We start from the raw sequence: 230686 nt of genomic DNA, 5'->3' as shown, positions 1-230686 counted from the left end.
TATGCTTCTTGTACCGCTTGTTCCACATTATCGACACATTTAATAACTTTCATTCCAGCCTTTTCTGCAGCCTTCACAAGCTTAGGTGCAGTTTGTCCAAATGTAAGCAGTACCTTCACATGCCCAAAGTATGGGATTAAATCATCAAATTCATTACCACGATCTAGCCCACCCGCTAATAAAATTACTGGTTGCGTAAATGCAGACAATGCTTTTTCTGTCGCCAGCATATTTGTTGCTTTTGAATCATTATAAAACTTACGGTTTCCAATCGTCGTTACATATTCTAAACGATGCTTTACACCTGTAAAACGTTTTAAGACTGCTATAATCGCTTCATTAGCAACGCCCATAAGCTTTGCAATACTCATAGCAGCCAGTATATTTTCTAAATTATGTTTACCCGGTAATACAATATCGTAAATATCAATAACTTTTTCACCTTTAAAGTAAAGAGCACCATCTTTTACACAAGCGCCGTCTTCAATAATTTTCGTCGTAGAAAAGTACACTTTTTGTCCTTTACTTTGCTCAGACAACATCATTACATCTTCATCGTCAGCATTAATGACGCTATAGTCATTTTCAGTTTGATTTCTAAAGATATTCGCTTTTGCTAAACCGTACTCTTTCTTCGTACCGTGATAATCTAAGTGTGCTTCAAATAAGTTTAAAAGCACTGCAATCTTCGGTTGAAACGTTTCAATACCCATTAATTGAAAAGAAGAAAGTTCTGTTACAACCACTTCTTGTTCAGTTACATCTTGTGCAACTTCACATGCTACCGTACCGATATTTCCAGCAATAACAGGATGTTTTTCTCCTTCTTTTAACATTTCAAATGTTAATGTTGTTGTCGTTGTTTTCCCATTTGACCCTGTAATCCCAATAAACGGTGCTTCCGAAATGCGATATGCTAATTCTACTTCTGTTACCATCGGAATATTTTTTTCTTTTGTCGCGACAAGTAACGGATTAGAATACGGAATCCCTGGATTTTTCACAACAAGAGAAATATTTTTCTCTAATAATTCTAAGGGATGACCACCACATACAACTTCCACACCTTGACCTTGCAACTCTATCGCTAACGGATTTTCAGCTAGCGGCTTGCTATCATTTACAACTACATTTGCTCCAAGTTTCTTTAATAAAACAGCTGCAGCATAACCGCTTTTTGCCATACCTAATACAAGAATATTTTTATTTTGATAGTCAGTTATCGTTTTCAATTACATCCACACCCCGATATAAATTCCTAACACTGCAAATAAAAGCCCTACTGACCAGAACGTTACAACCACGCGCCATTCTGACCAACCGCATAATTCATAGTGGTGATGAAGCGGACTCATTTTGAATACACGCTTTCCTCTTGTTTTAAACGAAACGACTTGAATAATAACAGAAAGCGTTTCAATAACAAACATCCCACCAATGATGACTAATAATAACTCTGTTTTCGTTAAAATTGAAACAGCAGCTAAAGCACCACCAAGCGCTAAAGATCCTGTATCTCCCATAAATACTTTTGCAGGATGAGCATTAAATACTAAAAACCCTAATACAGCTCCAACAACTGCCATACAAAAAATAGCAATTGTGTACTGCTCCTGAGCAAAAGCAATAATACTATACGCACCAAATGCAATGGCAGCTGTTCCTGCTAATAATCCATCTAGCCCATCAGTTAAGTTAACTGCGTTTGAAGCTCCTATCAACATAAAGAGAACAAGAATAAAGTATGCCCAGTGTAAGTCAAACTTAATTTCTGTTCCTGGAATACTTAAATGTGTATCAAATCCTTGGCCCTTTGCAATGATAAAGAAAGCTACCGCAATAACAAACTGCCCGATTAATTTTTGTTTTGATGTCAAACCCAGATTTCTTTTTTTAACAACTTTAATGTAATCATCAAGAAATCCGATTAAACCATAACCAAATGTAACTAGAAGCAATAAATATGTCTCAGCGCTCTTTTGAAACTTAAACATCATAATAATAGACGTAATCATAATTGAAATAAAAATAACAATTCCGCCCATAGTCGGTGTTCCAGATTTCTTTTGATGTGACTTCGGACCTTCATCACGAATGCTCTGTCCAAACTTTAAACGGCGTAAAAATGGAATAAAAATTGGTGACAACGCAACAGAAATTAAAAATGCCACCCCAACTGTAATTAATAATCCTTGTTCAAGCATATTTAGTCCCCCTCTCTTGCTGTTATTCTTTCATGCTTAAACGTTGTGCAATTGCCTCCCCAGCAACTTCACGATCGTCAAAATGATGTACTTCTGTACCGATAATTTGATATGTTTCATGGCCTTTACCAGCAATTATAATAATATCTCCAGCTTTTGCCTCAGCAACAGCACGAGAAATCGCTTCTTTTCGATCAGCAACCACTTCATAATTATTCCCTTTTACACCTTCTATCATATCATCAAGAATTGCTTTGGGCTGTTCGCTGCGCGGGTTGTCTGATGTATAGATTGCGTACGTTGCATACTTAGATGCGACATTCGCCATAATTGGTCGTTTCGTACGATCTCGATCCCCACCACAACCAACGATACAATACACATTTCCTTTTGCAAATTGTTTCGTTGTCATCAATACGTTTTCTAAACTATCCGGTGTATGCGCATAGTCAACAATGACTGTAAAATCTTGACCTCTATCAACAACTTCAAAACGCCCAGGTACACCTTTTAATTCTTTCACAACATCAATAATCGTTTGCAAAGCTACACCAGAAACGAGACATGCTGCAGTTGCAGCTAGTACATTATAGACATTAAATTTCCCAATTAACTTCATCGTAATCTCGATGCTTTCATTCGGAGTTACCAGTGTAAAAGCCGTACCAGCATTAGTCATCTCAATATTTTTCGCCATTACATCACTTTTCGTATCAATACCATACGTAATTACCGTTGCTGCCGTACTTTTCATAAAATCTATTGCTGCGGCATCGTCATTATTTAATACAGCATATTTTACACGGTTATGAGAATAGCTATTACCAAGCTGTGCAAATAATAAGCCCTTTGCATGTTTGTACTCTTCCATTGTTTTATGATAATCTAAATGATCTTGCGTTAAATTCGTAAACACTGCTACATCGTAATCACATCCATGTACTCTTCCAAGATGCAATGCATGTGAAGATACTTCCATAACAGCACTATTTACATTTTGTTCAATCATTTTATGGAACGTCTTTTGTAATGTTAATGCATCTGGTGTTGTGTTTTTCACTTCAAACGTTTCGTCACCTATTTTCATATTAATTGTTCCAATTAATCCTGTTTTATGTCCATGCGCACGCATAATTTCGTTCATTATATGCGATGTTGTTGTCTTTCCATTTGTACCTGTAATTCCAATTAAATGTAACTTTTGCGTTGGCTGTCCATAAAAATAATCTGCTAACACCGCTAAAGAACGTACTGTATCTTTAACAAGTACAACTGGAACGTCAACATCAATAGGTCTTTCCGCAACAATAGCAGCCGCACCTTGCGCGGCTGCTTGTTTGGCAAATTCATGACTATCAACCGTGAAACCTTTTATACATACAAATAAACTTCCATTTGTCACTTTACGCGAATCCGCTTCAATAGATGTAATTTCCGGATTTTCTTTTGGAACAACCGGAAAATCATGCAAACTTGATACAAGTGTATGCAACTTCATTTCTTTAAACCCTCTCTACTCTTTATTTATCCCTTATAAATGGATAGTTTCAAAGAACTCCATACATAAGAGCATAATTTATTAATTAACAGGCAGTGAGAAACAAGTGTCTCACTGCTAGTTAGCTGAATGTTATTGTATCGTAAATAAGCACTTCATACTTAATTAAAGTATATTCGGACCTTTGATCCTGCTTTTACTTTCGTGCCGGGCTTTGGAGATTGTTCGACCACTTTGTCTCCTTCGCCGCTAGCATCCAATTGTAAATCAACAAGTTGATTTTGTAATTCCTTTCGATCCATGCCTACTACATTAGGAACTTCTATTAAAGGCGTTTCATCCCAAGTTAATTTCTTTTCAACTTGCTCTTTTCTAGGCTCTACTCCCATCACTGGCAATACATCACGAAGAATATTCCCAACAATTGGTGCAGCTACAACTCCGCCAAATTGTGTAATCCCCTTTGGATTATCTACAGCAACATACACAACAACTTGTGGATTATCTGCTGGTGCAAACCCAATAAACGATACAATATAGTTGTTATCCAAATACTTCCCATCTTTTACTTTTTGGGCTGTACCAGTCTTTCCTCCAACACGATAACCATCAATATAAGCTCCTTTACCCGAACCTTTTGCAACAACATTTTCAAGTGCATAACGTACTTTTTCAGATGTTTCCTTGGAAATAACTTGTCTCTTCGCTACAGGCGTTTTTTTACTGATCACTTTGTTCGTAGTCGGATCAATAAACTCTTTCGCAATATATGGCTGATATAACGTGCCGCCGTTTATAGCAGCGGCTACTGCCGCAACTTGTTGAATAGGGGTAACAGACACCCCTTGACCAAATGCTGTCGTCGCTTGTTCAACAGGCCCTACTTTTTTTAAATCAAATAAAATCCCTTTACCTTCTCCTTGTAAATCAATACCCGTTTTTTGGCCAAATCCAAAATCACGAATATATTGAAACAGCTTTTCTTTTCCTAAACGGTCTCCAAGCTCTATAAAACCTGGGTTACAAGAGTTTTGAACAACCTCTAAAAATGTTTGGCTACCGTGCCCCCCTGCTTTCCAGCAACGTAATCTTGCACCGCCAACTTCTGCTGCTCCATCATCATAAAACGTATCTTTCTCCAAGTCTACTAATTTTTCATTTAAAGCAGCTGCAAGTGTAATAATTTTAAATGTGGATCCTGGTTCATATGTACTCCATACAGGGAGATTTCGGTTAAATACTTCCGGTGAAACACTTCTGAAATCTGCTGGATCAAAACTTGGTCGGCTAGACATACCTAAAATCTCACCATTATTTGGGTTCATAGCAATTGCTATCATTCCATCTGGATGATACGTCGAATCCGCAATATTTAATTCTCTCTCCATGATCGTCTGAATACGTGAATCAATTGTTAACTTTAAATCCAAGCCATCTCCAGGTTCTTTATAATCATCACCAATGTTCGGCATACGCTGTCCTTTCGCATCAGCAAAAAAACGAACATATCCTTTGTCACCATTTAATTCTTTGTCATAATATGACTCCAGCCCCATAAGTCCTTGGTTATCACTCCCAGCAAATCCAAGAACATGTGATAGATATTTTCCAAACGGATAATATCGAATGGAATCTTCAGCGATATATACACCTTTTAAACTTAAAGCCCTAACTTCTTTTGCCTTGTCGTGAGAAATTTTTCGCCCGCCTTTGTCTAATCTCACTATGGACTCTTTTTTCGTAAGACGCTGATAGATTTCTTCTTTCGACACACCTAAAACTGCAGCTAATTTCTCTGCAGTCTCTGCTGGTTTTTCAATTTGCCTTGGTACCACAAAGACAGTTGGTGCACTTTTATTTGTTGCGAGCTCTACACCATTTCGATCTACAATTTTCCCTCGCTCAGGTTCAAATGTAATATTACGGCTCCATGAATCTTTCGCACGATCTGTTAACATATTCCCAAGAAAAAACTGCACATATCCAAGACGAATATCGATAATTGTAAAAATCAGTATACCAGATATAAGCACAAAAATAAGCCGTTTTCTTACTGTTACATTCGATACACGCATATTGGAACAAGCCTCCTTTACGCTTCACTTGTTCCAATATATGCTTGTACGTATTTAATTAGAACACGCCTACTTTTCCTATGTTAAGTGCCTTCCTTTTTGCTTGGCTCCTTCTCCGCTTCTTGCTGTGGTTCAAGAGGCGGAACAAGTTTTACTTCTAACGGAGTTCGTTCTTTTAACGGCGTACCTTCAGCAACACTCTGTTCTGTTACATATCCTGTACCTGAAAGTTTCAAATCTAGATTTAATACTTCCGCTAAATTCATGACATCACGAAGTGCCCAACCATTAATATTCGGCATTTTCGGTTGATCTCCTACTAAAAATACTCGATCACCCGGTAACGTTTTTTCATTCGCTTTTGGCACTTGTTGTTTAACTTTTCCCTCTCCTAACACAACAGGTCGAAACTTCGCCTTTTCTAATATTTCTTTTGCTTCTCCCATCGTTTTGCCTGTTACATCTGGAACAGCAGCTTGCTGCTCTTTTGTTTGTTTATTCACATCTTTTATTTCATTCGGTTTAATCTTTAAATACTCTAAACTATTTTCCGTTACAGATTTAAACATTTCAGCTAACGGTTGTGCACCGTATTCAGTATCTTTTAATTTAGGCTGCTTAACTGCTAAATAGATAACAAGCTGCGGATCATCTATTGGTGCCATACCAAGGAATGAGAAAATATAATTTTCTCGTCCTGTCATGTAACCGCCTTTTCCATCCGGAATTTGTGCTGTTCCGGTTTTACCACCAACAGAATAGTTATCAAGTTTATACGCCGTTCCCGTTCCTTTAGGTGATGTTACAACTTGTTCTAACAATTGCCTTACGTGTTCTGCGGTCTCTTTTGTAACTGGTTTTTCTACCACTTCCGGTTTGTGATCCACAACAACTTTATTATCCGCTGGATCTACAATCTGATCAATTACATACGGCTTCATCATTTTTCCATCGTTAGCAATTGCAGTAGCCGCTTGCACAAGTTGAATTGGAGTTACTGTAGAACCTTGTCCAAATGCCGTTGTTACCTGCTGAATTTGCTTATCAAATAAAATTGTATTTTCACCTTCTCCAGGCAAATCAATTCCTGTCTTTTGATCTAAGTGAAATTTTTGAATGTATTGATGGAAACGATCGGGTCCCAACTTTTCATTTCCTAAAATAGCGAAAGCAACGTTTGATGAGCGCTCAACACCTTCATCAAACGTAATAGAGCCCCATCCTGCACCATTATTATGATCTTTAATTACCGAATTCCCTACTTTGTACGTACCAGATTGATAATACTCTTGGCCATTGTATACACCTTCATTAATCGCGGCCGCTAACGTAAAGATTTTCATTGTCGAACCTGGTTCATAAGCATTAGCAATGGGATCATTTAAAAAATAATCAATGTCTCGTTTATTTGGGTCATAACTTGGTCTACTAGACATCGCTAAAATTTCCCCTGTTTTTGGATCCGCTACGACTCCGATTAACATTGATGGATCATAATGTTTTTCCGCTTCTTCCATCGCATCTTCTAGAAAGCTTTGAATACGTTGGTCAATTGTTAAATATACATTATCTCCATTTTTAGGAGGCTTTACATCATTTTTTTTCTCTTCTAGCGAGACACCTTTCGTATCACCCGTATACGTTACACTTCCGTTAGAAGCACGTAAATATTTATCTAAACTTTTTTCAAGTCCGAACTGTCCTTCTCCAATTCCTTCATCATTCGGCTTAGCATATCCAAGTACGTACGAAGCAAAATCACCGTTCGGATATACCCTTGCCTTTTCTGTAACAAAAGAAATTCCTTTTATATCTAAACTTTCAATTTCGTCCTTCTTTTCTTTCGTTAAATTTCTTCCAATTGATCCAAACTCTACTTGTGTAAGGTCTTTATTTAAGTACTTCAAAATTTCTTCTTTACTTACATCAAGTACTTTCGATAGTTTCTCTGCAGCATCTTCTTTGTCTTCTATATGATTTTGTCCTTTTAAAGTAGCAACCATCTTATATGAATTTGCATCTTGAGCAAGCACATAACCATTTTGATCATAAATGGTTCCTCGATTTGCTTCGAGTACTCCGCTTTTATTATGTTTTTGCTGCGCAATTGCCTCTAAATCTACTCCATGCACTGTTTTTGTTGCTTCAATATAAAGAAAGCGGGCTAACAACAGAAAAAAGAGCAGGAGAAAAACTTTGATGAAGAACCCTGCTCCTTTGTTGGTATGAAATTTACGTGTATTCATCTCTTCTTCACACCTATTGGATTAATTTAAGCCTTTTACATTATTCGCATTAATTTCAAGCCCATGTTTTTTGGCAATCTCTGCAATGCGATCATAACGTGTTAGCTTTTCAGTTTCAGCCTGTAATTCTTGATTTGTTTTTTGTTGTTTTGTAAGTGTGCTTTCAATTTCTGTTACTTTAGCATCAGCTTCATATAACGCCGCTTTATTACCAATAAATGCTACACATGCATACAATAAAAAGCCAATAAATGCAACATACAATAATTTTTCAATTCTTGTAATTTTTGTTTTCGCACCTGGCTGTATCACTTGTTGCGGAGCTTGAGATTGTACTTCTACTTGCTGTTTTTTATACTTAACGGCTAAATTTGTCATACCTCTCTCTCCTTTTTATAATTTTTCAGCAATTCGTAGTTTTGAAGAACGCGCTCGGTTATTTTCTTCTAATTCCACATCAGAAGGTAAAATTGGCTTTCTTGTAATTAGCTTCAACTTTGGTTTGTATTCATCAGGAATAATTGGTAATCCTGGTGGAAGCTGTGGTGTTGTACTATGTTTTTTTAATGTTATTTTACAAATGCGATCTTCTAACGAATGGAATGTAATAACGCTAATTCGTCCACCTGTTTTCGTTATGTCAATCGCCGCTTCCAACGCTTCCTCAAACACTTTCAATTCATCATTAACTGCAATACGAATTGCTTGGAATACTCGCTTCGCAGGATGTCCACCAGTTCGACGTGCCGGAGCTGGAATCCCTTCTTTAATTAATTCTACTAACTCTCCAGTTGTTTCAATTGGCTTTTTCTCACGGTACGCTTCAATTTTCCTTGCAATTTGCTTTGAAAATTTTTCTTCACCATATTGAAAAAAGATTCTTACAAGTTGTTCATATGACCAACTATTTACAACGTCATATGCTGTTAACGGGGCATCTTGATCCATGCGCATGTCAAGCGGAGCATCGTGATGATAACTAAATCCACGTTCTGGTGTATCTAATTGCGGGGAAGAAACACCTAAATCAAATAAAATACCGTCTACTTCTGTAATTCCTAATTCATATAATCTTTCCTTCAAATAGCGAAAGTTACTTTTTACAGTTATAAATTGGCCGTTGTAAGAAGAGAATTTTTCTTTTGCATTTTGAATTGCAATCTCATCTTGATCAAATGCAATTAGTCTTCCTTCTTCGGAAAGTTGAGATAGTAAATAAGCACTATGCCCCCCACCTCCTAGCGTACAATCTACATATGTACCATTCGGTTTAATTTCTAAACCATCTACTGTTTCTTTTAAAAGCACTGTTACATGTTTATACATTGTTGCACCTACTTTTTGCAAAATAATCCTCTTGACGCATCTTTTTATCCCGCTTTAACAGTCAATCCGCAAAATTATGAGGAATTGAGATAACTGCCCCTAAGAGTCTGATTGGTATGGCTGACAATTAGCGGGAACACAACTCCCTACTAATGGTTATGTCACCTTATTATATACTAAATTTTATCATCTTTTGCGGGAAAATACATAAAAACATGTCGAAAAAGACAATAATCTGCTTTCGTTTTGTTTCATTTTGTCAAAAAAAGTACTGTTCTTCAAAAAAAGAGTACTCTCAGCTTTTACACGATAAGATTTACATAGTAAATAAATAAAATTATTTTACAGTTAATTCCACAAAATAAAATAAAATCCTGCTCTTAAGAGCAAGATTTTATAATTTTATAATATGCTGTTTTCCAGTCCAACTAAAAGTTTGCTTCATAACCCTTTCCACAAAATCAAGTCCGTAAATATTTAAGTAATAGCAAATATTCCATACTCGTTCTTGCGGCGCATATAGAGGTTGTAAAGAATTTTCAATTCGTCGGAATTTATTAAGCTGCACTTCATGTTTTCTCTCAAAATCCGCTCGAAGTGTTCGTTCTAACAATTCAAGTTGTTGCATAATTTTCAACTCATTTTTCTTTGCAAAATCTCGCAGACCTGGATTTACTTTTTGTACAAATTGTTGTAAAGATGTATGAATCGCTCCGATTTGCTCCGCCGCATGAGTAAATTGATTGTCTATCGGCTCTTCAACTTGCATAGACAGCCACTTTTCTCGGAGTGCAGTAATACCTTTATTAAACACTTCGCTCTCTTGCAGCTGCAAATCTTGTAAATCAGTTTCAATATCGCGCGCTAAATAACTGATTGTCAAACGCGGCACAACCGGTGGCATTTGACAATCCATTGCATGAAACACTTGTTGTAATTCGCTCCAATATGCAATTTCTCCTGGCCCACCAATAAATGCGAGCGTAGGGAAAACAAATTCTTGCATAAGCGGTCTTGTTACAACATTGTTACTAAATTGTTCAGGGTGACTCTCCATCCTTTCTATGAGCTCCTCATACGAAAATGAATACATCCCCTCTTTACAAATAAAACGTCCTTCTTCTTCTTCTAACAGAAGACGCTCTCCATTGATTTTCATAAAAACATGAATGGCATTCTGTTTTGTTTCAATAATCGGTTTATATCCTTGCTCACGTAATACACGTTGCTGAGCGTTAAGCCCTTCTTGCACATTTTTATAGCGTGCTAATGTTTCTTTGAAAAAAGGCACTTCCATATTTCGAAGGATTGGATGATGAGAATCTACAAGAATTAAACCTGAGTGTGTAAATAACTTTGTAATAAGATGCGCAAAGAAATCAACATATGTCCGCGATTGCTGTAAACACTCATCTATAAAATCCAATACGTCCTTTGTATATTTTGTTTCTGGATATGTTTTAAAGATTTCTTCTATCCAACGTTTACAATCCTCAATAGAAATCTCCATTTCAGAAGCACTCGCTTTATATGGATGGCGTTCATGGAAAATTGTCTTTTTCACCTTTCCATTTTTCGTAACGAACGCATGGTTAATTTCATCAATGTCATGATCTTCTCCAGCAATCCAAAAAACAGGAACAACCCGTACCCCAAGCGCCGCTTCCTTTTCCTTTGCAAGTTGTAAAATAGATATGATTTTATGAATTGTGTAAAGAGGACCAGTTAACAACCCTGCTTGTTGTCCACCAATAACAACATATGTATCTTCCTCTAACAAAGCATGGATATTTTGAAGTGTTTTTTCTCCCGCATTCAATTCTTGATTATATTGCAATAAATGTGATACTAACTCTTGCCTTGGATACTGTCTATTTCGCAAATCATGTATACGTCTTACAAAGCCCTCTTCCGTTATCGGATAATCAAAGCATTCTTGAATCTCTTTTTTATGTTTCAAATAGTCCCCAACAATTCCTTGAAGCGGGACAGAGATTTCTTTTATCTCCATATACTTCTTCCTTTCATATCCTGATCTCTCACCAACCAAATTGTAGTCAATGTTCGTTATAAAAGCAAAGAATATCTCTTATCTTTCTAATCCTTTTATGGAATGATACAAAAAGGAGAGCGTCGGAACTGTTTTTTGTTGCTGTTCTGCCTCTCGAATTAAATAACCAACAATTGCATCAATTTCTGTTTTTCTATTATTTTGTACATCCATTAACATAGATGAAGTATTATGAGCCGTATTTTTACATACTGTACATACACGTTCCCAATACTCACCACATTTTGAATCACCTATAATTTCCATCACTTCCGAAAATACTTGCTTCATCACTTTGTAAAACGATGGATTTGTCAATAACTCACCATTTTGTACACCAAACAATGCAGTTAAGGGATTAATACACGCATTGACGACAAGTTTATGCAGCATTGTTTGCTTCCAATCTTTTTCAATTACTATCGGAAATAGACTGGAAGAGAATGCAGTAAATAGAGATTCAAATTGTTCCTCTTCTCCATGTATGAGTCCAAATTTCGTACTGCCTATTCCAGTATGATGGACGGTACTAACATTTTCTTTTTTCGCCCCGTGCTCTACAATTCCTACCGCAACGCTGATACTTTGCATCTGTTGCAATATATGAAGATGCCCCATCCCATTTTGCAAGAAAATAAGCCGATTTTCTTGCAAATACGGCCATATTGCTTCCAAATGATATTGCTTCACAGCCACAAATGTATAATCATGTGTTTTGTTTTTTATATCCTCTAAAGGACTTACAAGCGGATATACAGTTTCTCTCACACCGTTGTGTACGCATGTAATCCCGCACTCGTTCAATCGTTCCGCTTGTTCTACTGTTCGTGTATATAGTGTAACAGCCTGCTGATTTTTTTCTAAATAAAATGCAAAAAGGAGCCCGATTGCTCCCGGTCCAACAATTCCAATCTCCATTCTACAAAGGCCTCCATTTTTATCCCGCTATTCACAGACAGTATACCCCGCATCTTAAGATTCAGGAGAAGCGAAGGCGACATATTGAGGACGACTGTCCGTAAAAGCCTAATTGTCGAAAGCTTTCCATCAGTAGGAAAGAAACCCCGCTCATGAAAGTTTCACTTTATAGTTTATAGAATAAGTTTAGCAGACTTTTCAAAAAAAATACTGAAAGAATTATCTCTTTTCTTCATAAAAATAAAAAATTGCGTTATAATACTATTATAAATATTTATACTTTTCTTTATTTTTACACCAAGAAGAGGATGTGATTACATGCACTTTCCCAAAGTTGAGCGCTTGCTCATCAATTATAAAACGTTAGAAGAGTTTAAAAAGTTTAAAGGTTGCGGTGCTGAAGAATTATCTATGTTAGAAGATTTACAAGCAAATATCATCGAAAACGATAGTGAATCCCCTTTTTATGGAATTTATTACGGTGGTTCTCTTATAGCACGCATGAGTTTGTATACGAAACAACAGTCTGTTAACAATTTGTTTACCGGCCCTTATGTAGAGCTTTTTAAACTCGAAGTGTTACCAATATTCCAAAAACAAGGATTTGGTAAGATGCTGGTCAATTACGCAAAACAATTGCACCTTCCTATCAAAACAATTGCTCGCGTACAATCTGCTGATTTCTGGGAAAAATTACACTTCGAAAAAGCAACCATTGATGATGGAGATTTTTACATCTGGCACCCAAACGAAAAATTGAATGCGGTTACAAACAGTGAATCTGCTTAAAAATAAAAACAGCTGTAATTCAGCTGTTTTTATTTTGATGTTTTTTCAAGTATTCCTTTTTCCCATTTTCTCTCTTTTTCGGAAGGCTCTAATACCATCGCACTTCTTTTTTTGTCAATATAATCAAATAAAGTGCGATACTCTTCTTCATACAACGACAACTGCTGCAAAAGCCCCTCTTTTTCCTTTTGCAACACTTCAATTTTTTTATATAAATCCGTCTTTTCTTCTTCTTCTTTATATCTTTGTAAAAAGACAATTACATCTTCTAACGTTAATGAAAGAGAAGTTATTTTCTCTTTCTTTTGTTCTTGCACTTCATAATTTTCAGTTTTTCTTATCCGCTTTGCTTCTTCAATGAGTTCTTTATATTGTTTACGTACGTAAGAATTCCAGCGAAATCCACAAGCAGCAGGTGTACGTGATAAATGTCTTCCTACTTCTTTGAAGGCAGAAAGTTGCGTTCCCCCTTCACGAATATGCCGGAGCACTACTTCTGCCAGAAGTAAATCTTCATCATCAGTCCATGCATCTTGTCTTGTTGTTGCCATCTCTCTAGTCCTCCTTATGCATTTTTTATTAAACATATGCAGTTACTAGAAAAGATAGAAGAATAACATGTAAAGAAAAGGTTAAAAAAATAAACGCAGAAGGTTTCCCTCCTGCGTTTATTTCCGCAATTACTTGCTGATTACTTCTTTACCTTTGTAAGTACCGCATGCTTTACATACACGGTGAGCTAATTTCGCTTCCCCACAGCTTGGGCACTCTACCATACCAGGTACTGATAATTTGAAATGCGTACGACGCTTTCTTTTTACTGTTTTAGAAGTTCTTCTAAAAGGTACAGCCATTCTTCCCACCTCCTTAAAAGAGAGAGTTATTTTCATATGAAGGCCTGAACCGGTCTTCTGATTATTTGTCAAAAAACTTCGCAAGTCCTGCTAATCTTGGATCAACAGGCTTTTCTTCGCTTTTTTCCGAAATCACTTGCCAGTCTCGACCTTGCATCGGTGTTCCTTCAGAAACATCCTCACTGAAAATTTGCATTGGAATCTCCAATAGTATATTTTCCTTAATTACAGGGAGTAAGTCAAGTACTTCTCCTTCTAAGTAATGAAAATCTGCTTCGGTTTCGTAATCTTCTTTCGAAACTAAGAACACCTCAGTTGTTTCAACGTCAAATGGTAATGTTACATCTACTAACGTTCTAGAACATGGTAATACCATGCTTCCTGTTATATGTAGATGGAACGTAAATTTGTTGGAGCCAAAATCAACTCTACCTGTCACATGAACAAGAGTAATGTCTCGAACATCTTTCTCAACATTTTTCAGCTCTCTTACATCTACCATCTCATCCAACGTTAGTCCTTTATGTCGATATTTGTTCAATTGATGGATGGACCATTTCATATCATATCACCTCAAGGCAACAAACAAAATTATAGCTAGCCATTGTATATTTGTCAATATTTTTTCTTTACACTATAATGGAGTCATTATAGGAAATAATATATAGATTATCATGTTTTAGGAAAAGATGCTACACTGAAAGGAGAGATTATTATAAAAGCTAGCGGCATTATTGTTGAATATAATCCGTTTCACAACGGTCATGCTTATCATGTGCAACAAACCAAAAAGTTAACAAATGCCGATATAATCATCGCTGTTATGAGCGGGCCCTTTTTACAGCGAGGAGAGCCGGCACTAGTTTCAAAATGGGCACGAACACAAATGGCATTAGCAAATGGAATAGATATTGTCGTCGAACTTCCCTATGCCTTTGCAACGCAAAAAGCTGAAACATTTGCCAACGGTGCTATTTCAATATTAGATGCTCTTCGCGTCTCTGAGATTTGCTTTGGAAGCGAAAATGGTAATATTGAACATTTCTACAATACAATTACTATACGCCAGACTGAGCAGAATTTATTTAATCATCTTGTACAACAATATACCAAAACCGGAATGAGTTATGCAAAAGCCACTTCTGAGGCATTTGCATCCTTACAAAAAAACATGGCTACTATTGATGTCTCAGAGCCAAATAATATTTTAGGACTGCATTACACAGAAGCAATTATTGAGCAGAAAAGTTCAATAAAAGCAAGTACAATTAAGCGTTTTGCTTCACATTATCATGATGAAACATTTCAAGATGAACGAATTGCCAGTGCAACGAGCATTCGCAAACAATTATTTCATGAACAGAAAACTTTTTCAGCAATTGCTCCATTTGTTCCAAATATAACAAAGCTACTTTTGGAGCAATACAAACATTCCTATCACCTATTACATAACTGGGAGAATTATTTTCACTTACTAAAATATAAACTTCTGACAATGTCACCATCTCAATTACAACATATATATGAAGTAGAGGAAGGATTGGAGAATCGGATTTTATCTTCTATTCGGGAAGCGACCTCATTCATGAGATTTATGGAAGTATTAAAAACAAAACGTTACACATGGACACGGCTACAGCGTATTTGCACGCATATTTTAACAAACACAACGAAAGAAGAAATGCAAAAAACTCACATAGAACAGCACGCACAATATATACGTTTACTCGGCATGTCCCAGAAAGGACAAACATATATATCAAGTATTAAAAAGCAAATAACTCTCCCTTTGCTTTCTCATACAAAAACGTTACGGCATCCCCTTCTAGATATAGATCGAAAAGCAAGCGCTGTTTATTTCTCTATTTTACAAGAGCCCCTTTGCGGTGAAATGATAAAGCGAGATATAACGCAGCATCCGATTCGATATGACGAAACGCAACATGTATTTTTATAAAGTTCAACTAACCGGGTTCATGCCAGCTAAGACCCCCACCTATCTTTTTTGTTTTAGGTGGGGGTCTTACCTCCCGCGAATAGCGGGATAAAGCGAAACTTCCATCAGGTAGGTCTTACTGCCTGCAAGTAGCTTGATAAAGTGAAACTTTAATCAGTCGGGGTTTTCTTCATCCCCCACTGATTATTAGTTGAACCAATCGGGCTTTTACGGGCAGTTTATCTCCCACCTAACTTCTTTACTTTCACCGAATTTTGAGGGGGGAGTATTACTGCCCGTTAATGCGGGATAAAAAAATCCTCTCTTAAATGAGAGGATCTACTTTTTTTCTGACATTTTGTCCAAATATGCTAAGGCATCATCTAACGTATCCACAGGTATAATCTTCATTTTTGTATTTATATCTTTAGCTGTTTTCACCGCTTCTTTATAATTTGAATTCTTTGCTCCTTTCTCATTTGGAGCAAAGAATATTTCTGCACCCGCATTATGAGCTGCAACTACTTTTTGAGAAATACCTCCAATTGGACCGATTTCTCCTTTTTCGTTTATTGTTCCAGTCCCAGCTATTTCGTGGCCTTTTGTTATATCTTCTTTCACAAGCTGATTATAAATCTCTAACGTAAACATAAGCCCAGCAGAAGGCCCTCCAATTTTATGCGCATCAATTTTCACGTTAGGACTTACTGTAAGTTTCTTATCCGTAATAATAGAAACTCCGATGCCAGCACGACTTTTATCTTGCGGAATTGGTTTTAGTACAAATTTGTCTTCTTTCTCATTCTTTTCGTGTACATACTTAATAGTTACTTCATCATTTTGTTTTTTTGTTTTCATGTACGCAATAAACTCCTCTGCTGTTTGAAATGGTTGTCCATCAACAGCAACAATACGATCGCCAAGTTTTAATTTTTCAGCAGCCGGCATACCATCTGCAATTCCTGCTACGAGTACACCTTGATTTTCAAACGTAACAGGATAGTTTGCTTGTTTATAGGCATTATAAATAGCCGCATCTTGAGATTCTTTCATTGCATACACTTGGCGTAATTGATACTCTTCATCACTTTCACCTTTTTGTAAAATTTCTTCCTTCTTAAGAATTTCTTCATACTTATTAAATTTAGCAGAAAGAAAGTTAACAACATTCGCTCGCCCCATTGAAACTGTAACGAGCATAAAATCGCCCTTCTCTTTATTCCCTCCCTCAACTTGTACGTACGGCTCTAATTTCTCTGCCATACCTGGCTTTGTAATATAATATGGCAGAGGAACAAACACAATTAACATTGCAACTATAACTCCAATGAGTAATGCGTATAAATACCGAAATTTTTTAAACATCCTTTTTCTCCTTCCACTGTTCAATCAAGGTGTAAATCGTTTGAATATGCCGCTGCGCCTCTTCTTCTCCAACACGAATGATATCTTCTATATTCGTAAAGGCCCGTGAACTAAATTGCTCTACAGCTGGATGCATCATAAGATCTGATGCAATTTGTCTATTTACTACAAGTTCATGCTGCATAATCTCAATACTTTGCATAATGACATCATAAATAGATGTAACTTCTCCATTAACCTTAATAGGGGATACATCAACGGCAATCACAATATCAGCTCCTAATTTTTTCACTACCGATACTGGAATACGATCAATTACTCCCCCATCAACTAATAGCCTTCCATTTATTTTCTCTGGAACAAATATGCCGGGTACAGAAATACTTGCCCTGACAGCATCTGCAATAGAGCCTTGTGTAAAGACAACCTTTTCGCCATTTAGAATATCAGTTGCTACAACCGCTGTCGGGATATCCAGTTCTTCTAATTTTTTATTATATGTAAACATTTTAATCATATCTTTCACACGTTTTCCAGAAATAAATCCCATTTTAGGTACAGTAAAGTCCAAATAGTATTTTCGCTTAAATACTGTTGCTAAACGATATAAACGATCCACGTTACATCCTGCTGCATAAAACGTACCTATTAGTGCCCCCATACTGCTCCCGGCAATCATATGAATAGGTATACCCGCCTCTCTTAACACTTTAATAACGCCTACATGTGCAAACCCTTTCGCTCCGCCTGACCCAAGTGCTAACCCAATTTTCGGTTCTCTCATCTTCTTCACCCTCAAAATTTTTTCACTCTCTTTTTATACTTATGGTCTAATTTCACCATGTATCCTCGTATACTGAAATGAACGTTTGGGACAAAGGGGGATACAAAATGTACGAAAAATGGAAAACGGGCTTTCTCACCATATCGGTTACTTTTTTTACAGTTTCTCTCGTACTCCACCCCCAAGCAGCACTGCAATCATCTATTCGAGGCTTAAATATATGGTGGGAAGTTGTATTTCCTTCATTGCTACCTTTTTTTATTATTGCAGAACTTCTAATCGGGCTCGGGATTGTAAAGTTCATTGGTGTGTTATTAGAACCCCTTATGCGTCCACTCTTTCGTGTACCTGGTATTGGAGGGTTTGTATGGGCAATGGGTATGGCCTCTGGTTTTCCTGCAGGTGCAAAATTAAGTGCTCGGTTGCGCCAAGAAAATCAACTTACACAAATTGAAGCGGAGCGCCTTGTGTCTTTCACAAACTCTTCTAATCCATTGTTTATTTTTGGTGCTGTAGCGATTGGTTTCTTTGACAACCCAAAACTAGGACTTATTTTAGCAGCTGCCCATTATGTCAGTAACTTCACAGTTGGACTACTCATGCGCTTTTACCAAGATAGACATACACAAACAGAAACAAAGAAACATTCAACGCCCATTCCATTGCGTCACGCCTTTTCCGTTCTTCATAAAACTCGATTACAAGAAAAACGACCCATCGGCAAATTAATCGGTGACGCTATTACTTCTTCAATTCAAACATTACTTATGATTGGCGGGTTTATTATTTTATTCTCTGTTTTCAATAAAATGCTAACTGTTTTTCATATTACAACCTTCCTTGCTCTTATTATGAAACAAATATTAGTTGTATTTCAACTTTCGCCTTACTTTAGTTTTCCTATTTTATCCGGTCTTTTTGAAATGACACTGGGAAGCCAAATGATTAGTCAAACAGAGCACACCTCTCTTTTACAACAAACCATGATGACAAGTTTCGTCTTAGCATTTAGCGGTCTTTCCATTCAGGCTCAAGTTGCCAGTATTTTAGCAGAAACAGACATTCGTTTTAAACCGTATTTTATCGCACGAATTATTCAAAGTATCCTTGCTCCAATCTATACATATATATTTTGGGGACCACTTTATGAAAAATTACATTCTTTTTCGCCTACCCAATATGATATTCCAGTCTTTTTATCTAAGCAATCTACCCTGTTAGCAAAAGGATGGGCCGCACTAGTTACATATGGTCCGACCTTTACACTGCTTTGTTTATATTTATATGTTATGTTACTATTCTTGCGTCTTATCAATAGCAAAAAACCCCGTTCATCATAACGGGGTTTGAAACTTCTCTTTTAAAGCACGTTCTACAATTGGCGGGACAAGCCCAGCAACATTACCACCATAACGCGCTACTTCTTTTACAATACTTGAGCTTAAAAAGGAATATTGATTATTTGTCATAATAAAAAATGTTTCTACATTCTCTTCTAATTTACGATTCATGGATGTAATTTGCATTTCATATTCAAAATCAGATACGGCGCGCAAACCGCGTAAAATCGCATTTGCATTACGCATCCTCGCATACTCTACTAATAAGCCACTGTGTGAATCAACCTTTACATTCGGAATATCTTTTGTCGCCTCGCGAATTAATTCTAAACGCTCTTCTACTGTAAAAAGCGGTTTCTTTGATGAATTGTTTAAAACAACAACATATACTTCGTCAAAGACTTTTGCGCCCCTCTTAATAATGTCTAAATGTCCAAGCGTAATCGGATCAAAACTTCCCGAAGAAATTGCTATGCTTGCCATTCGGTCCCCTCACCTTCATACTTATAAATCGAAATCGCTGTAATACCATAGTTTTCAGCTCTTACCTTCACAAGTCTTCCAATTGTTTCAGGTAATTCTACATCTACCCCATGTTCTGACATAACGATTCCGTTTTCTTTCAATAGACCGTGTTGATCCATTATACTAATTAAAGAAATAATCTTTTGATCTTTATACGGCGGATCTAATAGTACAAGGTCGAATGATATCTCACGTTTCATAAGCGCCTTTACAGCACGTTCTGCATCATTTCTATATACTTCAGCTTGCGCTTCTAACCTGCAACTTTCTAAATTTTGATGGATAACCTTTATAGCTTTTCCATCACGATCAACAAAAATAGCTTTATCTATCCCTCTACTAAGAGCCTCAATACCAAGACCACCGCTTCCTCCAAACAAATCAAGAGCTAAACCACCGTCAAAATAAGGACCGATAATATTAAAAATGGCTTCTTTCACCTTGTCTGTTGTTGGACGCGTTGTGTTACCTGGTACAGCTTTTAAAGGATGACCTTTACACTTCCCTGAAACTACTCTCATAATTTGTCACTACCTTTATCTCTTTCTAACAGATGTTCATGTAAATCATTCTTGTGTAAGCTCAATCTTACTTACTACTTACGGACAGTAAGACTTCCACTGATGGAAGTTTCACTTTATGTATATTCATCTTTTTTATCCTATCATAAAACATCCGAAAGAAAAATAAAAAGCAAAAGAGAAATTTTAATTTTACAATGTATATCTTCATATAGTTTGGACATAAATAAGGATAACAACATCACCTTCGATGTTGTTGCCAACCGCGGAGAAGACTTACGTTTCCCCATAAGTTCTTCCTCCGGTTTCTCCTCTCCCTTTGCCTTCTTGCTAGTCATACTAGTGTAAGAAGGGCCCTGCTTCGGCAGGGTTTTTTCTTTACCTTCTTTTCATTTTAAAAATGAAATGATACAGTAAAAGAAGAAGGAGGAGAAAATCATGATTCAACGTTTTATTCAGCTAGGTGAAGGTTACTCCGATTTATATGAGTTACTAGAAATCGCAAAGGCAAACCAACACCGTGTATCTCATATGTTACAATTTCACACATTAAAAGATAATAAATCTGTTTGTTCCCTTGCTGTTGTTCTACATCCAACAGCAGTAGGCAATTTTCAGCCATTATACATATGTCTAGAAGGAATTCCTGTGGAAGAAGATAAACAAAGCAAACGCATTGCCTTGTTTGAAAATACCGCTTCAGAAATTGGTAAACAAGTCGTTTCTTTCACAGTCAAACCATCAACAATGTTTCCAGAGAAAGAATTATATTTCAACCATCTCATTGGTATTTTACGAATGAACCATTTCATTCCGCCAATGCAATAAAGTGAAACTTCCATCAGGGAACGCTTTTCTCACTGATGGTTAGTTGAACCAATCGGGCTTTAACAGTCGATTTGATGTAACATCCTAGAAAAAATTAGCTAACCGACTGTTAAAGCAAGGTAAGGTGAAACTTCCATTAAGGAAATCTTACTGGTTCTACATGCAAATAATACAAGAAAAACCCACCAAAGTTTTTGGGGGTTTTTTAATCAATCTTATTATAATCATATTCTTTTGCACGATCTGGTCTAGAATTTTCGAACTCCGTTTTTAAAAATGGGCGATAAGATGGCTCTACCTTTTTTATAAACGGAAGCTTATTTAATTTTTGCATCATATATTCCAGTTGCTCCATATCACAATACACAACGGCATATTTAAACCGCTTCGATATGTAATGAATGTTTCCGTATTTCCTTAAAATTTTAGCGTGTTTTAAGGAATTTAGATAGACGATCATACTTTGTCGTTGCCCAAACATAATTTTCTCCTTTTATATAATTTCATTCTTTCTATTTTACAAAAAGCACACAGAAATTTATAACTTTACATACAATTATTCATCAGTTTTTCAAACATCAAAAGATACTAGCGGGTGTTTTTTGTATCCATTTTCTTCTATATTCTAAAAAACGGGGCAAATCACCCCGTTTTTTTGCACCCACAGCTACCACCAGAACCACAACCGCCTCCACATCCACCTGCGTCAAAGAACGGGTTCCCTGTTGGAACTTTAATAGAAGTCGAGATTTCCATTCCAATCATTGTACTGACTTCATCTAATAGCTTTTGCAATTCATTTTCTGCTTTTTTAAAAGCAACTATCGCTTCATGCAAATCTACTGCTCGTTTCAATTCTCGCATTTGCGCAGAAACTGAAGTGAAATCCGGATGATATTTCCCAAAGCGCTGTACTTCTTCGTATCGTTCCTTCAGAGCTATAAACTGTTTAATTAATGTTTGTGCTTCTTGATTTTTCTGCAATGCATGATGGCATTCGCGATAACGCTCAGCTATATCTGAACAAACAACTGCTTTCGCTAATTGTTCGGCTTCATCTAGAATCATTACGCTCTCAAGCGTCGCTAGTATCATAAGAGACACCTCCGAATACTAATCATATCACATTTATAACGGAACTACTAACCTTGCTTCCCATCTTGAAAACAAATTATAAAGAGATGTGTTCTGCAATATTGTATCTTAATACGGTCCATTTCCCTTTTGATTGTTTTACATAACTCATACACGCATTTTTTAAAGATGTTTTAAACGTAATTTCCTTTGGAACAATCGCATGAAGAATCGCTTTAATTGCATGAGAGTGCGCAACAATAATAATTCGTTTCCCATCATACTGACAAGCAACATCTTTTAATGCAGAAAAACAACGCTCTACAATTTCTTCCTCTGTTTCCAGACCTTCGACATTCCCATCAGCAATGAACTGCCTTACTTCATCAACTGGTTTCCCTGATGCTGCACCAAAATTACGTTCCATAAAACGTTCATCAAAATGAATTATATTTATCCCGATCGCATCAGCAATTGCTTGTGCCGTCTCGTGTGCTCTCACTAAAGGACTACTAATGATTATATCCCATGTTTCAGCTCGTAATGCTTCTGCACTCTGCGCTGCTTGTTGTTTTCCAATTTCATTCAAAGGAATGTCTTCTCTTCCTTGAATAATCTCTTGAAAATTCCAATCAGTTTGTCCATGTCGTACTAAACAAATTTCCGTCATGCTGTAACTCCTTTTTCCAGAATTCTTTTTCATTGTAACAAAAGTTTCGCATGACGGACACAATTTTTACTTCCAACTAATTAACGTTTTGCTGTTTCATATATTGAAACATATCTATCATTATAGAAGCAACCGATAACTGATTTTGAAACTTAGCTACCTTGTCTGGAATTGTCTTTTTAAAATATTGCATGGCCGCCAATTCAAATGCATCTTTTTCGCTTGGATCTCTAGAAAGTTTCCGATACCAAGACGGTTGCTCCCGAATATACTTCTGTAAATCTTCATTCGATCTTACAAATTCGATGAGTTCTTTTCTCATCACTTTTCCTCCTAATCTTTTTGAAAGAAAAACGGATTATTTTCAGAATTACGCTGCTGTTTTGTTCCCTGGTTCCCTTGAAACTGTTGAATAACTTGCTGTACGCTTCCAAGTGCAGTCGTCATATTTGCTAAATGTTGCTGCACCTGTTCCACATCTAACTTTTTAAAAAACGATACCATTTGTCCCATAAAGTCTCCAGACTTTTCTCCGCGATCTTCTTGTACGGAAGAAGAAATTGTCTCTCCATTCACCTTGTAATGATTCCATACATCATCTTGCTCTCCAAGCAAATACCACTCTTCATAAAATTGTTGCCACGATTTCTTTCCATTTCGAACGTCATGAACCATCTTTGGATGCTGGCGCACAAACTCTTTGAATTTTTGAATAGAAGGATGTAAATCTCCTTTCACCGCTGTCATTACAATCACCTCACCAGATATATCTTCTACTATATTGTAAGAAAAAAAAGGCGCATGGTTCGCCTATTTTTAGGCAATTCATACACCTTACTTTTGAATAAAATTTTGCGTATAAAAATTGTCATACACTCCAATTCCTAAACCAGTGAATTGTTCGTTTAGTAAATTCTTTCGATGGTCTTCGCTATTTAACCACCCTTGCACTGCTGCAATTCCATCACTATACTGCGTCGCGATGTTTTCTCCTGCTAGTTGGAATGATACATTTCCTTTTTGCAAACGATCACCTAATGTTCCAAACAAAGGTGAATCATGCGAAAAATAATTGTTATCTTTCATATCTTTACTATGTTCATATGCTACTACCGCCGTTTGTTGATCCCATACTAATAATGGAAGGTGATAACGACTACGAATTATATTTGTCAAATCTAAAATTTGCTGTGCATTTCCTTGTTCGACTTGCTTCATTTGCTCTGATGATAATGGTTGTGGATTCGTTAATTCTCCAGAATAAACAAGTTGATATGGCCTTTGTTTTATTAATGTTTCATCATCCATATAACGAACACCGACAAGCTTATGTGTAAAATGGTCAAAATATAATTGCGCCCACCCTCCTCCTTCTATAGAAACAAGTGGTTGTTCTGTTACTTCAACATCAGACAATTCAAATTGATAACTATTTTTTCCCATTTTAAGTGAAATTTCATATGAAAACGGATTCCTTTTATAAGCGTCTTCATACTTTTCACCAATATGAAATGGTGAAATATTCACTTTCTCTCCGCCAACATAAATCGTAACAATTTTATGATCTATAATTCCAAACTGCACATAGTGCGATAAGTCTTGATTATATACCCACCATTCATAACCATATGCAGATGGTTCAATTCGCGCCGGTTCGCCCCAATTCGCTAATAAAATTTCAGAGTCACTACCTAGGAGCTGTGGAATTGTTTCTGGCACACCTTTATTTTCTTTTTTCATTTTCACGATTTTATGCTCTGATTTTAAATGAGGGGATTGTAATATATATTGAGAAACGAGTAATTTCCCGTATAAATCAATTGCTAAAATAAGAATAGTAATTACTATAATACGGAACAACATTTTCAAATTATATACCTCCTGAATACCCATGAAATTGAGGTATACACAAACAAAACTGTTTTTTCTCCATTTTGTGTGTACCACACTATGTTCACTATATCATATTTTTTGCATAAAAGTAGACATTCTACCTTTTCACTCCATACGAATTGTATTTTTCAACTATTCGTACTATTATAAATTCAAGGGGATTTTACGTTTATTATAAGGAGGATATTTCATGCAATTTACAAATACGAAACTTGAAGGTACAGTTGTCGACTTTACACTTCTAACTGAGGTAATGGACAAGCATCATTTTGTACTAGCTGGACAATGGGATTACGAGAGAGTTACATACGACTATAAATTTGAAATGCTGAAAGATGTGTATTATTTACGTATACAAGGTTTTGCCATAGAAGGAGATGTTGGAGGACGACATGCCCAAATTAAATTATTGACACCTCTTCTCGGTAAACATTATTATCCACATGGAGTAGAGTACGGGGAAGAAGAAAAGTTCCCAAAAAATGTTCTTCAAAAAAGTGAACAATTACTTCAAAACATCGAAAAAGAGTTGCAGGATTTAGCGATTATAGAATAATAAAGTGAAAATTCCGTGAATGTCGATCTGCATTCTCCACTCATGATTTTCCTAATTCATGATACTCTCATAAGCAGCGAGGTTCCCTCTTGAAAGAAGGCTTACTACCAGTTAAAACAAAAAGAAGGTGTACACAATGATACACCTTCTTTTTGTTTTATAAATTTACTTCACTATTCGTAGACAGTAAGCTCACACCTCAAGATTCAAGGAAAACAAAGAAGATAGGTCAGAAATAACTACTGGCATGCATTCGATTAGTGAGAGCTTTCCATAAGTGGAGGGATAAAAAATCCCCGTTTATGAAAGTTTACTTTATCCCGCATTAACGGGCAGTAAGACCCCCACCTCAAAATCCAGAGAGAAGCAAAGAAGATAGGCGGGGGATAACTGCCCGTAAAAACCCGATTGGTTCAACTAACCGTCAGTGGGGGATGAAGCCCCCCACTGACGGAAATTTCACTTTATTTTGACTGCAAATACGGGGGTAGTGCATGAATCTGTTCTGCATCCTTTATTCGTTCTTTACGCGCCCACGCGAAGAAAACATACCCAATCACTGTTCCGTACACAATTTCTTGTACAATCTTCATTATAATGCCTCCTGTTTTCTGATCCTCTAAAACTGGAAGCCAATGTAAGAAATCAGGACCTGTAATATTTAAGTTAGATAACGTTCCAGCTGGTACACAAAGTTCCATTACCTTCATCCATGCACTTGGATCTGTATAGGTCGCAAACAATGGCACATTTGCAAAAATAATAAGTGCACAAGCTGGCGTTAATAACATACCATTGGCAAACATATAACCAATTTTTTTAATATCACTTAGTGTTTGATATTCTGGTAATGGATTAAATATAGGCCACCATAGCATCATGGCCGTAAAAAATAATACAGCAAGAACAATTGGATGTCCAATTTGGCTTTGCTTTACTGCATCAAACACAACCGGCAAGTGATACATAGAAAATAACCCGTTAAAAACAAATAAAGCTACAATAGGATTTGCGCATATATGTAACATCATACGAATAAATCGAAATGATGTTATGTATTGAAACAACCAATTCGGTAATCCAAGTAATAACAGTGGAGGTACAGCCATATACATAATTGCCATTTCAAACATATGTGCACTAAACACAATATGTCCAAGCAAATCAATTGGCCCTCCTTTAACAAAATACAAAAGTAACATACCACTTATAAAATAAAAGATTTTCCGTTTACTTACTTCTTCCCCATTTGGGAAGCGATGTCGATACTTTCCAATAATTAAAAGATAACCAATCACAACAGCTAACATAAAAAGAAAAAAGATTGGGCTCCACAGTGCTTCAAAACCAAATATCCATAAGTTGCTCACTTTTTTACACCCTCCCTTTTATAAAGTGAAACTTCCATCAGTGGAGAGTTTTTTCACCTCCCACTGATGGTTAGTTGAACCAATCGGGCTTTTACGGGCAGTTATCCCCCACCTATCTTCCTCACTTCTCTCTGAATCTTGAGGTGGGGGTCTTACTGCCCGCGAATAGCGGGATAAATAAAAGGGGATTGATGAAACATTCAATCCCCTTTCTTTTTAAAGCCAAATAAGTGTCGTAAAAGTTAAAATCGTTATTAACCCAACTATTAAACCTGAATACAAAAACATCGATGGGGTTTCATGCCCTTTATGACTCATATGCATAAAATAATACAATTGAAAAATAACTTGTACAGCAGCTAACAATAAAATAAATGGTACGGAAAAAAGCGGACTAAATGTTTTTGGATATGCGACTGCTACAAATGCAATGACTGTCAAAAAAATCATTAATCCGAAAGTAATGACTTGATGCTTCATTTCTTCCACACTTTTTTTTCTGCGATAAGCAAGATCAACTTTAGGATTATTTATATTTGTTTGTTTTATTGCCATTGTTTATCCCACCATTCCCATTAAATATACTACAGTGAAAATAAACACCCAAACTACGTCGATAAAGTGCCAATAAATTGACGCAACGTAAAACTTTGGAGCATTGTATAAATTTAAGCCACGCTTCGCATTACGGATTACTAAAGTTAAAATCCAAAGTAATCCAAATAGTACGTGTAACCCGTGCGTACCAACTAACGCATAAAATGCAGAACCGAATGCACTACTTCTCATCGTATGTTTAAACTCATGAACGTAATGATTAAATTCATAAATCTCAAAACTTAAAAATCCAACCCCAAGCAATACAGTGATAATAAGCCAAAGCTGCATTTGCTTAAAGTTAAAATTCTTCATATGATATATTGCATATACACTTGTTAAACTACTCGTTAAAAGAAGCATTGTCATAATGAACACAAGCGGCATTTGAAACATTTCTTGTGATGATGGTCCACCATTTGTTGAATTTTTCAGTGCTAAATATGTTCCGAACAAGGACGCAAATAGCACTGTCTCGCCTCCTAGAAACAACCAAAATCCAATAAATTTATTCTTTCCTTCAAGGGTTGCTTTTTCAGGCTCTGCTGGAAAGGTTTCATTTGTTAATTTTTCCTCTGCATGCATTACGCCTTGCCCCCTTTATCTTCTAAATCTTCTTTATGAATATGATATCCGTGATCATCAATTACAGATCGTAAGAGCATTGCTCCAAAGGTAATAATAAGACCAATAATCGCTACTACTAGCCACATTTTCTCTTTCCCCGCGTGCATATACATCGCTCCAAATGCTGCAATAAATAAACCTAAGGAAATGACAAATGGTAGGAAAGATGCGTTTGGCATATGAATATCACCAACCGGTTCTGCTGGCGTCATTTCGTTTTTTCCTTCACGTTTTTCAATCCAGAATGGATCTAATCCACGTACAAACGGTAATTGCTTAAAATTATACTCAGGTGTCGGCGCTGGAATTGACCATTCTAATGTACGACCATCCCAAGGATCGCGACCAGCTTGTTTTTTAGAAAAGGATGTTTTTACAACATTAGCTAACAGTACGATTGTTCCGAGAGCCATAAATACTGCCCCTACCGAACTAATTAAGTTACCAACTTCTAATCCTTGTCCTGGCAAATACGTAAAATAGCGACGCGGCATACCCATTAAACCAAGGAAGTGCTGAATAAAGAACGTTAAATGGAAGCCAATAAAGAACAACCAAAATGTAATTTTACCAAGCGTCTCATCTAGGAGTTTATTAAACATAAGCGGCCAAAAATAATGAGCACCTGCAAATAATCCGAACACAACCCCACCAACAATTACGTAATGGAAGTGAGCTACAACGAAGTAATTATCGTGAAATTGATAATCAGCAGGAGCTGATGCAAGCATAACCCCTGTCACCCCACCCATAACGAATGATGGAATAAAACCAAGAGCCCACATCATTGGTGTTGTAAAGCGAATGCTTCCACCCCACATCGTAAAGAGCCAGTTAAAAATTTTAATACCTGTTGGAACAGCAATTGCCATTGTAGCTACAGAAAAGATCGCATTTGCTACTGGACCAAGACCTACTGTAAACATATGATGTGCCCATACCATGAATCCTAAAAATCCAATTAATACCGTTGCAAATACCATAGATGAATATCCGAATAAACGTTTTTTAGAGAATGTCGCGAAGATTTCTGAGAATATTCCGAAAACAGGGAGTATAAGAATGTATACTTCTGGGTGACCGAAGATCCAGAATAAATGCTCCCATATAATCGTATTTCCTCCTAAAGCTGGGTTAAAGAAACTTGTGCCAAATAAACGATCTAACATTAACAGGGCTAGGCCTACTGTAAGCGGTGGGAATGCAAATAATATAAGTGCAGATGTTACAAAAGTTGTCCATGTAAACATCGGCATCCGCATATATGTCATTCCAGGTGCCCGCATATTAATAATGGTAACAAGGAAGTTAATTCCTCCTATTAATGTTCCAATACCCGCAATTTGCAAACCAAGGACATAGAAGTCGATACCGTGTCCCTTTGATGCGAGTGATAACGATGCATACGATGTCCAACCTGCATCAGGCGCCCCACCTAAAAACCAACTTAAGTTTAAAAATACGCCCCCAAAGAAAAACAGCCAAAATCCAAGAGCATTAATAAATGGAAACGCAACGTCTCGTGCACCAATTTGAAGTGGTACCGCCGCATTCATCATTGCAAATACAAGTGGCATTGCCGCTAAGAAAATCATTGTTGTTCCGTGCATTGTTAACACTTGGTTGTACATATCCCCAACGAGAAAAGCATTGTTTGGAATCGCTAACTGAAGCCGAATAAATAATGCTTCTATTCCCCCGATGATAAAAAATAACCCACCTGCAATTAAATAGAGAATGGCAATTTTTTTATGGTCTACTGTCGTTAAATAATCCCAAATTACAGAGCCCACTCCCTGTTTCTTTGCTACAGAACTCACGTTTTCAACCTCCCCTTCGCAAATAGTTTCTCTTTACTTTTCAACTTTTAATGTTTTTAAGTATGCATTTAATGCATCTACTTGATCGTCAGTAAGATTACCGTATTTTCCAGTCATTTTGTTTCCTGGTTTCATGCTTTCAGGGTCTTTTAACCACTTCTTCACATTTTCTTCATTATTTTCAGCAATACCTGCAACCATATCACGATCTGCGAAGTTGGCTAAATTCGGTGCAATACGTGCAGTAGGCGGTCTGCTATCATTTGATCCAACAGCATGACAACCGATGCAACTCTTTTCAAAGATTTGTTTACCTTCCTGCTCTTGCGTAGAAGCAACAGCTTTCTTGCCATTTAAGTCTTTCATACTAGCAACCCATTTTTTGTACTCGCTTTCATCAACAGCTTTAACTTTAAACTGCATTAAAGCGTGAGATGGTCCACAAAATTCTGCACAAAAACCGTTATATGTGCCCGATTTGTCTGCTTTAATCCACATTTTGTTCGTATTATCCGGATTTGTATCCATTTTCCCTGCTAAAGATGGGACCCAAAATGAATGTTTAATATCAGAACCCTTTAAATTTAAATACACTTTTTTACCTGTAGGGATGACTAAATCTTGCGAAGTTACTAATTTTTCATTATTGTAAGAAAATTCCCACCAATAAAGATTCGCTGTTACATCAACAACGATTGTATCTTTATCAATATTCTTTTTCTCCATTGCACTAACGTCAGCAAGTTTAAACGTATATGTAACAGTAGGGACAGCCAATACCAATAAAAGTAAAATTGGAATGACTGTCCATATAATTTCTAGCTTGTGATTTCCTTCTACTTGCTTCGGAATATAGTTTTCCTGTCCCTTTCTTTGACGGAAACGCACAATTACATATAAGAAAATAATCGTAACAACAAGAACAACACCAACCATGATTGCACTGGCTAATAACAATAAATCATATTGCATTTTTGCTACTTCACCTTGTGGAATCAAAGTAGATTGAAAGGCTTTACCGCATCCCCCTAACAGTAAAGCCACTAGTGAAACGAGCGAAAGCAATCGCCACTGTTTCTTCATGCAAACAACCCCCACTTTCTTTGTTATTTAGATTGTACTTTATAGTAAGTAAAGTAAATCTCAACGTAAAGAAATCCCCTCATGTCGTTGTCTTAGAAGAATGTTACAACAATCATTGAAATAAATAAGATTGTTAAGTAATTCAAGGAGTATACAAACATTTGCACGGACCATTTGATGTCGTCTTTCTTACGGTAGCCATAAAACCCTAACACGATCCAACCGATGTTAAGCAATGTTGCAATTATCATAAATGTTACTCCAAGTGCACTCATATAAAATGGCAGTGGCAATAAGCATACTGTCCAAATCATAATTTGACGTTTTGTAATATCAAATCCATACACAACAGGAAGCATTGGAATACCTGCATTGCGATATTCTTCAACACGTTTCATCGCAAGAGCGAGGAAATGTGGGATTTGCCAAATAAACATAATTAAAAATAGCATCCAAGCAATAGGATGATTCAAACTTGGATCAATAGCTGCCCAACCAATTAAAGGTGGAACTGCTCCTGATACACTACCTACTACTGTATTAAGCGTATATGCTCTCTTTGTCCATAATGAATAAAGCACAACATATGTGAAAGCTCCAATAAAACCAATAAATGCAGCCATCGGTGTTGTAAGAAGCAAGAATACGAAACCTAATAATAATAGTACAATACCGAATGTTAGTACAAAACTCGGTTTCATTTTCCCAGTTACTGTCGGACGATTTTTTGTTCGTTCCATTAAATGATCAATATCACGATCAATGTAGTTATTCAAACTACATGATCCTGCCATAATAAGTGCAGAACCAGCAATTGTGAAAAACATTTTATCCAGCTGATCCACAAAGTTTAATCCATTAAAATGTAGAGCCAACCAAAAACCAGTAAATACCGTTAATGTATTTGAATTTACAATTCCCATTTTTACAAGCGCTAACAAATCTTGTACACGACTTGTTTCCGGCACATCCGTTACGGTTGATTCCTCATGCAATTGACTTGTTGCATGGCTCATCGTTTCAACCCCCTCTAAAACTTTCATCATAATTACTCTGTAATGAGCATTTTATCCGAAATAAAACACTCTTTAGCTTCTATATAACAATATTATTACAGTAGAAATGTTGTTTTATGGTTCTCCTATTAATATACACTTCTCACTCGAATATATTAAAACATATTTCATGAAAAAATTGTGAAGAAAACATGAACTTTTTGTGTCTATGATTAAAAAAGTTTTTCCCTACTCACTTCATAATAGCACGTAATTACCTTTTATAATAAACCATTTTGTCAAATTCCGCATGTATTTCCGTTTATTTATTTATAAAATCCCCTAATTTTGTTAAAATCAGCAATTTATTTTCTAGATTTTAGTATTATTTCATCTTATCTTCTCCTTCCCTGTCCCCCTTTGCTATTTTATAAGATTTTATATATCATAGGACTGTAGTGCATTTCTGTTTCTATAATATTTATTTCATTAAAATATTGCACAATAACTTTAGAATAGAAAGCTGGTGAAAAGGATTGCAACGTTTTATAAAATGGTTAGCAGTCATTACGAGTTTTGATTTATTATGTGTTCTCCTTGGCGGAGCATTAGTTACTAAGACTGGTTCAGGACAAGGGTGTGGTAAATCTTGGCCGCTATGTAACGGGGAATTGCTTTCCTCGCACCTATCAATGCACACAATTATTGAGCTGAGTCACCGCCTTACTTCAGGCTCTGCAGGGATTCTTGTTACACTACTATGTGTCTTAGCTTGGAAATACTACGGACATGTTCGGGAAACAAAAACCCTTGCCATTCTTTCTTTCGCATTTTTAGTAGCTCAAGCACTCATGGGAGCAGCTGCAGTTGTATGGGGACAAGTTCCAGCTGTATTAGCAATTCATTTCGGTATCTCTCTTATTTCGTTTGCTGCTGTTATTTTATTGACACTCCTCATCTTTGAAATTGATAAAAAGTTTGATGTCCACTCACTTAATATTGATAAGAAGATGAAATTTCATATTTACGGTGTAACAATTTACAGTTACATTGTTGTCTATACAGGGGCATTGGTACGTCATGAACATGCAAGCTTAGCATGTCCAACTTTTCCATTATGTAGCAAAAACAGTCCATTTCCAACTCAATTTCATGAATGGGTACAAATGGGACATCGATTTGCCGCTACATTAATTTTTGTTTGGATTTTATACGCAATGATTATAGCTATCCGGCAATATAAACAACAAGCTGTTATATATTATGGGTGGATCACAGCATTTAGCCTTGTGATGTGTCAAGCAATCTCTGGTATTTTAGTTGTATTCACAGGGGCAAGCTTAACGATGTCACTTCTGCATTCACTCTTTATATCATGCTTATTTGCTGTATTATGCTATTTAGTTATGCTAGCAACACGTAGTAACACAAACATACAAAAAACAGAAATGAATCATACTACACAGCAAAAGAAACTATTATAATAACTTTTCTATTACAACAAGTTATTATTTTCAAAAAGCAAAAAGAGCTGCATCAAAGCAGCTCTTTTTTTATTTAACAACTGTCAAATGAGTAAGATGTGTAAAAAATCGTACGCATAGCAGTTTTATCCCGCATTAACGGGTAGTAAGACCCCGATTGGTTCAACTAACCATCAGTGGAAGATAAAGCCCCCCCACTGACGGAAGTTTCACTTTATTTTATTGTTCCAATTCAATCAGCAAATCACCTGTTTGAATTGCCTCTCCATCTTTCACATACACTTTTTTCACCGTACCAGTAAATGGAGCTTGTACAGTTGTTTCCATTTTCATCGCTTCTGTAATTGCCATGGAATCACCTTTTTTCACTATATCTCCTTCATTTACTACTACTTTAATTACAGTTCCCGGCATTGTTGCATTAATATGATTTGGATTTTCGCGATTCCCTTTCATTCGTTGTGAAACTGTCGCTTTGACACTTTCATCTTTTACAATAATTTCACGAGGTTGTCCGTTAAATTCAAAATAGACAACACGTGTACCATCTAATTGTGGTTCTCCAATCGAAACTAATTTCACAATTAATGTTTTACCACGTTCAATTTCCACACCAAGCTCCTCACCAAGTCTCATACCATAGAAGAATGTTGGTGTATCAAGAACAGAGATATCTCCATATTGCTCTACAACTTTTTGATAGTCCATAAATACTTTCGGATATAACGCATACGCTACAATATCAAACATCGTTACTTCACGACCAAGCTTATGGAATAACTCTTCTTTTACCCCTTCAAAATCAATTGGTTCTAACAGTTCACCTGGTCTTACTGTTAAAGGCTCTTTTCCTTTTAAAATAATTTCTTGTAACTCTTTCGGGAAACCACCGTACGGTTGTCCAAGATCACCAGAGAACATTTCTACAACTGATCCTGGGAAGTCTAATGCATGACCACGCTCATAAATATCTTTCTCTGTTAAATGATTTTGTACCATAAATAGAGCCATATCACCCACTACTTTTGACGATGGAGTTACTTTAACAATATCACCAAACATATCGTTGACACGGCGATACATCACTTTCACTTCATCAAAACGATCTCCTAAACCGACAGCTTTTGCTTGTTGCTGTAGATTACTATATTGACCACCTGGCATTTCATGCATGTACACTTCTGTATGCGGTGCATTCATTCCACTTTCAAATGAAGAATAATATTTACGAACATCTTCCCAATAATGAGAGAGCTTCTCTAAAGATTTCACATCTACATTCGGTTGTCTTTCATTTCCTTCTAATGCATAGAACAACGTATTAGCGCTCGGCTGAGATGTTAATCCTGCCATAGAGCTTACCGCAACGTCTACAATGTCAACTCCAGCTTCAATTGCTTTCGCATATGTTAATACACCGTTTCCGCTCGTATCATGCGTATGAAGATGAACCGGAATCGATACCGTCTCTTTTAATGCGGATACTAAATCGTATGCTGCATTTGGTTTTAATAATCCTGCCATATCTTTAATACCTAAAATATGAGCACCTGATGCCTCTAACTCTTTTGCTAAGTTTTTATAGTAATTCAAATCATATTTACTGCGCATTGGGTCATGGATATCACCTGTGTAACACATTGTTGCCTCTGCAATTTTACCGCTTTGACGTACAGCATCAATTGCAACGCGCATACCTTCTACCCAGTTTAAACTATCAAAAATACGGAATACATCAATGCCAGCCTGCGCAGAACACTCTACAAATTTTTGAATTAAGTTATCTGGATAGTTTTTATATCCTACTGCATTTGAAGCACGAAGAAGCATTTGGAATAATACATTTGGCATGCTCTCGCGTAATTGTAATAAACGTTCCCATGGATCTTCTTTTAAGAAACGATACGCGACATCAAATGTTGCTCCGCCCCACATTTCTGCCGAAAATAAATTCGGTAGCATTCTTGCTGTTGGTTCAGCAATTTGTTTCAACTCTTGTGTACGGATACGTGTTGCTAATAATGACTGATGAGCATCACGGAATGTAGTATCCGTTAATAAAACTTGTTTTTGTTCTTGAACCCATTTTACTAATCCATCAGCTCCGCGCTCATCTAAAATTTGCTTCGTACCAGTTGGAATCGGTTCAATATATTTCACATTTGGAACGCGCGCTTCTGCGAAAATCGGTTTTTCTTGTTTTCCCACTCCAGGAAATCCATTGACTGTTACTGTACCAATGTACGATAACATTTTTGTACCGCGGTCTTTTCGTTTCGGAAATACAAATAATTCCGGCGAAGAATCGATAAACGATGTATCATATTCTCCTGTTAAAAAGTTCTTATGTTTTACAACGTTTTCTAGAAACGGAATGTTTGTTTTAATACCACGAATACGGAATTCTTTTAAATTACGTTCCATTTTAGCTGCAGCTTGTTCAAATGTTAACGCCCAAGTTGTTACTTTTACAAGTAATGAGTCATAATATGGTGTAATAACTGCACCTTGGAAGCTGTTTCCTGTATCTAAACGGACACCAAAACCACCACCAGAACGATATGCCATAATTTTCCCTGTATCTGGCATGAAGTTATTAAGCGGATCTTCTGTTGTCACACGAGATTGAATCGCAAATCCGTGTGTAATTATATCTTCTTGTTTTGGAATACTTACTTTTTCGCTATGTAAAGCATGGCCATCAGCAATCAAAATTTGTGATTGAACGATATCAATGCCTGTAATCATTTCTGTAATCGTATGTTCAACTTGGACACGTGGATTTACTTCAATAAAATAAAAATTGTTTTCTTTTACAAGAAACTCAACTGTCCCTGCGTTAACATAATCGACATTTTTCGTTAATTGAACTGCAGCTTCACAAATACGATTGCGAAGTTCTTCTGAAAGAGACACACTTGGTGCTACTTCTACAACTTTTTGATGACGACGCTGCACCGAACAATCTCTCTCATATAAATGAACGACATTACCTTGTTCATCTGCCAATATTTGCACTTCAATATGCTTTGGATTTTCAACAAACTTTTCAACATATACTTCATCATTCCCAAACGCCGCTTTCGCCTCGGATTTCGCACGGTTATATGCTTCTTTTAATTCATCTTCGCTGCGTACGATACGCATTCCACGACCGCCACCACCAAGAGTTGCTTTAATAATAATCGGGTAATCATACGTTTTAGCAAAACTCTCTATTTCTTCAATTGTACTTATCGGACCATCACTACCAGGAATGACAGGAATATTTGCTAATTGCGCTTGTGTTCTTGCCTTCACTTTATCCCCAAACATATCTAAATGTTTACTCTTTGGACCAATAAAGATAATGCCTTCTTCTTCGCAACGTTTTGCAAATTTAATATTTTCTGACAAAAAACCATATCCTGGGTGAATTGCATCAACATGATTGCGTTTTGCGATTTCAATAATACCTTCAATATCAAGATATGCATCGATTGGCTTTTTACCTTCTCCTACCAAATACGCTTCATCTGCTTTATATCGATGATATGAACCGCTATCTTCTTTCGAGTAAATCGCAACTGTGCGTAGTCCTAATTCTGTACAAGCACGAAACACTCGAATCGCAATTTCACCGCGGTTAGCTACTAATACTTTTTGAATACGTTGCAGCCTTTTCATGATTTTCCCCCTCTATTTTTCTACCATTCATAACAACATAGCTTTGCCCTGCTTTAGCAGGAATAAGTACCTCACTTCTAGCAGTGGTATTCACCACCCGAAAGCTGCACTTTATTTTTATTCATCATACCTTATTTTTAGACAAATGATAAGCTTTCTGTCCAATTTGTCTCACAAAATTAGTATAGCATAAAATTCCATACACAACCAAGCTTTTTGTAAAACACATTTAATTAAATGTGATATACTTTTTTATTAAAAACCACCAAAACAGGTTCTTTTTTCTGGAATTATGCACAAAAAGAAGCTTTGTACACTTATACAAAGCTTCTTTATTTTACAACAACGAGATGTCTCTCTTGTTTAGGCTGTTGCTGTTGCTCCCGCCCTTGCTGTTCTCTTTTTTCTCTTTGTTTTACAAAGCTAGCTACATTCAATAAAATTCCCATAGCTAATAGGTTTGCTACTAAAGAAGTACCACCGTAGCTAACAAATGGTAAAGGTACACCAGTAAGCGGTAAAAATCCAGTAACTCCGCCTAAGTTTACAATTGCTTGCACACCAATCATACTACCTATTCCGATTGCAAGTAGACTCCCAAAAGGATCTTGACATTTTTGTGCAACTCGAAAAGCACGGACGACTATGACTAGTAAACATATTAAAATAATCGCTACTCCAACGAAACCTAATTCCTCAGATACAATTGCCATAATAAAGTCTGTATGTGGCTCTGGTAAATACCCATACTTTTGGATACTATTTCCTAACCCTCTACCACTTATACCACCAGAAGCGATTGCAACAAACGAATTAATTAATTGAAATCCACTTCCCTGTGGATCCGCAAACGGATTCCAAAATGTGGTAAAACGTGCAATTTGAACATCTGATAAAACATTTTTCCCTATGAAATACCCCAAGGGAATCCATATAATAGATGTAAGGGCAATTCGTTTCATCCAAAGTTGAAACGGTATGCCCGAACAGAACGTCATGATTCCAATCGTTGAAAGAATTAATAATGTTGTTCCTAAGTCAGGCTGTTTCAAAATTAAATAAATTGTAATTACTAAAAAAGCAACTACTCGACCAGCACCGTGCCAAATCGGTACATCTGTCGTTTGCTTTTTTGCATAGAAACGTGCTAATACAATGATAATTCCTACTTTAATAAACTCTGAAGGCTGCATCCCAAATACCCATGATTTTGCATGGTTCACAACCGTTCCCCATTTTAATACTATTAGCAGCATACCGATGCTACCGAGAACGATTAAAACGGTAACCATGCGCTTCCTCCATACTTGAAAAGGAATAAACATGATAACAAGCAATCCGATTGTCCCAACTAACATTGCTTTTAACTGCGATCGAAAAAAGTGATCGCTCGTCCATCCATATTTCGGATAATACTTTGTAATCGCAACGATAGAACTGGAACTATATACCATGATGACTCCGAGCACGCATACGATAACAAGAGGAAGCACTAAAGAATAATCTATGGACTTCCAAACTCTTTTCATTCAAAATCCTCTTTCTCTTTTCTTTTTTAACAGTTGTATTCCATATGTATTTGTGTTCTTCCTGCTTTTCAGGAAAACCATTTTTTTACACAAAAAAGCTCAAACTGATTCAGTTTGAGCTCCTTATTTGAACCAGCTATTATTGTTTGTTTGTAAAAGCTTCATGCAGTGCCGATAGCTCTCGTTCTAATTCTCCTAATATTTCCCTACCTTGTTCTTCCGCAATGAGACCAAGACGAACCGCAAAATCAACTTCACGGGATAAGCCAAACATTTGTGTGTCGAGCACCTCTTCGTATAATGGACATTGCGGCATCGTAAGGTTATCCATTTGCACCTTAATAAGTCTTAGAATTTTCTCAGCATCAGCTTGTAGAAGGGCAAGTGCCTTTTCCTGATGATTTGTTACTGTCTCAGACGCCAAATTGGTTCCCTCCGTTTCCGTCCTACTCTCCTATCCTATCTATTAATATTAGCGATAGTTTTCATAAATTGCAATAGAAACATTTCCTGTGACAATTGTCCATAGTGCTATTATACTGAAAAGTGGGAGTATAAGACAAATGGGGGAACAATAATGAGTGAAATTTTATTTATTAACGGAAATGTACGCTTTCCAATTACAATTGATCCAAGTGTCTGGATTTTTGATGATCGAAAAGTTGACTTAACAACATACTTTACAAGTCCAAAAGAAACAACAAATGAGTTAGACCACTATACGAAACAAGCATCTAAACATTGGGATCGTGAAATTAGAGAAGGAGCTATTTTCCCGCCTGTCAATAAAAGCATTGCAAGATTTGAAAAAGAGAAAATTATTACAGGGACATTTGGTATACCGCTCGCTCCTTTTTTACAAAATGCTGAAATTCCCAGCGATGCAACTCATGTAGAAATTCATACAGAAACTGGCATTACAACTATTCCATTACAAAAAGCAAAGGATGCTATTCTCGGTTTTTCTAAAAACGGAAAGCCGCTAAAAGAAGATGGTCCTGTTCATCTTTATTTTGGAGATAGCTCTAATGTCAATGATCCAATTCGATACATTCGAAAGTTTACCATCGTGTAAAGTGAAACTTCCATCAGTAGGGGCCCCTACTGATGGAAAACTCTCACCAATTGGACTTTTACAGGCCATTATCCCCTATCTCTTTTCTTAGTTTTCTTAGTTTTCTTAGAAGAGGTTCCGCGAATAGCGGGATAAACAAATAAGAGTGGCTTTTCACCACTCTCTCCTACAATAAATCCGCTGCTAGTTGCGCTAAATTAGAGCGCTCACCTTTCACAAATTTCACATGCCCACTAATTTTTTGTTCTTTAAACTTTTCTACAACATATGTTAAGCCATTATTATATTCATCTAAATATGGATGGTCAATTTGTTGCGGATCTCCCATTAAAACAATTTTACTTCTCTCTCCAACACGCGTTAAAATTGTCTTCACTTCATGTTTTGTTAAATTTTGCGCTTCATCTATAATAATAAACTGCTCTGGGATACTCCGTCCACGAATATACGTTAAAGCCTCCACTTCAATAGAACCCATTCCCGCTAAAATTGCATCTAATTCTCCAGGTTTTTTTGTATTGAATAAATATTCTAAATTATCATGAATAGGTTGCATCCAAGGCCTTAACTTCTCTGCTTTCTCTCCTGGTAAATACCCAATATCTTTTCCAACTGGAACAATCGGTCTTGCTACAAGTAGCTTTTTATACATTCCCAAATCTTCTGTTTGCATAAGCCCTGCAGCTAATGCTAATAATGTCTTCCCAGTTCCTGCTTTTCCAGTTAATGTAACAAGGGGAATATCTTCACGTAGTAATAATTCCATCCCCATAATTTGCTGTACATTTCGAGGTCGAATCCCCCAAATTTGCTCATTCGGAAAAATAAGCTTTTTTATTTTTTTTCCTGAATGATCAACAATACCGAGAGCTGAGCTCGACCCCCCTAAAGCATCCTTCATCACAATAAATTGATTTGGATAAAACGGATGATTTGCAATTTCAGAAAGAGACAGCTCTCCTTTTTCATAAAAACGATTTAAAATCTCTTTTTGTATGTAATACTCTAAAAAGCCCGTATATATGTTTTCTACTTCCGTAACACGATCACTCAAATAATCTTCAGCTTGTAAACCTAGAGCATCAGCTTTTACTCTTACAAGTACATCTTTACTTACAAGGATGACAGATTTTCCATCTTCTTTTTCTTGCTCTTCTACTGATAAATTTTTGGCAACAGCTAAAATACGATTATCATTTGTTTTTTCTACGAAAATATCTTGTAATTGAACAAATGAACGATGATTTAGCTCAATCCGAAACGTCCCTCCATTCTCGAGAGGAATACTTTCATGCAGTTTTCCAAGTTCGCGAAATTTATCTATTAGTTTTGATACGTAGCGTGCATTCCTTCCAACTTCATCCATATAACGTTTCTTTGAATCTACTTCTTCTAGCACAACAGCTGGAATAACTACATCATTATTTTCAAAAGAAAAAATAGATAACGGATCCTGCAAAAGCACATTCGTATCTAGCACATAAATTTTATTCAACCTGTTACCCCCTGACTCCACCATGAAATTTGTAGAACAAGGGTTTCATCCATATTATGGACGAACCATTGTTATAATTATATGTACGGTACAAACGAGATAGAATAGAAATCACTTGAAATATAAAGTGAAACTTCCATAAGCTGATTTTTTTCATCCTCCACTTATAGTTAGTTGAGCAAATCGGATGTATGCCAGCAGTTACCTCACCTACCTTCTTGGTTTTCTCAGAATCTTAAAGCAAGAGGGTTATCACCCGCAAATAACGGGATACAGAAAAAGGATGAACAACTTTCTTTGCTGCCCACCCTTTTTTCACACATTCTTCATCGCCGATAAAACTTGGTTATCTAACTTTGCCGCAGCACGAAGATCGTATGTTTTTTCATATTTTGGTTCAATAGCAAGCTTAGCACCGTAAAACATTACATCACGCACCTCTTGCACAGAAACTTCAATTAAAGTTAATTTAAGCGGAACACCTTCCATCCGCTCTGATTTTATAATCGCTTCACCACTAATAGAATATACAGATTCATTCGCCATAACAGTAAGAACAAGTCCTGCACGATGGCGTAAATTCTCTACAATACGCGAGCGTTGGTCCACTGCAAAACGGATAGATTTTTCATCCATTGCATATACCCATGAAATTGCATTTACATTTGGAACACCTTTTTCAAAATCAGTCGTTGCAATTGTGACAATACGTTCTTCACGCAACGCTTGCACTAAGATAGCTGTTAATGTTGGTTCTACTATGTTTGCCATGTTTCCACCTCCATAATCATCCATACTGATTCCGCTCTAACAGGCAATAAGACTCTCACTTAAAGAATGCAAGAAACCAATAAGGTAGGACTCTGCCCGTATGGTTCAACTAGCCATCAACAAAAATTCAAGCTCCTCGCTGATAGTTGTTTCACTTTATATAATAACTTATTTTTCGAATTGAGAAAATATTTATTTTTTCTTCTATAGTTCAAAAATATCTAGCACCCATGATATACTAAAGTATGATAGAACTTGTGCTGAGGTGAAGAAATGAGAGTCAAATGTATTCTTTGTGATAAAAAAGAAGATTTAAATGACGAAAATCCAGTGGCGAAACGGCTTCGTAACCGTCCTATTCATACATATATGTGCAAACAATGTACAGATCGAATTACAGAACGTACTTTAGAACGAAAAGAAACAGGACATTTTAGATTGTATCGTGATAAAACAGTAGAAGATGAATGGTAATCTATTACAAGGAGTATATGCTGAATTTACAAGCGGAATAACCATGGAAATTTTGTTAAAAACAATTGTGCACATAATGTAATACCGGTATTTATTGTAGACTTTATTCCTATCGTTAGGGCCATTCGTTTTCCAAAATAGATTTTCCCCTTACCATCTTTCTCTGTTCCTCTTGAACAATGGTAGCAATAAAGTGAAACTTCCATCACCAATCAGGCCCTTGCTGTCCGGAAATAGCTAGATAAAACAAACATCACTCTATAGTAGACCGACGTCCATCTACTATATGATGCAATACTACGTGTACCATACAAATAAGCCCTTATCAAATACGATAAGAGCTTATTTGTATTTTTCTGGCTCACGGTTCATTTGATCTAAAAAACAATCAATTAGTTCCAGTGGAAATCTTGTAGATTTCTTTTCACCTTCTTGTTCGTATGTAACAAAATACATATCCTCTTTCTTTTCCACTGCCACATCTTTTACATAATGATCTTCATGTAACATGTTCCGAAACAGCAAATATGTTTCTTGTGCAGCTTCATCATGTGGACGAGCTTCCGCAACAGTTTTAATCGTTAGCCAATTATATAATGCATCTTGTACAGATCGCATCAAATACTCCCCCTTTAGCTTACTTTTTGTTGCTTTGCTTGACGTAAACGTAATTTATAAATACCGAGCACAATAGCTGCAACAACAAGTCCTTCTCCTACTGGTAAAAAAACTGCAAAAAAAGTTAAAACAGTGCAACCAGCTGCTAATACTGTATAAATTATGACATTTTTTAATATGGGTAGCTTTCTAGCAAACCCTAAATTATACACGATAGCACTTAATATGATCATTGTACCGTAAAGAAGCCACATACCTATTTCAGGATTCCCATCAACATTGCATAACTTTGCAAAAAATGACATTCTCTCTACCACTACACTTCCCCCCTTTATCTAGCGCGAACGGACAATACGTCCTCCATCTCAACACACAAAAGAATCAAAGAAGATAGATGGAAGATAATTGCTCATAAGAGCCCAATTCATTCCACTCACCATCAATGCCTACTTATGGGAGTTTCACTTAATATGTCGCCTACTATAAGAGTACCTTGCAAAAAAAGTGCTGTCTAGATAAAAGATTAAATTTTCGAAAAATATAACTTCAAAAAAAAAGCTGCCTTTTTATAAAAAGGCAGCTTACATTTTTTACGCTTCTACAGATTTCTTTTTCTTAGCAGATCTTTCGCGCTCACTCTTATCAAGAATCTTTTTGCGAAGACGGATTGATTCTGGTGTTACCTCACAGAATTCATCTTCGTTTAAGTACTCAAGTGATTCTTCTAATGTCATAAGACGTGGTTTTTTCATTGTTGCCGTTTGATCTTTTGTCGCAGAACGAATGTTCGTTTGTTGTTTCATTCTTACAACGTTAACTGTTAAATCGTTCTCACGTGTATGTTCTCCAACAATCATACCTGCATACACTTCTGTACCTGGTTCTACGAAAATAACACCACGGTCTTCTACTTGACTAATACCGTATTGTGTTGCTTTTCCTGTTTCTAATGATACAAGAACACCTTGACGACGTCCGCCAACTTGGCCAGCGTGTGCTGGTTGATAGCTATCAAATGTATGGTTTAAGATACCATATCCACGTGTTAATGTTAAGAATTCTGTTGTATAACCGATTAAGCCACGTGCTGGAACCATAAACGTAAGACGGACTTGACCGTTTCCGTTATTCACCATATCAAGCATCTCACCTTTACGTGCGCCCATTGATTCCATAATAGAACCTGTATACTCTTCCGGCACGTCAATTTGTACACGTTCTACCGGCTCACATCTTACGCCGTCGATATCTTTAATAATTACTTCTGGTTTAGATACTTGTAATTCATATCCTTCACGACGCATATTCTCGATTAAGATAGATAAATGTAATTCTCCACGTCCAGATACAATCCAAGCATCAGGAGATTCTGTATTATCTACACGTAAACTAACATCTGTTTGTAACTGGGAACGAAGACGTTCTTCAATTTTACGAGATGTAATATATTTTCCTTCACGACCTGCAAATGGGCTGTTATTTACTAGGAATGTCATTTGTAGTGTTGGCTCATCGATACGTAATAATGGAAGTGCATCTTGATGTTCAACTGGACATACAGTTTCACCAACGTTAATGTCTTCCATACCAGAAACTGCAATTAAGTCTCCAGCTTTTGCTTCTTCGATTTCTTGACGTTTTAATCCCATATACCCAAATAATTTTGTTACACGGAATTGTTTTACACTACCGTCCACTTTCATTAAAGCAACTTGTTGTCCTACTTTCATTGTACCGCGGAATACACGTCCAACTCCAATACGACCAACATAATCATTATAGTCAAGAAGCGCTACTTGGAATTGAAGTGGCTCTTCGCTATTATCAATTGGCGCTGGAATATGGTCAACGATTGTATCGAATAATGATTTCATATTTTCTTCTTGGTTTGCTGGGTTTGAGTCCAAGCTTGCAGTTCCGTTCATTGCTGATGCAAATACAACAGGGAACTCTAATTGATCTTCGCTTGCACCAAGTTCAATGAATAAGTCGATTACTTCGTCAACTACTTCATCTGGGCGAGCAAAGTCACGGTCAATTTTGTTTACAACTACGATTGGAGTTAAGTTTTGCTCTAACGCTTTCTTTAAAACGAATCGTGTTTGTGGCATACAGCCTTCATATGCATCAACAACAAGTAAAACACCGTCAACCATTTTCATGATACGCTCTACTTCACCACCGAAGTCAGCGTGTCCTGGTGTATCTAAAATGTTAATTCTTTTATCTTCATAATGAATCGCTGTATTTTTCGCTAAAATTGTAATACCGCGTTCTCTTTCTAAATCATTTGAATCCATTGCACGTTCTTCTACGTGCTCATTTGCACGGAACGTCCCCGCTTGACGTAATAATTGGTCAACAAGTGTTGTTTTACCATGGTCAACGTGGGCGATAATTGCTATATTTCGTAAATCTTCTCGTTTTTTCAACATGTCCAACTCCTAGTGTCTTTTTAATCCTTCTCTATTATAAGAGCGAAGGGATACAATGGCAATCAAAATAAGATCAAGAATGAAAATATAGTTGTATTCTCACTTTTGTGAAAGTACAATGAAACTGGAGGGTGAAATATATGGAACAGATTCAATATCGCTTTTTATTAACAGCTATCATTGGCGTTATTTTTATGATTGGTATCGGGATTATGATTGCTGAGAAAAGTCCAATCGGTGTGATGATTTGTATTCTCGGTACAATCTTTACAATCGGATACGGATTTATGACAAAAAGAAAAATGCGTAAACTACAATAACAGCAAAAAGTAAGAAGCGATTTTCTATGCCTCTTACTTTTTTGTTTTTTCTATAGATTTTATACTCTTATTGTACATATTGTAATATCTCTTCGTACACACCCGGCCTTGCAACCAAAACGCTACTCTTCTCAATAATTCGAAGCGACTCTCCAGTAAAGGTTGTTACTTTGCCTCCAACTTCTTCTACAATAATCATTCCTCCGCCAAAATCCCACGGAGACAAACGCGGCGTCACATATGCATCCAATCGTCCTGTCGCTACATATACCATTTCAAGTGCTGCACAACCATACGAACGTGTTCCTCTTGCCTTTTTTACAAGCTGTGCCATCTTTCTCATATCAAGACGAGGATTATCAGTAAGCCACGTTGCATTTACAGCAATAACTCCTAAGGACACTTGATTCGGCTGTAACAACGGAATTTCTATATCATTACAAAATGCTCCTGCACCCTTTTGCGCATGATATAACTCATCATGAACTGGATCATATACGAGACCAATTTTTCCGATACCGTTCTCATAGATGCCGATTGAAATTGCAAAATTTCGCTTTTGATGAACAAAATTCATCGTACCATCAATCGGATCAATTAACCACACAATCCCATCTGATGAAGCTAACTCATCTCCATATCCTTCTTCTCCAAGAATATAATGTTCCGGAAAGGTATCTTTAATTTTCCCAATAAAAAACTGTTCAATTTCCCGATCCATATTCGTTACTAAATCCGAGGCATTTGACTTCGTTTCGATAATAAGAGATTGCTTCAACGATGAAACCAGGTGCTGTCCAGCTTCTTTTATCCATTGTTTTGCATACGCATCAATTTCTTTCCATACCTCTTGCATATTTAAACACTCCGATCTGTACAGTTCACAGAAAAAACGAACCCTTTATAAGGTTCGCACCAACTAAATTTTTATACATACACTATTATTACGCCTCTAACCGAATCATTTCAAGTCTTAACACTTCTAATTTTTTCATACACTCTTCTTTTTTCATATCATCATTTTCCATCATCGCATCATATAAAGTTGCTAATTCATAATCTAACTCTAAACGTAACACCGGAATTCTCTTCTCCGCATCTGTTCTTTTTAACGCATTAATTACCTGTCTCATATTCGTTTGCCCCCTCCCAATATTCGTTTGCCCTCAACCTGAAATTTACTTAATTTTCTGATTTTTTGTTTTATACTATATTATGTGGGATAAATCATCTATGCAACTAATTTGTATTTTTATCTGAAATTTTTTTATAAGCATCTTTTTTATGAATTGTACAAGCTATGCTAGAATAGAAACAAACTAGGAGTTGGAGGAACAACCATGACATCAAAAACTTTCAAAGAAAAAGATTTTACAGTATTCTCTGTGGATGGCCTGGAAGAAAGAATGACTGCAATTAAAATGAATATTCATCCGAAGTTAGAAGCTCTCGGCGAACAATTTGCTCATTTCTTAACGAAAGAAACTGGTGAATCCTTTTTCTATCATGTAGCAAAACACGCACGTCGTAAAGTCAATCCACCAAACGATACTTGGGTTGCATTTTCAACAAATAAACGCGGATATAAAATGTTGCCACATTTTCAAATTGGATTATGGGGTACACATGCTTTTATATACTTTGGTTTAATTTATGAGTGCCCACAAAAAATGGAAACGGCTCATGCCTTTTTAAAACATTTAAATGATTTAAAAGCAAATATACCAAATGATTTCGTTTGGTCCATTGACCATACTAAGCCTGAGGTAAAATCACATGATACCCTTCAATTAGAAGAGTTACAGAAAATGATCGAGCGGTTATCTACCGTAAAAAAAGCAGAGTTATTAGTAGGAGTTCATATGTCCCCAGAAGAGTTTACAAATCTTACTGATGAACAATTTATCAAAAAAGTCGAAGCGACGTTATACTCACTCCTTCCTTTATATAAAATTTGTAATCGATAAAGCAAAACGGACAATACATGTATTGTCCGTTTTTTGTTGTTATCCCATTATAACACTTCATGTTCTATTTTTCAAAATTTTTTTACATTTTAACGATATCTTCTTCTTCTAAATTTTTCGCCTTTTGAATTGTTCGATAAATGGAATAACCACTCACTTCTTGAAATTCTTTGTCGATTTTCTTTTCTTCTGCTTTCCCTGGTACAATCTCTTTAAAATGGCGATACAAACTCATAAGATTTTCTCTCTTCAACCCTTTCTCATAAGCTTGCTCAATTGCTTCATAAAATTTAATTACTGCAACCATTTCTTCCGTTGACCAATCATAGTCAATTGGATATTGATATTCCATGATAACACCTCATTTATTCCATTTCGTTCTTACTTGCCCCACTCTTTGCATTATACACTATTTCTTATTTTTTACGCATTGACCTTCCTGCGTAAAAAAAATGATAATTACCATTATTATTTTTCTATACATCTTCCAATATAGGTGATATAATGCTTTTGTTTTGTAGAACATAAAGTGATCATTCAATTAGTAGCGTAGACCTTCTCTCTACTATTGTTTAGTGAAACAGGATAAACATAAAACAAAACTAATAAATATTAATAATAATGAAGAAGGGGTGTATAAGTTGTCCCAATACGAAACACCATTGTTTACTGCTTTAATAGAGCACAGCAAGCGCAATCCAATCCAATTCCATATCCCAGGCCATAAAAAAGGTCAAGGAATGGATCCTGAATTCCGCGAATTTATTGGGCATAATGCATTATCAATTGATTTAATTAATATTGCACCGCTCGATGATTTACATCACCCAAAAGGTATGATTAAACAAGCGCAAGATTTAGCAGCAAAAGCATTCGGCGCTGATCATACATTTTTTTCTGTACAAGGAACAAGTGGAGCAATTATGACAATGGTGATGAGTGTTTGTGGTCCTGGGGATAAAATTCTTGTACCACGTAACGTTCATAAATCTGTTATGTCAGCGATTATTTTTTCAGGTGCAAAGCCGATTTTTATTCATCCAGAAATTGATCCAACATTAGGAATTTCACATGGAATTACAATTCCTTCTGTAAAAAAAGCACTTGAAGAACATCCCGATGCAAAAGGATTACTTGTCATTAATCCAACATATTTTGGTTTTGCAGCAGACCTGCAACAAATTGTCGACTTAGTTCATTCCTATAATATACCAGTTTTAGTGGACGAAGCTCATGGTGTTCATATTCATTTTCATGATGAACTACCGATGTCAGCAATGCAAGCTGGTGCCGATATGGCAGCAACAAGTGTTCATAAATTAGGCGGCTCATTAACACAAAGCTCCATTTTGAATGTAAAAGAGGGGCTTGTAAATGTGAAGCATGTTCAATCTATTATTAGTATGCTTACAACAACTTCAACGTCTTACATTTTACTAGCTTCGCTGGATGTCGCAAGAAAGCGTCTTGCAACAGAAGGACGAGAGATTATTACGAAAACAATTCAATTAGCAGAAAAAGTTCGAAAACAAGTAAATGATATTGAACATCTATATTGCCCTGGTAAAGAATTACTAGGAACAGATGCAACCTTTAATTATGATCCAACAAAACTCATCATTTCTGTAAAAGAATTAGGAATTACAGGACACGATGCCGAGCTATGGTTAAGAGAGCAGTATAATATAGAGGTAGAGCTTTCTGATTTATATAATATCTTGTGCCTTGTTACACTTGGAGATACAGAAGAAGAAACAAATCTATTGGCACACGCTCTACACGATTTGTCAACTACATTTAAACATATGGCAGAAAAAGGCGTACAAGTACAAGTCGAAATTCCAGCAATTCCTGTACTTGCGCTATCTCCGCGTGATGCCTTTTATTCTGAAACAGAAGTTGTTCCTTTTGCAGAAGCGGCCGGCCGCATTATAGCAGATTTCGTTATGGTCTATCCACCAGGCATTCCAATTTTTACACCTGGTGAAATTATTACACAAGAAAACTTAAACTATATTCAAAAAAATTTAGCGGCAGGATTACCAGTGCAAGGACCTGAAGATATGACATTACAAACATTACGTGTCATTAAAGAATATAAACCAATTAGCGAATAACGCTCTTCCCACTTCATATCTTTGAAGTGGGATTTTTTCTTTCCAATCATATGCCTCTTTATTTCTACAGTATTTTTCTTATGCACCCTTTATCCGCCTATTCATACGATATAAGGTGAAGCTTCCATCAGTTTACTTTTTACTGATGGTTAGCCCTACCAATGGGACTCGTACAGGCAATGTCTCTCCCACCTAACCTCTTTATCGCATTAATATTTTGAGGCGGGAGTCTTACTGTATGTGAATACAAAAGAAAAAGAATGTAAACGTATAGGTGGGATCTTATGATTGTAATTGGGCGTTCCATTGTACATCCATATATAAAAAATGAAACCGAGCCATTCTTTTCGGAAAAACAAAAAATTTTAGAGATAATGACAGGAAATCAAGAAGTATATAACTTTCAAACATTAGACGAGTTAAATTTTGATATAAACATTCGTGTTTACATCATCACTTCTGCTCTAGAGTTATTTCAAAGTGGACTCCAATTCCGTACATTTAGGCAATCTTACTGTAATCCTGAATTTTGGGAACGCACTCATTTAGGAGGATTTCAACTTCGCCCTAATGTGTTACCCTCTTTCGCAATTCGTGATATTTTTGTAAATGGTAAAAAATACGGAACAGAATGTGCAACTGCGATGATTATTATCTTCTATAAGTCACTATTAGCACTATACGATGAAGAAACATTTAATCGCTTATTTGCAAACTTACTTTTATATACGTGGGACTATGATAAGGATTTGAAACTAATCACAAAAACCGGAGGAGAAATCGTTCCTGGTGACCTTGTTTATTTTAAAAACCCACAAGTAAACCCAGCAACAATTGAATGGCAAGGAGAAAATGCAATTTACTTAGGAAATTTCTTTTATTATGGGCATGGAGTCGGTGTAAAAACAGAAAATCAAATTATTGATTTGCTTAATCAACGACGTATTCCTTTCGCTTTTTTATCAGCATACTTAACAGACTTTCTAACACGTATAGATAGCCGTATGATGAGTCAATTTGCTTCTGCGAAGAAAATACAAACACAACTTGATCTCATTCCAATTCGAGATGATGCCATTATTGCAACAATTGGTCATACAACTTCAATTCACTAAAAAGCGCCTGCATATGCAGGCGCTTTCTTATTTATTGGGCTTTAGTATGCTCTTTATGCTCACAATCACATTTAGAGCTGCATTTTCCGTATAATACCGTTACTTTTTCATCCTCAAAATGTGCAATTGTGCTCTCACAAATTTGACATACGATAGTTCCCATTTTTAAATTCCCCCTATTATTGTAATCCCCAAAACCTTTTGTAACCGCTTAACTTTCTGTCTTTATTTTAATATGTTATACTTTTTTCGTCAATAGTTTTTAATTATGACATATTAATTATTTTTTATTTTTTATTAGTATGAAACATTTACAAGTAAAAAGCAGCCGTATAATTTATAATTACGACTGCTTTCGAACAATTATTCCTCATATTCAGCATGCACGGATGTAGGCGGTAGCAGAAACTTAAAAAACTGCGCAAGATCTGTTGCTTCTTCACTCGTTTTTAATTTAAAGACAGCTTGTAAATGTTGCACATCCTCAATATCATCCTGTCCAAGGAGAGTTGCTCGACCAGTCTGCATGCAAATGACAAGCGGTTTACCAAAAAACATAGTCGTATACACTACACCAAAATCATACCGAGTCTCATTTGTCATGAAACCAAGAAAGCGGACTTTTGTTTTTTCATGTTCATCATATAATTTTTCAAACATCGTCTCTTGCTCTCCTTTCTTCTTGGTTTTTCCATATTGTATATATTAAACAAAAAAGGCTATATCCCTTTTCAATTGTCAAAAAATTTATAACAATGTTAAAATAGTGATATATTATGTCATTAGGAGGCTTATTATGCAGGATGCATTCATTAAACTTGTCCCAAAGTCAAAGCAGCAATCTATCTCATTAGACGATGTAAAACAACTCTTTCATTATTATAAAACGATTACAGCTCAAACAGGCCAACAAATCGGCTTTACATACTCAAGTACTGCCTTTCCATACGAAATGGTTGATACATCTGACACAACTCTCTATCTAAAATCTAATCATGAACGCTATCATTCCATTTATGTAGGAATAGGTATAGAAAACGAACAATCTTTTGTGCAAATTACATTACCGCCTTCTGCAACATTTGGGGATAAAGGAAAAGCTAATGAATTTTGTAGATTTTTAGCAAAAAAATTAGAAGGGGAATTACAGCTTTTTAATGGAAGAACAATGTACTTTTATAAACGTTAACCAGTAAAAAATAATAGCTTACTCATAAAAAAGAGCACGCTATTTACAACAGTGAAAAAAAACGCCTCTTTTCTGGAGTGCAACATAATATTAGCAATAATATAAGCTAAATAAAAAAATACAAAAAAGAGCAACACTTTGTAATGCAGCTTATCACGGTCTGATAATAATAACACAATTGAAAATCCGCTCCATATGATGAAATGGAGGAATGAAACCAATGTTATTCTCATGGCATTGCCTCCTTTCGCACGTCCTATTTTATTACAATATATGGGCGTCATAAGAAATCATTACATAATCTAAAGAAACACACTTTAACTATCCTAAAAACGAGGATAAGTAAGGTGTGTTTACTTTTTTTAAACTAACTATCATATGTAACTAACAGTATATACAGAACTGAAATAAAACAAAACTTCCATCAGTACGTTTTCTGCTCATGGTTAGTTGAAGCAATCGGGCTTTTACGGGCAGTTTCTCCCACCTATCTTCCTCACTTCTCTCTGGATCTTGAGGTGGGTCTTACTGCCCGTTAATGCGGGATAAAACACATAAGAAATAAGAGGGACTCTAAGTCACCTCTTATTTTTATAATGAAATTTCTTTAATTCTACATTCTTATCCAATTTATTGAGTAAAAAAGAGGCATGATACAATTACAAAGTACTTATTAAAGCCCTTTTGAAAAACTAAAAGGGAAATTAAAAAGAGTGTTAGTGCCTAAATCTGAAATTAGATTTAGGTTCATTTTTTCTAAATGAAACAACCGCCTCCTAGTATCTAGGAGGCGGTTGTTTTATTTATCTTATATTATTTTACAATGTGAATTGGCATTCCAAGAGCAACTTCAGCTGCTTCCATTGTGATTTCACCTAATGTTGGGTGAGCGTGGATTGTTTGAGCGATATCTTCAGCTGTCATTCCAGCTTCGATAGCTAAACCAATCTCAGAGATAATATCAGAAGCGCCTGCACCTGCAACTTGTGCACCTACAAGAAGACCATCTTCTTTACGAGTTACAAGCTGTACGAAACCGTCTGTGCTGTTTAAAGATAATGCACGACCGTTAGCAGCGAATGGGAATTTAGACACTGCTACTGTCATTCCAGCTTCTTCTGCTTGCTTTTTCGTATAACCAACAGATGCTAATTCTGGATCAGTGAAGCATACTGCTGGAATTCCGATGTAATCAATTGCTGCTGCATGGCCGCTAATTGCTTCAACAGCTACTTTACCTTCGTAAGAAGCTTTGTGAGCTAATGGTGGTCCAGGAACGATATCACCAATTGCATAGATATTTGGTACGTTTGTACGGCATTGCTCATCGATTTCAATTAGACCGCGATCAGTCATTTTAACTCCAACTTGCTCAAGACCGATTTCTTGAGTATTTGGACGACGACCTACAGTTACTAATACATAATCAGCTTCAACAGTTTGTACTTCGCCTTTTACTTCGAAGCTAACTGTTACGCCATTTTCAGTTTCTTCAACGCCTTTAGCCATAGCTTTTGTATGGATTGTTACGTTGCCTTTTTTCTGAAGCGCACGTTTTACAACTGTGCTCATTGCTTTTTCGAAACCAGCTAAAATTTCGTCGCCAGCTTCTAATACAGTAACTTCTGTACCAAAGTTTGCATATGCAGTACCTAATTCCATACCGATATAACCGCCGCCGATTACAACAAGTTTTTTAGGAACCTCAGGTAAGCTTAAAGCACCAGTTGAGTTAAGAACACGTTTAGAATATTTGAATCCAGGAATTTCAATTGGCGTAGAACCTGTTGCAAGAACAGCATTTTTAAACGTATACGTTTGAGCTGCTTCTTCAGTCATTACACGTAATGTGTTTGCATCTACGAAGTAAGCTTCACCGCGAATGATTTCAACTTTGTTACCTTTTAGAAGGCCTTCAACACCGCCAGTTAATTTCTTAACTACGCCGTTTTTCCATTCTTGAACTTTTGTGAAGTCAACTGTTACGTTTTCTGCAATAATACCCATGTCATCAGAATGTTTTGCATTCTCATAACGATGTCCTGCATTGATTAACGCTTTAGAAGGAATACATCCAACGTTTAAGCATACACCACCAAGGTTAGCTTTTTCAATAATAGCTACTTTTTGTCCTAATTGTGCTGCACGAATTGCTGCAACATATCCACCAGGACCTGCACCAACAACGACTGTATCTAATTCAATTGGGAAATCTCCTACTACCATTGTTATTACGCCTCCATTACTAATAATTGTGGGTCGTTTAATAAACGTTTAATTTGGTTTAATGCTTTTTGAGCAGTTGCACCGTCGATTAAGCGATGGTCAAAGCTTAAAGATAATGCTAATACTGGAGCTGCAACGATTTCACCGTTTTTCACAACTGGTTTCTCAGCAATACGGCCAATACCAAGGATTGCTACTTCTGGGTGGTTGATAACTGGAGTAAACCATTGTCCACCTGCAGAACCAATGTTTGTAATTGTGCAAGAAGCACCCTTCATTTCTGCTGGAGCTAAACGACCGTCACGAGCTTTTCCAGCAAGTTCATTGATTTCGTTAGAGATAGTGAAGATAGATTTACGATCTGTATCTTTTACAACTGGTACTAAAAGACCTTTGTCTGTATCAGCAGCGATACCGATGTTGAAGTAATGTTTGTGAACGATTTCTTGAGATGCATCATCTAAAGAAGTGTTCATCATTGGGTATTCACGTAATGCAGATGTTAATGCTTTTACAACGTATGGAAGGTAAGTTAATTTAATACCTTTTTCAGCTGCAACAGCTTTGAACTTCTTACGGTGAGCAACAAGCTCTGTTACATCTACTTCGTCCATTAATGTTACGTGAGGAGCTGTATGTTTAGAGTTTACCATTGCTTTTGCAATTGCTTTACGGATACCGCTCATTTTCTCACGAGTTTCTGGATATTCACCAGCTGGAATTGGTTGTGCTTTTGGAGCTTCTTCTTTCGCAGCTGCTGCTGGAGCTTCTGCCGCTACTGGAGCTTCAGTTGCTGCTACTACTTGTCCGCCATTTGCAAATGCATCGATGTCAGCTTTTGCAACACGGCCGTTTTTACCAGTACCAGCTACTAGACGAATGTCTACACCTTTTTCGCGTGCATATTTACGAACAGATGGCATAGCAATTACGCGCTCGTTAACTACCTCTGCAGTTGCTGCTGGAGTAGCTGCCGCTGCTGGAGCTTCTTCTTTTACTTCTTCAGCTTTTGGAGCTTCGTCATGATCGTCACCTTTAAACTTAAGGTTTTCATAACCAGGAGCGTCAAATTTAACAAGAACATCTCCTACTACTGCTACTGTACCTTCTTCTACAAGAATGTCAAGTACTTTACCTTTAACTGGAGAAGGAATTTCTACAACTGCTTTATCATTTTGTACTTCAAGAAGTACATCATCTTCGTTTACTTCATCGCCTGGTTTAATAAACCATTTTACGATTTCACCTTCGTGGATACCTTCACCAATATCTGGTAATTTAAATTCAAATGCCACGGAATTCAGCCCCCTGATTCATATCATTATTGTTAAGTATCGCAAAAGAAATCAGCATGTGCTGACTTCTTTTGCACATAAAATTAAAATTAAAATTAGAAGTTCATTACTTTATTAACAGCTTCAACAATATCTTTATGGTTTGGTAACCATACGCTCTCTGCTTGAGAGAATGGGAATACTGTATCAGCAGCTGCAACACGTACAACTGGAGCTTCTAAGTTTAAGATTGCACGGTCATTGATTTCCGCTACAACGTTAGCTGCAATACCAGCTTGTTTTTGAGCTTCTTGAACTACAACAACGCGACCTGTTTTTTCAACAGAAGCAATAATTGTTTCGATATCTAATGGTTGAACTGTACGTAAGTCAACAACCTCTAAAGAGATACCTTCTTTTTCTAATTCTTCAGCAGCCTTTAATGCAGCATGTACCATTGCACCATATGTGATAACAGATACATCTGTACCTTCACGTTTTACATCAGCTTTACCAAGTTCAATTGTGTATTCACCTTCTGGTACTTCTTGACGGAAAGAACGGTATAATTTCATGTGCTCTAAGTAAATAACTGGATCGTTATCACGAATTGCAGAGATTAAAAGACCTTTCGCATCGTATGGAGTAGATGGAATTACAACTTTTAAACCTGGTTGTTGTGCCACTAATCCCTCTAAGCTATCAGCGTGTAATTCTGGCGTATGAACACCGCCACCGAATGGAGAACGAACTGTAATTGGAGCAGTCCAACGTCCACCAGAACGGTAACGCATACGAGCCATTTGACCAGAAATAGAATCCATTACTTCGAAAACGAAACCGAAGAATTGAATTTCAGGAACTGGACGGAAGCCTTCAAGTGCTAAACCAACTGCAAGTCCGCCGATACCAGACTCTGCAAGTGGGGTATCCATTACACGATCTTCACCGAATTCAGCTTGCAAGCCTTCAGTAGCACGGAATACACCGCCGTTTACACCAACGTCTTCACCAAACACAAGTACGTTAGGGTCATTTTTCATTTCAACGCGTAAAGCATCAGTGATTGCTTGAATCATTGTCATTTGAGCCATGGCTTACTTCGACTCCTTTTCTTTGTAAATTTCATATTGTTCAGCTAAGTTGTAAGGCATTGTTTCGTACATGATTTCCATTAAATCAGTAACTTTTTGTTTTGGAGCTTGGTCTGCTTTAGCAATCGCTTCTTTAATATCTTCTTTAGCCTGTTCGATTACTTTTTCTTCTTCTTCTTGAGACCAGATGCCTTTGTTTTCTAAGAACGCACGGAAACGTACGATTGGATCTTTTTGTTCCCATTCGTTTTCGATATCTTTTGTACGGTAACGAGTTGGGTCATCACCAGCCATTGTATGTGGACCGTAACGGAATGTTAAAGTCTCGATTAAAGTAGGGCCTTCGCCGTTTACTGCGCGCTCACGAGCAAAAGCAGTTGCTGCGTATACAGCTAATGGGTCCATACCGTCTACTTGAATTCCGTAAATACCTGCTGCAACTGCTTTTTGCGCTACAGTTTTTGCTGCAGATTGTTTTTCTACTGGAGTAGAGATTGCATAACGGTTGTTTTGAACAACGAAGATTGCTGGAGCTTTAAATGCACCCGCAAAGTTCATACCTTCGTAGAAGTCACCTTGAGACGCTCCGCCGTCACCAGTGTAAGTAATTGCAACAGATTTTTTACCACGTAATTTCATACCTAACGCAACACCAGCAGTTTGGATGATTTGCGCACCGATAATAATTTGTGGAGCAAGTGCATTTACATCTGCAGGCATTTGGTTACCCATGAAATGTCCGCGAGAGAATAAGAATGCTTGGTATAATGGTAAACCGTGCCATACTAATTGTGGAACATCACGATACCCTGGTAAGATGAAATCTTCTTTTTCAAGAGCAAAATGACTTGCTAATTGAGAAGCTTCTTGTCCAGCTGTTGGCGCATAGAAACCTAAGCGACCTTGACGGTTTAAAGAAATAGAACGTTGGTCTAATACGCGAGTATACACCATACGACGCATTAATTCTTTTAATTGATCATCAGTTAATTTTGGCATAGCTGCTTCATTCACAACTTCGCCTTTTTCATTTAAAATTTGTAATGTTTCAAATTGAGCTGCGATAGCTTTCATTTGCTCATCAACATTAAATAGGGCCTTTTTTGTTTTAGTACCCATTCCGCTCACCTCTTCCTCTCTTGAACCATATTCTTAAACGCTTTCACTAGCACTTCGCTAAAATGAAAGCATAAGCGCGAAAACTGACGCACCATTCATCAGTTATTGAATAATTTGTGCACCTAACAATCTGTACTAATGTTTTCATTTAAACAAATTAATACAATCTTGATCACGTTTTTTAGTTTACAACTATTCTAATCACCCTGTCAATCACTTTGATTTCGAAATTTTTTTCGAAAATTAACGAGATTTTCTTAACAAATACAAGTTTCCAAAATACTATCTGTATTAGTGAACAAAAACCTCCTGTTATATTATTCCCTTTTCACACATATTTTGATCATAGAATAATATGTAAACGATTTACTTCACTCTTATTTTTTGTCCCATGCTAATAAAAATATTCAGCATCTACCACCTTTTAGGCAAATAACTATAACATTTTTCTTCTTTCTTCCATACATTATACTAACCGCAGCATTCGCGGAAATGGTAAAGGAGGTCACACCATGTACGGATACACTCAATGTTACCCAGCATACCCAACAGCTTGCCCATATCCTACGTATGGATATGGTGGATATGGTGGTTGCGGTGGATTTGGAAGCGGCTTTGCTTTAATCGTTGTATTGTTCATTCTTTTAATTATCGTCGGTGCTGCTTGCATCCGTTAATGTAAAATGAAACAACCATAAAAGAACAAGGCGGTTTCGCCTTGTTCTTTGTCATGACTTTTTTCATAACCTTTGGTAGACTAAAGATGAAAGGAGCGATTGCATATGCTTACAATGAATGATGTGATTCGTGAAGGAGATCCTATTTTACAAGCAGTGGCTGAAGAGATAGCTCTACCAGCAAGCGAAGAAGATGTACATATATTACGAAAGATGATTGAATTTGTTATTAACAGTCAAAACCCCGAAATGGTTGAAAAATATAATTTACGTCCTGGAATTGGTTTAGCAGCCCCTCAAATCGGTGTTTCTAAAAGAATGATTGCTGTTCATGTAACGGATAGAGATGGGACATTATATAGCTACGCTTTGTTTAACCCGAAAATTATCAGTCATTCTGTAGAACGCACATTCTTATCAGGTGGCGAAGGTTGTCTGTCAGTGGATCGTGAAATTCCTGGCTATGTGCCTCGTTACACTCGCATTACTGTAAAAGGAACAACAATAGACGGTGAAGAAGTGAAACTACGTTTAAAAGGTTTACCATCAATTGTTTTCCAGCATGAAATTGATCACTTAAACGGTGTCATGTTTTATGACCATATTAATAAGGAAAATCCATTTATCATTCCAGAAAATGCAACACCTTTAGAAAGATAAAATGAAACTTCTATCAGTGAGAACCTTTACTGCCCGCTAATAGCGGGATAAAAAATTAGTCTGTTTTCACTGAAATTGATGAAAACAGACTAATTTTTAAATGGAATAGTTTTCATACTAATCCTTTATAATAATTCTGCCCACTGCAATCCATGCAGAATACCATCTTCTGCAACATCTTTCGTTACATAATTCGCAAGTTTCTTCAAATCTTCATGTCCATTTCCCATAGCAATTCCTGTCCCTACGGTTTCAATCATTTCTAAATCATTTAACCCGTCCCCAAATGCATAAACTTGTTCTCGAGTGAATCCAAGCTTTTCAATAAATTTTTCAATTCCGTTCGCTTTCGATCCTCCCATTGGAATAATATCCATGGAATATGCATGCCAGCGAATAAAATGAAATTGCGGATAGTCGCTGATAAACTTTTCTTCTTCTCCTGCTTTACAAAATAAAAGCGTCTGATAAATATCACGCTTTTCATAAAAATTAGGTTCAAACACAGGATGGCTCATGCGAAGACTAGCAAAGCTTTCTGTTACATAATTATGTGATGCCACCGTTGCTTTCATATCTTTATGATCCAAATAAACAAGAGGATAGCCTGCCTCTTCTGAAAATTTTGTGAAGGCATGTAATGCCTCTGGATGTAAAGGATTTTTATATATAACTTCATCTTCAAATACAACATACTGCCCATTGAAACTTACGTAATTATGAATATTTAGCTCTTGACGAATATCTTCAAACATAAATGGTGCACGTCCTGTCGCAATTGCTACATGTACCCCATTTTCTTGAAGGCGACGTACAGCTTCTTTTGTAGATTGTGGTATTTCTTTGTTATGATCTAACAATGTTCCGTCAATATCAAAAAAGACAATTTTATCGTTCATTTCCATAACCCTTTCTACTTCATCGATTCAAACGTATCGCTTTATGATCTGAATATCTTTTTAAATACTAAAAAAGTATAACATATTGATGAATAAAGCGCTTCTCATCTAATCTTCCTACCTAACCAGGCATATACTGAAATAAAAACAGTACTACGGTTCAACACATGAATTTTCTTTTCTATTCTATCTCATACTATAAGTTGAACGAAATATTTTCTTATAAGTAGTTCATTTTTTAAAACTTAATTCTTATTGCACATCCCAATAAGATTATTTGCATGTTTTGAGCTAGGAAAGGAAGGGACAATCGTGCTAAAGAAACTGAAGAAAAAGTTAAAAGTATATTGGAACGATTTGCTTCGTAAAAAAACAATTGCTTAAATCGTGCCCCTTTCGGGCTTTTTTCTTCATTCTTATTCGAAAAAACATGAAAATCATAACCGTTTGCTTTATAATAGGTAAAAGATAGCCTAAAACATAGACAAGGAGAGATTGTTTTAATGATTTTTAAAGTGTTTTATCAAGAAAAAATGCTAGAAGTACCTGTACGTGAAAATACTAAGGTGCTATATCTAGAAGCTGAGTCTGAAAGAGAAGTTCGCACAAAATTACACAAGTTCGCATATAATATTGAGTTTATCCAGTCTGTTACTGGTGCTCATCTTGAATATGAAAAGCAATATGCAGATTTTAAATTAGCGGAGAACGTTTAATTTATGAAATTCTTAAAAAATGATCAAACTGCTGTTTTCGCGCTTGGCGGACTCGGTGAAATCGGCAAAAATACATATGCTGTTCAATTTCAAGATGAAATTATTATTATTGACGCTGGGATTAAATTCCCAGAAGACGAACTTCTTGGGATTGATTATGTCATCCCTGACTACACGTATCTCGTACGTAACGAAGAAAAAATTAAAGGACTCTTTATTACACATGGTCACGAAGATCATATCGGTGGAATCCCTTATTTATTGCGCCAAGTAAATATTCCAATTTACGGTGGGAAACTAGCGCTCGGGCTGATTAAAAACAAATTAGAAGAGCACGGATTACTGCGAAAAGCACAATTGTATGAAATTAAAGAAGACGATGTGATTAAATTCAAAAAAACATCCGTTTCCTTCTTCCGCACAACGCACAGCATTCCTGATTCATACGGTATTGTTGTAAAAACGCCACAAGGACAGGTTGTTCATACAGGAGATTTCAAATTTGATTTCACACCGGTTGGTGAGCCAGCAAATTTAACAAAGATGGCTGAAATTGGAAAAGAAGGTGTCCTTTGCTTACTATCTGATAGCACGAATAGCGAAGTTCCTCACTTTACGATGTCTGAACGACGCGTAGGTGACAGCATCCAGGATATTTTCCGTAAAGTAGAAGGACGCATTATATTCGCAACATTTGCTTCTAATATTCATCGACTGCAACAAGTTGTAGAAGCTGCAGTAGCAAACAATCGAAAGATTGCTGTTTTTGGTCGAAGCATGGAAGCAGCAATGGAAATCGGACAAAATCTTGGCTATATTCGCTGTCCAAAAGATACAATTATTGAACCAGCACAACTAAATCGCATACCAGCAAATAAAGTTGTGATTTTATGTACTGGAAGTCAAGGTGAACCAATGGCTGCATTATCTCGTATCGCTAACGGTACACACCGTCAAATTCAAATTATTCCTGGTGATACTGTTGTATTCTCGTCTTCTCCAATACCTGGAAACACAGTAAGTGTAAGCCGTACAATTAACATGTTATATCGAGCAGGTGCTGATGTAATTCACGGACCATTGACTGACATTCATACAAGCGGACACGGTGGACAAGAAGAACAGAAGCTAATGCTGCGTCTCATTAAACCAAAATATTTCATGCCAATTCACGGTGAATACCGTATGCAACGTATGCATGCAAAATTAGCAAATGATTGTGGCATTCCAGAAGAAAATTGCTTCATAATTGATAACGGCGATATACTAGCGCTTCGTGAAGATGAAGCAACAATCGCAGGAAAGATTCCTTCTGGTTCTGTTTATATTGATGGAAACGGCATTGGTGATATCGGTAATATTGTACTTCGCGACCGCCGTATTCTTTCGGAAGAAGGACTTGTTATCGTTGTTGTTAGCATCGATATGAAGGAATTCAAAGTGGCAGCCGGACCAGATATTATTTCTCGTGGGTTCGTTTATATGCGTGAAAGCAGCGATTTAATCAACGATGCACAGACATTAATTACAAATCATTTAGAAAAAGTAATGGAACGCAAAACGACACAATGGTCTGAGATCAAGAATGAAATTACAGATACATTGGCTCCATTCTTATACGAAAAAACGAAACGCCGTCCAATGATTTTACCAATCATTATGGAAATTTAAATAAAAAGGACAATGCAGCTATATTGGCATTGTCCTTTTTATTATTTCGCTAAAAATATTTCGAATCGATCCACATCATTATCATGACCAATGACTATCAAAATATCTCCGATTTGAATATTTTCTGTCGCACGCGGTGAAACGAGAACTTCTTTTCCGCGTTTAATTGCCACAATGTTTAATCCAAACTTCGCACGAATATCTAATTCAATTAACGAATGGCCATCAATCTTTTCATTCGCAATAATCTCAACGATGCTATGTTCATCTGAGAGTTCTAAATAGTCTAAGACACTACTTGAAGCAATATTATTCGCAATTCGTTTCCCCATATCGCGCTCAGGATGAACAATATGGTCAGCGCCGATTTTAGTTAAAACTTTTTCATGGTAATCATTTTGTGCTTTCACAGTAATATTTTTCACGCCTAATTCTTTTAAAATAAGAGTCGTTAAAATACTTGCGTTAAGATTATCCCCAATCGCTACCACAACATGATCAAAATTACGGATTCCTAGACTTTTTAATACCATTTCATCTGTAGAATCGGCAATTACAGCATGGGATGCAATATTTGCAAATTCATTTACACGATCTTCATCCATATCAATTGCCATAACTTCCATTCCTAGCTGCGCTAATTCCCGGCAAATGCTGCCGCCAAATCGGCCGAGACCAATAACAGCAAACTCTTTTTCCTTCGTACTCACACAAATTCCTCCAATAATATTGAATCGTATAAAGTGAAACTTCCATCAGTGGTTTTTTCATCCCTCCAGTGATGGTTAGTTGAACGAATCAAGCTCTTATGAGCAGTTATTCTCTTATCAATTCTTTGCCTCTTCAAAAACTGGATGTAAAGGCTTTACTGCCGTTTGATTAGGATCAACTATCATTGTAGCATATTTTATAAAGTGAAACTTCCATCAGTGATTTTTTTTCATATCCCACTGATGATAAGTTGAACCAATCGGGCACATGCTAGCAGTTATCCTCACCTATCTTTCTCGCTTCTCTCTGAATCTTGAGGTGTGGGGCTTACTGCACGTTAATGCTGGATAAATGTTACAATAATTTCCTCTCTACTCTTATTTCTGTTTTTGAATATAGAAAAATTGTTGTAAATAGAATGCAAGCATACATATTAACATACCGAAGATGAATATATTTCCAAATGAACTGAACGTCTGAAATACAAACACTAAAGTTTCTTGTCCAAAAAAAGCAAATAGTAACTGTATAAAAGCAAATAACAATGCAAATTGATAGTGCTGCTGATGAAATAAATAATGAGTAGCTCCTAAAAAACCAACAAAAGAAACAATAAATACCCACCATATTTCAATCATCTTTTGCCACCCTACTAGTTCATATCCGTTCACAATAATAGCAATTGCTCCTATGACAAACATCGTTGGAACACTCCAAAATAAAGCCCACTTTCGAAAAAGTAATACCGCTTGCCTGTCTTCTCGTTTATATGCGCAATACGTTAAAAAAGTCGCACTTATATATAAAAGTGATACAATTGTCAGAACAATAATTAACCAAAAATGAAGCTGATAATACTCATTTTCTATATTTGTAACAATTGCAGCTATCAAACCTGGAATACATATGCCAGTATATCCTTCAACTAGACCTTTGTTCCAAAACACCATATTACCAATTCGAATTCCTAATAACATAAAAATAATGGCACCAAGGATAAATAAAGTCGTTTTATTTCCAACTAAGCTCGTGGAAAAAGCAATTAACCCCACAAATAAGAATAGTACAAACGCATTCATAATTTCTGCAACAGGTGATAAATACCCTCTCACCCACTCATATGTGTTCGCATAGCTTTCTTTTTTTGCTAAACAATATGTATAGAAACTAACACCAAAATATATTGCAGCTACGATTACATATGTATATAAAAAGAAACATAGTATAGTACTTCCGATTTGCACGCTATCCCCTACCTTTTTTCTCTATGTAACACATTGATTTTACACATTTCTTATGTGAAATGTAAACTAAAAACCTCCCTATCACGAGGGAGGTTTTCCATTATTCAGCTGCTTTTTCAGCTTCATCAAGAACACGATTTACTCGTTTTGTTAGCATTTGCATACCACTACCACCAGCTTGGAAATGACGCAGCACACCGTTTTTATCAAACACATAATATGCTGGCACATATTGATTTTCAAAGGAATCTGTAATCGTATGCTTATTGTCTACTAAAATCGGCTGTACAATACCGTGCTCCTCTGCCACTTCTTTCACTTTTTCAAGATCTAAATCTTCTTCTGAACGCGGCATATGCACAGCAATTACATTTAATTTATTTTTATAGTCATCGCGGAATTCGTTAATGCTTGGCATCGCTTCTTTGCATAAATGACAACTAATAGACCAGAAATGAATCAATGTTGGTTTATCGCCAATTAGCGCTTCCCTTACTACTTCTCCATTTAGTACAGCTGTTGCTCCTTCTAAGGAAGGCATTGGTTCACGTAACTTCATAACATTTCCTCCTTATATATGTAGAGAAAGGCCTAACAACAATTTGTTAGACCTTTTTTCACTCAGTCAAAAAATTAAACGTTTAAAGTTGCTTGACCTGGTTTCCAGTTCGCTGGGCAAAGTCCACCAGTTTGAAGAGCTTGAAGAACGCGAATTACTTCGTCAACTTCACGTCCAATGTTATTATGATGTACAACTTGATACATTAATTCGCCTTCTGGGCTAATGATGAATAGACCGCGAAGTGCGATACCTTCTTCTTCAAGTAATACGCCATAGTCACGAGATACTACATGATTTGTATCAGCAGCTAATGGGTATTTTAATTCACCTAAGCCGTTTTTCGCGCGGTCAGTGTTAATCCATGCTAAGTGAGTATGGATTGTGTCAGTTGATACACCAATTACTTCTGCATCTAAGTCTTCAAACTCATCATAACGCTCAGAAAGTGCGATGATTTCTGTTGGACATACGAAAGTGAAGTCCATTGGATAGAAGAAAAGTACTGTCCATTTATCTTGCTTCATAACCTCTTCAAGGCTTACTTTACCAAATTCTTTGTTTGACATAACAGCGTCCATTTCAAAGCGTGGAGCCTGTTTTGCTACCATACGTTCTGCCATATGTATCAACCTCCGTTAATTTTTTAATTATATGTTATCTACTCTTGTATTATATAAGAAGAAATAGTTTTTAGTCAATATTATTTAATAATTATTATAAAATAACTAACTATTAACTTTTCCCTCCACCTACCATTATAAAGTATTGTGCTAGAATTACAAAAAAAATGCACGATAGACCATAAAAATTTTCTTATACAAAAAAGGAACAAGCATCAAGCTCTGTTCCCTTTCCATTTTACGTATGTTGTTAAAAAAGTAATCGCTTTTTCAATTGCCGATTCATTCGGCTGTAATTTTGCATGATGTAGACCATATTCAGATTCTACACCGAGCCAAAACATAAAACCTGGAATATCGCGAAGCATGTACCCAAAATCTTCTCCTGTCATTGCTTCTGTGCAGGTGATAACATTCATATCTGTATGTTCGGCCGTAAATTTCATAAATTCCTGTGTTAACGTTTCATGATTATATACTTGGTGATACATCGCTCCATAATCAATATGGGCTGTACATTGAAAAGACGCTTCAATTCCTGCAACGATTGCTTCAATACGTTCCTTTACTCGTTTCATAGATTCAACAGATAATGTACGAATCGTCCCTTCTAAACGAGCTTTTTCTGCAATAATATTTTGTACTGTTCCACTAGTAATTTTTCCAATTGTAATAACTGCGCTATCTAACGGATTCACATTTCGACTAATAACAGATTGCAGCTGTGTGACAAGGTGGCTTGCCGCAACAATCATATCGTTAGCTGTATGTGGATATGCTGCATGCCCACCTTTCCCTTTCAAATCAATGTATAACTCCGATGTATTTGCAAAAAGCAATCCCTCTTTTGTTGCAATTGATCCGACTGGATATTCAGGTGCAATATGAAGCCCAAGAATCATATCCGGTTTCCATGCTTGAAATTCTTCACTTTGTAATAACGGAAGGGCACCTCCCGGTCCTTCCTCAGCTGGTTGGAAAATAAAAACAAGATGATCGTCAATTCGCTCTGTAACAAAAGCTGTTAATAATCCAAGGCCGATTGTTGTATGAATATCGTGTCCGCATGCGTGCATCATACCTTCATGTAATGAAGTAAAATCATAACCCGTCTCCTCCGTAATCGGAAGCCCATCAATATCAGCACGGTAGCCAATTGTTTTTTCCGGATTTCGACCATGCACTTTTACAATGACACCCGTTTTCCACGTTTTTACTTCCATATATTCACTTGGAAGGGTATTTATATAATTTAAAATATATTGCTGTGTTTTCCATTCTTGAAAGCCAAGCTCTGGAATTTGATGCAAATCTCTGCGCATTTGTATAAATTTATTTATCATCATCTTTTCACCACCATTGATAAAAAGCGTAAGAGCTTGCAAGCTCTTACGCTTTCTTTTTTTATTTTTCTGGATTCAGTTGACGAAGCTCTTGTTTAATTTCTGTTTTCGCTTTTGTTTTTTCGTCAATTTCTTTAATAACGCGTGCTGGTGTTCCAGCAACAACTGTGTATGGCGGTACATCTTCTGTTACAACTGCACCCGCCGCAACAACTGCACCTTTACCTACTGTAACGCCTTCTAAAACAACTACATTTGCACCAATTACAACATCGTCTTCAACGATAACCGGTTTTGCAGAAGGTGGCTCGATAACGCCTGCAAGTACAGCTCCAGCTCCAACGTGACAATTTTTACCTACTGTTGCACGTCCACCAAGCACTACATTCATATCAATCATTGAACCTTCACCAATTACGGCACCAATGTTGATTGTTGCATTCATCATAATAACTGCATTATCACCAATTTCGACATGATCGCGAATAATTGCACCTGGTTCAATACGCGCTTTAATACCTTTTAAGTCAAGCATTGGAATTGCAGAGTTACGACGATCATTTTCTACAACATAATCTACAACATGCTTTTTATTTTCATCAAGAATTGCCTTAATGTCAGACCATTCTCCAAATAATACACCTGATTTTTTATTTACAAATGCTTGTACTGTTTCTGGGAATGTAATTTCTTTTAAATCCCCTTTTATGTATACCTTTACAGGAGTTTTCTTCTCGCTTTTTTGAATAAACGAAATAATCTCGTTTGCATCCATCATTTTCATGCTTGTTGCCTCCTAAATCCATTTATAATGTTACTCTACCAAACGAAAAGGCTCCTCGCAAGATAATAATCTTATTTTCCCTCTTGAATTTCTTCAATAATTTCTAAAAATGCCTGCACTTGTTTTAACTGTCTAGCCGATTCACTTGTTAATAGCCACGTTTCTCTCGTCAGTTGTACTGGAGTTTTATATGTTTTTTGTTTTACTTCTTTTAAAACAGTAGAGGGCAAAAGTGCATAACCAATACCGTTTAAAACAAGCTGCTTACACGTTTCAATTTGATCGACAACAATTGTACGTTTAGGCGGATTAGAAAATAAACCATACCACCAATTCTGTATTTGTCCATAATATGTAGAATCACTTTTAAATTGAATGAATGGTCTATTAGTGTCTTTTAACATGGAAATATCTTCAATCTCCGTATCAACTAAATACAACTCATCTTCAAATAATTGCTGCTTATATCCTTTATATTCTTGCGTCCCCCGCAAAATTGCAACGTGAACATCACCTTCGTAAAAATGATTTTGCACCTCACTACTCCAGCCTGTAAAAAGAGAAATTTTCACAAATGGATACCTTTGTACAAACATCTTTAAAACTGGCGGTAACCAGTATTGGCCAATAACAGAGGCCACAGCAATCTTTAAAGTACCATATGTTTCCGTCTGAAATGTTGCTAATTCGCTCTTAATTGCTTCTTCTCTCTGTAACATATCTTTAGCATAATTTGCTACTTTCTCGCCTTCCGGTGTAATCGTTAATCCTTTTTGCGAGCGGATAAAAAATTTCATCCCCCATTGTTTTTCCATCGATTGAAGTCTTTGACTAAGCGCTGGTTGTGACACAAATAAGCGCTCAGAAGCTTTTCGCATATTTAACTCTTGTGCTAAGATAACCATCATTTGAAAATCATCAATTTGCAATGTTCTCTCCTTCCTTCGTTACAACTGAACGATAAAAGCGACTTCTTCTTTCACTTGAAGTCGCCTTTTTCAACATTATCGATTAAACCGTCTTACCGTTTTATTTAGTAATTTTAAGATTGCACGACGCGTTAAAATTCCTTCAAAATACCCTTCCTCGTTTTCAACACATACAAACGGATGATCAATCGTCATCTCTAATGCTTTTGCAAATGAATCTTGTAACTTCAGGCATGGAACATCACCTTTCATCACACTTTCTACTTTCATATCCTCTAATTTTTCAAACTCAATACGCTCTAGTCCTAAAATACCGTCCAAAATCATTGCCGTACTTACTAATCCATGCAGTTTGTACATCGGATCTAGTACTGGAATAGCAGAATAACCAGATTTCACCAAAACAAGTAAAGCATGCTCCAAACTATTTCCAATTTGAACATGTGCTACTTTTTCAGATGAAATCATTAAGTCTTTTACAAAAACTTGCTGAAATTCTTCTTTCGGAATACTAATCATATTGTTATCCCCCACTTTAACCCATTCTAACAAATAGCAATTGTAAAAACTAATTCGTTCAAGTAATTTTCTATTTTCTCACTTCTATTTTTAGTTTATGACAACGGTTACATATTATTATTAGTCCTTTTGTTTCTCATACAAAATAAATAACCACAGTTCATTTTACCATAGAAACAAAAGAAAAGACTACCGTTCTGGCAGCCTTAATATCCTTCGTTTTTCAGACGAGCGAATAAGTTTGTGATTTGTTTATAATGAGATATGTCTGTTTTCTTTCGCCCAGTTTCGATATCAGAAAGTTCAACGGCAAGTATTTCACTCGCATAATTTTGCCGAAACAAAACATCTAGCAATAAGTTTTGTTCCTCCTTTGTTAAATCAATTCCTCTACTCATTTTTCTCCTCTCCTTATTCAACTGTCCTTATTCTTTATTATATAAAAGATTTCCCCTATTTAATAGATTGAAAATTCAATACAATAATTATTTCGTATACCGATTTGCATAGCTAAACGCCGCATAGGCATCTGGCTTAATTTTAGGCGTTAACCCCATCGCTGTAATTTTATTTGTCATATCTAAAATAAACTCTCTCGTCAAACCGTATTTCCCGATATCCAAATGAATTTCCATAACGAATTCAGCACCTTCTTCGCAGTACGGATAAAGAAGCTCCCACAACTGTTGTATTCGCTCAGGCGTAAATAAACAGGCAATCTCTTGGCTAAACTGTGTTTCTAAGTAGATTTTTTCTCGCAAACTCGGTGGCTTTCCCCTTATTGTCTGATGATATAAGCAACCCCATGCTCCCTTTCCAACACGATGCAGATGAATTGCTGTAATAAAACGAGTATCATTTTGATGCACTTGTGAATCTGTTCCAATTGACAATCGATACATATTACGCGGTGCACTTTGAATAAAGTAACAAATTCGTGAGAATACAGTTTCAAAGCTCATATGTCGCTCTGATAAATTGTAAAATTGATATTTTCCGTCCATACAGTCACGTCCCTTCTCATAGACAGACTTTCGTATTCTCATTGTATGGGACAGAATAACAAAATATGTCTTACTTATCCTTTACTCGTTTCGATATTCCGGATTAAATATGCACAAAATGGACATTTGAAAATAACATTTTGATTAGATTGCGCTGTTAACACATGTGTAATTTCTGATTGTCTATGACATTTTGGACATACAACAACAGGCATTTTTTCCAATTTTCTCACCTCTTTATCCGCTATTTGTGGGCAGTAAAATTCCCATCTCAAGATTATATATTCGGAAAATAACTCCCCGTAAGATTCCAGTTGCTTCAACTAACCATAAGTAAAGAATTTGAAGAAGATAAGTGGGGGATAATTGATGGGAGTTTCACTTTATAGAATATGTTATCAGTGTAGGAACAAGGAACGAATGTTATTCACCTTACATAAAAAAAGAAGGTGCCTTTTTCTTCTTAGGCACCTTCTTTTTATGTATCAAGAAAGAATATCGTAAATCTCGATTGCAACCATATCAATATTATCGAATTGATATACTTGTGGTTTTTCTCCTTGTTGATACACTTCTAGCTCGTACATATCGCTTTTATCAAAATATTTTACGCTACATTTGCGTTCACCGTTCACTTCAAAATAGCGTTGTGCTACTTCGCCGCTTTCAGCTTGTTCTTTTAGACTAACAAGACGAGTTAAAATTCCTTGGAGCAGAGACATGAAATCTCCCCTTTCTCTAATCTTCCTACGAATAGGTTTTGCAGCAGTACTCATTCTATCCGTCATAACTGAAAAAATGTCACACACCTTAGGATAATGGTTATGAGCAAGAAACTCAACTAAAATTTGTCGAAAAAACATATAAAAAGCCGAAATAAATACCTCTACGCCCTTTCTTCCGCACTTAACAGTGTAAAAAACTTTATCTTCATGTTCTGCAAAAGCAGATAAGATAAACAAAGACGAATTGATCTAGCCTTCAATAGAAAGTACATCCGTGTTAATGAAAACTTCACTTCATTGAAGTTTTTTACATACAAGACTATAATTGAGATGAATTAAAGAGGAGGATTTACATGAAGAAAGTAGATGTATATACACAACCAGATTGTCCACCATGCCAAATTATAAAAGAATTTTTAAAACATAATCATATTACATTTACAGAATATGACGTCAAAAAAGATGCTTCCGCTCGTAATCGTCTTCTATATGATTATGATTCCTATTCTACCCCTACTGTTGTTGTTGATGGAGAAGTTGTGGCCGGCTTTCAAATTGAAAAATTACAACAACTTTTAGAACTAGAACAATAAAAAGGCGACTGCATGAGTCGCCTTTTCCCACGTTACCCGCGGACAGTAAGCTCGCATTAATGAAAGTTTTACTTTATCCCGCATTAACGGACAATAAGACCCCCACTGATGGAAATTTCATTTTATTCTTTTTCAAATTGTCTAATCTCAGATAAAAGCTGTTTATTTTCGTGATACCCTGCTAGTTTCCATTTATAACCATCTTTTTGCAATGTGATAATTTGATATTTGTCATTTGTAATATTATGTTCATACACATATAACAAATCATGCTCTTGATTGTATACAATTTTTGTTTTTGATGAAAAAGTAAATGGCGCTTCATTTGTAGGCAATAAATATTGAGCACTTCGTTTTACATCCTGACCATTTTCATCCGTAAAAACTTGAAGGAAATTATCTGTGAAATAAGGGGATAATGTATCAATCATTTTATCCATTGAAAGTCGCTTACCACGAATAGAAAATTGTGCTTCATATCCCTTTCGAATCGTTTCAAATATTTCATTTTGATCAATTTTTGTTTCTTCTTTTCCAAGAACAGTTGTTACACTTTGTCCAATTACAAATGCAGCAAAAAGAAATAGCACAATCCAAATCCCATACTTTCTCATTCTCGCACCCTCCTTGTAAAAAGAGCTTGTCCTTCTAATATTCATTGTAGCAATGATTATATAATGACAGAGTGCCTTTCGTTCGTAAAATCTTTACAACGATAGACAGCATTCTTATCATAGTTGTCACTATTACCAATTTATGATAAAAACAAACAAAAAATGCACGAAATATTTCGCGCATTATAATAAAACATCTTCTTCATATAAAAATTCATAAGACAAATCAATAAATAAATAATGCTCATCATCAATAGGAAACGAGAATGTCCGAACCAACTCACCCGTTTCAAGATCCCCGTATAAATCAGACAATCTTCCTTTTTGCTCAAAGCGCAGCTTCATAATGTTTTCTAAAAAGTATGGACGCCAACTCCAATTCTTCATATAATATTCTGGCATTAACACCCATTCTCCGTCTTTTTTCATGACGTTTCCTGACTGTTGAAAGCCATCTTCATTACAAATATAGATACGGAAGCTACAATGTGTTACTTGTTGACTAAAATTCACTAGCCATTTATTAAAATCTTCTATTTTTCTCTGTTTTGCTAATACATTTCCAACATATTCTCGAAGCGTTTCAGTCAGTTTATAAACTTTTTGCAATTTTCGTTTTTCATGCTGAATAAACTGATGACACTCATTACCAAGACGTTCTTTCAAGATGTCTTTATCGATGAAATTTTCTGAAAATTCCTTTAAATAATCCCCTTGATAGTATCTCCCACCATTTTTCCAAGCGTATTGCAACTGATAGAACGCATCAATATCTTCATACAATAATGTTGCACCAATACGCCTCGCTAGGAGTGATAATGAATATAAAATATCCTGATACGATTGTAACAGTGCCGTTTGACGTAAATTTGTTAAATCTACTTTTAAAATATCAGGAGCTAGCACACTAATTCTTTCAAGGTTACTTGTTCCTGTTCCTACTTTGTTAATTGCAACCTGAATGCCATATGTACGATAATACATAAGTAAATGATTAAATTGTTCAATATCTTCTTTAAAGTCATGTTCTGTTATTTCTAGTACAATACGATTTAAACGTAACCCTTTCTTTTCATACGTTAATAATAAGTGTAGTAAACTTTCATTTTCATCGCTCATCAGTATATTTGCATTACGATGCAAAAATAATAAAAATGATTGATCCGTTTCTAAATATCGATCTAATGCTTTTCCTGAAATAATATTATCTACTTCAAGTTGAAACTCATCTGGAATCGAATCATCATGAAAGAAGGAGGCAAGACTGTGAATTCCTTCTTCTGTTTGTATGCGTCCTACTACTTCATATCCAATTACAGTATGTTCATCTGCACTAAAAATAGCTTGATAATAAGGAAGGACTTGATCCAAATTACTCATCACATCTAATGCATCTACCATAGTACTCCCTCCTTTTACTTTTCAAAAATTATAACACGTTATGTAAAAAAAATAATAAAAAAATCCCTTCAGTTCTCCTGAAGGGATTAGAGGGGTAAAATGCTAAGGGGAATTAGCAATTCTACTATGAAGAAAAAAGAGGTCTTAAATATACCCCATAAACAAGTTCCTTGTAAAGGCCCTCTTTCTATCTGTCACAAATTTGTCACAAAAATCCCATCCCTTAAAACGGATATTGATGTAAATGTTGGCCACCATCCATTGTGATGCAAGCTCCATTTATGTACGCAGCTTCTTCAGAGCATAAATAAAAAGCTAGACCAGCAATTTCTTCTGGTGTTCCAAGTCTTCCAAGCGGCACACTTTGTAGTGTTCGCTTTGCTGCTTCTTCAGATATCCACAGCTTATCAGCCCCGCCTGTACGCTCAATTGGCCCTGGAGCAATTGCATTAACACGAATTCCATATTTGCGTCCCCACTCAACAGCAAGCGTTCTTGTCATTGCTAATACACCTGCTTTAGCTGATGCAGAATGAATAACACCAGGACCTGCATCCCATGCGTAAGTTGCAACCATATTAATAATTGTTCCTTTTATTCCTTTTTCAATCCAATACTTTCCAATTGCTTGACTACAATAAAATGTACCATTTAACACAATATTAATAACAGTATTCCAACCATTTGGCGATAAATCTTCAGCCGGACAAAGAAAGTTTCCCGCTGCATTATTTACAAGTACATCGATGCGTCCAAATTCTTCATCGATTTTTTCAATCATTCTTTTTATATCCTCAGTATTACGCACATCCATTTGTACAGGTAATACTTGACCTTCAAATTGCTCAATTTCTTTCTTTGCCTCTTCTAATCGTTCTATTGTACGTCCTGTAATAACCACACGCGCTCCTTCTTTCGCAAAACGAGTTGCCATTCCTTTTCCCATTCCACTTGAACCACCTGTAATTACAACTACTTTTTCTTTCACAATATCCCCTCCCAAAAATGAATACATATTCATTTTATCACTTTATTCATCAGAATTCTTTATAAGTTTTAATTTTTCTGATATCTTTTAATAAAATATACTATATTCTATCGCTAACAATGAAAGGAGAGAAGATAAGTAGCGACTCATCCCAACAAATCACACCCTTCTACTATAATTATTTCCTATCATCTCGCTCATATAAATATGAATCATATAACAAGAAGAAACTTTATCAAAAAAGGTATTCATACACTATTGTATACTTGTATAACGACCGGCACGGGTTACTATTATGCAAAATATATAGAACCACGCCTTCTCTCTTTTACGTATCATACGATTCATTCTCCACTCATCCCACGTGGATTTAACGGTGTTAAAATGGTTCAATTTAGTGATTTACATTTAGGATATTATTACTCGCTTCAACAACTTTCTAAAGTAGTAACAAAAATAAATGAAAAAAAACCTGACATCGTGATTTTTACTGGAGATTTAATTGATAATTATCAAACATACGCAGATACTCCACTTGTTGCATCAATTTTACAAAATATCATTGCTCCACTTGGTAAATTTGCAATTTTCGGCAATCATGATCATGGTGGATACGGGACAGAATACTATAGTCACATCATGACACAATCTGGCTTTGAGATATTACAAAATATCGAAAAACGCATTCGCCTATTAGATGGAAGTGAAATTTCCATTTTTGGTATTGACGATATCATGCTTGGAAAACCAGACATACACGGAACCTTGCAACAAGCACAAAATAATCTGTATACGATTGCTCTTGTGCATGAACCTGATATCGCACCGCATATTGCAAATTTCCCTGTCAATTTACTACTTTCTGGACATAGTCATGGCGGACAAGTACAACTCCCTTTCTTTGGCGCCATTATTACTCCTGCATTTGCGAAACATTATATTGAAGGTTTTTATCATATTAAGCAAAACTATGATTTGTTATTGTATGTTAATCGAGGTCTTGGAACAACCCGTGTACCATTTCGTTTTTTAGCAAAACCAGAAATTACAATCTTTACATTACAATCGACATAATATACAAATTTATTTCGCCTATTTTCTGCACCATTCTCTCTTGTACTCGCTCATCCACATCATCTTTTCCATATGATAACAATGAGTTTAATGAAGGAGGTTTAAACATGTATCCACTATACCAGCCGATTCCGTTCCGCTCAGCACCAGTTGGTCCAGTCGGAGACTCACGATTTCTACCATTTTTCGGATTCCCCTTTTTAGCTGGTCTTGCAGGAGGTTTAATTGGCGGAGCATTGGCATTTGGCCCTAGACCATGTTATCCACCATATCCTTACTTCGGCTATCCTTTTCCAACACCGTATTATTACTAATGTAAATAGAAACAACTATGGGAAAAGGCCTCATATCGAGGCCTTTTCTCTATATTATATAAATAACTGTAAAACATCAGAAAATGAGTATACCTATCTCTTATCCCGCTACTTTTGAACAGTAAAACTCCCATCTCGAGACTTTAAGAAATCCCAAAAGATAGGTAGGAGTTAATTGCTAATATGTGCCCAATTGATGAGAATTTTCCATACAATAAAGAATGAAACATCCACTGATGAGAGTTTCACTTTATTCTTCCTCTGTGCTTGTATATGCCATTTGAAAGAGTTTCATTTGACTTTCAATTTTTTGCGCATCATCACTTGCTACATAGTAATATTCTCCATACTCATTTTGTTCACGTGCTTTTACATTATCATCTAAAATAAGTTGCAATATATCTTTAATTCGTGTTTTCATATCAAACCCTAAAATTGGAAATGAAATTTCTACACGTTTTTCCATATTGCGCGTCATCCAATCGGCTGACGATAAAAATAATTTTTCTTCTCCATTATGGTGAAAATAATAAATGCGGCTATGTTCTAAATAACGGCCTACCACGCTAATGACACGAATATTTTCACTTACACCTAAAATTTTTGGACGTAAACAGCAAGTTCCCCTTACAATGAGATCAACTTTCACACCGGCTTGCGATGCTTCATATAACTTTTGAATAAGCGGCTTATCTGTTAACGAATTCATTTTCGCAATAATATAACCATTTCCATATTGTTTATGATAACGAATCTCTTCATCAATGAGTTCAATAAATTGCTGACGAATATCGAACGGGGCAACGGACAATTGATGAAAATGAGGTTTCATTGTATATCCACTTAAATAATTAAAAAAGTTTGTCGCATCAATACCAAAATCTTTACGTGATGTAATGTATCCAAAATCAGTATATAATTTCGCTGTTGCATCATTATAATTACCTGTACCTAAATGGACAAAGCGTTCAATCTTCCCGTATTTTCGTCTTACAACAAGCGTAATTTTACTATGTGTTTTCAAATGGCTAACACCATAAATAACATGACAACCTGCTTTTTCTAATTCTTTTGCCCAGTGAACGTTATTTTCTTCATCAAAACGAGCTTTTAATTCCACAAGTACTGTCACTTGCTTCCCATTTTCTGCTGCTGTTTTTAAAGCTTTAATAACAGGTGAATCTCCACTTACACGGTATAATGTTTGTTTAATTGCTAACACATCAGGATCTTCTGCTGCGTCTGCTACAAAATCAATGACAGGTTGAAATGATTCAAATGGATGATGCAATAGAATATCTTGTTCTAGAGTTTTTTCAAACACATCTTCTTCATCACCTAAATCTTGAGGTGGCTGTGGAATAAGTGCTGGATAGATTAAATTGTCATATACAGATGCTAACTTCTTATAAAGCGCAAATAAACATGTTAAATCAAGCGGGCCATCAATCATATATACATCTTCATCTTTTACTTCTAACGCTTCATATAATAGAGATAATACTCTTTCATCCAAGTTATCTGTTCCTACCTCTAAACGAACCGCTGCGCCCCATTTTCGTTTTTTTAATTCTTTCTCAATTACTTTTAATAAATCACGTGCACCTTCTTCATGAATAGTCAAATCCGCATTACGTGTAATGCGAAAACGCGTAACAGAAGATACCATATATCCTGTAAATAATTTATGAGTAAAGTTACTAATCACATCTTCTAAAGAAATGAATTTTTGCCTATTATCTTCATTTGGTAAAAAAATAAAACGTTCTAATAATGATGGAACTTGAACGATGCCAAGCTTAGTCCGATTTTCTTCTTCTGTTTGTCTTTCATCATATAAAATAGCAGCTAAATTTAAGCTTTTATTCAATAACATAGGAAACGGTCGATACGCATCAATTGCCACAGGTGTTAACACCGGAAAAATCTGCTCATCAAAATATTCTTCAATAAATTCTCGTTGTTCTTTCGTTAAATCGTGAAAAGACAACAATTCTATTCCTTCTTCCTTCAACGCAGGAAGTACAATGTTTTGATAAGTATCATACTGTACTTTCATTAATTCATGTGCCTTAGTTGAAATTTTCCCCAATTGTTGTTTCGGCGTTAGTCCAGCTTTATTTTCTGGTTGATTAAACCCAACTCTTACCTGATCTTTCAATCCTGCAACACGCACCATGAAAAACTCATCTAAATTTGAGCTGAAGATACTGATAAACTTTAATCTCTCTAATAATGGATTACAGTCATCTTGCGCTTCTTGTAACACTCGCTCATTAAAAGCAAGCCAACTTAATTCACGATTGTTATAATAAGCAGTATCATTCAAGTTTATAAGACTACTCTTCACCGTTTCCATACCCCCATCACACTTCCCTCTAAAACTTTTTCAATATAATTTTATTATATTCATTTTAACAAATATTCATTGAAAGAAGTGTAAATTTTTTGTAAAGAAGTTCGAACAAATTAACATTTTTCATGAAAATACAATTCAATGTTCGTCTTTAAAACCTTTTCTATCTGTTTTTTCTGTTTTTCCGCCTGTACTTTTTCAGATAATGCTGATTGCTTACAGCAAATATAAAAAGCAAGACCATCTTCGTTTTTTACTATATGAATGGATTCGACAAGATTACGATTTGTCACATTTAATGCTGCAGAAAATTGCAAAATAGACCCTAATAACCGTATTTTTCTTTGTTCGTCTTTTTCAAACCAATCTGTAAATGGTTCGATACATTGTTTAAACAACAATTTCGATTTATAAGAAGCAATTAATGCTAACTTAATTCGTTCTTTATGCATCATGCCATCTATCGTTTTATTTGCTAATAAATAAAATGTATGCTGGCTGCTTGACTCTTCATCAATATATTTTCCAATATTAAATACTTTTGCTGCTCTATGAAGCACAGTCCAATCTTCTTGCGTAAAGGAGATAACCTCTCTTTTTTCTAATTCTTTGCAAATAGTCATGGCATTTTTCATAAGTTGCATCACAACACTCATATCCATCTCATATTCATGAGAAAGTAAGTGTAAGCTTTCTTCCACAACATTGGGATAATAAGTAATCCCAAACGAATTTGTTAATTCTTCATAAAAAACACCTTCTCGTAGTCCTTTTCTACTCAACACAAAAGATGATGCTTCTATAATAGTTGTTAACGTTCTAAACACTTCTGCTGCCGAAATAATGGTATCAGCTCGATCTTTAGCAAGTCCCTCTAACTTTTGCAGTTCTGTAAATGAAAGTGTTAATAAATGTTCGTGCACATGTTCAATATCTGTTCGCTTCATCTTATATAAATGTAGTCCAGAAATCGGGTAAGAAATTAAATTTTGATGAATTTTCACCATATTTCGTGCACTACCTCCAATTGCAATTAACGGTAATTTCTTACCTTTAAGCCATGGAAGCGATTGAAACTGATACCATAAATAATTTCTTAATTCCTCAAGTTCTTCTGAAGTTGGTGTATCATGACGAATGAATTGTTGCTTTAATGACAGCGCTCCAAATGGAAAACTATAATATTCGATAATTTCTCGATTTTGGAAATAAGTAATTTCTGTACTTCCGCCTCCAATATCAACAGTAATTCCTTCTGTGAAAGAGGTGGAGTTCATAACTGCTATATATCCATAACGTGCTTCTTCATACTCAGACAATACCCGAATCTGAAAATCAGTGTGTTCTTCAACAAGACGTTTAATTTCCATTTGATTTTTAGCTTGCCGAACTGTTGCAGTTGCTACGCACAATACTTTATGTAACTGATGAAACCGCGTGCTTTCTTGAAACTGTAGCAAAGTATGTAACAATACATGGATTCCTTCTTCAGTTAGGACACCATCTACTAAATAGTTGCGTAAGCGAGCAACTACCTTCGTATTTTCAATTTCTTTGTAAAAGCCGCCATTTTGTTTTTCATAAATAACTAATCTCATCGTATTTGATCCAATATCAATAATCCCATATTGTTGTTTCAACACTCTCGTCATCCTTTTCTCCGTATCATTTATATCATTATTTAAAGTTATAAAAACCTGTCCAACATAGCGCAAGAGCACTTAAGTTCATGAATAAGAGGTTCTTCTAGATATTTTCCTCTACATGAAATAAAGTATTAACTTACTTCTAAAGAAAGATATAACTATTATACAAAATAGTTGTTTTTTTTCACAACATTGCTTTAATATTGAAAATACATATAATAGCTTTCTATATAGAAGAATTGCTAGCTTTTATTAAATTATGATACTGTAGACAGGAAAGGAGTGCTAAGATGAAATCTTCACAATCCCAGTCTCGTTCCTACAATCAATTTTCGGTCCATCAACTTGCTGAAGCAATTTTCAGTGTCAACCGCCATGCAAAATCAGCTACAAATCCGAAATATTTATATTGGTTAAAAAAGACAGCTTTAGAACGATTAATTTCAGAAAAGCAAGCTACGAAAGAAGGTTTACACTTTTCCAAAAACCCACGCTTTAGTCAGCAACAATCTGACGTTCTTGTACGAGCAGGTAATTATTACTTCCATATTCCTCCTACGAAAGATGATTTTCGTAACCTTCCACATCTCGGTAGCCTTGATTGTGCATATCGAAATCCAAAAACATATCTATCCTTAACATCTGCTAAAAAAATGCTCCAGCAGTATATTGGGGAAGAAGCATTTCAACAAGAAAAAAAATTAAACGAATCCATTCCTTGGTATCGTCGTACTTACACAAAAAAATAAAGAAGCTTTGGCCAAAACGGCCAAAGCTTCTTTATTTTTTGTCTTCTTTTATTTTAATGTTTGCTTGCTTATAAAATGACAATTTTTCTTGATTATATTGTTTTGTATATTCATTAAATTTATTTTTTGGAGACTCGATATCTTGATAAGATTGATTTACCGCTTTTACTTTCTCACTAATCGCTTTTAATTTTTCATCTTGTGCTTGCAGCATCGTATACAATTCTTTTTCTAATTTTAATGATTTTTTATAGCTATCATACATCTTGTTAAAAGCATCATAACGGCCTTTATACGCATCTTGTACTTTCTTTGCTTGTTCTTGCAGTTTTTTATCTTCAAGTTCTTTTATGTATTTATCAACATCTTTTGTTTCTTCTTGCGCTTTATCTAATACTTCTTTCTCTTTATCTAATACTTTTTCACGATCTGCATCATTTTTTATAGCTTGATCTAATTTCTCTTTTACCACTTGATTGTTATCTTTTCCATCCTTTACAATCTGGTTGTACAGTTCTTGTCCTTGCTTTTCTAATGTCTCCAATGTTTTCGCATCTTCAAACATTGTTTTTTCCTGTTTTGCAGCATTCTCAAATGCTACGTATAGCTCTTCTTCCGGTTTAGGTCCGAAGCAACCTGCAAGTAAACTCATTGATATAACTGCTACTAGTGCCACCTTTTTATATTTCAACTTCAATTCCTCCTATTTTATATGCGATTATCATGCCAGAAATTTAATGGAAAATGCTCTGCTTCATCGTATACTTCGAATTCATACCCCTTTTTACGAAGTTCATCAATGATTGTTTGTAAAGCTTGCACGGTTTGCTTTTTCTCATGCATTAAAACAACTTCTCGTTCTTTATTAACGTGTGAGACAACATTTTGGGTTACTCCATTTGGATTTCCTGGTAATTTCCAGTCTAAAGAATCTACAGTCCAATCCCATTCTTTCATGCCAGCAGATGTCATTTGATCACGCAACGCTTGAGTAAGTCCCGGCATACTTCCATATGGACAGCGAACAAGGTTTGGATGAATACCAGTTACTTCTTTCATAATATCTTGTGCTTGTTTCATTTCTTCGACAAATTTGCCTTCTTTATACAGCTTTGTATAATTATGCGTCATACTATGAACACCCGGATAATGTCCCTCTTTTACTAAGCGCTTCACACTCTCTTTATAGGCTGGAATATTTCCACCAATCATAAAGAATGTTCCTTTTATATCATTTTTCTTTAAAATATCTAAAATTTCCTTTTGAAATTCACTTGGTCCATCATCAAATGTTAAATATACTACTTTACGCACTTGACCATTATATTTTTCAGGCGCTACTTTTTTCATTTCTACTTTTGTCTGTTCACTTGCAAACTGAACGGAATTTTCTTGATTTGCAACTGCTTTTGCAGGAGAGGTAATTGATTGAAACAGAAAAAATCCTGCTGCCACAGCACAAATTGCTATAACAACAATAACCAACCGCTTAATTATTGTAGAGCGGTGGTTCGTAACGTCTACCATTCTATCATTCCCTTTCTATCTTTCTATCTCTCTATCTCTATTTGTTCCATTTTACACAGTACAAAGGAATCGATGCAATATTTTCCGATTATTCTCTAATTGTCTTCAAAAGGAAAAGTGTAGAGATCTTTCCAACTCTACACTTTTAATGAGAAATCATTGTGCAAAATGTACTGACACATCCATCGTTAATTATATGATGATTAACCATATTTTTAAAGGGATTTGTTACAAAACACACAAATATTGTAACAAAAATGAAAAAAATGTTTCGAAATAATAATGTTATAATTCCACTTGCTGCATATCTCTATTTTGAAATAATCGCATTTGTGCTAGTTCTAATAGCACTTCAAATGAGTCTCCTCTAATGGATATGTTGCTCCACCAAATATAAATGTGATGTGTACAATATCATATTGCAACACTTTTGTTAAATTTTTAGTTATTCGATTCATTAGTGTTGATTGTTCGTGCCCTTTATCTGCTGCAGTAATTACATATTTATTTTCTTCCCAGCATGTTATAACATCACTTTTTCGAACTGTCTACACCAATGTTTGTTCTACTTTTAGAACTATTTGTTCTAGTTTTGGTTCTAAAACACTAACCTTTAGTTCCTCCCAATTTCTAATAGAAAACAAATATATACTAACTTTACCTACTTCTCTTTGTGATAAAGCTACTAATTTTTCAAAAAACTCCCCGAAAATTCTCTACTTTTTAAACCTTGTATTCTATTTTTCACTTCTTGTTTTTTATCATAACGATGACCGACATAGTAACTTAGTATCATCTGCACAACATAAATTCCAGCTGTAACATATAATGCTTTCGTATCTAATTTTGTTAATATATTTTGCATGGCAATCCATTCTGTAATTGCCATAGTGTTACCAAACAATAAACCGCTAATTTTCCCTTTATATTCCATCTATTACCTCCTTTCTATTATTATATGTTTCTACATAGCTGATGTTTTTTTATTCAATAAAAAATATATGCACAATTTTCCAATAAGCTTGTATTCCTTTTCTTCCTATTTTCATATAAATATTATATAAAACATATAACAGAAGGAGAGATTTATCATGAAACCAGGGAATATATCAGATATTCTCCGTTTTCTTACTGGCTTTCTCTTATCATTAAAATTATTATTTGAATCATTTGGCTTAAGCTTCATTTCAAATGAACAAATCGATGCAATTATCAATGTTTCCTCTTTTTTATTTATCTTATACTTCGGATACAAAAATAACTATTTAGGAAAAAAAGGAATTGAACAAAAAGAACTTCTTAAAAAGCATAACCTTCACTAATAAAATGAAACTTCCATCAGTGGGGGTCTTTTTCATCCCCCACTAATGGTTAATTGAACCAATCGGGCGCATGCCAGCAGTTATCCCCCACCTATCTTCTTTGTTTCTCTCTAAATCTTGAGGTGGGATAAAATTAAAAAAGCTATTTCAACAAAAGAAGAAGGAAATTATCCATTATATATGGATGATTTCCTTCTTCTTTTGTCTTTACTTATATAAAGCGATATTCAATTACTTAAAATAAATTCTTTTTGGTAGTCTCCTATTCCATAATTTCTTTTTATCGTTTTATCAGCAGGGCCTGCTTTGTTTGCAACGGTCCATACACTTGTTGGTTATGTTGAAATGTATACGTAGCGCGAAGAGGTAAAGAAGGTGATATATTGTTACGCTCAGCCTTTACTTGCAATACTAAACATGCCTTTTCTTTGGGCGACAAATTATCAATGCGCCAACGAACAAGTTGAAAAAGAAATTCGTTTTCCCCATTATTAGACGTTAATGTATTTGGTATATATGATAATTGATCTCTAATCATATGACTTACGCATATACGAGAAACAGCTTCTTTCCCTTTATTATCCACTTCAATTTGAATCACAATTATATCTTGAAGTTCATAATAAATAGTGTCTGAAAACGAAGACTGTTGTTTCATATTACACACCGTAAGCGTTACTTCTATTTGAGGAGTGTATTGCTTATAAGCTAAATCCTTGTCATTGCCCCCTGACCATAAAGAAGGTTGTATACACAAAGAAAACTTATCTCGATTTTCTAATTCCCCCCAGTATTTCACCATACAAATTCACCCCACTCTAATATTAAATATATAATTTTCACACTCTCTACTTTTTCTTCGCGGCCTCCGACAAAAACTTAGCCTTTTTATATCCTTTACTTTATATAGTATTCGATAAACGAAAGAAAAAATCATTCTAAAAAAGCTGCACATCATGTACAGCTTTACTGATAAAGTTTCATGTATTCTTTTATCTTATACTAACAGTGGCATATGAAAAACTTTCCTATTGATAAAATTTTCACTTTATATATTGTTTCTCATTCTAGTATTTTTTAATTTGCTTTATATTGTATAACAACACATAAACAGTTCTCTGTCCTCTCTAATTCTTATAAGTAAGCTCCATGTCCTTTCGTCACTTCCTATATTATGAATCATTTTCAATAATATGTTTTAAAAAAATATTTTACATTTCTGCATTTCTACAGTTTTTATAATAAGTAACCAATAGCATATTTTTTCACATATATACCCACTAAATAATTTATATGTATATGTTTGTGATCTTTGACTAAAAAGTACATATGTACGACAAAATAATTTTGCCGAAAAAAATTTATTTATCATTTGGTCAAATTTGACTATAATATAATTTATTGTTGATATACAAAGGAGGGTTATGCTTGGAGGAACAAATAACTCAAAAGCAAGCAAGTAACACAAAATTGGTTGTAACAGGATTGCTACTGGGAATACTACTGGCAGCAATGGATAACACAATTGTTGCTACTGCAATGCCTACTATTGTAGGTGATTTAGGCGGCTTTGATAAATTTGTATGGGTCACTTCTGCCTATATGGTAGCTACAATGGCCGGAATGCCTATCTTCGGAAAACTATCAGATATGTACGGACGTAAACGTTTTTACATAGGAGGATTACTTCTCTTTCTAACTGGTTCAATACTTTGCGGCACTGCATCTAGCATTGAACAATTAAGTGTATACCGTGCAATTCAAGGAATTGGCGGCGGTGCTCTTATGCCAATCGCATTTACAATTATGTATGATATTTTCCCAGCAGAAAAACGCGGTAAAATGACAGGACTATTTGGAGCTGTTTTTGGAACGTCAAGTGTGTTTGGACCGCTGTTAGGTGCTTATATTACTGACTATATTAACTGGCACTGGGTATTTTATATTAATATTCCATTAGGGATTATCTCGCTCTTTTTAATTACAAAATACTATAAAGAATCTTTACAATATAGTAAACAAAAAATTGATTGGGCAGGTGCTGTTACTTTAATTATTGGTATTGTTTGCCTCATGTTTGCTTTAGAACTCGGAGGTAAACAGTATGCTTGGGATTCAAATGTAATTGTGAGCTTATTTGCTACGTTTGCTATTATGATGATTATCTTTTTCTTTATTGAACGAAAAGTGGAAGAACCTATTATTTCTTTCCATTTATTCAGAAAACGTTTATTTGCAGCAAGTCAAGGCGTTGCCTTCTTATACGGTGCAACATTTATTATTTGTACAGTGTACATTCCACTTTTCATCCAAGGCGTTCTTGGTGGATCCGCAGCAAATGCTGGATTAATTTTAACACCGATGATGGTAGGGTCTGTTATTGGAAGCCAAATAGGTGGACAGTTATCAACTCGTACAAGTTACCGTAACATTATGATGATCTCTGGTATTTTCTTTATTCTTGGTATGTATTTATTAAGTACTTTAACAGTCGATACGTCACGTACAATGATTACAGTCTTTATGATTTTAGCTGGATTTGGCGTCGGGTTTTCCTTCTCTGTCTTAAGTATGGCTTCTATTCATAATTTAAGTATAAGAGAACGAGGTTCTGCGACATCAACAAATTCTTTCTTCCGTTCACTTGGTATGACACTTGGTGTAACAATTTTTGGTACGATTCAAAATCATGTATTTACAGATCAACTAAAATCTGTTTTCCCGCCAGAACTAGCAAAGATGGCTCCAAAAGGCGGCGATACAAGTTTCTTATTATCTCCAAATGCGACTGAGAAAATACCGCCACAAATTTTAGATGGTATTAAACATGCACTAGCAACCTCTATCGCTGACACATTTTTATGGGCACTTATTCCTGCAGCCCTTAGCATTATATGCATCTTATTAATGGGAAAAGAGCGACTAATTGTACCAACAAACAAGAAACAAAAACAAGTTAGTTAACATTCTTCTCTCCCTCTCCTTGATGAAGAGGAGAATATACTTATTTTAGTAGTTTAATGCTATTGGAGTTGAAGCAAGATGAGCATGAAATTAGTCATTCTTGGTTTACTTCTTGAAGGAGAGAAACACCCTTACGAAGTGCAACACATTATGAAAGAAAGACAAATGGATTGTTATATTAAATATGCAAAGGGGTCTTTATATTACGCCTTCGAGCAGCTAGAAAAACAGGAAGCTATCGCTGTTACGCATATCATACGTGATACAAATCGTCCGGATAAAACAATTTATCATATTACAGAAAAAGGAAAAGGACTTTTTCATACTCTTTTACTCGAACAATTTCAAGCGAAAAATCATATATATAAACCAATCTATACCGGGCTTTCTTTCAGTCATTTCGGTGGCAATCAATGCATTGTGCCGATTCTTAAAAAGAAAATTGAAGAAACACAGACATTTATAACAACGATGCAAAGCATATATATAAATAATAAAACTAGCATTCCTCGTGCACAGCTTTATATTTTGGAAAATGTTATTGATCATGCTTCTGTTGAATTTCGTTGGCTGAAACAACTTTATAAAGACGCACTAGAAGGAAAACTTTCAGAAATCCATACAGGGTTAGATAATTAAACATCGAAACAGTCACCCAGGAGTGACTGTTTTTTGTATTCATGAAAATGGATTTTCTTAAGCGTTTTTTTCCTTTTTTCTTTTTTGTAACCTCTTCCCCTTTTCATTACAATACGAATATATAAAGTGAAACTTCCATCAGTGGGGGTCTTACTGCCCGCAAATAGCGGGATAAAGGAGGTGACACCTTATGAAGGATAATTTAATTAAACAATATGGATTTTCTGTATACTACCATTCTTATTTACAAAAACAAATCTTATACATACTAATTCTTCGCAGTGAAATTGCTTTTCAATCTCATACATTACATCCAAATGAACAACTAGAACTACTCTCCTATGACCGCTTACTCTTTCATCATGCTCACGATATATATAACCGTATACAGTCTCACTACTATAACCTCTCCCATACATACCCATCATCACATTGGTGGTGGCATTTAGAAAATTTTTCATGTTAGTGCAATTAAATGGTGGTTTTAAATTTTTGAAATATTCATTTTTTAAAATAGTAGACAAAATTTAAAATATTATGTTAGAATTTGTTTCAATATCATATACGCTAGTTACATTCCTTTCCAAAAGGAGATAGGTACACGAAAAGATTTATTTCGTGTTTAAAAGGGAAGTTTGGTGAAAATCCAGCGCGGTCCCGCCACTGTAAGTGCAGAGATTTCTTTCGATATACCACTGTGAAAACGGGAAGGTGATAGAAATCGCTGATGCATGAGCCAGGAGACCTGCCTATTTTAACGGCACTGATAGACTCACGGATGATGAGGAGGTGTTTTTAACGAAAGAGGAGCATTTTCTTCTTCTATGTCTACTTTTCGTTAAAGGCATTTCCGAGTAAACGGAAATGCTTACTTATATTTAGGGAGGAAATCACAATGACAATTCAAACAAGTAACTTAGGGTATCCGCGAATTGAATCACATCGCGAATGGAAAAAAGCTTTAGAAGCTTTTTGGGCAAACAAAGTGGATGAACAACAATTTTTGAAACAAATGAAAGAGATTCGCCTTCAACATGTAAAAGTACAACAAGAAAAGGGAATCGATCTCATCCCAATTGGTGATTTTACATATTATGATCATGTCCTTGATACAGCATGTATGCTCGGATTTATCCCATCACGTTTTTCAAAGTATACATCGGAGCTTGACGTATACTTTGGTATGGCACGCGGTTCAAAAGATCACGTTGCTTGTGAAATGACGAAATGGTTTAATACAAATTATCATTATATCGTTCCAGAATATGAGGAAGGTTTACATATTTCTCTTAAAGAGAATCGTCCACTTCGTTTATATGAAGAAGCAAAACAAGAACTAGGCGTTGATGGTAAACCTGTAATATTAGGGCCATATACGTTTTTAAGCTTAGCAAAGGGTTATAAAAAAGAACATTTTACAAACATTTTACAAAAATTAATACAGCCATACATTCAATTGCTACAAGAATTACAAGACGCTGGCGTACGCTGGGTTCAAATTGATGAACCAATCTTTACATCCCTATCAAAACAAGAAATTGGTATAGCAAAAGAATTATATGAAACGATTCGTAAAGCTGTTCCAAATATATCTATTATGCTGCAAACGTATTTTGATAGTATAGAAGAAAACTATGAAGAGATTATTTCATTCCCGGTCACTGGTATTGGACTTGATTTTGTACACGGTAAAGAAGGTAATTTGCGCGCCCTGCTACAACATGGATTCCCTTCCAATAAAGTATTAGGTGTTGGCTGTATAGATGGCCGTAACATTTGGAGAGCAAACCTGGATGAAATCCTTTCTCTTTTCCATACATTACAAGAAACTATACAACCAAAAGAATGGATTGTACAACCGTCTTGTAGTTTACTTCATACACCTGTTGACAAGACAACTGAAACGCACCTTGTAAGCGAATTATACGATGTGCTTGCTTTTGCAAATCAAAAATTAGAAGAACTTACTATTTTACAAAAAGCTCTCGTTCATGGAACAGAAAGTATTTCTGATGAATTACAAACATACCGAAGTGTTCACGAAACAATTCGCACTTCAGCAGCTCGTAATCGCAAAGATGTACACTCTACACTATCAGCATTACAAGAAGAAGACTTTTCTCGTCCTCTTTCATTTGAAGATCGCTACAATTTACAACAAAAAGCTCTGAATCTACCATTACTTCCAACAACAACAATCGGTAGCTTCCCGCAAACGCAAGAAGTTCGTCAAACTAGAAAACAATGGCGTAGCGGTGACATCTCAAATGAGCAGTACGAACGATTTATTGAAGAAGAAACAAAAAAATGGATTCAATATCAAGAAGAAATTGGTCTTGATGTTCTCGTTCATGGCGAATTTGAGCGAACAGATATGGTAGAATATTTCGGCGAAAAACTTGCTGGTTTCTCCTTTACGAAAAATGGCTGGGTACAATCATACGGTTCTCGCTGTGTGAAACCTCCTGTTATTTATGGTGACGTTGCGTTTATTGATGGTATGACAGTAAAAGAAACAGTATTTGCACAAAGTTGTACCAATAAAGTTGTCAAAGGTATGCTAACTGGTCCTGTGACAATTTTAAATTGGTCTTTCGTTCGTAACGATATTCCAAGAAAAGAAGTTGCTTATCAAATCGCACTGGCACTTCGTCATGAAATTAACTTACTTGAATCATCTGGTATTCGTGTTATTCAAGTTGATGAACCTGCACTGCGCGAAGGAATGCCGTTAAAAGAGAAAGATTGGGACACATATTTAACATGGGCCGTCCAAGCATTCCGCCTTTCTACTTCTTCAGTAGAAAACGAAACACAAATTCATACTCATATGTGTTATAGTAACTTTGAAGATATCGTTGAAGCAATCCGTCAGCTTGATGCAGATGTTATCTCTATTGAAACATCAAGAAGTCATGGGGAGTTTATCAATACATTAAGAGAAAATCCATATGAAAAGGGAATTGGCCTTGGTGTATATGATATTCATAGTCCACGTGTTCCAAGTATAGATGAAATGTATGTAATTGTAGAACAATCATTAAAGGTGTGCGATCCAAAATATTTCTGGATTAATCCAGATTGCGGCTTAAAAACAAGAAAAACAGAAGAAGTTATTCCTGCATTAGAACATATGGTAAAGGCGGCTGTAAAAGCTCGCCAACTTTTGCAAACAAATGCACGATAATAAAGTGAAACTTTCATCAGTGGGGTTTTCTTCATCCCCCACTGATGGTTAGTTGAACCAATCGGGTACATGCTAGCAGTAAGCCCCCTCGATTTTCTCTGAATTTCGGTGAGGGGGGGCTTACTGCCCGTTAATACGGGATAAAAATTAGAAAACTACTGCCCTTTGGACAGTAGTTTTCTAATTTTATTAAAAGAACACTAACCTACTTCATAGAACACTGGAAAACCTACTCTGCATTCATAATTAATCATATACTTGTGCACAAAAAAACCACTACACCAACGTAATAACTAGTTCTCTTCAAAAAACAATTCATATCTTATCTTATACAAGGCATCTACTGAAGGTTCTTCTAGGGGAATTGCTTGCACAGTCACTATATACTCTCCTGACGGAACAAGAAAATGAAGTTGATTTGCTAGCACGCTGCTTATAAACACACCTTCTTGTAACACTGTGAATGGAGCTGATACCGTTCGTATTGCTTCTTTTTTTTCTACAAATTTCTGAGTAAATACCATTACTTCACACGTATAATCAGATAAGGCCTCAAATATAATTGTTCCTTCAGCCTCAGCATAGCCTCTTTCAAAATCTTTATCCGTCCAATCTACATGCGGAGATGTCATACCTTGATTCATTACTATCAATTGTGCATAAGAAATTGTTAACTCCACTCTTTTCACTCCTTTTTCTATTAAGTGATGCGAAGCAATATATTATTTCACAACAAATTTCACACGTGTTCCATCTGGGTATTGATCTAACTTATTACCAACCCATGAACCAGCACCTCGATTATCTGCGGGATTAATATATTCAATGTGCGCTCCTTTTCCACCTTCTTTACACATCGCCATCGGCCATTCATCACGGTCATAGCCTTTTTTGGGCGGGTATGGAGCTAGCGATTGTTTCCTTCTATCCGCAGCTCCATTTCGATCAATTGTACAAATGTTAGAATGCCCTTCTTGTATTGCGTTTGCAATATGTTTTCCTGTTTCTGGATATCGTTCTTTCGGAAACTCAAGAATTTGGTCGTACGATACCTCTTTCTTGTTCTCTGATGCTGGTGTTATCAGAACTTTGTATACTCCAATTAATACAGACAGAATTGCAATGATTGTAATCAAAATGCCTTTTACTTGTTTCATCCAGCTTACATCCTCCATTTTCTTCCTCTCTTTCTTTCATTATAACAAACTTCATATTCTTATGTTTTCAGACATTATTCTATATTCCTAGCTTCTTTTCCATCAATAACATGCCATTTTGTGCAACTTTTCACTAAACATGTAGAAAACTTTCAACCTTCCGACATTTTTTTTCAAAGGAAGTATAAAACAAAAAATGGAATTGGTATACATGATACTTTTTAGGGAGGAAATGTCATGAGCGGAACATATAAAACAAAAGATGTCACAAATAAAACGGGAATCCCCAAAAATATGGTTCGTAAATATAGCCAACTTTTAGAACAACATGGCTATTTTATTGATAAAACTGCTGAATCTCGCACGTATAAAATGGATGATTTACGACTATTAAAAATGATTCACGAACGAGCTGCTACATTGGAAGAAGATATTATGGAAACGATTTCATTTATACTAAAAGAAGAAGAGTCTCCACCCGATTCTCCTACTATTGTAAAAGAAAATAAAGACCTGCAACTCAAAGAGCAAAGCCTGAAATTTGAAGAATTTATGCACAAGTTAGATATGCTTGCTCAATTAAACGAAGCAATTATTCATCAAAATTCTACCCTTATTACACAGAATCGTTTAAAAGACGAAAAGCTAAATGAATTAATGCACCAAGTATATGTAAAAGAATCAAAACAAGAGGAAATGCTACAAAATCTTGTAGATCACGCAGCAGAAACTGATGCGCTGCAAAAAGAAAAAATGGATTTACTTATGAATCATATGTATAAACGTGAATCCAAACAAGAAGAAAAAATGAACAAACTTATGAACCAAGTTTATAATAAAGAAAGCAATCGCGATGCTCAGCTTATGCAAGTTATTCGAGAAATTCAAGAAACAAAACGATTAGTTGCTGCTTCACAAGAACAAAGTTTATTTAAATCGTTTAAAAGTCTATTCATTCGATTTAAATCTGAAAAAACGGGAGAAATGAACAAATAAAAGTTACCGTACCTCGGTAACTTTTACTTTTTATGTACTATGTTTTGCACCGCAGCTGGTAAAGTAATAATTGCTTCCGTTCCTTTACCTATTTCACTTTTATATACAAGTGTACCATTATGAGCTTGTAAGATACTAAATGTAACCATTAATCCAAGTCCTGTCCCCTTTTCTTTCAATGAATAATAGGGTTGTCCAAGTCTCTCTAACTGCTCTTTTGTCATCCCAACACCGCTATCTTTGACACGAATAACAATAGATTCATCTTTTTGCAATGCAGTCACTTTTAAATACCCTTTATTTTCTTGAATTGCTTCAATGCCATTTTTTACAACATTCATAATCGCTTGTTTTAATTTTGTTTTGTCACCTATCGTATATAAATTCTCTGCAATTTCAACCTGTAGATATACACCTCGCATTGCAGCAAAGGAAGACATTAACGTCGTCATTTCAATAAGCTGTGCTGATAAACAAATATGTTCTTTCTTATCGATTTGCGGCCGAGCTAAATTTAAATAGTCTGAAATAATCTGTTCTGCCCGGTCTAATTCGGCCAAAACAAGACGCATGTATTCTTTATTCTTAAAATCTTCTGTACCTTCTAACAATTGAATAAATCCACGCACAACTGTAAGTGGATTACGAACTTCATGGGCCACGCTTGCTGCTAACTCGCTGACAATATTTAATTTCTCAGACTTTTGCATTTCTGTTCGTAACATTGCATTTTCATATAAATACTCTGTTAAATACACTTGGAATGTCATCGTCATAATCATAATAAAAGAGGCAAATATGTATTCGCTATACAAATAAGACATCATTGGCGTAAAGCCCTTTCCTAACAACAAACCAAATATTTCAAATCCTAAAGAAATGAGTGTATAAAAAGATGCCAACATAAAAGATAAAACAATTTTTTTATTTTTCGGAAACGCACTCCATTTTTTAGACAATAAAAAAGGGATAACAGAGATACAAATAATTTCTAATAACCGAAACCAGCTTAAACCATTCAGAAATCCATCGTATAAAATAGCCATTACAGCCGGAATCATACCAACTGAACCACCATACAAAAATGCACTAATTATTGGAATTTGATGGAAATCGTAATTACAGGTTTCCCCAACACAAATTGGATATGTCATTGAAAGGATAAGCGTAATTGTTGATAATAATACAATAAAGTAGCGATTGGGCTTTTGAAGCATGCTTTGATAGCGATTTAAACGAATTGCTTCATACAAAAATAACGGCAAAATGATGATAGCAACTTGAATTATTAAATCACGGATAAGTCCCATCCCCTCATCCCCTATATTCATTTTGATACGATTATACCATTTTATTGGCAAATTTGTTTTATTTTTTAGATTATTCTTAATATTTCTGTAAACATTTTGTGGAAATTAATTCACAAATGTTACAACTTTTCAAAATGATTGTAAACCATGTATCAAATTGTCTCTGTACAAGATACAATAAATACAGGTTAAGAAATCGATTGGGGGAAAATAAAATGACAGGAACTGCGCTCGTCTTAAACGAGGAAAATCTTGTTGTACTAGAAAATGTTGAGAAATCGGTGTATAAAACATTACAAGAGCAAACAGGTACAAACAATTGTGCATGCTCTATAAACAACTCAGTAATACATCTAGGAAAAGTTTCTTCCGTTCTTTGGAGTGAAGACGAAATCGATTGGGAATACGGTTATTAAACAAAAGGTCGCTTTTTAAGCGACCTTTTTTATTTGTAGCTTTTCAAAGCGATTGTATGATAAATATGATACAATAAAAAGAAATTTTGCAACGGAAGAAAGGGAGACAACATGGAACAATTTATTAATCCACGTGTAAAGGATATTCAAATTTCTGGAATCCGACAATTTTCTAACATGATTCAAAATTATGATGATCTTATTTCATTAACCATTGGACAACCTGATTTCCCAACTCCTTCTTTAGTGAAAGAAGCTGCTAAGCGTGCTATTGTAGAAAATTTTACAAGTTATACGCATAATGCGGGTTTGTTACAGCTTCGACAAGCTGCTTGTGATTTTTTAAAAGAACGCTATGATTTAGTATATTCTCCGGAAGATGAAACAATTGTAACCATCGGGGCAAGTGAAGCAATCGATATTGCCTTTCGTACGATTTTGGAAGAAGGAACTGAAGTAATCTTACCCGCCCCTGTCTACCCAGGTTATGAACCTATTATTCGTCTATGCGGTGCAAAACCTGTTTTTGTAGACGTCCGTGACACAGGATTCCGCTTAACAGCAAAAGCAATCGAAAACGCAATTACAAACAAAACCCGTTGCATCGTATTACCATATCCATCAAATCCAACTGGTGTAACATTATCAGAAGAAGAACTCAAAGAGATCGTTTCAGTATTAAAGGATAAAAATATTTTTGTTCTTTCCGACGAAATTTACAGCGAACTTGTATACGAGAATAAACATATATCTATTGCAAATTTTCCAGAAATGCGAAATAAAACGATTGTAATTAACGGTTTATCAAAATCTCACTCTATGACAGGATGGCGCATTGGTTTTTTATTTGCACCAAACTTTTTAGCTAGTCAAATTTTAAAAGTCCATCAATACAATGTTACATGTGCAACTTCAATTGCTCAGTATGCAGCAATTGAAGCATTAACAGCAGCAAAGGACGCCCCCCGTATGATGCGTCATCAATACAAAAAGCGTCTCGATTATGTATACAACCGTCTTGTACAAATGGGATTAACTGTTGAAAAGCCAACAGGAGCGTTTTATCTATTCCCTTATATCGGGAATTTAAACTCCTCTTCTTTTGATTTCGCAATTGAACTTGTGAAAGAAGCTAAACTTGCAGTTGTTCCAGGTTCAGCATTTTCCGAGTACGGTGAAGGGTACATTCGTATTTCTTATGCTTATAGTATGGAAATGCTGAAAGAAGGCTGTGACCGTTTAGAAACGTTTATACAACAAAAAAACTAAGAGGAATACCCTTTCCCCTTAGTTTTTTTGCATTTATACTATCTTTTTTTCTCTTTCCAACCATCTCTTATGATAAAAAAACCAAATAATCCAACTGTTATCCAGCCAACTAATGTCACCACATATTGAATGAAATTGATTAGTCCATCTAATGCATAAATAGAGAAATAATGAAAACCTGTTGTTAATGATTGGTCCATTACCCCAGCAAGTACTGTCCATAACCAACCAACAATAACCGCAAAGAAATACTTCATTGATTTATCCATCTTCTTCACCTCCTATATATTATTGTATGTTTACCATACAACTTAGCTCTGGGTGAGAAGACTACCTTTATAAATATTTCATTTTATAATTTGTTTAAATTAATCTTATCTATACAATACAATCTTAGATTCTACTTCAATATTTCATTGCATGTTTGACGTTTCATCAATTTATGAGGAATGATAATACACTTTGGTGAAGTTTCACAATGTTCAACTTTATCAACTAAATATCTCGCTGCTTCGTAGCCCAACTGAAAAATATTTACATCGACTGTTGTTAATGGTGGATTTGCTATTTCAGATAATAATACGTTATTAAAACTAACAATAGAGATATCTTTTGGCACGGAAATTCCCTTTTCTGATAAAGTACTTAATACACCTAATCCAATTAAATCATCCGTTGCAATAATAGCTGTTGGCTGTGCATCAAGTGTCATAAGTTCTTCTACCGCTTTTTGACCACTTTCTCGTAAAAAACTAAGATTTAAAACATACTCAGCTGGCAAAGAAATATCAGCTAATTTTAATGCGTCTGCCATTCCAGCGAGGCGATCTTTTGTAACGAGTAGATCCGAATCACCACCGATAAAAGCAATTCGTTTATGTCCAAGTGAAATTAAATATTCTGTTACTTCTCGTGCGGCTGCATAGTTATCATTATCGATATATGTAATCTCTTCTTTTCGTTCATATGGTTTCCCAATGAGAACAAATGGGAAATTTTGACTGTGTAAATATTCTAAAATACGGTCATTCATACGGGAATATAAAAGAATAATGCCACCGATTTGCCTTCCTTGCACCATTTTCACAACACCATTAAAAATCTCTTCTTCCGTTTCTCCAGTTGACATATACAATGAATATTCTTCTCCATGTGCAAATGAGCTAATTCCTCGAATAACTTCTGGGAAAAATGGATTTTGAAACGCTTTACTCGCAGAGCTTGGCATAACAAGTCCAATCGTTTTTGTTGTTTGATTTGCAAGACTTCTCGCATTTAAATTCGGGTGATATCCTAATTCAGCCATCACTTTACGAACGCGTCGTTTTGTTTTCTCACTAATGCTCGGGTTATCAGCAATTACACGTGAAACCGTAGAAGGAGCAACATTTGCTTTTTTTGCCACGTCTTTAATTGTAACTGTCATAAATTTGTTCCTCCTCTCTTTTTTATCTACATGATTTATACAAGTTACCTCTATTTTTATCCCGCTATTGGCGACAGTAAGCCCCCCACTAATGGAAGTTTCACTTTATTCCATTCATAAAAATTTCTATTAATGTAAATCTATATCTATATTCTCCCTCTTCATGTATTGTAAGGGATAGAACCTTATTTTCCTATACTATATACTATTTTTTTAAAAATTACCCTGTTCTTATGTTACATAAACCGATATTCCAATTAAAAAAGATAAATGGGACATAAAGTCCCATTTATCCCTTCGTTCCCCCAGCTGTTAAACCAGAAATAAAGTATTTTTGCAAAGATAAAAATAAAATTGAAATTGGTATCGCAATCAATACCGACCCTGCTGCAAAGGTTGTAAACTCATTACCGAATTTTTTCGCTACCATTTCGTATAATCCAACGGCTAATGTATAATTTTCTGGTGTACGCAAAATAATACTCGCTAAAATAAAATCAGTAAATGGACCGATAAAGGTAAACAGCGCTACAACCGCAATAATTGGCTTTGCCAAGGGCATAATAATTTGCCAAAAGATACGAAAATGCCCTGCTCCGTCCATACGGGCTGACTCGTCTAATTCTTTTGGAATTGTATCAAAGTATCCTTTCATAAGCCACGTATTCATTGGAATTGCACCGCCAACATAAATTAAAATTAATGCTAGATGTGTATCAATTAATCCTGTCAGCTGTGCTAATATATACAATGCAATTAATGCTGAAAAGTTTGGAACCATTTGAAGAATTAAAAACGTTAGTAACCCATTCTTTCTTCCGACAAAACGATATCTCGAAAAAGCATATGCTGTAAAACTAATTGACAATACAGAGAAAATCATTGTCAAAACACTAACTTTCAACGTATTTTTATACCAAAGTACATAGTTACTTTGTGAAAGATCCAATAGTTTTCTGTAATGATCCAGCGTTGCGTTTTTAGGAATTATACTTGATCCCGACAAACTATCTCCAGGGTTAAACGAGGAGCCTATAATCCATAATAATGGATAGAAAATAATAATACACATAATGAAAATTACGAAATAACTTAATGAAAGACGTAACATCTTCTGTCGTTTTATATTCATTTACATCATATCCTCTTCTTGGAATGATTTTGTTCTTTTAAATTGCCATAAAGCAACTGAAATAACTATTACCGATAAAATCATCGTTAGTGCTGCTGCTTTTCCATATTGAGCTGATGTCATCGTTAATTTATAAATCCAAGAAATTAAAATATCCGTTCCACCTGCATTTTGTCCCGCTACAGCTGGACCACCACCATTAAACAGATAAATAATACTGAAATTATTAAAGTTGAATGTATATTGCGTAATTAAAATAGGAGCAGTCGCATATAAAACGAGTGGCAATGTAATTTTACGAAATTGTTGCCAAGCTGTCGCACCGTCTACCGTAGCAGCTTCATACAATTCACCTGGAATCGATTGCAGTATACCTGTCGTCATCGCAAAAATAAAGGGAAATCCGAGCCATGTTTGAATAAAAATTAAAGCGATTTTCGACCAAAATGGATCTGTCATCCAAGCAATGTTTTCGATTCCAAATAGAGTTAACACTTGATTATTAATTGCTCCAAATGATTCATTAAACATGCCAGCAAATACGAGAATAGATACAAACGCTGGAACAGCCCATGGTAAAATAAAGATTGTACGAATTACCGCTTTTCCTTTAATACTCGGTTGATTTACTAAAATTGCTAAGAAAATACCAAGCGCAACTTGTAATGTCGTTGCGACGAAGGTCCAAATCACAGTCCAAGAAAATACACTTACAAATGTGTCTCGCCACATTGGCAATGTAAAAATATCAACAAAGTTTTTAAACCCAGCCCACTCTACAAGTTTTGCAGGAGGCGAATGATATAAGTCATAATTTGTAAATCCAATTAATAGGACGAAAATAATCGGAAGTACAACAACAAAAATTAATAGAAGAAAACCTGGTGAAACCATCAAATAGGGAAAACCTTGATCTAATAAATGATGGTATTGTTCTTTCACAGAATTTAGTGGTATTCCTACATCACGCTTTTTCCCGTTTTGATACGCATCATATAAATTAAAGGCATATACACCTAGTCCAAATGCAATAACGATAATTGCTAAAATACCTTTTACTAATAGAAAAATAGAGTGATCACGAGGAACTTCTGCACCGAGCGTTACAATTCCCCACAACCCGATATTTAACAAATCAGCAAATGCTACAAAAAACGAACAAGTTAATACTAGAAAAATGATACCTTTTACATATTGTTTATTGTACAGTTGACCAATACCTGGAATAATAGACAACGCTGCCGCTGTTTTTCGGTGTTTTGAACCGTTTACTGCATGTGTTGGTTCAAAGGATGTTTGCATAGTTCTTCCCCCTTTTTTCTTCCCCTTGGAAGGAGGAGAATTCGTGCCTCTTGTTTTACAAAAGACACGAATTCTATATTATTTTTTCTTACTATGATTTGCTTCAATGTTTCCTTTAATTTGTTTCACAGCCTCATCAAGTGCCGCTTTTGGTTCTTGTTTGCCTGTTACAACTAATTGCAGCGCATCACCAGCTGGCTTCCAAACTTCTTGCATTTCTGGAATATTCGGCATTGGAATACCATTTTCGGCTTGTGTCACTACTGCTTTTGCAGCTTCGTTATTTTTAATAATTGGATCTTCCATAACTGATTTCACTGGCGGAATTTCTTTTGTTTTTTCAAAACGAATTTTTGCATTTTCTTCATTTGTCACCCAATCAGTGAATTTTGTTGCCAAATCTTTGTTTTTTGAGAAGCTTGTTACATGCCATCCTTTTACACCAACAAATGTTTTCATCGGCTGGCCATTTGGTAATTTTGGCATTGGAGCTACACCATAATCAATTCCTGCTTTTTCCATTGCCTGGAATGCCCATGGACCATTCATAATAGAAGCAGCTTTTCCTTCATTAAATAATCCATCTGCAGCTGGTCCGCCAGACTCACCGATAATTCCTTCTGGAAATAGTTTTTCTTTATACCATTTTTGAATATATTCTGCACCTTGTACTGCACCGCTATTATTTAATCCAATATCAGCTACATTTGGTTGTCCGTCTTTCTCACCAAATACATAACCGCCCATACCAGCCATAAATGCATTCGCAAAATAGAAGTTATCTCCTAATGCTAAAAATCCATATTTTCCGTCCTTCGTAAATCCTTTTGAAAAATTAAATAGTTCATCCATCGTTTCTGGTGCTTTTGGCATTAATTTTTTATTGTAAATGAATACAGGTGTTTCAATCGCTTTCGGTAAACCATATAATTTCCCATCATATGTTTGCGCTTTCAGTGACAAATCAGTAAACTTATTTTTAACAGAATCATCCACTTTCATCTCAGAAAGTAACCCCTCTGTCGCTGCATCCCCAATTTGATCATGCGGTAATGTTACAACATCCGGCCCTGTACCAGCTGGACCATCAAGACGAAGTTTTTTTAATTGTTCTGTCATCTGAATCTCGACAACTTTTACTTTTACATTATATTTCTTTTCAAAACTTTTTACGGCTGGATCTAAACCAACACCTTTTTTCTGATCTTCCCAAACAAGAAGATCATAATCTTTCTTCTCCTTGCTCGCTTCCTTTTTCCCTGAATCTTTCGGTCCGCATGCCGATAACATACCAATTGCCAAAGCTGAAACCGTTAATAAAGATAACGCTTTTTTCTTCATCCCTTAATACCTCCCCAAATTATGTATATAGTACTCTAATCAATGAAAACGTTTGCAAATAATAGTTTAAAAGAAGCACAAACAACTTTTCAATCTATGAAAACGTTTGCGCTATTTATCTATTATTATACATACTTTTATATATTTTGCAAATATTATTTTTCAAAAAATTCATGCATTTATTCTTTATATTCATTGACTTTATATGGAATGCGTACTACTCTTATAAGCAATATTAAAAATATATAAAAAAGCAATCGTTTGCAATATATCTTTATTTAAAGAATTAGTAGAGGAGGTTTTTTATATGTTCAAAGAAGCAATATACCATAGGCCAAAAGATAATTACGCATACGCTCACAATGAAAAAACACTTCATATTCGGCTACGTACGAAAAAAAACGACGTAGATGTAGTATCCTTCATTTATGGCGACCCATATGAATGGCAAGAGGGCAAATGGTTAACAAAAAAAACGCCAATGAAAAAGAGTGGTTCGACAGATTTATTTGATTATTGGTTTGTATCAATTGAACCAAAATTTAAGCGTTTACGATACGGATTCGAACTGAAAAGCAGCACTGAAGCTGTCGTTTATACAGAAAGAGGCTTTTTCTCTGAAGCGCCTACTGACGACGTTGGCTATTACTTTTGCTTCCCATTTATACACGAAAAGGATATTTTTACGGCTCCACCATGGGTGAAAGATACAGTATGGTATCAAATTTTTCCAGAACGATTTGCCAATGGAGATTGTACATGTAATCCAGCAAACACTCTTCCTTGGGGCAGCGCAGATCCAACTGCAACAAATTTTTTTGGCGGGGATTTCATCGGCATTATGAATCACCTTGATTACCTTGTAGAACTTGGTATTTCCGGCATTTACTTTACTCCAATCTTTACGGCACAGTCTAATCATAAATATGACACGATTGACTATATGGAAATCGACCCTCAATTTGGGACAAAAGAAACATTTCAGAAGCTTGTGGCAGCATGCCATCAACGCGGTATAAAAATTATGCTAGATGCCGTTTTTAATCATAGCGGATACTTTTTCGATAAATTTCAAGATGTTCTCGAAAAAGGAGAACACTCTTCCTACAAAGACTGGTTTCATATTCATGAATTTCCAATTGTAACAGAACCTTTTCCTAATTATGATACATTCGCTTTTACACCGTATATGCCAAAACTAAATACAACTCATCCAGACGTAAAAGAATACTTACTAGAAGTAGGACGTTATTGGGTACGAGAGTTTCACATTGACGGCTGGCGACTTGATGTAGCGAATGAAGTGGATCATAGCTTTTGGCGTGAATTCCGCAGTGAAGTAAAGGCGATTAATCCTGATGTCTACATTTTAGGCGAAATTTGGCATGATGCTCTTCCATGGCTACAAGGCGATCAATTTGATGCCGTCATGAGTTATCCTGTTACAAATGCTCTTCTTTCTTATTTTGCAAATGAAACCATTCGGGCAAATGATTTTATGCATCAAATTACCGAATCTCTTCATTCATATTCCATGAATGTAAACGAAGCTGCTTTTCATCTACTAGACAGCCACGATACACCGCGAATTTTAACAACCTGTAAAGGCAATAAAGAAAAAGTAAAATTACTCTATGTATTCCAATTCTCTTTCATCGGTTCACCATGTATTTATTACGGTGATGAAATTGGAATGGACGGGGGAATGGACCCAGGTTGCCGAAAATGTATGATCTGGGATGAAGATAAACAAGATAAAGAATTATTTCAGCATATACAAACATTAATTTCATTGCGGAAACAATATAAAGCCTTTGGCGGGCACGGTTCATTTCAATGGATTGAAGCCAACAACAAACACAATTATATTTCTTATACAAAAACATACGGAAAAGAAACAATATTATTTGTTTTAAATCCAACAAATAATGAAATTACAGCTCCGATACCTTTTCGTATTGGTGGTAAAAAAATTGTAAATCTGTATACAAAAGAAGAGTTTTCCGCTGAAACAAACTCATTACTAGTTACACTTCCACCATATGGATTTTCCATTTTAACATGGTAAAGCTTAAAAGCCTTGTATAGAAAACAAGGCTTTTACTTTATACCAACATATCCCTCATCGTTACTTGTCATTCTAATTGAAAAACAAGAGAGACCTGTCTCCAAGCCTCTCTAATGTCTACTTACATATTTCTCATTTCAATTTATACGCCCGCGTTTCATAAGGCTGTAAAATAATATTTTCAATTGATTCATCCTGCACATCATAATTGTGTATCAATAAATCTACATTACTGTACGCTATCTCCTCCGATAATTCAAATACACATGAATCCTCAGTAAAGTTTGCAATGACAAGTAATTTCTCATCTTTCCATGTTCTTACGTAAGCAAAAATAGATGGATGGTCTTCTAAAATTAAATCATATGTACCATACACAATTATTTCGTGCTTTTTACGAAGTTCAATCAATTTCTTATAATAATGAAAAATAGAATTTGAATCATGTAATGCCTGCTTCGCATTAATTTCTTTATAATTAGGATTTACTTGGACCCACGGCTTCCCTGATGTAAATCCAGCATGTTCACTGTCTTCCCATTGCATCGGTGTCCGAGCATTATCGCGTCCTTTAGCATAAATAGATTGCATCACCATTTCGTGATTTTCACCACGCTCACTTACTTTTTCATGGTACATATTCAACGTTTCAATATCACGGTATTCATCAATTGAAGCAAATTGGACATTTGTCATTCCAATCTCTTCTCCTTGATAAATGTAAGGAGTTCCTTTCATCATATGAAGTACCGTCGCTAACATTTTCGCTGACGGAATACGATAAGTTTTATCGTTACCAAAGCGAGAGACAACACGCGGTTGATCATGATTGTTCCAATACAAACTATTCCATCCTGTATGTTCTAATGCTTTTTGCCACTTTGTTAAGTTCTCCTTTAATACAACAAGCGAACATGGCTTTACATCCCATTTACCATTCTCTCCAGAATCTAAATCCATATGTTCAAACTGAAATACCATCTGTAATTCCTGACGATCTTCAGCTGTATAAAGCTTCGCCTCTTCCGTTGTTACACCAGGCATTTCACCAACTGTCATAATATCATATTGAGATAACACTTCTTGATTCATTTCATGTAAATACGTATGAATATTAGGTCCATTCATAAAATATTGATGACCCGATACATATCCCTCTGCTTCTGTATTCACAGCTGGTAATCCCTCTACTTTTGAAATAAAGTTAATGACATCCATTCGAAAGCCGTCAATCCCTTTGTCCAGCCAAAATTTCATCATCTCATAAATCCCTTTGCGCACATGTTCATTATCCCAATTTAAATCTGGTTGCTTTTTTGAAAATAAATGTAAGTAATATTCATCTGTTGTGTCATCATACTCCCAAGCAGATCCACTAAAAGCAGCTCCCCAGTTATTTGGCTCTTTTCCACTTTTTCCTTTACGCCAAATATAGTAATCTCGATATGGATTATCCTTTGACTTCCGGGATTCAACAAACCAATTATGTTCATCTGAAGTATGATTGACAACTAAGTCCATCATTAATTTCATATTACGTTTATGCATTTCATCCAACAATTCATCCCAATCATTCATCGTCCCAAACTCATCCATAATCTTACGATAATTACTAATATCATAACCGTTATCATCGTTTGGAGATTCATAAACTGGTGATAACCAAATTACATCTATCCCTAGTTCTTGTAAATAATCAAGCTTTGAAATAATTCCGCGAAGATCACCAACTCCATCACCATTACTATCCATAAAGCTACGCGGATAAATTTGATATACAACACTTTCTTTCCACCATTGTTTCTCCATCATGCTACCCCATTTCATTATTTAATCGCAAAACAGGCGCAAACGTTTTCATTAGTGAATGATAACAGATTTTAAATAAAATGAAAACAATGCTTACATTTTTTGTATGATCTAAAAAATATAGTTAGAGCTCTTTTAATATTAAAAACACACTATTTTTGTGTATATTTTCTTAAATTTATGAAAACGTTTTAATTTTTTATTTCTTTTTATTATGCATTCATTTATAATAAAATCAAAGAAAACGTTTGCATACTTTTTTGCTGGGAGGAAAAGTCATGGCAGAACTAAAATTAGAAAACATTTATAAAATATATGATAACAATGTAACTGCAGTTACAGACTTCAATTTACACATACAAGATAAAGAATTTATTGTATTTGTCGGTCCATCTGGATGCGGAAAATCAACGACATTACGAATGGTTGCTGGTTTAGAGGATATTTCCAAAGGGGAATTCTCAATTGATGGCAAGGTAATGAATGATGTTCCTCCAAAAGATCGCGACATTGCAATGGTCTTTCAAAACTATGCTCTCTACCCACATATGAGTGTTTACGATAATATGGCATTCGGCTTAAAACTTCGCAAAATACCAAAAGACGAAATTGATCGCCGCGTAAAGGATGCAGCTCGTATTTTAGGCCTTGAAGAATATTTAAATCGAAAACCGAAAGCCTTATCTGGGGGACAACGGCAACGTGTCGCATTAGGACGTGCCATTGTTCGTGATGCAAAAGTCTTCTTAATGGACGAACCGTTATCAAACCTAGATGCAAAATTACGGGTAACAATGCGCTCAGAGATTTCTAAGCTACATCAAAAACTGGGAACAACAACTATTTATGTAACACACGATCAAACAGAAGCTATGACAATGGCATCGCGTCTTGTTGTTATGAAAGATGGAAAGATACAACAGATTGGAACACCAAAAGAAGTATATGAAACACCAGAAAATGTTTTCGTTGGCGGATTTATTGGCTCTCCTGCGATGAACTTTTTTCGTGGTCAGTTAACAAAAAATCACTTTGTAATAGACAATAAAGTAAAAATGAAAGTATCCGAAGGAAAAATGAAACTACTAGACAAGCATGGCTACATGAACCAAGAAATTATTTTAGGCATTCGCCCAGAAGATATTCATGATGAACTCTTATTTTTGGAAGCTTCACAAGACACAACATTTACAACACAAATCGATGTTGCTGAACTATTAGGTGCAGAATCTATTTTATATATGAAACTTGGAAATCAAGATTTTGCAGCTCGTGTTGACGCAAGACATACTTTTACACACGGTGACCAGATCAAGCTTGCTTTTGATATGAACAAAGCGCACTTCTTTGATATAAAAACTGAAAAACGTATTCGCTAAATAAAAAAAAACCGTCCACATACAAATTGAGGACGGTTTTCAACTTATTATACTAATGATTCTACTGTATGAAGTGACTGTTCCTTTGTACTGATAACACCAAAAATAGGTAGATCACTCAATCTCACTTCTTCTTGCTGTTCCATAAAAGATGACCTCAACTGTTTTATTTCTATCCAGACGTCATTTATGCAAAGCGCATTGGAATCGTTCTCTTTTTCATGAGAAAAAATTGGACCTATTTTATATAATCCGGCATTATTAAACAACATATCGATTCTGTTGTAGGCTTCAATTGCAACTTCTAAAACATGTCGCCAATCACTTTGCCTACTCATATCATGAGTAACAAAAAGTGCATCTCCACCTAAATCTACAATTTCCTCCACTGTTGCTTGTCCGTTTTCCTCATCAATATCTGTCACAATTACCTTTGCACCTTGTTGTGCCAACAAAAGAGCCGTGTTACGGCCAATGCCGATGCCTCCACCTGTTACAACGACAACCTTTCCTGCTAGCTTCATCGTCATTACTCCTTCTGGTTAGTCTTACCGTCATACAGTATACTCCTTTTTTCGAAGCATCCGCAAGCAGGAAAAGATAGATACATATAATATAATCGCTTACTTTCGAATTTTCCCTTTTTTCTTACTATTATACTGATCAAAAACTAGACCAATAAAAATAAGAATTCCCCAAAATAATAAACTTTCTCCTGTCATTTCGCTCCCTCCCAATGTGAAGAAACATGAACTCTTTATTATAAATAATAACATTTTCTTAATTTTCAGTCTATTAATTATAAAAAAGCGCGCCTTTCCAGGACGCGCCATCAATATGGAGGGTACTATATAGGAGATGCCTGTCCTATATAAATTCTATTATACCAATTAAATATATCGAATTTTGTAAAAATTTAGACTGAATAAAAATATTTTTATAATTCAAGTTGATTTTTATTCAATCATTTCCTATTTAACCAAATTCATAGTATCCTCCATTGTGCTGACAAAATCTTTAATGTTAGTATGACTAGTTCTTTCATATTTCCCCTGTACCAAATTATACAAACAAATATTTTCAAATTAAAAAAGGGAAGCAACTACTTCCCTTTCTCTACACAACACTTATAACTTTAGTTTTTACTATAAGATCATGAAAGCCACGATTATCACTTCTAATCAACATCATGTATATATTACATATCACCGGAATTCCGAGAAATAAGATATTTGGTACTAACAATACAATAAATCTCATTGTTAATATTCCTAACGTTAACTTTTCACTTGTAAGTGATACAAGTTTTGTACGTGTAACTTTTTTCCCTAGTGTATTTCCATTCCAAATAAATGGTAGAATTATAAAATAAAGCGCCATTAATAAAAATGAAAGCCCAAGGTCATAACGGATGTCTCCTGAACTCACATTAAAACGATTCAAAATTGCTTTATAGTTTCCTGTTGTAATTGCGACTATAACACCATACGAAACAGAAATGAAAAACATATCGATCATTGCAGCAGCTAGACGGTTTATAACAATCACTGGTTGATGTATTTTCAGCTTCATGTTGTGTCGACTCCTTTTTTCTATCCTTTATTAACCGTTTCATCGTATCATGTCTAAAAACAGTTGTAAACAACTCATGAATTGGTGTTTTATTTTCTTTTCCTGTAAAATATGTATCAATCACATTTCAGAAGGAGGAGCTCATATTGAAACGATTCATCATCGTTTGCTCTCTCATATTTTTAACTAGTTGTACAACAAATTTTAATCCATCTCATTACAGCATTGGGGATGAATATGAGCTCATTAATGTTTCCGGTAATGCACTAGAACTTTTCCCTAAAACAGATGCCTTGTACGCCTCTCAATATATTCCACCAGAAATTGTAGAAATTGCCTGGAACGACAATTATATTTTAGCAAAACAAATAGAGCAAACAGATGACCCTAATAACCCTGATGCTTCTATTACTAATCAAGCGACAGAAAATTATTGGATTATCGATTTGAAAAATAACCGCCGGTTTGGTCCCTATACAAAAAAACAATTTGAAGAACAAAAACAAGAATTTCGTCTCCCTGAACAACTCCAATTACAAAGTGTAAAAACTTACCTTACAAAAGAAAAACAACAATCTTAAAAAAGGTCAAATGAGATATTTCATCTGACCTTTTTCTCTATATTTTCTTTATAAAACAACATTCTATAAACAATGGTTCCAAACATAATACAAAATAATAACAGTAATGCATGTTGAATCGATACAATGTGCAGTTGTAAAATGCTTTGAACTCTGTCGTTATAACGATAATATCCCCATCCGTATAAAAAGACGAATACGATTATAAGTATATAAATCTTATGTTTATAGAAATAATGCGCAATACCCATTCCAAATCCAAATAATGCCCCTACATATACCAGTTCATATAGAAGATGAGGAAGTGATAGTTGCTCGATTCGTTGTAACATACATAATAATCCTATTTGAAAGCAAGCGGCTACAATAAACCCGACCAAAACCGTGAATATTCTCACGGATTGTCTCTCCTTTCACTCTATTCACTTCATTATATTCACGAAGTAATAAAACGAGCAGGCCGTTGCCGGGAATTGTATTATATGAAAAGAGTTTGTATATCTTTCCAACCGTATGCAAGTTCTTTTATGTATAATTCTTCAATATCCTTCTCATCTACAAAAGAAGCTTGTAACGCCTCATAAAAATATTTAGACGGATTGTTCGCTACTACCCAAACAAGCATAGAACGATATCCATTCTTATATAAATCTGCTGCCACCGCTTTTATCAATCTTTTTCCAAGTTTGTTACGCTGATATGCCCGTAAAATATATATCGCATATAACTCTCCGTCATACTCATATTTACCAGTTCGCTCTTTCCCGCCATCTGCAAAACCAATTATTTTCCCATCAATTGTTTTGGCAACATAAACATGCGACTGCTGCTTCTGTAATATTTGTTTCCACAATGCTTCTCGTTTCTCATACGATTTTTTATCTAACACTTCTTTTGGCATAATGCCTTCATATGTTTCTCTCCAACTATCAACATGAACGCGTGCAAGTTCTTTTGCATCATGTAGATTTGCTTTGACAATATACATTACGTTTACTTCTCTCTCCTTTGATTATACTCTATATGTTCTTGTTTCATCGTTATAACAGCTCCGCAATTCTTACATATTGCCACTTCTGCTGTCATTTCTGCGAACGGAACAATATAACTTCCAATATTGCTTTCTATATAAGGTGACATAGTACCTGTTTCTACTTCTTTATTACCACATACGTAGCATCCCTTCTGCATTTTCATTTCCCTCCTAAACGCTATATGTATATAAATTCTCTACAAAACGACATATTTCCTGTCCTACTAACAATTAAGAAAAAACCATTTCACTGTTATAGTGAAATGGTAAATGTTTGTGGTTCTGCTATTTTCTGATGTGTATCGCCTGTTGCAAGTACATCTGTTGTAAAAGAAATCCTTTTTATTTTTTCATTATTATCACTTAGTAAAAGACCAATTAACCCTTCCCTTATTTCACCAGAACTATAATCCTCTCTCGTTACACTTTTTGTACCAACAAACGTGTCTTCTGCATATAAGAAGTTTTGTTTTGGTACATGAAATTGTTGCGTTTCATTTACAGTTACATCATTCATAGAAAAGAACTGCATCTCTTTGTCTCCTGTATTTTCAACCTTATATGTAATTTCAACATATTTAGCAGTATCACCAATATCTTGTCCACTTAATGATGCATACCATTCTGCCTCTGCTTGGTCCAGTGTCTCACCTAAACGACGTTGTACTTCTTCTGGACTTAATTTTGTATACATTTCCAACATCTCTTTTGTTTCATCTTCCATATTCGATAGTGTAATAACTCTCACATTTTCTACATAGATTTTCATTGTTCCAACTGTAAATGTTTCATTTACATGTTTGATTTGTTCTAATTTTAGAGTACCCCAATTTTTTTCTTTAATCTCTTGTCCCACTTTTGTTAATTGTATGCCGCCGTATTCATTCGTTTCTGGAATGGCCTGTTTCTTCGGCTGCTTCACTTTTTCATGCTGAGCACAACCACTTAAAACAATAACAAAACTACATAAAATACAAAATACGTTCCATATTTTCATTGTCTTACTCCTATCATTACATGCTATGAAACAACCATTAAATATAATTATACTAATTATTTTCTCTCTAAATATAAAGTGAAACTTCCTTCATTAAGGGTTAGTCGAACCAATCGAACTTTTACGGACAGTTATCCCCCACCTATCTTCTTTGTTTTTTTCTGAATCTTGAGGTGAGGGTCTTACTGTCCGTTAACGCGGGATAAATAAATGATATAACTCTTCATTATTACACTTCAACCGAGAACAATGCAATATAGGACTAAAAAGATTCTGTATTTAATGTCCTTAATTTTTTATTAATAAGTTGTCTAATCCTTGTCTTTTCTGCTATTTTGAAAATATAATCTACTTTGAATATAACTACACATTCTCCAACTTTAATGGTGTACCTAGATGCAACTATGTATTGCTTATATTAGGAAAAATACAAGAAGTTACTTTAGAAGAAACAGAGTATTATCAAACGGTGAAACTCTGTTTGAAGATCGAGGGAGACTATTTCATACAGAAACAAAACCAGCTAATGAACACATTAGCTGGTTTTGTTTCTTATAGTGCTTCTATAAATAACGCTGCTCCCATACCGCCGCCGACACAAAGAGAAGCAATTCCCTTTTCAAGTCCTTGTCTTCTTAATTCATGAATCAAGCTTACTGTAATACGTGCACCTGTACATCCAATTGGATGTCCAAGACTGATTCCACTACCATTTACATTCACTTTTTCACGATTTAAGCCCAATTCTTTTTCTACTGCTAAATATTGCGCAGCAAATGCTTCATTAATTTCAAATAAATCCGCATCGTTTACTGACCAATTTACATTTTCCAGTCCTTTTCGAATTGCTGGTGCTGGACCGATTCCCATAATTTTAGGATCTACCCCTGCCATAGAGTATCCTACGATTCTCACTAACGGTTGCAGCCCTTTTTCTTTCGCTTTTTCTTCACTCATTAGTACTAACGCTGCGCTTCCGTCATTAATACCCGATGCGTTTCCTGCGGTTACTGTTCCACCCTTACGAAAAGCTGCTTTTAAACCCGAAAGTTTTTCTAACGTAATATCTGCACGAGGATGTTCATCTTTGGAAACAACAATCTCTTTTCTACGTTCCTTTATCGTAATCGGCACAATTTGCTCGTCAAAATAGCCCGCTTCGATTGCATGAATGGCACGTTGATGACTTAACACTGCTACTTCATCCTGTTCTTCACGAGAAATTTCATATTGCTCAGCAAGATTTTCCGCAGTTTCACCCATCATAATATGATTCGTTGGATCTTCTAGCACTTCCCACACCATATCACGAATTTCTCCGTGTTGTAGTCGTTGTCCCCAGCGGTTCTCTTTCAATACATATGGACTAGAGCTCATCGTTTCTACTCCACCTGCAACAACAACATCACTTACACCTAATTGAATTTGCATTGCTGCTGAAATTAATGCCTGCATACCCGAAGCACATTGACGCTGAATTGTGTAACCTGTAACTGTATCAGGAAATCCCGCCATAAGCGCTGCTGTTCTTGCTGTATTTGCCTCATCTGTTCGTTGAATACAGTGACCTAAAATCACTTCATCTACTTCGTGCGGCAAAACACCGCCTCTTTTCGCAGCTTCCTGCAATACAGGAACCATTAGTTCAGTCGGTTTTACATTTTTGAAAGCTCCTCCAAATGTTCCAATTGGTGAACGAACTGCAGCTGTAATGACTACATTGCGCATCTTGTACTTTCCCCTCTCCTATGTATCCTAGTAAATTTTTGGATGGAATAACATAAGATGTATATCTATATCTATTATATTATGAGGTAACTAAGAAATCAAAATATTTAATATAATAAAAAATAGAAAGAAGGTTCATTCTTCTTCCTACTCTGTTAATGCTAATAAAAATTTTTGAAGGATTTTTTCTGTTGTTGTATTTAATTTCGGTAACTTATCAATTGGAAAATACCGAATGTCTACCCCTTCTTCATCACATTCTATTTCACCATATACGTGATGTGCTTGAAATGCATTGATTACATTATAAATTTCGTCTCCATGCGGATAACGATAATATAAATCCTGCCCAGAGAGCACACCAAGAAATTGTAAGAAATCTGCTTTTAAACCTGTTTCTTCTCTTAATTCTCTCTCTGCTGTTTCTTCAATTGTTTCTCCTAGCTCCATTGCTCCCCCTGGCAATCCCCAATCATATGTATCAGAACGAAGTTGTAATAATACTTCATTCTTTTCATTTAAAACAATAATTGCTGAGCCTACTATAATAAGTGGTTTTGTTCCAACTAATTCCCTTAGTTCCTGTATATACCCCATTACATAACTCCCCTTTCTTTTCCTCTCCTATCATAGCAAAATTCCTTCTTTATTTGTTTGATACATATAAAAATATTTTCATAAAGTGAAACTTCCATCAGTGGGGGTTTTTTCCATCCCCCACTGATGGTTAGTTGAACCAATCGGGCTTTTACGGGCAGTTTTCCCCCCACCTATCTTCTTTGCTTCTCTTTGAATCTTGAGGTGGGGGGCTTACTGCCCGTTAATGCGGGATAAACAAAAAAAGAAGCTAATTCACATTAGCCTCTTCCTTCCTTATTATCTAGCCTACACGGCTCTCATATTTTACTTCTTCAAATGCTCTTTCAATTTCTTCATCTCGGTAATGTACGTATGTAAAACGTCCTAATTCTACTAAACGTGCGATTTCACGCAACGCTTTTGCTTGTTCATACTCTTGTTTTATGGAGACATGAACATAAAACTTCATAAGAGGACGCTCATACAAAGGTTCACCTACTTCCACATATACACTTTCTACCCCTTGTACAACTTGAGCATAACTCGCAAACTGATAAACAGCTTCACGATCTGAAACAATTTTAAATGTATACATGTTTTTTCCCCCTTTTCTTTTTACTATAACAAAAAATGGATATATAAACGTGTCGAAGTGTGACTATTTTCTGACTTCTTTCAATCAATTTTTTATTTTCCCGGCCAACACACAGCTGCTAATAAAATGAAATCCCATCAGTGAAGGGATAAAGTAAAACTTCCCTCAGTGGGGGTTTTCTTCATCCCCCACTGAGGGTTAGTTGAACCAATCGGGCTTTTACGGGCAGTTTTCCCCACCTATCTTCTTTGCTTCTCTCTCAATCTTGAGGTGGGGGGCTTACTGCCCGTTAATGCGGGATAAACAAGCGATTCCAAAAAAAGTACTCATAATCGCTACATTTCTAATCATCTTATTACATAACAATCACACCGCTAAAAAACCCAACAACAAGAACACTACATATACATACCTTGATGCTGTAATTTCCCATAATCATCCTAATGTAAATATAATAATTTCTTATCAACTTATGTTGTGACATGATAAAAAACTATCCTAAATGATAGTTAATTTGTCCATACATATTCTCTATTTTCACATAAAGTATTGATATAGACAATTTCTATAGTTCATAAAGGAGAGGGTATTGTTGTGTTTTTATTATTATGATCGTTATCGAAGAAGATCCCAATACACTGAAAACCGATCTGAATCTGAATCTGGATCTGGATCTGGATCTGACTCACAAGAAGAAACTACAAAAAAACATACACACAATCACAATGTTGCTCAGATTTCAGACAGTGGAAATTCCCGCGTAAATTTAAATGTAGACTCTGATTTAGATTCTGAAACAGCTTCTTCGAATCGGCAGTCTACTGATGTAGAACAGGGGCAGGGACAAGAGCAAGCACAGGGACAAGAACAAGGGCAAGAGCAAGAGCAAGGGCAAGGGCAAGCACAGGGACAAGAACAAGGGCAAGGGCAAGCACAGGGACAAGGGCAGTTGAATACAGATGTTACAAACCAATTATTAGCGGCTTTGCTCCCATTTTTAACAAATACATTAAATAATGCCGCTCAATCCTCACAAAATTACGCAAATCAAAATTACCCAAATCAGAATTATCCAAATCAAAATTACCCAAATCAGAATTACCCAAATCAAAATTATCCAAATCAAAATTATCCAAATCAAAATTACCCAAATCAAAATTACCCAAATCAAAATTACCCAAATCAAAATTACCCAAATCAAAATTACCCAAATCAAAATTACCCAAATCAAAACAACTATAATCGAGACAAATACGATTAGGCTACTAAAACGTAGCCTATTTTTGTAAGGAGGTTTTATCATGCTACCAAAAAACGGCTCAAATATTTCAAACAGCGGAAACTCCCATGTTAATGTAAACGTAACCGTCGATACAAGCTCCATTGCCTATGCGATGATGTGCTATTGGCACACGAGCGGTATGATTACGGATGAACAATTTACTCATATGATAACAAATTTTGGCAATTTACTTAACAAAGATGATGATATGTTGCCGCAACTTTTATCAAATAAAGAATATTCCCCATACATGATGCGGTCAAAAAATACTGTAGATACATTAAAAACATTTATTCCTTCTTTTTTCAATCGTTAAAGATATTTTCTTTTTATCTCGTCAGAAAAATTCACTATATTTGAGGTGTCTCATATGTGTCCTTACGTTAACATATGTGTTTGCATCGCTCCTGGAGCGAATATTGATAAAGACCGGATTGCTAGGGATATTACAATTACTGAATATATTTGGCATCCTATCGTATTTCAAATTGAAGATATCAGCACGTTAGACGAACCCTATCGTTTTAATGACGGTGAAATTAGTTACATGTCTTCACTAAAATCACAACCAAAGTTGACTTCTTTATTTGCTGAATGTACCGAACGTGCATCGCAAAGTGATATTTATATTTGTTATATCGGTAGTGATTATTTTCAAGAGCAATCCGTTATCGCTTGTGCCTATTCTTTATCAACTAATAAACAAATTAAAGGTTACATTGTATTAACAAACGCCGCTTCAGCTTGGAAGAACATGTACACACTCGCACATGAAATTGGTCACATTTTATTCACGCGCCGTGTACAGGACAAGCTTACAAATGCAGATCCCGAATGTCCAAACGGTTCCGAACACCATCCTTCTCCCACAAACCTTATGCATTACATCATTCCTACCCCTCATAAATCACAAATAGATTCCTTATTAACAAATACCCAAAAAGAATTATCTTTAAAAAGTCCCTTATTGCGCAAAGAAAAAAAGTAACCGCTGCAGTTACTTTTTCTTTGTAAATATTAAAATCCTAGTCCAACTACAAAACCAAAACAGAAAGAAGAAGAACAAAAGAATTTCATATTCACACGACCTTTACCAAATTAACAGTAGTCCTGCACATATAAATAAAAATGCACACCAAAAATACAAGTACCCAAATTTTTAAAATCGTTCTTCTTTTTCTGTTATACCCTTGATTCCTGAAAATAATAAAAATAAAATTACAAAAACAAACGTTACATAATTCAGTTCTGTATATATTCCACTTTGTAAGTTAAATACCGCAATCATTCCAACTGACAGTGTGTCAAGTAATAGAAAACACGCAGGATCCAATAATGATAACCAGTTTCGCTTTTCTGTTTCCATTTTCCCACTCTCAATTTAGAATACTGCGTAATCCTCTTTACACTTTATTCTTTTTATTTTCCATTTTGTTATACCATAAGAAAAGTAAAGCTAAACTTCCATACGCTAAAAACATTTGAGGAATACTCCAATATAGATTTTGTTTTGCTAACCCTTCAAATATAAACATAACAGAAATTGGTAAAATTATTGTAAGTACCCCTATCCAACGAAGAAGGTAAAAATTAATAATGATTAAAACTAAGAATATAATTCCTGCCAAAATAAAACTTTGCGATTCTGACAATTGGATAATCGGTATCCCCATCCATTCATCAACAAACTTAATTAATACAAGTAATAGAATTGGAATCATAACCATTACATATATAATACTAAACTCTATTAATTTGCTTTTAAAAGAAGACATTTTTAATGCAACAACCGTTACTATAATAGAAAGGAGTAAAATGATTGGATACCCAATTAAATCTACATTTGAAATCGTTAGATGATGATTGGGATTGCTAAATAAAATGCTATTCAATATCCAATACCCACCAATACTAACAATTGAAGTAACGAGAGATTTTACATTTTCCCTTTTATCAACTTCCATCTCTTCAGCCAATTCTTCTGCATATTCTTTCGGCGAGTCTCCAAAAATATCCGTTACCGTCTTTCCTTCTTTTTCTCCTTCTATTAAATGAAGCTCAGCGTCTTCTAAAAAGTTATTTATATCATCTTCTTTTATTCCCTTTGTTAATAAATATACTTTCATATCAATCAAAAACTTTTTACCTTCTTTAGAAACGTTCATATGTAACCTCCTCGTCTAGATTACTTATTTTTGATTTCCTTTCATTGTTTCAGCGTTAGAAATACAGACTTTACCGTCTGCTTTCCTTTCCCTCTAACAACCGCTGCACACTACTTTGCATCGCTTCCCACCTTTCCATGAAATCATCTAATGCATCTTCACCTTTTTCTGTTAATGTATAATATTTTCGCTTTGGACCAGATGGTGACTCCTTCATCGTACTCGTAATCAATCCTTCTTTTTGCATACGAATTAATAACGGATAAATACTTCCTTCACTTGCCATTGTAAAACCGTACTGTGCCAGTTTTTCACTCATTTCGTATCCGTATATTTCTCCTTCAGAAATAATAGCAAGCAAGCATCCTTCTAAAATACCTTTTAGCATTTGACTCGTCGACATTATTCAAATCCTCCTTCTACCTTGTTTTACAAGATAGATAAATATAAGTATCTTGCTTTACCAAGTAGTATAACAACCGGTATTTTGCTTTACAAGATAGCTTAAGCATTTTTTTCCAAAAAGATTGCAGGATTTCCATCCTTATTTCTCTAAATAGAGCAATAGAGTTAACTATATTCATGAAAGGGATGGAATAAAAAATGTTTATAAATCGCGTTGTATTTTTAACAGGTGCCGCAAGCGGAATTGGATATGAAATGGGAAAAGCCTTTGCAAAAGAAGGCGCAACTGTAATGATTACAGATCGTTTAGAAGACAAGGCACAAGAGGCAGCGAAACAATTACAGAACGAAGGATATAAAGTATTTGGAATGCAATGTGATGTAACAGTAGAACAAGAGATTATACAAGCTATTTCTGAAACAGTTGCACGTTTTGGTTCACTTGATATATTAATTAATAACGCAGGTATGCAATACGTTTCCCCGATTGAAGATTTTCCAACAGAAAAATTTGAAATGCTTATTAAGATTATGCAAATTGCACCGTTTGTTGCGATAAAACATGCTTTTCCTATTATGAAAAAACAAAAATACGGACGCATCATTAATATAGCTTCTATTAATGGTCTTGTTGGTTTTGCTGGAAAATCTGCATATAACAGCGCCAAACACGGGGTAATTGGGCTCACTAAGGTAGCGGCATTAGAAGCTGCCGAGCATGGTATTACAGTAAATGCACTTTGTCCTGGCTACGTTGATACACCTCTTGTTCGCAACCAACTTCAAGATTTAGCGATAACAAGAGATGTCCCGCTTGAACATGTATTAAAAGATGTAATTTACCCGCTTGTACCACAAAAAAGATTGCTTAGCGTGGAAGAAATTTCAGACTACGCCTTATTTTTAGCAAGTGAAAAAGCGAAAGGCATTACAGGACAAGCTGTTGTCATTGATGGTGGTTATACCGCACAGTAAAGTTCAGCAAATTTTTTCTTCTATTAAATATATTCAAAAACGGATTGTGCCTTTACCACACAATCCGTTTTTGAATATATTTTATTCCGCTACTTTTGGGCAGTAAGACCCCCACATCAAGATTTAGAGAAAGCGAAGAAGATAGGCGGGGAATAACTGCCCCTAAGAGCCCGATTGGTGAGAGCTTTCCATCAGTGGGGGACCTCATCCCCCACTGATGGAAGTTTCACTTTATTTTGGAGCTTCATATCTTTGCATCTGCTTTGGTAACTTCTCAATCGCGACAATAACGCTATCTAACTTACTTTCAATTCTATGCAGTAAGTATAGCGTAACAACAATTGGAAAGCCAACATTGCCTATAACCGATATCCATTCCTCCATAGTCTCTCCTCCCTTCTTATTATAAGTAAGTGAAACTCCAAAAAAGTGGTAAATAAAAACAAGCTAAATCATTTCAGCTTGTTTTTCCGAATATCTTTGCGATTTCCACTTGATACTCCCTTCGCACCACTAATAAAACAATACTTTTCCAAACATCTTCAATTGTAGTTAATGTCTTATATTCAACAATAGTCGGCAGCTTCTTTTAATTCAAAAGAGCGATGGAATCTCCCTTCCAACTAACAGAACAAAGTACTGCCACGTTTGTACTCATGCTTTCACTTCCTTCTCAAAAACAATAGAATTAAATAATATATGGAACAAACGAGCATCTGCATTTTCTATTTTATGTAGAAGTAATTTTCTTCCTAACCGTAATGCGTGTCTTTTTGCTTGTAACCGTGTTTCTTTATGAGAAATCTCATCTAAATCTGCGACATGCGCTAATCCAATTGTACGGCGAATAATCTCACATCCTGCAAATCCAACTGCATCAGTGAAAATATTGTTCAGTACAATTGGTAACCATTGCTTTTCTTTCGTATACGGCTCTATGCCTTCGAGTACCCATAACTTCGTAAATGTTTCTACGAAAACGCTCCATGTTTGCTCAATATGATAAAATAATACACTGCGTTTGTTTTCTTCACGTGACAGTGCATTTAATAATAAATTGGCAATCAATTGGCCTAAATCAAATCCAAACGGACCAAATGTCGCAAATTCTGGATCAATTACTTTCGTTTCTGAAGATGATGAAAATATGCTTCCAGTATGTAAATCACCGTGAATTAATGCTTCTTTTCTCGTCAAAAATTTATACTTACACTGCGCTACTTGTAGCTTCAAATTTTTATCCCACCAAAGTTCGTCAACAACATCTTGTAATTCTTCTTCATACTCATTTGTTTCATAGTTTGCAAATGGATCAGTGAATACAAGAGCCTCTGTAATTTTACATAAATCAGGGTTTGTAAACTGACTATCTAGCACTCTTTTTTCTTCTGTTTGTAGTCCAAAATCGGATGTGTAAAAAAGAACATGAGCTAAAAAACGCCCGATATGTTTGGATAATAGTGGATAGTCTTCCCCGTTTACCAATCCTTTTCTCGTTATCGTTAATGCTGATAAATCTTCTATAGCAATAATCGCTAATGTTTCATCGTGCCCGTATACTTTCGGTACATACTCTGGTACGTATTTTGCAAAAATTTGCAATGCATCACTTTCAATGGTTGCACGGCGTAAAGATAGCGGCCAACTTTCTCCTACTACCTTTGCATATGGAAGAGCCTGCTTAAGAATCAATCCCTTCTTCCCATCATGTAAACGAAACACATAATTTAAATTCCCATCACCAATTTCTTCACAAGTGACAACTGCCTTTTCTGAAAAATAACCATGTTCTTTCGCATATGTAACGGCTGTTTCTTCTGTTAATTGTTTGTACCCCACTCTGATTCCCCCTTAATGTATCGGGGTTTTTCATCATAAGAAAAACCCCTTTCGATGACGAAAGAGGTTTGAAGATTCACTTCTCCCCTCTTATCTATCAGAAAGTCTCTCTTTCTGTTGGAATTAGCACCGTGCCTTACTAGGCGCGAATTGTGCGCCCCATTTCACAATGGTATTACGGTCGGTTGCTGGGCTTCATCGGGCCAAATCCCTCCACCTGCTCTTGATAAGAGTATATAGTTGTCTGAATTTTCCGGTTTCTGTTGTTGACTATACCAAGAATAAAAATTGTTTGTCAATACTTTTTCACATGTACAATTCTGGACAGCGATCAAAAAAAACAGGAATCCCTTTACGCACTTCAGAAATCTTCTTTCCATCTAATGTTCCATACAAAATCATTTCTGTTTCATCTGCCTCATTCACGACTTCTCCCCAAGGATCAATAATAAGCGAATGGCCTGCAAATACATTATTCAGATCACGCCCAGCACGATTGCAAGCCACAACATAACATTGATTTTCAATCGCCCTTGCTTGAAGTAATAACCGCCAATGCGCTAAGCGAACAAGTGGCCACTCGGCTACAACGAATAATACTGTTGCCCCCTGTGCAGCATGAACGCGTATCCACTCTGGAAAACGAATATCATAGCAAATTGTTCCTGCACACGGCATATCATCTAATATAAAGTGACCCGTTTTATTTCCAGCAATTAAATATTTATGCTCATCCATCAGTTGAAACAAGTGCACTTTACTATATTCAGCCACAATTTTCCCGCTTCGATTACTAATATACATTGTATTTGTAACACCTTTCTCTGTTTGCTTAGCAATCGATCCTCCAACAATATTCACACAATTTTGCTTACTCCACTTTGATAATAATTGTTTCGTGTATTTCCCATCTTGGTCAGCAACTTCAGGAAGACGTTCCAAATCATAACCTGTTGTCCATAACTCTGGTAATACAATAACGTCTGGTTTTTCCTTCATCGCTTCGTTTATTTTTATTCCAGCATGTTCTATATTTTTTTCTACATTCCCAAAAGTAATATCCATTTGAATACAAGCAATTTTCATTGATTTCTCCCTACTCCCTTTTATTTTTTCTTTACAAAAAGTTGGAATGGTTATATTATTTGTCACTAGAATTGTAACAACTTTCAAAAGAGGTGGAAAGTATGAAATATTTTCAATCTTCTGGGTTATTAACGTCATTACCAACACAATTTTTTGCTTCGCTTGTCACAAAAGTCAACAAAGCCGTGCAAGCTGGTCATGATGTTATTAACTTAGGACAAGGAAATCCAGATCAGCCAACGCCAGCGCATATCGTAGCAGCACTGCAGCGTGCAGTAGAACAACCAATTCATCATAAATATCCGCCATTTCGCGGACACGAAAGCTTAAAAGAAGCTGTCGCTACGTTTTATGAGCGTGAATACGGTGTACAGTTAAATCCCAAAACCGAAGTAGCTGTTTTATTTGGCGGAAAAGCTGGATTAGTTGAATTACCGCTTTGTTTTACAAATCCAGGCGATACAATTCTCGTTCCTGATCCTGGTTATCCAGATTATTTATCAGGTGTTGCCTTAGCGAAAGCAAAACTTGCAACAATGCCATTATTGGCAGAAAATCATTTTTTACCTGATTATACAAAGATTGATTTCCAAACTGCTGAACAAGCAAAATTAATGTTTTTAAACTATCCGAACAATCCAACAGGAGCCATTGCAACAACAAAATTCTTCGAGGAAACTATATCGTTTGCAAACAAACATGACATTTTAGTTTGTCATGATTTCGCGTATGGTGCCATTGGCTTTGATGCTAAAAAGCCAATTAGTTTCTTACAAGTTGATGGAGCAAAAGATGTTGGCATTGAAATTTATACATTATCAAAAACATATAATATGGCAGGATGGCGCATTGCGTTTGCTGTTGGGAATGAAAGTGTCATTGAAGCAATCAACTTATTACAAGATCATATGTATGTCAGTATTTTCGGTGCCGTGCAAGAAGCTGCTCGCGAAGCGTTACTAAGTCCGCAAACTTGCGTAGATGAACTAGTTGAACGCTATGAATCTCGAAGAAATGCTTTGATTACTGCCTGTCGTTCTATCGGTTGGAATGTGGTTGCACCAAAAGGATCTTTTTTTGCATGGCTGCCTATTCCAGATGGGTATACTTCAGAACAATTTGCTGATGTATTATTAGAGAAAGCTCACGTTGCCGTTGCACCAGGTGTCGGCTTTGGTACACATGGGGAAGATTACATTCGCGTTGGCTTATTACATACAGAAGAACGCCTTCGCGAAGCGGTCCATAGGATTGATCAATTAAAAATTTTCAAAAAATCATTGACAACATAAAAATTCTCTGTCAGAATTCAGTTATTAAAAAAATTAAAATATTTCCGAATACTTCTTATCAAGAGCAGGTGGAGGGACGAGCCCAATGAAACCCGGCAACCGATCTATTTTATATAGGCACGGTGCTAATTCTCGCAGCATTAAGCTGACAGATAAGGAGCTGGTTGTAAAAACCTCTCCTTAGCTGAGAGGTTTTTTTATTCGACTAGGAGGTTATGAAAATGAGCGGAATAACAGCAACATACTTAATTCATGATGATTCTCAAAATTTAATTCAAAAAGCAGAGCAAATTGCTCTCGGTTTAACAGTTGGTTCGTGGACACACTTACCCCAATTACTACAAGAACAATTAAAACAACATAAAGGCTCAGTAATTAGCGTAGATGAATTAGAAGATAATGAAAAAATAAATATATACCTTGATAAAAAAGTAAAACGCGGTCTTATTAAAATTCATTACCCATCTGCTAACTTCAGTACCGACTTACCAGCGATTTTTACAACTGTTTTCGGAAAGCTATCACTGGATGGAGAAATTAAATTAATTGATTTGACATTTTCTGATGATATAAAAAAGTGTTTTCCAGGTCCTAAATTTGGTATCGATGGGATACGAAACACCTTGAATGCTCACGACCGCCCTCTTCTCATGAGTATTTTTAAAGGAATGATTGGCCGTAATATCGGTTATTTAAAAACACAGCTTCGCGACCAAGCAAGCGGTGGTGTAGACATTGTAAAAGATGATGAAATTTTATTTGATAATCCGTTAACACCGCTTTCTGAACGCATTCGAGCCGGAAAAGAAGTATTGCAGTCCGTATACGAAACATATGGTCATAAGACGTTATATGCCGTTAATTTGTCAGGACGGACTTATGATTTAAAAGAGAAAGCAAAACAAGCAGTTGCAGCCGGAGCTGATGTATTACTCTTTAATGCATTTGCTTATGGACTTGATGTTTTGCAAGCGTTAGCGGAAGATGATGATGTTTCTGTCCCAATCATGGCACACCCAGCAGTAAGTGGAACTTACATCGCATCTGAATTATATGGATTTTCGTCTTCCTTATTACTAGGTAAACTACTTCGCTGTGCAGGCGCAGATTTCTCATTATTTCCATCACCTTATGGAACTGTTGCTTTAAAAAAAGAAGAAGCACTTTATCTAGCAAAAGCACTTACAGATGAGAACGAACCATTTAAACGAAGCTTTCCAGTTCCATCCGCTGGTATTCACCCAGGATTTGTTCCACTTCTTATTCGTGATTTTGGTCAGCAATGCGTCATTAATGCTGGTGGCGGTATTCACGGACATCCATCTGGTGCACAAGGAGGCGGAAAAGCATTTCGCACTGCCATCGATGCTACGCTAACAAACACGCCGCTACATGCAGTTGATGATGGTGATTTACAGGCAGCCCTTCGTTTGTGGGGTGACCCTTCTAAAGAGGTGAAATCATGAGCATTCACATTTTTTGCGATTTCGATGGCACAATTACAAATAACGATAATATCGTTGCCATTATGGAAAAGTTTGCACCGCCAGAAGCGGAAACAATTAAACAACAAATTTTATCACAAAAACTTTCTATTCAAGAAGGTGTAGGAAAACTTTTTTCTCTATTACCTACAAGTTTACAAGATGAGATTACAACTTTCATAAAAAAATCTGCTGTCATTCGTTCTGGTTTTGAAGAATTCGTACAGTTTGTCCAAACAAATAACATCTCACTTCATATTATATCAGGAGGAATGGACTTTTTCGTTTATCCACTTCTTGAAGAACTTATAGATTCTAATCAAATTTACTGTAATGCAACTGATTTTTCGGGTAAAACAGTTCAAGTAAACTGGCCATATCCGTGTGATGAGCATTGCGAAAATGAATGTGGTCTTTGTAAATCAACACTTATTCGCAATTTAAGTTCACAAAATGATTTTAAAATCATAATTGGTGATTCTATTACAGATTTACAAGCAGCAAAGCTTGCTGACAAGGTATTTGCTCGTGACTTTCTTATTACAAAATGTAAAGAACATCACATTTCTTATACACCGTTTGAAACATTTCACGATATACAAAGCGAAGTGAAGCAATTGTTGGAGGTGATAAAGTGAAACAACTATTTCGTCAATGGCAAGAACTGAGTGAACTGAAAAAAGAATTAACCGACCGGAACTGGTTTCCAGCAACAAGCGGAAATATTTCAATAAAAGTGAGTGACAATCCACTTACCTTTCTCATTACAGCAAGCGGAAGAGATAAAACAAAAACAACACCAGATGACTTTCTGTTAGTTGATCAAAATGGTGATCCTGTTTTAGAAACAGATTTACGTCCTTCTGCAGAAACATTGTTGCACACTCACATTTATAATCATACAAACGCTGCATGCGTCTTGCACGTTCATACAACCGATAACAATGTCATTACAAATGTACACGAAAAAGAAGTTGTGTTCTGTAATCAAGAAATTATTAAAGCACTCAATATTTGGGAAGAAGGAGCTTCTATTCGTATTCCAATCATTGAAAATTACGCTCATATTCCAACGTTAGGTGAGCAATTCCGCAATCATATTCGCGAAGATGCAGGAGCTATTTTAATTCGCAATCACGGCATTACAGTATGGGGAAAAGATAGCTTTGATACAAAAAAGAGATTAGAAGCATACGAGTTTCTATTCCAATTTCATATTAAACTGTTATCAATTAAAGGAGGCGTTCAACATGGTGCAAATTCGTATTCATGAAGTTAACACTCGTATTGAAAAAGAAATAGAAGTACAACAGTTTTTACAAAATGAAGATGTTTTGTATGAGAAATGGGATATTACAAAGCTTCCTGTTCATTTACAAGAAAACTATGCATTAACTGATGAAAATAAGAAAGAAATTTTAGAAGTGTTCGCAGAAGAAATTGCTGATGTTTCTAAGCGCCGTGGCTATCAAGCGAGCGATGTCATCTCACTTTCTCATGCAACACCGAATTTAGATGAATTGTTAGTAAACTTTAAACATGAACACCATCATACCGATGATGAAGTTCGCTTTATCGTCAGCGGACATGGCATTTTTGCCATTCAAGGAAAAGATGGTCGTTTCTTTGATGTTGAACTTGAACCAGGGGATTTAATCTCGGTTCCTGAAAACACGAGACATTACTTTACGCTTCAAGATGATCGTCAGGTCGTGGCAATTCGTATTTTTGTGACAACTGAAGGTTGGGTTCCTATTTACTAAAGTAGTACGTTGAATAAAAAGAAGGGATTCCCCTTTTCCTTCCTTTTATTCACTCTACATATATACATTCTCCTATGGACAGGGTTATTTCATACATGGAGATAACCCTGCTTTTTTTGTTGAATAATTTTTTACAATTTTATGAACATTTTATGAACTTTTTCTGAATATTCTGTTTAAAATGTGTTATAATACAAATAATAGAAAAAACAAGTGGAATTGTAAAAAGGAGGAAGGGAATACATGGAGTTAATTTTAGCCATTCTTTTCGGTGTCGTTTGCGGGTCTATACCTGCTGTTGTGGGAGCCATTATGGAGGAATTAGAAGTTGGTATGATTGGTTTTGTCGCATCTTCTGTAAGCGCTTTATTTTTCGGTTTATATGGTGCAATTCCTGTTTGTTTACTGTTTGCACTATATATATTACGTCATTCTCGCACAAAACGATTTACTCGAACTAGAATGGCTGAAGTCATTCCCTTTCCAATTGAAAAAGCACGCCGAGCAACAGGCCTTTCCTAAATAAAAAAGTCCTCATATGAGGACTTTTTTATTTATTTTCTTCTAAAAATTGAAATAGCTCCTGTAAATGAAGTGCATCCTCTCCATAACTAACCGAAACATAAAATTTCCCGTCTACTTCTGCATTCATATATAAATCAATGAGATCACGTTCGTACTTTAACGCTAAATAAAATTCCATCTCTTCTAGCATTTCTTTCGTTGTTCGAATGACATAACGACCTGTTTCATCTCTACCATATTCAAATACCGGTTCAAAACTATACTTCTTTTTAAACGCAGCCAGTTGCTTATCATTAATATGAATTGTTGCTGCGCGCTGTACCGTATCAATGATATTATCAAATTTCTCTAAACCCATACACTCACTCCTTTATGTATCGTTTATATAATGCCTGTGTTCCGCTATTTTCTTCACCGTCTTGCATCAATTGTTCATATAATTCTCGCGCAAGAGCTAAGCCAGGCGCAGATAATCCAAATTGTTCTGCTTCTGCTAACGCAATTTTCATATCCTTAATAAAATGTTTCACGTAAAATCCTGGTTCAAAATCACCTTGTAACATGCGCGGTGCTAAATTACTTAATGACCAGCTACCTGCGGCACCAGTAGAAATACTTTGTAACACTTTTTCTGGATGTAAACCTGCCTTTTTTGCATAAGCAAGTGCTTCACATACACCAAGCATATTAGATGCAATCGCAATTTGGTTGCACATTTTTGTATGTTGGCCACTACCCGCATTTCCTTGCAACATAATGTTTTTACCTAACAATTCAAATAACGGCAAGCATGCTTCATATACTTCTTCATCCCCACCGATCATAATCGCAAGGCTTCCTTCTTTTGCTCCGATATCTCCGCCCGATACCGGGGCATCTAATACATGAATTCCTTTGCTCTTCCCTTCTTCATAAATACGTTTCGCAAGAGTTGGTGTTGATGTTGTAAAGTCAATCGTAATCGTCCCTCGTTCTGCATGAGTAAGAATTCCCCCTGCACCAAAGTATACTTCTTCCACATCATGTGGATAACCAACCATAGTCATTACAACATCCACTGTTCTTACAATTTCCTTAGGAGAATCACACCAGTACGCACCTTCTTCAATCAAAGCTGCTGTTTTTTCTTTTGTACGATTATATACATAAACAGTATAACCAGCTTTTAATAAATGACGCACCATACTTTTTCCCATAACACCTGTACCAACAAAACCAATAGAAGCCGGTGGCAATATCTGCTTCATCTTCTCATCCCCTTTTCTCTAATAAATCACTCACCAGTTTACGAAACTCAGTATTAAACTCATCATCAATTCCATTTTGCACATTTGAAAATGCAATTACAAATAATTGTTTATCCCAATTAAAATTGTTAAATGTATTCCATCCCGCAAGTACACCATGATTATGATAATAATCTGGATATATATATAAGCTAAATGCATATTTTTTTTCTGAGGATGGTGTTAGCATTAATTTTAAGCTTTCAGCAGAAATAAGCTTACCTGTCATAATTGCTTCATCCAGCTTTTTCATATCATGCACCGTTGTATACATCTCTCCGCATCCATATAACCAATTCATTGCTAATTTAGGCGCTAGCACCAGTTCATTCTCTTTCTTTTTATATCCTTTTGAAAAATTCACATCTCCTGCTGGTGTCTCCCCCATACCTGACTCTGTCATTCCCGCGGGAATAAAAATATGATCTGTAACGTATTGTGCTACAGATTGTCCCGAGCTTTTTTCTAGAATATAAGCTAGCAACATATAATTATAATCTGAATATAACCAGCCACTTCCAGGTTGAAAAGCAGTTGACTGTTGTCCAATCCATGTCACTAAATTAAGACGGGATGCCGCATTGACTTTCCCTTTTCCATGATCAGGGATTCCCGATGTATGCGTTAATAAATGATACAACGTAATATTTTTATTAGCAGGAAAAGAAGGAATATATTTATTCACGTTATCCTGTATATTTATTTTTCCTTGTTCTTGCAACTGTAGAATCGACCCGGCAATTGTCGTTTTTGTAATAGAACCAATTCGATATTTTGTTTGCGGTGTATTTTCAATTTGTTTTTGTACATCCGCATAGCCATACCCTTTATCTAATATTGTACGGCCTTGATATGAAACGAGAACTGAGCCATTAAATTGTTTATCTTTTAAATATTGTTCTAGTTTTTGTGCAACAGCCGTATAATCAATTTCTTTTTCTTTTTCTTTTATTGTATCAGTAGAGGGTATTGTTTTTATTGACTTTGCTTCTTTTTTAGCAGGTACTTTAAAAAAGAAATAGCTCCCAACTAATATAATAGAAAGAAAAAAAATAATTGCACTCCATAACGTCTTCATTTCTAAAAATCCTCCATCGCATCTTAAATAATTATTCCTCCCTCACCATTATCCGACAATAAAAAAAAATCGCAACAATTTGTTGCGAAAACATGTTACATTTTTTCTTTTCTATATAAGCACACTTGATTTTTCCCCTTGTTCTTCGCTTCATATAATGCAACATCTGCTCGATGCATCAATATTTCTTTCGTAATTCCATTTTCGTATGCAGCAACCCCAAAGCTTGCTGTGATATTTGAAATTCCAGAAAATTTTTTTGTTTCGATAAAAAATCGAAGCGATTCCGCAATTTGAAATGCTTCTTTTTCTGTTGTATGAGACAAAAAAATAATAAATTCTTCTCCGCCCCACCGTGCAAAAACATGATGCGGCTGTAATTTTGCTGTCACAAGTTCCGCTAGTTGTACCAATGCTAAATCTCCAAAATCATGACCATATGTGTCATTTACTTTTTTGAAATCATCAAGATCAAATAAAATAAGAGCAAATGATTGGCTCATTCGTATAGCAGTTTCCCAACCTTGTGAAAATAGTCTTTGAAACTTCAACCGATTATAAATATTTGTTAAGGAATCAATTGTTGCTAAGCGCTCTTGTTCTTTATACTCTTCTTCTAACTCTGTAATATCTGTACATGTAACGATGAATCTCGTTACATCATCCGGCAAAGGAGCAATACGTAACAAAAACACAGTTGCTTCTTCATCCTCATTATACATTTTGATTTTTCTTGATTTCGTTAAGCAATCATCAATCCACATTGTATCATTTTCTGCAATATAATACCCATTCTCCTCTGCAAAATGTTCAGCAAATGTGATGTGATGCTCATGATATGACATGAGATCTTCATATCCGAAGAAACGTAAAAAATTTGTATTGCAATCTATAATTTCGTCATCTTCTACAATAAACAACAAATCATTCTGAAAATCAAATATCATTTGAAGTAGTTCTTGTTGTAATATAACTTGTTTTAACAATGACAATTCATACACACTCTTTTGCACTTCAGAAAGTATAGATTGAGGCGTAATTGGAGGTAACACAATGTTTCGTACCCCAAGTTTAATAAGGTCAACAAATTGAGATGTAACTTGTTCACTCCATACAATGATAAAAGAAATATCTGAAGTAAATAATTCTTTTACAAATTCGACTTGAGAAGAGTCAGAAATATATATAATTACGATTTGTGGTTGAACTTTTTCAAACAATATTTTCCCGTCCTTAAAACTATGTGCCAAAAACAAGCACTTTGGCTTTAACGCTGCAACTGTATGTTGTTGATTATGACCTTCTTCAATATACAATACATTCACATCGAGATCTTGTAATACATTTTGAAAAACTGTATGTTCCAATAAAAAATGCAGAATGTTCACCACTAGGCTTTCACTCACTTCATTTATCCCATTCTTACAAGCTTAAGAATCCCTTACGATAGAGTTCATCACTTATAAGAACTTGATTTGTTCAACAAACCATCACATGGCAGTTTCACGTTATAGAAACCTTTTGAAGCCCCGTATCATCTTTTTATTGTATGACAACAATAAGTGAGACGTTTGTGCGAATATCTTCTTTTATTCATATCTTTTTTAAAACACTTGACAATAGAACTGCATATATTATATCCTTTTACAGTATCTGCTTACAAAATGTAAGTTAAGAACATTTTTATATTCAACTCATTTACAAATAGAAACAAAGCTTGGAGGAATTATGATGACACAGCAAGATTTCTTTACTGTTTTATACGAACGTACATCTAATCGTGCTTTCAACCCTGAAAAAGAGATTTCAAAAGAGGAACTATATGATATTTTAAAAGCTGCTGGCCAAGCACCATCGGCATGGAATTTACAACACTGGAAATTCCTTGTATTCCAAGGAGAAGATGTACAACGCCGCTTGCATCCAATCGCATATAATCAACAACAAATTCTTGATGCATCTGCAGTTGTCGCTATATTAGGTGACTTAGAAGCATATAAAAATGTTGATGCTGTATACGGTCCACTTGTAGAACAAGGACTTATGCAAGAAGAAGCAAAAAATCGTTTGGCACAAAATATTGAAAGTGCATATCAACGTGAACAATACCCACGCGATGCCGCATTCTCTAATGCCTCTTTAGCAGCAATGCAACTTATGCTTGCAGCAAAAGCAACTGGTTGGGATACATGTGCAATCGGAGGTTTTAACCCGCAAGCATTAATGGAAGAGTTTAACCTGTCTTCTCGCTACCTTCCAATTATGTTAATTACAATTGGTGAATCTACATTAGAGGGGCACCCAGCACCACGCATGAGCGTAGAACAAGTAACAGAATGGGCAAAATAAAGTGAAACCTCCATTAGTGGAGGTTTTTTTCATCTCTCACTAACGGAAAGCTCTCACCAACCAGGCACGTGACAGCAGCTATTCTCCATCTATTTTCTTCACTTCTCTCTAAATATTAAGAGGGGATAACTACCTAGGAATAGCAGACTGTAATCTAAAGATGATTTTTTGTTACAATTATGATACAATAGTAACAAATTGATAACAAGTGAGGGATTTTCGTTGAATTTATCTGGAAGCTTTATCGCAATATTGTGCTATCTAGTCACAGTACTACTTCTATACTTCGTTGGAGATATGACAAATATTGCGATGCTACAGTTTTCAAAAGAAACAGCGCTTCAGTCCGAAATTGGTCAGCATGCTGCTCGCTCCGTTGCACCACTACTATTAGCACTTCCTGTATATATCATTGTTTTATATAAAAGCAAAAAAATATAAAGACTGCCTTTAAAAAAGGGGCAGTCTTTTTTATATTCATATCAGATTTTTGTCCAAACTCTCATTTCCCTCTTTTCATATGTTATAAGGAGAATAACAACATTCTACCTAAAAAACTTATTCTTTTCCTATAAAATAGGAAAAAATCTAAAAAAATTCTTTACTGTGTCCAAGCAAAGCATGTACCTAAAGCATATCTTATTAATGTGAAGGGGGTGAGAATTATGTTCGGATGTTTTGGATTTCACGATGACTGTCATCGACGCGATGACTGTCATCGACGCGATCGCGATCGCGATCACCATCACCACATAAAACACGATGATGATCATAGATCTCGTTTATGCAATGTTCTTAGAAATATTACTGTCGGTACTTTAATTACTCTATTAACAATTAGAGATAATGGTACTTTCACCAACGTTAGATTTGAAGGCTTCTCAAATGGCGTAGCACTTTTCTCAGGAGGTAGTATACCTGGTGGAGGTTTATTACGTGTTTGCCCACATGATGTTGTAGCTATCGTTTTCTAATAGAAGTCATTACCACCAGGAAAGCTGTTGCTTTCCTGGTTTTATTTACCCCGCATTTATGGACAGTAAGAACCCGATTAGTTCGAAACCAATTCGTATCAACTAAAAAATGTTTACTGTATAAAAAAACCTGAGGCCGATTTCATTCAGCTCAGGTTTTTTTCATTAAATGCTTTTTACAAGTTCTACTACTTCTTCAGCAGTTGACATATTTAAAGCTTTTTGTGCTAACTCTTTCATTTGTGCTTTTGAAAGCTTACGAATTTGTGTTCTTGCTGGAAGAATAGATGTTGCACTCATGCTAAACTCATCTAATCCTAATCCAACTAATAACGGAATTGCTAGAGCATCCCCTGCCATCTCACCGCACATACCAGCCCATTTCCCTTCTTTATGAGCTGCATCAATAACCATTTTTACAAGACGTAAAATTGCTGGGTTATATGGTTGGTATAGGTAAGATACGCGTTCATTCATACGATCTGCTGCCATTGTGTATTGAATTAAATCATTTGTTCCAATAGAGAAGAAATCTACTTCTTTTGCAAATTGATCAGCTAACACCGCGGAAGCTGGGATTTCTACCATCATACCAACTTCAATGCTATCAGACACAACTGTACCAGCTTGCACAAGTTTTTCTTTTTCTTCTAATAAAATTGCTTTCGCTTGACGGAATTCATCAAGAGTTGCAATCATCGGGAACATAATTTTTAAATTACCGTATACACTCGCACGAAGTAATGCACGTAATTGTGTACGGAAGATATCTTGTTCTTCTAAGCATAAGCGAATTGCACGGTAGCCTAAGAACGGGTTCATTTCTTTTGGTAAATGTAAGTATGGAAGCTCTTTATCGCCACCAATGTCAAGTGTACGAACAACAACCGGCTGACCTTCTCCTACACCTTCAAGAACAGCTTTGTATGCTTCAAATTGCTCTTCTTCTGTTGGAAGGTTGTCACGGCCCATGTACAAGAATTCTGTACGATATAGACCGACGCCTTCACCGCCGTTGTCAATAATACCTTTTACATCTTTTGGTGTACCGATGTTTGCTACAAGCTCAACGTGATGACCATCTGCCGTAACTGTTGCTTCATTCTTTAATTTTGCCCATTCTGCTTTTTGCTCTTCAAATTGTGCTTTCTTTTCTTCATAAACACGAAGAGTCTCTTCAGATGGGTTTACAATTACTTCTCCATCTAAACCGTCGATGATTACGATGTCACCGTTTTGAATTTGCTCCATAACAACTTTTGTCCCAACAACAGCTGGGATTTCCATTGAACGAGCCATAATTGCAGAGTGAGATGTACGTCCACCAATATCAGTTGTGAAACCTTTTGCATATTTACGATTTAATTGTGCTGTATCAGACGGTGTTAAATCTTCTGCGATGATGATTACTTCTTCGGAGATTGTACTTGGGTTTGAGAAGTTAATTCCAAGTAAGTGTGCAATAACACGCTTTGTCACGTCGCGAATATCCGCTGCACGTTCTTTCATATACTCATTATCCATACTCTCAAACATAGTAATGAACATTGATGCAACTTCATCCATCGCAAATTCAGCGTTTACTTTTTCGTTTTTCACTTTATCTTTTACTGGGTTTACTAGTTCTGGATCATTTAATACTAGTAAATGTGCTTCAAAGATAGCCGCTTTATCAGCTCCAAGCTCAGCAAAAGCATGATTTTTAATTGCCTCTAATTCAGACTTTGATTTCTCAAGCGCAGCTTCTAAGCGTGCGATTTCCGCAGCTTCATCCGTAATCGATTTCTTTGCAATATTAAATTCAGGATTTTCTAGACGGAACGCCTTTGCAATTGCAATACCACTTGACGCGGCGATCCCTTTAATGTTAAGAATCATTATTCTCCTAATCCTTCGTTTTTCATAGTTTCTTCGATAGCTGCTACTGCTTGAGCTGCATCATCACCATTTGCAGTGATTTTGATTTCTGCGCCTTGTTGAATACCTAAAGACATAACACCCATGATTGATTTTAAGTTTACAGTTTTGCCGTTATATTCTAAGTTAATATCAGCACCAAATTTGCTTGCCGTGTTTACAAGTAAAGTTGCTGGACGAGCATGAATTCCTGAGTCGCTAGTTACTTTAAAGATTTTTTCCATAATGATCTATCTCCTTTAAACTACAGTATATTTTAAGTTGTATAGACGTGAGTACTACACTTTCTATTGTATATAATAGGCGATGCTCGGTCAACTACATCGCCTATTATAATTATAAACATTTTGCGTCTAAATTTTACTGAATATCAATAACGTTTGTTTCACCTTTTTGGACATTATCTTGCTTTTTGATTTCAACTTTCTGTCCTTCTTGTAAGTTTGTGAAAACAATTGGCGTAATAATAGAAGGCGCATTTTCTTTTACAAATGCTATATCTACTTTTAATAAAGGCTGGCCTTGCGTTACTTTATCACCTTGAGAAACTAGCGCTTCAAAGCCTTCTCCATTCAATTTCACCGTATCAATACCGAAGTGAATTAAAATTTCTTTTCCGCCTTCTGATTGAATACCGATTGCATGCTTTGTTGGGAATACGTTCACAATTTCGCCATTTACTGGAGAGACTACTGTACCTTCTGTTGGTTCGATTGCAAAGCCATCTCCCATCATTTTTCCAGAAAATACTTGGTCTGGTACTTCTGTAATCGGTAAAATTTTACCTTCGATCGGAATAGCAATCACTTCATTTGTATCCGCTTTTTGTACAGGCTCTTTCACTTTCGCAGGTGCTTCTTTTTCAACATGCACTGCACGACCTGCCATAATATCTTGAATTTGTGATTTTAACGTATCAGATTTTGGTCCGAAAATCGCTTGAATATTGTTACCAACTTCAAGAACACCTGCTGCTCCAAGCTCTTTTAAACGATCTTTATTTACATCTTTTTGATCTTTTACTTGAACGCGTAAACGTGTAATACAAGCATCTAAAGAAGCGATGTTTTCTTTTCCGCCAAACGCTACTAAAATTTCACCTGGAAGCTCGCCTGCTTCTACTTTTCCTGCTCCTTCAACCTCTTCTACTACTTCACGACCTGGTGTTTTTAAATCCCATTTGCGAATTGCAAAACGGAATCCGAAGTAGTAAATCACTGCTAATGCAAGACCAACAATAATTACCCACCACCATGCGGTACGGCCTGGTAAGACACCAAATAACATAAAGTCAATTAAACCACCGGAGAATGTCATCCCGATTTTAACGTTTAAAAGTTGCATAGTCATAAATGATAAACCAGCAAATACTGCATGTATTCCAAATAATACAGGTGCCACGAATAAGAATGAGAACTCAATCGGTTCTGTAATACCTGTTAAGAAAGATGTTAACGCAGCAGACCCTAAAATACCAGCTGCCATTTTTTTGTTTTCCGGACGTGCTTCATGATACATTGCTAATGCTGCTGCTGGAAGACCGAACATCATGAACGGATATTTACCTGTTGTAAATGTACCAGCTGTTAATGTAACACCATCTTTTAATTGTGCCATGAAAATCTTTTGGTCACCGTGAATAATTTCACCCGCCGAATTTGTATATGAACCAAACTCAAACCAGAACGGCGCATAGAAAATATGATGTAGCCCAAACGGAATTAAAGACCGCTCAATCAAACCAAACATAAATGCTGCTAACGTTTTATTTGCATCAATCATTTGATGTGAAAACGTATTTAAAGCACCTTGAATTGGTGGCCAAACAAAGCACATTACAATCCCTAAAAGTACAGAGAATGTTGCTGTTGCAATTGGTACGAAACGTTTACCGGCAAAGAATCCTAAATATGATGGCAATTCGATGTTGTAGTATTTGTTATAGCAATATGCCGCTAATATCCCGACAATAATACCACCAAACACTCCTGTTTGAAGCGTTGGAATGCCTAATACATTTGCATAAGCTGGATCTGTAAAACCAGTTTTAACTGGAACTTTATCACTTACAATTGTAACGAATTTGTCTACTCCTAAGAAGACGCTCATCGTTTTATTCATAATTAAATATCCAACGAAGGCTGCTAATCCAGCTACTCCGTCTCCGTTTGATAACCCGATGGCAACCCCTACTGCGAATAATAATGCAAGGTTTGCGAAAATAATATCACCAGATTGTTCCATAATTTTTGCAACTAGAACAAACCAGTCTGCTTTTAAAGCAGGGATTAAATTTGTTAACTGTGGATTTTGAAATGCATTACCAAATCCAAGTAAAATACCTGCCGCCGGAAGGATAGCAACTGGAAGCATCAATGCTTTTCCGACTTTTTGAAGAACACCAAAAATCTTTTTAAACATTTGGATTCTTCCTCCCTTTCTTTTTTATTTTTACTTTCGGCAAATGCAAAAAGGCATGAGTTAAAAAAAGGTAGAAAATAGCTATCAAGGAGTAGTATGTCCCTTTCAACAGCTACCATTCCAACCTCTTCTTCACTCATGCCTGATCGAATCAGTAACACGTGTCGAATCGTAATGAAATAAGTGCGATATTCAATTCACGCAAACGTTTCCGTTTATCGATGCGCAACATTTGTCGAAAATAATAACTTTCTGTAAGATTATTATACATAAGTCATGTAAGCGATTCAACAACTTTTTTTAACGTTTACATTTTCGACAAAATTAAACAATTTCTACGTTTTTTCTACCTTCACTAAACGCTGTAAGTGCATCGTTAAATAAATCGATTCTGCTTCATACACGGGCAGTTGCAATTCCTTTTGCATTACTTTGACAAGTTTCCACGCCAAATTATAGCACTCTGGAAATTCGGCTTTTAAAAGGTCTGCAAGATGTTGTGATTCTTCCACTTGTTCACCATTTTTCACACGTTCAATCGCGTATTGCAAATGCCGAACAAGACGTAAATAATGAATGCTCTCTTTGTCTAACACGATTTGTAAATTTTCTTCAATTAAAGAGACGAGATGAGCAATCAATCTAGAATTTTGATTAATAGAAGACACTTCAGAGTTTGTAATAGAGCTATAAATATGCAATGCAATAAATCCAATCTCCCCTTCTGGAAGATGAATATTTAAACGAGCGTTAATTAATTCTACAACTTCCTCTGCAATTTTATATTCATTTGGATACAGTACTTTTGTTTCTACTAAAAATGGATTGTCTACTGTAAATCCTTGCTTTAATCGCTTAATCGCAAAAGCAATATGATCTGTTAAAGCAATATGAATATGCTCATTTAACGGTGTATCTACTCGATCTTGAATATAAAACATAAGATCATTCATCAATTCAATTAACTTCTCGCTCACATGCGGAACAAGAAGTTTATATTGTTCACGCTCACGTTCATTTGTTAACACAAACATTTTTTCAATCTGTTCTACTTGTAACATTTCTTTTGCTTTTTTGCCAAACCCAATTCCTTTTCCAATGACAACTACTTCTTCATGTTCTGGATGGGCCGCAATAATAACATTATTATTTAAAACTTTTTTAATTTCGAGACAATTATTCATACAACACCACCCTTGCGCGTAAAAAGGTCTTCTTTCATGTTACAGAACAATCTTATTTTTCGTCAATGTAAAACATCTACCATTTTGAAAATGTCGTTTTTTAGACATGATTGTATGAGATGCGTATAATGTAAAGATAAACGTCTAGTAGAAAGGAGCAGCACCATGATTAAAATGTTCATAAGCGATATTGATGGCACAATGATGCAACACGGAGGTGTAATCGATGAACAAGATATAGATGCACTGCGTAGCCTTGCTGACCAAAATATAATCCTTTGTTTCGCTTCCGGAAGACTTGATAATGAAATTGCCGAGTTAATGGACAAAGTTGACATGAACTTTCATCGTATTAGTGTGAATGGTGTATTTGTATATACACACGAAAATAAACAATTGTTATCAGCAACATTTGATTCTACTATTTTACCAGAGCTGTTGTCTATAACAAATAAAGAACCATTCTTTCGTTATGTAAGTGATGAATATAATTATTATATTGAGGAAAAAACACCGTTTATTCATGAGCTCGAAAAGCAAGTAAAAATGACTTCCGTTGCAGAACCAAATTTGCTCGAAAAAATCGATAAAACAATTTTCCCAAATAAAATTTCAGTTGGGGGTACGAAAGACGATTTAGTTACTCTTCAAAAGCAAATTAATGAAAGTTTTAAAGGGAAAGTAAGCACCTTTATTTCTGCCGAGCAGTGTTTAGATGTTATGCCACCTAACATTAGTAAAGGGTCTGCTATTTCTGTCTTATTAGAGGAATTTAACATTCAGCCTAATGAAATAGCTTGTATTGGTGATTCCTACAATGATATCCCAATGTTTGCTTTAACACCTCATAGCTTTGCGATGGCAGATGCAGATGATGAAGTCAGACAACACGCAACTCATACTGTTCCTTCTGTTAAAGATGCGATTCAATATGTTCTTCAGTATAATAATGAAGTATATAAAAATACGACTCACTCCTTATAAGGATGAGTCGTATTTTTATCCCGCTATTCGCGGGCAATAAAAGCCCGATTGGTGAGAGCTTTCAATCAGTGCAGGATGCCCCCACTGGTGGAAGTTTCACTTTATTTCACTACATAAAACATTATGTTCTACTTATTGCGTGAAATATTTGTAATAAACTTATAACGATCTCCTCTGTAAATACACTTTACGTATTCCAGCGGCAACTCACCTTCTGCATACGACCATTGTCTCATTACAAGCACAGGTGCTTTCTTCGGAATATGAAGATGCGCAGCCTCTTCATCCGTTGCAATAGATGCTTCAATAGATTGCGTAGCACGAACTAGCTTAAAGCCTAGTTTTTTTTCTAGGTGCTCATACAATGATTGCTGCAAAATTTCTTCATTAATATCTTTTACAAGAGATGGTGACAAATACGTTGTCTCAAACGCAATTGGTTCCTCGTCAGCTAAGCGAATACGTCTCACTTCGTAAACTGATTCTCCCTCTTGAATTCTAAGCCTGTCTGCTACTTTAGCAGTAGCCGGAACAAGTTGAAAGCTTAATAGCGCACTACTAGGTTTCATTCCACGAGAGAGCATATCCTCCGTAAATCCAGTCATGCCTTGTAACTTTTGTTCAACTTTCGGAAGTTGTACAAAAGTTCCAATTCCACGCTTTCGATATAAATATCCTTGTTCAACTAAATTATTAATTGCCTGTCTGATTGTCATTCGACTTACTTCAAACTTATCACATAATTCATTTTCAGATGGAATTTTATCTCCCGGCTTCCATTCACCGGCTTCCATTAGTTGCTTCACCCACTCTTGAATCTGATAATAGATCGGAAATGGTGAATACTTGTCGATGTTCATCAGCAATCGCCTCACTGCATAAAGATAGAGCTTCTTGATCTGCGATTACGGTTACATTTGGATGACGTTGTAAAACCGTAGCCGGACAACCTTCGTTTATGTTCCCTTGTAGCATTTCCTTCATCGCTTCTGCTTTTTTCAAGCCAGAAACAACAAGTAAAATTTGTTTCGCTTTCATAATGCTACCAATTCCCATTGTAATTGCATGAGTTGGCACATCTTCTTCTTTTTCGAAGAAACGACGGTTTGCTTGACGGGTAGATTCTGTTAACTCAACAATGTTAGTTGCAGAATCAAATGATGTTCCCGGCTCATTAAATCCGATGTGACCGTTTTCACCGATTCCAAGAATTTGCAAATCAACTGGATTGGCATCAATAATGCTTTCATAACGTTTACATTCCTCTTGTAAATCGCCTGCCATTCCATTTGGTACATAAGTTTCTTTAAATGGAAGATGATCAAACAACTGTTCTTGCATAAAGTAATGATAGCTGTTTTTGTCTTCATGTGGTAAATTTACGTACTCATCTAAGTTTACAGTGGTTACACAGCTTGTATCAAGTTTATTTTTTCTCATTAATGCGTAAATTCCCAATGGAGAGCTTCCTGTAGCCATTCCTAGCACTGGATTTTCTTTTAATTTTACAACTTGTTCAATTAATTTATAACCAGCTTCCGCTAATGCTTCTGGAGTTTTTACAACAACGATATTCATTTATTTCCCCTCTTTCATATGAGCTCCTAATCGAACTGTATCTTGTACATATAAATCTTTAGACATAATAACAAAATCCGCATTTTTTCCTGTTTCTAAAGCACCCTTATTTACTAATCCAAACTCTTCAGCTTGATTAATTGATGTCATAAGAACTGCTTCTTCAACAGAACATCCAGTAAACGCAATCACGTTACGAAACGCTTGATCCATCGTTAAAATGCTGCCTGCTAATGTGCCATCTTCTAATCGCGCACTGCCATTTTTTACAATAACCGGTTGTCCACCAAGTTCATATAATCCATCTGCTAAACCTTTTGCACGCATCGCATCTGTAATGACACTCACTTTTTTAGGTCCTTTTAATTTATATGCCAATTTCACCATATCCGGATGAATATGAATACCATCTGTAATCACTTCAACCATTACATCTGGGTTTAATAACACATGACCAACTACACCCGGCTCACGATGATGCAAACCACGCATTTGATTATAAAGGTGAGTTGCATGTGTAATATTTCTACCTGTTAATTGCTCATCAGTTGCATCTGTATGTCCGATCGTACCGATAACCCCAGTTTCCGCAAGGTGTTGTTCAAATTCACGCGCACCTTCTTCTTCAGGAGCGTATGTTACCAGTTTAATTAAATTTCCGCTTGCTTCTTGCCATTGTTTAAATTGTTCAATATTTGCAGGAACAATGTACTCAAGCGGCTGTGCACCTGCACGTTTTTTTGAAACGTACGGGCCTTCTAAATGAATATATTCAAAATGCGCACCTTTTCCCTTCGCTTCTTTTGCAGCACTTAGAGCCGCTTCAATTGCTTCAGGAGACTGTGTCATTGTTGTTGGAAAAAAAGTTGTAACTCCTTCTTGTAACATCTGTTTGCCGAGAGTTACTAATCCGTCGCTATTTGCATCCATTGCATCAATATTGTATCCACCGTGAATATGAATATCAATCATTCCTGGAATTACAAGATTCCCTTTTATATCATGAATCTCTTCATTTTCTTTTGGTACATACTGAGCCATCAATCCCAGTTCGTGAATTTGATCTGTGTAACGAATAAAACCGTTTTCTAGCACTTCATGACCTGTATAAATTTTGGCATTGATGACAACTTGCGTTTTCATTTCCATCGATCCTTTCCCATATAATACTACTTGTATTATTACCTATTTGCCTATTTTCATCATAATATATACACGAGTAGTTGTCTATACATTATGGGTGAATTTTTAATATAAGAAAAAGGTAATTTCTTTTTCTTCTCTAATTATAATATATAGTATTTTTTATTCAAAAGGAGAGGTTAACAATTTTATGAAAAAGTCAACAATTATTTCATGTATTATCTTTGTAACAGTAGTTCTGATCGGCTCTGGGTCTTATTATATGATGGCGAAAATGAATATATCTAAACAAGTTACATCACCTCCAGAACCTCCAAAGGATGCACAAACTGCAGCTATTTACAAATCAATTCACGAACAGCATGAATTGCTAAACAAGTTGGTCTGTTATGATCAATATAAAAACTGGACCCCTTCCTCTTCTTTATGGACTGAGCATGATGCTGCTTTAAAACAAATTGAAGAACAATTCTTGCAGTACACACCGGCAGTTGAAGGGGCTTTACAAAAAGACTTCCAAAATATTGTTTCTTACACGAAACAAGCCCGTGAAGAAAGAAGAGCAACTACACTTGTAGAAATGCATCGTATTATGCATGATTTAGATATTTTATTGAACGGATATCAAGAAAAGCTTTGGAACGCTACTGTATATAAACGTAATTAACTATATTTGTAATTTCAGCAGCTTATATATCTCAATGCTGAAATGAGATATACATACACTATTTTAACAATGGTAAAGGTAACTGATGCTGAATAACAATACGCTCACCATCTGTCTCAATTTCAACATCATGTTTTACGGTAGTATATACGGCGATGCCATGCCGATATAACCGTTTCATCACACTTCGATGTGGATGACCATACGGATTCTTTTTATCATATGAGATAACAGCAAACTGCGGTGCAACAGCTGTTATAAACTTTTCACTCGTTGACGTATACGAGCCATGATGACCAACTTTTAATACATCTGCATGCATATCATATTGTTTTATCATTTCTTCTTCTGTATGTGTATCTGCATCTCCCATAAATAAAAAATCAGCCTTACCATAACGAATTTTCAATACAATAGACGATTCATTATTTTCTCGTTTCGCTTTCCCATCGTTTAACACTTGAATAGAAATATGAGGGTCCAGAGGGATATATTGCCCTTCTTTTACACTTAAAAACGGCACTCCTCTTTTTTTAATACTTCTTATGTACGTGTGATATGTAAATGAACTATATAGTTTTCCACTATCTAACACAAGTGAAACCGGCATTTGTTCAATAATTGGAATTAATCCCCCGATATGATCCATGTCAGGATGTGTGCTAATGACAACATCTAAACGTTTAATCCCTTTTTTAATTAATGTATCAATAATAGGCTCCCCAGCTTCATACGGTCCACCATCAATTAAAATTGTTTTCCCGTTCGGTAAAGAAATAATTGTTGCATCTCCTTGCCCAACTCTTAAAAAATTTACAGTCATCTTACCTAAATGCGTACGTTGACTTGAAAAGGAAGAAACCGTATGTATAGAAGTATGCTGACGTATAGGGGATGCACTATTTAAAGTTATACATAAAACAGTTGAAAATAGAAAAAGAGCGATACGCACATCTTTCATACACCTTCTCCTTTTTCTATTTAGTATGACGCAGCTTTCATTTCATATACAAAAAAGCTTGGCAAAATGCCAAGCTTTCACTTCGAAATTTCTTGTAAAGAACCAAAGAATAAATCCGCTTCATTCATTCCTTCGCCTTCTTCTGACAGAGCAGGTAATTCATCTAATGTTTGTAATGCAAATGTATCTAAAAATTCTTTTGTTGTGCCGTATAGAATGGGACGGCCTGGTCCTTCTACACGCCCTACTTCTTTAATTAACAAATGAGAAACAAGCGTTTGCAAAGCGCGATCTGTTTTTACACCGCGAATCTCCTCGATTTCCGTTCTCGTAATTGGCTGGCGATAAGCAACAATTGCTAATGTCTCTAATGCTGCTTGCGATAAAGATGTAGCTGTTGGTGCATCCATCAATTTTTGATAATACGAGGCATGTTCTTTTTTCGTTGTAAAACGATACACCTTTGCAAATTGAACAATTTGCAAACCTCGGTGCAATTGCTCATATTCCGTCTGTAGTTCCTCTACAAGCTTTATTACAGCTTTCACTTCTATCTCTAACACTTTTGAGATTTGCTCCGGATAAATCCCTTCATCTCCTGCTACAAACAGCAGCCCTTCTATAACTGCCTTTTGTTCTTGTCTATCCAACGATAAAAGCTCCTTTCTCACATTCTTTGTATCCGTATACGTCATAAAGACCGAACAACAATATATTGCGTTCGGTCAAACAGTACAACTATGGTTTCAATAAAAAGATTTCATCAAAATTATGCTCTTGTTCAATGAAAATTTGCTGATGTTTCATAAGCTCTAAAATTGCTAAAAATGTAACAACAACCATTTCCCGGTCATCATCTGCAAATAAATCATAAAAACTTTGACGACCTCCTGCCATTTCTAACTGTTTTAAAACATCACCCATTCGTTGTTCAATTGGAATTTCTTGCCGAGCAACTGTAGCTGTTACCGGACGCTGTATTTTCTTTCGACGCATTAGCTTTTGAAATGCTGCCAGCATATCATATAGCGTAACATCAATCGGCAGCTTTTCATCATCCTCTTTTTGAAACATCATAAAATCAAGAGGAGGACGTGTATATAGCTGTGCTCGTTCTTGCTCTTTTTCTTTTAATTGGGTAACAACTTGCTTATATTTCTTATACTCAATTAGACGTTCCATTAACTCTTGCCGAGGATCTTCTATAAATTCTTCACTGCTATCCTGTACATCTTCTTCATGCTTTGGAAGCAACATTTTACTTTTAATTTGTAATAGCGTCGCGGCCATAACTAAATATTCACTTGCAACATCAAGCTGTAATTCTTTCATCGCATGGATATATGATAAATATTGTTCTGTGATTTCCGCTACAGGAATGTTATATATATCAATTTCATAACGATTAATTAGATGTAATAACAAATCTAAAGGGCCTTCAAATGCCTCAACTTTAAAATTATATTGCACAAATCATCCCACCACATTTTTTCTGTCACTCCATAAGTATAGAACATACTCATACACTATCCAACCTTTTTCAAAAATTTAATCAAAAATAGACGTATACCTAGGCCACAATGCCTATCCCGTTCATATGATAGCAGTGTAATGAGTACACATTGTAGGAGGTTACAAACTATGGTACATGGAGGTTTCCACGGCGGATTCGCTCTGCTGGTTGTGTTGTTTATTTTATTAATTATTGTCGGCGCAGCTTGTTTTTGCTAACTGACATAAAGCGACTAGAACAACCTCTAGTCGCTTTATATTTATCTCGCACTAACAGGCAGTAAGACTCCCACCTCAAGGTTTAGAGAAAGCGAAGAAGATAGGTGGGGGATAACTGCTGGCATGCGCCCGATTGGTTCAACTAACCATCAATGGGGGGTGAAAAAAACCCCCACTGATGGAAGTTTCACTTTATGATACACTATATATGTACGCTGCTTAGAATAGGAGTGAAAAACATGTATCATGAAGCATACATACAGTTTTTAATTCATTTTCATAGTGATTACGACTACTTTGAATGTCACGAAATTTTAGAAGAACATTGGAAAACAAAACCACGCGGAGAGCGTGAACAACATTGGGTAGGTCTCATTCAAATTGCTGTTGCTTTATATCATCATAGACGTTGTAATTGGAACGGCGCCCAGCGAATGATAAAGAGTGCGCTATTCATTTTGCAAAATGAAAAACAGCACATAGAGGCATTAGATTTAGATTATCCAAAACTATTATTACTCCTTCAGGAACGACTGCACATCATTCAAAACCATGAGTCTTATACAGCACTATTTCTTCCTTTTTCTGATCCGAATCTAGAAGACATATGCATGCAATTATGTAAAAACAAAGGACTTCCTTGGAAAGAGACTTCTTCTACTCCAAGTGCGGATATTATTCATAAACATTCTCACCGCAATCGTGAAGATGTGATTAACGAGCGAAATATACAATTACAAAAAAGAAAGCAGAGATAATATTATCTCTGCTTTTATTAATGCACATTATGTTCAACTTCTTTGCATTTCTCACAAAATCTAGAAGTTTGTTCGTTTCCGCATACCGTAACATTCGGCAGCATTGTTTGTAATTCTTGTACCATTTTTGTTCCAATTCCCACATGACGATGCGAAGGGTTCACACTAATATGCTGAATTTCTAATACACCTTCATCTTGTTTTACCGTCCCAATAATCCCAACAATAGCATCGTCTTCTTTCCATAAATAAAGCTGCCAATTATCATTTTTTTCATAATCCTTCATCGTTGCTTGTAATCGTTTTATATCTTTTTCCATTGGCATAAAAGACAGAAGTCCCATCGCAATTTTTTCATAACTTTTTTTAAAACGAATTAACATGAAATTTATCCCTTCTTACAAAAGTTACAAATCATATATCCCTTCAACCAGCATTTTAAATCTTACATCATATCTATTTTACAATATTTCTAATTAGCTGAGAAGATTTGCCCCAAAAAACAACTTTATAATCATACAAAGAGGGGAAGAGGAAGTCAAATATAGATATTCTATTCATATTATGCCAATAGCATAATATTGTTCGTATCTAGCCTAAATGGCACATAAATTGAAACTTCCATCAATGTTTTTTCATCCCCCACTGATGGAAAACTCTCACCAATCGAGGTATGCTAGCAGTAATCCCCCATCTACCTTCTTTATTTTCTCAGAATCTTGAGGTGGATGTTTATTGCCTGCAAATAACTGAATAAAAGATACGTAAATTCTCCTATATATATCTTTTACTGCTCTTCACTTACAAATTCTTTTTTAAATAAAAAAAGAGAGCATTTTGCTCTCTTTTCACATTTTACTCTTCCCAAACCTTAACTTCTTTCATAACATCGCCTTGACGCATATTTAATACTGTCTCAATACCACTTGTTGCCTTACCGAATACAGTGTGAACACCGTCTAAATGCGGTTGTGGTTCATGTACAATAAAGAACTGGCTTCCTCCAGTATTTCTTCCTGCATGTGCCATAGAAAGTACGCCTACAACGTGTTTATGAGGGTTGCCATCTGTTTCACAAGGAATGGTGTAGCCAGGACCGCCTGCTCCTGTTCCTGTTGGATCGCCACCTTGGCTTACAAAACCAGGAATTACTCTGTGGAAAGTAACCCCATTATAAAAACCTTCATTTGCTAGTTTTTTAAAGTTATCTACTGTTTTTGGTGCTTCTTCTGGGAAAAATTCTAATTCGATCTTTTCACCGTTTTCCATTAATATGTATCCTAAAGTTTTCATGTATAATAAGCTCCTTTCAACAATCTCAGCCTTATATTACCACAATCACTGTAATAAACAAAAATATTATTGCAAAAACCTTGTTAAATTTAGTATGTTACTTCCTCAAGCCAATGCACAGGTTCTTTTTTATTCTGTTCAATAATTTTCATAACCCCTTCTGGATATATTGGCGTTGCTTTCAATTTACTAATTTCTTCCCACTTTAACATAATATCAGAATGCTCTTTATGCCATCTTACTGCCCGCTCACCTTCTTTAACAGTACACCAATACAATAACGTACAATGATGATATTTTTGATTATCTGCCTCAAAAATATGTTCATTTACAGCTGCAAAATGCTCTGCTGTTACTTGTAAATCATATTCTTCCACAAACTCTCTTTCAATTGCCGCTGCAGCACTTTCTCCAAACTCAATCGACCCACCAGGCAAACGATAAAGTGAAACTTCCATCAGTGGGGTTTTCTTCACCCCCACTGATGGTTAGTTGAACCAATCGGGCCCTTACGGGCAGTTATCTCCCACCTATCTTCTTTGCTTTCTCTGAATCTTGAGGTGGGAGTCTTACTGCCCGTTAGTGCGGGATAAAACTCTTCGTTTGTATCACATTGAATAAATATACTTATCCTATCACGATTAAAAATCAACGCTTCCGCCCTCAACAAAGGTCGCACTCTATCTCTTCCTTCCAAATAAATAATATGTTAAAAATATACTTCTCTATTTCAACACCAATACCTTCTTAATAAAGCGAAACCTCTATCAGCAAGGGCTTACTGCACACGAATAACGGAATAAAATCCGACAATCCTGCTGTTTCTTCCAGAAATCATTCTGAAGACGGATGACAAATACAAAAAATATACTATAATTACTTTGTTGCCCGAAAATTTCAGAAAGAGAAAGGGAGCGATTTTTCGTGAAAACGAAACTATTAGCGCTGCTATTAGCTATGATGGTCTTTTTAATTCCAACAGCTTCATACGCAGACGTGATTGAGGGAGAGTCTATTGTTACATTAGGAGAAAATTTAACAGAGCAGCAAAAACAACAGCTTCTTGAAGAAATGAAAGCGCCAAAAGATGCGCAAATTATTACAGTATCAAATGCGGAAGAACATAAATATTTAGATGGAGTTGTACCAAACGCACAAATCGGCACAAAAGCAATTTCTTCTTCTATGATTACGTATACAAAAAAAGGATCTGGTCTTGTTGTACAAGCGCAAAATATTAATTGGGTAACAGATGCAATGTATACAAACGCATTAATTACAGCAGGTGTAAAAGATGCTAATATATACATAACAGCACCATTTAAAGTGTCAGGAACTGCAGCTTTAACAGGTTTAATGAAAGCTTACGAAACAACATCGAAAAAAGAAATTCCAGAAGAAGTAAAAAAAGTTGCAAACGAAGAAATGGTTCAAACCGCAAAACTTGGTGACGAAATCGGGAATGATAAAGCTGTACAACTTGTTGCAAACGTTAAAGAAGAAATAGCAAAAGAGCAACCAAAAACAACTGAAGATTTACGTTCACTCATTAAAAAGGTTGCAGATCAACTTGGAATTACATTAACTGATGAACAACTCAATAATTTAGTAGCACTCTTCGACAAAATGAAAAACCTAAATATCGATTGGGATCAAGTTAGTAACCAATTAAATAAAGCGAAAGACCATGTTTCATCGTTTCTAAGTTCCGACGAAGGTCAGGGCTTTTTAGAAAGTCTAAAAGGTGTATTCTCTAGCTTTATTGACTTTATTAAATCACTATTTAATTAAAAAAAAGCTCGTCATTGACGAGCTTTTTTTATGCTAACAACGGAAGTTTCATAATTGCTTCTTCTACAGAACGAACAACATGATTCGCTTTTCCTTTCACATATGGATGAGCATGATGCAACGTAAAAGAATGCGGCGTCACAGAAAACATTGAGACATCATTAAAGGAATCCCCAATGCACGCTACTTCATGTGCTTCTACTTGTAAATGTTCCATTAAAAGTTGCAGTGCACTTCCTTTACTAATTCCAACTGGCATAATATCCACATATCTCTTTCCCGAAATCACTACTTCTGCTTTACCTTGAAACTTGTTTCGCAGCTCTTCATCTAACATTGTAATTTTTGCTTCTTCTCCATATACAAATAATTTTGCGGGATGAATAGTTTGTCCAAATTCTTCATCTAATGTCTCCACTTCTGCGATTTTCACTTGAATATATTCTTCAAACATACGATGATGCTCATTTTTCTTTTTCGTATATCGATGCTCCTTCGCACATACAATATCCGCCATCTCTTTTTCATGTATATATTTATATATTTCCCGGGCAATCTCACGATTAAAAGTCGATTCGTGGAGCATTTCCCCTTCTTTCGTTAATAAGACCGCACCATTTAATCCTGTTGTATAATAAGGGAAAGCGAATTGCTTCACAGCATCATGAATACGATGAGTAAAACGGCCAGAAGCAAAACAAATATCCGTTCCTTTCTCTGCTAGCCAACATAATGCTTTTTCATCATCTCGACGAATCCGATTCACATTATAAACGAGTGTATCATCTAAATCGCTCACAAATAACTTAATCATGTAATCTCCCCTTCCATACAACATATGTACTTCTAGTGTACAAAAGAAATGTTATGTTTTTGTTAAAAACATATAAATTTATAATAAAAATGAGCAGAAGTTTCCTTCTGCTCATTTTTGTCGTCTTATATTTTGTGGATGAACTATACTTGGACGCATTTTCAAACTAGAAATAGACGGCCGAATGAAAATTTTCATGAATGCTCCCAAATCAAATGGAAGAAATGGCCAAAGGTACGGTGTTTGCAAACTTTTAATCGATGCTAAAAATAAAATTAACAATGTCATTCCAATAACAAATCCTATATCTCGAGATACAGCTGTACATATAATAAGGAATAATTTACCAATTTTATTCCCTAATCCTAATTCATAGCTTGGCGTTGCATATGTTCCAATCATAGAAATAGCAGTATATAAGATCACTTCTGGTACAAATAGACCGACATCAATTGCTACTTGACCAATTAATACAGCTGAAATTAACCCGGCTGCTGATGACAGTGGTGTTGGTGTATGGATAGATGCCATTCGCAAAAATTCCAATCCTACTTCCGCTAAAATAATTTGCAAGGAAATTGGTAAATTTGTCGTTTTATTCGGTCCAATAAACGCAAGTTTTTCTGGCAATAAAGTAGGCTCCAATACAAACGCAAGCCAAAGTGGTAATAAGAACAGTGAAAATAATATTCCGAGAAATCGAGTCCAACGTAAAAACGTTCCGACAGCAGGATTTTGACGAAACTCCTCAGCATGCTGTACATGATGAAAATATGTTGTTGGTGTAATAATTGCACTAGGGGAAGTATCTGTCAATAGTAAAACATGTCCTTCTAGTAAATGATTCGCAGCGACGTCTGGTCTTTCTGTATATCGAATAAGCGGAAAAGGATTGTATCCTTGTTTGACAAGAAACTCCTCAATGGTTTTATCAGCCATCGTTATACCATCGATTTGAATATTTTCTAATTCTTGCTTTATTATTTTCACTAAGTCTGGATTCGCAATATCTTGTACATATGCGATACAAATATCCGTTTGTGACCGCTCGCCTACCCGTATCATCTCATGCCGCAAGCGAGGATCACGAATACGCCGCCGAATAAGAGCTGTATTCACAATAATATTTTCAACAAATCCATCGCGGGCACCTCTAACAACTTTTTCTGTATCCGGCTCTGTCGGAGTTCGTCCTGGATAGCTACGAACATCTATTACAAATGCTTCTGTTTCTCCCTCGACAAAAATAACGATTAAACCTGATAAAACTTGAAATATTACATCTTCCATCGTCTTTATTTTACTTACTTGCTGATGAATGAGACGATTTTCTAGCAGCTTTACGGTATCTTCATACCTTTGTATTTCATTTGTATCAACAGCCTCCTCCAAAATATGTATAATATAGTTCGTATCACACAAACCGTTCACAAACAGAACACCAATTTCTTTATCTAAAATACGAAATTTTCGAATCCCTACATCAAACGTGACACCAAGTCCAACTGTTTGTTTTAAATAATTTTCATTATCGCTTAAAAATGAAGAAATTGGTATACTAGTCTTTTGTTTGTTGGTCATAAAACCCACTCCTTTCTAAAATTACTTGAATTGCTTTTTTTGTAATAGGTGATCCACGCTTCCAGTCATCATTTCCGTACATTTTTCCAATATCTCCAATTCCAACAATAATGGGGACATTTAGTTCATCTAAACAGTAAACGGTATCACCGTTAATCCTTCCTATTTCAACATCCGCTAACCCAAACTTATCAACACCATATTCAGTTAACCGTCCTTCTCGATCGATGCTTACATCAACGCGGGCCCATTCCCAATGATGCGTATTAGAAGCGACAGCTAACACGCCAAGCACGTCAATTTGTTTATTCGTTGCTACATATTTTAGTGCTTTTTCTCCTGAACCTTCTCCAATATATCCACTATCATCAAACATAACAAAAACTGGGTCATGTGGTGTTTGCATGATAAGCTCAACAATCTTTCTCCCTGTTAATTTCGTTGGATTACTTTGTGATGCCGAAATACATCGTCCCCCAAACTCCTTTGTCAGTAACTCGATTGTTCGCTGTGCATATTCATCTCCGTCTGTCACCAAAATAACCCTTCTTCTCATCTTGTTTATCCTTTCGGTTTAAAAATAAGTGCTGCTAAAAATGCAAATAAAATTGCTGCTGTAATTCCAACAGATGTTAACTTAAACATACCCATTCCAATCCCAAGATAACCATGCTTTTCTGCAGCTTCCATCGCACCATGTAATAAAGAATGACCAAAACTTGTAATAGGAACAGTCGCTCCTGCTCCAGCAAACTGAATTAATTTATCATAAATTCCAAATCCATCTAAAATAGCGCCAGCTACTACGAAGATTGCCATAACATGTGCAGGTGTTAATTTTGTAAAATCTAACAGTAGTTGTCCAATAACACAGATCACACCTCCAACTACAAACGCATATATAAATTCCACATATTACACCCCTTTTATTCTTTCAAATACGATACCGTGTGCAATCGTTGGAATCGTTTCTTTTTGTTGAATCATAATCGGATTTAACAAGGCACCTGTTGCTACAACAAAAATCCGTTGTAAATTCCCCTTTCTCATTTCTTTCATTAAATGTCCATATGTCACAACTGCAGAGCAGGCACAGCCACTTCCCCCTGCAAATACTTGCTGGTCGTCTCTATAAATCATTAAACCGCAATCATTATAGACATTACCTATGTCATAGCCTTCATCTAACAAAAGTTGCCGCGTAATTGGTGTTCCGACTGCAGATAAATCACCCGTCACAATTAAGTCATAATCTGCAGCACTTCTTTTTAAATCTTCAAAATGCTGTTGAATTGTATGGGCTGCAGCAGGCGCCATAGCAGATCCCATATCAAACGGATCTGTTATGCCTAAATCTTGAACTTTTCCAATGGTTGCTGATGTTACTTTAATTGAACTTCTTTCACGACTAATTAAAGCTGTACCAGCTCCTGTAACAGTAAACGTCGCTGTAGTTGGTTTTTGCCCTCCGTACTCTGTTGGATAACGAAATTGCCTTTCAGCAGTGGCATTATGACTACTAACTGTTGCTAATACGCGATTTGCAAATCCACCATCAATAAATGCAGCGCCAACAGCTAGAGTCTCCATAGAAGTTGAACATGCTCCAAACATTCCTAGAAATGGAATCGAAAGTTCTCTAGCAACATAATTTGCTGTAACCGTTTGATTTAATAAATCTCCAGCTAAAAAAAAATCTATATCAGATGCTTGCAGTTTTTCTTTTCGCAATACTTGTTGAATTGAATCTCTCATTAATCGTCTTTCTGCTAGCTCCCAATTCTCTTCTCCACAATGCAAATCATCATATGTAATATCAAAACCATCTCCAAGCGGTCCCTCCGCTTCTTCCGGCCCAACAGCCGTTCCTGTCGCATTCACATATACATCGTTTTGAAATACCCACGTTTGTTTCCCAGTTAATCTCATCTGTCTTCTCCTTTACTTACAAAAAGTGAAACTTCCCTTAGTGATTTCCCACCTCACCTATCCTCTTCGTTTTCTCTGAATCTTAAGGTGAGAGATTACTGCCATTAGGGCGAGATAAACAGCTTCCATGTATACCGAATGAGACCTACAACATACGCTCCAACAACACCAAATACAATTACACTTCCAGCAATCTTGAACATATTAGTGGCAATCCCAAGAACAATCCCTTCACTGCGGTGTTCCATTGCTGCACTCACCATTGAATTTGCAAATCCAGTAACCGGGATTGCTGATCCTGCCCCTGCAAATTGTCCAAGTTTATCATATACACCAATCCCCGTTGAAATGGCCGACAATAATATTAATGTTGTGATTGCTGGATTTCCCGCATTTTTCTCCGTAAAATCAAAATAGTGTATATACATCTTCATCAAAGCTTCACCTAATATACAAATAAGCCCTCCCACAACAAAAGCCTTGACGCAATTCATAACATAGTTAGGTTTTGATTGATACTTTTTCACGTTATTTGTATAATCATCTTTCAATTTTCGCGGTGTCATTTACATACCTCCTATTTCACAAAATAAATCCAATGAAATAAAGAACCTACCACCTTACCAAGAACAAGTGCGATAAGAAGAATAACAATTTTCCCATCAACCCCAACACGTTTTGCCAATATCGGAAGTACATTCAGCACTTCTGTTAAGGCAGCGGCAAGCATTCCAATAAATGTGCCACATAACAATCCAAGGAGCAAAAGCCAATACGGTGAAGCCACCAATGTGATATCGCGTAAACTGCACCATGCGCCGCTTAATGCACCGCTCACAACAGCCCATTCATAATATTGAACACGATGACCACTTTTCGTTAACTGAGCAAGCCTTGGAATCACACCTAATACAGTTAAAAATGCAACGTATCCTCCTCCAACAGCAATTCCACCAGCAAATCCAATAAAGATTACCCCGATATATTCAATCATTTGGGATTTTCTTTATCATTTCTTTATTTTCATTCATCATCACATATTGATCGAGAGATTGCTGGTATTGGAACATTTCAACTTCTAATGGGCTCGGCTCCTCATTAATGCGTTTTTGAAAAACATGATTAAAAAAAAGAATCATTCCAAGTCCAAGTCCTAACGAATATGGGACTTGAAATAAAAGTGGCTTTTTATTGTTTTCTCCTGTAATCATGTAATACAAGCGTTGATGTACTTGCTGCATACTAACGTCTTCATGAAAATAAATAATTGCAAGGGCAGCTCCCACAAATAGTAATAGCCAAACCATTCCAAAAAAAAATGGATTTACTCGTTTTTTCTCATATACGATTTCAACAATAGTTTGTGCTGAACCAAGCAAATTAATTTGTAAGCTGCTAGAATACTGTTGAATGCGCTGAATGACTTTCATCACATCAATTACCACATGCGTTTTATCTTTCTTTGTAATTTTGTATACAGCCTGTCGTTTTATTTCGTCTACAATATCTGAATCTCCAACTACTTGTGCAACATCACCAACTTTAATCTCATAAGTAGGCGACACTTGCAGGCGACTTCTCATCTTTACATATATCGTTTGCTCCACTCCAATCACCTCTTAACTATTCCTCGTAATTGTAGTATGGATATTGGAAAATTTTCTAATACAACTTTTTTTGAAATAAAAAAACGAATAGACTATTCGCCTATTCGGTCCTTCATTTGCTTTAATATTTTCTTTTCTAGCCGTGACACTTGTACTTGCGAAATTCCTAAACGCTCCGCTACTTCCGATTGCGTTTGATCTTTATAATACCGTAAATACACAATCAGTCGTTCACGTTCATCTAATTCACGAATCGCTTCTTTTAAAGCAATCTTATCAAACCACTTCGTTTCAGAACGATCCGCAATTTGATCTAAAATGGTAATAGGATCACCATCATTTTCATACACCGTTTCATGTATGGATGATGGAGTACGGCTTGCTTCTTGCGCCATTACAACTTCTTCTGGTGTTAACTCTAGCGCCTCTGCTATTTCAGTAACTGTCGGTGCACGGCCATACTCTTTTGATAATTCATCTTTCATTTTGCGAATTTTATTTCCAGTTTCCTTTAAAGAACGACTTACTTTCACTGTCCCATCATCACGTAAGAAACGTTGAATTTCTCCAATAATCATTGGAACTGCATATGTTGAAAACTTTACATCAAAAGATAAATCAAATTTGTCGACAGATTTTAGCAAACCAATACAACCAATTTGAAACAAGTCTTCCGGCTCATAACCACGATTTAAAAAACGTTGTACAACCGACCAAACAAGTCTCATATTATTTTGTATAATTAAATCTCTCGCTCCTTGATCACCATCTTGACTTCTTTGAATTAATTCTTTTAACTCGCGATCCTTTAACTGCCCTTTTCCTTTTTCACTTCTGACCTCTATGTCCATAGGCAATTCTCCTTAATTGCATAGAGCGTTACTTTTTGATAGATGCTTCGTCAAATGGATCGTTGTCCCGAAAGATTCATTAGAAATAACCTCTACTTCGTCCATAAAATTTTCCATAATGGTAAATCCCATTCCGGAACGCTCTAATTCGGGTTTTGTTGTAAAAAGGGGTTGCCTTGCTTCATCTAAATCTAGAATTCCAATCCCTTCATCACGAATCGTTAACTTTACCATGTCATCTTCCAAAATAACCGTAATATACACAATACCATCTGCATGCCCTTCATACCCATGAATAATAGCATTCGTTACCGCCTCAGACACAACTGTTTTCACTTCAGTTAACTCTTCCATCGTCGGATCGAGCTGTGCAATAAAAGCCGCAACTGTAACCCGAGCAAACGATTCATTTTGACTTAATGCTGAAAATTGAAGGTTCATTTCATTTCTCATCTACGCCACCCCCAATGTCGCGAGCGCATGCGCTTCATTTTCTTCTAAACGAATAATTTTAAATAGCCCTGACATCTCAAACAAGCGCTTTACAGCAGGAGAAATTGCACATACAACCATTTCGCCGCCTAAGCTTTTGACATGTTTATATCTTCCTAACACAACACCAAGACCAGAACTATCCATAAATGCTAATTGCTCTAAGTTTAAAATAATATGATGAACATGATGCGTCTCAATCATATCAGTGACTTTCGCTCGCAACTCTTCGGCAGTATGATGATCCAGTTCGCCTGCTAAACGAACACATAAGACGTCACGCTTTACTTCTAAATGAATGGAAAGACTCACTCTATTTCCTCCTTACATTCAAAATTCGCGTATACACGCAAAACATATAAGAAGTTTTTCTCTAATATAGATGTAGAATCCTTCTACCTGACAAAAGAAGTACTATTTCGTCATAAAATGAACCTTCTAGCAACATCTCTTACCATTGAGATAACAACAAATTCAACAAAAGAGAAAGCGGCAACAAAATTGCCGCTATTTCGATGTCGAAAACATCCCAAAACTTCGTTTAAATAACTCCCACCAGCTTGCTGCTGCGACATCCTCTTTCGCAACAATTGTCTGTTTGAGTAATACTTGATTATCTTTTTTTATGACAAGTGTACCTAAAGCATCTCCTTTTTTAATTGGAGCTTTTACTTTTTCCTCAGCAACTACTTCTTTTTTAATATTTTTCATCGTTTCTCCCTTTTTCATTAGTAGAGAAACATTGTCAGACGCAACTAAGTCGACAGTTTCTTTTTTTCCTTTTCCAACTTTTACTGTCTGAATTTTTTCGCCTCTTGTATACATTTTTTGTGTCATATATTGACTAAATGCATAATCAAGAAGCTTCGTTACTTCCGCATTACGTTCTTTTGATGTTGGAGATCCCATGATAACAGAAATGACGCGCATGCCATTTCGCTCTGCAGATGCTGTTAAACAATATTTTGCCTCTGTTGTAAAGCCTGTTTTCACGCCATCAACACCTGGATAGAACCGAACAAGCTTGTTTGTATTCACAAGCCAAAATTTCTTATCCGTATCTTCTCGTAAATAATCTTCATATTTACCTGTATATTTACGAATTAACGGGTATTTCATTAATTCCTTTGCCATAACTGCCATATCATATGCTGTTGAATAATGGTTCTTGGCTGGAAGGCCTGTTGGATTTTGAAAATGAGTATTTTTAAGTCCTAAATCTTTCGCTTTTCTATTCATCATGTCTACAAATCCTTCTTCTGACCCAGCAATATGTTCAGCAACTGCAACTGATGCATCATTTCCGGATGCAATTGCAATGCCTTTTAACATTTCATTGACTGTCATTTCTTCACCAGGCTCAAGGAAAATTTGTGATCCGCCCATAGAAGCTGCATGTTCACTCGTTCTCACTTTATCTTTCAGTGTTAACTTTCCTTTTTCAATTTGCTCCATAATGAGTAGCATGGTCATAATTTTTGTCATACTAGCAGGTGGCAACTTTTCATTTGGACTTTTTTCAAATAAAACTTTTCCCGTATCCTGTTCAATAACAATCGCTGACAATGCTTGTTCCGCTAGCTTTGGTTTTGTTTCCGCTTCTTTTTTCTCAGACTGCGCAAAACCAATTGGAACAGCGGAAAGCAATAACATGAAACAAACAAGTATTCCAATCAATCGCTTCATGACTAACCCTCCATTCTATATCACACCTATCTTTTCCAAATGAAGGGTTTTTATACCATCTTTTTCTAAAAATAGCATTGACAAACAAAAGTATGCTATATATTGTATTAAGTGTATTACGTTTAATAGTACACTTAAAAATTCATCAGGAAGGAGGCATTGCTCTTGCACATTCAACTTGATCCAAGAAGCAACACTCCGATATGGGAACAAATTGTTCACAACGTAAAGGAACTAGTTTTAAAAGCAATGCTCGCACCAAATGATAAACTCCCTTCTGTTCGGGAACTTGCCTCTTCACTCGTGGTAAATCCAAATACAGTGAGTAAAGCGTATCAAGAGTTAGAACGACAAGGAATTATTGAAACACTGCGAGGCAAAGGAACATTTGTATGCCAATCGATTACTCCAACACAAGATGAAAGGAAAATTGCTATGGTGGAAAAACAATTTCATCAATTATTACTAGAAGCTTCTTATCTCGGTATTTCAAAAGAAAAAATTCATGATTGGATTGATTCATACTATAAAGAATTAGGGGGAAATACTCATGCTGAAGGTGACAAACGTAAAGAAAACAATTGATAACCAAATCATATTAGAAGATATTTCATTTACTTTAAAAAAAGGAAGCATCGTCGGATTACTCGGAAGAAACGGAGCTGGAAAAACAACATTATTACGCACACTCGTTGGAATCTTAAATCCAGATGAAGGAACGGTTACATATAACGAGATTGACGTGCACAAACATCCTGAAGTAAAACAAGTGGTCGTATATGTTCCAGACTCTACAAATGTACTCAGCGGATATACAGTAAAAGAAATCGTAAAATTTTATAAGGCAGTCTATCATAATTTCAATGAAGACTATTTTTATAAACTACTAGAGCGCTTTAACTTACCAGAGAAACGCATTCGCAGCTACTCTCGCGGAATGAAAGCTTTGCTAGCAATGATTTTAGCTTTTTCTACTGGAGTAGAATATATAATTTTAGATGAGCCGACAAATGGACTTGATCCTATCGTAAAAAGACAGATTCTTCAGTTTTTAATCGAAGAAGTAGCAGAGCGAGAAATTACCATTCTCATTTCTACACATCACCTAGATGAAGTCGAAAAAATCGCAGACACAGTCATCATTTTAAAAGATCGTACAATTGCATCTATCACAGCTTTAGAAGATACAAAATCACGCTATGCAAAAATTCAAGTAGCTTACGAACGCTCACTACCACAAAAGCTAGTGAATTTATGTAATGTGAAAGTATTAAACCAAACAGGAAAAGTATATACCATCTTAATCGAAGGCAACGTAACAGCTACGTTAGAGAAATTTCATAAAGAGCAGCCGCTCTTATTAGAAGAGTTGCCAATGTCACTTGAGGATGTATTTGTTACGGCTTTCGAGGAGGGATCACATGTTTCATAAAGCGTTATGGATGCGAACGTATAAACAAGGGAAATATATTGTTCTATTGTTTTGGTTAAGTAGTTTATATCTGCTTCCTTATCAATATTACAGTGATGCACAAGCGCAGCTTAGACAATCAAAAATGAAATTCGATGATTATATATATTACTATTCTTATTCATTTTCAGGACCTGATATTGTCATAGTACAAGGCATACTTCTCATTGCACTTGCTTGCATCTTAATTGGCTGGGAACGCAATAATCAATCAACCGATTTTCTTTGGTCTATGCCTTTTCAAAGAAAAAGTATTTTTCTAACAAAATGGTTGTTTGGTATTTTCAATATCATTATCGTGAATTTTATTTGCTGGATTAGTATGTATGGAATTAAAAAAGTATCTTTTCATAATGCTTATCAAGATTTCAGTCCGTTCCATACTTATTTTATATACGCTACAATTTCGCTAATTGCTATCTATACATTTGCTTTATTCATTGGAACAATTACAGGGAATCTTTTTTCACAAGGTGCCTTAACCGCAGTCATTTTATTTCTTCCGTATGGCTTAGCACTATTATTGTCTGGATTTCTTTCTGCTCATATAGGGGATTCAAAAGAAGAACTCTATAAAATGGAAAATAAATTGGGAACATATTTAGCACCGACAAGTATAGTTGCACCGCTAGATACTTTTTATATTCAATACGATTACCACCCTCAAATGGAATTCGATCGATACGGGAATAAAATCTCCGAATCACCTACAGTAAATCCAATGAAACATACATCGATTCCATCTGCTTGGAAATTATTTAGCCCATTTATTTATATTGTTCTATTTTTACCAATTGCTATTGTCCTGTATATGCGATCTCCTAATGAACAAAATGGAAAAATATTATTGTTTCCACAGTTACAGAAATGGTTTATTGGCTGTACAGTCCTTTGCTTTGCGCTACTCGGCGGTCAAACATTGGGAGCAAACGTCTTATGGAGTTATTATATAGCCTTTTTAGGGACAGGGATTGTTAGTTATATCATTTTAACTCGCTTGCTTAAGTGGAATTTTTCTTTCAGTGGAAGATAACGATACTATTTTAAACAAGAAGAATATACGTATAATTTGAGGTGAATTACATGTTTCAGAAAGCATTGTGGATACGAAACTGGAAGCAAGGGAAGTATGTCATTGTGCTATTTTGGCTAAGTACGTTGTATCTCTTACCATATGAATATTATACGAATGCACAGCACAAAGCTAAGTACTTGTACGACACTACGGATACTTATTATTCATATCATTTGAGCGCAGACAGTCCTACATTTTTTCCTGCTCTACTATTAATTGGATTGGCTACCATATTAATAGGATGGGAACGTCATAATCAATCGATCGATTTTCTTTGGTCTATGCCATTTAAACGCTTCCACCTGTTTCTATCAAAATGGTTATTCGGTACGGTTCATATCGTAAGTGCACTTAGCGTAAGTTGGTTTCTTATGTATATCGTCTACAAAACTACGATACATTCTCAGTATCAATCATTTACGTTGTTTCATCTATACTTCGTGTATACGATTGTTACATTGATTGCGGTGTACACATTAGCTCTCTTTATCGGAACCATTACAGGAAACATTATCTCACAAAGCGCGCTAAGTTATATTATAATGGTTTTTCCCATTTATATTTTTCAGCTTGCGTTTCCTTTCTTTGCATTGCATGTTGATTTATCACAACAAGAATATAATAATGCTTATAATAAAAGTTCACTGTATACAGAAAACACAAGTATTATAGCTCCCCTTGCTCATTTCACTATTAACTACGACTATGATCCACATAGAGAAGCTATAAAAGATGAATATGAAAAAATACATGTAGGACCTACTTATCACCATGTTCCTTCTGCTTGGACACTATTAAGTCCTGCAATTTATATGCTCATTTGTCTTCCGCTAGGAGCTTATTTATATGCACGTTCACCAAATGAACATAATGGAAAAATATTGCTATATCAAAGACTTCATGTCTATTTCTCAATATGTACTTCCATTTGTTTCGGACTTCTTGGCAGCGAAATTTTCACTGATGGCAGTAAATCTATCCCGCTTCACTATACGTATTTTATAGGGTTTAGCATTTTGACATATGCCATTTTGCAACGAATGTTAAAACATAAACTTTCTTTATATGCAAAATAGCCTCCTAGTCAGGAGGCTATTTTCATAGTGTCGAAAAATAAACTTGTCACTATACACTTGCCCCTCTCCCCTCCTCTTTACAATTGAAAGAGGAGTTTTCATATGTACTATGTAGAACAGAACCTGAAAAAGTGAGCCGCACTGCGTTTGCTGCGCAAGTCTGGCATAGATTTAACTTACAAAAAAATAGAAGAAGAAAAGATAATCTACAACGTGCCCCCTTTATAGTAAAATATAAAAGTATATGAGACTGAATTTTTAGATATTTTATATGAACTAAAATAATTCTGAGCGTGAAAAAAGCAGATAAGGGGGAGAGTTACATGAGATCCATTGAAAAGGATACATTGTGGAAGCTTATAGAAGTATCAAGGGGTAAGCACCCAGCAACAGCTTGGATTACAGGAGGAATTGTGTTTAATGTATACACAGGAGAGCTGGAAAGAAAAGATATCGTTTTGTATGAAGATCGTATTGCTTATGTAGGAATACGGGAACCGCAAATTGATGAAAAAACGCAAATTATAGATGCATCCAGTTTTACGTTAGTTCCAGGATACATCGAACCTCATGCACATCCATATCAGTACTATAATCTTACTTCATTTGGAGAATTCGCTTTAAGCTTAGGTACAACGACTTTAGTGAATGATAATCTAATATTTTATTTAAATACAGATCAGAAAAATTTTGAATATTTAATGGATTACAGCAGTCATTTGCCTGTCAAAAATTATTGGTGGGCAAGGATGGATCCACAAAGCAACCACCCGGATATGTTAGCGAAATTCACGACTGAGCGCTTGGTCAGTTTGCTTCGTCATAAGCGGGTTATACAAGCTGGCGAATTAACTGCTTGGCCTGCTGCCTTGACTGGCGATGAAACTATACTTGAAGGAATAGCAGAAGCACGGAGGCTGGGCAAAAGAATTGAGGGGCATAACCCAGGAGCCTCCAGTGAAACCTTAAATGCTTTGGCAGCACTCGGTGTTACGGCTTGTCATGAAGCTATCACTGGAGAGGAAGTAATCAGAAGGCTTCGTTTAGGTATGTATGCAACTTTGCGTCACTCCTCTATACGTCCTGATTTGCCGGGCCTAATCAAAGATTTACAAGAGCTCAACTTTGATTTCTCTTCCGCTTCAAGGCTTATGTTAACAACAGATGGCTCCATGCCTCCGTTTCTTCAACATGGATTGATGGACTATCTTATTAAGATTTCTCTCGATAATGGTGTTCCTTTCCATGCCGCTTATCGGATGGCCACTTTAAATCCCGCAACATATTATGGATTGGATCAAGAAATCGGTGGAATCGCTCCGGGACGAGTCGCAGATATTCTATTTCTCGAGGATATAAGCAAGCCTTCCCCGGTCAAGGTTATAGCAAACGGACAGCTGGTTGTGACAAACGGACAACTCTTGAAGCCGTTTCCTGTATGTGATTGGCAACAATTGCAGTTTGAACCTATGCACATAGAATGGCGTGTTCAGCCGGAATGGCTAGATATGACCGCTGAAAACCCGGAAGTCCCTGTAATAGAAATGCTTAATGCGGTTATTACAAAATCCAGTCCCGAATCACTGCTGCTAAAACAAGGCATTATTGAGTTAGAAGCTAAAGAAGGATATTGTTATGTCAGTCTTATTGATCAAAAGGGAAAATGGGTTACTAACGGTATATTAAAAGGATTTGCCGATCACCTAGATGCTGTAGCGACAACCTACACAGCATCTCAAGATATCGTTGTTATAGGGCAAAAGAAAGAGATCATGGTGAAAGCTGTAAATCAACTACTCGATCAAGGGGGCGGTACCATATTAATGGAAGGGGAGGAAACCTTATTCAATTTGGAATTGCCGCTTGGAGGAAAAATGAGCAAGTTGCCCATGCATGAACTGATTTTAAAAACGACAGGGCTTGTGCAACTTCTAAAGGAAAGAGGACATCAGCATATCGATCCATTATACACAATGTTCTTTTTAACATCGACCCATTTACCAGCTGTACGTTTAACAGCTGAAGGAGTATATTCTATTAAAGAGAATGCAGTTGTGTCTTCGGTTAAGAGAATGAAGAGTGACTATTTTGTAAGATAAAGTGAAACCTCCATCAAGTGGGGGTTTTTCATCCCCAAATGATGGTTAGTTGAACCAATCGGGCGCATGCCAGCAGTTATCCCCCACCTATCTTCTTCGCTTCTCTCTACATCTTGAGGCGGGGGTCTTACTGCCCGCGAATAGCGGGATAAACAACGTGAAAATAGCCTCCTAGTCAGGGGGCTATTTTGCATTTTTTCGTCTTTCGCTATATGTCTTCTCTTCGTCTGTCCCAAATCCATCATCGTTTGTCACGATTTGATCTGTCGGTGCGACAACACTTTCAGCAATTTTCCAGTCCCCATACTCTTGTACAAATACTTGTAAAAAGTAATTTATTCCATTTAGTTGGTATGGATTTTCTTTTTTCACATCATACTGCACAGCTAAATAGTACACTTGTACATTTTCTTTTCCGAATTTTGACACATACTGAGAAACTCGCGGAATATAAACAGAAGCTTTGGCCAGTGAAATTTGTTTTACCTTTACGAGGGAGGAATGTTTTATGTTATGTAAAGTATCTTGATGATGAATGTTATCACTATGATGAAACAAAACAGAAGTTTGCATCGAGCGCATCCATAATTGTGAGTATAAAACAGGCTTATGATTTGAGATATATTCTAGTTCTTTTTGTACAATTTGATTTGGAGACGCTGCACTTATCTCCATACTGTAACATAGTAAACATATACCGATAATTCCAAAAGAAACAATACGTTTCATAGTCTGCCTCCTATTCCATATAGGTAAAGTATAGGAATGTAGGTCTGTTTTTATGCAGCGCATCCGTTCTGTAGTATGATGAAGCCATAAAAAATAGAAAAGCAAAAATTGCTTTTCTATTTTTCATAGAACTCTGCCAAAGAGCTCTAATACCATTTCAATTTCTTGATCGCTCCAGTCCTGGAACTTCTCTCTATAATATTCTTTTCGAACATTTTCAAGCTTTTCGGCAACATCTTTCCCGGTATCCGTAATTTCTAAATAAACAATGCGCCTGTCTGAATCAGAGCGCTTTCTCGTTACAAGCCCCTTACGAACAAGACGATCTGTAACCGCTGTAATATGACTCGATGTAACATTCACTTCACTTGCAATTTGCGATGCCATTTGCGGGCTTTTCCAATATAATGCACGCAGTACAGAAAATTCATTCCATGGCATATGCTCAGAAAAGAGTTCATTAATATCATTTTGTAATAAACGAATCATTTTCCGAAAGGAGATAGATAAGTCTAAAATAAGTGCTTCTCGTTTTTCGTTCACTGTTCTCGACCCTTTTTTATAATATTTACACATATTATAATGCATAAATACCTTAATTGTATATATTTTCTTTCTACTTAGATTTTCCACTATATTTCTAAATTTAAGGACAAAGTGGACTCACTTCTTTCATATAAATAGAGAAAGGAAGGTGAACAGTTATGCAAATTGGAATGCCTCTATATTCACATGAATTACGTAATGGCAAAGAAGCAACTGTTACTGTACAAGGTGAAGGTGTCGTAAAAGCAAAACCTGATGTTGTCGTGTTAACAATTGGTGTTCGTACTGAAGGTACAAATGTAAAGCAAGCACAAGAAGAAAATGCTGCTCTTTCTACTAAATTACTTGATTCTTTGAAACAACTTGGAATTACAGAGCAAAATATCAAAACGCTTTCTTACACCATTACACCGCAATATGAATACGTGAACGAAAAGGCTATGTTACGCGGTTATCAAGTTGAGCATTTATATGAAATTATTGTGTTGAATGTACAAAAAGCAGGGGAAGTATATGAAGCAGCTGTAGCAAACGGGGCAAATGTCGCCAAAGGACTTGTATTTCGCGTTTCAGAGCCTAATGCTTATTACAAACAAGCATTAGTACTCGCTGTGCAAAATGCCCAAGAAAAAGCAAGGACGATTGCTAGTACATATAATCTAAATGTAAATCCCATTCCCATTTCTGTCGTTGAAGAGTCCTCTCATATGCCGCGGGAATTTGTTGCTTATTCCGCTGTCCATAGCGGTGCTCCTCCTATCCAATCAGGAGAATTGGAAATCATTTCGACTGTCCGTGCTATTTTCACCTATATTTAATTGTACATCTAGTAAAAAAGAAAACGTTCTCATTTTTTTATTGTAAAAACCTTTCGTTTTGTTATAATAATAGACGGTGAGCCCTGCATAGGGATATCACGGGCGGGAGAGGGATATGAAAAAGAAGGTTTAACATGAAAGGAATCCTTGAAAAAACATTTAAATTAGACCTACATCACACATCGCCAAAACAAGAAGTAGTTGCTGGTGTAACATCATTTTTCACGATTGTTTATATTATGATTGTGAATGCATCTATTTTATCAGATGCTGGTATTCCCCTTGAAGCAGGAATTTTGGCAACTGTATTTAGCTCATTTATCGGCTGTCTATTGATGGCATTTTGGGCAAATGCACCGGTGATTCTTGTACCAGGTATGGGAGTAAATGCGTTTTTCACGTACACAGCTGTGCATACGCTTGGTTTAACTTGGCAAGAAGCATTAGCAGCTGTCTTTATCGCTGGTATTATTTTTACAATTACCGCGTTTACACCTATTGCTCGTACACTTTCTACTGCAATTCCAAAGTCGTTAAAAGAAGCGATTACTGTCGGTATCGGGCTATTTTTAGCATTTATCGGCTTGCAAAAAGGTGGCATTGTCGTTGCGAATTCGAACACTGCTGTTGCATTAGGAAATTTAGGTAGTCCCGTTGTTCTAGCTACACTGCTTACGCTTATTGTTGCATTAGTTTTATTTATTCGTAATGTACGTGGAAACTTTTTATGGACCATTGCAATTGGAACCGGAATTTCCTGGTTATTTGGTATTGTTGATACAAGTCAAGTTGGCAATAGTTCATTTTCATTTGCTAACTATGGTGATGTTTTTGGTGCAATGTCGTTTGGGAAACTGACTTCTTTACCATTTTTAATTGCAACGTTCTCATTGAGTATGGTACTCATTTTTGAAAACATGGGGCTTTTGCACGGTTTATTAGAAGATCAGCGTAAATTCCCTCGTGCTTATCAAGCAAATGCAATTTCAGCGATGACATGCGGGCTATTTGGCACAAGTCCAACTGTTTCTACAATAGAAAGTGCTGCTGGTATTACAGCGGGCGGCAAGACAGGTCTGACGTCTATCGTCACTGGCGGATTATTCTTTGCCTCATTGTTTGCTTTACCGTTTGTAAAGTTAATTCCAGATAGTGCAATCGCTCCAATCTTAATTATTATTGGCGGTTTAATGATTACAAACATTCAACAAATTCCTCTGAACGATTTTTCAGAAGGATTTCCAGCGTTTTTAATTATCGTTATGATTCCGCTCACATATAGCATTGCTGATGGTATTGCTTTTGGATTCATTGCATATCCAATCTTAAAAGTAGCACTTGGTAAACATAAAGAAGTTGCAAAACCTCTTTATACTATCACGTGTCTCTTCTTACTCATGTTTGTGTTACATGCCATCGGCTAAATAAAAAACGCTGGGAATTCCCGGCGTTTTTTATTATCCCGCTATTCGCAGGCAATAAGACCACCACCTCAAGATGTAGAGAGAAACGAAGAGGATAAGTGGCGGACAACTGCTGGCATGTGTCCGGTTGGTTCAACTAACCATCAGTGGGGGAGAAAGCCCCTACTGATGAAAGTTTCACTTTATTTAAACCAGCCCTTCTTATAAAACCATACCATCATGCCACCACCAATAAGAGCCATTATGGCTAAACAAATATAATAACCATACTCCCACTTTAACTCTGGCATATTGTCAAAATTCATTCCATATACACCAACAATAAATGTTAATGGCATGAAAATGGTTGAAAAAACCGTTAACGTTTTCATAATGTTATTCATATGATGAGAGTTTAGCGAAAAGTAACTATCGCGAATATCAGCTGTCAGTTCTCGGCTTGTTTCAATCATCTCAGACAATTTTAACAGGTGATCATAAATATCTTTAAAATAAATTTCATGATCATTCACACCATGAAAACGCGTTGAATTTAAAATACGATACAATAAATCGCGCATTGGTACAATTGTTCTTCGTAATTTTGATAAATCAGAGCGAATATCAAATACCTCTTCTAATACAGTACTTGCTATATCCCCTGTTAAATTGTCATCAATTGCATTTAAATGATCTTCAATATAATATACCGGAGCAAAATAATCATCGACAATTTGGTCAATAATTGTATGCGTTACATGAAGAGTGCTTCTCTTTATACGTTGTCTTTCCCCAAGTTTATTCCATGCTCGTTCAATCGCCTTATTGTGCGAAAAGTGAAAGGATACAACAAAATGATCACTAACGAATAAATCAATTTCATGCGGCTCTAATCCATCTTCACTAAAAGCATGAAGAACTAAAAAGTGATACCCTTCATAAAAGTCAACCTTTGGCCTCTGTACATATTCTAAACAATCTTCAATCGCAAGGGGATGGAATTTGAAATAGTCTTGTAAAATATATGTATACTCTTCTTTCGTCGGTTTACATAAATCTAGCCAAAACCACACAATATCTTCTCGCTTTGTTTCTTCTAATGACAAATCATATAATACTTCATTTTCTTTTGTTACTGCACAAATTCTTATCATAGTTTCACCCATTATTATTATAAGCAAAAAAAGCTAAAGAGAAAACTCCATAGCTTTTTTTATACTGCTGATTAGCATTTCACTTTATCTTATTTCTCTACAATGCCATGTACTAACTTTGGTGCATCTACATGCTCTGCAGATACCTTCATGTTTTCGTAAATTTTTTGTTTTACGTCTTCTACATTTTCACGGTTCGCGTAAATTGTTACAAGCGATTCACCTTTCTTCACGCTATCGCCCACTTTTTTACGAAGCATAAGTCCAACTGCTAAATCGATTTCAGATTCTTTCGTTGCACGACCTGCTCCTAAAAGCATTGCTGCTGTTCCAATTTCATCTGCAACGATTTCAGATACATATCCATCTTCTTTTGCCTCTACTTCAATCTTATATTGTGCTTGTGGCAATTTAGAAGGATCATCTACAACTGAAGCGTCGCCGCCTTGTGCTGCTAAGAACGTTTTAAATGCTTCTAGTGCTTTTCCGTTGTTCATGACTTCGATTAGCTTTTCACGCGCATTTTCTAAAGAAGAAGCATGTCCAGCTAGGTACACCATTTGACTTCCAAGCGTTAAACATAAATCTTCTAAGTCTTTTGGCCCTTTTCCTTGCAATGTATCAATCGCTTCTTTCACTTCTAAAGCGTTACCGATTGCCTCACCAAGCGGCTGACTCATATCAGAAATAACTGCCATTGTTTTACGGCCAACATTGTTACCGATGCGAACCATTGCTTCAGCTAATTGCTTCGCGTCCTCGTCCGTTTTCATAAATGCACCCGCACCTGTTTTGACATCAAGAACGATTGCATCCGCACCAGCTGCAATTTTTTTACTCATAATAGAGCTTGCAATTAACGGAATAGAGTTTACCGTTGCCGTTACATCACGAAGTGCATATAACTTTTTGTCAGCAGGTGTTAAGTTTCCGCTTTGACCAATAACAGCAATTTTATTTTCATTTACAAGACGAATAAATTCCTCGTTTTCAATTTCTACATGAAACCCCGGAACTGCTTCTAATTTATCAATCGTACCACCTGTATGCCCAAGACCACGACCAGACATTTTCGCAACTGGTACACCTAAAGCAGCCACTAATGGACCTAACACAAGCGTAGTTGTATCACCAACACCACCTGTTGAATGTTTATCTACTTTTACTCCTTCGATCGCTGATAAATCAATTGTATCGCCGCTATTTACCATTGCCATCGTTAAATCAGCACGTTCCTGCTCATTCATATCTTGGAAGAAAATTGCCATTGCAAGTGAACTCATTTGGTAATCTGGAATATCACCATTTGTGTAGCCTTCAATGATAAAATTAATTTCTTCTGTCGTTAATGCTTTGTCATCACGTTTTTTTGCAATTAGGTCCACCATTCTCATTGTGAACTCACCCCTTCATTTGTTTTACAATTGCTTTTACAAGTGCTAAGAAGTTTGCTTTTACACGCTCTGTTGTTTCAATTACTTCATCATGATGAAGCGGCTGATCTAAAATTCCAGCTGCCATATTTGAAATACAAGAAATACCAAGTACTTTCATACCAGCATGACCAGCGACAATAACTTCTGGGACAGTTGACATTCCGACTGCATCACCGCCAATTGTACGAATCATACGAATTTCTGCAGGTGTTTCATATACAGGACCTGTCATCGCAACATATACGCCTTCTTGTACTTTAATATTTAAATCAGCAGCAACTTGTTTTGCCATTTTACGAAGGTCTTTACTGTATGCTTCAGACATATCAGGGAAACGTACACCCATCTCAGAATCATTTGGTCCGATTAATGGATTGTGTCCCATAAAGTTAATGTGATCTGAAATTAACATTAAATCGCCTGGCTCAAATGATGTATTTACACCACCGGCTGCGTTTGTAACGATAACTGCTTCTACTCCTAACTCTTTCATAACACGAACTGGGAATGTTACTTTTTGCATATCATATCCTTCATAGTAATGGAAACGACCTTGCATTGCTACAACTGTAACACCTTGAAGTGTACCAAATACAAGTTGACCAGCATGGCCTTCTACAGTAGATACAGGAAACTCAGGAATTTCACTGTACGGTACAGCTACTGCATTTTCGATTTCATCAGCTAATACACCTAGACCTGAACCAAGGATTAACCCTACTGTTGGTGTTTCTTGAAATTTCCCTTTTAAATATGTAGCAGATTTTGAAATTAACTCGCGATTCATTTGATATTCCTCCTTATTTATCTAACTCGTTCAAAAAGCTTTTTCCGTATTTCGGCATTGTTACACCGAAGTTTTCTGCAACTGTGGCACCGATATCAGCAAATGTTTGACGAAGCGGTAATTCTTTTCCGCCATCTTTCATGCTTGGACTATATGCTAATAATGGTACATATTCACGTGTATGGTCTGTACCGTGGTGAATTGGGTCATTACCATGGTCAGCTGTAATAATTAACAAGTCGTCTTCTTTTAACTTCTCAAGTACTTCAGGAAGACGTGCATCATATTCTTGCAGTGCATCTCCATAACCTTGAGGATCACGACGATGACCGAATAGTGCATCAAAGTCAACAAGATTTACAAAGCTTAAACCTGTAAAGTCCATATTCACTGTATCTGCAAGCTTATCCATGCCATCCATGTTAGATTTTGTACGAAGAGATTGCGTTACACCTTCTCCATCATAAATATCAGAGATTTTACCAATTGCAATAACATCATAGTCACTATCTTTTAATTCATTCATTACCGTACGACCAAATGGTTTTAGTGCGTAATCATGACGGTTTGGCGTACGTGTGAAGTTTCCTGGCTCCCCAACGAATGGACGAGCAATCACACGACCTACCATATATTTTTCATCAAGTGTTAACTCACGTGCAATTTTACAAATGTTATATAGTTCTTCAAGCGGTACAACTTCTTCATGAGCAGCAATTTGTAATACGCTATCAGCAGATGTGTACACAATTAATGCGCCAGTTTCCATATGTTCCTGTCCAAGTTCATCCAAAATTCCCGTTCCAGAAGCTGGTTTATTCCCAATAATTTTACGTCCTGTTTTCGCTTCTAACTCATCAAGTAATTCTTTCGGGAACCCTTCTGGGAATACTTGAAACGGTGTATCAATGTAAAGACCCATAATTTCCCAATGGCCTGTCATTGTATCTTTTCCCATAGATTTTTCTTGCATTTTTGTATAATATGCAAGTGGCTTCTCTGCTTTTGCAATCCCTTTCATTTCACGGATGTTACCAAGACCTAATTTCATCATGTTTGGCATTTGTAATCCGTTCATATGCTCTGCAATATGGCCAAGTGTGTCAGAACCTTTATCGCCATATTTCTCAGCATCTGGTGCTTCTCCAATTCCTACGGAGTCCATTACGATAAGAAAAATACGTTTATATTTATTCACAGCTGTAACCTCCTATATATGCTACTTATGTAGTATGTTCAAATCGATGTAAAAACTTCCCTTTTCTCCCAAGTCAGATGTCAGACATCTCCTGTTGCTATCATAACATGTTTACGCTTTCCTTTTAAGAAATTTTTATTACATTTCTTATTTTTTTCACATTTTCATTGTAATCTATTCTACCTAGAAGCGCTAATGAAACCGATATATATTTCTCGACATACAAATAAAAAAACAGCTCTTTAAAAGAGCCGTTTTTTTATTTCACTTCAACTGTTTCTTCTTTATGATCATGAAGATCACCTTTTCTCACATGAACCTTCACTGTATATGTTCCTACTTCTTTAAATGTATAAGTACTTGTATACTCGCCTTTGTTACCTTCTTTTGCTGGAATAAACTCATGCTTTTCTGCACCGTCTTTCCAAATTTCAAGTTGAACTTCCGCACCAGTTAATGCTTCTTCTTTTTGTTTTACATGTACTTTCATTGTAGACTCTGTATTTGCTTTTACGCCGTCTGCCATCAAGTGAATCATTGTACCGTCATGGCCTTCCTCATGATGACCATCTGTTTCTTTTTTTGTATCCTCAACTTTTGCATTTCCAACAGCCACTTTTACTTCTGGCATCACATGCATATCACGTGCATTTGTATGTGCGATAATATGATAAACACCATCAGATGGGAATGTTTTATCGATTGCATAAACACCGTTACCTTTATTCTTCGCGTCTAGCATTTCTTTTTTCTCTTCACCATCTTTCCAAATTTCAAACTTTACATCATCTGCATCTGTTACTTTTTCTTTCCCTTGTGTAACAGTTGCTTGTACTTCTACTTTTTCATTCGGCTTTAATGTTTCAGGGTTCGTTTTTATTTCTACCTTTACTTCTTCAAGCGACTTATTCTTTTTCGTTGTCTCGTCCGATTTCGTATTACAACCAGCTAACGCTAGCATTGTGATAAATAATGTAATTAAAAGTTTTTTCATCATAACTTCCTCCTTCTTCCTATCTTAGTATAGAGGAAATATACGTTCATATTCTAGCCTTCTGCTGAAAACAATGTACGAAATGTTTGTGAAGTTTTTGTGAAGTGCTTTCATTTTATCCCGCTATTTTGGGGCAGTAAGACCCCGACCTCAAGATTAAAAGAGAAGCGAGGAAGATAGTTGGGGAATAACTGCTGGCATGTGCCCTATTGGTTCAACTAACTATCAGTGGGGGATGCCTCCCCACTGATGGAAGTTTCACTTTATAATAAGTAAAAGGGCATGAACACTCATGCCCTTGGATGAAACTGTTTATATACATCTTTTAATCTAGCTTTTGAAACATGTGTATAAATTTGTGTTGTCGAAATATCAGCATGGCCAAGCATTTCTTGTACTGCCCTTAAATCTGCTCCATTCTCTAATAAGTGCGTTGCAAAGGAATGGCGCAATGTATGCGGTGTAAGTTCTTTTTGAATATTTGCTTCTTGTGCAAGCCTTTTTAAAATCTTCCAAAACCCTTGGCGAGATAAACGGTTTCCATGATGATTTAAAAAGAGTGCTTCGACCATTTTCTTTCCTAAGAGTTCCGGTCTTCCTTTTTCAATATAATACTGAATCGCTTCTGTCGCTAAACTACCGAGAGGGATAATTCTCTCTTTATTTCCCTTTCCGACGCAACGAACAAAGCCCATTGTTAAATGTACATCTGATAAGTTTAATTCAATTAATTCAGAAACACGTAATCCTGTTGCATATAATAACTCTAACATAGCCTTATCACGAATCCCAAATGCACTCGTTCTTTTCGGTATTTGCAATAGTGCTTCTACCTCATTAATCGATAATACTTTTGGTAATTTACGCTCACCTTGAGGCGTTTCAATATGTACAGACGGGTCATGTTCCACAACACGTTCACGCAATAAAAATTGATGAAACGACCGTACAGATGCAATGTGACGTGCCATCGTTTTCGAAGATTTCCCATTATCTTTTAGATGATGTAAAAAGTTCACAATATGCATGCGCGCTACATCATGAAAAGATGTGATTTGTTCTACTTTTTGTAAATACTTCGTATAACTTTTTAGATCACGCTCATATGATACAACTGTATTTTGAGCTAATCCTTTTTCAACAACCATATAATGAATAAAGTCTTGTAATTGATCTTCCAATCTTCTCTACTCCCCATTTTCATAGAAAAAAATCATTCTGTTGACGAAAGCATCTTTCACAGGCTCCTCTGTTTCAGATACTTTTTCTACCATTTCTTCTTTAGGCTTTTCATAACGATGATAACTTTCATACTCTTCATTTATCCATAGTATAGCGAAATAAAACAAAATGGTACAACTAATAAACAATAAAAATACTTTCGTACCATCAAAAATAACTTTAATTGCTCGGCTCATTGTAAATTCCTCCAAAATTTATGTTATTACAACATATGCCAAGCTTTTCATCATTTATACCTAATTATGAAAACTCCCGCCACTTCTCTCGCTAAAATCTTAAGTCGGGGAGTCTTACCTATTTGTAATAAAAAAACCTCTTCCTAACTAAATAGGAAAAGGTTAACTTTCTTCTGTTAATTTTTCTTGACACTTCTCACAAATACCATGGAACGTTAAACGATGGTCTTTGACTTTAAAGCGCCACTCATTTTCTACTCTTTTTTCTACTTCACAAAGTAAATCTTCTTGAATTTCTTCTACTGCACCACATTCTGTACAAATTAAATGATGATGAAAACGTGATGCACCTTCTTGTCTTAGATCATAGCGCGAAACACCGTCACCGAAATTAATCTTGTCGACAATCTTTAACTCGGATAATAATTCCAAAGTCCGATAGACGGTTGCAAGTCCGATCTCTGGCGACTTTTCTTTTACAAGGAGGTAAACATCTTCCGCGCTTAAATGGTCTTCTTCATTTTCTAGCAGCACGCGAACCGTAGCTTCACGTTGTGGTGTTAACTTATAACTCGCTGCATGCAATTGCTTTTTAATTCGATCAATTCTTTCTTCCATTCGGTACTACTCCCTCCCTCGCCACTCTTACCCCATTATATCAGAAGAAGGGAAACTGTCAAAAGAAAAATAATCAAAATTACTTGATAATAATTATCAAAATATAATTATTTTTTGTTAATAGTCTCCATGACTTGTTTCATAAAAATTGGCGATGCATAAGCTTCAATCCCTGAAGCAATCGCTAGCGCTGCACCGATAATAAGAAAAAAGCAAGTGTAGCGGATAAAAAGTGGTAATAGAGGCTCATTTACTTTTCGAATAAATTGATGACGAATCATGCGCAAGGAAAAGCTAGCGGCGATCGTCGTCATAATAAGAAATGTTGGGATAATAATTAAATTTTGTGGAAGTACAGCCACAAATGCTAATAATAAGCCGTTCCAACCAAGTTGACTTACTAAGAAACCTACTGTAAATCCAACAACCACTCCTTTTAAAAATAATAAAATAAAAATAAGAGGCAAACCAATAATGGAAATACCTAAAATCCAAATAAAACCAATATATTTCAGTTGTGATAAGTAGCTTTCACGAAACATCTCACCTGCATTTGCAAATTGCCCTTTGGAAACTTGTCCAAAAAAACGACTTAAATAAAAATACAAATCTTGTTTTTGACTTATTTGTAAACTATTCACAAGGATCGCTCCAAAAATAACTCCCATTAATAAAAGGACAGCTACAAATACATATAATGAAGCGTGTTCCTGTACATGATATGTTACACGATCTTGCCAAGACGATTTCCTCAGCATATTACGTCCCCCCGTTCTTCCTCTTACTAAAATGTATGATAGAAAGAAAAAAGTATGACGAATTAGCATTGAAATTCCACGCCACTTTGCTAAACTTAAAGGTAGAGAATAGGAGGGATTTCTTTTGAAACAACTATTATTAGATTTTCCAACATTATTTCAGACCGAGCGCCTGCAGGTGCGTAAACCGTTCCCCGGCGATGGAGCAGAAGTTTATGAAGCAATTCAAACTTCTTTAGAGGAACTACAGCCATGGATGTCTATTGCACATGAAACTGAAGAAACGGCAGAAGCAGCAGTTAGAGCCGCTCATGGAAAATTTTTACTTCGAGAAACATTACCGTTTCATCTATATGATAAAACAACAGGTACATTCATCGGGGCACTCACACTTCACCCAGAAAACTGGGATATTCCAAAGTTTTCTATCAGCTTCTGGCTTCATAGCTCTTACACAAAACAAGGGTATATGACAGAAGCATTAAAAGGGGCTATTCAATTCGCCTTCGATAAACTCAGAGCGAAACGACTTGAAATTCGCTGTGATGCCAATAATACAAATGCACGATTAGTAGCAGAGCGCCTGGAGTTTATTCTAGAAGGTACGCTAGAAAATGACTTCCTTGCTCCTGATGGTAGTTTACGTGATACATGTGTATATGCAAAAATACAATAAAGTGAAACTTCCTTTTGTGAGACGTTTTTCCTCACAAAAGGTTAGTTGAACCAATCGGGCGCATGCCAGCAGTTATCCCCTACCTATCTTCTTTGCTTCTCTCTGAATCTTAAGGTGGAGGGCTTATTGCCCGTTAATGCGGGATAAAAAAAGAGACGCTACAGCTAGTCATCTTCAAATTTCACAAAAATAAACACTCGCATAAAGCGAGTGTTTATTTTTTCAATTGTAAATATTGAATTGCAAACATTGTCTTTGCATCATGAATACGTTGCTCTTTTATTAGTTGCAGCGCTTCTTCTAATGATACTTCCATTAACTCAACAAACTCATCCTCATCAAGATCCGCTTTGTCTTCCTTCTTCTTCAAACCAGTCGCTTCATATACATATACAATTTCATCTGCAAACCCTGGTGATGTGTAGAATGACGTAATGAGCTTCATGTTATCACATATGTACCCTGTTTCTTCCTCTAATTCACGAATTGCTGTTACTTCAGGTTTTTCTCCCTGCTCTAACTTTCCAGCAGGAATTTCTACAAGCGCTTTTTCCATCGCTTTGCGATACTGTTCAACTAACACAATTTTCTCGTCATCTGTAATTGCAATAATCGCTACCGCACCAGGATGCTTCACAATTTCACGTTTACTCGTCTCACCATTTGGCAATACTACTTCATCAACACGAACTTTAATTACTCTTCCATCAAAAATAGGCTCAGTCGCAATCGTTCTTTCTTCAAGATTACTCATAAGACTTCATCTCCCTGTTCTATTTCCTAGTCTTTCTTCATACATTCTAGCACATTGAAAGGAGCGAGACGAAAATGAAAGTGTATATTTTACCAAATCGAGTAACGTTAGTCGGAAAAGCTTGGGAAATTCGTCATATGCTAAAACAATATGAACAACGTTATAAAACTGTTCATGACTGGATTACAAATACACAAAGGTAAAGTGTTTGTGAAACTCCTTACGCTTTCGTACAATAAAAGTAAGGAGGGAATTATGAAAACACGTAAATTAGGAAATTCAGATTTATATGTAAGTGAAATTGGACTTGGATGTATGTCACTTGGGACAAATGAAACAGAAGCCATTCAAATCATTCATGAAGCGTTAGATTTAGGTATTAATTTTTTAGATACAGCCGATTTATACAATTATGGATTAAATGAAGAGTTTGTTGGAAAAGCGTTACAAGGAAAACGAGAGCAAGTTGTACTTGCTACAAAAGTTGGGAACCGCTGGACAGAAGAAAAAAACGGTTGGTCTTGGGACCCTTCTAAGGCATATATAAAAGAGGAAGTAAAAGAAAGCCTGCGCCGATTAAAAACGGATTATATCGATTTATATCAGCTACATGGCGGAACAATTGAAGATAATATTGACGAAGTCATTGAAACATTTGAAGAACTAAAACAAGAAGGAATCATTCGTCATTACGGGATTTCTTCCATCCGTCCTAATGTCATTCGCCAATATGCAAAGCGTTCTAATATGGTAAGTGTTTTAATGGAATATAACATATTAAACCGCCGCCCAGAAGAATGGTTCCCATTCTTGCAAGAACACAATATTAGCGTCATTACCCGCGGTCCACTCGCAAAAGGCTTATTAACTAGTAACAATGAACAAAAATTAGCTAAAGTGAAAGAAAAAGACTATCTCTCTTACAATTACGATGAAGTAAAACACATCGTATCTCGTGTGAAAGAAATAACAAATGAGCGCTCTCTAACAGAAACCGCGCTTCAATATTGCCTACATACTCCGACAATTGCAGCTCTCATTCCAGGTGCAAGCTCAATTGACCAATTACGTGAGAACATAAAAGCAGGCACTACAAATTCATTGACAGACGAACAATACAAAAACATACAAGCACTTGTAAAATTTGATAAATATGAATCTCACCGATAAAAAAAGCTACCGAAAAATCGGTAGCTTTTTTACATCGTATCGTATTTCTCTGGATTTGTTCCTGAACGCTTATTACAATCTAGTTTATCAATTTGCTGTACTTCTTCTTCCGTTAATGAAAAATCGAAAACATGAAAATTCTCTGCAATGCGAGAAGGTGTAACAGATTTTGGAATTGTTACAATCCCACTTTGAATATCCCAGCGTAAAATAACTTGAGCAGGTGTTTTCCCATATTTTTTAGCAATCTCTTGAATAACCGGATGTTCAAATACCTCTCCGCCTCGCATAAGCGGACTCCATGCCTCCATTTGAATTTGTTCTTGCTGACAAAAATTGCGAAGTTCAAATTGTGCTAACATCGGATGAAGTTCGACTTGATTCACCATTGGTTTAATATGACAATTCGCCAATAAATGTTTTAAATGATGAATATGGAAGTTTGACACACCAATCGCACGTACTTTTCCTTCTTCATACAATTTTTCAAGAGCGCGATATGTATCCACATACTTTCCACGTATTGGCCAATGGATTAAATATAAATCTACATAATCCATCTGTAACTTTTTTAAACTTGTTTCGAATGCTTTAAGCGTCGTTTCATATCCTTGTTCATCGTTCCATACTTTCGTTGTAATAAAAAGCTCTTCACGAGCAATTCCAAATTCACGAATCGCCTCTCCGACACCGCTTTCATTTTCATAAATAGTAGCTGTATCAATTGCACGGTATCCGACCTCTAACGCAGTCTGTACCGCTCGTTTTACTTCCTCTCCTTCTTTTGCTTTATATACTCCTAAGCCTAACATTGGCATTTTCACACCGTTATGAAGTGTTGTTGTTGGAATTTGCATAAAAAACTCCTCCTTTACTCCATTTCAACAAGAAAAAAATAAAAAGTCAAAAAAAAAGCGATTTGTTTACATAATCTTGTTATGTTAAGAAACTAGAAGGAAGTATATAAATACAAATTGAAAAACCGACTTAAATAACTATTTCTTTTTAGATGGGCAAGAGCATTTGGCCATGCATAAAAGCGGTCAGGGCCTTTTCCTGCCACATGCAAGAGTGAAAACAAAAGGAGAAAGCAAGTGCAGGTCATGTTTTCTTCTACATAGCAGCGGCCTCTATGTTAAAAAATTAAAATGGATTTATATATTGTTGTTTCATTTTATATAAACAACCTTTTCTCGCTTTTTTCAAAGAGTAATTTCTTGCTTTCTTCATCCTTTTATCTTACAGTGTAAGCGTAAAACAAAATACACAAAGTAGAGGGAAAAAGATGAAAGCTCTTGTATTTAACACATTTGGAGAACCAGAAGTATTACAATATAAAGAAATCCCTAATCCTGTTATCGGACCTAATGACATTCTTGTAAAAATGACAGCAATTGGCTTAAATTTTGCCGATGTTTATAGAAGAAAAGGAAATTATCACCTTGCTGGTCAACCACCATACATTTTAGGTTACGAAGGCGCTGGAATTGTAGAAATGGTAGGAAATAATATTACGACCATAAAGCAAGGAGATTCTATTGCATTTGCAGATGTTCCATATGCAAATGCAGAGCTTGTAGCAGTTCCAATAGAGAAAGCAATTCCACTTCCTAATCATATTTCACATGAAACAGCTGCTTCTATTTTACTGCAAGGTTTAACAGCTCACTACTTAACTCGCGATAGCTATGCAGTAAAGGAAGGAGACATTGTACTCGTACACGCTGCTGCCGGTGGTGTAGGACAACTTCTTGTACAAATTATCAAATTACTAGGCGGTAAAGTGATTGCGCTTACCTCTTCTATGCAAAAAGCAAAAGCTGCCGAAGAAGTTGGCGCAGACTGGACCTTTTTGTATGAGGATGACTGGAAACAGAAAGTCATCCATGCGACTAACGGAAAAGGTGTAGATGTCGTATATGAATCTGTTGGTTCTACGTTGATGGATAGCTTTGAAGCAACACGTATTGGGGGAACCGTTGTTTTTTACGGAATGGCAGGAGGCGATCCAGCGCCTGTAGACCCGCGCATGCTTATGGATACATCTAAGGCGTTAACCGGCGGTGATCTATGGAATGTACTCACTTCTCATAAAGAGCGTGTTCTTCGTTCTGAAGAGCTGTTTACATGGATTCAACAAGGAAAAATCAAGTTATCCAAGCCAACTACATTTTCCTTAAACGAAGGCGCAAAAGCACATCATTATTTAGAAAGTAGAAAAAGCACAGGGAAAATTTTATTACTTCCATAAAATAATTATAAAAATAACGTGCCACACATATATGGCACGTTATTTTTTCTTCATCTATTCTCCTTTATATTCGTTTCTTATTTAAAATCTTTCCATGACAAACTACTTTCACCTAATAATTCTTCAAATGATTTATTTTTTTCGCGCTCACGCTGTTCTTTACGCTTTCTCTCTAACTCTATTTCTTTTTTCTGCTCTTCTTGCTCTTTTAGCTCTTTTTGTTTACTTTTCAGCTGCTTCATTAATGCTTCGTTCAATTGGTCTCCAATTGTTACTGTTTCCTTTTCCATCTTCATTCCTGTTTGTGCTTGCTTTTGTTTTTTTTTCGCCATAACCAGATCACCTTTTACTTTTTTTCTTTATTATAGTAGAAAGTGCAATTTACCAGCAACCACAAGAGCTGTATCTGTATCTCTATTAAGTTGCGCGAATCCCAGCTCCAATTCCACATGAAAATGCAAAACAGTTAATCATCCATAATTAATGATTTATTTTCTATATAAAAATAAAAAGAAGGAGTTTTATAAATTTTCTTAAAATATAGAATTTTATATAGATTGTTTTCTCATAATCTATTAAAATGATGTCGTATGATGTCAGATTTATATAAAGGGGAGAAACAAAAAACATGTGGAGAAAAATTATACCTGCAGTTGCTGTTTTGAGTACAGTCACATTTTCAAGTGTATTTGCAGCTCAACCAACTTCTATACCAACACAAGAAAATCGTTACATTGATGTTCAAATGCTGGGCATTAATGACTTCCACGGTCAATTAAACACAGTAAAAAAAATAAACAATAAGGAAGCAGGTGGCGTCGATTACTTAGCTGCATACTTGCGAGATCGCGAAAAACAAAATCCAAATACGCTACTTGTTCATGCCGGAGATGCAGTTGGAGCAAGTCCACCAATTTCTGCTTTATTACAAGATGAGCCAACAATTGATATTTTCAATGATCTTGGATTTGATGTTGCAACAATTGGAAACCATGAATTTGACGAAGGTATAGACGAAATGCGCCGCCTTATTTACGGTGGATATCATGAAAAAACTGGAAAATTTAAAGGTGCTCAGTTCCCTTACGTTGCAGCCAATGTCTATAATAAGACAACGGGACGCTTATTTTTACCGCCATTTACAGTAAAAATGGTACAAGGAGTTCCAGTCGGCTTTATTGGTGTCCTCACAACAGAAACACCAAGCATCGTTATGCCTAAAATGGTTGAAAACGTAAAGTTCACAGATGAAGTAGCAGCAATTAACAAGTCTGCACAACAATTAAAACGATTAGGTGTAAAAGCAATTGTTGTATTAGCACACAATCCTGGTACAACGGATGATAAAGGAATTACAGATGGGGATCTCGTTCGTTTAGCTCAAAATACCGATCCAGAAGTCGATGTCATTTTTGGCGGCCATAACCATGCATATGTAAATGGAACTGTAAATGGAAAACTTCTTGTACAAGCTTATTCGTACGGTACAGCTTTCGCAGACGTTGACTTAAAAATTGATAAGAAAACAAAAGATATTGTAGAGAAAAAGGCTGAGATTGTTACAACATTTCACGATGGCATTCAACCTGATCCACAAATTAAGAAAAAAGTCGAGCAGTATGCTGAAAAAGTCGCTCCACTTGTAAATGAAGTTGTCGGTAAAGCTGCAACTGCTTTAGACAGAAAAGAATCACCTGCTGGAGAGACAACACTTGGTAACTTAATTGCAGATGCACAGCGCAGTGCGATGAACGGACAAATTGCTCTTATGAATCCTGGCGGTATTCGCAACGATTTAGATGCAGGAGATATTACATGGGGAGAACTATATGGCATTCAGCCTTTTGGCAACCAATTAATAAAATCAACATTGACTGGAAAAGATATTCGGGACATTTTAAATCAGCAGTGGCAAAAAGATAAAACACGTATGCTCCAAATCTCTGGCATCACGTACAAATGGGACGCTAACAAAGCAGTTGGTGAAAAAGTAATTGATGTAAGCTTATCAAACGGCGAAGCCCTTGTTGATTCGCAAACATATACTGTCGTAGCGAATGCCTTTTTAGCTTCTGGCGGGGATGGTTTTGTTTCATTTAAAAATGGAACAAATACAGAAACAGGACCAAATGATTTAGATGCGTTAGTAGATTATGTGAAGCAGGCAAAATCACCGATCGAAGCAAAAATTGAAGGGCGTGTTCAAAAAATAAATTAGCCGTTATAGCATACAACTTTCATAAGTGGAAGAAATCAAGCTTCTACAGGAAGTTCTTCTTTTAAATCTTACTGCCTGCAAATAGCAGGATAAAAGCGGGAAATCCCGCTTTTATTATCCTTCACGATATCTTTCTAAATATTCTTTCAGTGCAATTTCTACAAGTTTAGACTTATGCACACCATTTCTAACAGAAAAACAATCTAATTGTTCTAATACTTGTTTAGAAAGAGAAAATGTACGTTTTTTTTTCTCTTCTTGTTCCACGGACGTGATACGTATTCCATATTCGCGTTTTTGCAACAACTCATAAATATGTTGCAATTGCTCATAAATGAGGCGCTGATAATCTATTTTTTCCTGCTGTAGACTTACAGCTTCTTTTAATTGTAAATGACGAGGCTCTTCCCCTTCTCCAACAAATACCCTTTTTTTCTGCTCACTATCATATCCATATCCGAGTAATCGTAATTTTTTTGATAGTGTATATGGACTCATTTCCAGTCGTTTCGCAACAATTGCTATCGGTTCATGATTATTTAAACGATCAATAATTTCACCAATTTCCACCTCCTCCCTCCTCTCTATTAAACATAGGATAACGTGAAACTTCTATCACTGAGAGCTTACTGCTTGTTAATGCGGGATAAAATTACTATGTTATGATACAATAATTTCTTATTAGCATATTTAGTATATGATGAAAAAACAGCACTGTTCAGTATATCGCAGTCAAAAGGAGGTCGTTCTCATGTTCAGTCGCAGTAGCACCCCCTCTTTTTACGATAAAAATAAAAAACACATCTCAAATAGTATTGCTACAATTGAAAATGTTCTTATAAATAATCGAAAACAATCGTTGCTCATTCGTGGACAAGATCTCAATCAACCTCTTTTATTATGCTTACACGGTGGACCAGGAATGGCTCAAATTGGCTTTGTACGCCATTTTCAAACAGAACTTGAGAAACATTTTATTGTTGTCAACTGGGATCAGCGCGGAGCAGGAAAATCCTTTTCGTGGCGAGATTCCAAAGAATCGCTAACAATTGAACAATTCATTTTAGATACACATAAAATAATCGATTATCTTCTAAAAAGGTTTCAAAAAAGGAAATTATTTCTTCTTGGACACTCTTGGGGCAGCATCATTGGATTATTTGCTGCACAGCAATCTCCCCAATACATTGAAGCATATATCGGAGTTGGCCAAATTGTGCATATGAAACAAAATGAGGAACTGCTTTTTGAACATTTAATTCGATCCGCAAAGCAGCGCGGACATACCCGTGCACTTGCTTCTTTAAAAAAGCTTGGAAAGCCTCCATTTCTTGATAAAAGGAGACTACTTATCCAAAGGAAATGGCTCGGTATCTTTGGTGGAGCTATTCAAAATGGGACATTCTTTTCTTTCATTCGAAAAGGGTTTCTATCCCCTGAATACACATGGATAGATTGGATTAAATTTTTTAGCGGAAATATGAAATCTGGAGAATTATGGAAAGAAATGTTAGCGATTGATTTCTTTTCACAAGTGCCGAGCGTTTCATTTCCTGTCTATTTTTGTTCTGGACGCTATGACTATCAAACGCCTTATGCACTTGTACAACAATATTGCGATGTTCTTAACGCACCTATAAAAAAAATGATTTGGTTTCCGAACTCAGCTCATTCTCCAAATTTTGAAGAACATACACGTTTTGCAGCAACGTTACTTGATATTAAACAAGAACACTTCTTACTGCACCCTTGATTAAGTGAAAATTTCATCAATCAGACTCCTACTGCCTACGAGTAACAAAATAGAAAAAAAGGCGCGTGTTCTCACGCACCTTTTACTTTGTTGATTCTCTCTCAATTAGAACGAAATCCAAATCAGCTACCTCTTGGTTATATTCCACCTTTTTTATTTTTGCAATTAACTTATGAATAGCAAGTGCTCCTACACTTGTTATCGGCTGGGCAATTGTCGTTAAAGCTGGCGTAGACCACTCCCCTTGTACAATTCCATTTAAACCAATAACTTGTAAATGTTTCGGAATAGAGATATAAAGCTTTTGTGCAGCACGAATAAAGCCGATCCCTACAATATCGCTACAAGTAATGATACCATCTATGTATGGATATTTTTGTAATACCTCCACAGCTATTTGTTCTGAATCTGTCTCTTCCCTATGCGTTTTTATAACTCGGTAAGATATCTTCCTCTCCCAAACCGCGTCTAAAAAACCAGTGAAATGTTCTTCCATCGCTTCATTATTTGTTTCTTCATGAATATAGGCAAGAAACTGACATCCTTTCTCTTCTAGAATAGAAACAGCTTGTATCGCTGCATTATAATAATGTAAAGAAAACCCCTCGACCGAATCTACAATTACAAACGGAACTGATGTTATTTCTTTTTGCAAGCTTTCATATACATCACGTGTCATAATAACACCTGCAATATTATTTTGTTCCAATACATCCATGTAACCACGCTTATGTTTCATATTGCATATAATAATTTGATATCCTTCTTTGTAAGCTTCTTCTTCAATAACTGTAAGTAATGGTAAGGATGCCGGGTCTTGTAAATCAGGTACAAGCAGAGCAATCATCGTAGAAGATTTTTTAAATAGCGCCTTGGCCACCGCATTTGGTCTATATTGCAACTCCTCAATTGCTTTCTTCACTTGTTTTACCGTATCTTCATGTACATACCCTTTTTCATTTAATACTCGTGAAACTGTTGCGACTGAAACTCCTGCCAACTTTGCAACATCGCGTATCGTTGCCACATCTTCACCCCTTAACATGGAAATGGTTTACAATTTCACCGTAAAACAAAATAAAGCCTACGTCAAGGTTATTGTTATATATTTCTGAAAATTGTTACATAAAAAAAAGAAGTGCTTACATTGCACTTCTTTCCTCTTTCAATTGCTTGTCTTTTATCGCAAATGTTTTCTTCAACATCGGCGGTGTAATCATCGTTGTCAAAATAACAACAATAACAATCGCTGTAAAGTAATCTTGCGCTAATAATCCTGAAGCTAAACCTTGTCCTGCAATAATCAAGGCTACTTCGCCACGTGAAATCATTCCAGATCCAATGATTGTAGAAGACTGTAAATCAAAACCTGTCATACGTGCTCCAAGGCCACAACCAATCAATTTCGTTAACACAGCAATTACTGTTAAAATGACGATAAACCAAACTTTATCTCCAAGTCCTGCAAACGTAATATTCATCCCAATACTTACAAAGAAAATAGGAACAAACATTGCATAGGCAATTGGTTCAACTTTCTTCTCAACTTCATGTTTATAATCTGTTTGGGAGATAGCAATCCCTGCCGCAAACGCTCCGATAATTCCCGCTATTCCTAGTAATTCTCCAAAATAAGCGAAGGAGAAACAAATAATAAGGGCTGCGCTAATAATAGATTCTGACACACGAAGCGGAGAAAGCCAGCGCATAATCATTGGAACACCTTTCCATCCGATTAGGATAATAGCTGCGAAGAAGACAACCTTTTTCAAAATAATCATCGTTAGATTCACATCACCTGCACCTAAGAAACTCATGGCAAAAGCAAGCAAAATAACAACAAGGATATCATCAAACACAGCTGCGCCAAGCATTGTTGTACTTTCGCGCGTTTTCATTTTCCCTAAATCCCGAAGCGTTTGCACAGAGATACTAACGCTAGTTGCACAAAGAAGTAAGCCTAAAAAGACTGCATTTGCTTGCTCCATTCCCATAATCAGACCGGCAACATAGCCACCTAGAAACGGCATAATAATTCCACCCACTGCTACTGCTAAAGAAGAATTGCGATTTTCATTTAGTTCCTTTAAATCCGTTTCTAAACCAGCCATAAACATGAGGAGAATAACCCCGACTTCACTTAATTGCTTCAGTAAATCTGTATTATCAATTAATCCCAATACTGCTGGACCAATCACAATACCAACAATAAGTTTTCCAAGTACAGACGGTTGCCCTAGCCTGACACTTAAGTCACCCGCAAGCTTTGTACTTAGCAAAATTACTGCTAATTGAAAGAAAAATATCATCTCATCTCTCCTTTTCTCATCCTAATCATTAGAATCATTGTAATTATATATGATGTATACTAGTCTGTGAAATTATCAAATTAGCACATTCATGTAATTATCACATTCATTTTCTCCTAATAAATTCCTATAATAAAAAAACTTCCTATTTATAAAATAAGAGCATATATTTTAGTCTATCTAACTTTTAATTTGACATATTTTTTTTTCAAACTCAATTTCATGTAAGATTGGAATCCCCTCATAGCCAATAATCGGAATTTCTCGTTTCAACTTACGAGCTTCTTGTACACCATCTATGTATAGATTTGTCATAGTAAATCCTCGTTTCTGGTAAAATCGCATCGCATTTACATTATCATTTGTCGTGATAAGCCAAATTTTTTCACAAAATTGTTTCTTTGCCGCATCTATTACAGACTCTACAAGCTGTGTACCAATCCCTCTTTTTTCTTTGAAACTATCAAGTGATACAATTTCACAATTTTTATCAATGATATAATATGTGATAATTCCTATTATTTCGTTATTTTCCACTACAAGAAACCCTGGTAATCGATCTAATTGATGAATATGTCCTCTTGAAACCATTACAGTACTGCCCCAATTTTCTTGCATAAATTGACCAATTTCTTCTCGCATCTCTGCTGTTATATTTTGAATTCTCATCATACTCACTTCTCTCACCTTTACAGATTGTTATGATACAATATAATTGTATCATATGTATTGTAGCTTGGAGGATGGAGTATGAAAGCGTTTTGGACAGCATTACTAACGGTATTGGGTACTCTTATTGGGATTGGTATTTTCTTCACGAATACAGTCATGTATTTAAAGAAAAAAACAGAAAAAGAAATTTTAGACCGTGAAACAAAACAGCATTTTCGCTTGGAGGATTTTGAAGCTCTACAGAAAGAAGAAGTATACCTCTCTTCGCAATTTGGTTATGACATTCATGGTTACTATATTCCTACTAGCCATTCAAATAAGTTCATGATTTTTTGTCACGGCGTAACCGTCAACAAAATGAACTCAGTAAAATATGCGAATTTATTTTTAAACAGAGGATTCAATGTATTTATTTACGATCATCGCCGTCACGGACAAACAGGAGGAAAAACAACAAGTTACGGCTATTATGAAAAACACGATTTAAAAACGGTAGTAGATTGGCTCAAACAACGCTTCGGTTCAAATATTACACTTGGTATTCATGGTGAATCAATGGGAGCAGCAACATTATTACAATATGCAGGTATGGTCGAGGACGGTGCTGACTTTTACATTGCCGACTGTCCATTCTCTGACTTTTATGAGCAGCTTCATTACCGTTTAAAGGTTGAGTTCCATTTGCCGAAATGGCCTCTTTTACCAATAGCTAATACACTTTTAAAAGTGCGCGATGGTTATACAATTCGTGAAATTTCTCCAATTGATTGTGTAAAAAACATTAAAAATCCTGTGTTGTTCATCCATAGTAAAGACGATGAATACATTTTATGCAAAATGACACAAGCATTGCATGAAGCAAAAGAAGGCGCAAAAGAACTCTTTATTGCAGAAAAAGGCGCTCACGCTTGTTCTTATGCAGAAAATAAAGAAGAATATGAATCGGCAATTGATCAATTTTTAACAACATACGTAAACGAAACAAAAAACAGGCTTGCATAAGCCTGTTTTTTACTTCGCTACTTTTGGGCAGTAAGAACCTGATTAGTGAGAGCTTTCCATCAGTGGAGAATAAAAAAACTCCCACTGATGGAAGTTCTATTTTATTTTAGCGAAAGAACTATCGGTTCATCTTTAGCAAAATCAGGAGCAAACAACAATTCAGATTCCACCTCTTCTTTAGGCATTTCAAATATAATGCTCGTTTGCAATGAATCGTATGATTTTAGCCTTCTATCATGCAATATACTTGGATTCCTTTTCGTTTGAACGACCCCGTATATTTTTCCAGTCGTTGAAATAACATTAAACTGAGCAGGTTTAACAACAATACTTTTGTTTCTATTGTTTTTTAAAGAAAAGTTTATAACAAGAAGCGTGTGGTTTTGTTTCGCAGTCCACACATCATACTGCGCTACACGGCTTATATTTTTAATATCAAATTCGATTTGATCGGCGGATAAAACCCCTTTGACACTTGATTTATTAACCTGTTCCTCTCTATTACATCCGGCAATACAAAAACACATGATGATACTTATTATGCTCAATCGTTTCCGCAACAACTTCCACCTTCTTTTGCTGTTTCTATCGATTGTATGATGTACACATTGTACGTTTTTATACATATGGAATAAAGTGAAACTTCCATCAGGCACATGCCAGCAGTTATCCCCCACCTATCTTCTTCGCTCTTCTCTGAATCTTGAGGTAAGGGTATTACTGTCCGTTAATGCGGGATAAAACCTGTGAAATTACACAAAAAAAGGCTAATTCATCCCTTAATGAATTAGCCTTTTTCCTATCTCAACCAACAACAGAAGTCTTATTATGTCAAGTACCTACTTAATAGCAAGCTTATGTTACGCCAATACGTCTGTAACTTGATCCATATTTTCAGAAATCCATTTTACCGCTTCATCAAGCGATGGGAATTCTGTTGTTTGAAATGTTACTTCATCTTGTAATAACCATACATCCTTCACTTCTTGCTGTACACCAGCAATCGACCAATGAAGTAAGCTGTATGGATGATTATTGTTTAAAAACGATACCCACGTTCGCTCTTTTGCAATGTTTTGTAATGTACGTAATTGTTTGTTCATGTTTATGTTCACCTTAATATCTTTTCAGTATATGACTTATTATATCATTTCTATTTTCTCACAAAAAGCATTGTTTCTAAACATTGTCAAGTAATTCTAGTAAGTATATGATAGACATAAGCGTTTGGTAAGGAGGTGTAACAATGGAGAAAGTACAAATTAAAGTAAATAATAATGGTTCGTTCCGTATTACAGGGGATGTGGAACTAATCGATGCTGAAGGAAATGTATTTCCAGCTAAACCGGCATTTTCTCTATGCCGCTGCGGGTTATCCCAAAATATGCCGTATTGCGATGGTTCACACAAAGGAAAATTTGAGTCTACTGTACGCGCACCGAAAGAATAATAAAAACACGCGCACAAAAAAATGTGCGCGTGTTTTTACATGTTCCCAATATAAAATCCAACAAAAGCACTGCCAATACCTATTGCATAACTCATAACAAAATATAGTAATGCCTTTTGTCCTTCTCGTGTATGTATAAGTTGAACCATTTCTAGCTGATATGTTGAAAACGTCGTAAATGCTCCCATAAACCCTGTACCACATAACAATATCCACATTTTAGCTACTTCAGCACCATATAATATACCAAGTAAAAATGAGCCGATTATATTTATAAAAAATGTTCCATAAGGGAAAGTATTTCCGTACTTCTCTTTTGCTACAGTACTAATAAAAAAACGTGCAATTGCACCGAAAAAGCCCCCGATACTGACAAGTAGAATATTCATATGTTTCCTTCTTTCCTCATACCGCGTTCATATAGCACATTCCCAACATAAAATCCGCCAAAAGCGAAAAATAATCCCCCTATCATACTCGCACTCACATATAAAAAAGCCATTGTGAACGCCTCATGCTGCAATAGCTTCAGCGTATCCACGCTAAATGTTGAAAATGTTGTAAATGAACCAATTATTCCTGTACCAACGGCACTTATCATAAGCGGTGAAACTTGTTTCATCCGAAAAACAGACATCGTTAAAAATGCTAATAAAAAGCTACCACTCATATTGGCTAACCATGTTGCTAACGGGAAAACAGCAAAAGATGTTGGTTCAAGCAATTGGCCTACTCCATAGCGAGCTAAAGCTCCAATAATACCGCCTATTCCTACAGCAATATATTTTTTCATACTCTCACCTCGTTTTAAACACGATATAAAACCTTTTCTACACTAGTATAGCAAATTAATCCCGCCGCTAATGTAGCTTTAGCTCCTTCTTTATTTTCATGCAATTCTTCACATTCAAATATTTTTTATAGCCTTTTTTCTTTTTTGTGCTATAATGTGAGCAAACAGCATCCTTCGGGGTCGGGTGAAATTCCCAACCGGCGGTGATGAAGTTCACACTTCTAAGTCCGTGACCCGCTTTCAAGTTGAAAACGGTGGATCTAGTGAGAATCTAGAGCCGACAGTATAGTCTGGATGGGAGAAGGATATGTTTTCTAGTACGTATAATAGGATACAACGTTTATTTCAGCATGCACATTTGTATTGTTTATTTTTAGACATACATATGTTTCTTTTCGTATACCATCTGTTTCTCTGCTGAAATAACACGATAACACTAGCATGTGAAAAAGTAGATATTTGCTTGGCTTCTTTTCTACGCAAACATATCAATAATTGCTAGGTTTCTTAAGTAGACTCTCGTATCCTTCTTATATTTCTAGAAACATCGTCTCTCTCACCCCAAGGATTATGTCCTTGGGGTTTTTTGATTTTTTTTAGAGAGGTGAGTTTATGACAGATCAAGAATATATGGCACTTGCTTTGCAATTAGCAAAAAATACAGCTGGTCAAACAAGTCCTAATCCAATGGTCGGTGCTGTTGTTGTAAAAGATGGAAATATCATTGGAGTAGGAGCCCATTTACGAGCAGGAACTGAACACGCAGAAGTTCACGCTCTTCAGATGGCGGGTGAACAAGCTCATGGTGCAACAGTGTACGTAACATTAGAACCGTGCAGTCATCACGGAAGAACGCCTCCTTGCTGTGATTTACTTATAGCCAAAAACGTCAAACGAGTGGTCATCGCAGTACTCGATAGTAACCCACTCGTTTCAGGTCGAGGTGTCAAGCGTTTACGGGAAGCTGGAATTGACGTAACAATTGGTGTACTCGAAAAAGAAGCAAAAGAATTAAATCGTTACTTTTTTCACTACATGAAAACAAAGCGCCCATTTGTAACCTTAAAAACAGCAATGAGTCTAGATGGAAAAATCGCTACTCGTACAGGAGAAAGTAAATGGATTACAGGTGAATCATCGCGCGCTGATGTACATCGTTATCGCCATACACACGATGCCATTCTCGTTGGTGTAAATACAATAATTACCGATAATCCGCATTTAACTACGCGCCTTGTAAATGGTGGAAAAAATCCGATTCGCGTCGTACTTGACACGCATTTGCGAACTCCACTTTCATCTCATGTGATTACAGACGGAGAGGTTCCAACATGGATTGTTGTTGGAAATGGCGTTTCCAAAGAGAAAATTGCAAAATTCCAATCTAATATGGTATCTGTACTGCAAATGAAGACGAGTAACATTGAAATAAACGAACTGCTTGATCTTCTTGGAGAAAAAAATATTCTTTCTCTTTTTGTCGAAGGCGGACAAACTATTCATGCAAGTTTCTTAGAAGCAAAATGTTTTCATGAACTGATTACGTATATTAGTCCAAAACTAATTGGTGGTAAAGAAGCTCCAACATGGTTTGGCGGAAATGGTTTCACAAAACTGCAAGATGCACTTACCTTGCACATTCAATCGATGGAACAAATCGGCGATGATATAAAAGTAGTTGCCACTCCAAGAAAAGAGGTGCCTTATGTTCACAGGAATTGTTGAGGAACTCGGAACAATCGCTAACATGCAACAAACCGGTGAAGCAATGCAACTTACAATTTCGGCGCAAACGATTTTGTCAGACGTAAACTTAGGTGACAGCATTGCTGTAAACGGGATATGTTTAACCGTCACTTCTTTTACAGCACACTCTTTTACCGTTGATGTCATGCCAGAGACGATGCGAGCAACTTCACTGCAAACTCTTAGCCGCGGTGCAAAAGTAAATTTAGAGCGAGCTATGAGTGCAAACGGGCGCTTCGGTGGGCATTTCGTTACAGGGCACATTGACGGTATTGGAACAATTATTGATAAAAAACGGAGCTTTAATGCCGTATATTACAAAATACAATTACCAAATGAACTACTTCGTTATTGTTTACAAAAAGGATCCGTTGCCATTGATGGTACGAGTCTTACGATTTTTGGTGTTGATGAATCTTCCATCACAATCTCTCTCATTCCACACACATTAAGTCAGTCAGTAATCGGCAAGAAAACTGCCGGCGATATCGTGAATATTGAGTGCGATATGATTGGAAAATATATTGAACGTTTTATTACGCAGCCAACACCTAAAAAAAGCTCACTTACAGAAAGCTTTTTACAAGACAAGGGATTCTTATAAGGGAGGAAATGAAATGTTTCATCGTATTGAAGAAGCGCTAGAAGATTTAAAGCAAGGAAAAGTTGTCATCGTTTGTGATGATGAACATAGAGAAAACGAAGGGGACTTTATTGCCTTAGCTGAGTATATTACACCGGAAACAATCAATTTTATGATTACACACGGGCGCGGTCTTGTATGTGTCCCAATTACAGAGAAATATGCTGATCGTTTGGAATTAGAGCCAATGGTTTCACATAATACAGATTCTCACGGCACCGCCTTTACAGTTAGCATCGATCACATTTCAACAACAACTGGTATTAGTGCTCATGAACGTGCGACAACTGTACGCGAACTATTAAACCCAAAGGCGAAAGCAAGTGATTTTAAACGTCCTGGACATATTTTCCCTTTAATCGCAAAAGCAGGTGGTGTTCTCCGCCGCGCTGGGCATACAGAGGCTGCTGTAGATTTAGCAAAATTATGCGGTGCAGAACCAGCAGGCGTCATTTGTGAAATTATAAATGAAGATGGCACGATGGCACGAGTACCTGATTTATTAGAAATCGCAAAGCAATTTAATCTCAAAATGATTACAATTGAGGACTTAATTGCATATCGCCGTCATCATGAAACGTTAGTACAGCGCGAAGTGGAAATTACTTTACCAACGGAATTTGGTACATTCCAAGCAATTGGCTATTCCAATTCTCTTGACGATAAAGAACATATTGCTCTTATAAAAGGAGATATTTCCACAGGTGAACCAACTCTTGTACGCGTCCATTCTGAATGTTTAACTGGCGATGTATTTGGGTCTTGCCGCTGCGACTGCGGTCCGCAGCTTCATGCCGCTCTCGCTCAAATTGAACGAGAAGGAAAAGGAGTTCTTCTATACATGCGTCAAGAAGGACGCGGCATTGGACTGCTTAATAAATTACGAGCATATAAGCTGCAAGAAGAAGGTTACGATACTGTAGAAGCAAATGAAAAGCTTGGCTTTGCAGCTGATCTTCGCGATTATGGTATTGGTGCACAAATTTTAAAAGATTTAGGATTACAACAACTTCGTCTCTTAACAAATAACCCACGTAAAATTGCAGGCTTACAAGGTTATGATCTAGAAGTTGTCGAACGCGTACCGTTGCAAATGCCGGCAAAAGAAGAAAATAAGGCATATTTACAAACCAAATCAACAAAATTAGGTCATTTATTAAATTTATAATAGATTAAGGGAGAGATACATTATGGTATTCGAAGGTCATTTAGTTGGTACAGGATTAAAAGTAGGTATTGTTGTTGGTCGTTTTAACGAATTTATTACAAGCAAACTATTAGGCGGTGCATTAGACGGTTTAAAGCGTCACGGAGTAGAAGAAAATAACATTGATGTCGCTTGGGTTCCTGGTGCATTTGAAATTCCATTAATCGCGAAGAAAATGGCAAACAGCGGAAAATACGATGCAGTTATTACACTTGGAACAGTAATCCGCGGTGCAACAACGCATTATGATTATGTTTGTAATGAAGTTGCAAAAGGTGTGGCTTCTCTTTCATTACAAACAGAAATCCCTGTTATCTTCGGCGTATTAACAACAGAAACAATTGAACAGGCAATTGAACGTGCTGGTACAAAAGCTGGAAATAAAGGCTGGGAATCTGCTGTTGCAGCCATTGAAATGGCAAACCTATCCCGCCAATGGGCATAAAGTGAAACTTCCTTTTGTGAGGTGCTTTTCCTCACAAAAGGTTAGTTGAACCAATCGGGCTCTTATGGCTGGTTAGATGTTCTTCCTGCTCTTGCTTCTTACCAGCCGTTTGAGCGGGATAAAGTGAAACTTCCTTTTGTGAGGTGCTTTTCCTCACAAGAGGTTAGTTGAACCAATCGGGCTCTTATGGCTGGTTAGGTTTCGAGCAAACAACCAAAAGAGGCTTCGGCCTCTTTTTGCTTTCTCATTTTTTCTCTTCTCTGTTCCTCTTGCGCAATATGAAGCTCTCTGTCCACTTCTTTTAAATCTTTTCCTTCTGTTTCAATCCCAAAATACTCAGCTTGATGCCGAAAATGCTGCTCAATTCTCGCCTGCATATCTTTCTGTTCAGGATTTTCAATTGCTTTCACTGGGTCTGCACTAATTGCTTTTAACAAAATAAGAAAGCTCATAATTGCTAATATATATTTATGCATGCAAATCTCTCCAAACCATTGTTGATTTCTCTCTTACTATGTACAATTGCGGAGCGGGAAATTCGGCTGCATATCATGTTCATCGCCTTACAAATTGAATGGCCACAGGGGTTATATACGTTTTATTACATTTTATTTACAAAAAAGAAAGCTCCTATATCAAGAGCTTTCTTCCTAATCTTTATTGACTTCTCACAGCTACAATCCATGTAACTTTATCCCGTATTAACGGGCAGTAAGCCCCCCACTGATGGAAGTTTCACTTTATTACAACGCACATTCCTCAATTTCAAACCCTAAATCTTCAATGATTCCCCAGTCTGCTGTTGGCTCTTGGCCAGCTGTCGTTAAATAATCACCAACAAAGATTGAGTTTGCAGCAAATAAACCAAGCGGTTGAACGGAACGTAAGTTAATTTCACGTCCGCCAGAAATCCGAATTTCTTTTGACGGATTCGCAAAGCGCATCATTGCTAATACTTTCAAGCACTCTACTGGTGTTAATTCTTTTTGCCCTTCTAGCGGCGTTCCATTTACAGCAACAAGGAAATTACATGGGATAGAATCCGCATCTATGCGTTTTAATTCAAATGCAATTTCTACACGTTGCTCCTTCGTTTCTCCCATTCCGAAAATAGCACCCGAACATGGTGATATACCCGCATGCTTCGCTTTTTCAACTGTATCAACACGATCGTCGTACGTATGAGTTGAGCAAATACTCTCATAATTATCTACATGCGTATTTAAATTATGATTGTAACGATGCACCCCAGCTTCCGCAAGACGCTGCGCTTGATCTTCATTTAAAAATCCTAAACAACAGCAAATCTTCAAATCAGTCGTATCACGGATTTCTTTTACCGCTCCAATGACATGTTCTACTTCTTTATTAGTTGGACGGCGGCCGGAAGCAACAATACAATATGTACCTGCCTTGCGTCGAATCGCTTCATGTGCACCTTCTACAATCTTCTCTTGCGTTAACCAAGCATACTTATCAATGGGAGCCTCTGATACGATTGATTGGGAACAATACCCACAATCCTCCGGGCATAGACCAGATTTTGTATTAATAATCATATTTAGTTTTACTTTTTTCCCAAAATAATGATGACGAATCACATACGCAGCATTCATAATTTCTAAAATTTCTTCATCATTTGCTTGCAAAATGTTCAGCGCTTCTTCTTTCGTTACAGCTCTTCCTTGCACTACCTCAGATGCGATTTGCTTCCAATTTGTTTTCGTTTGTACATGTTTCATTTATTCTCTTCCCCTCTTTTTTCATATAAGAAAATAAAGCATGATATGTTGCTGCAATTCTTCCATCTTCCATAAAATCTCGTTCATATATGCGAAGCATATTGCGAAAGATAGACGGACTTTGGCAATAGGATCCTTCATTACTGTTCGTAGCCCCAACTTTACGAATGGATTGTAAAAATTCACGAACTGTAGCAAATGTTTCTATGTAACACGTTTCAGCAACATGTATATCCCCCATTATTCTTTTACATAACTCTTGCAACTGTAGTCCTGTTAAAAAAGTTTGGCCTACAGTTGTTGCATCAGCTATTGCACACGCTGTTTTTGCACGCTGAAATGATGTATGAAGCTCATGAAATGTTTTATTTCCAAACGTCGAAAATAGTAGCACACCATCTTCATGTAAATGATTATATAAATTCGCTAACGTAGCCGATAAATCGTTTAACCATTGAAACGTTGCATTGGATATCATCACATCATATTGTTCATAAAGTTTCATATGTTCAATGTCTTCACATCGAAATGTAACAGACTCCATATTGCACTGCGTTTTTGCTTTCGCAATCATACTTTCTGCAAAATCCACAGCTGTAATCGTCGCATTTGGAAAAGATGTCGCTAGTTTCTCTGTTACATAACCTGTGCCGCATCCAAGCTCTAAAATACGGATTTGCGCCGCTGCATCGTAATGTTTTTTCATATAAACAAGCAGCTGGTTTGCCATCTTTTTTTGTACATTTGCATATTGATCATAAGATACAGCAGCTTGATTAAATCGTTTTTGTAACAACGGCTTGTTGATCATTTTGTTGTATCTCCTTTACAAACTGTAAAATTTCTTTAGCACATCGTTCTGGATGCGTGAAACAAAGTGCATGTCCAGCTTCCTCTATAATCGTTAGCGATGCATTTGTTTTTTCGCATATATATTGCGCTGCAGACAGAGGACAAATGGCATCAGCTTTTCCATGAAAAAGTAATAACGGAACATCTATTTGCTGCAGCTGTTCTCTTGCATCTGTTTTTATTAAGTACTCAAGTCCACATTGCAAAGAGTCAATCGAATCACCTTGAAACCCCTCAGCTATTTTTAGAAATGCCTGCTCCTCTCCAATTTCCTGCTCCGCCTTTGAAAACATGCTTACATAAAATTTTTTCAACGTAGCATCTTTTTGTTTGAGAAGACTTCGTTTCATTCTTTCGACAAAAGACTCTTTCCATCCATGTACATAATCAGAGTCCATTGTAAATTTCGCTGTTCCTCCTAATAAAACGATCCCTTTCGTTTGCAATGAATTATAAACTTGAAGGGTTGCCAATGCACCAAGTGACCAGCCAATTAAAATCACTTCTTTATCTTTAGCTACCTCTATAATTCGTCGTTCAAAATCCTGTTGGTCTTCAACATTCCGCCAATGAACAACGTGTACTGGAAAATCATGTACATATGGAAGGAACGACTCCCAAATTTGTTCCTCCATGCCCCATCCAGGAATAAGCACAAGACTAAATTGCTTCATGAAATCACCCCTTCCTCCTTTCCAATTTGTACAATCCGCTGAGCTGCCCATTGTAAATCATTATTCGCATGTTGTGCTGTTACAGCAAACCGAATGCGTGAACTATGCTGCGGAACAGTAGGGGGGCGAATGGCAATTGCCGCTATTCCTGCCTCTTGCAATTTCATACTAAAACGAAGCACTGCTTCATTAGAACCCACAATAACAGGAACAATATGCGTGGTGCTTTCTCCAATATGAAAACCAGCTTCTTGCAGAGTGGTGCGGAAATATTGGCCATTTTCTATTAACCTTTGACGATACACTTCATTTTTGCTTACAATTTCAATTGCTTTCCCGATTGCTCCAAGCATTCCTGGAGGTAAAGCAGTTGTAAAAATTAAACTGCGCATAGTATTAATCATATAATCAATACAAACAGCTCGTCCGGTAATGTATGCACCATAACAACCTAGCGCTTTACTAAACGTGCCCATATGAATATCTACACACTTTGCCAATTTTGGATGCTTATGAGCAAGGCCTGCTCCATTCTTCCCGTATACTCCGCCTGCATGCGCCTCATCAACCATAAGAAGCGCTCCGTACTTTTCTTTCAGCATTACTAGATTCTCTAGATGAGCTCTATCTCCATCCATGCTAAAAATAGTATCTGTGACGATAAGCTTTCGTTTTTCTGCTGGAGCAGATTTCAGCAATTTCTCTAAATGTTCCAGATCATTATGACGATAGCGCTTATGCTCTGCACCGCTTAATACAATACCATCTACGATACTTGCATGATTGAGCTTATCGCTAAACACAATGTCATGCCGGCCTACAAGTGAAGAAATCGCCCCGACATTTGCCGTGTAACCGCTATTCACAATTAGTGCTTTTTCAGTCTCTTTCCATGCGCATATACGTTGTTCAATTTCTTCATATAACGGATAGTTACCTACAACAAAACGGGATGCTGTTGCTCCTGTCCCATACCTTTTTGTTGCTTCCATTGCAGCTTCTTTTAACCGGTCATCTCCAGCTAATCCTAAGTAATTATTTGAGGCTAGATTTAGCAGCCTCTTTCCATTTCGAACGAGCCACGTTTTTTCTGCGTGTTCCGTCACAAACAATGTTCGATGCTGTGATGTTTCTGTAAGACTCGTTAATTTAGACTGAAAATGCGCTTCCCATACTGGATTCATGACGTAAAAACTCCTCTAACCTTGAGATAGCAATGCTCTCTTCTGCTGCTTGTAATAGTTCATTTCGCGTACAACCTTCACGAAGCGCTGGTAATAATCCAATAACCGGTACGTCACTTAACTCTTCAATCATTTTTTTATTTTCTAGCACTCTCTCTTTTTCATATTGTTGGCATCCAGAAAAAATGACACCTGCGACTGATAGTCCGTGTGCTTTTGCATAAGAAATAGTTAAAACAGTATGATTCACTGTACCAAGTGTTGGACGTGCTACAATGAGCAACGGTAATTGTAACTGTTTCGCAAAATCAACAACGAGTGCATCTTCTGTATAAGGAACTACAAGCCCGCCGGCACCTTCTACAAGTAAAGAGTCAAATTGTTTTGATAATTTTTCGTAATGCTTTGTAATATTTGATAATAGTACTTGTCTTCCTGCTCGCTTCATAGCTAAACGCGGTGCAAGCGGTTCTTCAACTGAATAAGGACAAATTTCTTCGCATGATGTCATCACACCTGCCGCTTCTTTCAAGCGGGCAGCATCACCTTCTGGATGAGAGGAAAGATGACCACTTTGCAGCGGTTTATACACACCGATATTATGCCCGCGCTGACGAAGTACACCTGCTAATGCACCTGTTACAACCGTTTTGCCAACTTCAGTATCAGTTGCTGTCACAAAGAAACCGCTCATCATTATCCCTCCGTTACTTCTTGAATTGCTTGATGTAGAATCGTAATCATATCATCAAGTTCTTCTATTGTAGAAGCGAGCGGCGGCATAAATACAACGACATTTCCTAACGGACGAAGAATCATACCTAAATCACGTGCCCTTCTACAAACCTCCACGCCCATTCGTTCCTGCCAAGAATATCCTTCTTTCGTTTCTTTGTTTTGTACGAGCTCAAGACCAATCATAAAACCACGCTGACGAATATCTCCTACATGTTTACATTCATGAAAAACTTCTAACCGTTTTGCGATGTATTCCGCTTTATGAGCAACAGCTTCTATAAGATTTGTAGTTTCAAATAATTTCAAATTCGCAAGTGCTACTGCACAACCTAGTGGATTCCCTGTATAACTATGACCATGGAAAAACGTTTTTTGCTCTTCATAGTCACCTAAAAAAGCATTATAAATTTCATCTGTCGTTACGGTAATTGCGACTGGTAAATATCCTCCTGTTAAGCCTTTTCCAGCCGTTAAAATATCCGGTGTAACGCCCTCATGTTCACATGCAAACATTTTACCCGTTCTTCCAAATCCTGTGGCTACTTCATCTGTAATAAGAAGAACATTGTAAGCTGTACAAAGTTCTCGCAATCCTTTTAAATAGCCCTCTGGCATTGTAATAATGCCGCTCGCTCCTTGTACAAGAGGTTCTACAATAACAGCTGCTACTTCTTCGTGATTTTGTCGCAACATCTCTTCCATTTCTTCTAAATGTTTTTTCACAATAACTTGGTGATTTTCCCCATAAGGAGAACGATATGTATACGGATATGGTACTTTTAACGTATCAAATAGAAGCGTACTATACACTTGGTGAAACATATCAATCGCTCCAACAGATACCGCTCCAATTGTGTCACCATGATACGCTTCTTTCATTGTAATAAACTTTTTCTTTTCAGGTTTTCCTTTATGCTGCCAATATTGAAATGCCATTTTAATTGCAATCTCAACCGATGTGGCACCGGAATCAGAATAAAAAACTTTCTTCAGTCCATTGGGTACAATTTCAATAATTTTTTCGGCTAACAAAATACTTGGCACATTCGCAATACCTAGCAATGTAGAGTGCGCTATTTTATTTAATTGCTCACGAATAGCGTCATCTAGCTCTTGTACATGATGACCGTGAACATTGAGCCAAATGGAAGACACACCGTCCCAGTAGCCTTTTCCATTCACATCGTATAATTTTCTTCCTTCTCCTCGTTCAATAATGACAGGATCATCCTCCAAGAAATCTTTCATTTGAGTAAATGGATGCCACACATAGGCTTTATTTTTTTGAGCTAGTTCCTCATATGTAAAAGTTTGATCAATATTTCTTACAGTCACGATTGCCACCTCTAATGTTAACTTATTTTTATTTAAGGTTAACATTATAAAGCAAACACTGTCAATTCTTTTTCAAACAATAATATTCTTAAAAAAGAACGGCTTATCATATGATAAGCCGCCCTATTTACCGTGCTGAATTTTACCAATCTCCTGAATCAATTGTTCATCTGTTTTGCCTTCTATTTCAATTCCCAATTCTTTTGCATGCTCTCGAAGAAGCTCTTGTCGCTTTTCATAACGCACTGCATCCATTTCTTTTTGGATCTGTTCTTTTGGTTTTCCTTCTGTAGAAACTCCTAATTTATCTGCTGTTTTCTGCATTTTTTCTTCTTTATTTTGTTGTACTGTTTCTTTTGGTTTTCCAACACTTGTCTTTATCAAACTAGGTGGTGCTGCAAGCGCTGTATAAATTCCAGCACCACCAACGATTGTGAATAACATAGAAACAATCATAATTTTCATCTTCATATTTTATCCTCCTTCCTCGTTCATTATAACGTACAATATTGAGATTTGTGTTAATTTTCTTTATATTATTCCTATCGTATAAATTCAAAAATAACTGTTGACATCCTTCTCTTTTTTATGATAAAAATTTACTAACATGATATGAATCGGCAATGATAGGATTTAGTAGTATTTCGTTTCATGCTTTCAGAGAGCTGATGGTTGGTGCGAATCAGTACAGAACGGAGTATGAATTACCCCCTTAAGCTTCTTTTACGAAACAGTTGGAGTAGTGAAAGACGGTTACAGACCGTTATTTCTGCAAAGTGGTGAAATGTTTTTTGTTTCACAATTTAGGGTGGTACCGCGATATTTTCGTCCCTGCATATACTGCAGGGGCGTTTTTTATTTTGATTAATCGGTGTATACCTTTAATTGTCATACATACATTTCATAAGCTAGGGTGGTACCGCGATCATTTTCGTCCCTGCATATATTGCAGGGGCATTTTTTATTTTCAAAAAAGGAGAGAAGTAGTATGCGATTTTCAACGGCCGGGGGAATCATTCGATATTGGCGCATTTTTTCAAATCATAGTAAAACATAACAACTAGGGAGGATTTATTATCATGATTTCAAAACGAGCATCCATTATATTAACAGCTCTTATCTTTTTCTGTATCGGCTTTAGCGTCATTCAATTACAAGTTATGCCTCATATTCCTATTTTATTTGGGATTGTCATATTATTAGCGTTTGGATTCGCAAAGAAAATACCATGGTCTGTTATGGAAACAGGAATGAGAAATGGTATTTCAGCTGGTCTGCCATCTATTTTTATCTTTTTACTTGTCGGTGTATTAATTAGCGTTTGGATTGCTGCAGGGACAATTCCAACATTAATGGTGTACGGTTTTCAAATTGTTTCACCGAAAATCTTCTTACCAACGGTCTTTATCGTATGTTCTATTATCGGCACTAGTATTGGCAGTGCCTTTACAACAGCTGCTACAGTTGGAATTGCTTTCATGGGAATGGGAAGTGCTCTTGGCTACGACGCTGCTTTAGTTGCTGGTGCTGTTATTTCTGGATCCTTCTTTGGAGACAAAATGTCACCTCTTTCTGATACAACAAACTTAGCACCAGCTGTCTCTAAAGTAGACATGTTTGACCATATTCGAAATATGCTTTGGACGACTGTACCGGCATTTATTATTTCACTCGTTATTTTCTTCATTCTTGGGAAAGGCACTTCTGGAAAACTTCAGTTTGGATCTTTCACAGAAACATTACAAGAACATGCAACAATTTCTGTAATTACTTTACTGCCAGTTCTTGTGCTATTTGTATTAGCTGTAAAAAAAGTTCCAGCAGTTCCAACTTTACTTGCTGGTATTATCTCAGGTATTATCATTTTATTTATCTTTACTCCAAATACATCTCTTGCAAATTTAATCAACATTATGCAAAACGGATATGTATCGCATACAGGTGTAAAAGACATTGATAGTTTATTAACACGCGGCGGGTTACAAAGTATGTTAATGTCTGTTGCTCTTATTTTCCTTTCACTTGGCATGGGAGGATTACTACAAGAGATGGGAATTATCAAACAGCTTATGGCAGCAATTGCAAGCTTTGTCACTACGAGCGGACGTTTAATCTTCTCGACAGCAATTACTGCAATCGGTGTTAACTTTTTACTTGGCGAACAATACTTATCAATCATCTTACCAGGTCAAGCATTTGCAGAAAAATACGATGAGATGGGATTAAAACGCCGCAATCTATCACGTGTATTAGAAGATGCCGGTACAGTTATTAATCCACTTGTACCATGGGGAGTTAGTGGTGTGTTTCTGACAAGTGTCCTAAACGTACCAACGGTGAGCTACCTTCCATACACAGTTTTCTGCTTACTTTGCCCAATTATCACTTTACTCGTGGGATTCACAGGTTTTGGCCTTTCATGGAATAAAGAAAAGTCCGCTGCTGCTTAGCAGTGGACTTTTCTTTATTATTTATTTAATTTCTTTCTTCTAAATAGTGCTAGCGCACCTGCACCAATACATGCTAGTCCTGCTGCTAATGTCGTAAACACATTCGCTCCTGTATTCGGCAAGCTATTATCTGTTTCCTTTTGATTTTGTTCTGAATCCACCGTTGTTGGTTTATCTTCGCCACCATTATTATCTGCTGGCGTTTTCGGCTGATCACCGCCGTTATTATTATCTGGTGGCGTTGTTGGTTTTTCAGTCTCATTATCTCCACCAGTTGATTCATTCTTTTTCGTTAAATCAATTGCATATTTCGCAAATTCATTTTCTGATGGACCAACATAAGAAATATCCCCATCTTTTGCTATATATTTTTGGGCGTTTGGAGACGAATCAAATGTGACATTCAATTTCTCACCAGTAACTGTTTTAAACGTCCAGTTTTTATCTGCTGTCGGGTTAATTGTTTTCATTTGTTTCATATATTCTACAATAATTTGACGCGTTTCATCAGGAGATTGTAAAATGACTTCACCTTTACTCACACCTGGGAATGTTTGGCTGCTACCACGGTAATTATTTGTTGCTACAATAAATTCTTGGTTATCCGCTACAGATTTTCCCTCATACGTTAGATTGATAATACGATTGGCAGCTTCATTTATAATTTTCCCATCTTTATCAAACTTTGCTGGCTGCGTTACATCAATTTCATATTTAACGCCATCTAATATATCAAAATTATATGTTGGATAATTTATATTCACTAATTTTTGCTCATCTGTTTTGCTTGGATCGATTTGGTTAAATTGACCAGCAGACATTTCTAACCAATCTTTCAACTGAGCGCCATTTATTTTCACTGCATATAATGTATTTGGATATACGTATAAGTCCGCAACGTTTTTAATTGCAAGCGTTCCAGCTGGAATATCTGTATAATATGTAGATCCGTTACGTCCACCCGCTTTAAACGGTGCACCTGCCGATAAAATTGGCATACCTTCAAATTTTGTACCCTTCATCTTCTGCTCTGTATACCACTTTTGTGCATTTGTTACAAGTTGAACAGATGGATCATCTTGTACAAGCGCAAAATAACTATTAATTGGTGCTGTTGTTTCACCAACTGGTGTATTTACATATTTAATTGTCGCTTCATGATCGTCCTTCACTGCTTCTACTAAAGATTGATCTGATTCTACTAAAGCATTTCCTTTACTATCTGCAATTGGACGAACAGAAGGTTTAGATTTATCTTTTTGTACTTCCCATTTTCCATTGACTTGCTTCAATTCCATATCAATAATTCCTAAGTTACTCCCAAAAGCACCAGGCATTACAACCGGAACACCATTAAATGTATCGGTTACAACCGCATGGGAATGTCCTGTTAATACCGCATCGACACCAGGAATATTCGTTAAATAAAAAGAAGCATTCTCCATTCCAATATTGTATCCACTCTTATCAATGCCAGAGTGCGCCAATGCAACAATAATATCTGCACCTTCCGCTTTCATTTTTGGAACCAGTTTTTCCCCTGTTTCTACAATATCTTTCGCTTTTACTTTTCCTTCTAAATTTGCTTTATCCCAGCTCATAATTTGCGGTGGAACAAAGCCCATTACACCAATTTTCACTTTATGTTTCTGACCAGACTCATCTTCTACTTCTTTTTCAAATATATGGTACGGTTCGAAATAGTTTTTATCATTTTCTTCATTATTATCTTTATCATCTATGTATACATTAGAGTTAATCACAGGAAACTCTGTTTTGCTAATCGCTTTGTTTAAGAAGTCTAAACCGTAGTTAAACTCGTGGTTGCCAAGAGAAATAACGTCATACTTCATCATGTTCATTAAACGATATAATGGATGCACATAGTCTCCATCTACCCCTTTTACTTTTGCTACATAATCACCAAGTGGTGTTCCTTGCAGCGCGTCTCCATCATCAAATAAAACAGAGTTTTTCGACTCTCCCCTCGCTTGATTAACAAGAGTCGCAGTTTGAACTAATCCTACTTTATTATCTGTTTTTGTTTGATAGTAATCATAGTTCATTAAGTTTACATGAATATCAGACGTTTCTAATATTCTTAGTTTTACAGTACTTCCCTCTTCCTCTGCATATACAGGTGTAGGCCATATTTGCGGAGCAATAACTCCTAATGCAAGCGCAGCACCAGCCAACGTTTTTGTTGATTTTCTCACAAAAAAATCCCCCTTATAAAATAATCCCCTGCAACAAAGTAGAATATTAGGTGTGTATCCCTTCACACCATCACATTCTTAAAGAAGTTAGTTGTCTTACTTCTTGTGAGAACATAATAAATCTACCCGTCTGATATTTATCATAACGAACAGTAATTTATATCGTCAACGAATTTTGACAGACTTCTACAAATTTTCTGTAAAAATAATGTAAAAATTTTTTGAAGTCATAATGCCTACTCCATTACTTCTTCTAATGAATATGGTACAATAACCATTTATAAGGAGGATATAACGATGAAAAAGATCATTTTATCTGCACTTTGTCTCCTCCTTCTTATCATTACATTTTTGTATTATGAAAAGAACCATGAGACAAATGTTCAAAAGGAATCTCCAGCAGCAACTGCTCCGCACTGGATTGATTCACAAACAGATGCAACACTTCATCACCTTGTCTTAGGCGATTCTCTCGCAAAAGGCTACGGGTCTACACAAGGTGGATATACACAAATTGCTTCTCATACATTAGAAGAGCAATTACAAAAACAAATTACCGTCGATAACCTTGCTGTAAATGGTTTAACAACAGATGGTTTACTTCAAATGATACAAACAGAAGAAGTAAAACAAAAAATAAAAGATGCCCACATTATTACAATTAGTATTGGTGGGAATAACATTTTACACATAAACAGAAATGTTGGTATTATGGAAGGAATGAAATTATTAAATGAAGAAAAAGATCGTTTTGAACGAGATTTACAAAACATCGTAAAGACCATTCGTATGTCTAATCCGAATGCACTCCTCATTTTCTCTGAGCTCTATAACCCATTAAAGCTCGAAGATTCCATTGCTTCTTACGCAAATGTTTTCTTAGATAGCTGGAACAAAACAATATATTCGATTTCAAAAGAAAATCAGCCTTCATTCGTATTACCAATTCGCAAATTATTACCAACTGATCAAAAAGACTTACTATACGACCAAGTTCATCCGAATGATAAAGGATATGAAAAAATTGCAGAATCCTTTGCACAGCAAGTGTTATCATATAAAGTGAAACTTCCATAAGTAGGCGGTTTTCCTACTTATGGTTAGTTGAACCAATCGGGCCCTTACAGACGGGCTTCCATCTTGTACCACTCACACATACCGCTTGTTTGAGCGGAATCAATATAAAAGCAAATAATTCTATTTTTATACATCTTGATTTTTTGTTACAATAAGAATAGAAGGGGGCCTGTTATATGGAGTCACGTGAGTGGGAGCGTATCGTTGATCATCTTCTTTCGTTAGTGCCTCTTTTTTATCGCAAGTTTATGCTTCCTGGAGAGTTCTCTTCTCGTCGACATATGCCACCATCACATACACAGGTGTTATTGTTATTGCATGAACGAGATACATTAGCAGTTTCAGAAATCGGAAAACGTCTAGCTATTTCGAGACCGAATATGACACCATTGCTAAACAAACTCATTCAAGAAGAACTTGTAGAGCGCCATTATAGCGAAAAAGATCGGCGTGTTATTTTAATGTCTCTTACAGCTGAAGGGAAATTATTAGTAAATCAATACAAACAATTCCTTTTAGAAAAACTGAAAGAAAATTTACAAACGTTATCAGCAAGCGACCGGGAACAACTTACCCATTCGCTACAAACAATTCAAAACTTAATTATGAAAGCAAATATATAAAGCTGCTTCTATCTAGAAGCAGCTTTATGTTTCGTAATAATTTCCATAATATACATTGGAATACGGCCAAGTAGTTAAATACGGTTTATTTTCTTGTGATGGTTGCATCTGTCTTACGTATGGGACAGAATAATATACAATATGCGGATAGTACCTAGGAGCATAATAAGAAAAAAACATCAACTTCCCCCCTTTTTAAAAGCATATTCAAAAGGGAAATTTGATGTGCATTCATTATATTTGTGTAATGGGCCTTTTTATTTGTTTCTTTCTTCTTGTCAATCTCAGTTTGCGGTTTTTCTCGTATAAATAGTACATAACAAAATAAGCAAGTATGCCGAATACAATTCCTATAATTGTCATTCCGATTATTACATACAATTCGTTTTGTAATAGGTTTCTTAACACCGTTAGCCCATCACTTGAAAAAAAGTCTTTTATTGTATAGTGGTGATACGGCATTGTTTTTACTTCAAATGGATAAATAAGTTTTCCAAGTGCATGTGCGAAAGGAATTAGAATAACAGGTAAAAATGTTGCTTTTCCAATAAGATTACCGATAACAGCTGCAGGAAACGAACCTTTCAATAATCGAACGAGCGGATAAAAAATAAGATATACGAGAGAGGCTGTATGAATAACTAGCATTTCTATTCCAAAACCAACAGCAAATCCTCTTGATACAATTTTCGCACCTTCTGGTGCACGTAATAATTTATAATAATTTAACTTCATTCCTCGCCAAATACGCTGAAAGAATGAATACGTTTTCTTAGTTACTCGCATCTGAATCATCTCTCTTATATTTTTCTGTTATTTACTATTATAAAGTATACAAAGAGAAAATGCGAAATCTCAATAAGACATTTTGAATAAAAAACAACCTTCTATTATGAAGAAGGTTGTTTTTCTTGTAATAAACTGACTAATAATGCCTTTTGTACATGCAAACGATTGCCGGCTTGCTGAAATACAATTGATTGTGGTCCATCAATAATTGCTGCGGTTACTTCTTCTTCACGATGAGCGGGCAAACAATGTAAGAAACGATAGGTTGATTTTGCATACTGAGTGAGCTGCTCGTTTACTTGATATGGCTGAAATAATTCATATTTCTCCTTACTATCTTCTTGACCCATGCTCATCCAAACGTCTGTATAAATAAAATCTGCTTCTTTAACAGCTTCTTTTGGATTATACGTAACTTCAATTTTAGCTCCTGTTCCCTTTGCAATTTCTATCGCACGTTTCACAATCTCTTCATCCGCTTCATATCCTGGAGGCGTTGCAACTGTAATATTCATTCCCACTTTCGCACTCGCAAGCAGCAATGAATGACAAACATTATTTCCATCTCCAACATAAGCAAGTTTGATATCTTGGAATGTATTCACTTCTTCATAAATCGTCATTAAATCCGCAAGCGCTTGACATGGATGGTGATCATCTGTTAATCCATTAATAATTGGAATTGTCGCTTCCTTTGCTAATTCTTCTACTTCTGCATGTGAAAATGTTCGTATCATAATTCCGTCAATATATTGTGACAACACTTTGGCCGTATCTGCAATGCTTTCTCCTCTGCCGAGCTGCAATTCTTTCCCGCTTAAAAACATACCATGTCCTCCAAGCTGAATCATACCAGCTTCAAATGATACACGCGTACGAGTAGAATGTTTGTCAAAGATTAATCCTAAAATTTTACCATTTAACAAGGCCAATGTTTTTTCTTTTTTTACATACTTCGCAAATTCAATAATTGCAATTATTTCTTCTTTCGTTAATTCTTCTAATGTTAAAATATCCTTTGTTTGAAGTTTAGGTACAGACATTGTTTTCATACGAATTCCCCCTCTATTTAATCAATACTTGTTTACATACACGATTCATCATATGCACTGCTTCATCGATTTCTTCTTTCGTTACGATAAGTGGCGGTAATATACGCAGTACATTGGGCCCAGCTTGCAAAACAAGAAGCCCTTCTTGCTCTAACGCCGCTATCATAGCGCTAACTTCTCCCTTACAAACAACCCCAATCATAAGCCCTTTCCCGCGAATATCAATAATCCAATTCATATCCTGTAATTCTTCTTGTAATTTTCGTAAAAAATATGCTCCCTTTTCTTGTACTTCTTGCAAAAAAGAAGACTGTGAAATAATTTGTAATACTTCTTTTGCAGCTGTCATAGCGATAAAATTCCCACCAAACGTCGAACCATGCGTTCCCGGGGAAAAAACAGATCCTAACTCTTTCTTACCAAGCATCGCTCCAACTGGAATACCATTCCCAAGTGCTTTTGCAACGGTGACAATATCGGGAGAAATCCCCATTTGTTCATATGCAAATAATGTCCCTGTTCTTCCGATTCCTGTTTGCACTTCATCAATGATATAAAGTGCCCCGTACGCATGACACAACTTCTCGATTTCTCGTAAAAATGTGATATCTGCAGGAAGAACGCCACCTTCTCCCTGCACAACTTCAACCATAACAGCTGCGACTTCTTCATTCATCGCTTCTTGAAACGCAGCAATATCATTAAAAGGAAGATGCAGAAAACTTGGGAGGAGCGGGCCGAATCCATCATGGATTTTAGATTGTCCTGTTGCACTCATTGTTCCAAACGTTCGTCCGTGAAACGATTGTTTACACGTAATCACGACTGATTTCCCTGTATGCTTACGCGCTAATTTCAGCGCGGCTTCATTCGCTTCAGCTCCGCTATTACAAAAAAATGCATAGTCTAATTCTCGATCTTTCGTTAACAATGCAGCGACTTCTTCTTGTACTGTATGTGGAAATAAATTTGAAATATGCCATATTGTCTTTAACTGTTCTTCCACAGCATTTACCACCTCTGGATGACAATGTCCTAAATTGCATACCGCAATTCCAGAAGTGAAATCTAAATATTGCTTTCCGTGTTTATCTGTAACCTTTGTGCCGCTACCTTTTACAATTTCAATGTTTCGTCTACTGTATGTTGGAAAAACATGCTGTCCCATTATAGATCCCCCCTTTTTTTATTGTTGTACCAATCCAATCTCCTTTATTTGTCAGAAAACGTTGTGTACCGTTTACAATTACAACATCCTTTACACCTAGTTCTAGTGACTTTAGTGCTGCTTTCACTTTCGGAATCATTCCGCCAGTAATCGTTCCATTATCTATAAGGTCTAGAAGCTGCCTTTCATCTGCTTTCGCAAGGAGCTGCTCCTTACATATGACCCCATCTACATCTGTAATAAAAATTAACTTAGCCGCATTCATCGCTGTCGCAATTGCTGCTGCCGCTGTATCTGCATTGACGTTGTATACCTGTCCACCCATGACTCCAACTGGTGCAACAACAGGAATAAACTGATTTACTAACAAATGTTCTAGTAGCATTGTTTGAACATATTGTACTTCACCGACAAAGCCAAACTTCTCTTCTAACGGAACAACTTGCAATAACTTTCCATCACAGCCGGATAATCCAATTGCTCCAAGTTCTTGTTCATTTAACTTTGAAACAAATGTCTTATTTGTACTACCGCATAAAACCATTTGCACAACTTCCATTACCTCTGCTGTTGTTACACGCAGTCCATCTTTCTTTTCAATTGGGATACTTAATTTGTTTAGCATTGCATCAATTTCAGGCCCACCGCCATGAACAACAATTACGTCATATATTTCTACCATTTGTTTCATACATTGAAAAAATGTTTCGCCTAAACGAGCTAACATACTACCGCCACACTTTATTACAATACGCTCTCTCATTTCTTCTCTCCTTATGTGCGATAACAAGCATTAATTTTCACATATTCATAACTTAAATCGCATCCCCATGCTCTTCCACTGGCTTTGCCAAGATGTACATATACATCTATAACAATCTCTGATTGCTGTAACAGTTGTTTCATCTCTTCTTCTGAAAAATGTTGCGGTTCACTACCTTTTAATACTGCAATCGACTGAACATTAATATCCACCGTACTCGTTTCAATTACAATGCCGCTTTGTCCAATTGCGCTAATAATACGGCCCCAGTTTGCATCTTCGCCGTATACAGCTACTTTTACAAGATTGGAACCGACAATTTTCTTCGCAATCATATTTGCTTCTTCTACAGTGCGTGTGCCATGCACATTTACTTCAATTAACTTTGTTGCCCCTTCTCCATCTTTCGCAATTTGCTTTGCTAAATCTTCACACACCTTTTCAAGTGCCATCAAAAACTTCTCCCATTCTGGATGTTCTTCACATATTGCAGTTGTGTTTGATAGGCCGCTTGCCATAACAAGTACCATATCATTTGTAGATGTATCTCCATCGACTGTAATTTGATTAAATGTGTGATTCGTAATTTGAGATAACGCTCTTTGCAACGCTTCACTTTCTATATTTACATCAGTCGTAATAAACCCAAGCATCGTTGCCATATTCGGGTGAATCATCCCTGAACCTTTTGCAGCCCCGGCAATTGCAACTTCTTTTCCTTCAATAGAGAGCTTATAGCACGATTGTTTCGCAACTAAATCTGTTGTCAAAATCGCTTCATAAAATGATGCCGCAATCTCTACTTCTTTTGATGGTTGTAAAAAAGAAATACCATTTCTCACTTTCTCCATTGGCAGAGGCTCCCCAATGACTCCTGTAGACGCTACCGCAACATAATGCTCCTCTAAATGAAACTGCTTAGCTGCTAAGGTACGCATTTCATATGCATCTTGTAGTCCTTGTTCGCCTGTACAAGAATTTGCATTTGCACTATTGACAATAATTGCTTGTAATTTTTCCTTGGCAGCAATACTTTCTTTCGTAACAATAAGAGGAGCTGCTTGAAATTGATTTTGTGTATAAACAGCCGCACAGCTAGCTGGCACTTCACACACAATTGCTCCTATATCTTTTCTCTCTTTTCTTAACCCTGCATGAATTCCAATTGCTGCAAATCCTTTTGGTGTTACAATCGAACCGTTTTCTATCTTCGTGCATAATAATGTTTCAATCATGATTCTTCCCCCTTACGGATATAGCGGCATTAAATGTAAATTCTCCGTTTCTTTCACTCCTGCCAATATATTTGCATTTTGTACCGCCTGCCCAGCTGCACCCTTCATTACATTATCAATGACTGCTACAATCGTAATTCGTCCCGTCCGCTTATCGTAAGCTGTTCCGATATCACAAAAGTTAGATCCCCTTACTTCTTTCGGGCTTGGAAAAACTCCCTTTTCTCGTATTCTTACAAACGGTGAGTGACAATAACTCTCTTCATAAATTTGCTGAAGTGTAACATCTGTTATCTCTTGCTTTGCCTTTGCATAGAGTGTTACCATAATTCCCCTTGTAATCGGAATAAGGTGTGTACTAAATGTGATTGGTTTCATGCTCTCATCCCACTCTTGTAACATTTGCTCAATTTCCGGAACATGCTGATGTTCATTTACTTTATAAATGTATAAATTATCGTGCATTTCTGGGAAATGCGTCATACTTGTTGGTGTCTTTCCAGCTCCAGAAACTCCTGATTTTGCATCAATAATAAGTGAATCCACTTCAATTATTCCGTTTTTTACTAAAGGAGCTGCCGCCAGTAATGTTGCAGTTGCATAACATCCTGGATTCGCAATTAAGTTTGCTGTTGCGATCTCACCTTTTTTCCACTCCGTTAATCCATACACAGCTTGTTGTAACACTTCTTCTTTCGCAGCTTCTTTTTTATACCACTCTTCATATATAAACGGCTTTCGAATTCGAAAATCTCCTGATAAATCAATAACTCTCATACCCGCTTCTAGTAAACTTGGAGTCAAATTTGCTGACACCCCAGCCGGTGTTGCTAAAAATACAAGATCTGCTTCTTTCGCAATCCCTTCAACATCTACCTCTGCTAATGTATGAGAAACAAAAGTAGATAAATGGGGATAAGGTGCTGTCATGACTTCTCCAATTTGCGAAAAAGAATGTACTGATGTCACTGTAAAGCTTGGATGATGTGTTAATAACCGTAAAAGCTCAAGTCCTCCGTATCCAGTCGCCCCAATAATTGCCGCTTTCATAATTCCTCCTCATTACCTTTTAGATTTAAGTATGATTATAATATTGTATATTTATAGAGTCAATTAAATATTTATAAATTTTTAAATAATAAAAATCGATAAATAAAGTCATTTTACTAATAAAACTTTTAAAACGAATGAATTTTTATGCAAAAACAACAATATAAAGACTTTCTTTTCTAATTCAAGTACAATAAAAACAATACATATATACATGTAGGTGGGGAAAATCATGAATGAAAAACTAATCCAAAAAATGATTATAAAAAGTTTTCAACAATATCAATGCACGCCAACTTCACAAGAAGACTATAAAATGCTTATAAAACGTATTCAAAACATAGTTTCTAATAATACAGAGATTGATTTGTATGAGGCTATAGAGGATGTTGTATACGAATATATTACGTTATCTTAAAGACGGACATTATTCCAAAGAAAATATTGAACTAAAATCAGCAATAAAAAATTTAATTAATAAAAAATAGGAGATTCTCAAAAAGAGAATCTCCTATTTTTTACTTAATGATTTTCCAGCTACACGCTCGAATAACCTTGGAAACAATGAAAAAATAATCGGTCCTAAATTCATCCACTTCGGTAAATTTACTTCACGCTTTTTCATTTCGATTGCTTTTACAATTTGCTGCGCTACATAATTTGGTTTTAATATGTAACGTCCGACACTTTTTACGTATGTACCAGATTGATCTGCTATCGTATGGAAGTTTGTATCAATTGGACCTGGATTAATTGCTGTTACAGTAATGTTTGTATTTGCAAGTTCCATGCGCAAACTATTTGTAAATCCTAATACTGCATGCTTTGTTGCTGCATATGCACTTGATTTCGGCGTTGCAATTTTCCCTGCTAGTGAAGCGATATTCACAATATGTCCACTACCTTGTTCAATCATATGAGTCAAAACTGCCTTCGTACATGCTACTAAACCAAATACATTTACATCGAATATATCCTTTACTTCTTGCACGGATGCATCAGCAAATGTTTTAAAAACACCAAAACCAGCATTATTGACTAATACATCAATATGCCCTATATCCTGAAGTACTTGTGTAAAAACACGCTCCACTTCTTCTTCATTACTTACATCCAAAACATAGTAATGACAAGAAGTACGATATGCTGTTTCAATTTTTTGCTTAAGCGCTCGCAGTTTTTCTTCTGTACGAGCAATTAGTACAGTGATTGCACCTTGCTCCGCTACTTGCATCGCTAGCTCTTCTCCAATTCCACTTGAAGCTCCTGTGATGACGATTACTTTGTCTTGTAAACGTCGGCTCATGGCTGTCACCTACTTTGCATAGTAAATCCATTGTTCTGATGACTTATCAATCATCACTTGTTGATTATATGCTAAAAAGTCTAATTGTCCAACTGTTTCAGAGATTGTAAGCGGCAACTGCTTTTCATATAACGTAGGAAATAGTTTGACACACACCTCGAATGCTGTCATCGGTTGTTCTTTTAATAAATTTAATACTTTAAAAGCTCTTGCCCCTTGTTTTTGTAATCGCTCATTTACCAGCCCTTTCACATCAAGAACATCTTCTCCATGCCCTGATAAAACACGTGAAATATTCATACGAGCTAAACGCTTTAATGTTTCATTGTACTGCAGCATCGGTTGTGCTCGTTCTGTTTCTCCCTCATATGGCGGCTCTAGAATTGGATTAGAAGAAATATGTCCAATCAGCGCATCCCCGCCAATTAACAACCCATCTCTTTCACGGTATAAAGAAATATGAGTAGAGGCATGCCCCGGTGTTTCAATCACCGTAAACTCAGGTAAAGAAGCAATACTATCTCCTTCTCGTACAGTATGTGTAAGCGAACGTTTACAAGAATAAATCAGTGTTTTCGTTAACAATGCACCTTGTGGTAACAAGACTTCTGGAACCCCAAACTGCACAGATACTTCTAAAAAGAACTGTTGATAACGCTTTAGAAATTGCGGATCTTGTGTAATCCACGGTTCATTCCACGGATGTCCAACAATATTTGTTCGTTCAGAAAATATATCCAATAATCCGCAATGATCTGCATGATGGTGTGTAAGAACAACCGTTTCAATATCTTCTACCCGATATCCTAACGCACCTAGTTGCTTCTCCAGTGCAAGTCTCGCTTCTTCTGTATTTGTTCCTGTATCAATTAATGTAAGTGTCTCTCCCTCTACTAAAAAAACATTGACTACTTCAACCGCAAATGGAACAGGAATTTCCATTCGATGAATGACTGTCATACATATTCGCCCCTCTTTCTTTCCGTTTCAAAAAATGAATCTTCCTTCAGTTTACATCTTACATAAAAATTTGTCATTATTTTCAGATAAAAAGGAGGGATTTTCTATAAAAAACCGAATGTATGTAAATTTATAAGTTATTCTCATATACATAGTAAAAGGAGGACTCATCATGTCACTACAAAAAATTGCTTTTGTCGGTGCAGGTTCAATTGCCGAAGCTACGATTGCCGGATTATTACAAGCTCACGTTGTAAAAGGAGAACAAATTACTGTCAGTAATCGCTCCAATGAAAGAAGACTACAAGAGTTACATCAGCGCTACGGAGTAAATGGTACACATGATAAAAAAGAGCTGCTTTCTCATGCCGATATCATATTTTTAGCAATGAAACCAAAAGATGTTGTGGAAGCTCTTAATCCATTACAAGATTACATTACAGAGAATCAATTAATCATTTCATTATTAGCAGGTGTATCTACGACATCCATTACTAATTTATTACAAAAAAATGTTCCTATCATCCGGGCAATGCCAAATACATCATCGGCAATTTTAAAATCCGCTACTGCTATTTCTCCTTCTGTTCATGCAAAAGAAGAACATATCATGCTTGCAAAAACACTTTTTAAAACGATTGGTCTTGTTTCTGTTGTAGAAGAAAAGCATATGCACGCTGTGACCGCTTTGTCAGGAAGTGGACCAGCTTATATTTATTACGTTGTCGAAGCGATGGAAAACGCAGCAAAACAAATCGGCTTAGAGGAAACTGTTGCAAAATCACTTATTCTCCAAACAATGATTGGTGCTGCAGAGATGTTGAAAACAAATACAAAGCACCCTTCCATATTACGAAAAGAAATTACATCACCAGGAGGAACGACAGAAGCTGGTATTGAAGTATTGAAAAGCTTTCAATTTCAAGAAGCGCTTATTCAATGTATTACAGAAGCAACAAAACGTTCTCACGAGCTTGGTGAAACTTTAGAGAAATTTGTAAATGAAAAGTAAATAAAAAACCTTGCTAGGTAAGCAAGGTTCTTTTTATTTACTTTTCTTCCCAAAAATTTCTTCTTGTAAACGGCGCCCTGTTGGCGTTGCCGCAAGACCGCCTTCTGCTGTTTCACGAAGCGCACTTGGCATCGTTTGCCCGATACGGTACATTGCCTCAATTACTTCATCACATGGAATGGCACTCGTTACACCAGCTAATGATAAATCAGCTGCAATCATCGCATTTGATGCGCCAGCTGCATTGCGTTTTACACACGGTACTTCTACAAGACCTGCAACAGGATCACATACTAAACCGAGCATGTTTTTAAGTGCAATACTCATCGCTGTTGCTGCCTGTTCTTGTGTACCTCCAGCCATTTCAACAGCTGCTGCCGCTGCCATACCACTTGCTGAACCAACTTCCGCTTGGCATCCACCAGATGCCCCAGCAATGCAAGCATTGTTAGCTACAACCATACCAAACGCACCAGCTGTAAATAGAAATTCAATCATTTCTTCACGTGTTGGGTTTAATTTTTCTTTTAGCGCAAATAACACACCTGGTACTGTTCCAGCTGAACCAGCTGTTGGCGTCGCGCAAATAATACCCATAGCAGCGTTTACTTCATTCGTTGCGACAGCTTTACTTACCGCATCTAAAATTGTATCCCCAGACAACCCTTTTCCGCTTTTCATGTACGCTTGTACTTTCACTGCATCTCCACCAGTCAGTCCAGTCGGAGATTTTACGCCTTGAATTCCACGCTCAACTGCTTTTTCCATTACAACTAAATTTTTTTCCATACCAGCGATTACTTCTTCACGAGAAAGGTTTCTTGTTTCCATTTCACATTGAATCATAATCTCTGCGATTTTTACGTTTTTCTCTTCTGCTTGTGCAACCAGTTCCGCTACGTTCCGAAACATGTTGTGTCCCCCCTGCTATTAATCCATAATTGTTACTTGACAAATATTTGACTGCGCTTTAATTTCCTCGATTATTTCATTTGCTAACAATTCATCCGTTTCAATAACCATTAATGCTTTTCTTCCTTTTTCCTTACGTGAAACACTCATCATGCTAATATTGACTTCGTGCTTTGCAAGAATAGATGTAACAGAAGCAATTGCTCCGAAACGGTCATTATTTACGATAAGGAGCGCCGGACTTGTACCTGTTAATTGCAAATCAAATCCATTTAGCTCCACAACTTCAATTTTCCCGCCGCCGATTGAGCAAGCAACCACTTCAATTTCATCCTCATCTTTGTACAAACGAATTTTCGCTGTATTTGGATGCACTGCTTGTGCTTCTTCTTCAATAAATGTAACGTCAATTCCACTTGCTTTGGCAATTTCAAGTGCTTGTGGAATACGAGGATCATCCGTTTCAAATCCTAGTATGCCCCCAACGAGTGCTACATCCGTACCGTGACCTCGATACGTTTTCGCAAACGAACCGTATAAAGAAATGATAATTTTCTCAGGTTCATGACGGAACAGCTGACGAGCAACTTGCCCCATTCTTGCTGCACCTGCAGTATGCGAACTAGATGGACCAATCATAACTGGACCAATAATATCAAAAACTGAGCGATATTTCATAACAGTTCCCCCTAAATCTTCATTATGAAAAAGTTACTTACTAATAATCTATTAATCTGCTGCTTTTTTGTTTTTCTATTTGTACTAATAAATTTATAGAATCAATTCAATAAACTAATACACACCATCAGCTATCATAATATATAAGAATCATCTTGTCACTTCTTGATTTACTTCATTTTTTTACAAAAACAAACAAAACATAAATTTATAACGTACAAATACAATGAATACGCTTTCATTATATCTCTTTTTTTACAGAATTTAAACTTTTTAATATTTCAAATTAAGCACGAACTTTTCATACACTCCCGTTAATAGTTCTTCTCTATTTTACAAGAACGATATAATGAAAAAACCATGACAGATACATACGTTATCTCTGTCATGGTTTTTTCATTATCTTGATACAGGAAAACGTTTCAAATCCGCTGCAATTTCCGTGTTTGGAAATACTTGTTTCGCTTCTTCGACGAGCATTTTACACGCTTCACCTTGATAACGAGAGCTAATATGAGTTAAAATCATTTGTTTTACATTTGCCTGCAACGCAATATTCGCTGCTTGCTGTGTTGTAGAATGGTAATAATCATAAGCTTGCTGTGAATCTTCGGCACCGAACGTCGCTTCATGTATAAGTACATCAGCATCTTGTGCTAATTCAATACTCGCTTCACAATAACGTGTATCTCCTAAAATTGTAATAATTCGTCCCTTTTGAGGTGGTCCAATGAAATCCTTTCCGCAAAGTATACGCCTATCCTCACTCTCTACTGTTTCTCCATCCTTTAACCGCTTAAAGATTGGTCCCGGTTTAATTCCTTCCTCTAATAGTTTCTCTACAAGAAGATGCCCTGGAATATCCTTTTCTACAATACGATAGCCAAAACATTCAATGCCGTGTGACAATCGTTTCGTTTCCACAAGAAATTGCTTATCTTCATATACAATACCTTCTTCGGTAATTTCTATAATCTCTATCGGGTATTTTACATGTGTTGTACTCACTGCCAACGCTACTTCAACAAACTGTTTAATCCCTTTTGGGCCATATACAGTTAACGGAGTTGTTCCTCCCTGAAAAGAACGGCTGCCTAACAAACCTGGCAATCCAAAAATATGATCCCCGTGCAAATGCGTAATAAATATTTTCTCAATGCGACGCGGACGCACTGATGTATGTAAAATTTGATGCTGCGTTGCCTCACCGCAGTCAAATAGCCACGTTGCACCTCGTTCTTCTAATAATTGCAAAGCTATCGCTGATACATTTCTTCCCTTTGAAGGAACACCAGCTCCCGTTCCTAAAAATACAAATTCCACGTTGCATCCTCCAAGCATTTCATAATATCTATCGCTATCTTACGGAATATAAACAAAAATGGCAAATAAACTTTGTATAAATCACTCATCTAGACAACTATATAATACGAACATTTATCACAAAAAACTTCACACTCGTTCGTTTTTTGTAGTAAAATAATACTATTATTTATACAAGGTGGCTGAAACAATGAAAGAAGTATTTCGTTTACAAACTGACTTTTCTTCTTCTTTTGATCGCTGGGTAAGTTCATTTATTTCTGAAACACCAGCAGAATTACAATGGTCTACATTAAAAGAATTAATTCATGAATATATAGCATTGCATACAGTTCAAGCGGTACCAGAATACATCTCTTCTTCCATCACATATTATGCACAGCGCATTTCTACACCAACCAATACAGACATTGTATTTTACGAAAGTCCTTCTATGTCATAATATGTTTACGTGTTAAAGCATAAAAAGGTATCGGCTTCCGATACCTTTTTATGTTGGGATGAATAAGCAAAACAATTTGTTTAAACACAAAATGAAGTACCTAAACAGGTACCGTTTTTGAATTATGATGCATACAAATCACGGATTTATCATCTTGAAAAATCCCTAAAAGTTAATCTCCTGTAAACATTATCCTTATATATTCCATAAAAATATTAAGTAATGTAGAAGATAAGGAGCATATGAGTGATAAAGTGAAACTTCCATCAGTGGGAATCTTCTTCATCCCCCACTGATGGTTAGTTGAACCAATCGGTGGGGGATAAATACAAAATGCCTATCAATTGTTATGTATTGTTACAAATTGCTTAATCATTTCATTTAAATCCTTCGCTGCTTTTGTAGGAATCTGATGCTTTACATTATCAATAAAATTTAAGTTATTACATGGCAATTTTTCATTCAGTAGCTTCGCATAACTGTAAAGTGGTTTATCTTCCTTACCATAAACTAACAAAACAGGAAGCTTAATCTTTCTGAGCTGACTTGTACAATTATACTGCAAACTATAACGATAATATTGTTCAATATTTTTCGCATTTCCTTTTCGCGCTTCTTTAAACATCTTTACGAATAATTTCTGTGTATTCGAATTGCTCCATGCAATAGACAATGCCAGAACATGAATAGCTCGTGCTCTTGCAAGTGTCATACCTAAAGAAATTTTTTTCTTTAGATGGTTATCCTTTACTTCTGGCATCCCTCCGATTACAATACCCCCAAAGGCCCTTTCGGCATAATGCAACAAAAATTCCAATACGACAGAACTTCCAGTTGAATACCCACATATGAATGCTCTTTTGATGTTCAAATAATCCAATAAACATCTAATATCTTCAGCAATCAATGGATAAGTTATCGATTGTTTTGAATACTGACTTCTTCCGTGACCTCTAATATCAAAAGTAACAACTTGAAACTTTTGAGATAATTCTTCTACTTGGTACTCAAAATTTACAGAAGTGAGTACAGGAGGATGAATAAAAACAATAGGAATTCCTTTTCCCTTTACGGTATAGTATAGGCTGCTACCGTCCACATCCAACATTGGCATGTATGTAATCACCTCATTGCCTTTACATTAACTTCTGTTATTATACGAAGCTTTTCTTTTTATATTCTGGAAAATACATTAACATAAGTTGCCATCATAAATCTCCATAAATTTCGCAATATAAATCATGTAGAATGGAGCTTAATATCTATTCATAAATTTTTCTACAAGGAGTCGAACATGAATATTCTAAGATGGTTCATATCATTATTCGCTTTTAGAAGAGGAACTCAGCGAGTGTTCCGATTGTTTAGAAATAGACGAAACACTCGAAATTGGATTTGGATTTCTTTACTAGGTATAGGAACAGTTTTTGGTTTAGCAGCACGCCGAAACTTCAATATGATGCGGCCAGCTCAACGTTTCTTTCGAGGCCTTCAAAATACAACAAGAACAGTTATGCCAAACAATTTAAATTTGGCAAATGTGGAATTTGGTAATGAAATAACTCCAAATAAACAAAAGAAGTAATAGAATCAAAATTAATAACGATTGTGGATTAAGTAAAGCTTAAAAATGTATTGTACGCTGAAGAGAAGACTTTATATACAAGCTCTTAGCTTAATTTTAAATATGAAAGGCTGGCATTTTGCCAGCCTTTCTCAGTGCACTTCAAAGTATTCAATCTCTTCCACATAATAGTACCTTTAAATTATCCCGCATTAACGTTCAGTATGCCCCCCACTGATGGAAGTTTCACTTTATTTTCATATGATTCTTCCATGATTTACGCATAAAAACCAAAGAATTGGTCATTTTAAAATATAAAATCGAGTAAGGAGGAGCATACATGAAAAAAATAAACATCCTTGTTGTATTTTTTCTATCAATTATTTCATTGTTTGGATGCGCAGGAAATCAAAAAGAAAAAGCTTTGAACAATCGTAAAGATAATGCAATGCAAAATGTTCGATACGAGGGAAGCAATGTTGGTGCTCGGGACAATAGAAATAATCGCATAAATGATAACAATCAACCACGACTAGAAGTGGCTAATAAGGCCGCTGACCGAATTGCTGAATTAGATGAAGTCGACCAGGCAAATGTTATCGTTACAAACAACAATGCCTATGTTGCAGTTGTCTTAAAAAATGGAGTACAAGGAAACATAACAGATCAGCTAGAAAAGAAAATTGCCGATCAAGTAAGAGCTACAGATCCAGATATTCGAAATGTATTTGTATCGTCAAACCCTGATTTTGCCAATCGGATGAGGGACTATGCAGAAAAAATCAAGCGAGGCGAGCCAGTAGAAGGGTTAGTTGAAGAATTTAATGAAGCCGTTAAAAGAGTATTCCCTACCGCTCGTTAAAAGTGAATTTAAAAAGTATTAACAACAATTTATCATATTTCTTAAGAAAAATTTTATTGTCTCTAAAATCTCGCAGAAGATACCTCCTGCGAGATTTTTCTATAGCAAATGCTATTACATATTAATGTTTCATATAAATTTATTCTCTAAATTCTGCTGAAATGTTCTCTCTTGTTGTCGAAACACTTGACTGCCGTGCTGAATAACCTTCGTACCATATTTACTATTTAGTTGTTCCATCACTGTCAAAAGCGGTTCTGCCTTCGCATCTTCTTCAAAAGAAAATAAATCAAGCTGCTTAATCGCTTCTGTTTTCCATTCTAATTCACAGGCAGTAATGCCAAGTAATCTCACAGGATCACCATCCCAATGTTTTTTCCATAGCCTTATTGTTGCTTGAAAAATATCTGGTGATTCCCAAATTGCATTTTCTAATATTTTACTGCGCGTAATCGTTCGGCGATTATAGTATTTAATCATAATTTGAATATTATATGTAACGAGAGCACGTTTTTGTAATCTTCGGCTCACAGATTGAGATAAGCGCTCTAACATATCTAGCAATTCCTTCTCTTCGTCCACATCTTTTGGCAGCGTTATAGAATTTCCGATCGTTTTATATTGTCCCATTTGACTTGGATCAACATCTCTATTGTCTATGCCATTTGCACGTTTTTGCAAATCCAGCCCATGATTTCCAATCACAGAACGAATAATATGAGATTTTCCAGCGGCTAAGTCACCAATCGTATGTATATGTACATCTTTTAATTTTTCTGCTGTTTTCTTCCCAATCCCATGCATCTTTTTAACTGGAAGCGGCCAAAGAAGCTCTTGTACATCACGTTTACGAAGCACTGTAATACCTAGCGGCTTTTTCATATCAGAGGCTGTTTTTGCTAGAAATAAGTTTGGAGCAATCCCAATGCTGCATGGAAGCTGTAATTCTGTTAGTAATGTTTGTTGAATCATTTGAGCAATTTCTAACGGTGAACCGAGCCCATAGCAATCTGTAATATCTAAATACCCTTCATCGATTGAAACAGGTTGGATTTTTTCTGTAAACCGCGCAAGAATTTGAAACAAAGCAAAAGAAGCCTCTCTGTATAACTCAAAGTTTGGATGTTTTATAACAAGTTCCGGACATAATCGTTTTGCTTCCCAAACAGGCATTGTCGCACGAATTCCCTTCGCCCTTGCTTCATAACTGCACGTTACAATAATTCCTTTCCGTTCCTTCGCATTCCCAGCTATCGCTAACGCTTTACCTTGCAACGATGCATCATGTGCGATTTCAACAGATGCATAAAAACAATTCATATCAACATGCAAAATGACGCGGCCATTTTTCGGATACATTTCGCGCATTTTCCTCACCTCACAGGAACATTTGTTCTTATTTTATCAAAAACATTATAAAAAAATCAATATTGGAGAGGAGAGAATTGTTAATATATAGAAGTATGTTCACACGGGAATTTTAAGGAGGGTCAACTACCCACCACTTAAACGCTAACACGTTTTGAAGTGGGGGCTTGAAAAAAGCCCTGGTTGTCTAGCCTCGGTCTTTCGTGGACTCCCGTTCGTAGGTTGCATACCCAAGAATGATTCCCTAGTTCTTGGCTCTATGGTGGCTCTGTAACAGTTCTGATTGGGAAGGAACGGTCAACCACATGCCTTCTTGTACGAGAAGTTGCCAACACCTACAAACATTGGCGAAGGGAAACAAACTCTTAGGAGGGACAAAACATGCGTGTATTTGTCAAGAATTTAAGAGGAGAACCGCTCATGCCTTGCAGTCCTCGTAAGGCACGGCTTCTTCTCAAACAAGGAAAAGCAAAGATTGTGAAATACACACCATTCACCATTCAACTACTATACGCTACTGGAGAAACTATACAATTTGTTACAATCGGTGTTGATAGTGGTGCGAAGCATATCGGCATTGCGATTACCACTGAAGACAAAGTGCTAACAATAGGAACCATTGAGTTACGTCAGGACGTCAAAGAAAATCTTACACTGAGAGCTACATTACGCAGAGGTAGAAGACAACGAAAAACAAGATATCGAAAAGCACGTTTTCTCAATCGGAAAAAGAAAGAAGGATGGTTGCCGCCATCGGTTCAAAGCAGAGTGGATAACCAAATTCATTGGATTGAAATATTTCGCTCGTTATTACCATCTCCAAAAGTGATTGTCAAAGTAGGAAAATTTGATGCACAAAAACTAAAGAATCCTGACATACAAGGAATAGAGTATCAACAAGGGGATGCCTTTGGCTTTTGGAATACAAGATATTACGTGTTTGCGAGAGATCAATATACCTGTCAAATTTGTAAGAAGAAAGGTGGCATTTTGCATACACATCATATCATTGAACGATGCAGTGGCGGTTCAGACATGGCAGATAATCTTGTAACAGTGCACGATGAATGCCATCAAAAATTTCATCAAGGGAAAATCAAACACAGTTTCAAAAAACCAAAACAATATAAAGAGACTGCCTTTATGAATATATTGCGTTTACAAATCATGAATCGTTTAGATTGTGACATTACGTACGGCAGTTACACCACACCGAAGCGAAAAGAATTAGGTTTATCAAAAACACATGTAAATGACGCAATTGCGATTACCCATTCAACACAACTACAAGAATATGATCAAAGCGGTGAGTTTCGAATTAAGCAATTTAGAAAGAAAAAACGCTCCCTGCATGAAGCAACTGCAAGAAAAGGAAGGGAAACAAAGAATACAAGTGCAAAACGGAACAAGAAAAATACACCACATATAGATGGAATCTATTTAGGTGATAAAGTAAAGGTATTGGGACAAGTAGGATTTGTGACAGGATTTACAGGAAAAATGGTATACGTACAAGATATACATGGACAATATATACAAAACCCTTCTAAATCCTATAAGCAAGTGAAGATGCCAGATATGGAACGTATACACCATACGAACAATTGGCAGTTCTTACAAATCAGTTAGGCTATGCCTAACCGAAATTCATCCCCACCTTACCGCTGGGCTTTTGCCCGTCACGCGCTTGAAGATGGGGATGAATTTCGGAAATATGTAAAAAAAGAAATGACTACATATCCAAAACCCCTTTATCTAATTTTACTATCTGTTTTCTTTTTGTTGCTCATCTATTACCTACTTCCAATCATAGGCGTTGATGCTCACGGGCTTCTTTCGTCTCTATTGCCATTTTCAACTTTGTACATTCTTCCATGGACTTTTCTATACTGGTTTATCCGCCTTGTGAGAGCAGTGGAATCAAAATAAAAGAGGCTAGCGTTTATGCCAACCTCCTTTTCCACATTACTTTGCTGCTTCTTCAATAATCGCAACGACCATTTCTGCTGTTTTTACTAATTCTTCAACAGGTATTCTTTCGTTTGTTGTATGAATTTCCTCATAACCAACTGCTAAGTTTACTGTTGGGATACCGTGACCAGCAATTACGTTTGCATCGCTGCCGCCACCGCTTTGGTGAAGAGATGGTGTACGGCCAATTTTTTCAGCAGCACGTTTTGCAACTTCTACAACGTGATCACCATCAGCAAATTTAAATCCTGGGTACATTACTTGTACGTTTACTTCTGCTTGTCCGCCCATTTCTTTAGCTGTAGATTCAAATGCTTCCTTCATTTTACGAACTTGCTCTTGCATTTTTTCGTCTACTAAGGAACGTGCTTCAGCAAAAATTTCTACATAGTCACAAACGATATTTGTTTGTGTACCGCCTTCAAAGCGGCCGATATTTGCAGTTGTTTCAGAATCAATACGGCCAAGTGGCATTTTTGCAATGGATTTTGCGGCAATTGTAATTGCAGATACACCTTTTTCCGGCGCTACACCTGCATGAGCTGTTTTACCGTGAATAATTGCATTTACTTTTGCTTGTGTTGGCGCTGCAACAACGATTTCTCCAACTTTTCCATTACTATCTAATGCATAGCCATATTTCGCTGTAATACGCTCACGATCCAATGCTTTTGCACCAACAAGACCAGATTCTTCACCAACTGTAATGATGAATTCAATTTTTCCGTGCGCAATATTTTTCTCTTTTAACACGCGAATCGCTTCAAACATAGATGCAAGTCCAGCTTTATCATCAGCACCTAAAATGGTTGTGCCGTCTGATACGATATAACCATCTTGAATAGACGGCTTAATTCCTTTACCAGGAACAACTGTATCCATATGAGAAGTAAAGTAGATTGTATCTACGCCTTCTTTTGTTGCTGGTAATGTACAAACTAAGTTACCAGCACAGTGACCAGTCTCACCCATTGTATCGTCTTCAAATACTTCAACGCCTAAAGAAGAGAATTTTTCTTTTAATACTTTGCAAATTTCAGCTTCGTATTTTGTTTCAGAGTCTACTTGCACAAGTTCCATAAATTCATTCACTAAACGTTCTTGATTAATCATGAGAATGCGCCTCCTGTTATGTATGTAACAATGACTATTATAACAGAATTTCGTAAAATTTTCGAAAGAGATGGTACAAGAGGTTATTTACATTAAATCCCTTGTCTCCTTTTTTATTTCTCGTTACAATAGATAGAAGAGATTCGCAAGGAGGATCAACATGAATAAAAAAACTCAAAAAATTATGGTTTATGTTATGTTAATTACAATGCTTGTAACAACATTGCTTACTGGGATAAGTATGTTTTGGTAAACAAGGGCTACTTTGTCCTTGTTATTTTATTATAATACCAGCGATACTAAATGCAAATCCCATAACGAGTGCTAGTACGAAGCTGCTGTAATGGCGCTGATAAAAAGCACCTATTGCAAAAGTAAAGTTGAGAAGAGAAATAAAAAAGATAGCTATAGTGAGTGGAAAAATATTAAAAATAGCCAATATAAAAGCAATAACGGAAAGAAAACCTACAAAAAATTGGATGTATGGTAAGCTCTGATTTATATATATAACAGCAACCCCTTTTCACCAGATCTTTATATACCTCTCATTAACGCATGCTATATATACACATGTCAAGACAAGATGCAATATGATGAAAAGCCAACATATACTGTTGGCTTTTTGTCATATTGCACCCTTTTCTTTCGCAAGCTGCTGAAATGACTTTTTCGACTTAACAATCCATACTTTTGTTCCAATCGGAACCTGATCGTATAAATACTCTACATCTTTTTTATACATGCGAACACAACCTTGCGAAACATATTTGCCGATTGAGCTTGGCTGATTTGTTCCGTGTATTCCATATTTACTACCATCTGTACCTCGGGCATTAAACCCAATCCATCTAGAACCGAGCGGATTTTCCGGTGAACCACCTGGGATGTTCTTTGCAATATAATATGGATTTTTCACTTTCATCACAACATCAAATGTACCTTCTGGCGTTAAATCATTCGTTTTACCTGTCCCAACTGGGAATGTGTTTTGTATCTTTCCATCATGAATATATGCAAGCTGGTTCGTTTGTTTATTGACGATAATAAGCGGATCGCCAACACGTGGATTATCACCGAGCGGCCAAAGCGGCGATAGGGAAACAAATAATATGAATGAAAGAAGATATGGCATATCTCATTCCTTCCTTCTTATATTAATTCTTTGATGTTATATTTCCCTTTGAATCGACTTTTAATAAGTAAATATTGTTCTATTTCATACACGAGCTGAACGAGCTTGGCCCGCATTTCAAATTCTTCTCGTGTTTCTGGAAGCGGCATTTCTCGAAAGATTTCTCGCATCTCCTGAAGTTGCCTTAATGAAATAACCCCCGTACTTTCTGGGCGAATTGCATTCCCAACATTTTCAATTACATCCGCCACCATCCTCGCTTGTTCATACGACCAAGATAACGAAGCCACTAGCGGCATGATTCTTTCTAAAATATCATACTGTTGCTGACGCATTTGAAAATAACGATAGTAGTAATCATCTTCACGCATAAATTGATTTTCTAGCTTTTTGAAAGACAAATCTTTTGCCTTCTCAAGTAATTCTTCCGTTTCAATTAACTCTTTCCCATTCCACAAACTATCACGATTTCTTAAATATACAGCCATTTCAAACAGAATCGTCTTAAAATTAGATTCCACTTTTTGTTGATACTCTTTTAACTCCCTTTCAACGCTTGGCATGTACAAATTAATTAACAAAGCGACACTAATTCCAATCGTTAAAATAGCAATCTCATTGCCAACAATCAACCACGTAATTTTTTGCAATGAAAATAAATGCATAACAATAACAGAGCTTGTAACAATCCCCTCTTGAATCTTAAGCATAACTGCAGTTGGAATAAACAGAAGTAATAGAAGTCCAATTGCTAGCGGTGTATACCCTATCGATTCAAAAATAAAAAATGCAAACACCATAGAAAGTAAACAAGCTAAAAAGCGATGAATAGATACTTCTAATGATTTTCTTTTTGTATTTTGCACACATAAAATAACAAGAATGCCGGCTGTGCTATAAAACTCCAAATGAAATAATTGAGCAATCCACACAGCCAAGGCAGTCCCAGCTGCTGTTTTCACTGTTCGATATCCAATTTTAAACATATTAACGCTCCTATTATGTACGAACTACTTTCAAAATAAGTATACAGTGAAACTTCCATCAGTGGAGATTTTTTTCATCCCCCACTGATGGTTAACCAATCGGGCTTTTACGGGCAGTTATCCTCCACCTATCTTCTTCGCATCTCTCTCAATCTTGAGGTAGGGGACTTACTGCTCGTTAATGCGGGATAAAGAAAAGGATGACACAATGTCATCCTTTTTCCATTATTATTCACGTAATTTTTACATGTTACAACATTTTTTGCAAAAATTCTTGTGCACGTTTGCTTTCCGGTGCTGTAAAAAATTGCTCTGGCTTCGCGTCTTCTACAAGTTTTCCACCATCCAAAAACAGAACACGATTTGCTACTTCTTTTGCAAAGCCCATTTCGTGCGTAACAATTGCCATCGTCATTCCTGTCGTTGCAAGAGATTTCATAACTTCCAGTACTTCTTTTACCATCTCTGGGTCCAGTGCTGAAGTCGGTTCATCAAAAAGCATAACGTCCGGTTCCATTGCCAAGGCTCTTGCAATTGCAACACGCTGTTTTTGTCCACCAGAAAGGCGATTTGGATATGCATCCTTTTTCTCAAGTAATCCCACTTTTTCTAATAATTCTTCAGCCTTTTTCACTGCCTCGTCCTTTGAGACACCTTTTACCGTAAGAGGAGCATACGTAATATTTTCTAACACTGTCATATGAGGGAATAAGTGAAAATGCTGAAATACCATCCCAACATGCTGACGAACTTCCATAATATTTGTATTCGGATTTGTTACCTCTTGATTGCCAATCCAAACTTGTCCGTTCGATGGTACTTCTAATAAATTCATGCAACGTAAAAACGTTGATTTTCCTGAACCAGACGGCCCAATAATCGCTACTACTTCGCCTTGTCCAATTGTTGTTGTAATATCTTTTAATACTTCGTTATTTCCAAACGATTTATGAAGGTTTTTAATTTTAATCACTTTTCTTCATTCTCCCTTCAACCGCTTTGCCGATGAATGTAAGAATCATAACAAGGATGTAATAAATCATACCGACAAATAAAAGTGGTTCAAAATATGACAATGTCTCTCCGCCAACAATATATGCGCGGCGCATTAAATCTGTTGCGCCTATCACAGTAACAACTGCCGACTCTTTCGTTAATGTAACAAACTCATTTACTAATGCAGGTAAAATATTTTTTAATGCTTGCGGAAAAATAATATTTCGCATCATTTTTCCATATGGAATACCGAGAGCCATCGCTGCTTCTGTTTGTCCTTTATCAACTGCCTGAATTCCAGCGCGAATAACTTCTGACATATATGCACCGGAGTTTAAGCTAAATGCTAAAACTGCTGCTAAAAATGCTGAAATATCATATCCTGTAATTTGAGGAAGACCGTAATAAATAAGCATTAATTGCAGTACAAGCGGTGTACCACGAAAAATAGATGTATAAAAATCAGCAATAATACTTAAAACTTTAATTCTGGCAATTTTACAAAGCGCTAATAACGCACCTAGCGCAAAGCCGAGCAAAGAAGCTACAAAAACAATTTTCAATGTTACTTCTAAGCCCTTTAACATATATGGTATTGACGGCGTAATTTGCGAAAAATCCAAGTTCATCCTAAGTCATTCCTCTCCATAATATGGAAAGGCGGCTTATTGCTCGCCGCCAAACCATTTCTTCACTAATTTATCCATTTCTCCATTTTCTTTCATTTCCTTAATCACTTTATTAAACTCCGCTGTCTTATCACTATTTTTCGGAAGTGCAATTGCTGAACCAGCTTCATCCGCAGCTTCCGGAATTTCTACACTCTTTAACTCTTTATTTTTTTCTAAATATCCTTTTGCTACTGTATCTTCTAAAATAATTGCATCAAAACGACCTGCTTGAATTTCTTGAATTAGTTCTGGTATACGATCGCGTCCTTCAGACTGGAACGATACTTGTTTCTGTAGATCTTTTGCCTTTTCTTCTTGAATTGATCCTGTTTGTACCCCTACTTTTTTCCCTTGCAAATCTTGCAATGTTTTAATATTTGAACCTTCTTTAGAAATAATCAAATTTTTTGACGTGAAATAAATATCTGTAAAATCAGCGTTTTTCTTACGTTCTGCTGTCGGTGTCAGTCCAGCCATTACAAAGTCAACTTTTCCAGCTTCTAATGATGCTAACAGTCCGCTAAAATCCATATCTTTGATTTTAACTTTATAGCCTAATTCTTTACTGATATAGTTCATAACATCGATATCAAAACCGATAATATCTTCACTCTTTTTCGCATCGACATATTCAAATGGTTTGTAATCTGCAGAAGTTCCCATAACTAAAACTTTATTTTTATCAGTACTTCCAGCTTCTTCACGCTTGCTGCAAGCTCCGAATATACTTACGATTAAAATAAGTGCAAATGAAATGGATAAAAATTTCTTCATTACTTCTCCTCCTAGTTAATGTATATTTAAAGATTTTATAGAATTTTTATTCGTTGAATGTATTGTAG

252 protein-coding genes, 2 pseudogenes, 4 riboswitches and 1 other annotated feature (1 of these 259 cut by a window edge) are annotated in these 230686 nt (G+C 36.2%); of the genes and pseudogenes, 79 read left to right on the top strand and 175 right to left on the bottom strand.

The window, feature by feature from the left end; translation table 11 throughout:
* From murD to LRP84_RS01230, 9 genes are all read right to left on the bottom strand, one after another.
* Nucleotides 1–1232, bottom strand: partial view of a UDP-N-acetylmuramoyl-L-alanine--D-glutamate ligase gene (gene murD / locus LRP84_RS01270; RefSeq protein WP_230573414.1) — the 5' portion only. Its footprint begins 121 nt before the window's first position; only the first 1232 of its 1353 coding nucleotides appear in the window; the start codon lies at nt 1230–1232; the stop codon falls past the left edge of the window.
* Nucleotides 1233–2204, bottom strand: a complete 972-nt coding sequence (gene mraY / locus LRP84_RS01265; RefSeq protein WP_230573413.1) for a phospho-N-acetylmuramoyl-pentapeptide-transferase — start codon at nt 2202–2204, stop codon at nt 1233–1235.
* 22 nt (nt 2205–2226) lie between these two features.
* Nucleotides 2227–3702 (bottom strand): UDP-N-acetylmuramoyl-L-alanyl-D-glutamate--2,6-diaminopimelate ligase, encoded by a 1476-nt coding sequence (locus LRP84_RS01260; protein WP_230573412.1) that lies wholly within the window; start codon nt 3700–3702, stop codon nt 2227–2229.
* Nucleotides 3703–3863: 161 nt separating this feature from the next.
* Nucleotides 3864–5777 carry a stage V sporulation protein D gene (locus tag LRP84_RS01255; RefSeq protein WP_230573411.1) on the bottom strand — a complete coding sequence of 638 codons (1914 nt, stop codon included), beginning with the start codon at nt 5775–5777 and terminating at the stop codon, nt 3864–3866.
* Between the two features lie 83 nt (nt 5778–5860).
* Nucleotides 5861–8023, bottom strand: a complete 2163-nt coding sequence (locus tag LRP84_RS01250; protein ID WP_230573410.1) for a penicillin-binding protein — start codon at nt 8021–8023, stop codon at nt 5861–5863.
* Nucleotides 8024–8044: 21 nt separating this feature from the next.
* Nucleotides 8045–8401: a cell division protein FtsL gene (gene ftsL / locus LRP84_RS01245; protein WP_230573409.1), complete on the bottom strand. Its 357-nt coding sequence runs from the start codon at nt 8399–8401 to the stop codon at nt 8045–8047.
* 15 nt (nt 8402–8416) lie between these two features.
* A complete protein-coding gene (gene rsmH / locus LRP84_RS01240; RefSeq protein ID WP_230573566.1) occupies nt 8417–9349 on the bottom strand; it encodes a 16S rRNA (cytosine(1402)-N(4))-methyltransferase RsmH in 933 nt (310 codons plus the stop codon).
* A gap of 394 nt (nt 9350–9743) precedes the next feature.
* Entirely contained in the window at nt 9744–11360 is a 1617-nt protein-coding gene (gene bshC, locus LRP84_RS01235; RefSeq protein ID WP_230573408.1) for a bacillithiol biosynthesis cysteine-adding enzyme BshC, read from the bottom strand.
* Nucleotides 11361–11438: 78 nt separating this feature from the next.
* Entirely contained in the window at nt 11439–12317 is an 879-nt protein-coding gene (locus LRP84_RS01230; RefSeq protein ID WP_230573407.1) for a 2-dehydropantoate 2-reductase, read from the bottom strand.
* 318 nt (nt 12318–12635) lie between these two features.
* Between LRP84_RS01230 and LRP84_RS01225 the strand changes: the two genes are divergently transcribed.
* Nucleotides 12636–13106 carry an N-acetyltransferase gene (locus LRP84_RS01225; protein ID WP_230573406.1) on the top strand — a complete coding sequence of 157 codons (471 nt, stop codon included), beginning with the start codon at nt 12636–12638 and terminating at the stop codon, nt 13104–13106.
* A gap of 29 nt (nt 13107–13135) precedes the next feature.
* Here the strand turns inward: LRP84_RS01225 and LRP84_RS01220 are convergent, their stop codons facing one another.
* The 3 genes from LRP84_RS01220 to LRP84_RS01210 all read right to left on the bottom strand — a co-directional run bounded on the left by LRP84_RS01220 (nt 13136) and on the right by LRP84_RS01210 (nt 14522).
* Nucleotides 13136–13657 (bottom strand): RsfA family transcriptional regulator, encoded by a 522-nt coding sequence (locus tag LRP84_RS01220; RefSeq protein WP_230573405.1) that lies wholly within the window; start codon nt 13655–13657, stop codon nt 13136–13138.
* Nucleotides 13658–13786: 129 nt separating this feature from the next.
* A complete protein-coding gene (gene rpmF / locus LRP84_RS01215) occupies nt 13787–13960 on the bottom strand; it encodes a 50S ribosomal protein L32 (RefSeq protein WP_001984764.1) in 174 nt (57 codons plus the stop codon).
* Between the two features lie 61 nt (nt 13961–14021).
* The gene (locus tag LRP84_RS01210) at nt 14022–14522 is read right to left on the bottom strand and encodes a YceD family protein (RefSeq protein WP_230573404.1); all 501 of its coding nucleotides are present in this window, start codon (nt 14520–14522) and stop codon (nt 14022–14024) included.
* Nucleotides 14523–14675: 153 nt separating this feature from the next.
* On the opposite strand from LRP84_RS01210, the gene LRP84_RS01205 reads away from it, so the two are divergent.
* On the top strand, nt 14676–15917 hold the full coding sequence (locus LRP84_RS01205) for a nucleotidyltransferase (protein ID WP_302850562.1): 1242 nt from the start codon (nt 14676–14678) through the stop codon (nt 15915–15917).
* 318 nt (nt 15918–16235) lie between these two features.
* On the opposite strand, the gene LRP84_RS01200 is transcribed toward LRP84_RS01205, so the two are convergent.
* On the bottom strand, nt 16236–17261 hold the full coding sequence (locus LRP84_RS01200) for a SepM family pheromone-processing serine protease (protein ID WP_230573402.1): 1026 nt from the start codon (nt 17259–17261) through the stop codon (nt 16236–16238).
* Nucleotides 17254–18045 (bottom strand): patatin-like phospholipase family protein, encoded by a 792-nt coding sequence (locus LRP84_RS01195; protein WP_230573401.1) that lies wholly within the window; start codon nt 18043–18045, stop codon nt 17254–17256. Before LRP84_RS01195 ends, LRP84_RS01200 begins: the two co-directional genes overlap by 8 nt.
* A 107-nt stretch (nt 18046–18152) precedes the next feature.
* On the opposite strand from LRP84_RS01195, the gene ylbJ reads away from it, so the two are divergent.
* Entirely contained in the window at nt 18153–19385 is a 1233-nt protein-coding gene (gene ylbJ, locus LRP84_RS01190; protein WP_230573400.1) for a sporulation integral membrane protein YlbJ, read from the top strand.
* Here ylbJ and coaD read toward each other — a convergent pair.
* Together coaD and rsmD are read right to left on the bottom strand one after the other, a co-directional pair.
* Nucleotides 19380–19868: a pantetheine-phosphate adenylyltransferase gene (gene coaD, locus LRP84_RS01185; protein WP_230573399.1), complete on the bottom strand. Its 489-nt coding sequence runs from the start codon at nt 19866–19868 to the stop codon at nt 19380–19382. The two genes, ylbJ and coaD, sit on opposite strands and share 6 nt — an antisense overlap.
* Nucleotides 19856–20431: a 16S rRNA (guanine(966)-N(2))-methyltransferase RsmD gene (gene rsmD, locus LRP84_RS01180; RefSeq protein ID WP_230573398.1), complete on the bottom strand. Its 576-nt coding sequence runs from the start codon at nt 20429–20431 to the stop codon at nt 19856–19858. Before rsmD ends, coaD begins: the two co-directional genes overlap by 13 nt.
* Nucleotides 20432–20869: 438 nt before the next feature.
* Here rsmD and LRP84_RS01175 point away from each other — a divergent pair, with 438 nt between their 5' ends.
* Complete coding sequence (locus LRP84_RS01175; protein WP_230573397.1) at nt 20870–21259, top strand: DUF7147 family protein; 390 nt, start codon at nt 20870–20872, stop codon at nt 21257–21259.
* Nucleotides 21260–21464: 205 nt separating this feature from the next.
* Here LRP84_RS01175 and LRP84_RS01170 read toward each other — a convergent pair whose 3' ends face one another.
* The 6 genes from LRP84_RS01170 to LRP84_RS01145 form a co-directional block, all read right to left on the bottom strand.
* Nucleotides 21465–21740, bottom strand: coding sequence for a YlbG family protein (locus tag LRP84_RS01170; protein WP_230573396.1), 276 nt, complete (start codon nt 21738–21740; stop codon nt 21465–21467).
* Between the two features lie 161 nt (nt 21741–21901).
* Complete coding sequence (locus LRP84_RS01165) at nt 21902–22354, bottom strand: YlbF/YmcA family competence regulator (RefSeq protein ID WP_098305608.1); 453 nt, start codon at nt 22352–22354, stop codon at nt 21902–21904.
* Nucleotides 22355–22430: 76 nt separating this feature from the next.
* Entirely contained in the window at nt 22431–23003 is a 573-nt protein-coding gene (locus LRP84_RS01160; protein ID WP_230573395.1) for a histidine phosphatase family protein, read from the bottom strand.
* Between the two features lie 76 nt (nt 23004–23079).
* Nucleotides 23080–23325, bottom strand: coding sequence for a YlbE-like family protein (locus LRP84_RS01155; protein WP_098305612.1), 246 nt, complete (start codon nt 23323–23325; stop codon nt 23080–23082).
* An 11-nt stretch (nt 23326–23336) separates the two neighbouring features.
* On the bottom strand, nt 23337–23750 hold the full coding sequence (locus LRP84_RS01150) for a YlbD family protein (RefSeq protein WP_230573394.1): 414 nt from the start codon (nt 23748–23750) through the stop codon (nt 23337–23339).
* Nucleotides 23751–23837: 87 nt separating this feature from the next.
* Nucleotides 23838–24872, bottom strand: coding sequence for a CAP domain-containing protein (locus LRP84_RS01145; protein WP_230573393.1), 1035 nt, complete (start codon nt 24870–24872; stop codon nt 23838–23840).
* A gap of 214 nt (nt 24873–25086) precedes the next feature.
* Here LRP84_RS01145 and LRP84_RS01140 point away from each other — a divergent pair, with 214 nt between their 5' ends.
* Nucleotides 25087–25452: a YugN family protein gene (locus LRP84_RS01140; RefSeq protein ID WP_098305618.1), complete on the top strand. Its 366-nt coding sequence runs from the start codon at nt 25087–25089 to the stop codon at nt 25450–25452.
* Between the two features lie 464 nt (nt 25453–25916).
* On the opposite strand, the gene ctaG is transcribed toward LRP84_RS01140, so the two are convergent.
* The 6 genes from ctaG to cyoE all read right to left on the bottom strand — a co-directional run bounded on the left by ctaG (nt 25917) and on the right by cyoE (nt 31965).
* Entirely contained in the window at nt 25917–26822 is a 906-nt protein-coding gene (gene ctaG / locus LRP84_RS01135; protein WP_230573392.1) for a cytochrome c oxidase assembly factor CtaG, read from the bottom strand.
* A 216-nt stretch (nt 26823–27038) separates the two neighbouring features.
* A complete protein-coding gene (gene ctaF, locus LRP84_RS01130; RefSeq protein ID WP_230573391.1) occupies nt 27039–27377 on the bottom strand; it encodes a cytochrome c oxidase subunit IVB in 339 nt (112 codons plus the stop codon).
* Nucleotides 27378–27380: 3 nt separating this feature from the next.
* A complete protein-coding gene (locus tag LRP84_RS01125; RefSeq protein WP_230573390.1) occupies nt 27381–28004 on the bottom strand; it encodes a cytochrome (ubi)quinol oxidase subunit III in 624 nt (207 codons plus the stop codon).
* Entirely contained in the window at nt 28004–29866 is a 1863-nt protein-coding gene (gene ctaD, locus LRP84_RS01120; protein WP_230573389.1) for a cytochrome c oxidase subunit I, read from the bottom strand. Before ctaD ends, LRP84_RS01125 begins: the two co-directional genes overlap by 1 nt.
* Before the next feature lie 33 nt (nt 29867–29899).
* On the bottom strand, nt 29900–30949 hold the full coding sequence (gene coxB / locus LRP84_RS01115; RefSeq protein ID WP_230573388.1) for a cytochrome c oxidase subunit II: 1050 nt from the start codon (nt 30947–30949) through the stop codon (nt 29900–29902).
* 92 nt (nt 30950–31041) lie between these two features.
* Nucleotides 31042–31965, bottom strand: a complete 924-nt coding sequence (gene cyoE / locus LRP84_RS01110) for a heme o synthase (protein ID WP_230573387.1) — start codon at nt 31963–31965, stop codon at nt 31042–31044.
* Between the two features lie 515 nt (nt 31966–32480).
* Here cyoE and LRP84_RS01105 point away from each other — a divergent pair.
* Nucleotides 32481–33428, top strand: coding sequence for a COX15/CtaA family protein (locus tag LRP84_RS01105; protein ID WP_230573386.1), 948 nt, complete (start codon nt 32481–32483; stop codon nt 33426–33428).
* Between the two features lie 219 nt (nt 33429–33647).
* Here the strand turns inward: LRP84_RS01105 and pyc are convergent, their stop codons facing one another.
* The 3 genes from pyc to LRP84_RS01090 all read right to left on the bottom strand — a co-directional run bounded on the left by pyc (nt 33648) and on the right by LRP84_RS01090 (nt 39047).
* A complete protein-coding gene (pyc, locus tag LRP84_RS01100) occupies nt 33648–37094 on the bottom strand; it encodes a pyruvate carboxylase (RefSeq protein ID WP_230573385.1) in 3447 nt (1148 codons plus the stop codon).
* Between the two features lie 332 nt (nt 37095–37426).
* Nucleotides 37427–38623 (bottom strand): FtsW/RodA/SpoVE family cell cycle protein, encoded by a 1197-nt coding sequence (locus tag LRP84_RS01095; protein WP_230573384.1) that lies wholly within the window; start codon nt 38621–38623, stop codon nt 37427–37429.
* A gap of 139 nt (nt 38624–38762) precedes the next feature.
* Entirely contained in the window at nt 38763–39047 is a 285-nt protein-coding gene (locus LRP84_RS01090; protein ID WP_230573383.1) for an Fpa/YlaN family protein, read from the bottom strand.
* A gap of 153 nt (nt 39048–39200) precedes the next feature.
* Here LRP84_RS01090 and LRP84_RS01085 point away from each other — a divergent pair, with 153 nt between their 5' ends.
* Nucleotides 39201–39698 carry a molybdopterin-binding protein gene (locus LRP84_RS01085; protein ID WP_230573382.1) on the top strand — a complete coding sequence of 166 codons (498 nt, stop codon included), beginning with the start codon at nt 39201–39203 and terminating at the stop codon, nt 39696–39698.
* 166 nt (nt 39699–39864) lie between these two features.
* Here LRP84_RS01085 and LRP84_RS01080 read toward each other — a convergent pair whose 3' ends face one another.
* Together LRP84_RS01080 and LRP84_RS01075 are read right to left on the bottom strand one after the other, a co-directional pair.
* On the bottom strand, nt 39865–41193 hold the full coding sequence (locus LRP84_RS01080) for a PhoH family protein (RefSeq protein ID WP_230573381.1): 1329 nt from the start codon (nt 41191–41193) through the stop codon (nt 39865–39867).
* 315 nt (nt 41194–41508) lie between these two features.
* The gene (locus LRP84_RS01075; protein WP_230573380.1) at nt 41509–41964 is read right to left on the bottom strand and encodes a pyridoxamine 5'-phosphate oxidase family protein; all 456 of its coding nucleotides are present in this window, start codon (nt 41962–41964) and stop codon (nt 41509–41511) included.
* Between the two features lie 273 nt (nt 41965–42237).
* Here LRP84_RS01075 and LRP84_RS01070 point away from each other — a divergent pair, with 273 nt between their 5' ends.
* Nucleotides 42238–42438 carry a YlaI family protein gene (locus LRP84_RS01070; protein ID WP_230573379.1) on the top strand — a complete coding sequence of 67 codons (201 nt, stop codon included), beginning with the start codon at nt 42238–42240 and terminating at the stop codon, nt 42436–42438.
* Between the two features lie 342 nt (nt 42439–42780).
* Here LRP84_RS01070 and LRP84_RS01065 read toward each other — a convergent pair whose 3' ends face one another.
* The 3 genes from LRP84_RS01065 to typA form a co-directional block, all read right to left on the bottom strand.
* The gene (locus tag LRP84_RS01065; protein ID WP_230573378.1) at nt 42781–43056 is read right to left on the bottom strand and encodes a hypothetical protein; all 276 of its coding nucleotides are present in this window, start codon (nt 43054–43056) and stop codon (nt 42781–42783) included.
* A gap of 14 nt (nt 43057–43070) precedes the next feature.
* The gene (locus LRP84_RS01060; protein WP_230573377.1) at nt 43071–43373 is read right to left on the bottom strand and encodes a YlaH-like family protein; all 303 of its coding nucleotides are present in this window, start codon (nt 43371–43373) and stop codon (nt 43071–43073) included.
* Nucleotides 43374–43646: 273 nt separating this feature from the next.
* A complete protein-coding gene (typA, locus tag LRP84_RS01055) occupies nt 43647–45491 on the bottom strand; it encodes a translational GTPase TypA (protein WP_230573376.1) in 1845 nt (614 codons plus the stop codon).
* Nucleotides 45492–45631: 140 nt separating this feature from the next.
* Here typA and LRP84_RS01050 point away from each other — a divergent pair, with 140 nt between their 5' ends.
* Nucleotides 45632–45811, top strand: a complete 180-nt coding sequence (locus tag LRP84_RS01050; protein WP_230573375.1) for a DUF5325 family protein — start codon at nt 45632–45634, stop codon at nt 45809–45811.
* Nucleotides 45812–45878: 67 nt separating this feature from the next.
* On the opposite strand, the gene LRP84_RS01045 is transcribed toward LRP84_RS01050, so the two are convergent.
* Nucleotides 45879–46667 carry an inositol monophosphatase family protein gene (locus LRP84_RS01045; RefSeq protein ID WP_230573374.1) on the bottom strand — a complete coding sequence of 263 codons (789 nt, stop codon included), beginning with the start codon at nt 46665–46667 and terminating at the stop codon, nt 45879–45881.
* A gap of 88 nt (nt 46668–46755) precedes the next feature.
* The gene (locus LRP84_RS01040) at nt 46756–46944 is read right to left on the bottom strand and encodes a YkzI domain-containing protein (protein WP_035429204.1); all 189 of its coding nucleotides are present in this window, start codon (nt 46942–46944) and stop codon (nt 46756–46758) included.
* Nucleotides 46945–47151: 207 nt separating this feature from the next.
* Here LRP84_RS01040 and LRP84_RS01035 point away from each other — a divergent pair, with 207 nt between their 5' ends.
* Complete coding sequence (locus LRP84_RS01035) at nt 47152–47778, top strand: YktB family protein (protein ID WP_230573373.1); 627 nt, start codon at nt 47152–47154, stop codon at nt 47776–47778.
* Between the two features lie 82 nt (nt 47779–47860).
* On the opposite strand, the gene LRP84_RS01030 is transcribed toward LRP84_RS01035, so the two are convergent.
* Complete coding sequence (locus tag LRP84_RS01030; protein WP_098305659.1) at nt 47861–48130, bottom strand: UPF0223 family protein; 270 nt, start codon at nt 48128–48130, stop codon at nt 47861–47863.
* A 289-nt stretch (nt 48131–48419) separates the two neighbouring features.
* Between LRP84_RS01030 and LRP84_RS01025 the strand changes: the two genes are divergently transcribed.
* Complete coding sequence (locus LRP84_RS01025; RefSeq protein WP_437438754.1) at nt 48420–49895, top strand: aminotransferase class I/II-fold pyridoxal phosphate-dependent enzyme; 1476 nt, start codon at nt 48420–48422, stop codon at nt 49893–49895.
* A 284-nt stretch (nt 49896–50179) separates the two neighbouring features.
* Nucleotides 50180–51010 (top strand): protein-glutamine gamma-glutamyltransferase, encoded by an 831-nt coding sequence (locus LRP84_RS01020; protein ID WP_230573371.1) that lies wholly within the window; start codon nt 50180–50182, stop codon nt 51008–51010.
* Nucleotides 51011–51041: 31 nt separating this feature from the next.
* Here LRP84_RS01020 and LRP84_RS01015 read toward each other — a convergent pair whose 3' ends face one another.
* Complete coding sequence (locus tag LRP84_RS01015; protein WP_230573370.1) at nt 51042–51173, bottom strand: GapA-binding peptide SR1P; 132 nt, start codon at nt 51171–51173, stop codon at nt 51042–51044.
* Between the two features lie 200 nt (nt 51174–51373).
* Nucleotides 51374–51670, bottom strand: coding sequence for a DUF3055 domain-containing protein (locus tag LRP84_RS01010; RefSeq protein WP_230573369.1), 297 nt, complete (start codon nt 51668–51670; stop codon nt 51374–51376).
* A 136-nt stretch (nt 51671–51806) separates the two neighbouring features.
* Between LRP84_RS01010 and LRP84_RS01005 the strand changes: the two genes are divergently transcribed.
* Nucleotides 51807–52199, top strand: a complete 393-nt coding sequence (locus tag LRP84_RS01005; protein WP_230573368.1) for a DUF1885 family protein — start codon at nt 51807–51809, stop codon at nt 52197–52199.
* Here the strand turns inward: LRP84_RS01005 and LRP84_RS01000 are convergent.
* The 5 genes from LRP84_RS01000 to pdhA all read right to left on the bottom strand — a co-directional run bounded on the left by LRP84_RS01000 (nt 52196) and on the right by pdhA (nt 57912).
* Nucleotides 52196–52432, bottom strand: a complete 237-nt coding sequence (locus tag LRP84_RS01000; RefSeq protein ID WP_098305671.1) for a hypothetical protein — start codon at nt 52430–52432, stop codon at nt 52196–52198. The two genes, LRP84_RS01005 and LRP84_RS01000, sit on opposite strands and share 4 nt — an antisense overlap.
* 580 nt (nt 52433–53012) lie before the next feature.
* Nucleotides 53013–54425 carry a dihydrolipoyl dehydrogenase gene (gene lpdA, locus LRP84_RS00995; RefSeq protein ID WP_230573367.1) on the bottom strand — a complete coding sequence of 471 codons (1413 nt, stop codon included), beginning with the start codon at nt 54423–54425 and terminating at the stop codon, nt 53013–53015.
* Nucleotides 54426–54430: 5 nt separating this feature from the next.
* Complete coding sequence (locus LRP84_RS00990; protein WP_230573366.1) at nt 54431–55720, bottom strand: dihydrolipoamide acetyltransferase family protein; 1290 nt, start codon at nt 55718–55720, stop codon at nt 54431–54433.
* 95 nt (nt 55721–55815) lie between these two features.
* Nucleotides 55816–56793, bottom strand: a complete 978-nt coding sequence (pdhB, locus tag LRP84_RS00985; protein WP_230573365.1) for a pyruvate dehydrogenase complex E1 component subunit beta — start codon at nt 56791–56793, stop codon at nt 55816–55818.
* A gap of 3 nt (nt 56794–56796) precedes the next feature.
* Nucleotides 56797–57912 carry a pyruvate dehydrogenase E1 component subunit alpha gene (gene pdhA, locus LRP84_RS00980; RefSeq protein WP_230573364.1) on the bottom strand — a complete coding sequence of 372 codons (1116 nt, stop codon included), beginning with the start codon at nt 57910–57912 and terminating at the stop codon, nt 56797–56799.
* Nucleotides 57913–58484: 572 nt separating this feature from the next.
* Here pdhA and LRP84_RS00975 point away from each other — a divergent pair.
* Nucleotides 58485–58589 (top strand): annotated as a pseudogene (locus tag LRP84_RS00975) (YjcZ family sporulation protein); the annotation flags it as partial.
* 105 nt (nt 58590–58694) lie between these two features.
* On the top strand, nt 58695–59249 hold the full coding sequence (def, locus tag LRP84_RS00970) for a peptide deformylase (protein ID WP_230573363.1): 555 nt from the start codon (nt 58695–58697) through the stop codon (nt 59247–59249).
* Nucleotides 59250–59374: 125 nt separating this feature from the next.
* Here def and LRP84_RS00965 read toward each other — a convergent pair whose 3' ends face one another.
* Nucleotides 59375–60148, bottom strand: coding sequence for a Cof-type HAD-IIB family hydrolase (locus tag LRP84_RS00965; RefSeq protein ID WP_230573362.1), 774 nt, complete (start codon nt 60146–60148; stop codon nt 59375–59377).
* A gap of 503 nt (nt 60149–60651) precedes the next feature.
* On the opposite strand from LRP84_RS00965, the gene LRP84_RS00960 reads away from it, so the two are divergent.
* Together LRP84_RS00960 and rnjA are read left to right on the top strand one after the other, a co-directional pair.
* Complete coding sequence (locus tag LRP84_RS00960; RefSeq protein WP_154710669.1) at nt 60652–60864, top strand: DNA-dependent RNA polymerase subunit epsilon; 213 nt, start codon at nt 60652–60654, stop codon at nt 60862–60864.
* Between the two features lie 3 nt (nt 60865–60867).
* On the top strand, nt 60868–62535 hold the full coding sequence (gene rnjA, locus LRP84_RS00955; RefSeq protein ID WP_230573361.1) for a ribonuclease J1: 1668 nt from the start codon (nt 60868–60870) through the stop codon (nt 62533–62535).
* A gap of 41 nt (nt 62536–62576) precedes the next feature.
* Here rnjA and LRP84_RS00950 read toward each other — a convergent pair whose 3' ends face one another.
* From LRP84_RS00950 to LRP84_RS00895, 12 genes are all read right to left on the bottom strand, one after another.
* Nucleotides 62577–63245 (bottom strand): potassium channel family protein, encoded by a 669-nt coding sequence (locus LRP84_RS00950; RefSeq protein WP_098305689.1) that lies wholly within the window; start codon nt 63243–63245, stop codon nt 62577–62579.
* A gap of 378 nt (nt 63246–63623) precedes the next feature.
* The gene (locus LRP84_RS00945; protein WP_230573360.1) at nt 63624–64490 is read right to left on the bottom strand and encodes a cytochrome C oxidase assembly protein; all 867 of its coding nucleotides are present in this window, start codon (nt 64488–64490) and stop codon (nt 63624–63626) included.
* A 100-nt stretch (nt 64491–64590) separates the two neighbouring features.
* On the bottom strand, nt 64591–65049 hold the full coding sequence (locus LRP84_RS00940; RefSeq protein ID WP_230573359.1) for a TlpA disulfide reductase family protein: 459 nt from the start codon (nt 65047–65049) through the stop codon (nt 64591–64593).
* Between the two features lie 74 nt (nt 65050–65123).
* Nucleotides 65124–65672, bottom strand: coding sequence for a peroxiredoxin (locus tag LRP84_RS00935; RefSeq protein WP_230573358.1), 549 nt, complete (start codon nt 65670–65672; stop codon nt 65124–65126).
* 215 nt (nt 65673–65887) lie between these two features.
* On the bottom strand, nt 65888–67018 hold the full coding sequence (locus LRP84_RS00930) for an N-acetyldiaminopimelate deacetylase (RefSeq protein ID WP_230573357.1): 1131 nt from the start codon (nt 67016–67018) through the stop codon (nt 65888–65890).
* Nucleotides 67019–67076: 58 nt separating this feature from the next.
* Nucleotides 67077–67799, bottom strand: a complete 723-nt coding sequence (dapD, locus tag LRP84_RS00925; RefSeq protein WP_230573356.1) for a 2,3,4,5-tetrahydropyridine-2,6-dicarboxylate N-acetyltransferase — start codon at nt 67797–67799, stop codon at nt 67077–67079.
* 71 nt (nt 67800–67870) lie between these two features.
* Nucleotides 67871–68728, bottom strand: coding sequence for a transcriptional regulator CcpC (gene ccpC, locus LRP84_RS00920; protein WP_230573355.1), 858 nt, complete (start codon nt 68726–68728; stop codon nt 67871–67873).
* 75 nt (nt 68729–68803) lie between these two features.
* Nucleotides 68804–69247 carry a cyclic-di-AMP-binding protein CbpB gene (gene cbpB / locus LRP84_RS00915; protein WP_230573354.1) on the bottom strand — a complete coding sequence of 148 codons (444 nt, stop codon included), beginning with the start codon at nt 69245–69247 and terminating at the stop codon, nt 68804–68806.
* A gap of 206 nt (nt 69248–69453) precedes the next feature.
* On the bottom strand, nt 69454–69645 hold the full coding sequence (abbA, locus tag LRP84_RS00910) for an antirepressor AbbA (RefSeq protein ID WP_230573353.1): 192 nt from the start codon (nt 69643–69645) through the stop codon (nt 69454–69456).
* An 87-nt stretch (nt 69646–69732) separates the two neighbouring features.
* The gene (locus LRP84_RS00905) at nt 69733–70251 is read right to left on the bottom strand and encodes a ribonuclease H-like YkuK family protein (RefSeq protein ID WP_230573352.1); all 519 of its coding nucleotides are present in this window, start codon (nt 70249–70251) and stop codon (nt 69733–69735) included.
* A 74-nt stretch (nt 70252–70325) separates the two neighbouring features.
* Nucleotides 70326–70475: a hypothetical protein gene (locus LRP84_RS00900; RefSeq protein ID WP_230573351.1), complete on the bottom strand. Its 150-nt coding sequence runs from the start codon at nt 70473–70475 to the stop codon at nt 70326–70328.
* Between the two features lie 261 nt (nt 70476–70736).
* The gene (locus tag LRP84_RS00895; RefSeq protein WP_020059327.1) at nt 70737–70973 is read right to left on the bottom strand and encodes a YkuJ family protein; all 237 of its coding nucleotides are present in this window, start codon (nt 70971–70973) and stop codon (nt 70737–70739) included.
* Between the two features lie 356 nt (nt 70974–71329).
* Here LRP84_RS00895 and LRP84_RS00890 point away from each other — a divergent pair, with 356 nt between their 5' ends.
* Complete coding sequence (locus tag LRP84_RS00890; RefSeq protein WP_230573350.1) at nt 71330–71569, top strand: glutaredoxin domain-containing protein; 240 nt, start codon at nt 71330–71332, stop codon at nt 71567–71569.
* Nucleotides 71570–71691: 122 nt separating this feature from the next.
* On the opposite strand, the gene LRP84_RS00885 is transcribed toward LRP84_RS00890, so the two are convergent.
* The 3 genes from LRP84_RS00885 to fadH form a co-directional block, all read right to left on the bottom strand.
* The gene (locus LRP84_RS00885) at nt 71692–72183 is read right to left on the bottom strand and encodes a DUF3993 domain-containing protein (protein ID WP_230573349.1); all 492 of its coding nucleotides are present in this window, start codon (nt 72181–72183) and stop codon (nt 71692–71694) included.
* Nucleotides 72184–72366: 183 nt separating this feature from the next.
* Complete coding sequence (locus LRP84_RS00880) at nt 72367–73584, bottom strand: EAL domain-containing protein (RefSeq protein WP_230573348.1); 1218 nt, start codon at nt 73582–73584, stop codon at nt 72367–72369.
* 223 nt (nt 73585–73807) lie between these two features.
* A complete protein-coding gene (fadH, locus tag LRP84_RS00875) occupies nt 73808–74572 on the bottom strand; it encodes a 2,4-dienoyl-CoA reductase (RefSeq protein WP_230573347.1) in 765 nt (254 codons plus the stop codon).
* Nucleotides 74573–74779: 207 nt separating this feature from the next.
* On the opposite strand from fadH, the gene LRP84_RS00870 reads away from it, so the two are divergent.
* Nucleotides 74780–75646 (top strand): metallophosphoesterase, encoded by an 867-nt coding sequence (locus LRP84_RS00870; RefSeq protein ID WP_230573346.1) that lies wholly within the window; start codon nt 74780–74782, stop codon nt 75644–75646.
* A 107-nt stretch (nt 75647–75753) separates the two neighbouring features.
* The gene (locus tag LRP84_RS00865; protein ID WP_230573345.1) at nt 75754–75960 is read left to right on the top strand and encodes a hypothetical protein; all 207 of its coding nucleotides are present in this window, start codon (nt 75754–75756) and stop codon (nt 75958–75960) included.
* Nucleotides 75961–76210: 250 nt separating this feature from the next.
* Here the strand turns inward: LRP84_RS00865 and LRP84_RS00860 are convergent, their stop codons facing one another.
* Together LRP84_RS00860 and LRP84_RS00855 are read right to left on the bottom strand one after the other, a co-directional pair.
* Nucleotides 76211–78319 carry an RNA degradosome polyphosphate kinase gene (locus LRP84_RS00860; RefSeq protein WP_230573344.1) on the bottom strand — a complete coding sequence of 703 codons (2109 nt, stop codon included), beginning with the start codon at nt 78317–78319 and terminating at the stop codon, nt 76211–76213.
* A 110-nt stretch (nt 78320–78429) separates the two neighbouring features.
* Complete coding sequence (locus LRP84_RS00855; RefSeq protein ID WP_230573343.1) at nt 78430–79968, bottom strand: Ppx/GppA family phosphatase; 1539 nt, start codon at nt 79966–79968, stop codon at nt 78430–78432.
* Between the two features lie 284 nt (nt 79969–80252).
* On the opposite strand from LRP84_RS00855, the gene LRP84_RS00850 reads away from it, so the two are divergent.
* On the top strand, nt 80253–80711 hold the full coding sequence (locus LRP84_RS00850) for a YkyB family protein (RefSeq protein ID WP_230573342.1): 459 nt from the start codon (nt 80253–80255) through the stop codon (nt 80709–80711).
* 31 nt (nt 80712–80742) lie between these two features.
* Here the strand turns inward: LRP84_RS00850 and LRP84_RS00845 are convergent, their stop codons facing one another.
* The 3 genes from LRP84_RS00845 to LRP84_RS00835 all read right to left on the bottom strand — a co-directional run bounded on the left by LRP84_RS00845 (nt 80743) and on the right by LRP84_RS00835 (nt 83172).
* Nucleotides 80743–81363, bottom strand: coding sequence for a YkyA family protein (locus LRP84_RS00845; protein ID WP_230573565.1), 621 nt, complete (start codon nt 81361–81363; stop codon nt 80743–80745).
* 56 nt (nt 81364–81419) lie between these two features.
* Nucleotides 81420–82238: a peptidoglycan-N-acetylglucosamine deacetylase gene (locus tag LRP84_RS00840; protein ID WP_230573341.1), complete on the bottom strand. Its 819-nt coding sequence runs from the start codon at nt 82236–82238 to the stop codon at nt 81420–81422.
* Nucleotides 82239–82923: 685 nt separating this feature from the next.
* A complete protein-coding gene (locus LRP84_RS00835; RefSeq protein WP_230573340.1) occupies nt 82924–83172 on the bottom strand; it encodes a hypothetical protein in 249 nt (82 codons plus the stop codon).
* A 157-nt stretch (nt 83173–83329) separates the two neighbouring features.
* Between LRP84_RS00835 and LRP84_RS00830 the strand changes: the two genes are divergently transcribed.
* The gene (locus LRP84_RS00830; RefSeq protein WP_437438753.1) at nt 83330–83560 is read left to right on the top strand and encodes a phage holin; all 231 of its coding nucleotides are present in this window, start codon (nt 83330–83332) and stop codon (nt 83558–83560) included.
* Between the two features lie 280 nt (nt 83561–83840).
* Here LRP84_RS00830 and LRP84_RS00825 read toward each other — a convergent pair whose 3' ends face one another.
* Nucleotides 83841–84362, bottom strand: a complete 522-nt coding sequence (locus LRP84_RS00825; RefSeq protein ID WP_230573339.1) for a hypothetical protein — start codon at nt 84360–84362, stop codon at nt 83841–83843.
* 626 nt (nt 84363–84988) lie between these two features.
* Between LRP84_RS00825 and LRP84_RS00820 the strand changes: the two genes are divergently transcribed.
* The 4 genes from LRP84_RS00820 to metE all read left to right on the top strand — a co-directional run bounded on the left by LRP84_RS00820 (nt 84989) and on the right by metE (nt 90350).
* Nucleotides 84989–86524 (top strand): MDR family MFS transporter, encoded by a 1536-nt coding sequence (locus LRP84_RS00820; RefSeq protein WP_230573338.1) that lies wholly within the window; start codon nt 84989–84991, stop codon nt 86522–86524.
* Between the two features lie 78 nt (nt 86525–86602).
* Nucleotides 86603–87163 carry a PadR family transcriptional regulator gene (locus LRP84_RS00815; RefSeq protein ID WP_230573337.1) on the top strand — a complete coding sequence of 187 codons (561 nt, stop codon included), beginning with the start codon at nt 86603–86605 and terminating at the stop codon, nt 87161–87163.
* A 190-nt stretch (nt 87164–87353) separates the two neighbouring features.
* Complete coding sequence (locus tag LRP84_RS00810; protein ID WP_230573336.1) at nt 87354–87629, top strand: hypothetical protein; 276 nt, start codon at nt 87354–87356, stop codon at nt 87627–87629.
* A gap of 112 nt (nt 87630–87741) precedes the next feature.
* Nucleotides 87742–87930: riboswitch (cobalamin riboswitch) on the top strand.
* Nucleotides 87931–88058: 128 nt separating this feature from the next.
* Nucleotides 88059–90350 (top strand): 5-methyltetrahydropteroyltriglutamate--homocysteine S-methyltransferase, encoded by a 2292-nt coding sequence (gene metE / locus LRP84_RS00805; protein ID WP_230573335.1) that lies wholly within the window; start codon nt 88059–88061, stop codon nt 90348–90350.
* 293 nt (nt 90351–90643) lie between these two features.
* Here metE and comJ read toward each other — a convergent pair whose 3' ends face one another.
* Entirely contained in the window at nt 90644–91030 is a 387-nt protein-coding gene (gene comJ, locus LRP84_RS00800; RefSeq protein ID WP_230573334.1) for a competence protein ComJ, read from the bottom strand.
* 42 nt (nt 91031–91072) lie between these two features.
* On the bottom strand, nt 91073–91507 hold the full coding sequence (locus LRP84_RS00795) for a NucA/NucB deoxyribonuclease domain-containing protein (protein WP_098305741.1): 435 nt from the start codon (nt 91505–91507) through the stop codon (nt 91073–91075).
* A gap of 237 nt (nt 91508–91744) precedes the next feature.
* Here LRP84_RS00795 and LRP84_RS00790 point away from each other — a divergent pair, with 237 nt between their 5' ends.
* Nucleotides 91745–92503, top strand: a complete 759-nt coding sequence (locus LRP84_RS00790) for a DUF3967 domain-containing protein (RefSeq protein ID WP_230573333.1) — start codon at nt 91745–91747, stop codon at nt 92501–92503.
* Nucleotides 92504–92526: 23 nt separating this feature from the next.
* Here the strand turns inward: LRP84_RS00790 and LRP84_RS00785 are convergent, their stop codons facing one another.
* Nucleotides 92527–93813: a sensor histidine kinase gene (locus LRP84_RS00785; RefSeq protein ID WP_230573332.1), complete on the bottom strand. Its 1287-nt coding sequence runs from the start codon at nt 93811–93813 to the stop codon at nt 92527–92529.
* A gap of 215 nt (nt 93814–94028) precedes the next feature.
* Between LRP84_RS00785 and LRP84_RS00780 the strand changes: the two genes are divergently transcribed.
* Nucleotides 94029–94229: a protein YkzT gene (locus LRP84_RS00780; protein WP_230573331.1), complete on the top strand. Its 201-nt coding sequence runs from the start codon at nt 94029–94031 to the stop codon at nt 94227–94229.
* Between the two features lie 111 nt (nt 94230–94340).
* Entirely contained in the window at nt 94341–95498 is a 1158-nt protein-coding gene (locus LRP84_RS00775) for an aminotransferase A (protein ID WP_230573330.1), read from the top strand.
* 38 nt (nt 95499–95536) lie between these two features.
* Here the strand turns inward: LRP84_RS00775 and LRP84_RS00770 are convergent, their stop codons facing one another.
* The 5 genes from LRP84_RS00770 to LRP84_RS00750 form a co-directional block, all read right to left on the bottom strand.
* The gene (locus tag LRP84_RS00770) at nt 95537–95767 is read right to left on the bottom strand and encodes a hypothetical protein (RefSeq protein WP_230573329.1); all 231 of its coding nucleotides are present in this window, start codon (nt 95765–95767) and stop codon (nt 95537–95539) included.
* 131 nt (nt 95768–95898) lie between these two features.
* Nucleotides 95899–96924: a LacI family DNA-binding transcriptional regulator gene (locus LRP84_RS00765; RefSeq protein ID WP_230573328.1), complete on the bottom strand. Its 1026-nt coding sequence runs from the start codon at nt 96922–96924 to the stop codon at nt 95899–95901.
* A 289-nt stretch (nt 96925–97213) separates the two neighbouring features.
* On the bottom strand, nt 97214–98056 hold the full coding sequence (gene malD, locus LRP84_RS00760) for a maltosaccharide ABC transporter permease MalD (protein WP_098305755.1): 843 nt from the start codon (nt 98054–98056) through the stop codon (nt 97214–97216).
* Entirely contained in the window at nt 98057–99358 is a 1302-nt protein-coding gene (locus LRP84_RS00755) for a carbohydrate ABC transporter permease (protein ID WP_230573327.1), read from the bottom strand. It lies immediately after the preceding gene.
* A gap of 78 nt (nt 99359–99436) precedes the next feature.
* The gene (locus LRP84_RS00750) at nt 99437–100699 is read right to left on the bottom strand and encodes an extracellular solute-binding protein (protein ID WP_230573326.1); all 1263 of its coding nucleotides are present in this window, start codon (nt 100697–100699) and stop codon (nt 99437–99439) included.
* A gap of 307 nt (nt 100700–101006) precedes the next feature.
* Between LRP84_RS00750 and LRP84_RS00745 the strand changes: the two genes are divergently transcribed.
* Nucleotides 101007–102767, top strand: a complete 1761-nt coding sequence (locus LRP84_RS00745) for an alpha-glycosidase (protein WP_230573325.1) — start codon at nt 101007–101009, stop codon at nt 102765–102767.
* 132 nt (nt 102768–102899) lie between these two features.
* Here the strand turns inward: LRP84_RS00745 and LRP84_RS00740 are convergent, their stop codons facing one another.
* On the bottom strand, nt 102900–104594 hold the full coding sequence (locus tag LRP84_RS00740) for a glycoside hydrolase family 13 protein (protein ID WP_302850557.1): 1695 nt from the start codon (nt 104592–104594) through the stop codon (nt 102900–102902).
* A gap of 260 nt (nt 104595–104854) precedes the next feature.
* On the opposite strand from LRP84_RS00740, the gene LRP84_RS00735 reads away from it, so the two are divergent.
* Nucleotides 104855–105955: an ABC transporter ATP-binding protein gene (locus LRP84_RS00735; protein WP_230573323.1), complete on the top strand. Its 1101-nt coding sequence runs from the start codon at nt 104855–104857 to the stop codon at nt 105953–105955.
* Between the two features lie 47 nt (nt 105956–106002).
* Here the strand turns inward: LRP84_RS00735 and LRP84_RS00730 are convergent, their stop codons facing one another.
* The 3 genes from LRP84_RS00730 to LRP84_RS00720 form a co-directional block, all read right to left on the bottom strand.
* Nucleotides 106003–106479 (bottom strand): SDR family NAD(P)-dependent oxidoreductase, encoded by a 477-nt coding sequence (locus LRP84_RS00730; RefSeq protein ID WP_335379673.1) that lies wholly within the window; start codon nt 106477–106479, stop codon nt 106003–106005.
* Nucleotides 106480–106578: 99 nt separating this feature from the next.
* A complete protein-coding gene (locus LRP84_RS00725) occupies nt 106579–106677 on the bottom strand; it encodes a flagellar motor protein (protein WP_230573322.1) in 99 nt (32 codons plus the stop codon).
* Nucleotides 106678–107071: 394 nt separating this feature from the next.
* Nucleotides 107072–107527: an RDD family protein gene (locus tag LRP84_RS00720; protein ID WP_230573321.1), complete on the bottom strand. Its 456-nt coding sequence runs from the start codon at nt 107525–107527 to the stop codon at nt 107072–107074.
* Nucleotides 107528–107673: 146 nt separating this feature from the next.
* On the opposite strand from LRP84_RS00720, the gene LRP84_RS00715 reads away from it, so the two are divergent.
* Nucleotides 107674–108108 (top strand): DUF3997 domain-containing protein, encoded by a 435-nt coding sequence (locus LRP84_RS00715; RefSeq protein WP_230573320.1) that lies wholly within the window; start codon nt 107674–107676, stop codon nt 108106–108108.
* A gap of 20 nt (nt 108109–108128) precedes the next feature.
* Here the strand turns inward: LRP84_RS00715 and LRP84_RS00710 are convergent, their stop codons facing one another.
* The 7 genes from LRP84_RS00710 to LRP84_RS00680 form a co-directional block, all read right to left on the bottom strand.
* A complete protein-coding gene (locus LRP84_RS00710; RefSeq protein WP_230573319.1) occupies nt 108129–108506 on the bottom strand; it encodes a DUF2157 domain-containing protein in 378 nt (125 codons plus the stop codon).
* 80 nt (nt 108507–108586) lie between these two features.
* A complete protein-coding gene (locus tag LRP84_RS00705) occupies nt 108587–109096 on the bottom strand; it encodes a GNAT family N-acetyltransferase (RefSeq protein ID WP_230573318.1) in 510 nt (169 codons plus the stop codon).
* A 5-nt stretch (nt 109097–109101) separates the two neighbouring features.
* Nucleotides 109102–109299: a hypothetical protein gene (locus tag LRP84_RS00700; protein WP_230573317.1), complete on the bottom strand. Its 198-nt coding sequence runs from the start codon at nt 109297–109299 to the stop codon at nt 109102–109104.
* A gap of 95 nt (nt 109300–109394) precedes the next feature.
* On the bottom strand, nt 109395–110138 hold the full coding sequence (locus tag LRP84_RS00695; RefSeq protein ID WP_230573316.1) for a hypothetical protein: 744 nt from the start codon (nt 110136–110138) through the stop codon (nt 109395–109397).
* A gap of 552 nt (nt 110139–110690) precedes the next feature.
* Nucleotides 110691–111866, bottom strand: coding sequence for an acetyl-CoA C-acetyltransferase (locus tag LRP84_RS00690; protein WP_230573315.1), 1176 nt, complete (start codon nt 111864–111866; stop codon nt 110691–110693).
* A gap of 147 nt (nt 111867–112013) precedes the next feature.
* Nucleotides 112014–112463: an NUDIX hydrolase gene (locus tag LRP84_RS00685; RefSeq protein ID WP_098305785.1), complete on the bottom strand. Its 450-nt coding sequence runs from the start codon at nt 112461–112463 to the stop codon at nt 112014–112016.
* Between the two features lie 283 nt (nt 112464–112746).
* A complete protein-coding gene (locus LRP84_RS00680) occupies nt 112747–113040 on the bottom strand; it encodes a DUF3928 family protein (RefSeq protein ID WP_230573314.1) in 294 nt (97 codons plus the stop codon).
* Between the two features lie 592 nt (nt 113041–113632).
* Between LRP84_RS00680 and LRP84_RS00675 the strand changes: the two genes are divergently transcribed.
* The 3 genes from LRP84_RS00675 to LRP84_RS00665 are packed head-to-tail and all read left to right on the top strand — an operon-like array spanning nt 113633 to nt 115310.
* Nucleotides 113633–114301, top strand: a complete 669-nt coding sequence (locus LRP84_RS00675) for a hypothetical protein (RefSeq protein ID WP_230573313.1) — start codon at nt 113633–113635, stop codon at nt 114299–114301.
* Nucleotides 114302–114341: 40 nt separating this feature from the next.
* A complete protein-coding gene (locus LRP84_RS00670; protein ID WP_230573312.1) occupies nt 114342–114638 on the top strand; it encodes a hypothetical protein in 297 nt (98 codons plus the stop codon).
* A gap of 54 nt (nt 114639–114692) precedes the next feature.
* Nucleotides 114693–115310 (top strand): ImmA/IrrE family metallo-endopeptidase, encoded by a 618-nt coding sequence (locus LRP84_RS00665; protein ID WP_230573311.1) that lies wholly within the window; start codon nt 114693–114695, stop codon nt 115308–115310.
* 171 nt (nt 115311–115481) lie between these two features.
* Here the strand turns inward: LRP84_RS00665 and LRP84_RS00660 are convergent, their stop codons facing one another.
* The 3 genes from LRP84_RS00660 to LRP84_RS00650 form a co-directional block, all read right to left on the bottom strand.
* Nucleotides 115482–115688 carry a hypothetical protein gene (locus LRP84_RS00660; RefSeq protein ID WP_230573310.1) on the bottom strand — a complete coding sequence of 69 codons (207 nt, stop codon included), beginning with the start codon at nt 115686–115688 and terminating at the stop codon, nt 115482–115484.
* A gap of 37 nt (nt 115689–115725) precedes the next feature.
* Nucleotides 115726–116487, bottom strand: a complete 762-nt coding sequence (locus tag LRP84_RS00655) for a DUF1129 domain-containing protein (protein WP_230573309.1) — start codon at nt 116485–116487, stop codon at nt 115726–115728.
* Nucleotides 116488–116557: 70 nt separating this feature from the next.
* Complete coding sequence (locus LRP84_RS00650) at nt 116558–116890, bottom strand: PadR family transcriptional regulator (protein ID WP_230573308.1); 333 nt, start codon at nt 116888–116890, stop codon at nt 116558–116560.
* A 200-nt stretch (nt 116891–117090) separates the two neighbouring features.
* Here LRP84_RS00650 and LRP84_RS00645 point away from each other — a divergent pair, with 200 nt between their 5' ends.
* Entirely contained in the window at nt 117091–117867 is a 777-nt protein-coding gene (locus LRP84_RS00645) for a 3-hydroxybutyrate dehydrogenase (protein WP_230573307.1), read from the top strand.
* Nucleotides 117868–118098: 231 nt separating this feature from the next.
* On the opposite strand, the gene LRP84_RS00640 is transcribed toward LRP84_RS00645, so the two are convergent.
* The 4 genes and pseudogenes from LRP84_RS00640 to LRP84_RS00625 all read right to left on the bottom strand — a co-directional run bounded on the left by LRP84_RS00640 (nt 118099) and on the right by LRP84_RS00625 (nt 120879).
* On the bottom strand, nt 118099–118251 hold the full coding sequence (locus tag LRP84_RS00640) for a YvrJ family protein (protein ID WP_098310521.1): 153 nt from the start codon (nt 118249–118251) through the stop codon (nt 118099–118101).
* 85 nt (nt 118252–118336) lie between these two features.
* Nucleotides 118337–118525, bottom strand: a pseudogene (gene mtnA / locus LRP84_RS00635) (S-methyl-5-thioribose-1-phosphate isomerase); the annotation flags it as partial.
* Nucleotides 118522–119706 (bottom strand): S-methyl-5-thioribose kinase, encoded by a 1185-nt coding sequence (gene mtnK / locus LRP84_RS00630; protein ID WP_230573306.1) that lies wholly within the window; start codon nt 119704–119706, stop codon nt 118522–118524. The pseudogene mtnA and the gene mtnK, both read right to left, overlap by 4 nt.
* An 87-nt stretch (nt 119707–119793) precedes the next feature.
* Nucleotides 119794–119939, bottom strand: a riboswitch (SAM riboswitch).
* A 73-nt stretch (nt 119940–120012) separates the two neighbouring features.
* Complete coding sequence (locus LRP84_RS00625; RefSeq protein ID WP_230573563.1) at nt 120013–120879, bottom strand: carbon-nitrogen family hydrolase; 867 nt, start codon at nt 120877–120879, stop codon at nt 120013–120015.
* Between the two features lie 14 nt (nt 120880–120893).
* On the opposite strand from LRP84_RS00625, the gene LRP84_RS00620 reads away from it, so the two are divergent.
* From LRP84_RS00620 to LRP84_RS00595, 6 genes are all read left to right on the top strand, one after another.
* Nucleotides 120894–122084 carry a pyridoxal phosphate-dependent aminotransferase gene (locus tag LRP84_RS00620; RefSeq protein ID WP_230573305.1) on the top strand — a complete coding sequence of 397 codons (1191 nt, stop codon included), beginning with the start codon at nt 120894–120896 and terminating at the stop codon, nt 122082–122084.
* 52 nt (nt 122085–122136) lie between these two features.
* Nucleotides 122137–122243: riboswitch (SAM riboswitch) on the top strand.
* A gap of 62 nt (nt 122244–122305) precedes the next feature.
* A complete protein-coding gene (gene mtnW, locus LRP84_RS00615) occupies nt 122306–123550 on the top strand; it encodes a 2,3-diketo-5-methylthiopentyl-1-phosphate enolase (protein ID WP_230573304.1) in 1245 nt (414 codons plus the stop codon).
* A complete protein-coding gene (locus LRP84_RS00610) occupies nt 123547–124206 on the top strand; it encodes a 2-hydroxy-3-keto-5-methylthiopentenyl-1-phosphate phosphatase (RefSeq protein WP_230573303.1) in 660 nt (219 codons plus the stop codon). The genes mtnW and LRP84_RS00610 overlap by 4 nt, the downstream gene beginning before the upstream one ends.
* Complete coding sequence (locus LRP84_RS00605; protein ID WP_230573302.1) at nt 124203–124841, top strand: methylthioribulose 1-phosphate dehydratase; 639 nt, start codon at nt 124203–124205, stop codon at nt 124839–124841. Before LRP84_RS00610 ends, LRP84_RS00605 begins: the two co-directional genes overlap by 4 nt.
* Complete coding sequence (locus LRP84_RS00600; protein WP_230573301.1) at nt 124819–125331, top strand: cupin domain-containing protein; 513 nt, start codon at nt 124819–124821, stop codon at nt 125329–125331. Before LRP84_RS00605 ends, LRP84_RS00600 begins: the two co-directional genes overlap by 23 nt.
* Nucleotides 125332–125574: 243 nt before the next feature.
* Nucleotides 125575–125853, top strand: a complete 279-nt coding sequence (locus LRP84_RS00595; protein WP_098310514.1) for a hypothetical protein — start codon at nt 125575–125577, stop codon at nt 125851–125853.
* A 28-nt stretch (nt 125854–125881) separates the two neighbouring features.
* On the opposite strand, the gene LRP84_RS00590 is transcribed toward LRP84_RS00595, so the two are convergent.
* From LRP84_RS00590 to LRP84_RS00575, 4 genes are all read right to left on the bottom strand, one after another.
* Nucleotides 125882–126214 carry a DUF3909 family protein gene (locus tag LRP84_RS00590; protein WP_230573300.1) on the bottom strand — a complete coding sequence of 111 codons (333 nt, stop codon included), beginning with the start codon at nt 126212–126214 and terminating at the stop codon, nt 125882–125884.
* A gap of 4 nt (nt 126215–126218) precedes the next feature.
* Nucleotides 126219–127103 carry an NAD(P)-dependent oxidoreductase gene (locus LRP84_RS00585; RefSeq protein ID WP_230573299.1) on the bottom strand — a complete coding sequence of 295 codons (885 nt, stop codon included), beginning with the start codon at nt 127101–127103 and terminating at the stop codon, nt 126219–126221.
* Nucleotides 127104–127107: 4 nt separating this feature from the next.
* On the bottom strand, nt 127108–128220 hold the full coding sequence (locus LRP84_RS00580; protein ID WP_230573298.1) for a serine hydrolase domain-containing protein: 1113 nt from the start codon (nt 128218–128220) through the stop codon (nt 127108–127110).
* 95 nt (nt 128221–128315) lie between these two features.
* Entirely contained in the window at nt 128316–129608 is a 1293-nt protein-coding gene (locus tag LRP84_RS00575; RefSeq protein ID WP_230573562.1) for a sensor domain-containing diguanylate cyclase, read from the bottom strand.
* A 343-nt stretch (nt 129609–129951) separates the two neighbouring features.
* Between LRP84_RS00575 and LRP84_RS00570 the strand changes: the two genes are divergently transcribed.
* The 3 genes from LRP84_RS00570 to LRP84_RS00560 all read left to right on the top strand — a co-directional run bounded on the left by LRP84_RS00570 (nt 129952) and on the right by LRP84_RS00560 (nt 131543).
* Nucleotides 129952–130569 (top strand): nitroreductase family protein, encoded by a 618-nt coding sequence (locus LRP84_RS00570; RefSeq protein ID WP_230573297.1) that lies wholly within the window; start codon nt 129952–129954, stop codon nt 130567–130569.
* A 222-nt stretch (nt 130570–130791) separates the two neighbouring features.
* Nucleotides 130792–131010: a hypothetical protein gene (locus tag LRP84_RS00565; RefSeq protein ID WP_230573296.1), complete on the top strand. Its 219-nt coding sequence runs from the start codon at nt 130792–130794 to the stop codon at nt 131008–131010.
* A 224-nt stretch (nt 131011–131234) separates the two neighbouring features.
* On the top strand, nt 131235–131543 hold the full coding sequence (locus LRP84_RS00560) for a DUF3915 family protein (protein WP_230573295.1): 309 nt from the start codon (nt 131235–131237) through the stop codon (nt 131541–131543).
* A gap of 165 nt (nt 131544–131708) precedes the next feature.
* On the opposite strand, the gene ptsP is transcribed toward LRP84_RS00560, so the two are convergent.
* The 4 genes from ptsP to glcT all read right to left on the bottom strand — a co-directional run bounded on the left by ptsP (nt 131709) and on the right by glcT (nt 137065).
* Nucleotides 131709–133421: a phosphoenolpyruvate--protein phosphotransferase gene (gene ptsP, locus LRP84_RS00555; RefSeq protein WP_230573294.1), complete on the bottom strand. Its 1713-nt coding sequence runs from the start codon at nt 133419–133421 to the stop codon at nt 131709–131711.
* Nucleotides 133421–133684: a phosphocarrier protein HPr gene (gene ptsH / locus LRP84_RS00550; RefSeq protein ID WP_020059386.1), complete on the bottom strand. Its 264-nt coding sequence runs from the start codon at nt 133682–133684 to the stop codon at nt 133421–133423. The genes ptsP and ptsH overlap by 1 nt, the downstream gene beginning before the upstream one ends.
* A gap of 136 nt (nt 133685–133820) precedes the next feature.
* A complete protein-coding gene (gene ptsG / locus LRP84_RS00545) occupies nt 133821–135881 on the bottom strand; it encodes a glucose-specific PTS transporter subunit IIBC (protein WP_230573293.1) in 2061 nt (686 codons plus the stop codon).
* A gap of 335 nt (nt 135882–136216) precedes the next feature.
* On the bottom strand, nt 136217–137065 hold the full coding sequence (gene glcT, locus LRP84_RS00540; RefSeq protein ID WP_230573292.1) for a glucose PTS transporter transcription antiterminator GlcT: 849 nt from the start codon (nt 137063–137065) through the stop codon (nt 136217–136219).
* Between the two features lie 165 nt (nt 137066–137230).
* Here glcT and LRP84_RS00535 point away from each other — a divergent pair, with 165 nt between their 5' ends.
* On the top strand, nt 137231–138049 hold the full coding sequence (locus LRP84_RS00535; RefSeq protein WP_230573291.1) for an HAD family hydrolase: 819 nt from the start codon (nt 137231–137233) through the stop codon (nt 138047–138049).
* Nucleotides 138050–138177: 128 nt separating this feature from the next.
* Here LRP84_RS00535 and phnF read toward each other — a convergent pair whose 3' ends face one another.
* The 3 genes from phnF to nagA are packed head-to-tail and all read right to left on the bottom strand — an operon-like array spanning nt 138178 to nt 140770.
* Nucleotides 138178–138909 carry a phosphonate metabolism transcriptional regulator PhnF gene (gene phnF / locus LRP84_RS00530; RefSeq protein ID WP_335379601.1) on the bottom strand — a complete coding sequence of 244 codons (732 nt, stop codon included), beginning with the start codon at nt 138907–138909 and terminating at the stop codon, nt 138178–138180.
* A complete protein-coding gene (locus LRP84_RS00525) occupies nt 138830–139627 on the bottom strand; it encodes a glucosamine-6-phosphate deaminase (RefSeq protein ID WP_230573289.1) in 798 nt (265 codons plus the stop codon). The genes phnF and LRP84_RS00525 overlap by 80 nt, the downstream gene beginning before the upstream one ends.
* The gene (nagA, locus tag LRP84_RS00520; protein WP_230573561.1) at nt 139628–140770 is read right to left on the bottom strand and encodes an N-acetylglucosamine-6-phosphate deacetylase; all 1143 of its coding nucleotides are present in this window, start codon (nt 140768–140770) and stop codon (nt 139628–139630) included.
* Between the two features lie 190 nt (nt 140771–140960).
* On the opposite strand from nagA, the gene LRP84_RS00515 reads away from it, so the two are divergent.
* A complete protein-coding gene (locus LRP84_RS00515; protein WP_230573288.1) occupies nt 140961–141437 on the top strand; it encodes a hypothetical protein in 477 nt (158 codons plus the stop codon).
* A 58-nt stretch (nt 141438–141495) separates the two neighbouring features.
* Here LRP84_RS00515 and LRP84_RS00510 read toward each other — a convergent pair whose 3' ends face one another.
* The 3 genes from LRP84_RS00510 to LRP84_RS00500 form a co-directional block, all read right to left on the bottom strand.
* Nucleotides 141496–142398 carry a ComEC/Rec2 family competence protein gene (locus LRP84_RS00510; RefSeq protein WP_230573287.1) on the bottom strand — a complete coding sequence of 301 codons (903 nt, stop codon included), beginning with the start codon at nt 142396–142398 and terminating at the stop codon, nt 141496–141498.
* Between the two features lie 77 nt (nt 142399–142475).
* The gene (gene scpB / locus LRP84_RS00505) at nt 142476–143048 is read right to left on the bottom strand and encodes an SMC-Scp complex subunit ScpB (protein WP_230573286.1); all 573 of its coding nucleotides are present in this window, start codon (nt 143046–143048) and stop codon (nt 142476–142478) included.
* Between the two features lie 88 nt (nt 143049–143136).
* The gene (locus LRP84_RS00500; RefSeq protein ID WP_230573285.1) at nt 143137–143868 is read right to left on the bottom strand and encodes a segregation/condensation protein A; all 732 of its coding nucleotides are present in this window, start codon (nt 143866–143868) and stop codon (nt 143137–143139) included.
* Nucleotides 143869–144039: 171 nt separating this feature from the next.
* Here LRP84_RS00500 and LRP84_RS00495 point away from each other — a divergent pair, with 171 nt between their 5' ends.
* The gene (locus LRP84_RS00495) at nt 144040–144129 is read left to right on the top strand and encodes a YjcZ family sporulation protein (protein ID WP_230573284.1); all 90 of its coding nucleotides are present in this window, start codon (nt 144040–144042) and stop codon (nt 144127–144129) included.
* Nucleotides 144130–144368: 239 nt separating this feature from the next.
* Nucleotides 144369–144887 (top strand): DUF309 domain-containing protein, encoded by a 519-nt coding sequence (locus LRP84_RS00490; RefSeq protein WP_230573283.1) that lies wholly within the window; start codon nt 144369–144371, stop codon nt 144885–144887.
* 17 nt (nt 144888–144904) lie between these two features.
* Here the strand turns inward: LRP84_RS00490 and LRP84_RS00485 are convergent, their stop codons facing one another.
* The 3 genes from LRP84_RS00485 to LRP84_RS00475 form a co-directional block, all read right to left on the bottom strand.
* Nucleotides 144905–145270 (bottom strand): GNAT family N-acetyltransferase, encoded by a 366-nt coding sequence (locus LRP84_RS00485; RefSeq protein WP_098310495.1) that lies wholly within the window; start codon nt 145268–145270, stop codon nt 144905–144907.
* A 472-nt stretch (nt 145271–145742) separates the two neighbouring features.
* On the bottom strand, nt 145743–146180 hold the full coding sequence (locus tag LRP84_RS00480) for a peptidylprolyl isomerase (RefSeq protein WP_230573282.1): 438 nt from the start codon (nt 146178–146180) through the stop codon (nt 145743–145745).
* An 89-nt stretch (nt 146181–146269) separates the two neighbouring features.
* On the bottom strand, nt 146270–146638 hold the full coding sequence (locus tag LRP84_RS00475; protein ID WP_230573281.1) for an NUDIX domain-containing protein: 369 nt from the start codon (nt 146636–146638) through the stop codon (nt 146270–146272).
* A 466-nt stretch (nt 146639–147104) separates the two neighbouring features.
* Between LRP84_RS00475 and LRP84_RS00470 the strand changes: the two genes are divergently transcribed.
* Nucleotides 147105–147971 carry a DUF1002 domain-containing protein gene (locus LRP84_RS00470; protein WP_230573280.1) on the top strand — a complete coding sequence of 289 codons (867 nt, stop codon included), beginning with the start codon at nt 147105–147107 and terminating at the stop codon, nt 147969–147971.
* 28 nt (nt 147972–147999) lie between these two features.
* Here LRP84_RS00470 and LRP84_RS00465 read toward each other — a convergent pair whose 3' ends face one another.
* The 12 genes from LRP84_RS00465 to LRP84_RS00410 form a co-directional block, all read right to left on the bottom strand.
* Complete coding sequence (locus LRP84_RS00465) at nt 148000–148785, bottom strand: Cof-type HAD-IIB family hydrolase (RefSeq protein ID WP_230573279.1); 786 nt, start codon at nt 148783–148785, stop codon at nt 148000–148002.
* 111 nt (nt 148786–148896) lie between these two features.
* Nucleotides 148897–150366 (bottom strand): spore germination protein, encoded by a 1470-nt coding sequence (locus tag LRP84_RS00460; RefSeq protein WP_230573278.1) that lies wholly within the window; start codon nt 150364–150366, stop codon nt 148897–148899.
* Nucleotides 150344–150922, bottom strand: a complete 579-nt coding sequence (gene spoVAEA / locus LRP84_RS00455) for a stage V sporulation protein SpoVABEA (protein WP_230573277.1) — start codon at nt 150920–150922, stop codon at nt 150344–150346. The genes LRP84_RS00460 and spoVAEA overlap by 23 nt, the downstream gene beginning before the upstream one ends.
* A gap of 5 nt (nt 150923–150927) precedes the next feature.
* Entirely contained in the window at nt 150928–151278 is a 351-nt protein-coding gene (spoVAE, locus tag LRP84_RS00450) for a stage V sporulation protein AE (RefSeq protein WP_230573276.1), read from the bottom strand.
* Between the two features lie 3 nt (nt 151279–151281).
* On the bottom strand, nt 151282–152295 hold the full coding sequence (gene spoVAD, locus LRP84_RS00445) for a stage V sporulation protein AD (protein WP_230573275.1): 1014 nt from the start codon (nt 152293–152295) through the stop codon (nt 151282–151284).
* Between the two features lie 104 nt (nt 152296–152399).
* Entirely contained in the window at nt 152400–152861 is a 462-nt protein-coding gene (spoVAC, locus tag LRP84_RS00440) for a stage V sporulation protein AC (protein WP_098310695.1), read from the bottom strand.
* Between the two features lie 11 nt (nt 152862–152872).
* On the bottom strand, nt 152873–153289 hold the full coding sequence (locus LRP84_RS00435) for a stage V sporulation protein AB (RefSeq protein ID WP_098310694.1): 417 nt from the start codon (nt 153287–153289) through the stop codon (nt 152873–152875).
* On the bottom strand, nt 153282–153902 hold the full coding sequence (locus LRP84_RS00430; RefSeq protein WP_230573274.1) for a stage V sporulation protein AA: 621 nt from the start codon (nt 153900–153902) through the stop codon (nt 153282–153284). The genes LRP84_RS00435 and LRP84_RS00430 overlap by 8 nt, the downstream gene beginning before the upstream one ends.
* Before the next feature lie 92 nt (nt 153903–153994).
* Nucleotides 153995–154753 (bottom strand): RNA polymerase sporulation sigma factor SigF, encoded by a 759-nt coding sequence (gene sigF / locus LRP84_RS00425; RefSeq protein ID WP_230573273.1) that lies wholly within the window; start codon nt 154751–154753, stop codon nt 153995–153997.
* A 12-nt stretch (nt 154754–154765) separates the two neighbouring features.
* Nucleotides 154766–155206, bottom strand: a complete 441-nt coding sequence (gene spoIIAB / locus LRP84_RS00420; protein WP_230573272.1) for an anti-sigma F factor — start codon at nt 155204–155206, stop codon at nt 154766–154768.
* The gene (gene spoIIAA / locus LRP84_RS00415; protein WP_098914605.1) at nt 155207–155557 is read right to left on the bottom strand and encodes an anti-sigma F factor antagonist; all 351 of its coding nucleotides are present in this window, start codon (nt 155555–155557) and stop codon (nt 155207–155209) included.
* A gap of 195 nt (nt 155558–155752) precedes the next feature.
* Nucleotides 155753–156931: a D-alanyl-D-alanine carboxypeptidase family protein gene (locus tag LRP84_RS00410; protein ID WP_230573271.1), complete on the bottom strand. Its 1179-nt coding sequence runs from the start codon at nt 156929–156931 to the stop codon at nt 155753–155755.
* A gap of 165 nt (nt 156932–157096) precedes the next feature.
* On the opposite strand from LRP84_RS00410, the gene LRP84_RS00405 reads away from it, so the two are divergent.
* From LRP84_RS00405 to LRP84_RS00385, 5 genes are all read left to right on the top strand, one after another.
* Entirely contained in the window at nt 157097–157516 is a 420-nt protein-coding gene (locus LRP84_RS00405; RefSeq protein ID WP_230573270.1) for a GntR family transcriptional regulator, read from the top strand.
* On the top strand, nt 157482–158363 hold the full coding sequence (locus tag LRP84_RS00400; RefSeq protein ID WP_230573269.1) for an ABC transporter ATP-binding protein: 882 nt from the start codon (nt 157482–157484) through the stop codon (nt 158361–158363). Before LRP84_RS00405 ends, LRP84_RS00400 begins: the two co-directional genes overlap by 35 nt.
* Nucleotides 158353–159435, top strand: coding sequence for an ABC-2 transporter permease (locus LRP84_RS00395; protein WP_230573268.1), 1083 nt, complete (start codon nt 158353–158355; stop codon nt 159433–159435). Before LRP84_RS00400 ends, LRP84_RS00395 begins: the two co-directional genes overlap by 11 nt.
* Before the next feature lie 50 nt (nt 159436–159485).
* Entirely contained in the window at nt 159486–160553 is a 1068-nt protein-coding gene (locus LRP84_RS00390) for an ABC transporter permease (RefSeq protein WP_230573267.1), read from the top strand.
* Nucleotides 160554–160876: 323 nt separating this feature from the next.
* On the top strand, nt 160877–162652 hold the full coding sequence (locus LRP84_RS00385) for an adenine deaminase C-terminal domain-containing protein (RefSeq protein WP_230573266.1): 1776 nt from the start codon (nt 160877–160879) through the stop codon (nt 162650–162652).
* Between the two features lie 183 nt (nt 162653–162835).
* Here the strand turns inward: LRP84_RS00385 and LRP84_RS00380 are convergent, their stop codons facing one another.
* Both LRP84_RS00380 and LRP84_RS00375 read right to left on the bottom strand, forming a co-directional pair.
* The gene (locus LRP84_RS00380) at nt 162836–163381 is read right to left on the bottom strand and encodes a hypothetical protein (protein WP_230573265.1); all 546 of its coding nucleotides are present in this window, start codon (nt 163379–163381) and stop codon (nt 162836–162838) included.
* A gap of 123 nt (nt 163382–163504) precedes the next feature.
* Nucleotides 163505–163924: a MarR family winged helix-turn-helix transcriptional regulator gene (locus LRP84_RS00375; protein WP_141525087.1), complete on the bottom strand. Its 420-nt coding sequence runs from the start codon at nt 163922–163924 to the stop codon at nt 163505–163507.
* Nucleotides 163925–164085: 161 nt separating this feature from the next.
* On the opposite strand from LRP84_RS00375, the gene LRP84_RS00370 reads away from it, so the two are divergent.
* Nucleotides 164086–164745 (top strand): SIMPL domain-containing protein, encoded by a 660-nt coding sequence (locus LRP84_RS00370; protein WP_230573264.1) that lies wholly within the window; start codon nt 164086–164088, stop codon nt 164743–164745.
* A gap of 134 nt (nt 164746–164879) precedes the next feature.
* Nucleotides 164880–166169: an NCS2 family permease gene (locus LRP84_RS00365; protein ID WP_230573263.1), complete on the top strand. Its 1290-nt coding sequence runs from the start codon at nt 164880–164882 to the stop codon at nt 166167–166169.
* Nucleotides 166170–166351: 182 nt separating this feature from the next.
* On the opposite strand, the gene corA is transcribed toward LRP84_RS00365, so the two are convergent.
* The 9 genes from corA to spoIIM form a co-directional block, all read right to left on the bottom strand.
* A complete protein-coding gene (gene corA, locus LRP84_RS00360; RefSeq protein WP_230573262.1) occupies nt 166352–167314 on the bottom strand; it encodes a magnesium/cobalt transporter CorA in 963 nt (320 codons plus the stop codon).
* 77 nt (nt 167315–167391) lie between these two features.
* Nucleotides 167392–168696: a pyrimidine-nucleoside phosphorylase gene (locus tag LRP84_RS00355; protein ID WP_230573261.1), complete on the bottom strand. Its 1305-nt coding sequence runs from the start codon at nt 168694–168696 to the stop codon at nt 167392–167394.
* Between the two features lie 7 nt (nt 168697–168703).
* The gene (locus LRP84_RS00350) at nt 168704–169525 is read right to left on the bottom strand and encodes a purine-nucleoside phosphorylase (RefSeq protein ID WP_230573260.1); all 822 of its coding nucleotides are present in this window, start codon (nt 169523–169525) and stop codon (nt 168704–168706) included.
* A gap of 13 nt (nt 169526–169538) precedes the next feature.
* Entirely contained in the window at nt 169539–170723 is a 1185-nt protein-coding gene (gene deoB, locus LRP84_RS00345; RefSeq protein ID WP_302850556.1) for a phosphopentomutase, read from the bottom strand.
* 259 nt (nt 170724–170982) lie between these two features.
* Nucleotides 170983–171720, bottom strand: a complete 738-nt coding sequence (locus LRP84_RS00340) for a FixH family protein (protein ID WP_230573259.1) — start codon at nt 171718–171720, stop codon at nt 170983–170985.
* 287 nt (nt 171721–172007) lie between these two features.
* Nucleotides 172008–172898, bottom strand: coding sequence for a site-specific tyrosine recombinase XerD (gene xerD / locus LRP84_RS00335; RefSeq protein ID WP_230573258.1), 891 nt, complete (start codon nt 172896–172898; stop codon nt 172008–172010).
* A gap of 6 nt (nt 172899–172904) precedes the next feature.
* On the bottom strand, nt 172905–173135 hold the full coding sequence (locus tag LRP84_RS00330; protein WP_230573257.1) for a YqzK family protein: 231 nt from the start codon (nt 173133–173135) through the stop codon (nt 172905–172907).
* A 162-nt stretch (nt 173136–173297) separates the two neighbouring features.
* Nucleotides 173298–173753, bottom strand: a complete 456-nt coding sequence (fur, locus tag LRP84_RS00325) for a ferric iron uptake transcriptional regulator (protein ID WP_098310673.1) — start codon at nt 173751–173753, stop codon at nt 173298–173300.
* Between the two features lie 107 nt (nt 173754–173860).
* Entirely contained in the window at nt 173861–174511 is a 651-nt protein-coding gene (gene spoIIM / locus LRP84_RS00320) for a stage II sporulation protein M (protein ID WP_230573256.1), read from the bottom strand.
* Between the two features lie 124 nt (nt 174512–174635).
* On the opposite strand from spoIIM, the gene LRP84_RS00315 reads away from it, so the two are divergent.
* On the top strand, nt 174636–175187 hold the full coding sequence (locus LRP84_RS00315) for a GNAT family N-acetyltransferase (RefSeq protein ID WP_230573255.1): 552 nt from the start codon (nt 174636–174638) through the stop codon (nt 175185–175187).
* 214 nt (nt 175188–175401) lie between these two features.
* Here the strand turns inward: LRP84_RS00315 and LRP84_RS00310 are convergent, their stop codons facing one another.
* On the bottom strand, nt 175402–175941 hold the full coding sequence (locus LRP84_RS00310) for an NUDIX hydrolase (RefSeq protein WP_230573254.1): 540 nt from the start codon (nt 175939–175941) through the stop codon (nt 175402–175404).
* A 74-nt stretch (nt 175942–176015) separates the two neighbouring features.
* Between LRP84_RS00310 and mciZ the strand changes: the two genes are divergently transcribed.
* Together mciZ and LRP84_RS00300 are read left to right on the top strand one after the other, a co-directional pair.
* On the top strand, nt 176016–176144 hold the full coding sequence (mciZ, locus tag LRP84_RS00305) for a Z-ring formation inhibitor MciZ (protein ID WP_230573253.1): 129 nt from the start codon (nt 176016–176018) through the stop codon (nt 176142–176144).
* Between the two features lie 52 nt (nt 176145–176196).
* On the top strand, nt 176197–177111 hold the full coding sequence (locus tag LRP84_RS00300) for an aldo/keto reductase (RefSeq protein WP_230573252.1): 915 nt from the start codon (nt 176197–176199) through the stop codon (nt 177109–177111).
* Nucleotides 177112–177140: 29 nt separating this feature from the next.
* Here LRP84_RS00300 and LRP84_RS00295 read toward each other — a convergent pair whose 3' ends face one another.
* Nucleotides 177141–177968, bottom strand: a complete 828-nt coding sequence (locus tag LRP84_RS00295; protein ID WP_230573251.1) for an aldo/keto reductase — start codon at nt 177966–177968, stop codon at nt 177141–177143.
* A 428-nt stretch (nt 177969–178396) separates the two neighbouring features.
* Here LRP84_RS00295 and LRP84_RS00290 point away from each other — a divergent pair, with 428 nt between their 5' ends.
* A complete protein-coding gene (locus LRP84_RS00290) occupies nt 178397–179362 on the top strand; it encodes a quinone oxidoreductase family protein (protein WP_230573250.1) in 966 nt (321 codons plus the stop codon).
* A gap of 77 nt (nt 179363–179439) precedes the next feature.
* Here LRP84_RS00290 and LRP84_RS00285 read toward each other — a convergent pair whose 3' ends face one another.
* Entirely contained in the window at nt 179440–179694 is a 255-nt protein-coding gene (locus tag LRP84_RS00285; RefSeq protein ID WP_230573249.1) for a YqkE family protein, read from the bottom strand.
* A gap of 296 nt (nt 179695–179990) precedes the next feature.
* Between LRP84_RS00285 and LRP84_RS00280 the strand changes: the two genes are divergently transcribed.
* Nucleotides 179991–181580: a bifunctional metallophosphatase/5'-nucleotidase gene (locus tag LRP84_RS00280; RefSeq protein ID WP_230573248.1), complete on the top strand. Its 1590-nt coding sequence runs from the start codon at nt 179991–179993 to the stop codon at nt 181578–181580.
* A gap of 114 nt (nt 181581–181694) precedes the next feature.
* Here the strand turns inward: LRP84_RS00280 and LRP84_RS00275 are convergent, their stop codons facing one another.
* Nucleotides 181695–182150 (bottom strand): ribbon-helix-helix domain-containing protein, encoded by a 456-nt coding sequence (locus tag LRP84_RS00275; protein ID WP_230573247.1) that lies wholly within the window; start codon nt 182148–182150, stop codon nt 181695–181697.
* A gap of 181 nt (nt 182151–182331) precedes the next feature.
* On the opposite strand from LRP84_RS00275, the gene LRP84_RS00270 reads away from it, so the two are divergent.
* Nucleotides 182332–183333, top strand: coding sequence for an alpha/beta fold hydrolase (locus LRP84_RS00270; RefSeq protein WP_230573246.1), 1002 nt, complete (start codon nt 182332–182334; stop codon nt 183331–183333).
* A gap of 82 nt (nt 183334–183415) precedes the next feature.
* On the opposite strand, the gene LRP84_RS00265 is transcribed toward LRP84_RS00270, so the two are convergent.
* From LRP84_RS00265 to LRP84_RS00255, 3 genes are all read right to left on the bottom strand, one after another.
* Entirely contained in the window at nt 183416–184360 is a 945-nt protein-coding gene (locus LRP84_RS00265; RefSeq protein WP_230573245.1) for a LacI family DNA-binding transcriptional regulator, read from the bottom strand.
* 115 nt (nt 184361–184475) lie between these two features.
* The gene (locus LRP84_RS00260) at nt 184476–185642 is read right to left on the bottom strand and encodes a cation:proton antiporter (protein ID WP_230573244.1); all 1167 of its coding nucleotides are present in this window, start codon (nt 185640–185642) and stop codon (nt 184476–184478) included.
* Between the two features lie 180 nt (nt 185643–185822).
* Complete coding sequence (locus LRP84_RS00255; RefSeq protein ID WP_230573243.1) at nt 185823–186314, bottom strand: GNAT family N-acetyltransferase; 492 nt, start codon at nt 186312–186314, stop codon at nt 185823–185825.
* Nucleotides 186315–186392: 78 nt separating this feature from the next.
* On the opposite strand from LRP84_RS00255, the gene LRP84_RS00250 reads away from it, so the two are divergent.
* Nucleotides 186393–187316 (top strand): alpha/beta hydrolase, encoded by a 924-nt coding sequence (locus tag LRP84_RS00250; protein ID WP_230573242.1) that lies wholly within the window; start codon nt 186393–186395, stop codon nt 187314–187316.
* 101 nt (nt 187317–187417) lie between these two features.
* Here LRP84_RS00250 and LRP84_RS00245 read toward each other — a convergent pair whose 3' ends face one another.
* Nucleotides 187418–187876: a DUF4352 domain-containing protein gene (locus LRP84_RS00245; protein WP_230573241.1), complete on the bottom strand. Its 459-nt coding sequence runs from the start codon at nt 187874–187876 to the stop codon at nt 187418–187420.
* A 300-nt stretch (nt 187877–188176) separates the two neighbouring features.
* Nucleotides 188177–188419, bottom strand: coding sequence for a DUF2552 family protein (locus LRP84_RS00240; RefSeq protein ID WP_098310654.1), 243 nt, complete (start codon nt 188417–188419; stop codon nt 188177–188179).
* A 143-nt stretch (nt 188420–188562) separates the two neighbouring features.
* On the opposite strand from LRP84_RS00240, the gene LRP84_RS00235 reads away from it, so the two are divergent.
* Nucleotides 188563–188766 (top strand): CDGSH iron-sulfur domain-containing protein, encoded by a 204-nt coding sequence (locus LRP84_RS00235; protein WP_230573240.1) that lies wholly within the window; start codon nt 188563–188565, stop codon nt 188764–188766.
* Between the two features lie 35 nt (nt 188767–188801).
* Here LRP84_RS00235 and crcB (LRP84_RS00230) read toward each other — a convergent pair whose 3' ends face one another.
* On the bottom strand, nt 188802–189155 hold the full coding sequence (crcB, locus tag LRP84_RS00230) for a fluoride efflux transporter CrcB (RefSeq protein ID WP_230573239.1): 354 nt from the start codon (nt 189153–189155) through the stop codon (nt 188802–188804).
* Entirely contained in the window at nt 189152–189559 is a 408-nt protein-coding gene (crcB, locus tag LRP84_RS00225; RefSeq protein WP_230573238.1) for a fluoride efflux transporter CrcB, read from the bottom strand. The genes crcB (LRP84_RS00230) and crcB (LRP84_RS00225) overlap by 4 nt, the downstream gene beginning before the upstream one ends.
* Before the next feature lie 166 nt (nt 189560–189725).
* Nucleotides 189726–189869: riboswitch (FMN riboswitch) on the top strand.
* Between the two features lie 302 nt (nt 189870–190171).
* Between crcB (LRP84_RS00225) and ribD the strand changes: the two genes are divergently transcribed.
* From ribD to ribH, 4 genes are read left to right on the top strand one after another with little or no spacing between them, the layout of a single operon-like run.
* Complete coding sequence (gene ribD, locus LRP84_RS00220; RefSeq protein ID WP_230573237.1) at nt 190172–191284, top strand: bifunctional diaminohydroxyphosphoribosylaminopyrimidine deaminase/5-amino-6-(5-phosphoribosylamino)uracil reductase RibD; 1113 nt, start codon at nt 190172–190174, stop codon at nt 191282–191284.
* Nucleotides 191265–191909, top strand: coding sequence for a riboflavin synthase (ribE, locus tag LRP84_RS00215; protein WP_230573236.1), 645 nt, complete (start codon nt 191265–191267; stop codon nt 191907–191909). The genes ribD and ribE overlap by 20 nt, the downstream gene beginning before the upstream one ends.
* 13 nt (nt 191910–191922) lie before the next feature.
* Nucleotides 191923–193116, top strand: a complete 1194-nt coding sequence (locus LRP84_RS00210; protein ID WP_230573235.1) for a bifunctional 3,4-dihydroxy-2-butanone-4-phosphate synthase/GTP cyclohydrolase II — start codon at nt 191923–191925, stop codon at nt 193114–193116.
* Nucleotides 193117–193138: 22 nt separating this feature from the next.
* Nucleotides 193139–193600 carry a 6,7-dimethyl-8-ribityllumazine synthase gene (gene ribH, locus LRP84_RS00205; protein WP_020059455.1) on the top strand — a complete coding sequence of 154 codons (462 nt, stop codon included), beginning with the start codon at nt 193139–193141 and terminating at the stop codon, nt 193598–193600.
* Nucleotides 193601–193794: 194 nt separating this feature from the next.
* On the opposite strand, the gene LRP84_RS00200 is transcribed toward ribH, so the two are convergent.
* The 8 genes from LRP84_RS00200 to LRP84_RS00165 all read right to left on the bottom strand — a co-directional run bounded on the left by LRP84_RS00200 (nt 193795) and on the right by LRP84_RS00165 (nt 200596).
* Nucleotides 193795–194076: a hypothetical protein gene (locus LRP84_RS00200; RefSeq protein WP_335379636.1), complete on the bottom strand. Its 282-nt coding sequence runs from the start codon at nt 194074–194076 to the stop codon at nt 193795–193797.
* A 267-nt stretch (nt 194077–194343) separates the two neighbouring features.
* Nucleotides 194344–195342, bottom strand: a complete 999-nt coding sequence (gene bioB, locus LRP84_RS00195) for a biotin synthase BioB (RefSeq protein WP_230573234.1) — start codon at nt 195340–195342, stop codon at nt 194344–194346.
* Entirely contained in the window at nt 195296–196153 is an 858-nt protein-coding gene (gene bioC / locus LRP84_RS00190; protein WP_230573233.1) for a malonyl-ACP O-methyltransferase BioC, read from the bottom strand. Before bioC ends, bioB begins: the two co-directional genes overlap by 47 nt.
* On the bottom strand, nt 196119–196868 hold the full coding sequence (locus LRP84_RS00185) for an alpha/beta fold hydrolase (protein WP_230573232.1): 750 nt from the start codon (nt 196866–196868) through the stop codon (nt 196119–196121). Before LRP84_RS00185 ends, bioC begins: the two co-directional genes overlap by 35 nt.
* On the bottom strand, nt 196865–198052 hold the full coding sequence (gene bioF, locus LRP84_RS00180; RefSeq protein WP_230573231.1) for an 8-amino-7-oxononanoate synthase: 1188 nt from the start codon (nt 198050–198052) through the stop codon (nt 196865–196867). The genes LRP84_RS00185 and bioF overlap by 4 nt, the downstream gene beginning before the upstream one ends.
* Nucleotides 198018–198746, bottom strand: a complete 729-nt coding sequence (gene bioD / locus LRP84_RS00175) for a dethiobiotin synthase (protein ID WP_230573230.1) — start codon at nt 198744–198746, stop codon at nt 198018–198020. The genes bioF and bioD overlap by 35 nt, the downstream gene beginning before the upstream one ends.
* A 2-nt stretch (nt 198747–198748) precedes the next feature.
* Nucleotides 198749–200170, bottom strand: coding sequence for an adenosylmethionine--8-amino-7-oxononanoate transaminase (gene bioA, locus LRP84_RS00170; RefSeq protein WP_230573229.1), 1422 nt, complete (start codon nt 200168–200170; stop codon nt 198749–198751).
* A 78-nt stretch (nt 200171–200248) separates the two neighbouring features.
* Nucleotides 200249–200596 carry a hypothetical protein gene (locus LRP84_RS00165; protein WP_230573228.1) on the bottom strand — a complete coding sequence of 116 codons (348 nt, stop codon included), beginning with the start codon at nt 200594–200596 and terminating at the stop codon, nt 200249–200251.
* Between the two features lie 143 nt (nt 200597–200739).
* Nucleotides 200740–200961 (top strand) — a binding site (T-box leader).
* Between the two features lie 243 nt (nt 200962–201204).
* Between LRP84_RS00165 and nhaC the strand changes: the two genes are divergently transcribed.
* Nucleotides 201205–202575, top strand: coding sequence for a Na+/H+ antiporter NhaC (gene nhaC, locus LRP84_RS00160; RefSeq protein ID WP_230573227.1), 1371 nt, complete (start codon nt 201205–201207; stop codon nt 202573–202575).
* Nucleotides 202576–202592: 17 nt separating this feature from the next.
* Here the strand turns inward: nhaC and LRP84_RS00155 are convergent, their stop codons facing one another.
* Entirely contained in the window at nt 202593–204791 is a 2199-nt protein-coding gene (locus LRP84_RS00155) for a bifunctional 2',3'-cyclic-nucleotide 2'-phosphodiesterase/3'-nucleotidase (protein WP_230573226.1), read from the bottom strand.
* 297 nt (nt 204792–205088) lie between these two features.
* Between LRP84_RS00155 and LRP84_RS00150 the strand changes: the two genes are divergently transcribed.
* Together LRP84_RS00150 and LRP84_RS00145 are read left to right on the top strand one after the other, a co-directional pair.
* Entirely contained in the window at nt 205089–205868 is a 780-nt protein-coding gene (locus LRP84_RS00150) for a GDSL-type esterase/lipase family protein (protein WP_230573225.1), read from the top strand.
* A 176-nt stretch (nt 205869–206044) separates the two neighbouring features.
* A complete protein-coding gene (locus LRP84_RS00145; protein ID WP_098310635.1) occupies nt 206045–206491 on the top strand; it encodes a MarR family winged helix-turn-helix transcriptional regulator in 447 nt (148 codons plus the stop codon).
* Between the two features lie 24 nt (nt 206492–206515).
* Here LRP84_RS00145 and LRP84_RS00140 read toward each other — a convergent pair whose 3' ends face one another.
* The 7 genes from LRP84_RS00140 to argC form a co-directional block, all read right to left on the bottom strand.
* On the bottom strand, nt 206516–206671 hold the full coding sequence (locus LRP84_RS00140; RefSeq protein WP_230573224.1) for a hypothetical protein: 156 nt from the start codon (nt 206669–206671) through the stop codon (nt 206516–206518).
* A 54-nt stretch (nt 206672–206725) separates the two neighbouring features.
* On the bottom strand, nt 206726–207277 hold the full coding sequence (locus LRP84_RS00135) for a DUF2062 domain-containing protein (protein WP_230573223.1): 552 nt from the start codon (nt 207275–207277) through the stop codon (nt 206726–206728).
* A gap of 104 nt (nt 207278–207381) precedes the next feature.
* Entirely contained in the window at nt 207382–208332 is a 951-nt protein-coding gene (gene argF / locus LRP84_RS00130) for an ornithine carbamoyltransferase (RefSeq protein ID WP_230573222.1), read from the bottom strand.
* A 13-nt stretch (nt 208333–208345) separates the two neighbouring features.
* Nucleotides 208346–209500: an acetylornithine transaminase gene (gene argD / locus LRP84_RS00125; RefSeq protein ID WP_230573221.1), complete on the bottom strand. Its 1155-nt coding sequence runs from the start codon at nt 209498–209500 to the stop codon at nt 208346–208348.
* Nucleotides 209469–210263 (bottom strand): acetylglutamate kinase, encoded by a 795-nt coding sequence (argB, locus tag LRP84_RS00120; RefSeq protein WP_230573220.1) that lies wholly within the window; start codon nt 210261–210263, stop codon nt 209469–209471. Before argB ends, argD begins: the two co-directional genes overlap by 32 nt.
* An 11-nt stretch (nt 210264–210274) precedes the next feature.
* A complete protein-coding gene (gene argJ / locus LRP84_RS00115) occupies nt 210275–211498 on the bottom strand; it encodes a bifunctional glutamate N-acetyltransferase/amino-acid acetyltransferase ArgJ (protein WP_230573219.1) in 1224 nt (407 codons plus the stop codon).
* Nucleotides 211499–211510: 12 nt separating this feature from the next.
* Nucleotides 211511–212548: an N-acetyl-gamma-glutamyl-phosphate reductase gene (argC, locus tag LRP84_RS00110; protein ID WP_230573218.1), complete on the bottom strand. Its 1038-nt coding sequence runs from the start codon at nt 212546–212548 to the stop codon at nt 211511–211513.
* Nucleotides 212549–212780: 232 nt separating this feature from the next.
* Between argC and LRP84_RS00105 the strand changes: the two genes are divergently transcribed.
* Entirely contained in the window at nt 212781–212966 is a 186-nt protein-coding gene (locus LRP84_RS00105) for a YqzH family protein (protein WP_230573217.1), read from the top strand.
* Nucleotides 212967–213059: 93 nt separating this feature from the next.
* Here LRP84_RS00105 and LRP84_RS00100 read toward each other — a convergent pair whose 3' ends face one another.
* Nucleotides 213060–213854 (bottom strand): SDR family oxidoreductase, encoded by a 795-nt coding sequence (locus tag LRP84_RS00100; RefSeq protein WP_230573216.1) that lies wholly within the window; start codon nt 213852–213854, stop codon nt 213060–213062.
* A gap of 9 nt (nt 213855–213863) precedes the next feature.
* Entirely contained in the window at nt 213864–214814 is a 951-nt protein-coding gene (locus tag LRP84_RS00095) for an MBL fold metallo-hydrolase (RefSeq protein WP_230573215.1), read from the bottom strand.
* 172 nt (nt 214815–214986) lie between these two features.
* On the opposite strand from LRP84_RS00095, the gene proI reads away from it, so the two are divergent.
* Nucleotides 214987–215826: a pyrroline-5-carboxylate reductase ProI gene (gene proI, locus LRP84_RS00090; RefSeq protein WP_230573214.1), complete on the top strand. Its 840-nt coding sequence runs from the start codon at nt 214987–214989 to the stop codon at nt 215824–215826.
* Nucleotides 215827–215859: 33 nt separating this feature from the next.
* Here proI and sdaAA read toward each other — a convergent pair whose 3' ends face one another.
* The 3 genes from sdaAA to rnz all read right to left on the bottom strand — a co-directional run bounded on the left by sdaAA (nt 215860) and on the right by rnz (nt 218739).
* On the bottom strand, nt 215860–216738 hold the full coding sequence (gene sdaAA, locus LRP84_RS00085; protein ID WP_230573213.1) for an L-serine ammonia-lyase, iron-sulfur-dependent, subunit alpha: 879 nt from the start codon (nt 216736–216738) through the stop codon (nt 215860–215862).
* An 18-nt stretch (nt 216739–216756) separates the two neighbouring features.
* Nucleotides 216757–217416 carry an L-serine ammonia-lyase, iron-sulfur-dependent subunit beta gene (sdaAB, locus tag LRP84_RS00080; protein WP_230573212.1) on the bottom strand — a complete coding sequence of 220 codons (660 nt, stop codon included), beginning with the start codon at nt 217414–217416 and terminating at the stop codon, nt 216757–216759.
* A 399-nt stretch (nt 217417–217815) separates the two neighbouring features.
* Nucleotides 217816–218739 (bottom strand): ribonuclease Z, encoded by a 924-nt coding sequence (rnz, locus tag LRP84_RS00075; protein WP_230573211.1) that lies wholly within the window; start codon nt 218737–218739, stop codon nt 217816–217818.
* Between the two features lie 190 nt (nt 218740–218929).
* On the opposite strand from rnz, the gene LRP84_RS00070 reads away from it, so the two are divergent.
* A complete protein-coding gene (locus tag LRP84_RS00070; protein ID WP_230573210.1) occupies nt 218930–219181 on the top strand; it encodes a DUF3932 family protein in 252 nt (83 codons plus the stop codon).
* Nucleotides 219182–219521: 340 nt separating this feature from the next.
* Here LRP84_RS00070 and LRP84_RS00065 read toward each other — a convergent pair whose 3' ends face one another.
* On the bottom strand, nt 219522–220295 hold the full coding sequence (locus tag LRP84_RS00065) for an alpha/beta fold hydrolase (protein WP_230573209.1): 774 nt from the start codon (nt 220293–220295) through the stop codon (nt 219522–219524).
* 180 nt (nt 220296–220475) lie between these two features.
* On the opposite strand from LRP84_RS00065, the gene LRP84_RS00060 reads away from it, so the two are divergent.
* Both LRP84_RS00060 and LRP84_RS00055 read left to right on the top strand, forming a co-directional pair.
* The gene (locus tag LRP84_RS00060) at nt 220476–220766 is read left to right on the top strand and encodes a hypothetical protein (RefSeq protein ID WP_230573208.1); all 291 of its coding nucleotides are present in this window, start codon (nt 220476–220478) and stop codon (nt 220764–220766) included.
* Nucleotides 220767–221085: 319 nt separating this feature from the next.
* Complete coding sequence (locus LRP84_RS00055; RefSeq protein WP_230573207.1) at nt 221086–221607, top strand: YhcN/YlaJ family sporulation lipoprotein; 522 nt, start codon at nt 221086–221088, stop codon at nt 221605–221607.
* A gap of 129 nt (nt 221608–221736) precedes the next feature.
* On the opposite strand, the gene LRP84_RS00050 is transcribed toward LRP84_RS00055, so the two are convergent.
* Entirely contained in the window at nt 221737–222975 is a 1239-nt protein-coding gene (locus LRP84_RS00050; protein ID WP_230573206.1) for a DNA polymerase IV, read from the bottom strand.
* A 381-nt stretch (nt 222976–223356) separates the two neighbouring features.
* Between LRP84_RS00050 and iscB the strand changes: the two genes are divergently transcribed.
* Entirely contained in the window at nt 223357–224604 is a 1248-nt protein-coding gene (iscB, locus tag LRP84_RS00045; RefSeq protein ID WP_230573205.1) for an RNA-guided endonuclease IscB, read from the top strand.
* A gap of 336 nt (nt 224605–224940) precedes the next feature.
* On the opposite strand, the gene LRP84_RS00040 is transcribed toward iscB, so the two are convergent.
* Nucleotides 224941–226059, bottom strand: a complete 1119-nt coding sequence (locus LRP84_RS00040) for a tripeptidase T (RefSeq protein WP_230573204.1) — start codon at nt 226057–226059, stop codon at nt 224941–224943.
* Between the two features lie 160 nt (nt 226060–226219).
* On the opposite strand from LRP84_RS00040, the gene prli42 reads away from it, so the two are divergent.
* Entirely contained in the window at nt 226220–226312 is a 93-nt protein-coding gene (prli42, locus tag LRP84_RS00035; protein ID WP_230573203.1) for a stressosome-associated protein Prli42, read from the top strand.
* A 21-nt stretch (nt 226313–226333) separates the two neighbouring features.
* On the opposite strand, the gene LRP84_RS00030 is transcribed toward prli42, so the two are convergent.
* The 6 genes from LRP84_RS00030 to LRP84_RS00005 all read right to left on the bottom strand — a co-directional run bounded on the left by LRP84_RS00030 (nt 226334) and on the right by LRP84_RS00005 (nt 230618).
* Nucleotides 226334–226498 carry a DUF3894 domain-containing protein gene (locus LRP84_RS00030; RefSeq protein ID WP_437438752.1) on the bottom strand — a complete coding sequence of 55 codons (165 nt, stop codon included), beginning with the start codon at nt 226496–226498 and terminating at the stop codon, nt 226334–226336.
* A gap of 186 nt (nt 226499–226684) precedes the next feature.
* The gene (locus tag LRP84_RS00025; RefSeq protein WP_230573202.1) at nt 226685–227191 is read right to left on the bottom strand and encodes a L,D-transpeptidase; all 507 of its coding nucleotides are present in this window, start codon (nt 227189–227191) and stop codon (nt 226685–226687) included.
* A 17-nt stretch (nt 227192–227208) separates the two neighbouring features.
* Nucleotides 227209–228177: an aromatic acid exporter family protein gene (locus tag LRP84_RS00020; protein ID WP_230573201.1), complete on the bottom strand. Its 969-nt coding sequence runs from the start codon at nt 228175–228177 to the stop codon at nt 227209–227211.
* A 250-nt stretch (nt 228178–228427) separates the two neighbouring features.
* On the bottom strand, nt 228428–229150 hold the full coding sequence (locus LRP84_RS00015; protein WP_230573200.1) for an amino acid ABC transporter ATP-binding protein: 723 nt from the start codon (nt 229148–229150) through the stop codon (nt 228428–228430).
* On the bottom strand, nt 229143–229802 hold the full coding sequence (locus LRP84_RS00010) for an amino acid ABC transporter permease (RefSeq protein WP_230573199.1): 660 nt from the start codon (nt 229800–229802) through the stop codon (nt 229143–229145). The genes LRP84_RS00015 and LRP84_RS00010 overlap by 8 nt, the downstream gene beginning before the upstream one ends.
* A 36-nt stretch (nt 229803–229838) precedes the next feature.
* Nucleotides 229839–230618 carry a transporter substrate-binding domain-containing protein gene (locus tag LRP84_RS00005; RefSeq protein WP_230573198.1) on the bottom strand — a complete coding sequence of 260 codons (780 nt, stop codon included), beginning with the start codon at nt 230616–230618 and terminating at the stop codon, nt 229839–229841.
* Nucleotides 230619–230686 lie beyond the last annotated feature (68 nt).

The sequence above is a fragment of the Bacillus rhizoplanae genome, assembly GCF_917563915.1.
Taxonomy (GTDB): Bacteria; Bacillota; Bacilli; order Bacillales; family Bacillaceae_G; genus Bacillus_A; species Bacillus_A rhizoplanae.
The sequence above is the reverse complement of the archived record's forward strand: the minus strand, read 5'-3'. Positions and strand labels throughout refer to the sequence as shown.

What these genes read in the sequence shown, in the direction of transcription:
- mraY (WP_230573413.1), bottom strand. Translation starts at nt 2,204, where the DNA reads ATGCTTGAACAAGGATTATTAATTACAGTTGGGGTGGCATTTTTAATT.
- LRP84_RS01260 (WP_230573412.1), bottom strand. Translation starts at nt 3,702, where the DNA reads ATGAAGTTGCATACACTTGTATCAAGTTTGCATGATTTTCCGGTTGTT.
- LRP84_RS01255 (WP_230573411.1), bottom strand. Translation starts at nt 5,777, where the DNA reads ATGCGTGTATCGAATGTAACAGTAAGAAAACGGCTTATTTTTGTGCTT.
- LRP84_RS01250 (WP_230573410.1), bottom strand. Translation starts at nt 8,023, where the DNA reads ATGAATACACGTAAATTTCATACCAACAAAGGAGCAGGGTTCTTCATC.
- ftsL (WP_230573409.1), bottom strand. Translation starts at nt 8,401, where the DNA reads ATGACAAATTTAGCCGTTAAGTATAAAAAACAGCAAGTAGAAGTACAA.
- rsmH (WP_230573566.1), bottom strand. Translation starts at nt 9,349, where the DNA reads ATGTATAAACATGTAACAGTGCTTTTAAAAGAAACAGTAGATGGTTTA.
- bshC (WP_230573408.1), bottom strand. Translation starts at nt 11,360, where the DNA reads ATGGAGATAAAAGAAATCTCTGTCCCGCTTCAAGGAATTGTTGGGGAC.
- LRP84_RS01230 (WP_230573407.1), bottom strand. Translation starts at nt 12,317, where the DNA reads ATGGAGATTGGAATTGTTGGACCGGGAGCAATCGGGCTCCTTTTTGCA.
- LRP84_RS01225 (WP_230573406.1), top strand. Translation starts at nt 12,636, where the DNA reads ATGCACTTTCCCAAAGTTGAGCGCTTGCTCATCAATTATAAAACGTTA.
- LRP84_RS01220 (WP_230573405.1), bottom strand. Translation starts at nt 13,657, where the DNA reads ATGGCAACAACAAGACAAGATGCATGGACTGATGATGAAGATTTACTT.
- rpmF (WP_001984764.1), bottom strand. Translation starts at nt 13,960, where the DNA reads ATGGCTGTACCTTTTAGAAGAACTTCTAAAACAGTAAAAAGAAAGCGT.
- LRP84_RS01210 (WP_230573404.1), bottom strand. Translation starts at nt 14,522, where the DNA reads ATGAAATGGTCCATCCATCAATTGAACAAATATCGACATAAAGGACTA.
- LRP84_RS01200 (WP_230573402.1), bottom strand. Translation starts at nt 17,261, where the DNA reads ATGTTTAAAAAATTTCGGTATTTATACGCATTACTCATTGGAGTTATA.
- LRP84_RS01195 (WP_230573401.1), bottom strand. Translation starts at nt 18,045, where the DNA reads ATGAGAGAACCGAAAATTGGGTTAGCACTTGGGTCAGGCGGAGCGAAA.
- ylbJ (WP_230573400.1), top strand. Translation starts at nt 18,153, where the DNA reads ATGTACGAAAAATGGAAAACGGGCTTTCTCACCATATCGGTTACTTTT.
- coaD (WP_230573399.1), bottom strand. Translation starts at nt 19,868, where the DNA reads ATGGCAAGCATAGCAATTTCTTCGGGAAGTTTTGATCCGATTACGCTT.
- rsmD (WP_230573398.1), bottom strand. Translation starts at nt 20,431, where the DNA reads ATGAGAGTAGTTTCAGGGAAGTGTAAAGGTCATCCTTTAAAAGCTGTA.
- LRP84_RS01175 (WP_230573397.1), top strand. Translation starts at nt 20,870, where the DNA reads ATGATTCAACGTTTTATTCAGCTAGGTGAAGGTTACTCCGATTTATAT.
- LRP84_RS01170 (WP_230573396.1), bottom strand. Translation starts at nt 21,740, where the DNA reads ATGTTTGGGCAACGACAAAGTATGATCGTCTATCTAAATTCCTTAAAA.
- LRP84_RS01165 (WP_098305608.1), bottom strand. Translation starts at nt 22,354, where the DNA reads ATGATACTAGCGACGCTTGAGAGCGTAATGATTCTAGATGAAGCCGAA.
- LRP84_RS01160 (WP_230573395.1), bottom strand. Translation starts at nt 23,003, where the DNA reads ATGACGGAAATTTGTTTAGTACGACATGGACAAACTGATTGGAATTTT.
- LRP84_RS01155 (WP_098305612.1), bottom strand. Translation starts at nt 23,325, where the DNA reads ATGAGAAAAGAACTCATCGAATTTGTAAGATCGAATGAAGATTTACAG.
- LRP84_RS01150 (WP_230573394.1), bottom strand. Translation starts at nt 23,750, where the DNA reads ATGACAGCGGTGAAAGGAGATTTACATCCTTCTATTCAAAAATTCAAA.
- LRP84_RS01140 (WP_098305618.1), top strand. Translation starts at nt 25,087, where the DNA reads ATGCAATTTACAAATACGAAACTTGAAGGTACAGTTGTCGACTTTACA.
- ctaF (WP_230573391.1), bottom strand. Translation starts at nt 27,377, where the DNA reads ATGGCAATAAAACAAACAAATATAAATAATCCTAAAGTTGATCTTGCT.
- LRP84_RS01125 (WP_230573390.1), bottom strand. Translation starts at nt 28,004, where the DNA reads ATGCATGCAGAGGAAAAATTAACAAATGAAACCTTTCCAGCAGAGCCT.
- coxB (WP_230573388.1), bottom strand. Translation starts at nt 30,949, where the DNA reads ATGAAGAAACAGTGGCGATTGCTTTCGCTCGTTTCACTAGTGGCTTTA.
- cyoE (WP_230573387.1), bottom strand. Translation starts at nt 31,965, where the DNA reads ATGAGCCATGCAACAAGTCAATTGCATGAGGAATCAACCGTAACGGAT.
- pyc (WP_230573385.1), bottom strand. Translation starts at nt 37,094, where the DNA reads ATGAAAAGGCTGCAACGTATTCAAAAAGTATTAGTAGCTAACCGCGGT.
- LRP84_RS01095 (WP_230573384.1), bottom strand. Translation starts at nt 38,623, where the DNA reads ATGAAAAGAGTTTGGAAGTCCATAGATTATTCTTTAGTGCTTCCTCTT.
- LRP84_RS01085 (WP_230573382.1), top strand. Translation starts at nt 39,201, where the DNA reads ATGAGTGAAATTTTATTTATTAACGGAAATGTACGCTTTCCAATTACA.
- LRP84_RS01075 (WP_230573380.1), bottom strand. Translation starts at nt 41,964, where the DNA reads ATGGCAAACATAGTAGAACCAACATTAACAGCTATCTTAGTGCAAGCG.
- LRP84_RS01070 (WP_230573379.1), top strand. Translation starts at nt 42,238, where the DNA reads ATGAGAGTCAAATGTATTCTTTGTGATAAAAAAGAAGATTTAAATGAC.
- LRP84_RS01065 (WP_230573378.1), bottom strand. Translation starts at nt 43,056, where the DNA reads ATGCGATCTGTACAAGATGCATTATATAATTGGCTAACGATTAAAACT.
- typA (WP_230573376.1), bottom strand. Translation starts at nt 45,491, where the DNA reads ATGTTGAAAAAACGAGAAGATTTACGAAATATAGCAATTATCGCCCAC.
- LRP84_RS01050 (WP_230573375.1), top strand. Translation starts at nt 45,632, where the DNA reads ATGGAACAGATTCAATATCGCTTTTTATTAACAGCTATCATTGGCGTT.
- LRP84_RS01045 (WP_230573374.1), bottom strand. Translation starts at nt 46,667, where the DNA reads ATGCAAGAGGTATGGAAAGAAATTGATGCGTATGCAAAACAATGGATA.
- LRP84_RS01040 (WP_035429204.1), bottom strand. Translation starts at nt 46,944, where the DNA reads ATGAGACAGGTAATTAATGCGTTAAAAAGAACAGATGCGGAGAAGAGA.
- LRP84_RS01035 (WP_230573373.1), top strand. Translation starts at nt 47,152, where the DNA reads ATGACATCAAAAACTTTCAAAGAAAAAGATTTTACAGTATTCTCTGTG.
- LRP84_RS01030 (WP_098305659.1), bottom strand. Translation starts at nt 48,130, where the DNA reads ATGGAATATCAATATCCAATTGACTATGATTGGTCAACGGAAGAAATG.
- LRP84_RS01020 (WP_230573371.1), top strand. Translation starts at nt 50,180, where the DNA reads ATGATTGTAATTGGGCGTTCCATTGTACATCCATATATAAAAAATGAA.
- LRP84_RS01015 (WP_230573370.1), bottom strand. Translation starts at nt 51,173, where the DNA reads ATGGGAACTATCGTATGTCAAATTTGTGAGAGCACAATTGCACATTTT.
- LRP84_RS01010 (WP_230573369.1), bottom strand. Translation starts at nt 51,670, where the DNA reads ATGTTTGAAAAATTATATGATGAACATGAAAAAACAAAAGTCCGCTTT.
- LRP84_RS01005 (WP_230573368.1), top strand. Translation starts at nt 51,807, where the DNA reads ATGCAGGATGCATTCATTAAACTTGTCCCAAAGTCAAAGCAGCAATCT.
- LRP84_RS01000 (WP_098305671.1), bottom strand. Translation starts at nt 52,432, where the DNA reads ATGAGAATAACATTGGTTTCATTCCTCCATTTCATCATATGGAGCGGA.
- lpdA (WP_230573367.1), bottom strand. Translation starts at nt 54,425, where the DNA reads ATGGTAGTAGGAGATTTCCCAATTGAATTAGATACAGTCGTTGTTGGT.
- pdhB (WP_230573365.1), bottom strand. Translation starts at nt 56,793, where the DNA reads ATGGCTCAAATGACAATGATTCAAGCAATCACTGATGCTTTACGCGTT.
- pdhA (WP_230573364.1), bottom strand. Translation starts at nt 57,912, where the DNA reads ATGGGTACTAAAACAAAAAAGGCCCTATTTAATGTTGATGAGCAAATG.
- def (WP_230573363.1), top strand. Translation starts at nt 58,695, where the DNA reads ATGCTTACAATGAATGATGTGATTCGTGAAGGAGATCCTATTTTACAA.
- LRP84_RS00965 (WP_230573362.1), bottom strand. Translation starts at nt 60,148, where the DNA reads ATGAACGATAAAATTGTCTTTTTTGATATTGACGGAACATTGTTAGAT.
- LRP84_RS00960 (WP_154710669.1), top strand. Translation starts at nt 60,652, where the DNA reads ATGATTTTTAAAGTGTTTTATCAAGAAAAAATGCTAGAAGTACCTGTA.
- rnjA (WP_230573361.1), top strand. Translation starts at nt 60,868, where the DNA reads ATGAAATTCTTAAAAAATGATCAAACTGCTGTTTTCGCGCTTGGCGGA.
- LRP84_RS00940 (WP_230573359.1), bottom strand. Translation starts at nt 65,049, where the DNA reads ATGAAGTTACGTGAACCAATGCCTTCCTTAGAAGGAGCAACAGCTGTA.
- LRP84_RS00935 (WP_230573358.1), bottom strand. Translation starts at nt 65,672, where the DNA reads ATGGCAGAACGTATGGTAGCAAAACAGGCTCCACGCTTTGAAATGGAC.
- LRP84_RS00930 (WP_230573357.1), bottom strand. Translation starts at nt 67,018, where the DNA reads ATGATGATAAATAAATTTATACAAATGCGCAGAGATTTGCATCAAATT.
- dapD (WP_230573356.1), bottom strand. Translation starts at nt 67,799, where the DNA reads ATGAAAATGATGGATGCAAACGAGATTATTTCGTTTATTCAAAAAAGC.
- cbpB (WP_230573354.1), bottom strand. Translation starts at nt 69,247, where the DNA reads ATGATTAGTATTCCGAAAGAAGAATTTCAGCAAGTTTTTGTAAAAGAC.
- abbA (WP_230573353.1), bottom strand. Translation starts at nt 69,645, where the DNA reads ATGAGTAGAGGAATTGATTTAACAAAGGAGGAACAAAACTTATTGCTA.
- LRP84_RS00905 (WP_230573352.1), bottom strand. Translation starts at nt 70,251, where the DNA reads ATGGACGGAAAATATCAATTTTACAATTTATCAGAGCGACATATGAGC.
- LRP84_RS00895 (WP_020059327.1), bottom strand. Translation starts at nt 70,973, where the DNA reads ATGTCTCTGCTCCAAGGAATTTTAACTCGTCTTGTTAGTCTAAAAGAA.
- LRP84_RS00890 (WP_230573350.1), top strand. Translation starts at nt 71,330, where the DNA reads ATGAAGAAAGTAGATGTATATACACAACCAGATTGTCCACCATGCCAA.
- LRP84_RS00885 (WP_230573349.1), bottom strand. Translation starts at nt 72,183, where the DNA reads ATGAGAAAGTATGGGATTTGGATTGTGCTATTTCTTTTTGCTGCATTT.
- LRP84_RS00880 (WP_230573348.1), bottom strand. Translation starts at nt 73,584, where the DNA reads ATGGTAGATGCATTAGATGTGATGAGTAATTTGGATCAAGTCCTTCCT.
- LRP84_RS00870 (WP_230573346.1), top strand. Translation starts at nt 74,780, where the DNA reads ATGAATCATATAACAAGAAGAAACTTTATCAAAAAAGGTATTCATACA.
- LRP84_RS00865 (WP_230573345.1), top strand. Translation starts at nt 75,754, where the DNA reads ATGTATCCACTATACCAGCCGATTCCGTTCCGCTCAGCACCAGTTGGT.
- LRP84_RS00860 (WP_230573344.1), bottom strand. Translation starts at nt 78,319, where the DNA reads ATGGAAACGGTGAAGAGTAGTCTTATAAACTTGAATGATACTGCTTAT.
- LRP84_RS00855 (WP_230573343.1), bottom strand. Translation starts at nt 79,968, where the DNA reads ATGACGAGAGTGTTGAAACAACAATATGGGATTATTGATATTGGATCA.
- LRP84_RS00850 (WP_230573342.1), top strand. Translation starts at nt 80,253, where the DNA reads ATGAAATCTTCACAATCCCAGTCTCGTTCCTACAATCAATTTTCGGTC.
- LRP84_RS00845 (WP_230573565.1), bottom strand. Translation starts at nt 81,363, where the DNA reads ATGAGTTTACTTGCAGGTTGCTTCGGACCTAAACCGGAAGAAGAGCTA.
- LRP84_RS00840 (WP_230573341.1), bottom strand. Translation starts at nt 82,238, where the DNA reads ATGGTAGACGTTACGAACCACCGCTCTACAATAATTAAGCGGTTGGTT.
- LRP84_RS00835 (WP_230573340.1), bottom strand. Translation starts at nt 83,172, where the DNA reads ATGGAATATAAAGGGAAAATTAGCGGTTTATTGTTTGGTAACACTATG.
- LRP84_RS00830 (WP_437438753.1), top strand. Translation starts at nt 83,330, where the DNA reads ATGAAACCAGGGAATATATCAGATATTCTCCGTTTTCTTACTGGCTTT.
- LRP84_RS00825 (WP_230573339.1), bottom strand. Translation starts at nt 84,362, where the DNA reads ATGGTGAAATACTGGGGGGAATTAGAAAATCGAGATAAGTTTTCTTTG.
- LRP84_RS00815 (WP_230573337.1), top strand. Translation starts at nt 86,603, where the DNA reads ATGAGCATGAAATTAGTCATTCTTGGTTTACTTCTTGAAGGAGAGAAA.
- LRP84_RS00810 (WP_230573336.1), top strand. Translation starts at nt 87,354, where the DNA reads ATGAAGGATAATTTAATTAAACAATATGGATTTTCTGTATACTACCAT.
- metE (WP_230573335.1), top strand. Translation starts at nt 88,059, where the DNA reads ATGACAATTCAAACAAGTAACTTAGGGTATCCGCGAATTGAATCACAT.
- LRP84_RS00795 (WP_098305741.1), bottom strand. Translation starts at nt 91,507, where the DNA reads ATGAAACAAGTAAAAGGCATTTTGATTACAATCATTGCAATTCTGTCT.
- LRP84_RS00790 (WP_230573333.1), top strand. Translation starts at nt 91,745, where the DNA reads ATGAGCGGAACATATAAAACAAAAGATGTCACAAATAAAACGGGAATC.
- LRP84_RS00785 (WP_230573332.1), bottom strand. Translation starts at nt 93,813, where the DNA reads ATGGGACTTATCCGTGATTTAATAATTCAAGTTGCTATCATCATTTTG.
- LRP84_RS00780 (WP_230573331.1), top strand. Translation starts at nt 94,029, where the DNA reads ATGACAGGAACTGCGCTCGTCTTAAACGAGGAAAATCTTGTTGTACTA.
- LRP84_RS00775 (WP_230573330.1), top strand. Translation starts at nt 94,341, where the DNA reads ATGGAACAATTTATTAATCCACGTGTAAAGGATATTCAAATTTCTGGA.
- LRP84_RS00770 (WP_230573329.1), bottom strand. Translation starts at nt 95,767, where the DNA reads ATGGATAAATCAATGAAGTATTTCTTTGCGGTTATTGTTGGTTGGTTA.
- LRP84_RS00765 (WP_230573328.1), bottom strand. Translation starts at nt 96,924, where the DNA reads ATGACAGTTACAATTAAAGACGTGGCAAAAAAAGCAAATGTTGCTCCT.
- malD (WP_098305755.1), bottom strand. Translation starts at nt 98,056, where the DNA reads ATGAATATAAAACGACAGAAGATGTTACGTCTTTCATTAAGTTATTTC.
- LRP84_RS00755 (WP_230573327.1), bottom strand. Translation starts at nt 99,358, where the DNA reads ATGCAAACATCCTTTGAACCAACACATGCAGTAAACGGTTCAAAACAC.
- LRP84_RS00750 (WP_230573326.1), bottom strand. Translation starts at nt 100,699, where the DNA reads ATGAAGAAAAAAGCGTTATCTTTATTAACGGTTTCAGCTTTGGCAATT.
- LRP84_RS00745 (WP_230573325.1), top strand. Translation starts at nt 101,007, where the DNA reads ATGTTCAAAGAAGCAATATACCATAGGCCAAAAGATAATTACGCATAC.
- LRP84_RS00740 (WP_302850557.1), bottom strand. Translation starts at nt 104,594, where the DNA reads ATGAAATGGGGTAGCATGATGGAGAAACAATGGTGGAAAGAAAGTGTT.
- LRP84_RS00735 (WP_230573323.1), top strand. Translation starts at nt 104,855, where the DNA reads ATGGCAGAACTAAAATTAGAAAACATTTATAAAATATATGATAACAAT.
- LRP84_RS00730 (WP_335379673.1), bottom strand. Translation starts at nt 106,479, where the DNA reads ATGAAGCTAGCAGGAAAGGTTGTCGTTGTAACAGGTGGAGGCATCGGC.
- LRP84_RS00725 (WP_230573322.1), bottom strand. Translation starts at nt 106,677, where the DNA reads ATGACAGGAGAAAGTTTATTATTTTGGGGAATTCTTATTTTTATTGGT.
- LRP84_RS00720 (WP_230573321.1), bottom strand. Translation starts at nt 107,527, where the DNA reads ATGAAGCTGAAAATACATCAACCAGTGATTGTTATAAACCGTCTAGCT.
- LRP84_RS00705 (WP_230573318.1), bottom strand. Translation starts at nt 109,096, where the DNA reads ATGTATATTGTCAAAGCAAATCTACATGATGCAAAAGAACTTGCACGC.
- LRP84_RS00700 (WP_230573317.1), bottom strand. Translation starts at nt 109,299, where the DNA reads ATGCAGAAGGGATGCTACGTATGTGGTAATAAAGAAGTAGAAACAGGT.
- LRP84_RS00695 (WP_230573316.1), bottom strand. Translation starts at nt 110,138, where the DNA reads ATGAAAATATGGAACGTATTTTGTATTTTATGTAGTTTTGTTATTGTT.
- LRP84_RS00690 (WP_230573315.1), bottom strand. Translation starts at nt 111,866, where the DNA reads ATGCGCAATGTAGTCATTACAGCTGCAGTTCGTTCACCAATTGGAACA.
- LRP84_RS00685 (WP_098305785.1), bottom strand. Translation starts at nt 112,463, where the DNA reads ATGGGGTATATACAGGAACTAAGGGAATTAGTTGGAACAAAACCACTT.
- LRP84_RS00680 (WP_230573314.1), bottom strand. Translation starts at nt 113,040, where the DNA reads ATGTATACATTTAAAATTGTTTCAGATCGTGAAGCTGTTTATCAGTTT.
- LRP84_RS00670 (WP_230573312.1), top strand. Translation starts at nt 114,342, where the DNA reads ATGCTACCAAAAAACGGCTCAAATATTTCAAACAGCGGAAACTCCCAT.
- LRP84_RS00665 (WP_230573311.1), top strand. Translation starts at nt 114,693, where the DNA reads ATGTGTCCTTACGTTAACATATGTGTTTGCATCGCTCCTGGAGCGAAT.
- LRP84_RS00660 (WP_230573310.1), bottom strand. Translation starts at nt 115,688, where the DNA reads ATGGAAACAGAAAAGCGAAACTGGTTATCATTATTGGATCCTGCGTGT.
- LRP84_RS00655 (WP_230573309.1), bottom strand. Translation starts at nt 116,487, where the DNA reads ATGAACGTTTCTAAAGAAGGTAAAAAGTTTTTGATTGATATGAAAGTA.
- LRP84_RS00650 (WP_230573308.1), bottom strand. Translation starts at nt 116,890, where the DNA reads ATGTCGACGAGTCAAATGCTAAAAGGTATTTTAGAAGGATGCTTGCTT.
- LRP84_RS00645 (WP_230573307.1), top strand. Translation starts at nt 117,091, where the DNA reads ATGTTTATAAATCGCGTTGTATTTTTAACAGGTGCCGCAAGCGGAATT.
- LRP84_RS00640 (WP_098310521.1), bottom strand. Translation starts at nt 118,251, where the DNA reads ATGGAGGAATGGATATCGGTTATAGGCAATGTTGGCTTTCCAATTGTT.
- LRP84_RS00620 (WP_230573305.1), top strand. Translation starts at nt 120,894, where the DNA reads ATGAAATATTTTCAATCTTCTGGGTTATTAACGTCATTACCAACACAA.
- mtnW (WP_230573304.1), top strand. Translation starts at nt 122,306, where the DNA reads ATGAGCGGAATAACAGCAACATACTTAATTCATGATGATTCTCAAAAT.
- LRP84_RS00610 (WP_230573303.1), top strand. Translation starts at nt 123,547, where the DNA reads ATGAGCATTCACATTTTTTGCGATTTCGATGGCACAATTACAAATAAC.
- LRP84_RS00600 (WP_230573301.1), top strand. Translation starts at nt 124,819, where the DNA reads ATGGTGCAAATTCGTATTCATGAAGTTAACACTCGTATTGAAAAAGAA.
- LRP84_RS00595 (WP_098310514.1), top strand. Translation starts at nt 125,575, where the DNA reads ATGGAGTTAATTTTAGCCATTCTTTTCGGTGTCGTTTGCGGGTCTATA.
- LRP84_RS00590 (WP_230573300.1), bottom strand. Translation starts at nt 126,214, where the DNA reads ATGGGTTTAGAGAAATTTGATAATATCATTGATACGGTACAGCGCGCA.
- LRP84_RS00585 (WP_230573299.1), bottom strand. Translation starts at nt 127,103, where the DNA reads ATGAAGCAGATATTGCCACCGGCTTCTATTGGTTTTGTTGGTACAGGT.
- LRP84_RS00580 (WP_230573298.1), bottom strand. Translation starts at nt 128,220, where the DNA reads ATGAAGACGTTATGGAGTGCAATTATTTTTTTTCTTTCTATTATATTA.
- LRP84_RS00570 (WP_230573297.1), top strand. Translation starts at nt 129,952, where the DNA reads ATGACACAGCAAGATTTCTTTACTGTTTTATACGAACGTACATCTAAT.
- LRP84_RS00560 (WP_230573295.1), top strand. Translation starts at nt 131,235, where the DNA reads ATGTTCGGATGTTTTGGATTTCACGATGACTGTCATCGACGCGATGAC.
- ptsP (WP_230573294.1), bottom strand. Translation starts at nt 133,421, where the DNA reads ATGATTCTTAACATTAAAGGGATCGCCGCGTCAAGTGGTATTGCAATT.
- ptsH (WP_020059386.1), bottom strand. Translation starts at nt 133,684, where the DNA reads ATGGAAAAAATCTTTAAAGTAACTAGCGACTCAGGAATTCATGCTCGT.
- ptsG (WP_230573293.1), bottom strand. Translation starts at nt 135,881, where the DNA reads ATGTTTAAAAAGATTTTTGGTGTTCTTCAAAAAGTCGGAAAAGCATTG.
- glcT (WP_230573292.1), bottom strand. Translation starts at nt 137,065, where the DNA reads ATGAATAATTGTCTCGAAATTAAAAAAGTTTTAAATAATAATGTTATT.
- LRP84_RS00535 (WP_230573291.1), top strand. Translation starts at nt 137,231, where the DNA reads ATGATTAAAATGTTCATAAGCGATATTGATGGCACAATGATGCAACAC.
- phnF (WP_335379601.1), bottom strand. Translation starts at nt 138,909, where the DNA reads ATGAACATCGACAAGTATTCACCATTTCCGATCTATTATCAGATTCAA.
- LRP84_RS00525 (WP_230573289.1), bottom strand. Translation starts at nt 139,627, where the DNA reads ATGAATATCGTTGTTGTAAAAACTCCAGAAGCATTAGCGGAAGCTGGT.
- nagA (WP_230573561.1), bottom strand. Translation starts at nt 140,770, where the DNA reads ATGAAAACGCAAGTTGTCATCAATGCCAAAATTTATACAGGTCATGAA.
- LRP84_RS00515 (WP_230573288.1), top strand. Translation starts at nt 140,961, where the DNA reads ATGAAAAAGTCAACAATTATTTCATGTATTATCTTTGTAACAGTAGTT.
- LRP84_RS00510 (WP_230573287.1), bottom strand. Translation starts at nt 142,398, where the DNA reads ATGAAAGATGTGCGTATCGCTCTTTTTCTATTTTCAACTGTTTTATGT.
- LRP84_RS00495 (WP_230573284.1), top strand. Translation starts at nt 144,040, where the DNA reads ATGGTACATGGAGGTTTCCACGGCGGATTCGCTCTGCTGGTTGTGTTG.
- LRP84_RS00490 (WP_230573283.1), top strand. Translation starts at nt 144,369, where the DNA reads ATGTATCATGAAGCATACATACAGTTTTTAATTCATTTTCATAGTGAT.
- LRP84_RS00485 (WP_098310495.1), bottom strand. Translation starts at nt 145,270, where the DNA reads ATGTTAATTCGTTTTAAAAAAAGTTATGAAAAAATTGCGATGGGACTT.
- LRP84_RS00480 (WP_230573282.1), bottom strand. Translation starts at nt 146,180, where the DNA reads ATGAAAACTTTAGGATACATATTAATGGAAAACGGTGAAAAGATCGAA.
- LRP84_RS00475 (WP_230573281.1), bottom strand. Translation starts at nt 146,638, where the DNA reads ATGGAAGTTTCACTTTATCGTTTGCCTGGTGGGTCGATTGAGTTTGGA.
- LRP84_RS00465 (WP_230573279.1), bottom strand. Translation starts at nt 148,785, where the DNA reads ATGATTAAGTTATTTGTGAGCGATTTAGATGATACACTCGTTTATAAT.
- LRP84_RS00460 (WP_230573278.1), bottom strand. Translation starts at nt 150,366, where the DNA reads ATGACCAACAAACAAAAGACTAGTATACCAATTTCTTCATTTTTAAGC.
- spoVAEA (WP_230573277.1), bottom strand. Translation starts at nt 150,922, where the DNA reads ATGAGAAGAAGGGTTATTTTGGTGACAGACGGAGATGAATATGCACAG.
- spoVAD (WP_230573275.1), bottom strand. Translation starts at nt 152,295, where the DNA reads ATGAGATTAACTGGGAAACAAACGTGGGTATTTCAAAACGATGTATAT.
- spoVAC (WP_098310695.1), bottom strand. Translation starts at nt 152,861, where the DNA reads ATGACACCGCGAAAATTGAAAGATGATTATACAAATAACGTGAAAAAG.
- LRP84_RS00435 (WP_098310694.1), bottom strand. Translation starts at nt 153,289, where the DNA reads ATGATTGAATATATCGGGGTAATCTTTATTGGATTTGCTGGTGGAATT.
- sigF (WP_230573273.1), bottom strand. Translation starts at nt 154,753, where the DNA reads ATGGACATAGAGGTCAGAAGTGAAAAAGGAAAAGGGCAGTTAAAGGAT.
- spoIIAB (WP_230573272.1), bottom strand. Translation starts at nt 155,206, where the DNA reads ATGAGAAATGAAATGAACCTTCAATTTTCAGCATTAAGTCAAAATGAA.
- LRP84_RS00410 (WP_230573271.1), bottom strand. Translation starts at nt 156,931, where the DNA reads ATGAAGCGATTGATTGGAATACTTGTTTGTTTCATGTTATTGCTTTCC.
- LRP84_RS00400 (WP_230573269.1), top strand. Translation starts at nt 157,482, where the DNA reads ATGCTGAAGGTGACAAACGTAAAGAAAACAATTGATAACCAAATCATA.
- LRP84_RS00395 (WP_230573268.1), top strand. Translation starts at nt 158,353, where the DNA reads ATGTTTCATAAAGCGTTATGGATGCGAACGTATAAACAAGGGAAATAT.
- LRP84_RS00390 (WP_230573267.1), top strand. Translation starts at nt 159,486, where the DNA reads ATGTTTCAGAAAGCATTGTGGATACGAAACTGGAAGCAAGGGAAGTAT.
- LRP84_RS00385 (WP_230573266.1), top strand. Translation starts at nt 160,877, where the DNA reads ATGAGATCCATTGAAAAGGATACATTGTGGAAGCTTATAGAAGTATCA.
- LRP84_RS00380 (WP_230573265.1), bottom strand. Translation starts at nt 163,381, where the DNA reads ATGAAACGTATTGTTTCTTTTGGAATTATCGGTATATGTTTACTATGT.
- LRP84_RS00370 (WP_230573264.1), top strand. Translation starts at nt 164,086, where the DNA reads ATGCAAATTGGAATGCCTCTATATTCACATGAATTACGTAATGGCAAA.
- LRP84_RS00365 (WP_230573263.1), top strand. Translation starts at nt 164,880, where the DNA reads ATGAAAGGAATCCTTGAAAAAACATTTAAATTAGACCTACATCACACA.
- corA (WP_230573262.1), bottom strand. Translation starts at nt 167,314, where the DNA reads ATGGGTGAAACTATGATAAGAATTTGTGCAGTAACAAAAGAAAATGAA.
- LRP84_RS00355 (WP_230573261.1), bottom strand. Translation starts at nt 168,696, where the DNA reads ATGAGAATGGTGGACCTAATTGCAAAAAAACGTGATGACAAAGCATTA.
- LRP84_RS00350 (WP_230573260.1), bottom strand. Translation starts at nt 169,525, where the DNA reads ATGAATCGCGAGTTAATTTCAAAATCTGCTACATATTTAAAAGGGAAA.
- LRP84_RS00340 (WP_230573259.1), bottom strand. Translation starts at nt 171,720, where the DNA reads ATGATGAAAAAACTTTTAATTACATTATTTATCACAATGCTAGCGTTA.
- LRP84_RS00330 (WP_230573257.1), bottom strand. Translation starts at nt 173,135, where the DNA reads ATGAGCCGAGCAATTAAAGTTATTTTTGATGGTACGAAAGTATTTTTA.
- fur (WP_098310673.1), bottom strand. Translation starts at nt 173,753, where the DNA reads ATGGAAGAAAGAATTGATCGAATTAAAAAGCAATTGCATGCAGCGAGT.
- spoIIM (WP_230573256.1), bottom strand. Translation starts at nt 174,511, where the DNA reads ATGCTGAGGAAATCGTCTTGGCAAGATCGTGTAACATATCATGTACAG.
- LRP84_RS00310 (WP_230573254.1), bottom strand. Translation starts at nt 175,941, where the DNA reads ATGAGTAATCTTGAAGAAAGAACGATTGCGACTGAGCCTATTTTTGAT.
- mciZ (WP_230573253.1), top strand. Translation starts at nt 176,016, where the DNA reads ATGAAAGTGTATATTTTACCAAATCGAGTAACGTTAGTCGGAAAAGCT.
- LRP84_RS00300 (WP_230573252.1), top strand. Translation starts at nt 176,197, where the DNA reads ATGAAAACACGTAAATTAGGAAATTCAGATTTATATGTAAGTGAAATT.
- LRP84_RS00295 (WP_230573251.1), bottom strand. Translation starts at nt 177,968, where the DNA reads ATGCAAATTCCAACAACAACACTTCATAACGGTGTGAAAATGCCAATG.
- LRP84_RS00290 (WP_230573250.1), top strand. Translation starts at nt 178,397, where the DNA reads ATGAAAGCTCTTGTATTTAACACATTTGGAGAACCAGAAGTATTACAA.
- LRP84_RS00285 (WP_230573249.1), bottom strand. Translation starts at nt 179,694, where the DNA reads ATGGCGAAAAAAAAACAAAAGCAAGCACAAACAGGAATGAAGATGGAA.
- LRP84_RS00280 (WP_230573248.1), top strand. Translation starts at nt 179,991, where the DNA reads ATGTGGAGAAAAATTATACCTGCAGTTGCTGTTTTGAGTACAGTCACA.
- LRP84_RS00270 (WP_230573246.1), top strand. Translation starts at nt 182,332, where the DNA reads ATGTTCAGTCGCAGTAGCACCCCCTCTTTTTACGATAAAAATAAAAAA.
- LRP84_RS00260 (WP_230573244.1), bottom strand. Translation starts at nt 185,642, where the DNA reads ATGATATTTTTCTTTCAATTAGCAGTAATTTTGCTAAGTACAAAGCTT.
- LRP84_RS00255 (WP_230573243.1), bottom strand. Translation starts at nt 186,314, where the DNA reads ATGATGAGAATTCAAAATATAACAGCAGAGATGCGAGAAGAAATTGGT.
- LRP84_RS00250 (WP_230573242.1), top strand. Translation starts at nt 186,393, where the DNA reads ATGAAAGCGTTTTGGACAGCATTACTAACGGTATTGGGTACTCTTATT.
- LRP84_RS00240 (WP_098310654.1), bottom strand. Translation starts at nt 188,419, where the DNA reads ATGAACAAACAATTACGTACATTACAAAACATTGCAAAAGAGCGAACG.
- LRP84_RS00235 (WP_230573240.1), top strand. Translation starts at nt 188,563, where the DNA reads ATGGAGAAAGTACAAATTAAAGTAAATAATAATGGTTCGTTCCGTATT.
- crcB (WP_230573239.1), bottom strand. Translation starts at nt 189,155, where the DNA reads ATGAATATTCTACTTGTCAGTATCGGGGGCTTTTTCGGTGCAATTGCA.
- crcB (WP_230573238.1), bottom strand. Translation starts at nt 189,559, where the DNA reads ATGAAAAAATATATTGCTGTAGGAATAGGCGGTATTATTGGAGCTTTA.
- ribD (WP_230573237.1), top strand. Translation starts at nt 190,172, where the DNA reads ATGACAGATCAAGAATATATGGCACTTGCTTTGCAATTAGCAAAAAAT.
- ribE (WP_230573236.1), top strand. Translation starts at nt 191,265, where the DNA reads ATGTTCACAGGAATTGTTGAGGAACTCGGAACAATCGCTAACATGCAA.
- LRP84_RS00210 (WP_230573235.1), top strand. Translation starts at nt 191,923, where the DNA reads ATGTTTCATCGTATTGAAGAAGCGCTAGAAGATTTAAAGCAAGGAAAA.
- ribH (WP_020059455.1), top strand. Translation starts at nt 193,139, where the DNA reads ATGGTATTCGAAGGTCATTTAGTTGGTACAGGATTAAAAGTAGGTATT.
- LRP84_RS00200 (WP_335379636.1), bottom strand. Translation starts at nt 194,076, where the DNA reads ATGCATAAATATATATTAGCAATTATGAGCTTTCTTATTTTGTTAAAA.
- bioB (WP_230573234.1), bottom strand. Translation starts at nt 195,342, where the DNA reads ATGAAACATGTACAAACGAAAACAAATTGGAAGCAAATCGCATCTGAG.
- bioC (WP_230573233.1), bottom strand. Translation starts at nt 196,153, where the DNA reads ATGATCAACAAGCCGTTGTTACAAAAACGATTTAATCAAGCTGCTGTA.
- LRP84_RS00185 (WP_230573232.1), bottom strand. Translation starts at nt 196,868, where the DNA reads ATGAAGCAATTTAGTCTTGTGCTTATTCCTGGATGGGGCATGGAGGAA.
- bioF (WP_230573231.1), bottom strand. Translation starts at nt 198,052, where the DNA reads ATGAATCCAGTATGGGAAGCGCATTTTCAGTCTAAATTAACGAGTCTT.
- bioD (WP_230573230.1), bottom strand. Translation starts at nt 198,746, where the DNA reads ATGAGCGGTTTCTTTGTGACAGCAACTGATACTGAAGTTGGCAAAACG.
- bioA (WP_230573229.1), bottom strand. Translation starts at nt 200,170, where the DNA reads ATGTTAACCTTAAATAAAAATAAGTTAACATTAGAGGTGGCAATCGTG.
- LRP84_RS00165 (WP_230573228.1), bottom strand. Translation starts at nt 200,596, where the DNA reads ATGAAGATGAAAATTATGATTGTTTCTATGTTATTCACAATCGTTGGT.
- nhaC (WP_230573227.1), top strand. Translation starts at nt 201,205, where the DNA reads ATGATTTCAAAACGAGCATCCATTATATTAACAGCTCTTATCTTTTTC.
- LRP84_RS00150 (WP_230573225.1), top strand. Translation starts at nt 205,089, where the DNA reads ATGAAAAAGATCATTTTATCTGCACTTTGTCTCCTCCTTCTTATCATT.
- LRP84_RS00145 (WP_098310635.1), top strand. Translation starts at nt 206,045, where the DNA reads ATGGAGTCACGTGAGTGGGAGCGTATCGTTGATCATCTTCTTTCGTTA.
- LRP84_RS00140 (WP_230573224.1), bottom strand. Translation starts at nt 206,671, where the DNA reads ATGTTTTTTTCTTATTATGCTCCTAGGTACTATCCGCATATTGTATAT.
- LRP84_RS00135 (WP_230573223.1), bottom strand. Translation starts at nt 207,277, where the DNA reads ATGCGAGTAACTAAGAAAACGTATTCATTCTTTCAGCGTATTTGGCGA.
- argF (WP_230573222.1), bottom strand. Translation starts at nt 208,332, where the DNA reads ATGAAAACAATGTCTGTACCTAAACTTCAAACAAAGGATATTTTAACA.
- argD (WP_230573221.1), bottom strand. Translation starts at nt 209,500, where the DNA reads ATGGGACAGCATGTTTTTCCAACATACAGTAGACGAAACATTGAAATT.
- argB (WP_230573220.1), bottom strand. Translation starts at nt 210,263, where the DNA reads ATGAGAGAGCGTATTGTAATAAAGTGTGGCGGTAGTATGTTAGCTCGT.
- argJ (WP_230573219.1), bottom strand. Translation starts at nt 211,498, where the DNA reads ATGATTGAAACATTATTATGCACGAAGATAGAAAACGGTTCGATTGTA.
- argC (WP_230573218.1), bottom strand. Translation starts at nt 212,548, where the DNA reads ATGAAAGCGGCAATTATTGGGGCGACTGGATACGGAGGACTTGAGCTT.
- LRP84_RS00105 (WP_230573217.1), top strand. Translation starts at nt 212,781, where the DNA reads ATGAATGAAAAACTAATCCAAAAAATGATTATAAAAAGTTTTCAACAA.
- LRP84_RS00100 (WP_230573216.1), bottom strand. Translation starts at nt 213,854, where the DNA reads ATGAGCCGACGTTTACAAGACAAAGTAATCGTCATCACAGGAGCTTCA.
- LRP84_RS00095 (WP_230573215.1), bottom strand. Translation starts at nt 214,814, where the DNA reads ATGACAGTCATTCATCGAATGGAAATTCCTGTTCCATTTGCGGTTGAA.
- proI (WP_230573214.1), top strand. Translation starts at nt 214,987, where the DNA reads ATGTCACTACAAAAAATTGCTTTTGTCGGTGCAGGTTCAATTGCCGAA.
- sdaAA (WP_230573213.1), bottom strand. Translation starts at nt 216,738, where the DNA reads ATGTTTCGGAACGTAGCGGAACTGGTTGCACAAGCAGAAGAGAAAAAC.
- sdaAB (WP_230573212.1), bottom strand. Translation starts at nt 217,416, where the DNA reads ATGAAATATCGCTCAGTTTTTGATATTATTGGTCCAGTTATGATTGGT.
- LRP84_RS00070 (WP_230573210.1), top strand. Translation starts at nt 218,930, where the DNA reads ATGAAAGAAGTATTTCGTTTACAAACTGACTTTTCTTCTTCTTTTGAT.
- LRP84_RS00065 (WP_230573209.1), bottom strand. Translation starts at nt 220,295, where the DNA reads ATGCCAATGTTGGATGTGGACGGTAGCAGCCTATACTATACCGTAAAG.
- LRP84_RS00060 (WP_230573208.1), top strand. Translation starts at nt 220,476, where the DNA reads ATGAATATTCTAAGATGGTTCATATCATTATTCGCTTTTAGAAGAGGA.
- LRP84_RS00055 (WP_230573207.1), top strand. Translation starts at nt 221,086, where the DNA reads ATGAAAAAAATAAACATCCTTGTTGTATTTTTTCTATCAATTATTTCA.
- LRP84_RS00050 (WP_230573206.1), bottom strand. Translation starts at nt 222,975, where the DNA reads ATGCGCGAAATGTATCCGAAAAATGGCCGCGTCATTTTGCATGTTGAT.
- iscB (WP_230573205.1), top strand. Translation starts at nt 223,357, where the DNA reads ATGCGTGTATTTGTCAAGAATTTAAGAGGAGAACCGCTCATGCCTTGC.
- LRP84_RS00040 (WP_230573204.1), bottom strand. Translation starts at nt 226,059, where the DNA reads ATGATTAATCAAGAACGTTTAGTGAATGAATTTATGGAACTTGTGCAA.
- prli42 (WP_230573203.1), top strand. Translation starts at nt 226,220, where the DNA reads ATGAATAAAAAAACTCAAAAAATTATGGTTTATGTTATGTTAATTACA.
- LRP84_RS00025 (WP_230573202.1), bottom strand. Translation starts at nt 227,191, where the DNA reads ATGCCATATCTTCTTTCATTCATATTATTTGTTTCCCTATCGCCGCTT.
- LRP84_RS00020 (WP_230573201.1), bottom strand. Translation starts at nt 228,177, where the DNA reads ATGTTTAAAATTGGATATCGAACAGTGAAAACAGCAGCTGGGACTGCC.
- LRP84_RS00010 (WP_230573199.1), bottom strand. Translation starts at nt 229,802, where the DNA reads ATGAACTTGGATTTTTCGCAAATTACGCCGTCAATACCATATATGTTA.
- LRP84_RS00005 (WP_230573198.1), bottom strand. Translation starts at nt 230,618, where the DNA reads ATGAAGAAATTTTTATCCATTTCATTTGCACTTATTTTAATCGTAAGT.